Raw genomic sequence first — 170,000 nt, 5'->3', positions numbered from 1 at the left:
CAAAACTCCAGATAAAGAAGGTTGAAGCCGGCGCGCGATGCGCTCACGCGCCTGGCATCAGAATCGGAACGATCAGTCGATCAGGTTCAGGGTTTCGCCTACAGCATCGAACAGGCGGTCGAGTTCCTGCGGCGTGGTGTTGAACGTTGGGCCAAACTGCAAGGTGTCGCCGCCAAAGCGCACGTAGAAGCCAGCCTTCCACAGTTTCATCGCCGCTTCGTACGGACGGACGATGGCATCACCGTCGCGGGCGGCGATCTGGATCGCACCAGCCAGGCCGTAGTTGCGGATATCGACGATGTTCTTGGTACCCTTCACGCCGTGCAGCAGCTTCTCGAAATGAGGGGCCAACTCGGCAGCGGACTGCACCAGGTTTTCCTTCTGCAACAGGTCCAGTGCAGCGATACCGGCGGCACAGGCTACCGGGTGGGCCGAGTAGGTGTAGCCGTGCGGGAATTCCACGGCGTATTCCGGGGTCGGCTGGTTCATGAAGGTCTGGTAGATCTCGCTGCTGGCAATTACCGCGCCCATCGGGATGGCGCCGTTGGTTACCTGCTTGGCGATGCACATCAAGTCCGGGGTAACGCCAAAGGCTTCGCTGCCGGTCATCGCGCCCATACGGCCAAAGCCGGTAATCACTTCGTCGAAGATCAGCAGGATATTGTGCTGGGTGCAGATTTCACGCAGGCGCTTCAGATAACCCTTTGGCGGCGGTAGCACACCGGCCGAGCCAGCCAGCGGCTCAACGATCACCGCAGCGATGTTGGAGGCATCGTGCAACTCGATCAGCTTGAGCATTTCATCAGCCAGGGCGATACCGCCCTCTTCCGGCATGCCTTTGGAGAAGGCGTTCACCGGCAGTACGGTGTGGGGCAGATGATCGACATCCAGCAACTGGCCGAACATCTTGCGGTTACCGTTGACGCCACCCAGGCTGGTACCGGCGATGTTCACGCCGTGGTAGCCACGGGCACGCCCGATGATCTTGGTCTTGGTGGCTTGGCCTTTCAGACGCCAGTAGGCACGTACCATCTTCAGCGCGGTGTCGGCGCACTCGGAGCCAGAGTTGGTATAGAAGACGTGATTCAGGTTGCCCGGCACCAGGTCGGCGATTTTTTCAGCCAGTTGAAACGACAGCGGGTGGCCGAACTGGAACGCCGGGGAGTAGTCCAGGGTAGCCAACTGGCGGCTGACCGCGTCGGTGATTTCCTTGCGGGTATGCCCGGCACCGCAGGTCCACAGACCGGAAAGGGCATCGAAAATTTTGCGCCCCTGGTCATCAACCAAGTAGTTGCCTTCGGCCGCCACAATCAGGCGTGGGTCGCGCTGGAAGTTGCGGTTGGCAGTGTAAGGCATCCAGTGGGCATCCAGCTTGAGCTGGCTGGCGATCCCGGTGGTGGCGGTTTCCGGCATGTTCATCGGCGGTTCCTCGGAAGACGAATAGGCAACGATGGATGTTGTTGCAGCTAAATTGGCACGGCGATAAAGTCTGAAAAAGCCAACATTTCTAATCTTCAGACAGGCCTTGACTAAACTAATGAGCCGACGCCCCGATCCACTTGCCCAAGTCAGTGATTTCGACATCCGCCTGCTGAAGATCTACCGCAGCGTAGTCGAGTGCGGTGGCTTCTCGGCCGCCGAAAACGTGCTGGGCATTGGCCGCTCAGCCATCAGCCAGCAGATGAACGACCTGGAGCAGCGCCTCGGTCTGCGCCTGTGCCAACGCGGCCGGGCCGGGTTTTCGCTGACCGAGGAAGGCCGCGAGGTCTACCACTCGGCGCTACAACTACTCAGCGCCCTGGAAAGCTTCCGCACCGAGGTCAACGGCCTGCACCAACATTTGCGCGGCGAGCTGAACATTGGCCTGACCGACAACCTGGTAACCCTGCCGCACATGCGCATCACCCATGCCCTGGCCGAACTCAAGGACCGCGGCCCCGAAGTGCGTATCCAGATCCGCATGATCGCGCCCAGCCAGGTCGAGCACGGCGTACTGGACGGCAGCCTGCACGTTGGCGTGGTGCCACAAACCAGCCCGCTGTCGGGTCTTGAATACCAGCCGTTGTACAGCGAGCGCTCACTGCTGTACTGCGCCGTCGGCCACCCGTTGTTCTATGCCGACGACCAGCAAATCGATGACGAGCGCCTCAATAGCCAGGAAGCCATCACCCCCACCTTCCGCCTGCCGGCCGAGATCCAGGCGCATTACCAGGCGCTCAACTGCACTGCCAGTGCCTCGGACCGGGAAGGCATGGCCTTCCTCATCCTCACCGGGCGTTACATCGGCTACCTACCAGACCACTACGCCACGTTCTGGGTGCAACAGGGCCGCTTGCGCGCCCTCAAGCCGCGGCAGCGTTTCTATGACCTCAGCTTAAGCTGGGTAACGCGCAAAGGCCGGCGGCCAAACCTGGTGTTGGAAAGCTTCCTCGAAAGCCTGGCTGCGACACGCTGATGTCAGTCTCTGCCGCAAACGCTTGTTACTTCGGCACAGGCAGGTAATCTTGTCCGACAGCCGCAGCCACTGCCCCGTACGGAATCGTCCATGACCTTAGAAGTCCCTGCGCATCGCCTCTCCGCCTCGGGCAAGCCCGCGGGCCGCATCCGCCAGAAGAACGAACAGGCCATTATCCAGGCCGCCGAAGACGAATTCGCCCGCCATGGGTTCAAGGGCACCAGCATGAATACCATCGCCCTCAAGGCGGGGTTACCCAAGGCCAACCTGCATTACTACTTCACCAACAAACTTGGCCTGTACATTGCCGTGCTCAGCAACATCATCGAGTTGTGGGACAGCACCTTCAACGCCTTGAGCGTCGAGGACGACCCAGGCGAAGCGCTGAGCCAGTACATCCGCACCAAGATGGAATTCTCTCGGCGCAACCCGCAAGCTTCGCGGATTTTCGCCATGGAAGTGATCAGCGGCGGCACCTGCCTGAGTGAATACTTCAGTGCCGACTACCGCCAATGGTTTCGCGGCCGAGCCGCGGTGTTTCAGGCCTGGATCGACGCCGGCAAGATGGACCCGGTCGACCCGGTGCACCTAATCTTCCTGCTGTGGGGTAGCACCCAGCACTACGCCGACTTCGCCACCCAAATCTGCCAAGTCACCGGCCGCAGCCGCCTGACCAAGCAGGACATGGAAGACGCGAGCAACAATCTTATCCACATCATCCTGAAAGGCTGCGGCATCAAGCCGGCTGCCTGACCGTCATTTATGCCTTCTACCCTGCTCGACCTCTGCGAATATCGCGAGGAAATCCGCAAAAGCCGCTTCATCACCCTCGCCGGGCCGATCAGCAGTGCTGCCGAAGCGATGAGTTTCATCGAACGCCACAGCGACCTGGCCGCTACCCATAACTGCTGGGCCTGGAAGCTCGGCGCCCAGTACCGCAGTAGCGACGACGGCGAGCCTGGCGGTACCGCAGGCCGGCCAATCCTGGCGGCGATCGAAGCGCAGGACTGCGACCAAGTGGTAGTGCTGGTGATCCGCTGGTACGGCGGCATCCAATTGGGCACCGGCGGCCTGGCCCGAGCCTATGGCGGCGGCGCCAACAAATGCCTGCAGCAGGCCCCCAAACGGCTGCTGGTACAACGCAGCGAATTCGCCTGCAGCTGCAGTTTCAGCGAACTGGCCTTGGTGAAATTGCGCTTGGCGGAGGTCGACGGCCTGGTACTGGATGAGCAGTTCACCGCCAATGGCGTGGACCTGCTGATTGCACTGGGTGACACCCACCTTGCCCCCCTGCAACAACAGTTGGCCGACTTGAGCCGCGGGCGCATTCTGCTCGAAGCGCGCTGAACATTACCCACAAGACATTGCCCACAACAACTGTGGGCCGGCCTGTGGATAAGCTTTGGGCACTTGCTTGCAGGCTATTGTTTTCAAGGCCTGCAGAGCTTTGATCATATTTTGATCACTATTTGATGACAGTCGCAACTTGCTGAATGCATAGACGTTATCCCCAGTGCCAAGGCAGGTGCGCCTGCCTGTTGCGCCTCGGCTTTGCACACAATAACTGTGGACCAGCCTGTGGATAACCCGTGCGCCAACCGGCGAAGTGCCCGGCCACCCAAGGCCCTGGCGCTACTGATCATTTTTTATCCAACCACGGGCAAGGCAGCAACTGCCACTGTGCGTTATCCTCAATACCTTTATTTGCAAACCGATCACGGAGCGCCTGCACATGGCTAACGCAAAAACCGCACTTATCATCGGCGCCTCGCGGGGGCTGGGCCTGGGTCTGGTGCAGCGCTTGCACGAGGACGGCTGGAACATCACCGCTACCGTGCGCAACCCGCAGCAACCTGGGGCTTTGGCCGAGGTGCCCGGCGTGCATATCGAGCAACTGGAAATGAACGACACGGCCCAGCTCGATAGCCTGAAGCAACGCCTGCAAGGCCAAGTGTTCGACCTGGTGTTCGTCAACGCCGGCGTCATGGGGCCCCTGCCTCAAGACCTGGAGGCGGTGCAAAACAACGACATCGGCGACCTGTTCATGACCAACGCCGTGGCTCCAATCCGCGTGGCACGCCGCCTGGTTGGCCAAGTACGCGAACGCAGCGGCGTATTGGCTTTCATGAGCTCGATCCTAGGCAGCGTGACCATCCCCGACGGCGGCGAAATCTGCCTGTACAAAGCCAGCAAGGCGGCGCTCAACTCGATGATCAACAGTTTCGTCGTCGAGCAACAACGCCCCGACCTGTGCGTGCTGGCCATGCACCCAGGCTGGGTGAAAACCGACATGGGCGGCGATAACGCCGAGATCGACGTGCTCACCAGCACCCGCGGCATGCTTGACCAGATCAACGCGCAAAGTGGCAACGCCGGCCTGCGTTTCATCAACTACAAGGGCGAGCCCTTGGTCTGGTGATTCACCCCATCGCAGCCTGGCCGGGCGCATTGCCCGGTAGGGCCCTGTAGAATGGTGCCAACCGTACCTGATCGAGATGACCCACTATGTATGATTGGTTGAACGCCCTGCCCAAGGCCGAACTGCACCTGCACCTGGAAGGCTCGCTGGAGCCCGAGCTGCTGTTCGCCCTGGCCGAGCGCAACAAGATCGCCCTACCCTGGGCCGAAGTGGAGACCTTGCGTAGCGCCTATGCCTTCAACAACCTGCAAGAGTTCCTCGACCTGTATTACCAAGGCGCCGACGTGCTGCGCACCGAACAGGACTTCTACGACCTGACCTGGGCCTACCTGCAGCGTTGCAAGGCACAGAACGTGATCCACACCGAACCGTTTTTCGACCCACAGACCCACACCGACCGCGGCATCCCCTTTGAAGTGGTGCTCAACGGCATCAACCAGGCACTCAAGGATGGCCGCGAACAACTGGGTATCAGCAGCGGTTTGATCCTCAGCTTCCTGCGCCACTTGAGCGAAGACGAGGCACAGAAAACCCTCGATCAGGCCCTGCCATTCCGCGATGCCTTCATTGCCGTTGGCCTGGACAGCTCGGAAATGGGCCACCCACCCAGCAAATTCCAACGTGTGTTCGACCGCGCCCGCAGCGAGGGCCTGGTCGCTGTCGCCCATGCCGGCGAAGAAGGCCCCCCCGAGTACATTTGGGAAGCACTGGACCTGCTGAAGGTCAAGCGCATCGACCACGGTGTGCGCGCCATCGAAGACGAGCGCCTGATGCAGCGCATCATCGACGAGCAGATCCCGCTCACGGTTTGCCCGCTGTCGAACACCAAGCTCTGCGTGTTCGACCACATGAGCCAGCACAACATTCTCGACATGCTCGAGCGCGGTGTGAAAGTCACGGTCAACTCGGATGACCCAGCCTACTTCGGTGGCTACGTCACCGAGAACTTCCACGCCCTGTACACCCACCTGGGCATGACCGAAGACCAAGCTCGTCGCCTGGCCCAGAACAGCTTGGATGCCCGGTTGGTCTGACGGGCATTGCGCCGTTGCGGTCAGCCGACCTGCAACGTCGGCACCCGGGCAATGCGATTGATCTGCTGGATACCCAGCGCCGAAATATGCAATGCCCGCGTGTCTTCGGCCTCGCGCATCCAGCCAGATTGCAGGAACAGCCTGAACAAGGCCTGCCCCAGCACACCACCCAAGTGCGGCCCTTGATCGTTCCACTCGGTGCAGCGGCAGATCACACAGCCACGTTGCTGGTGCGGCGCCAGCGCATCGATGTAGACCCCGACCAAAGCCAACTGCGACCGCCCCTCATCACTCACCATCAACTGTCGGCCACTGCCTTCCAGCCAACCAGCGATCAGCAAGCGGTGATACAGCTCACTGGCCAGCTCCCCACCCAAGTGATCGCCGCAGCGGCGAGCCCTGCGTATCGACATGGGCAGTGGTGCCACCGGCGCCTTGGCTTGTGCCTCCCTGGTGCTCAGCAGCTGGACACTGGCCAGCGCCTCAACCGCCGCCCCCACCTGCGGGGTCGCCAGGCGGAAGTAGCGCTTGCGGCCTCGCGCCTCATGCCGCAGCAAACCGGCCGACGACAACAATGAAAGGTGCGCGCAGGCTGACGACGAGGTCAGACCGGTCATTACCGCGAGCTCATTGGCCAACCGCGGCGTGCCATCGATCAATGCCCACAACATGGCACTGCGCTTGGGATCGGCCATCAGGCTGGCGATCTGGCTGATACTGCTAGCTGCGTTCATGTCCCTATAACTCCCTGCAAGTTCACTGTGTGGATGCGATGGCCAACCCTGGCAGGGAAGCGCCTCTCGCTGGCACTGGCCTGGTTCGCCAGTATAAGCCGCAAAAAACGCCACTCAGGCAGCCCCACGCGGTAGCACTGCAGCACAATAAACACTGGGTATGCCTACCCATGGCAAGCCGCGATAAAAACTGTGAAACCTATCCAGACCGCACGTTAAGGCCGCCAGCTACAGGCACGTAGCGGCACAGGAACGCCCTGCGGAAAAAACACCAGACACAACTTCGGATGCGACCGACAGCTACTTTCCACAAGTAGCGCGAGCCAAAGCGAAGGTTCCGCGCACTTGCGGGCATTGCGCCAACGTTGAAAGCGGCGGTAGAAAATGCCCACGCCGACCGTCAGTCAGGACGCTGAAGCACCTCATGCCAGCCAGGGGAGGCAGCGCTACACTTGATCCGCACCACCCCTTCTGGAGGTATGCAGCGATGAAAATTGTCGTCAGTGCATCGAGCCGAAACCCCGCCTGCCCCTGGCAGGTCCAGCTCGATCAACACGTGGTCAGCTTTCGCAGCGAGGCCGAGGCGCGTGCCTTTGTCGCCACGCTGGAGACCCGGCTACAGGCACCTCACCCGCTTATGCGGGAGCCTTGGCCGGCAAGCGTCGGGTCAGCAGCGCGACACTGACCACCAGTGCCCCGCACAAGCTGATCACCAGCGCCATCGGCACTGCACTGCCATCATGCAGCAGCCCGACCAGAGCCGCCGCGCCCGCAGCCACACTGAACTGCAGGCAGCCCATCAGTGCCGACGCACTGCCGGCCCGTGCGCCCTGCCCGCTCATGGCACAGGCAGAGGCGTTGGGGATGATGCAGCCCAGGCTGGCGATGCAGATGAACAGCGGTACCAACAGAGGCCACAGCTGCGTCGGCTGCAGGGCCGCCACGCCCAGCAGCACCAGGCCCGCAGCCAGGTACAGCCACACCGCCCGGGCCAACAGAAACGCCGGCCCGCGTTTGGCCAGCAAGCGTGCATTCACCTGCGCCACCAGGATAAAGCCGGCAGCATTGGTGCCGAACAACCAACCGTAATGCTCGGCCGGTACGCCGTAGAGTTTGATGAACACGAACGGTGAACCGGCGATGTAGGCGAACATGCCGGCAATAGCGATACCACCCGTCAAGGCATGGCCGACGAACACCCGGTCAGCGAGCAGGCGCAGGTACTGGCGCAAGGCGCCAGATAGCGGTTGGCGCGGCATGTGCTCGGGCAGGCTTTCCGGCAAGCCCAGGCTGACCGCCAGCAGGCAGCCGGCACTGAACAGGCTCAGGGCGAGGAAGATCGATTGCCAGCCGGCCACGTTCACCAACACCCCGCCCAGCATCGGTGCCAAGATCGGCGCCAGGCCCATGACCAGCATCAGTTGCGAGAACACTTTGGCCGAGGCCACCGGGTCGCACTTGTCGCTGACGATGGCACGCGACAGCACCATGCCGGCGCAACCACCCAGGGCCTGGACGAAGCGCGCCAGCACCAGGGTGTCGAGGTTGGGGGCATAGGCACAGGCCAGTGACGCAAGGGTGAACAGGGTCACGCCGAACATCAGCGGTTTGCGCCGACCAAAGCGGTCAGCCACCGGCCCGTAGGCCAGTTGGCCGATGGACAGGCCGAGGAAGTAAGCGGCCAACGTGGTCTGGACGTGTTTTTCATCGGTGGCGAACGCCTGCGCCATAGCCGGGAAGGCGGGCAGGTAAAAATCGATCGCCAAGGGCCCGAACGCACTGAGTGCGCCCAGGATGAGCACCATTCGCAGGTTCATCAGAAATCCATAGCAGGCTAAGCAAGTGCCTGATTCTAACTGCTGCGAGCCCTACCGGTACGAAAACATTTGCAACAAACCTGGGGGCTGGTGCGGTCCCTGTGGGAGCGGGCGCGCCCGCGAAGCACGCGGCGCGGTGGATGGCACCGGCTGTGCCGATGTTCGCGGGCTAGCCCGCTCCTACAGGCAAGTGTTCAGGCAACTTCGGCCTGATAGCCCTCATCCCGAATGGCGACAAGGATCTGCTCCTGCGCCAACTCACTCTGCACCCGTACCTGCCTGGCCGCCAGATCGACCTCTACCTTGGCTGCGGCATCCTGCTCCTGCACCGCCCGGGTCACGGCTTTCACGCAATGGCCACAGGTCATGCCTTGTACATTGAACACTTGCATGGGGGTCACTCCTTCAGGTTTTCAACGAGTCTCAAGCTTGCCATCAGGGTAAGGTCAAGCCCTGCCAGCAACGCCTGGGGTGGAAATCCGCGCCCGGGTCGGCCAAGCTGCGCCTTTGATGATCAGGCAAGCAGGAGATTCTTCATGTTCAGGGCAGCATTGGGCGTCGTCGGGCTATTGAGCACGCTGGCTGTGGTGCCACCGGCCAGCGCCGAGGGCAACTCGGACTACAGCGTACTGATCATTTCCCGGGAGCGCCTGGAAGTGGCAACCCACTGCGAAATCGGCGTCTACCTGAACGACCAGCTCTCTGGGCGCGTGTTTCAGGAGCAATCCACCTCGTTCAATTTGCCGCCGGGCCCTGTAGACGTACGCCTGCGTTTGCTGCCCGGGCAAATGCCGGGCTGCGCCGCGGGCATTGAGGACCAGCGCAGCACACGCTTGAACCTGCAAGCGGGGCAAATCAACAAATACCGCATCGCAATGGGGCACTATGGGCTGGAGTTGCAGCGAGCCGGCCTAGGCTATTGACCTTACCTGCGTGGCAAGGTTGATGCTGGAGGCCTGTCCAAGGAGGAGAGCCATGCCCGCATCCACCACGTACGACCTGCCGATTTCCGGCATGACCTGCGCCAGCTGTGCTGGCCGGGTCGAGCGCGCCCTGCGCAAGGTCACCGGCGCTGAACAGGTCAGCGTCAACCTCGCCACCGAACAGGCCCGGGTGCAAGCCCCGGCCAACAGCCTGCCCGCCCTGGTCGACGCTGTACGCACTGCCGGCTACGGCGTACCCACCCGCACCGTCGAATTGCAAATAGGCGGCATGACCTGCGCCAGTTGCGTCGGCCGCGTAGAGCGTGCCCTTGGCAAGCTAGCGGGGGTCGAGCACGCCAGTGTCAACCTCGCCAGCGAACGTGCGCACCTTGAAGTGCTCACAGCCCTCGACGACAACCTGCTGATCGACGCCGTGCAAAAGGCTGGCTACAGCGCCAGCCTGCCGCAAACCGCCAACGATGACTCAGGTGCTACCCAGCGGCGTCTGCGCAACGAACGCCTGGCGGTCGGCACGGCCCTGTTACTGGCTTTGCCCCTGGTATTGCCAATGTTGGTGCAACCGTTCGGCTTGCACTGGATGTTGCCCGCTTGGGCGCAGTTTGCATTGGCAACACCGGTGCAGTTCGTGCTCGGCGCACGGTTCTACGTAGCCGCCTGGAAGGCCGTGCGCGCCGGCACCGGCAACATGGACCTACTGGTGGCCCTGGGCACCAGCGCCGGCTATGGCCTAAGCCTGTACCAGTGGGCACAGGCCCCCGCCGGCATGGCCCCACACCTGTACTTCGAAGCTTCGGCCGTGGTAATCGCCCTGGTGCTGTTGGGTAAATACCTGGAAAGCCGTGCCAAGCGCCAGACCGCCAGCGCCATCCGCGCCCTCGAAGCCCTGCGCCCGGAACGTGCTGTGCGCGTGGTCGATGACCGCGAAGAAGACGTGGCCATCGCCCAACTGCGCCTGGGCGACCTGGTGCTGGTCAAGCCCGGCGAGCGTTTCCCGGTCGATGGCGTGGTCGAGGACGGTAGTAGCCATGCTGATGAAGCCCTGATCAGTGGCGAGAGCCTGCCAGTGCCCAAGCAGCCCGGGGACACCGTCACCGGCGGCGCCATCAATGGCGAAGGCCGGCTGCTGGTGCGTACAAAAGCGCTGGGCACTGAGACCGTGCTGGCGCGCATCATCCGCCTGGTGGAAGACGCCCAGGCCGCCAAGGCACCGATCCAGAAGTTGGTCGACCGGGTCAGCCAGGTGTTCGTCCCAGCCGTGCTAGTGCTGGCGCTGGTCACCTTGGGCGGCTGGTGGCTGGCCGGTGCGCCGCTGGAAACCGCGCTGATCAACGCTGTCGCCGTACTGGTCATCGCCTGCCCCTGTGCCCTCGGCCTGGCGACGCCCGCGGCGATCATGGCCGGTACCGGCGTCGCCGCCCGCCACGGCATCCTGATCAAGGACGCCGAGGCCCTGGAGCGCGCCCATGCGGTCAACCGCGTGGTGTTCGACAAGACTGGTACCCTCACCTCGGGCAGCCCGCGGGTGGTCCACAGCCACGCGCAGGTGGGCAGCAGCGCCGACCTGCACCGGCTGGCCGGTGCCCTGCAACGCGGCAGCGAACACCCGTTGGCCAAGGCGGTGCTGGATGCCTGTGCTGAGCAGGGGCTGGAGGTGCCCAGCGTCGTCGCCAGCCAGTCGCTGACCGGGCGTGGTATCGCCGGGCGCGTGGACGGCCGCGAACTGGCGCTGGGCAACCGCCGCCTGCTTGATGAAAGCGCCTTGCCGCTCGGTGAACTGGCCGCCAAGGCCCAGGCCTGGGAAGCCGAGGGGCGCACCCTGTCATGGCTGATCGAACGGGGTGCGCAGCCCCGTGTGCTGGGCCTGTTCGCCTTTGGTGACAGCCTCAAGCCCGGTGCCGCGCAGGCCATCGACACGCTGCACGCGCAAAACATCAGCAGCCACCTATTGACCGGCGACAACCGGGGCAGCGCCAAGGTGGTGGCCGACGCCCTCGGCATTGACGACGTGCACGCCGAAGTGCTGCCAGCCGACAAGGCTGCGACCGTGGCCACACTCAAGCAAGATGGCGTGGTCGCCATGGTCGGCGATGGCATCAACGATGCGCCGGCGCTGGCCGCCGCCGACATTGGCATTGCCATGGGTGGTGGTACCGACGTGGCGATGCAAGCCGCCGGCATCACCCTGATGCGCGGTGACCCGCGCCTGGTGCCTGCCGCGCTGGAAATTAGCCGCAAGACCTACGCAAAAATCCGCCAGAACTTGTTTTGGGCATTCATCTACAACCTGATCGGTATCCCGCTGGCCGCGCTGGGTTATCTCAACCCGGTACTGGCCGGTGCCGCCATGGCCCTGTCCAGCGTCAGCGTGGTCAGCAACGCGCTGTGGCTCAAGGCGTGGAAACCCACCAGCAGCACCCAGGAGGCCCCATGAACATCGGCCAGGCCGCCCGCCGCAGCGGGCTCAGCACCAAGATGATCCGTTATTACGAGTCCATCGGCCTGCTCAAGCCGGCCACGCGCAGTGACAGTGGCTACCGCCTGTACCAAGCCGAAGATCTACACAGCCTGGCCTTCATCAAGCGCTCCCGCGACTTGGGGTTTTCCCTTGAGGAGGTCGGCAAGCTGCTGACCCTGTGGCAGGACCGCCAACGGGCCAGCGCCGACGTGAAGGCGCTGGCCATGCAGCACATCGAGGAGCTTAACCGGCGCATCGAGGAGCTGGTGAGCTTGCGCGACACCCTTGGCGAGCTGGTTTCGCATTGCCAGGGGGACGACCGCCCGGACTGCCCGATCCTCAAGGACCTAGCCAATGGCGCCGCAAGCAATTGCTGCCACTGAGCCGCCTGCTGCGCCTTGGTATGCCATATACGACCAAACACGACCGAATAGTCACTAACTGCGACCTGATTCAATAAATACGGGCGTTTTCCTACATAAAACCCGGATGCTGCCGATGCAAGAGATACCTGCCTCGTGTGTCTACAACAAAAATTCCGGGAGCGTCGATGAGCATCAAACAGAAACTGACCTGGGCATTCGCGGTCATCGCCGGCTTGCCCATCGTCCTTGTAGCCACCCTGGTGGTTCTCAACCTGCGTGGCGAAGCCCGCGACGGATTCCTGGATGGCAGCAGCCGGGAAATCCGCCAGGTCAGCAACGCGATGAACATCTTCTTCCAAGGCATCAACCAGAACGTCGAATACATGGCGTCACAGCCGCTGGTCGCCGCTACCGGCAGCGAGCTGAACAAGTACACGAGCGCAACCCCGTCCTACGAACTGGGTGACCAGGCCAGCAAGTTGCTGGAGTTCATGACCCGCCTGGCCACCTCGCACCCCTCCTATGCCTACCTGTCCTACGGGGTGAATGACGGTGGTTACGTGGGCTGGCCAGCCGGGCAGAAATTCGTCAATTACGACCCACGTACCCGCCCATGGTACCAATTGGCCATGGCCAACCCTGGCAAAACCCTGCGCACCGGCGCCTACTACTGGGCCGCCGACGACGCCGTGCTGATCAGCACCGTGCGCACCGTTGCCAACCAGCTGGGCAACCCCGGCGGCGTGGTCAACGTGGATGTATCGCTTAAAGGCCTCACTGAGATCGTCCAGCAAATAAAGCTGGGCGAAAGCGGCTACGTACTGCTGGTAGAAAACAACGGCAACGTGCTGGTCGACCCCCGTGACGCCAAGCACAACTTCAAGCAGCTGGCGAGTTTTGGCGACGGCTACGGCGAGTTGGCCAAGCATGGCAAAGGGCTGGTCGAAGTAGAGCTAAACGGTGTGCAGTACATGGCCAACATCTACCCGGATGAACAGCTGGGCTGGACCTTGATCGGCCTGATCGAACAAAGCGAAGTGATGCAGACCACCACCCGTCTAACCTGGCTGATTGGTATCGTCGCCTTGGTGCTGGCGGCGCTGTTCGCCGTCGTGGGTGCTACCTTCGCCAAACTGATCGTGCGGCCAATCAACAGCGTCACCAGTGGCCTGGAAGACATCGCCCAGGGCGAAGGCGACCTGACCCGCAACCTGGAAGTCCGCGGCCGCGACGAAACCGCACAGCTGGCCAGTTGGTTCAACCAGTTCCTGGGGGCCATTCGCAGCCTCATCCAGCATATCGGCGCAGCCGCCGGCAAAATCCTCAACACCTCGACCAGCTCCACCCGGGTGTCCAGCGACATGGCAGAAGCAGCGGGCCGCCAGCGTGAAGCGGTGGACATGGTATCCACCGCCTTCCATGAAATGGTCGCTACCGCCAACGAAGTGGCGCGGTCCTGCAGCCAGGCGGCGCAGTCGGCCGACAACGGCCAGCAGCAGGCGCGCGAAGGCCAGCAGCAGATCGATGCCGCGGTACACAGCGTCGACCGCCTGAGCCAGGAAATCGAGCAGTCGGCACAGTCGATCCAGCAGCTTGAGCGTGACAGCAACGCCATTCAGTCGATCCTCGGCACCATCCGCTCGATTGCCGAACAGACCAACCTGCTGGCCCTCAACGCCGCCATCGAAGCAGCCCGCGCCGGTGAACAGGGCCGTGGCTTTGCCGTGGTGGCCGACGAAGTGCGGGCGCTGGCCAAGCGGACCGCCGACTCCACTGCCGAGATCGACGGCCTGCTGGGCAACCTGGCCAGCCGCACTGCCGAAGTGGCCGAGCAGATGCATGCCAGCCTGGAGGTTTCGCAGCAGTCGGTGAGCCGTATCGGCCTGGCCCGCGACAGTTTCGGGCAAATCCGTGAATCGGTGGATGTAATCCGGGACATGAACACACAGATCGCCACGGCAGCCGAGGAACAGCACCAGGTAGCCGAGGACATCAACCGCCACATCAGCCAGATTCACGGCGATGCGCAGCTGGTGGCCGAACTGGCCCAGGCGGCGCGTCAGGACTCCGAGAGCCTGGCCGGCTTGTCCAACGAACTGGATACACTGGTACGCAGGTTCCGCACCTGATGCGGTGCCGGGTGCCGGCCTCTTCGCGGGTAAACCCGCGCCTACAGGTACAGCGCTGCCCTTAAGGCCTGCGCTATACCCGCGAAGAGGCCGGCACCGGCAACACTAAAGCTTGAGCTCCCCCGGTGTCGCCCCAAACAACTGCTTGAACGCCGCGATGTAGGCCGAAGTGGAATCATAGCCACAGCCCAACGCCGCCTCGGTCACATTCTCCCCCGCCTCCAGCAAGGCCAGCGACGACAGCAGCCGCATGCGTTGCCGCCAGTTACGAAAACTCAAGCCCGTCTCCCGCTGGAACAGCCGCATCAGGGTCTTTTCCGAGCAACCCAACTGCCGCGCCCATTGCTGCAGTGTCGGCGACTGATCCGGCGCGGCGATCAACCCATTGCACAGCGCCAGCAACCCCGGGTGGCGTGGCAACGGTAGCGAGAACCCCACCTCAGGCAGCGTGCGCAACTGGTCAAGCAGCACCGCCACCAGCCGCGCCTCGGCGCTGTCCCCCTCAGGGTAGTCTGCCGGGAACAGGCAAAACTGCTTGATCAGCTCGCGCGCCAACGGGGTCACTTCCAGTACCCGGCACTGCTCCGGCGCCCACGGGCAAGCATCCCGGCGCACGTACAGGCTGCGCATTTCGGCCTGCATCGAGGTGACCACTTCGTGTTCGGCATCGGCAGGGATCCACACCCCCCACTGGGGCGGGGCGAAGTAACTGCCTTCGCCGGTGTACACGCCGAGTACTCCGCTAATGGCGTAGGAAAACTGCACCCAGTCGTGCTGATGGCGAGTGGTCCAGGAGCCGGCGCCGAGGCTTTCGGCACGGGCATAGAGCGGCCTGGGCAGGTGGTCCAGCAGCGGGATGGCGCGGGGGTGTCCGATGATCGGCATGGCGGCTTCTTGTAGTTCTGAGCAGACAAGCCTAACAGTTGATAGGGTGTGACTGTGATATCGGCATTGCCTGCTTCGCGGGTTTGCCCGCGAAGAAGGCAATGCGGTATACCAGCAGCTTACCGCTCGAGGATCACCGTCACCCCCTGCCCACCCGCCGCACAGATCGAAATCAGCCCCCTGCCCTTCCCCGCCGTCGCCAGCAACTTGGCCAGGTTGGCCAATATCCGCCCGCCGGTCGCGGCAAACGGGTGCCCGGCCGCCAGCGAGCTGCCCTTGACGTTGAGCTTGCTGCGGTCAATCGCCCCAAGCGCTGCATCCAACCCCAACCGCTCCCGGCAATAATCGGCATCTTCCCAAGCCTTGAGCGTGCATAGCACCTGGCCCGCAAAGGCTTCGTGAATTTCGTAATAGTCAAAGTCCTGCAGCGTCAGGCCATTGCGCGCCAGCAACCGCGGCACCGCATACACCGGCGCCATCAACAGCCCCTCGCGGCCCGTGACGAAATCCACCGCAGCGGTTTCGCCATCGACCAGGTAGGCCAGCACCGGCAGCCGCTGCTGCGCCGCCCATTCCTCGCTCCCCAGCAGCACCAACGAGGCACCATCGGTGAGTGGCGTGGAGTTGCCCGCCGTCAGCGTGCCCTGGCCGCTGCGGTCGAAGGCCGGCTTGAGCTTGGCCAGTTGCGCCAAAGCCAGGTCGGGGCGCAGGTTGTTGTCACGGGTCAGCGTTAGAAACGGCGTCAGCAGGTCATCCTGCCAGCCTTCGGCATACGCGGCCGCCAGCTTTTGGTGGCTCAACAGCGCCAGCTCATCCTGTTCGGCACGGCCAATGCGCCAGGCCTGCGCCATGCGCTCGCAATGCTCGCCCATCGACAAACCGGTGCGCGGTTCGCCGTTGCGCGGCAGCTCGGGCTTCAGGTGGTGGGGGCGCAATTTGAGCAATGGTTTAAGCCGCTCGCCCAGGCTTTTGCCACGGTTGGCCTGCAGCAAGATGTGGCGCAGGCCTTCATTGACGGCAATCGGCGCATCGGAGGTGGTGTCGACGCCACCGGCAATGCCACTGTCGATTTGCCCCAGGGCAATCTTGTTGGCCACCAGCAGCGCCGCCTCCAGGCCGGTGCCACAAGCTTGCTGAAGGTCATACGCCGGCGTCTGCGGCGACAGGCGCGAACCCAGCACACATTCACGGGTCAGGTTCATGTCGCGCGAATGCTTGAGCACCGCGCCAGCCACCACCTCGCCCATGCGCAGCCCATGCAAGCGGTAGCGCTCGATCAGCCCTTCAAGGGCGACGGTGAGCATCGCCTGGTTGCTGGCCGTGGCGTAGGCGCCATTGGAGCGGGCGAACGGGATTCGGTTGCCGCCCAAAATCGCGACCCGGCGAGGTGTACGCATGCGCTTGCTCCTCCTGAAACAATTTGCTCGGTACAGCCTAGGTGTTTTTAGCGCATTCGAACGACCTTGGCACAAAGTTGGTCCACACTTTCAAGCTTGCCTTCTGGGAGACCCACTCATGAGCGATCGCTACCTCGGTTTTGCCAACTCCAACCTGGGCCGCCGTCTTGTGGATGCCCTTGGCCTACCACACCCGGCGCCGCTGGAGCGCTGGCAGGCCGGCCGCCTGCGCCCGGTGGAGGGTGCCCTGGTACTGGGTGGCGGGCCACTGGCAAGCCAGGTCGAAAGCATTGCCCCGCGCCTGACCGATACGCTTTACAGCTTCAATGCCGACACCCTAAAAGCCGAGGCCTGGGTGGCTGGCCTGGGGCCGAAAATCAAGGCCGTGGTATTCGACGCCAGTCACTTGTCCGACAGCGATGCATTGAAGCAGTTGCGTGAATTTTTCCAGCCGCTGCTGCGCAGCCTGGCGCCGTGCGCCCATGTGGTGGTGCTGGGCCGTGCGCCAGAAAGCCTCGACCATCCGTTGGCCAGCATTGCCCAGCGCGCCCTGGAAGGCTTCAGCCGTTCGCTGGCCAAGGAACTGCGCAATGGTGCCACCGCACAATTGCTGTATGTGGCCCCCGCTGCCGAGGACCAGCTGGAAGGCGCCCTGCGCTTCTTCCTCTCACCCAAAAGCGCCTTCATCTCCGGCCAGGTGCTGCGCCTGGAAGCCTGCGCCAGCCAAGTCGAGGACTGGACCCGGCCGCTGGGAGGCCGCCGCGCCCTGGTGACCGGCGCCGCCCGCGGCATCGGTGCCGCCATTGCCGAAACCCTGACGCGCGACGGCGCCGACGTGTTGCTGCTCGATGTGCCGCAGGCCAGCCAAGACCTTGACGCCTTGGCCGCCCGCCTGGGCGGCAAGGCGCTGGCGCTGGATATCTGCGCCAGCGACGCCGCCACGCAACTGCTCGCGGCCCTGCCCGACGGCATCGACATCGTGGTGCACAACGCTGGCATCACCCGCGACAAGACCCTGGCCAACATGACCCCAGAATACTGGGACGCGGTGCTGGCGGTTAACCTCAAGGCACCGCAGGTGCTGACCCAGGCGCTGTATGACAACGGCGCCCTGGGTGAAAACGCACGCATAACCTTACTGGCCTCGGTCAGCGGCATCGCCGGCAACCGCGGGCAGGCCAACTATGCCGCGAGCAAGGCTGGGCTGATCGGCCTGGCCCAGGCCTGGGCACCTAGGCTCGCCGAGCGTGGTGGCAGCATCAATGCTGTGGCACCCGGCTTCATTGAAACTCACATGACCGCCGCCATGCCCATGGGCCTGCGTGAGGCTGGGCGGCGCCTCAGCTCATTGGGCCAGGGCGGCCGCCCACAGGACGTCGCCGAGGCCATCGCCTGGCTCAGCCAGCCCGGTTCTGGGGCGGTCAATGGCCAGGTGCTGCGGGTCTGCGGCCAGGCCTTGATGGGAGCCTAAGCATGAACCGACACTGGCACGACCTGCACAGCCCGGCTTCGCGCGCCAGCTTGTACCTGCGCGCGGCCAGCAAGCGCACCATCAGCGGTGACCCACTGCCCGCCAACGGCCTGCGCTGTTTCATCCACCTCCAGCCAGGCAACCTGGCCGCTTATCGGCGGCTGTGCCACTTCACTGACGATGGCCGCCTGCCGGGTACTTATCCCCATGTCATGGCGTTCACGCTCCAGTTGCAATTGATGACCGCCCGCGACTTCCCTTTCCCGTTGCTCGGCATGGTGCACCTGCACAACCGCATCGAAGTGCTGCGCCCCCTGGGCGCTATCGAAGGGCTGCGCTTTGCGGTGCATGCGGACAATCTGCAGCCCCATGCCAAGGGCGGCACCTTCGACCTGGTTACCGAGGCGGCAGACGGCATCGGCCTGCTCTGGCGCGAGACCAGCCGCATGCTGGTGCGTGGGCTAAAGCTGGAAGGTGAGCCTGGCGAAGCTGGCGAAGGTGAACCTGAGCCATTGCCTGAAGCGACCCGTTGGTATGCCGACAGTGACATCGGCCGGCGTTATGCCAAGGTCTGCGGGGATTACAACCCTATCCACCTCAGCGCCACCAGTGCGCGGCTGTTCGGCTTCCCCACGGCCATTGCCCACGGCATGTGGAGCAAGGCCATGGCCTTGTCAGCGTTACGCGGGCACCTGCCGCACGGTGGCTATGCCTTCGAGGTGGATTTCCGCAAGCCAGTGCGGTTGCCGTCGGAGGTGGTGCTCAGTGCCAGTGAGGCCGGGCCCGAGGGGGCGCTGCGGCTGGATGGGCACGGCGGGGTACTGCATATGGTCGGGCGCTGGGCTCCCTTGTAGGCGCGGCCTTGCCTGGCTTGGCGGTATGCGCTTGCTTTGCATCGGGCCTGCGCAGAAGCTATGCAGCACTAGGAGACCCCCGATGAACCTGCAAGAACTCACCCTACGCCTGCACCAGATCCGCGACAACAACGACTGGCGTGGCTTCCACAGCCCGAAAAACTTGGCCATGGCCGCCAGCGTCGAAATGGCCGAGCTGGTGGAAATCTTCCAGTGGCTGAGCGAAGACCAATCGCGCCAGCTGCCCGCCGACAAACTGGCCCACGCCGGCCAGGAAGTCGGGGATGTGGTGCTCTACCTGTTGCTGCTGTGCAGTGAGCTGGGCCTGGACATGGACCAGGTGGTGCGGGCCAAACTGGCCGACAGCGAGAGGCGCTTCGCCCGATGAACGACCGTCATTTCGATGAGCTGGCCACCCGCTTTGCCGAGAAAATCTACGGCGGTGCCAAAGGCGCGATCCGCCTGGCCGTGCTGCAGGCCGACCTGGCCGAGGCCCTGCCCGAGCGCCCGCTGCGCATCCTCGACATTGGTGCCGGGCTGGGCCACATGGCCTTGTGGCTGGCACAACGTGGCCACCAGTTGACCCTGGCCGAACCCGCCGCGCCGATGCTCGACGGCGCGCGCGCGCGCTTTGCCGAGGCCGGCCAAACAGCCACCTTCATCCAGGCGCCCTGGCAAGACCTGCTTGGCCAGCTGACCGAACCCTACGATCTGGTGTTGTGCCACGCCGTGCTCGAATGGCTGGCCGAACCTGAAACCATCCTGCCGGTGCTGCACCAACTCACGGCCCCTTCCGGGTGGTTGTCGCTGGCCTTCTACAACCGCGATGCACTGGTCTACCGCAACCTGCTCAAGGGCCATTTCCGCAAGTTGCGCAGCAACCGACTGGAGGGTGAAAAGCAGAGCCTCACCCCACAGAAACCACTTGATCCACGCGAGCTCCGGGCGCAACTTGATCCTATGTGGCAGGTTGAAAGCGAAAGCGGCGTGCGGGTGTTCCACGACTACATGCCCAAGGAATTCCAAGGCAAGGCCGAGTTGCTCGACCTGCTGGAAATGGAACTGGCCTACCGTCGACATCCCAGTTTCGCTGGGCTCGGCCGCTACCTGCACTGGGTCTGCCGCCCCCGCTGACTCGCCCGCCGGAGGACTAAATGCCGTACCGTCTGTTGTGCCTGGCGCTGCTGCCGCTTGCCCTGGCTGGCTGCCAGGGCAGCAACCCCTATGTGGCCAGCAGCCGCCCTTTACCAGCAGCCCCTGCCCAGGCGGCCACTACCTTCGATGCCAGTGCCTACCCGGCCCCCGCCCGTGATTACGGGCACTACCGCAGCTGGAGCTGGCGTGACGGCCAGTTGCCCAGCGGCTCGGTCGATACCGACCCGGCGCAACTGGCCGATGCGGTCAGCGGCGCGCTCGACCAACATGGCCTGCGCCCCGCCCGCGGCGGCCCCGGCGACTTGCTGGTCAGCGCCGACATACGCCTGGAAAAGCGCTTGCGCCAGGTGCGTGACTACGATGCCTACGACCCCTACTACGGCCCGTACCCCTATGGCGGTGTCGGCTATGGCGGCTACCGTAATGGCTATGGGGCCTATGCCAGCGTGCCTATCGTGCGCACCTACGAGGTGGAGGTGATGGTCGTGCGCATCGACCTGTACGACGCCCGCAACGGCCAACCGGTATGGAGCGCCAGCGCCGAAAGCGGCAGCGACAAGGACTCGCCGCGTGAACGCGAAAGCGCCTTGCGCGATTCAGTGCACAAGGCGCTCAACGGCTATCCTCCCAGTTAATGCCTAACGGAGAACCATCATGTTGCGCCGTCTCTTTCTATTGTCATGCGCGTTATTGCTGGCTGCCTGCTCCAGCAATAACGTCCAGCAGGATTTCGATGCCAGCCGTGATTTTGCCGCCTACCGCAGCTGGGCGTGGCAGGAGCCGGGCCTGCAATACCGCCCGGACGACCCGCGGATCAAAAGCGACCTGACCGAACAGCGTATTCGCCAGGCGGTCGCCGACCAGCTCGACCAGCGTGGCCTGCGGCCGGTGCAAGGCGGCGCCCGGCCAGACCTGACAGTCCGTACGTACCTGATCGTCGAGCAGCGCCAACAACAGATCACTACCAACTACGGCGGTGGCTGGGGGGGCTACTGGGGCGGCTACTGGGGTGGCCCGATGTACAACGAAACCCGCAGTGTCGACTACAAGGTCGCGACTATTCAGGTCGACATGTTCGATGGCCATGACGGCAAGCTGGTGTGGCGCGGCAGTGCCGAGCAAATCATGAACAACTACCCGCCAAGCCCGGAAGAACGCAACAGCGCAATCCACAACACCGTGTCCAAAGTGCTGGCCAACTACCCACCCGGCAGCAAGAAATAGAGGGTTTTGGGCGTGGGTTTATCGGGGGTGTCGGGCCGCAGCGAACAGCGGCACAGCCGGTTTCCGCCTGCGCGTTGGATTGTTCGCGGGCAAGCCCGCTCCCACCGGTCTATCTTCACTTAAGGAAACCTGACTGACCGGGTAGATGTGTTCAACAACTGGGAAAGGCGACCTGCCAATGCAAAGCATTGTTCTCCTGATGTGGCTTGCCTTGTGCTCCGAACAGGACGTGCGTCAACGCCAGATATCCAACTTGCTGACCGTGGGCGTGGCTACCTGCGCCTTGGTCTGGCTGTTCGCCACCGGCCACACCTGGATCGGCGCCGATGCCAGCGATGCCGGCTGGGGGTTGGCCATCGTCATGTTGCTGACCCTGCCTGGCTACATGCTCGGCCGTTTCGGCGCCGATGACGTCAAGCTGATGGGCGCCCTGGCGTTGGCAACCAGCCCGCAATACGTGCTCGGCACCTTCATCGGCGCCGGTGTCAGCGTACTGGTGTGGCTGCTCACCCGCCGGCGCCTGTGGACCCTGCTCAACCCTAAAGTAAAAAAACGGTTGCAGGCCCTGACCGAAGAAATGGGCGACAAACAAGCATTTGTCCCGTATGTGCTCACCGGCTTTTTGCTAACAGCGGTATGGACCCAATGAGCAAGCCCACAGTCGGGTGGCTTGTACACGACTTGTACAAAGTTGCCACCTACGTCTATTTTTTAGTTTGCCAGAGCGTCTGGCCCGGGAGCAGTGCCGTATACAAACAGGGAGTTGACCGTGTCCAGACCCGTAAGCGGCGTAAAGATTCTGTTGGTTGATGACCAACCGGTCATTGTCGAACAATTGTGTGAGTTCCTCGAATCCAAGGGCTATGGCTGCGCGCCCGCCTATTCCACCGACGAGGCCATCGAGCGCTATGCGGCAGACCCAGCCATTGGCCTGGTTATCTGCGACCTGCATATGCCCGGGCGTGACGGCATCGAGCTGGTACGTGCATTGAAAGAAGTCGACGGCAACCAACGCAAGTTCGAGGCCATCATGGTGACTGGGCGAGCGGAAAAGCAGGACGTGATCCGAGCGTTGCGCGAGGGCTTTGCAGACTACTACCAGAAGCCCATGGACCTCGATGAATTGCTGGAAGGCGTTCGCCGCCAGGAACAGGTGGTACTAGAGCGCCAGCGCAGCCTGAGCGACTTGGGCGGGCTGAATCAGCGCTTGCATGACCTCGCCAGCTCGGTGGACGAGCTGTATCAGGACTTGGAAAGAGCCCGCGGCCAGGGCGTCCACCGGCGCGCCGGTGATGTGGAAGAGGCTGAAAGCGAGCTGCCAGCGGTGTTCGAGAAGCTGTCGCCACGCCAGTTGGAAGTGGCACGCCTGGTGAGCAAGGGCAAGACCAATTACCAGATCGCCTGTGAACTGGGCATTACCGAAAATACCGTGAAGCTGTATGTGTCGCAGGTACTGCGACTGACGCACATGCACAACCGCACGCAGCTGGCATTGGCGCTAACGCCCAGTTCTTCACCGGTGCATCAGCGGCTTACCACCCATTGACGGTTGGCTGGAAAATTCTGGGGCTGCTTGACAGCCCTCGCCCACATTGCCGCTTACATCTGAACGCCGATACTCAAGGTCAGCCGAGGGCTGCGGTCCAGGCTATCCAAAGCTACATCCGCCAAAGGCTTCGCCACCTCCAGCGCTACATTGAACAAGCGCCCATCGCCCAACCGCACCCCTAATGCCACCGAGGCCAAATGGGCATCCTCCACCGGCCCCCGGTTGTGCCAAGCCTGTGCCGCATCCACTGCCGCATAGGGCTGCACCAACGCCAACCGGTGGCCCCGCAGGCTGTAGTTCACCTCGTAAGCCGCCCCCCAGCCCTTATCCCCGTCGGCCTGGTCGCGCGGGTAGCCACGCCCGAAATTCTGCCCACCAAACCCTACCCGCTCACTGTCAGGCAGCCGGTCATCACTCCAGTACAACGCCCCGGACACCACGCCCTGCCCGTTATCGAGCAGCGCATCACTCTGCAACCCCGAAAGCCGCAACCGCAGGAAGTCCATGTCTTCGTCAGCGTCACTGCGTGCCCCCAGGTAGTCCAGGCCCTGATAGACCCCGGCGCTGACAATGCGCAAGCGGTGCGTTTCCTGTTTGCGCCAGTCGCCCGCGAATGAAAGCGCGCGTACGTAGGTGTCGTACTGCCGCTCCGCTGACAGCTCACCCGCCCGGTCCTCGGCGTGCTCGCTGACCGAATACAACTGCCCCTCCACCGTCATCCATTCCTCCGGCCTGATGATCACCGGCTGGCGCAGGCCGATTGCATAGCGCTGGCTGTCACGTTTGCGGGTGATGTCGCTGCCATCGTCCAGGCGAATACGCGTGCCAGGCTCACTGCGGTAGCGCGACGCCGACAGCAGCAGTTGGCTGCCCCCAGCGTCCAGGTACTGGCTGTAGACCAGGCGCTGGTAATAGGCCTGGTCATCCCCGGGGGGCAGCAGCAGGCTGGCCTCGATTTGCTCGGCAAAGCGGGTTTGCGCGTTGCTGGTTGCCGTCAGCAGCGCCTGGCTATCGTCACGATTGCCATCGGCCAAGGTAGCCGCGGCGCTGAACGGCTTGCGGCGCGCCTGCACGGTCAGGTGGGCGGCGCCATCGGTGGTTTGCGCCACTGCCAGTTGCGCCGCTATCGTCACCCCTGGCAGCCGCGCGGCCAGGCCCAGGTAGCGCTCCAGCGTTTCCCGGGTCAGTGGGCGTTCGGCTTCAAGGCGGGCCAGCAGCTGCTGGAGGTAGGCGCTGGCCGGGCCGATATCGCCATCCACATGGCAATCGCGGAGGTAACCTTCGACCAGTACCACATTGACCCGGCCATCAGCCACGTCCTGTGGCGGCAACAAGGCGTATGACAGCAGGTAACCCTCCTGCCGGTAGCGCTGGGTCAGGCGCTCGGTGTACTGCTGCAGCTCGCCCAAGGTGGTCTCATGCCCGATCAGCGGCTGGTAGTGCTCACGCAGGTCGCTCAAGGGGAACACCGTACCCCCCTCGAAGCGCACTTTATGCAGCACCAGCCGGGTATCTGCAGGCGCCCAGGCGGGGCTACCGGCACGCGGGTCTGTCACCTGCAGGTTGGGGCTGACGGGGCGGTAGGCCTCTAGCGGCAGGTTGCTGCTGGGCAGGCGACGTTGGTATTCATGGCTGTCGAGAAAACCTGGCAACGGTTCGCCCTGGGCCGCCAGCGCCCAAGGCAGCAACAACAGGGGCACGGCCAGAGGACGCATAGGGTGCTCCATGTTCCCTTGAGTGTGCGGGGCGCCAGCCGCTCACACCCGTCACCTGCAAGCGTAGGTGCTGGCCAGCGCGCCGTCGAACGGCTACTCGCTGACCTGGAAAGTCACCCGTGCCGTCTCGCCGCTTTCATCCAACGCGCTGAGCTCGGCCTGCCCGGCCTGCGGCAAGCGCACCACCAGGCTGTCCTGCCCTTGGCTTTCACCCAATGGCTGGCCATTGAGGAACCACCAGCGCCGCCCGCCACCGCCCAACGCCGACACCTGCAATTGCAACGGCTCGCTGCTGGTGGCCGGGCGACGCAAGTTGTCGCCTGGGCGCACGCCCACGATCGACAGCGGCGGCGCGCTGGCCGGCACCTGCGGCGGGCAGGCCGGGTCGATGGCTGGCAGGCGCGCCGCACGCCGCTCGACACGCGCTAGCCAAGGCTCCAGCGGGGCCGGCCAGAGGGCGATGTCGCGCACCTTGGCGCCCGGGCAACTGCCATCCACGCGCAGCCCCTGGGCATTGACCCACACGCGCTCACGCAAGCCCAGGCCCAGCGGCTGGTCGGCGGCCTGCAGGGTGGGCGGCGTGGTGCCGTCCAGGGTCCAGGCGAAACGCTGACGCCGGCAATTGGGGTCCTGTTTATTAATCGGCTGGCCTAGCGGCCAACAGATCGCCGCTACACCGACATTCGCCGGCACCCGCTGCACCGGCACACCGATGCCACGTTGGCTGTCGCGGTTGCTCAGCAGGTCGTGCACCTGCAGCATCAGCGGCGCCGCCGAAGCCAGGCCGAACTGCCCGGGGACCGGCGTGCCGTCAGGTCGGCCGATCCATACGCCGATCAGGTAACGCGGGCCCACGCCAATCGACCAGGCATCGCGAAAGCCATAGCTGGTGCCGGTTTTCCAGGCCAACTGCGGGCGTTGCACCAGTTCGGCATGCGGGTCGCGATCGGGGCGCGCCTGGCCGCTGAGGATGCGCCGGATAATCCATGCGGCCCCTGGCGATAGCAGGTGCCGCTCCAGCAACGGGTCCTGTGGTTGCAGGCGCACCCGCGCACTGTTGCCACCCCGCGCCAGCGCCGCGTAACCACCGACCAAGTCTTCCAACCGGCTACCAGCACCGCCCAGGATCAACGACAGGTTGGGCTCGGCCAAGGGCGGCAATATCAACGGCATGCCGGCCATGCGCAGTTGCGCGGCAAAGCGTTTAGGGCCGTAAGCCTCCAGCAACTGCACCGCCGGCAGGTTGAGCGACAACGCCAGCGCCGAGCTGGCCGACACCGGCCCGCTGAAGCCCATGGAGAAGTTGCCAGGGCGGTAATCACCATAGCGCCGCGGCACATCTTGCAGCAGCGATTCGGAATGGATCAGGCCGTCGTCCAGCGCCATGCCGTAAAGGAACGGCTTGAGGGTGGAGCCGGGTGAACGCAGCGAACGCACCATGTCCACATGCCCGAAGCGGCGCTCGTCACCCAGGTCGATCGAGCCCAAGTAGGCACGCACTGCCATGGTCTGCGCCTCGACCACCAGGATGGCGGCGGAGGTGCGCTCTGGCAGCCGCGCGCGCCAACCCAGCAGCAGGTCTTCTAGGCGCCGCTGCAGCGCGGCGTCGAGCGTGGTGCGGATCAGCGGTGGGCTGTCGGCGCTGTTCAGGCGCCGGGCCAGCAGCGGCGCCAGGGCCGGCTCCTGGCGTGGCGCCAGCAGCAGCGGCTCCTCGGCGGCCTCGCGGATTTGCTGTGCCGGCCACACCTGGTATTGCGCCAGGCGTTGCAGCACCTTGTCCCGGGCACGCTGGGCACGCTCGGGGTGGCGGTCCGGGCGCAGCCGGCTGGGCGCCTGGGGCAGCACGGCCAACAGCGCTGCTTCAGCCGGGGTCAGGTGCAGGGGCGACTTGCCCAGGTAGGCCCAGCTGGCAGCCGCAACGCCCTGCAGGGTGCCACCGAAGGGCGCGCGGTCCAGGTAGAGCTGCAGGATTTCGCGCTTGGACAAATGCCATTCCAGCTGCGCCGTACGCCACAGCTGGCGCAGTTTGCCCGCCAGGGTGCGGTCATGCGGGTCAAGCAGGCGTGCCACCTGCATCGACAGCGTACTGCCGCCCGATACCACACGCCCACCGCGCAGGTTCAGCCAGGCGGCGCGTGCCAAGGCTAGCGGGTTGACCCCAGGGTGGGTGTAGAACCAGCGGTCCTCATAGGTCAGCAACGCCTGCAGGTACAGGGGCGAAACCTGGTCGGGGCTGACTGGGTAACGCCACACGCCATCAGCATCGGCAAAGCGCCACAACGGCGTACCGTCCTCGGCCAGCACCACCCGAGCCAGGTCATCGCCCGGCATAGGCAGCGGCCAGAGCCGGTCGGCCAGCCACAGCAGGCCGAACAGCACCAGCATGGCGAGCAGTGTCGTGCGCAACAGCCTGCCCGCACGGGTACGCGGCCGCGTTAAGCTTGGCATCGGGAACCGACCCGGCCAGGTGATGGCCAAAGGCTTGGGAACGGCAAATTCGCCGATTTGTTGATCAGGAAGCAACTATGCATGTAGAAGGTTTTTTCGAGTGGCTGGGCCAGGCACTGGGGGCGGTAATTCGCTTCATCGTCGACGCCTTGAGCGGCTTGTTCAACCTGCTGGCCAACGCTGGCGGTAATTTCATCGACGGCCTGGCGCGTACCTTGGGCATGGACACCTCGCTGCTCAGCATCCTCGCCCTGGTTATCGGCCTGATGCTGCTGTATTCGGCAATCCGCGCGTTCATGCGCGCCTCGATCATCCTTGGGATCATCTGGCTGGTACTGGGGTTGTGGGTGATGAGCTGGGTGATTCATTGAGGAGCAACTGCGAGCTGCAAGCCGCAAGCCGGTAGCTTGCAGCGCGCAGCTCACAGCTCACCGGGCTTTGACGGTCATCTCCCCTTGCCCATCGCCCACCGCCTGCAGGTTCGGCCGGTACATCGACTCGACCTGCGGTGGCGGCACGCGGTAGCTGCCCGGGGTTACCGCGCGTGCCAGGTACAACAGGTGGGTGGTGCCGTAGCCGTCGAGCTTGAGCGCGGCGACGTAACGGTCATCACGGTACTCCTGGTGCACCACGCTGGCGTTCTGCATCGACTCACGCCACTCCTTCACCGCGCTGCTGGCGTTGTCCAGGCTGGCAGCGCTTTGCGCCAGGTTCTGGTTTTCCAGCTCCAGGCCTGCCGGCAACAGGTCTACCACCAACGCATCTGGCACCCGCTCTTCGGCCTTGAGCGCCAGGTGTACCAGCACCAGGTCGCCACTGCGTAGGTTGCGCAGGTCCAGCGGCTGGCCGTTCATGCCCAGGTACTCACGGCGAATCTGCATGCCATTGCCACCAGCCGCAGGCGCCTGGCGTGGGTAACCCGACAGGGTCAGCTGCTGGTACAGCGTCTCGCTGCCTTCGTTCTGCACACTCAGCGGTGAGGCCAGCAACCGGCCTTCGAGCTTCATGCCAGCCTCGGCATTGTTGAACTCACGTACCTCGCCAGCACTGTCCAGGCGCGCCTGCCACTTCCCTTCCGGCTTGCCCAACAGGCCACGGCCGGCGAGGAACAGCGCGTTGCGCTCCTGGGTCGACAACCAGCGGTTGGCCGCCAGTTCGTCCGACAAGGCGAACAGGCGCTGGTCGACCTGGCTGCTGGCCAGGTTGCTTTCCTGCAGCAGCGCCAGGATCAGCGCTTGGTCACGCAGGGCGCTGCCATAGTCGGCCATCCAGCCTTTACCGCGGTTAATGCCCAGCCCTGCCTGCAAGGCCTGCTCGGCACGCGGCTTGTCGCCCATCTTGTCCAGCGCCACGGCCAGTTGCACCAACGGCAGGCCAGAGCGGGCGTCGACACGGCGCTCGAACAGGCCACGCAGGGCACCTAGCGGCGCCTGTTGGCTGCGCGACAGCACCAGCGCCGCATACGCCTGCACGGCGAAGCGGGTGTGCTCGGCGTTCTCGCTGTAGTCGACGTCGATCAGGTTGCGCTCCTGCAGGTAGCGCAGCAGGCGCTCGCTGGCCTTCTTCAGCGCCTCGGCCGGCACGCCGTAACCCTGGTCACGGGCCCGCAGCAGGAAGTCGGTGACGTAGGCGGTCAGCCAGTATTCTTCTTCGCTGTCCGAACTCCACAGGCCGAAGCTGCCGTTGTAGCGCTGCATGCCCAGCAAGTGCTCGATGCCCATTTCGATCTTGCGCTTGCGCACGTCTGCCGGTTCGCCCTTGATGCCCAGGCGCTTGAGGCTGTCGGCATCAGCGTACAACGACGGGTACAGGCCACTGGTGGTCTGTTCCAGGCAGCCATAGGGGTAGGCTTCGAGGGCGCGAATCTGCTCGGCCAGGTTCAGCGGCGGGCGGCTCGACAAGGCCAGGCTGGCTTCCAGGCCAGCGGCTTCGAAGGCAGCCAGGTCGGCTTCAGGCAAGGTCCAAGGTTGCTCTTTCAAGGCCACGCGGTAGTGCTTGAGCATGGCCGGGTAGGCCGGGCGCACGCCCAGTGTCCACTCACGTTCGAAGGCGGTGCTAGGTTCGTTCGGCAATTGCAGGCCCGTAACGCGCACATGCACCTTGCCCTGCCCCAAGCCACCCTGGGCTTGCACCGGGATCATCAATGTCGAGCGCTGGCCTTCGGCCAAGGCCACGTCGTGCACGGCGCTGGCCGCCAGGTTCAGCTGCCCTTCGGTTGTAATTTCAACGCTCAGTTGCTGGGCACGGCCCGACAGGTTGGCCAGGTCCAGCGCCAGGCTGGTGCGGTCGCCACCGGCGAGGAAGCGCGGGGCCGACAGCTCGGCGATCAACGGCGCGGCGACCACGGTCTTGCCTTCGGCCATGCCAAAGTGCTCCTCGCTCCAGGCCTGGGCCATCAGCCGCAGTTCGCCGTTGAAGTCGGGGATATCGACCGTGGCCTGGCCCTCACCCTTGTCGTTCAGGGTTACTGGCAAGCTCTGCTGGGCGACGATGGTTACCGTGGTGTTGGGGCGCTTGCCACCCTTGGCCATCGCCGCGTCACCGCCAAACGCCAGGCTGGCCAGGCGGCCTTGCCCGGCTTCGATCAGCTGGCCGTAGATATCTAACTGGTCGGCACCGTAGGCCTTGCGCCCGAACAGGCTGGCGAACGGGTCGGGGGTTTTGAAATCGGTGATGTTGAGGATGCCCACGTCCACCGCCGACAACAACACATGCACCTGCTTGGGCACGCTGCCATCGGCATTGGCGGCCTTGACCTTCACCGTCAGCGGCTGTTTCGGGCGCATTTTCTCTGGTGCTTGCAGGCTCACGGCAAGCTTGCGCGCGGCACGGTCCAGCGGCAGGTGCAGCACACCGACCGAACGCTTGGGCGTGGCGTTGGCCTTGCGCTCACCGGGGCGTATCACCAACGCGCTGATGTACAGGTCGTGGCGTGCCCAAGCCTTGTCCAGTTGCACGTCGAAGGTCTTGCCCTCGGCGGGCACGTCGATTTCCTGCCACCACAACGGGCCATCACTGGACTCGATCATCAGGTAGCCACTGCCGGCGGCAGGCGGGGTGACGGTAACCTTGGCGGTAGCACCGTCGGCGTAGGACGGTTTGTCCAGCGCCAACTTGACTTGGTCTGGGCGCACGGCGCCACCCTCGGCGTTGTCCTGAGCGCGGTAGCCGGCCCAGAAGCGCTCACTGGACACCAGGCCGGTCTGTGGGTCTTCTACCTCGACGCGGTACGGGCCCCATTCAACTTGGAAGCTCAGTTTGCCCGTAGAGCCGGCCTTGACGCTGAGGGTTTCTTCGCTTTGGGTGAGGAATTTCTCGTTGTAGGCGTAGCTCCAGCCGTCGTTCTGCGAGTAGTTCCAGTAATAATCGCGGCGCTCGCGAATCAGCCGCACCTTGAGCTCATCGGCCGCCAGCTTGTTGCCGTCGCGGTCGGCCAGCAGAAACTCGAATTCCACCGGGCCGTCACTGTCGGTTTCCTCGCCCTCGAACAGGCCGCGCAGGCCCGGCAAGCGCTCGGCCGGCCAGATGGGCTGTTCCAGGCGCCGGGTAATCGGCCGGCCACCGGACTCCTGCAAGCTGGCCTGCACGGTGAGTTGCAGCGGCGAGCGGGCTTCGGCCCAGCGGCTTTCAATATCGACCACCGCCTTGCCAGCCTGGTCGAGGGTGACTTCGTCCAGCTCCAGGTCCTGGTTCAGCTCGGTTTCGGTGACCGAGCCGAACTGGTAACCAGGCAGCGCCGGCACCGCCTCGCGCAACGGGCGAACATAGGCCTGGCCACTCAGGCGGTTGCCGGCAGCCGGGGCGCCGTAGAGGTAACGGCCATTGACCTGAATGCGCGCGTTCTCATCAGGCGACAGCGGTTTGCTGCTGCCTTTGAGCTCTAGCGCTAGGCGCTCGGGCAGGAAGTCTTCGACCAGGAATTCATACACTTGCTTGCGCCCGCCGCCCACGTCGAGCAGCAGTTGCCAACGGCCAGTCGGGGCCTCGGTGGCCAGCTGCAGCGGGTACTGGTACAGGCCATTGCTGTCGGCTTCCCAGACAAACTTGCGGCTAACCTGCTCATCCGGGCGGCGCACCTCCACGCTCACCGGCTGGGCCTTGACCGGCTTGCCGTCCTGATCGCGCAGCAGGCCGTTGAGCAGCACCGTCTCGCCTGGGCGATACAGGTCACGCGGGCCAAAGACGAAGAACTGCAACGGGTTGGCCTGCGGCCCGGTGATGTCGAACTCGGCTAGGTCCAGCGCCGCGCTGTTCAGCCGCAGCAAGGTGGTGTGCACGCCCTGGGTGGCGATCAGGGTATCGGCTTTGGGCGTGATCGGCAGCTGGGCGTGGCCCTTGCCGTCGGTGCTGGCCTGGGCCAGCAGCTTGCCCTTGTCGTCATGGATTTCCAGGTTGACGCCGTTCATCGCCTTGCCGCCTTCCAGAGCCTGGGCGAATACATCGAGGCGGTCGCGGTAGCGGTGCGCAGACACCCCAATGTCGCTGAGGGTGAACAGGGTCGCTGGTTGCGAGTAATCGTAGGTGCCCGAAGCACGCATCACCGCCAGGTACACGCCGGGTTCTTGCAGCGGCTTGATGCCGGCGATCGGCAGTAGCACGGTCTCGCGGGTGTTGCGTGCGGGGTTGAGATCGAAGCGGCCGCTGTAGACCAACTGGGCCATGTCCAGGGTTTCTTTGGACTGGTAGTAGTACAGGCTGCTGTTGCGTCCCCAGTTGGCCAGGAAGGTCGAGAGCATCTCCGGCTTGACGCGGAAGAACTCGACATCGACCTTGTCCACGTTCAACGCGATAACCGGCAGGCCCTCGGCCAGGCGCGTGGGCAGCAGCGAACCGCGGCTGGCGAAGCCGATGGTCGGCTGCATGTCGCGGGTTTCCAGGCGGGTGATCGACTCGCTGTCCAGTTGCTTGCCGTTGACCGCCAGCAGGCCTTTGTCGACAGTCAGCACCAGCTTGCGCTGCGGCTCCAGGTGGCGCAGGCGCAGTTCCATCTGGTTGTCGGAGAGCTCCCAGGCCCCGTCGAGCTTGCCTTTGACGGTGTCGACCAGGTGCACCTTGGTGGCGAAGTCCTGCTTGGCATCCAGCGGTGCAGAAAAACTGACCGACAGGGTGGCAGCGCCATCGAGTTGCACTTCCGAGACGTCGAGCACCGTGAGTTCGCGGCCCTCGTAGCGCTTGGCGAGCGCAGCCGGGTCTGAGTGCTGGGCTGCTGGGGTGGCGGCGGGCGCGACAACCACCGGCTTTTCGGCTGGCACCGGTTTGTCCGGCGTCGAAGAGTCACAGGCACTGAGCAACGCCAGCGCGCAGGCCAGCAACAATCCTTTGTTGAACATGGAGTAGGAACTCTTGGGCAGCGGTACGTGAGGGCAGCAACTATAGCGCAATGGCAGGGGCAGCACCCGGCGTTGCGCGCAGAGGTTGCCTGGCCGGTACACTGTGCCATTCGTTAAAGGGGCCGCTGCGCGCCCCAGGGCCCAATGGAATGCACATGTCCCAACTCTCCACCGACTGGCGCCACCGCCCTACTCACTGCAAAGTCTGGGCCCTGGCCGCGCCGATGATCCTGTCCAACATTTCCGTGCCTTTGGTAGCCTTGGTCGACAGTACTGTCATCGGCCACCTCCCTCACGCTCACCAGCTGGGCGCCGTGGCAGTGGGTGCCACGCTGTTCACCTTCATGGTCGGCCTGATGGGCTTCCTGCGCATGGGCTCCACCGGTTTCGCCGCCCAGGCTGCCGGCCGTGGCGACGGCGCGGTGTTGCGCCAGGTGCTGGTGCAAGGGCTGCTGCTGGCGCTCGCCTTCGCTGTGTTGATCGGCCTGCTAGCCCTGCCGTTAAGCCAGTTGGCGTTGCACGCCATGCAACCCAGCGCAGCGCTGCAGCAAGCCACCGAAGACTTCTTCCACACCCGCCTGCTCGGCCTGCCCGCGGCACTGGCCAGCTATGCGCTGGTCGGCTGGTTCCTCGGCACTCAGAACGCCCGGGCACCGCTGGCCATCCTGTTGGCCACCAACCTGCTGAATATCGCCTTGAACCTGTGGTTCGTGCTTGGCCTGGACTGGGGTGTGCTGGGCTCGGCGCGGGCGTCGGTGATTGCTGAATGGAGCGGCGCAGTACTTGGCTTGGCCCTGACCCGCCCGGCGCTGCGGGCGTACCCGGGGCATATCGTGTGGGCGACGCTTAAGCGTTGGCAGGCGTGGCAGCCGCTGCTGGCGGTGAACCGCGACATTTTCCTGCGCAGCCTGGCGCTGCAACTGGTTTTCCTGCTGATTACCGTGCAAGGCGCACGCCTGGGCGAAGCGACCGTGGCGGCCAACGCCCTGCTGCTCAATGGTTTGCTGCTGACTGCCTATGCGCTTGACGGGCTGGCGCATGCAGTGGAGGCCCTGTGTGGCCACGCCATTGGTGCCCGTGACCGCGACACCCTGCGCCGCTCGTTAGTGGTGGCCTGTGGCTGGTCGCTGATTACCAGCCTGGGGTTTGCCGGGCTGTTCCTGCTGGGTGGGCACCTGTTCATTGATTTGCAGACCGACATCGAGAGTGTGCGCGCAGCGGCTTACCCATACTTGCCGTACCTGGCGTTGCTGCCGTTGATTGCGGTGTGGAGTTACTTGTTGGATGGGCTGTTCATCGGCGCGACCCGGGCGCGGGAGATGCGCAATGCGATGTTGCTGTCGGTAGTGGTGGCGTTGCCGGTGGCGGTAGCCATGAGCGGGTTTGGCAACCATGGGCTGTGGTTGGCGTTCTTGGGTTTCATGGCCTTGCGAGCAGTGACCTTGGGATGGGTTGGCTGGCGCTTGAAGCAGGGAGGCAAATGGATCGAAGGGTCAGGAAACACAATATGAACGATATGCTCGATTGGCTACCTCCCAGTCTCAGGTCCCCTTAGGGTGATGACCCTGAAGACCCGCAATAAAGGTATCGAATATGCCAAGTCATACGGTTACTAGGTGGCTAATAGCAGGGCTGCTACTGCTCACCTTCGGGCAAACCCTATGGATTGTCTCCGCAGATTCGACGCCTGCATTGACCAAGATTGTTTCTGTAACGCCGATTGGCAAACAAAGTGCCATTTATGAGGTGCTCAGCGATGCTGGCGGTGCAACGGTGCCGCTGACCTACCTGTACTTTGTGGCTGAAAAAAAACAGCACGATGATCAGACATTGCAGAGCCTTGGGAGGCTTACACCCTTCCTCGTTACCCGACAATCGGGCGCCGTGAAACACGTCGAGGGCCTGACAATAGCGGCTCGAACAGAAGAGCAGGTCTATAGCTATTCGAGTACCGCGGTCCTCAAAGAAGATGGCGCAGTCTTGCCCGTTACAATCGAGCTCACGGCAACGGCGCGGCAAAAGTAGAAATCAAAGGGGCCGCATAGCGGCCCCTTTGGTTGTCAGGAAGACAGATAGGAAGACCGCGTCAACCCCAAACGCAACGCATCCAGGTACTGCGTACGCTCACGCGCAGTGATCTTGGCGTTGGCCACCTTGTCCCGGTAATGGGTCATTAACTCCTCCGGCGACAGGTGCACGTAGCGCAGCATGTCCTCGATGGTGTCATGGGTCTCGATGCCGGCGTGGTACACGCTGCCATCGGCGTTCTGGTAGATGTTCACCGAGTCGGTGTCACCGAACAGGTTGTGCATGTCACCGAGGATTTCCTGGTAGGCCCCGACCAGGAACACGCCCAGCAGGTAGTCTTCGCCCTCCTTCACCGCATGCACCGGCATGCTGGTCTCGATGCTCTGCTCGTCGACGTACTGGTTGATCTTGCCGTCGGAGTCGCAGGTCAGGTCCTGCAGCACGGCGCGGCGCATTGGCTCTTCGTCCAGGCGGTGCAGCGGGATGATCGGCAGCACCTGGCCGATGGCCCAGGTGTCCGGCAGGCTCTGGAACACCGAGAAGTTGCAGATGTACTTGTCGGCCAGCTTGTCGTTCAGCTCGTCCAGCACCTGGCGGTGCGAGCGCTGGCGAGCTTTCAGCGAGTTGTGCAGGCGGCGGCACACGGCGAAGTAGCACTGTTCGGCCAGGGCCTTCTCGGCCAGGCTGATCTTGCCATCGGCGTACTGTGCGGCCACGTCACCCATGTAGTGGGTGGCGCGCCAGTAGGTCTCGGTGACCATCTCGATGTCGGTGGGGCCAAGCAGGTCGACCAGCCACTGCACGGTCTCGGGCAGGGCTTCCTTGTTTTCGATGGTCGGCACGTCGTCGTTGTGTTTCTCGACGTCGGTCACCTGAATCACCAGCATGGCGTGGTGCGCGGTCAGCGAACGGCCGCTCTCGGAGAAGATGTGCGGGTGCGGCAGGCCCTGCGCGTCGCAGAACTCCTTGAGCATGCCCACCACCACGCCGGCATAGTCGTCCATGTCGTAGTTGATCGAGCTGGCATTGCGCGAGTGGGTACCGTCGTAGTCCACGCCCAGGCCACCGCCAACGTCGATGTGGTCGACCGGCAGGCCCAGCGCACGCAGCTCACCGTAGTAACGGATGGCTTCCTTGAAGCCGTGCTGGTAGTCGGCCAGGTTGGCGATCTGCGACCCCATGTGGAAGTGCAGCAGGCGGATGCCCTGGTCCAGGCCGGCGTCGCGGAAGCGCTGCACCACCGAGATCAGCTGGGCGGCAGACAAGCCGAACTTGGACTTCTCGCCACCGGTGTCGGCCCACTTGCTCGAGGCCAGCGACGACAGGCGCACGCGCAAGCCGACCTGCGGCTTGACCTTGAGCTCAGCGGCCTCATCGATCACCAGAGCCACTTCCGACTCTTTCTCGATGACGATGAACACGTTGTGGCCGAGCTTCTGGCCCATCAGCGCCAGGCGGATGAACTCACGGTCCTTGTAACCGTTGCAAACGATGGTGCCGCCTTTCGGCGCCAGCGCCAGCACCGCCAGCAGCTCCGGCTTGGAGCCGGCTTCCAGGCCAATGGAGACGTTCTGGGTGGCGATGATGTTTTCCACCACCGCTTCCTGCTGGTTGACCTTGATCGGGTACAGCGCGGTGTATTGGCTCTGGTATTCCAGGCGTGCGATGTTGGCGTCGAAGGCGCCGGTCAGCTGGCGCACGCGGTCTTGCAGAATGTCGGGGAAGCGCACCAGCAGTGGCAGCGACAGCCCGCTCTGGCGCAGTTCGTCGACTTGTTCGAACAAGTCGATCGGCGCGCTTTTGGGGCCGTTGGGGCGCACTTCGACGCGCCCGGCTTCATTGATGGCGAAATAACCAGCGCCCCAATGGCGGATGCCATAAACACTGCGGCTGTCGGCCACGGTCCATTGGCTACCATCGTCTTTGCGTGTGCGTCGTACGGACATTCAAGTCCCCTATAGATAAGTCGAAGACACTGCCCCACAAGAGGCGGGCGCAGTGTAAAAGCCAAAAATGACGATTCATCCGTGCCCGGAGGTAGACCCCGGTCACGGCAACGAGTTTAGAAAGCCCTGGGCAAAAAATCGCGCGACCGCATCAGCCGCCGGACTTTTTCGCCTTGAAGCCCTGCTTGGTCAGTTCACCGATCAACAGCTCGACATGGTCACCCTGGATTTCGATAACCCCATCCTTCAGGGCGCCGCCAGTGCCACAGCGGCGCTTGAGGGTGGCGGCCAGTTCCTTGAGCTGTTCGGTGGGCAGCGGCACGCCGGTGACGGTAGTCACGGTCTTGCCGCCACGGCCTTTGCTTTCGCGGCGCACACGGGCTATGCCATCGCCATCGGGGACAGTTTGCTGCTTGCAGGTACAGGCATCCACCGGCTGGCCACAGTCGGGGCAGTGCCGACCGGCGTCGGTGGAGTAAACGAGACCGCCAAGGGCGGCGAAGGAAGAAGCTTTCTTGGCCACTTTTGTTCCTCTGTGCTGAGGACAAAAACTGGTCGTGCCTTGGGGGTGAGGCCGACCGCGAAGCCCCACTCTGGCAGGGGCGGCGCTACTGCTGCAAGAATTGCGGCAGCCCGAAAAGGGCGCGCAGTGTAACGATAAATCTGGCCGTTGCTAAGTACTGGATTGCGGCATTTTGCGAATGTTTTGCGACTATCCCGGGTCTGGGGCTGCTTTGCAGCCCCCTACATCATGCCAGGCTGGCTTTGTAGCGCTGCAACGCCGCCAGCGAGTCCGGGCAATACGGCATGTTCAGGCTCTCTTGCTCAGCCTGTTCCAGCCCAATAAAGCGCGCTTCGCTCACCTCTTCCGGCTGCAAGCGCAACGGCGCATCAGACACCGCCGAATACACCGCACACCACAACCGGTTGTCGGGCTGGTCAAAGTAGAACCGCTCATGAAAGCGCAACTCGACGCCGTCGATCCCCAGCTCCTCGGCCAGCTCACGCGCCGCCGAGTCGGCATACGCCTCCCCGGCCGTCACCATGCCACCCGCGGCCACATCCCAATACCCTGGGTACAGCGCCTTGCTCAAGGTGCGCCGATGCACGCACAACTCACCGGCACTGTTGAACAGCAATATGAACGTGCAACGCCCGATCAGGCCGCGCTCGCGCAATTCGGCGCGGGGCAAGGCGCCCAGCACCTGGTCGGTTTCGTCCACCCAGGTGACCAGTTCTCGGTCGGAAGCCGCCCGGTGGGCGGCCTCGGTCGGGCTGATAGCCATCATCAACCCTGGGACAGCAGCTGACGCAAGTCGATGACCGCGGCGTTGGCCCGGGAAATGTAGTTGGCCATGACCAGCGAGTGGTTGGCCCACATGCCGAAGCCACTGCCGTTGAGCACCATCGGGCTCCACAGGGCTTCTTGCGAGGCTTCCAGCTCACGGATGATCTGGCGCACGCTGACCGTGGCGTTCTTCTTCGCCAGCACGTCGGCAAAGTCCACCTCGATGGCGCGCAACAGGTGCGACAGCGCCCAGGCCTGGCCCCGCGCTTCGTAGAACACGTTGTCGATCTGCAGCCATGGGGTTTCCACCAGCTCCTCGTCCACCTGCGGCGCCTGGCCGGCGACCAGCGACTCGGTCTTCAGCGTGGTGTTGAGCTTGACCCGACCAACGCTGGCCGACAGGCGCTGCGACAGCGAGCCCAGACGGGTGGCCACGTCACCCAGCCAGTTGTTCAGGTTGTCGGCACGGGTGTAGAAGATCGCGCCCTTGTCGCCAGCAGCCAGACGGGTCTGGTAGCGGGTCAGCGACTTGATGCCCTCTTCGAACTCCGACTCGCTCGAAGGCAAAATCCAGCTCTTGTTGTCGAAGTTGAAGCGCGGCTCGGCCTTGGCCAAGTCGGCGTCTTCAGTAGACTGCGACTGCGAGCGGGCGAAGTCCTTGCGCAGGGCGCGCGACAGGTCACGCACCTGGACCAGCACGCCGTATTCCCAGCTCGGCATGTTGTCCATCCACAGCCCTGGCGGGAAGCGGTCGTTGGAAATGTAGCCTCCCGGCTTGTTCAGCAGGGTGCCGGCCACGGTTTTGAGGGTTTCAACGGTGGTGTAGCCCACCACCATCTGCTGGCCAGTGCGCTCGGCCGCTGCCTGGGCGCTCTGCTGCACCGGGAACAGGGCCGGCTCCTGGCTCCAGTACCAGCCCAAGCCGATACACACCAGCAGGTACAACCCAATCAGGGTCCCGAGGGCACGGCTCCAAAGGCCGCCAAGGTAGCTACGGGCGGCGGCACCACGGCCATCGACACGCTCACGGGGCTCGGCTTTGGCCTCGCGGTTTTTCCAGTCCAGCATGGCTTTGTCCTTAATCAGTCACGACGGTTCAGGGGCTTGGACCACAGGCCTACGCCAGGGTGCCACGGCAAGCCCGCGTGGCAGCACTATAAAGCAGACACTGCCTTACGTATAAGCGACCAATCAGTCAGTAACTGAATAATCGTTCCCAGCCGGTTTGTTGATACAGGACAATCACGCCACCAAGAAGAACTGCTAGCATAGAGCCATCATCGCCCCTGCACATCCCAACCTACAAGTAGCCAGGACATGAGCCAAGCAGTCGAGCCGAGCCCGCAGTGCCCCGCCCAGCAACTGACGCGTAGCGGCCTGCGCAAGGACGACCCGCTCGACCAGGTGCTGCTGCCGCGCCTGCGCAAGCCGGTGTACATCCTGCTGCAGGACCACGAGCGCGCCCTGCGCCTGGCCCAGCAACTGGAATTCTTTGGCCTGGTGGTGCAGGCGCTGGCCAGTGCCGCAGCGTTTCACGCCTCGATCGGCGAATACCCGCCCTCGGCCATCATCATGGATGTCGACTTCACTGGCAGCGGCCAGGGTTTGTTATTGGCTGCCCAGGTGCAGCAGGGGCTGGCCCGACACATCCCGCTGCTGTTCTTCAGCCATCACGAAACCGACACGCCAACCCGCTTGGCCGCCGTACGCGCCGGTGGCCAGGACTTTCTCACCGGCACCCTGGAAGCTTCCAGCCTGCTGGAAAAGATCGAACTGCTGACCAATGCCACCCCACACGACCCATTGCGTGTGCTGATCATCGATGACTCGCGCACCCAGGCCCTGCACACCGAGCGCGTGCTGGCCAGCGCCGGCATGCTCACCCGCAGCCTGAACGACCCGATCCGCACCATGGCCGAGCTGGCCGACTTCCAGCCCGACCTGATCATTCTTGACCTGTACATGCCCGCCTGCTCCGGCCCGGAGTTGGCCAAGGTGATCCGCCACAACGACCGTTATGTGAGCGTGCCGATCATCTACCTGTCTGCCGAGGACGACCTGGACAAACAGCTGGATGCCATGAGCGAGGGCGGTGATGACTTTTTGACCAAGCCGTTCCGCTCACGCCACCTGATCACCACCGTGCGCAACCGCGCCGCCCGTGCCCGGCACCTGAACGCACGCATGGTGCGCGACAGCCTAACCGGGCTGTACAACCACACCCACATCCTGCAACTGCTCGAAGACTGCAGCTTCCGCGCCCGCCGTGAACAGCAGCCGTTGAGCTTTGCGATGCTCGACATCGACCACTTCAAGAAGATCAACGACCACCACGGTCACCCCATGGGCGACCGTGTTATCAAGAGCCTGGCGCTGTTTCTCAAGCAGCGCTTGCGCAAGACCGACTTCATCGGCCGCTACGGCGGCGAGGAGTTCGCCATTGTCATGCCCAAAACCACGCTGGACGCGGCGCACAAGGTGCTGGACGAAATTCGCCGGCGCTTTGCCGAGATTATCTACCCGGCGCAGCCACGGGATTTGCAGTGCACCTTCAGTGCCGGGGTAGTAGAGCTGGATGAAGGGTTGGACGCGCTGACCATGGCCAGTGCGGCGGACGAGGCGCTGTACCGGGCCAAGCATGCGGGGCGTAATTGTGTGGTGCGTGTAGAGCCCTGAGATCTTCATTGCCTGTACTGGCCTCTTCGCGGGCTTGCCCGCTCCTACAGGGATTGCGCAGCATTCAGGTCTGGTAGATATCCTGTGGGAGCGGGCAAGCCCGCGAAGAGGCCAGTACAGCCAACACAGATACAGGCACTGTGCCACTTTTTTAGGGCGCCAACCCCTCGTCGTCATCACCCCGTCACAAAATCGCCATAACTTCAGCCACCGACCTCTCCCCTCCCGCAGGAAGCTCGCGGCTATGCGCCTGAAGTGGCTGACCAATTTCAACACCCTGTTGCTGGTGACCGTGTGTATCGCCCTGGGCGCCACCTTGTGGTGGTCGCAACGGGCGCTGGAGCGCCCATATCAGTTGATGGAGCGCTACTTGGGTCTGTCGCAGCAGTTCCAGAACCAGGCAGCACGCAACATCCAAGATTACCTGGGCAGTGGTGATGCCCTGCGCCATGCCGCTGCCATGGCGGCCAACCAGCAGTTGCAAGCCGCGCTGGCCGATTGGCCCAGCGACCTGGCCGACAAGCTGCGCCCCAGCCTGGGCAACCTGCAGGCCTTTACCGCAGACGAACTGCTGGCCGCTGGCAAGCTGGCCGGTGACCCGCAAGCCCTGCTATTGCAGGCCGAGCGGGAACTGGGGGCGAACTTTGAACAACTGGCCAGCTACGCCCGCGACAGCGGCAGCGCCGACGCCAACCGCTACCTGGTGCCGCTGCTCGACGCCACCGTGCACCTCGGCCGCTTGTCGCTGGCCCGCGACAAGCTGGTTAGCAGTGGCCGCCCGGAGCTGGCTGCCGAAGTGGAACGCGAGCTGCAGTTGATCCGCGCCCAGGCCCAAGTCATCGACGGCTTGCCCTTGCTGGGCGTCACCCGCGCCGCCGAATCCGGCGCCGACGATTTTGCCGCGCTGATGGGCCTGGCAACCCAGGCCAACGCCCAACAAGAAGACATTGCCGTTGGCCTCAAGCGAGACCTGCAAAACCTGCTAAGCCGCTACCCGGCCGAGCTGCAGCGCACCCGTGAACAGATCGAGCGCCGTGCCGCCCTTGCTGCCAGCACTGGCCAGCGCCTGCAGGCCGTGCAACAGGCCATTGCGGCGCTGGAGCCCGAAGTGCGAGGCCAGCATGCGAAGATTGCCGCCGAGGTACGCATCATCCAAGGCCTGATGATCGGCTTGATCCTGCTCATCGCGCTGCTGATCGACACCCTGCAGCGGCGCCTGGCGCGTACCCTGACCGGCCTGGCACCGGCCCTGTCGCGCTGGGCCGAGGGTGACTTCGCCGAGGCCATTGCTCTGGGTAAGACCAACCGTGAACTGCATGACATCCAGGCATCGCTCAACCGCCTGCGCCAGTACCTGGTGGAGCTGGTTGGCACCCTGCGCCACAACGCCGAGCAAGTGGCAGGCAGCAGCCATGCACTGGCCGGCATGAGCGCCGCCCTGCACGACGGCGCCGAGCGCCAAGCGGGCGATACCGGGCAGATTCGCGATGCCCTGGGTGAACTGGAAGCAACCATCCAGCAGGTGGCCGGCGACGCCAGCGCCGCCGCTGATGCCAGCCGCGATGCCGGGCGTGCGGTGGAACAGGGCCAGGCGGTGATTGGCCAGAGCCTGCTGGGCTTGCGTGAGCTGGTCGATGAAGTGCAAGGCAACGCCCGCATGATCGAACAACTGGCGGAAGAGTCGGCCACCATTGGCGGGGTATTGACGGTGATCCGCGCGATTGCCGAACAAACCAACCTGCTGGCGCTGAATGCCGCAATCGAAGCGGCCCGCGCGGGTGAAATGGGCCGTGGTTTTGCCGTGGTGGCGGATGAGGTGCGCTCGTTGGCGCAACGCACCACCGGGGCCACCGGCGAAATTCAGGCGCTGATCGACCGCTTGCAGCAGGCGGCAAGAAGCTCGGTGGCGGGGATGCGTGCGCAGCTTGAACATGCCGAGGCCACGGCCAGCCGGGCGCAGGCGGCGGATGGGGCGCTGGATGAGATTGTCTGTGCCATTCGCACCATCTCGGATACGGCGGTACGGATTGCCGATGTCACGGCGCAGCAGAGCGGTGCGGTGAGTGAGATTCGCGACCACAGCGAGCGGATTCATGAGTTGGGGGAGGATAACTTGCAGCGCATTGGCGAGGGACGTGAGCAAGGGGAGCAGTTGCTGAGTTTGGGTAGTGAACTGAACCGGGCGGTGCGGGCATTCAGGGTCTAGGTTGGCCTGTGCTGGCCTCTTCGCGGGTAAACCCGCTCCTACAGGCACAACGTTGCTGGCGGGGGGTGTCAGCCGGAAACAACGCACGCCCTGTAGGAGCGGGTTGACCCGCGAAGAGGCCGTTACAGGCACACACGAGCCAGCGGCCTGTGTCGCGCCCGCCACCCGTACGGCCCCAACCCGCACCAACTCCGCTATCATGCCCAGCACGTTCCACCTCGCGAGTCCGCCATGCGCCGCCTGTTTTTCCTGCTGTTCCTGCTGCTGGCCAGCCCTGCCTTCGCCACGGGCCTGCTCGACAACCGCCCTAGCGCCACCCTCGGCGCCTCCTCGTTGTCCAACAACGCCGACTTCCTGCCGGTGCACGAAGCCTTCAAGCTCAGCCTGGTCCAGGCCGATGCGCAAACCATCAAGTTGCGCTTCGTCGCCACCGATGGCTACTACCTCTACCGCCACCGCTTCCAGTTCCGCAGCGAACCGAGCGACATCGCCCTGGGCACGCCGAACATCCCCAAGGGTGAGGCCAAGCACGATGAATTCTTCGGCGATGTCGAGGTGTATCACGGCGTGCTCGACATCGAATTGCCGCGCAACGACCCGCGCGCCTTCACCCTGCTGGTGGGCTACCAGGGCTGCGCCGACAAGGGCCTGTGCTACCCACCGGAAACCGCGCGCCTAAGCATCGATGGCGAAGGCGGCGCCAGCACCCCGGCTAACGCCGAATACGCCTGGAACTGGAAGTCGCTACTGCTGTTCTTCCTCGCCGGGGTCGGCCTTACTTTCACCCCTTGCGTGCTGCCGATGCTGCCGATCCTGTCTGGCGTGGTACTGCGCGGCCAAGTCGGCGGCCTGCGCGGGCTAGCGCTGTCGCTGGCCTACGTGCTACCGATGGCGGCCAGCTTCGCGGTACTCGGCGCCCTGATGGGCCTGTTCGGTGCCGGGCTGAACCTGCAGGCGCGCCTGCAGTCAGCCTGGGTGCTGGTGCCCTTCGCGCTGTTCTTCGTAGTCTTCGCCCTGGCCATGTTCGGCCTGTTCGAACTGAAGTTGCCACAGGCCCTGAACAACCGCCTGAACAGCGTCGCCAACCATACCCGGGGCGGCTCGCTGCTGGGCGCGGCGATACTCGGCGTGCTCTCCAGCCTGCTGGTTTCGCCGTGTGTATCAGCGCCCTTGGCCGGTGCCTTGCTGTACATCAGCGCCAGCGGTGATGCCTTGGGCGGTGCACTCAAGTTGTTCGCCCTGGGCCTGGGCATGGGCGCCCCCCTGCTACTGGTAGCCACCGGTGGCGCAGCCTGGCTGCCAAAAAGCGGCCCATGGTTGAACACGGTGAAAAACGCCATCGGCGTGCTGTTGCTGGGCCTGGCCATCGGCTTGCTCAGCCGTGTACTGCCGGGTCCGCTGACCTTGCTGCTGGTCGGTTTCCTCGCCGCTGGGGTGGCACTGTTCCTCGGGGCCTTGGAGTTCGTCGTCAAGACCGCGCGCCAGCGCCTGGCCCAGCTGCTTGGCCTGGCATTGCTGGTGTATGCCTTGGCCTGCTGGTACGGCGCCCTGAGCGGCCAGGGCGACCCGCTGCGACCGCTGCCGAGTGCAGCGCTGGTGGCGGCGGGCAGCGGCCCGGCCGCGCAAGCGCAAACCTGGCAGACCATCACCACCCCCAGCGCCTTGGACGCTGCCTTGGCCGCAGCCAAGGCCGCCGGGCAACCGGTGCTGCTGGACTGGTACGCCGACTGGTGCATCAGCTGCAAGGTAATTGAGCGCGAAGTGCTAACCGCCCCCCACGTGCAAACGCAGCTGGCCGGGTTCAAGCTGCTGCGTTTCGACATTACCGAGAGCAATGCCGAGCAACGCAGCCTGCTGGATCGCTTCCAGCTGTTCGGCCCGCCGGCGCTGTTGTTCTTTGCCGCGAACGGCAGCGAAATAACCGCTGATCGGGTCATTGGCGAGATAAACGCCGGTGAATTTGCGCAAATTCTTACACGCGTGCGCGACAAAGTCGGGCTATAACTTCCCGCGGGCCGTTAAAAAACCGCGAATCAGTGACCAGAATGAATTATTTGGTCACATACTTCGCGCGAACCTCGGACATCGTGCTGGCTATTGCCGGGAACTGGACACTTGCCGTCGCTTTACGGCACACTCGCCGCGCTGTGTCGAATTGCCCTACAAATCCAAGGAATCCGCAGATGGCAACGCTACTGGTGCTCCACGGCCCCAACCTCAACCTGCTCGGCACCCGCGAGCCAGGCCACTACGGCGCCGTGACCCTGGCCCAGATCAACCAGGACCTGGAGCAACGTGCCCGCGCCGCAGGCCACCATTTGCAGTACCTGCAGAGCAATGCCGAATACGAGCTGATCGACCGCATTCACGCGGCACGCAACGAGGGTGTGGACTTCATCCTGATCAATCCGGCTGCTTTCACCCACACAAGCGTCGCATTACGTGACGCATTGCTTGCGGTGAGCATCCCATTCATCGAAGTGCACTTGTCCAACGTGCACAAACGCGAACCGTTCCGTCACCACTCCTACTTTTCCGATGTTGCCGTAGGGGTGATCTGCGGCTTGGGCGCCAGCGGTTATCGCCTGGCCCTGGAGTCTGCACTGGAACAACTGGCTGCCAACGCACAGCCCAAATGATGAAAACCCTGGCCTCAGTGGGCCAGGGTTCGAGAGAAACGTTTCAGATACGTTTTTTGTATTTCGCCCCCTGACCGAACCTTTGGGAGTTGATGATTAATGGATATCCGTAAAGTCAAGAAACTGATCGAGCTGCTGGAAGAGTCCGGCATCGACGAGCTGGAAATCAAGGAAGGCGAAGAGTCGGTCCGTATTAGCCGTCACAGCAAGACCCCAGCTGCCCAGCAGTTCTACGCCCCAGCGCCAATGGCTGCCGCCCCGGTTGCTGCGCCAGTTGCCGCTGCTGCCCCGGCTGCCGAAGCTGCCGCTGCCGCCCCGGCCCTGAAAGGCACCGTGGTTCGCTCGCCGATGGTCGGTACTTTCTACCGCAAGCCTTCGCCGACCTCGCCGAACTTCGCTGAAGTTGGCCAGAGCGTGAAGAAAGGCGACACCCTGTGCATCGTCGAAGCCATGAAAATGATGAACCACATCGAAGCCGAGATCGGCGGTGTCATCGACGCCATCCTGGTAGAAGACGGCCAGCCGGTTGAGTTCGACCAGCCGCTGTTCACCATCGTTTGAATCGCGGAGAGCCAACGATGTCTGGGAAGCTCGAAAAAGTCCTGATCGCCAACCGTGGGGAAATTGCCCTGCGGATCCTGCGTGCCTGCAAAGAACTGGGTATCAAGACCGTCGCCGTGCACTCCACTGCTGACCGTGAACTGATGCACCTGGGCCTGGCAGACGAGTCGGTCTGCATCGGCCCTGCATCGTCCAAGGATTCCTACCTGCATATCCCGGCGATCATCGCTGCTGCCGAAGTAACCGGCGCCACCGCGATCCACCCGGGCTACGGCTTCCTCGCGGAAAACGCCGACTTCGCCGAGCAGGTAGAAAAATCCGGCTTCGCCTTCATCGGCCCAAAAGCCGACACCATTCGCCTGATGGGCGACAAGGTTTCGGCCAAGGACGCGATGATCAAGTCGGGCGTGCCGACCGTACCGGGCTCCGATGGCCCGCTGCCGGAAGACGAAGAGGTCGCCCTGGCGATCGCTCGTGATGTCGGCTACCCGGTGATCATCAAGGCCGCCGGTGGCGGTGGTGGTCGCGGCATGCGCGTGGTGCACAAGGAAGAGGACCTGATTTCCTCGGCCAAGCTCACCCGTACCGAAGCCGGTGCTGCCTTCGGCAACCCGATGGTCTACCTGGAGAAGTTCCTCACCAACCCACGCCACGTGGAAGTGCAGGTACTGTCCGACGGCCAAGGCAACGCCATCCACCTGGGCGACCGTGACTGCTCGCTGCAGCGCCGTCACCAGAAGGTACTGGAAGAAGCACCAGCACCGGGCATCGATGAGAAAGCCCGTCAGGAAGTGTTCAAGCGTTGTGTCGATGCGTGCATCGAGATTGGCTACCGCGGTGCAGGTACTTTCGAGTTCCTGTACGAAAACGGCAGCTTCTACTTCATCGAGATGAACACCCGCGTACAGGTTGAACACCCGGTGTCGGAAATGGTGACCGGCATCGACATCGTCAAGGAGATGCTGAGCATCGCCGCTGGCAACAAGCTGTCGTTCCGTCAGGAAGACGTGGTCATCCGTGGCCACTCGCTGGAATGCCGTATCAACGCCGAAGACCCGAAGAAGTTCATCCCGAGCCCAGGCAAGGTGAAGCACTTCCACGCCCCAGGCGGCAACGGCGTGCGCGTCGATTCGCACCTGTACAGCGGTTACTCGGTACCGCCGAACTACGACTCGCTGATCGGCAAACTGATCACCTACGGCAAGGACCGCGACGAAGCCATGGCGCGCATGCGCAATGCCCTGGACGAGATCGTCGTCGACGGCATCAAAACCAACATCCCGCTGCACCGCGACCTGGTGCGTGATGAAGGTTTCTGCAAAGGCGGCGTCAACATTCACTACCTCGAGCACAAACTGGCTAGCCAGGACTGATCGCGTAGTGTGATGCACCGAAAACCCCGGCCTTGTGCCGGGGTTTTTTATTGCCTGTTGGATTCTGCGGCCCTACCCCTTCATCCGCGGCATGTCGATGCGGTGCTCATGCACCCGCCGATACAACGTGGCCCGCGAAATGCCCAACGCCCGCGCCGCATCAGCCGGCTTCCAGCGATGGCGGATCAGCGCATCCAGCAACAGCTGCCGCGCTGGGCAGGACACACCGCTTTCACCCGCGGCAATCACCTCACCGCGCACTTCCAGCGGCAGGTCCTGCAACTGCACCTGCCCGCCCTCGCTCACCGCACAGGCATAGCGCAATACCTGCCGCAGCTGGCGCAAGTTGCCCGGCCAGCGGTAAACCAACAGCGCCTGCAAGGCATCATCGGCTATCACCACCTCCACGCCGCAGGCCTCAGCCTCTTCGGCCAGCAATTGGTGAATCAAGCCCAAGCGGTCCTCGCGCTCGCGCAGGGGCGGCAGTTCAAACCGGGCATTGGCCAGACGAAAATACAGATCCTCCCGGAAACGCCCCTCTTCCACCATCGCCGCCAGGTCACGGTGGGTAGCGCAAATCACCTGGATATCCACGCGCTCCCGCCGCGCCGCACCCAGCGGCGCCACTTCGCCTTCAGCCAGCACGCGCAGCAAGCGCGTTTGCAGGTTCAGCGGCATGTCGCCGATTTCGTCGAGGAACAGCGTGCCGCCATCGGCCTGCTGCAACAGCCCCTGCATACCTTTGCTGGAAGCCCCGGTGAAGGCCCCGGCCACATAGCCGAACAACTCGCTTTCGATCAGGCTTTCTGGAATGGCGGCGCAGTTCAGGGTGACGAATGGGCCCGCGCGACGCAGGCTTTGCTGGTGCAGTTGGCGGGCGAATACTTCTTTGCCAGCCCCGGTCTCACCGAGCACCAACACCGCCAGGTTGCAGTCCTTGACCCGCGTGGCCAGCCGCAGGTGCTGCTCGATGCGGGCGTCCTGGGCCTGGCGCAACGGCTGCGCGCGCTGGCGTTGCTGGGGCGCGCTGACCCGGCCATACAAGCCGCCCAACCCCGGTAAGCGTTGGGCCGACGATACGTTCACCCGGCGCAACTGGCCCAGGTCGAACAGCTCGCCAATGTGCTCGGGCAAGCGCCCCAGCTGTTCCACCAGCCGCTGGCGGGCCAGGCTGTTGATCGCCTGCAGGCGGCCGTCGGCATCCCAGGCCAGCAGGTAATCGGGCTGGCTTTCTACGTAGCCCGGCGTGCCATGGGCGCGCATCACCCAATGGCCCTGCGCACTGTGCATGAAGAAGGCGTTTTCGATCTCACGGGCGGTCTGCTCGACCAGTTGGCGGATCAAGTGTTGGCTACGGCGGTCGTCCGGCGACTGCAAAGCCGACACATCCACCACGCCCAGCAACTCACCCAGCGGGTCGAACACCGGCGCCGCGGTACAGGTAAGGCCGATGAACGCAGCGCGGAAGTGGTCGCGTTTGTGCACCGTGACCGGGGCCTTGCTGGTCAAAACCGCCGCCACGCCGCAGGTGCCCTCCTCGCCCTCCGACCAGCAGGTGCCCAGGTACAGGCCGGCCTTGCGGCAGTCGTTGCGGATGGCCGACTCGACCCGGTAATCGATGGTGCGCCCCAGGGCGTCAGTGAGCAGCACGCAATAGTCGGCGCCGCGCACCCGCTCATGCAGGCGGGCCACCGCGTCGCTGGCGATGCGCAGGAACAGTTCGGCACGTTCACGGCATTCGTTGAGCAGGCTTTGCGACAGGATGCGCGGCCCCTGATGGGAGCCGGGGTCGAGACGGTACAGCTCCATGGAGCGGCGCCATGAGTCGAGAATCAGCGGTGGCACCGGCGCCTGCGGCAGGCGGTCGGCATTCTTCAGCACCCGGCTGACGCAATCGACATGGGCTCGGGAGTTCGCGGCAAGCATTCAGGCCCTCCGGTTCTCATTGCTGTTCTTATCGTTGTGCGGCCATTAAGCGCCTCCGGGCATGCCCCGACAAGCACTGTGTGATTACCGGCTGGCTTGAGACGCTGCGTCTCAGCGTCTCGGCCAGGCCACTCCCGGCCTGGCACCCAGCGTCTCGCCAGTGCCTGCACAGGTAGCGGCGACAAACCCTGAGAACCGCCCTGGTACGGCCTTTTCAGCCCAGCCGCCAAAAGCTGGCACCCACCTTGCTCTTGCACTGGCAAACAAGAATATGAGGTGCGCCATGCCGCAACCCGCCCCGACTGTCGGGATTATTGCTAACCCTGCCTCTGGCCGCGACCTGCGCCGTTTGACTGCCAGCGCCGGGCTCTACTCGAGCACCGACAAGGCGTCGGCGATCCAGCGGCTGCTTGCTGCATTCGGTACCACCGGTATCGGCCAAGTCCTACTGCCTACCGACATGACCGGCATCGCTGCTGCCGTGCTCAAGGCCAGTCAGGGCCCCGGCGCACTGAGCCAGCACTGGCCGGCCATCGAGATGCTCGATCTGCCGCTGACCCAGACCGTTGCCGACACCCGTCTGGCCGCCCGGCGCATGGTCGAACGCGGCGTGGCGATGATCGCCGTACTCGGCGGCGATGGCACCCACAAGGCAGTCGCCGCCGAGGCCGCTGACGTGCCGCTGCTAACCCTGTCCACCGGCACCAACAATGCCTTCCCCGAACTGCGCGAAGCCACCAGTGCCGGCCTGGCCGGCGGCTTGCTCGCCAGCGGCCGGGTGCCGGCCAGCATCGGCCTGCGCCGCAACAAGCGCCTGCTAGTGACGGTGCCCGAACAACAGCTTGCCGAATGGGCCCTGGTGGAAGTGGCGGTTTCGCCACAACGCTTCATCGGCGCCCGCGCACTCAGCCGCAGCGAAGACCTTAGCGAAGTCTTCGCCTGTTTCGCCGAGCCCCATGCCATCGGCCTGTCGGCCCTGTGCGGCCTGTGGTGCCCGGTTTCGCGCCAGGACCCGCACGGCGCTTGGGTACGCCTGAACCCCGCTGCCGAACAGGCGCTACTGGCCCCCTTGGCGCCCGGCCTGCTGCAAGGCTGTGGCATCACCGCCAGCGGCAGGCTGATGCCCGGCGTCGCCCACCGCCTGAGCCTGGCCAGCGGCACCCTGGCGCTGGACGGCGAGCGCGAGATCGAATTCGCCGAGCACGACACCCCCACCATCACCCTCGATCACCAAGGCCCGCTTAGCGTCGATGTCGAGGCCGTACTGGCGCATGCCGCCCACCATCACCTGCTGGCCGTGCCCCGCGGGCACCGGCTGCACCCTGCAAACCCGTGTTGAGACAACCCCGGAGAACAACAAATATGTCCAATCAACTGAGTACCGAACAACTGCTGCATGCCTATGAAGTGATGCGCACCATCCGCGCCTTTGAAGAACGCCTGCACGTCGAGTTCGCCACCGGCGAGATCCCCGGTTTCGTCCACCTGTACGCCGGCGAAGAGGCCTCCGCTGCCGGGGTCATGGCCCACCTGCGCGACAGCGACTGCATCGCCTCGACCCACCGCGGCCATGGCCACTGCATCGCCAAGGGTGTGGATGTATACGGCATGATGGCCGAGATCTACGGCAAAAAAACCGGCGTTTGCGGCGGCAAGGGCGGCTCGATGCACATCGCCGACCTGGAAAAAGGCATGCTCGGCGCCAACGGCATCGTCGGGGCCGGCGCACCGCTGGTGGCCGGGGCAGCGCTGGCGGCCAAGCTCAAGGGCCGCGATGACGTGTCGGTGGCGTTCTTTGGCGATGGCGCTTCCAACGAAGGCGCGGTGTTCGAAGCCATGAACATGGCGTCAATCATGAACCTACCGTGCATCTTCGTGGCCGAGAACAACGGCTACGCCGAGGCCACCGCCTCGAACTGGTCGGTGGCCTGCGACCACATCGCCGACCGCGCTGCCGGCTTCGGCATGCCAGGCGTGACCATCGACGGCTTCGACTTCTTTGCCGTGTACGAGGCCGCCGGCGCTGCCATCGAGCGCGCACGCGCCGGGCAAGGGCCGTCGCTGATCGAGGTCAAACTCAGCCGCTACTACGGCCACTTCGAGGGCGATGCGCAAACCTACCGCGCCCCGGATGAAGTGAAGAACCTGCGCGAGTTCCGCGACTGCCTTATGCAGTTCCGCAACAAGACCACCCGCGCTGGCCTGCTCGGCGCCGAGCAACTGGACGCCATCGATGCCCGCGTCGAAGACCTGATCGAAGACGCCGTGCGCCGCGCCAAGTCCGACCCCAAGCCACAGCCCGCCGACCTGCTCACCGACGTCTACGTCGCCTACCCCTGAGCCGCGGATTACAAGAACAATAGGAGAACCACCATGGCAAGAAAGATCAGCTACCAGCAGGCCATCAACGAAGCCCTGGCCCAGGAAATGCGCCGCGACAATACCGTGTTCATCATTGGCGAAGACGTCGCCGGCGGTGCCGGTGCCCCCGGCGAGGAGGACGCCTGGGGTGGCGTGCTGGGCGTAACCAAAGGCCTGTACCACCAGTTCCCAGGCCGCGTGCTCGACGCGCCCCTGTCGGAAATCGGCTACGTCGGCGCCGCCGTCGGTGCCGCCACCCAGGGCCTGCGCCCGGTGTGCGAGTTGATGTTCGTCGACTTCGCCGGCTGCTGCCTGGACCAGATCCTCAACCAGGCCGCCAAGTTCCGCTACATGTTCGGCGGCAAGGCGGTCACCCCACTGGTGATGCGCACCATGTACGGCGCCGGCCTGCGCGCGGCGGCCCAGCACTCGCAGATGCTCACCTCGCTGTGGACGCACATCCCCGGCCTGAAGGTGGTGTGCCCGTCCTCGCCGTACGATGCCAAGGGCCTGCTGATACAGGCGATCCGCGACAACGACCCGGTGATTTTCTGCGAGCACAAGCTGCTTTACAGCATGCAGGGCGAGGTGCCGGAAGAGGTGTACACCGTGCCGTTTGGCGAAGCCAACTTCCTGCGTGAAGGCGACGACGTAACCCTGGTCACCTATGGCCGCATGGTGCATGTGGCGCTTGAGGCCGCCAACAACTTGGCCCGCCAGGGCATCGACTGCGAAGTGTTGGACCTGCGCACCACCAGCCCGCTGGACGAAGACAGCATCCTGGAAAGCGTGGAAAAAACTGGCCGCCTGGTGGTGATCGACGAAGCCAACCCGCGCTGCTCGATGGCCACCGACATCAGCGCACTGGTCGCGCAGAAGGCCTTTGGTGCGCTCAAGGGGCCGATCGAGATGGTCACCGCGCCGCACACCCCGGTGCCGTTCTCCGATGCCCTGGAAGACCTGTACATCCCTGATGCGGCAAAGATCGAGGCCGCCGTCCGTAAGGTGATCGAAGCTGCAAGGAGTGCCGCATGAGCCAGATCCATACCCTGACCATGCCCAAGTGGGGCCTGTCGATGACCGAGGGCCGGGTGGACACCTGGCTGAAGCAGGAAGGCGACGAAATCAACAAGGGCGACGAGGTGCTAGACGTCGAGACCGACAAGATCAGCAGCAGCGTCGAAGCGCCGTTCAGTGGCGTGCTGCGCCGCCAGGTGGCCAAACCGGATGAAACCCTGCCGGTCGGCGCCCTACTGGCGGTGGTGGTGGAAGGCGAAGCCGAGGAAGCGGAAATCGATGCGGTGGTGCAACGCTTCCAGGCTGAGTTCGTTGCCGAAGGTGGCGCAGACCAGGCCCAGGGGCCGGCCCCGCAGAAAGCTGAAGTCGGTGGCCGCCTGCTGCGCTGGTTCGAGCTGGGCGAAGGCGGCACGCCGCTGGTGCTGGTGCACGGCTTTGGTGGCGACCTCAACAACTGGCTGTTCAACCACCCGGCGCTGGCTGCCGAGCGCCGGGTGATCGCCCTCGACCTGCCGGGGCATGGCGAATCGGCCAAGGCCCTGCAACGCGGCGACCTGGATGAGCTGAGCGAAACCGTGCTGGCCCTGCTCGACCACCTGGACATCGCCAAGGCCCACCTGGCGGGCCACTCCATGGGCGGTGCAGTCAGCCTGAACGTCGCACGCCTGGCGCCGCAGCGGGTGGCCAGCCTGAGCCTGGTGGCCAGCGCCGGCCTGGGCGAGGCGATCAACGGCCAGTACCTGCAAGGCTTTGTCGCTGCCGCTAACCGCAACGCGCTGAAACCACAGATGGTGCAGCTGTTTGCAGACCCAGGCCTGGTCACCCGGCAGATGCTGGAGGACATGCTCAAGTTCAAGCGTCTGGAAGGGGTGGACGAGGCGTTGCGCCTGTTGGCATCGGCTATCGCCGACGGTGAGCGGCAGCGCCACAACTTGCGCGCAGTGCTGGGGCAGCACCCGGCCCTGGTGGTGTGGGGCGGCAAGGACGCAATCATCCCGGCCAGCCATGCCCAAGGGCTGGAGGCTGAGGTGTTGGTGCTGCCTGAGGCCGGGCATATGGTGCAGATGGAGGCGGCTGAACAGGTCAACCAGCAACTGCTCGCGTTCCTGCGCAAGCACTGAACCCTTTTTTCGTGAGCCTGGAGACAACAACAATGAACGACCTGAGCCACACCCACATGCGCGCTGCCGTCTGGCATGGCCGCAATGACATTCGCGTCGAACAGGTTCCGCTGCCAGCCGACCCCGCACCTGGCTGGGTGCAGATCAAGGTGGACTGGTGCGGCATCTGTGGCTCCGACTTGCACGAATACGTTGCAGGCCCGGTGTTCATCCCGGTGGCTGCACCCCACCCGCTGACCGGCATCCAAGGCCAGTGCATCCTCGGCCACGAATTCTGCGGCCAGATCGCCAAGCTGGGTGACGGCGTGGAAGGTTTTGCGGTCGGTGACCCGGTGGCCGCGGATGCCTGCCAGCATTGCGGCACCTGCTACTACTGCACCCACGGCCTGTACAACATCTGCGAGCGCCTGGCCTTCACCGGCCTGATGAACAATGGCGCCTTCGCCGAGTTGGTGAATGTGCCCGCCAACCTGCTGTACCGGCTACCTCAGGGCTTCCCGGCGGAGGCCGGGGCGCTGATCGAACCACTGGCGGTGGGCATGCACGCGGTGAAAAAGGCCGGCAGCCTGCTGGGCCAGAGCGTGGTGGTGGTCGGCGCCGGCACCATCGGCCTGTGCACCATCATGTGTGCCAAGGCGGCGGGTGCGGCGCAGGTGATCGCCCTGGAAATGTCCTCGGCGCGCAAGGCCAAGGCCAAAGAGGTTGGCGCCAGCGTGGTATTGGACCCCAGCCAGTGCGACGCCCTGGCGGAGATCCGCGCACTTACCGGCGGGTTAGGGGCGGATGTGAGTTTTGAATGCATCGGCAACAAACACACGGCCAAGCTGGCCATCGACACCATCCGCAAGGCGGGCAAGTGCGTACTGGTTGGCATTTTCGAAGAGCCCAGCGAATTCAACTTCTTCGAGTTGGTGTCCACCGAGAAGCAGGTGTTAGGGGCGTTGGCGTACAACGGCGAGTTCGCCGATGTCATTGCCTTCATAGCGGATGGCAGGCTGGACATTCGCCCACTGGTGACCGGGCGGATCGGGCTGGAGCAAATTGTCGAACTGGGCTTCGAGGAGTTGGTGAACAACAAGGAGGAGAACGTGAAGATCATCGTTTCGCCAGGCATGCGCTGATTGCACCTCAAAGGCAACGCGGTTCCTGTGGGAGATCACCCAGCCCTTTGGGCTGCGCTGTCGCGCATAGAACGGGGTTCGCAGGCAGGCGCATGCCTTGTGGCCCCGCTAAATCAATGAGTTATGTGCAGTTCTATGAAAGCAGTCGTGGTACTGCACAACGCTCAAGGGCTCCTACAAAGGAATGCGTAGGCTTTGGCGTTCGCTGTTTCAGGATCCCATTCTGCGGCATACTCGGCAGACCTATTGCCCGGTCTTCGCCATGCGTCCACTGCTGCCCCTCACCCTGGTCCTGCTTCTCGCCGCCTGCGGCGATGGCGAATCGTTGCTGCCGCCGGACGCGCGCCTGCCTGACGGTGGCCGTTACCGAGGGCAGGTGGTCGATGGCCTGCTGCAGGGCGAGGGCCGTATCGACTACCCCAACGGCAGCTGGTACGCCGGCAGCTTCAAGGACGGCCAGTGGCATGGCCAGGGCGAGTGGCATGGCCAGAACGGCGAGCTGTACCGCGGCCAGTTCGCCGCTGGGCTATTCGAAGGGCTGGGTGAGCTGACCACCCCGGGCAGCCACTATGCCGGCACCTTCCACCACGGCCGCCGCGACGGCGAAGGCAGCCTCAAGCAAACCGACCAGACCTACCGCGGCCAGTTCAAGGACGACCTGTACGAAGGCGCAGGCGAGCTGGAACTGGCCGACGGCAGCCGCTACCAAGGCCTGTTCGCCAAGGGCAAGCCCAACGGCGCCGGGGTACGCAGCGATGCCAGCGGCAACCAGTTCAGCGGCCGCTTCATCAATGGCCAACTGCAAGGCAGTGGCACCTACGACAGCGTCGACGGCGAGCAGTATATTGGCGAATTCAAGGACAACCGCCTGGAAGGTCGCGGCCGTTACGAAAACGCCGATGGCGATGTGTGGATTGGCGAATTCAAAGACGGCTCGCTGGTCGGCGAAGGCGAACTGCTGGGCAGTGATGGCAGCCACTACAAGGGCACCTTCGTCGACTGGCGCCTGTCGGGCCATGGCACCCTGCAACTGGCTGACGGCAGCCAGTACGTCGGCGGCTTCCTTAACGATGCCTACCACGGCCATGGGCAGCTGATGCTGCCCAGCGGCAAGGTGGAAAGCGGCACCTGGGCCAACGGCGTGCGCGTACGCGACAAGAACGGCAAGCTGCTGCCCGACCCGCTGGACCTGGCCTTGCTCAACCAGGGCCGGCTGCTGGAAGAGGCGCTGGCCCGTGTACCTCGCTCGGCACCGCCAATCCAGCTGTACAGCCTGGTGGTGGCCGGCGATGGCCAACAGAGTGTGTTCCTGCGCGAAGCTGACTACGTCAGCAACCTGCTCAAGGTGCGCTTCGGCGCCCGAGGCCAGGTGACCTTGGTGAACCACCGCGACCACATGGCCTCCCGCCCCATGGCCACCCGTGAAAACCTCACCCGCGCCGCCCGCACCCTGGCCGAACGCAGCGGCCCCGAAGACCTGGTGTTCATCTACCTGACCAGCCATGGCAGCCAAGACCACCAACTGGTGCTCGACCAGCCGCGCCTGCAGCTGGCCGACCTGTCCGCCGACGAATTGGCCAGCGCCCTGGCACCGCTGAAAGACCGCGACAAGGTGATTGTCATCTCAGCCTGTTACTCAGGGGGCTATGTGGCATCGCTGAAAAATGAGCGCACCCTGATCATGACCGCCGCCCGGGCCGACCGCGTCTCCTTTGGTTGCTCGGAAGAAGCCGACTTCACCTATTTTGGCGATGCCCTGTTCGCCGAGGCGCTGAACCAGACCGACGACCTGAAACAGGCGTTTGAACTGGCGCGCGCCAGTGTTGCCGAAAGAGAACAAAGGGAAGGCTTCGAGGCCTCTGAGCCGCAGCTTTGGGCGCCGCCGACCGTGCTCGAACACTGGCAGCACCTGCGCCGGCAACAAGCCGAAGAAGCATTGCGTAATGCCGCACGGGCCAACGTGGGGGAGCAGGCAGAAACGCCCGGCAACCACTAAGCTTGTGTGTAACAAGGGAGAGACATCATGTATTTGACGCCTCAGCATGTCCTGCTTGCCGGTGCCACGGGTCTGACGGGTGAACACCTGCTGGACCGCCTGCTCAACGAGCCCACCATCACCCGCGTACTGGCGCCTACCCGCCGGCCGCTGGCCGAGCACCCGCACCTGGAAAACCCAGTGGGCGACCCGGCGATGTTCCTTCCGCAGCTGGCCGGGCGAGTCGATATTGCCTATTGCTGCCTAGGCACCACCCTGAAGCAAGCGGGCTCCGAATCGGCCTTCCGTGCGGTGGACCTGGACATGGTGGTGGCATTCAGCAAGCGTGCCCGAGAAATGGGCGCGCGGCATCTGCTGGTGGTCAGTGCGCTGGGCGCCGACCCGAAATCGTCGATTTTCTACAATCGGGTCAAGGGCGAGATGGAAGAGGCGCTCAAAGCTCAGGACTGGCCGCAACTGACCATCGTGCGGCCGTCGTTGCTGCTGGGCGAGCGAATCGAGCCACGCTTGAGTGAACAGCTGGTTTCGCCGCTTTCCCGGTTGATACCCGGGAAATACCGGGGGATCGAGGCTTGTACCTTGGCCCGGGCCCTGTGGCGGCTGGCGCTGGAGGAAGAAGACGGCGTGCGGATTGTGGAGTCGGATGAGTTGCGCAGGTTGGGCAAGAAATAGGCTTTACCTGTCAGGGCCTCTTCGCGGGTAAACCCGCTCCTACAGGATTTCGCCGCCCTCAGAACTGGTGCAGTACCCGCGCGAGGGCCTTCACAGGCCACCGGTAGCTTGGAAGCCGATACCGGCTGCTGTCAGCAACGACAACGGCAGCAACAAGGTATCGAGCAACATGCTCCCAGGCAGGTCCAGGCGCGGATACGTCGGCGCTTCAGCCCCGTAGCGGTCCCGCGGGCAGCAGCCGCCATTGATCATATACAGGTCCAACCGGGTACCGGCATACACCACCGGCGCCCCGGGTTTGTTGGCATCCAGTGTACGTACCGTGGCGCAGCCACTCAGTAGCACCAGCGCCAACAAGCCGGCCAGCGCTCGCTTCAATCATCCACCCCAAAGTGATGCTCGCCCCAGCGCGGTAGCATGTCCTGAGGAATATTCAGCACGTTGAGAATGCGCGCCACGACAAAATCGACTAGGTCGTCGATGGTCTGTGGCTGGTGATAGAAACCCGGTGCCGCCGGCAGAATCACCGCGCCCATCTGCGACAGCTTGAGCATGTTCTCCAGGTGAATGGTAGAAAACGGCGCTTCGCGTGGCACCAGGATCAGCTGGCGACGCTCCTTGAGCGTAACGTCGGCAGCGCGTTCGATCAGGTTGTTGCAGGCACCGGTGGCAATTGCCGACAGGGTGCCGGTGGAACAAGGCACCACCACCATCGCCGCTGGTGCACCGGAGCCCGAGGCTACCGGCGACATCCAGTCTTCCTTGCCGTACACACGGATCTGCCCGTCGGCGGCTCCGGTGTATTCAGTGAGAAACGCCTGCATCGCCTGCGGCTTGGCTGGCAGCAGCACGTCGGTCTCGGTGGCCATCACCAGCTGCGCGGCCTTGGAGATCAGGAAGTGCACCTCGCGGTCCTCGCGCACCAGGCAATCGAGCAGGCGCAGGCCATACTGGGCGCCCGAGGCGCCCGTCATGGCCAGGGTGATGCGTTCCGGCCCGTTCACTTCAGCGCCTCGGCCAGCTTACCGTGCAGGCCGCCGAAGCCGCCGTTGCTCATGATCACCACGTGGGTGCCTGGGCGAGCTTGGCCCTTGATCCGCTCGATGATCGCCTCGAGGCTGTCGGCCACCACGCTCGGCACTTTGCATTGCTCGGCAGTAGCGGCCAGGTCCCAACCCAGGTTGGCCGGCGCATACCAGATCACCTGGTCGGCGTCGTTGACGCTTTCCGGCAGGCCATCACGGTGGGCCCCGAGCTTCATCGAATTGGAGCGCGGCTCGATCACCGCGATCACCGGCGCCTCGCCAACGCGCTTGCGCAGGCCGTCGAGGGTGGTGGCGATGGCGGTCGGGTGGTGAGCAAAATCATCATAGATGGTCACGCCCTGCACTTCGGCGACCTTCTCCATGCGCCGCTTGACGCTTTTGAACGCACTCAGGCCGTCGATGCCCATGGCCGGTACCACGCCGACATGGCGGGCGGCTGCCAGGGTAGCCAGGGCATTGGCGACGTTGTGCTGGCCGGTCAGCGCCCAGTCCACCACGCCCTGCACTTCGCCTTCAAACAGTACTTCAAAGCGCGAGCCGTCGGGGCTGAGCAGGCGAGCTTGCCACTGGCCACCTTCGCCGGTGGTCTGCACGGGGGTCCAGCAGCCCATGCCGATTACCCGCTCCAGCGCTTGCTCAGTGGTGGGATGGATGACCAGGCCTTCGCTAGGGATAGTGCGCACCAAGTGGTGGAACTGCCGCTCGATCGAAGCCAGGTCGGGGAAGATGTCCGCATGGTCGAACTCAAGGTTGTTGAGGATTGCCGTGCGCGGGTGGTAGTGAACAAACTTTGAGCGCTTGTCGAAGAAAGCACTGTCGTATTCGTCGGCTTCCACTACGAAGAACGGCGTATTACCGAGGCGCGCCGAAACCGAGAAGTTCTGCGGTACACCGCCAATCAGGAAGCCCGGGCTCATGCCGGCATGCTCCAGTACCCAGGCCAGCATGCTGCTGGTGGTGGTCTTGCCGTGAGTACCGGCAACGGCCAATACCCAACGGCCTTGCAGCACATGGTCGGCCAACCACTGCGGGCCGGAAACATAGGGCAGGCCCTTGTTCAGCACGTACTCCACCGCAGGGTTGCCGCGCGACATGGCGTTGCCGATAACCACCAGGTCTGGCGCCGGCTCCAGCTGGGCCGGGTCATAGCCTTGGGTCAGCTCGATGCCCTGGGCTTCGAGCTGGGTGCTCATGGGGGGATAGACGTTGGCGTCTGAGCCGGTGACGCGGTGGCCAAGTTCTTTGGCCAGCACCGCCAGCGAGCCCATGAAAGTGCCGCAAATACCGAGAATGTGAATATGCATGGTCGACCTCGCAAAACATCGAGGCAGGGTAGCCCAGGGCGCGACAATTCGCACCCGCTGTTTCGCTCAGTCGACCCGGCTAATGCCGTGTTTACGCAGTTTTCGATACAAGGTATTGCGGCTGATGCCCAAGTGCTCGGCCACACGGGTCAGGTGCCAGTGTTTTGCCTCCAGGATCGCCAGCAGCGCATGGTGCTCGGCATCTTTCAACGCGGCGGGCCCTATCGCCGGCAAGCTTTGTACTACCAGCTGTGGGCCGCCAGCTTCCACAGCGATGGCAGAGGGTTTGAGGTCGGCGCGGTCGAGGTGGGCGCTGGCTTGCCGGCGATCGAGGGCGACGCCCTCGCGAACTATGGCAGGCAGATCCTGGAACACGACCCGGGCATCTTCGCAAAGCGCCACCAGCGTGCGCAGCACATTGCGCATCTGCCGCACGTTCCCCGGCCAGGCAAAGTCGAGCAGCGCCTGCCGCGCCCGGGGCTCGATGTCGATTAGTTGACCCTGCGCCTCCTGGCGCAGCAGAAAATCTAGCAGCTGGGCCTTGTCACTGCGCTCGCGCACCGCTGGCAACGCCACCTCCAGGCCGTTCAGGCGGTAATACAGGTCCTCGCGGAAACTGCCCTGCTCCACCCGCTCCAGCAGGTCGCGGTGGGTAGCGCTGACGATGCGCACATCAACCGCCTGCGGCTCGCCACCGATGGGCACCACCTGACGCTCCTCCAGCACCCGTAGCAAGCGGGTTTGCAGCGCCAGGGGCATGTCGCCGATCTCGTCCAGCAGCAAGGTGCCGCCGTCGGCCTGCAGCAGCTTGCCGCGCATGCCCTCCTTGCGCGCACCGGTGAAGCTGCCGCCGCGGTAGCCGAACAGCTCACTCTCGATCAGGCTCTCCGGGATCGACGCACAATTGATGGCGACGAACGGCTTACCGCGCCGCTCGCTGGCCTGGTGCACGGCCTGGGCAAAGGCCTCCTTGCCGCAGCCGGTTTGGCCGCGCAGCAACAACGGCACATCACGCTCGAACACCCGCACACTGCGGCGGAAGTCGTTTTGCAGGGCCGGGTCGAGCAGGCAGATAAGCGGCTCCACCTCGCGCGCAGGCCGCGGCTGGGCGGCGGGTACCGACCACACCGGGGCGCGGGCCTGGCCACGCAGGCTGGCGAACACCTGGCGCCCGTCCAGGGTATGCAGCGGCCAAGCCGTGCTGCCACTGGGCGTGGCGCGGCTGAACAGTTCGTCGTGGCTGCAGGCAAAAAAGCGCTCTAGTGGTTTGCCCAGCACACCACCGCGCACGGTACCCAGCAGGTTCAACGCGCTCTGGTTGGCGGCGCAAATGCGCCCGTCACCGTCGAAGGCCAGCAGGCCTTCGCTGAACAGGCCGACCGACTCGGCCTGCAGGTGAAAGCGCAGCAGCCATTGCTGCTCGAAATGGCGCAGGAAATAGCAGCTCTCGATCATCTTCGCCGACAGGTTGACCAGGGCCATGGTGTGGAACTGGCTTTGCCGGGAAACGTCGGGCCGTGCCGAAGACACATCCAGCACCGCCAACAGTTCGCCATGCGGGTCGAACACCGGGCTGGCCGAGCAGGTCAGGCCGGTGTGGCGGCCACGGAAGTGCTCGTTCTGGTGGATGGTCAGCGCCTGGCGCTCGACCAGGCAGGTGCCAATGCCGTTGGTGCCCTCGCGCGCCTCACTCCAGTCGGCGCCCAGCCACAGCCCGGCGCGCTCGAAGCTGCGCCGCTCGGTGGGGGCGCTGACGCAGTTGAGGATCACCCCGCGGGCATCGGTCAACAGCACCGCATGACCAGCCCCGGAAAGCTGCTGGTGCAGGCTGTTCATTTCAGGGTCGGCAATCTGCAGCACCTGGCGCAGGCGCTCGCGGCTTTCCAGCAGGCGCCCATGCTCGAGCACCACAGGCGCCTCGATCACCGTCGGGTCGAGGTGGTAGTCCTCCAGGCAGCGCAGCCAGGAGCGGGCGATGGACGGGTCACTGCCGCCCTCCCCGGCCCCGCCATGGGCAACGGAATGAACTTGCTGGGCATGGCGGCTGAAATGATTGCTCTGCATTGTTGTAGTTCTCCGCAGATAGAGAGTCCTGCCAGCATCCTCTACCCGGGAAGGCTTTGCAATGCACCCTCCTGTGACGTGTCGCAAACGGTACAAAGTGTCACCCCTGGGTGTACCGGCGCTGGTACAGCGCCCATAGGCCCAGGCCGGCAACCCAACCTAAGTCATTGATTTTCATGAAGCTGCCAACGCTGGCCCAACCTTTGCTCTACGCTTTTCAACTCCCTAACAAGCACAATAGCCAGGAGACACACCATGCGTTACGCACATCCCGGTACCGAGGGCGCGAAGGTTTCCTTCAAGAGCCGCTACGGCAACTACATCGGTGGTGAGTTCGTTCCTCCGGTAAAGGGTGAGTACTTCACCAACACTTCCCCGGTGAACGGCCAGCCGATCGCCGAATTCCCGCGTTCCACTGCCGAAGACATCGACAAAGCCCTGGATGCCGCCCACGCTGCGGCCGACGCCTGGGGCCGCACCTCGGTGCAGGACCGCTCCAACGTCCTGCTGAGAATTGCCGACCGTATCGAACAGAACCTCGAACTGCTGGCCATTACCGAAACCTGGGACAACGGCAAGCCCATCCGCGAAACCCTGAACGCCGACATCCCGCTGGCAGTTGACCACTTCCGCTACTTCGCCGGCTGCATCCGCGCCCAGGAAGGCGGCGCCGCCGAAATCAACGAAGGCACCGTGGCCTACCACATCCACGAGCCACTGGGCGTGGTCGGGCAGATCATCCCGTGGAACTTCCCGATCCTGATGGCCGCCTGGAAACTCGCCCCGGCCTTGGCCGCCGGCAACTGCGTGGTACTCAAACCAGCCGAGCAGACCCCGCTGGGCATCACCGTGCTGTTGGAAGTGATCGGTGACCTGCTGCCAAAAGGCGTGCTCAACGTGGTGCAAGGCTATGGCCGCGAGGCTGGTGAAGCGCTGGCCACCAGCAAACGCATCGCCAAAATCGCCTTCACCGGCTCTACCCCGGTTGGCTCGCACATCATGAAATGCGCCGCCGAGAACATCATTCCGTCCACCGTGGAACTGGGCGGCAAGTCGCCGAACGTGTACTTCGAAGACATCATGCAGGCCGAACCGAGCTTCATCGAAAAGGCCGCCGAAGGCATGGTACTGGCGTTCTTCAACCAGGGCGAAGTGTGCACTTGCCCGTCGCGAGCACTGGTGCAGGAGTCGATCTACCCACAGTTCATGGAAGTGGTGATGAAGAAGGTGCTGCAGATCAAGCGCGGCGACCCGCTGGACACCGACACCATGGTCGGCGCGCAAGCCTCGCAGCAGCAGTTCGAGAAGATTCTGTCGTACCTCGACATCGCCCAGAAAGAAGGTGCCGAGCTGTTGACCGGCGGCAAGGTGGAGAAACTGGAAGGTTCGCTGGCCACCGGTTACTACATCCAGCCGACCCTGCTCAAAGGCAACAACCGCATGCGCGTGTTCCAGGAAGAAATTTTCGGCCCAGTGGTCAGCGTCACCACCTTCAAGGACGAAGCCGAAGCGCTGGCGATTGCCAACGACACCGAGTTTGGCCTGGGTGCCGGCGTGTGGACCCGCGACATCAACCGTGCCTACCGCATGGGCCGTGGCATCAAGGCCGGGCGGGTGTGGACCAACTGCTACCACCTGTACCCGGCGCATGCCGCCTTCGGTGGCTACAAGAAGTCGGGGGTTGGCCGTGAGACGCACAAGATGATGCTCGATCACTATCAGCAGACCAAGAACCTGCTGGTGAGCTACGACATCAACCCGTTGGGCTTCTTCTAAACCGCGTCGCGGCCTTCGCGGGCTGGCCCGCTCCCACAGGTTTACCGTTGTTTCTGATACCGGTGCCATACCTGTAGGAGCGGGCTTGCCCGCGAAGAGGCCAGACCTGCATACACAAAACCCAGGGCGGTGCAGCAACCGCTCTGGCTCGCTTCCTGCAGTACCCATCACCATCGGCCCGGAACCCTTCCGGCCACCAAGAAAAACAACAGGTGAATCTATGCCAAGCGATCATTCCGCCGGCTCGCCGGCAGGCTCTTCCGTCGACTTCGAAAAAGTTGGCTCAGACTATTTCCAGCAACGTGAACTGAAAAAAGGCGCCGCCGGTTGGGTGCTGCTGGTGGGCCTGGGCGTGGCCTATGTCATCTCCGGCGACTACGCCGGCTGGAACTTCGGCCTGGCCCAGGGCGGCTGGGGCGGCATGTTCCTCGCCACCCTGCTGATGGCCACCATGTACCTGTGCATGTGCTTCTCGCTGGCCGAACTGTCGTCGATGATCCCCACCGCAGGCGGCGGCTATGGCTTTGCCCGCAGTGCCTTCGGCCCGTGGGGCGGCTTTCTGACCGGTACGGCAATCCTCATCGAATACGCCATCGCCCCCGCCGCCATCGCGGTGTTCATCGGCGCCTACTGCCAATCGCTGTTTGGCATCGGCGGCTGGATGATCTACCTGGCGTTTTACATCGTGTTCATCGGCATCCACATCTTTGGCGTGGGTGAAGCGTTGAAACTGATGTTTATCATTACCGCCATCGCCGCCATCGCCCTGGCGGTGTTCCTGGTGGGCATGGTGCCCCATTTTGATGCAGCCAACCTGTTCGACATCGCCAAGACTGACGCCGTGGGCGCCAGCAGCTTCCTGCCGTTCGGCTATGTCGGGGTGTGGGCAGCCATCCCCTACGCTATTTGGTTTTTCCTTGCCGTCGAGGGCGTGCCGCTGGCCGCCGAAGAAACCAAAAACCCCAAGCGTGACCTGCCACGCGGCCTGATCGGCGCCATGCTGGTGCTGCTGGCCTTCGCCCTGCTGATTTTGGTAGTGGGCCCTGGCGGCGCAGGCTCCGAAGCGCTGAAAGCCTCCGGTAACCCACTGGTCGAAGCATTGTCCAAGGCCTACGGCGGTTCTACCTGGATGGGCGGTTTCGTCAATCTGGTCGGCTTGGCCGGGCTGATCGCCAGCTTCTTCTCGATCATCTACGCCTATTCCCGGCAGATCTTCGCCCTGTCCCGCGCCGGCTACCTGCCACGCAAACTGTCGGAAACCAACAAGAGCAAAGCCCCAGTTCTGGCCCTGATCATTCCAGGCATCATCGGTTTTGCCTTGTCGCTGACCGGCCAGGGTGACCTGCTGATCCTGGTTGCGGTGTTTGGCGCTACGCTGTCCTATGTACTGATGATGGCGGCGCACATCACGCTGCGCATTCGCCGGCCGAAGATGGAGCGCCCGTACCGCACCCCTGGTGGTGTCTTCACCTCGGGCGTGGCCCTGGTACTGGCGTGCATCGCGGTGGTTGCCGGTTTCCTGGTCGACCCGCGTGTGGTAATTGGCGCTGCAGTGATCTATGCGGTATTGATTGCCTACTTTGCTTTCTACAGCCGCCACCACTTGGTTGCGGGCACACCGGAAGAGGAATTCGCCGCGATTCAGAAAGCCGAAGAGGCCCTGCACTGATCGCCGCCACCCGCCGCGGGCCAGCCCGCGGCTCTGGAGAGTCTGTATGGCAAGTTTCGTACACACGGTAGGCCACCTGGTTTACCGCTTCGACAGCCTCAAGGAAGTGATGGCCAAGGCCAGCCCCGCACGCTCGGGGGACTTTCTGGCAGGCGTCGCGGCCAGCAACGACGGCGAACGGGTCGCTGCACAAATGGCCTTGGCCAATATCCCGCTGACGCACTTCCTCAATGAAGCGCTCATCCCTTATGAAGCTGACGAAGTCACCCGCCTGATCATCGACACCCACGATGCCCAGGCTTTCGCCCCGGTCAGCCACCTGACCGTGGGCGGCTTGCGCGACTGGCTGCTGAGCGAAGAGGCCAACGAGGACAGCCTGCGCGCCCTGGCGCCCGGGCTGACGCCGGAAATGGCCGCGGCGGTGTCGAAGGTCATGCGCGTGCAGGACCTGGTACTGGTGGCGCAAAAGATTCGCGTGGTCACCCGCTTTCGCGGCACCATGGGCCTACGCGGGCGCCTGTCGACCCGGCTTCAGCCCAACCACCCGACCGACGAACCGGCCGGCATCGCCGCCAGCATTCTTGACGGCCTGCTGTACGGCAACGGCGACGCCATGATCGGCATCAACCCTGCTACCGACAGCATCGCTTCAATCTGCGCGATGCTGGAAATGCTCGACGCCATCATCCAGCGCTACGACATCCCCACCCAGGCCTGCGTGCTGACCCATGTGACCACTTCGATCGAGGCGATCAACCGGGGTGTACCGCTGGACCTGGTGTTCCAGTCCATCGCCGGCACGGAGGCGGCCAACGCTGGGTTCGGCATCAACCTGAACGTGCTGCAGGAAGGCTACGAAGCAGGCCTGTCGCTGAAACGCGGCACCCTCGGGCAAAACCTGATGTACTTCGAAACCGGCCAGGGGAGCGCGCTATCGGCCAACGCTCACCATGGCGTCGACCAGCAAACCTGCGAAACCCGCGCTTATGCCGTGGCCCGCCACTTCAAGCCGTTTCTGGTCAATACCGTGGTGGGTTTCATCGGCCCCGAGTACCTGTACAACGGCAAGCAGATCATTCGTGCCGGCCTTGAAGACCACTTCTGCGGCAAGCTGCTGGGCGTGCCGATGGGCTGCGACATCTGCTACACCAACCACGCCGAAGCCGACCAAGACGACATGGACACCCTGCTGACCCTGCTGGGTGTGGCCGGGATCAACTTCATCATGGGCATTCCCGGCTCCGACGACATCATGCTCAACTACCAGACCACCTCGTTCCACGACGCGTTGTATGCGCGCCAGACTCTGGGCCTGAAGCCCGGGCCGGAGTTCGAGGCATGGCTGGCCCGCACCGGTATATTCACCCAGGCCGATGGCCGGGTGCGCTTTGGTGACAACTTGCCGCCGGCCTTCCGCCAGGCCTTGGCACAGCTTGCATAGGGATGACCATGGACCACCGCACGCCTACCCCCGACAACCCCTGGCTGGCCCTGCGCAACCTGACCCCGGCGCGCATCGCCTTGGGCCGCGCCGGCACCAGCCTGCCCACCGCGGCGCAACTGGACTTCCAGTTCGCCCATGCCCAGGCCCGTGATGCCGTGCACCTGGCTTTCGACCATGCCGGGCTGGTTACCCAGCTGAGTGACCGCGGACGCGAAAGCCTGGTGCTGCACAGCGCTGCCAGCGACCGTAACCAATACCTGCAACGCCCGGACCTGGGTCGGCGCTTGAGCGAAGATTCGGTTGCCACGCTGCGCCAGCACGCCCAGGCCAACCCCGGCGGCGTCGACTTGGCCATTGTGGTCGCCGACGGCCTCTCGGCCCTGGCTGTACACCGCCACACGCTGCCGTTTCTGGCCCGTTTCGAGGAGCAGGCTGCCGCCGATGGCTGGACCAGCGCCCCGGTGGTGCTGGTGCAGCAGGGCCGCGTGGCGGTGGCCGACGAGGTCGGCGAACTGCTCGGTGCCCGCATGACGGTGATGCTGATCGGTGAGCGCCCGGGGCTCAGTTCGCCTGACAGCCTGGGCCTGTATTTCACCTACGCACCCAAGGTCGGCCTGACCGATGCCTACCGCAACTGCATTTCCAACATCCGCCTGGAGGGGCTCAGCTATGGCATGGCGGCGCACCGGCTGCTGTACCTGATGCGTGAAGCCTGCCGCCGCCAGCTCTCCGGGGTGAATTTGAAGGACGAAGCCGAGGTGCATAGCCTGGAGAATGAACACAGCGCCAGCCAAAAAGGTAACTTCCTGCTCGGCAAACAGTAAAAAACCTGTCACGGAAGGCGGATTGCACTTGCCCCGCGCATTGGGCAGCATGCCTTTGAAAGCTGCTGGCAATCCGCTGTTTCCCCTAATGGACTCTGAGGGCCGCACATGCGCATCATCAAGGCAACCCTGGAACACCTCGACCTGCTCACGCCGATGTTCGTCAAATACCGTGAGTTCTATGGCCAGCTACCCTACCCCGACAGCTCGCGCAACTTCCTGGAAAAGCGCCTGAAGCGGGATGAGTCGGTGATCTACCTGGCGCTGCCGGATGACGACGACACCAAGCTGCTGGGCTTCTGTCAGCTGTACCCAAGCTATTCGTCGCTGTCGCTGAAGCGGGTATGGATTCTCAATGATATCTACGTGGCCGAGGATTCGCGGCGCATGCTGGTGGCCGACCACCTGATGCGCGAGGCGAAGAAAATGGCCAAGGACACCAACGCCGTGCGCATGCGGGTATCGACCAGCATCGATAACGCTGTGGCGCACAAGACCTACGAATCCATGGGGTTTCGTGAGGATAACGAGTTCAAGAGCTACATCCTGCCGATTAGTCAGGATTGACCGCTATTCCTGTACCGGCCCCATCGCCGGCAAGCCCGCTTCCACCTCGACCGCGCTGCTCCCAAAGCCTGTGCAGTACCTGCGGGAGCTGGCTTGCCGGCGATGAGGCCGGTCAGGTTGGAATTGCACTTAGGCCCTGACCGGTAACCCCCCGCTACAAACTCCCCGGGCATGATCCTCACTTCGCCGTATAATGGCCCACCGGTCATGTGTGAAAATTTACCCACCACTGGTAACCGAGCCTACGCCCAAGAACACAGGTGCTGTACATGGATTTCAACCCGCTGGACCTTATCCTGCATCTCGATGCCTACCTCGATCTGCTGGTCACCAATTACGGTCCCTGGATCTACGCCATCCTGTTCACCGTGATCTTCTGCGAAACTGGCTTGGTGGTAATGCCGTTCCTGCCAGGCGATTCGCTGCTGTTCATCGCCGGCGCCGTGGCCGCCGGTGGCGGTATGGACCCGGTCCTGCTGGCCGGCCTGCTGATGGCCGCGGCAATCCTGGGCGACAGCACCAACTACGTGATTGGCCGAACAACCGGCGAGCGGTTGTTCAACAACCCCAACTCGAAAATCTTCCGCCGCGACTACCTGCAGCGTACCCACGACTTCTATGAACGCCACGGTGGCAAGACCGTGACCATGGCGCGCTTCCTGCCCATTCTGCGCACCTTCGCGCCATTCGTCGCCGGCATCGCCCACATGCATTACCCGCGCTTCCTCGGCTTCAGCATTGCCGGTTCGCTGCTTTGGGTCGGCGGCCTGGTCACGTTGGGCTACTTCTTCGGCAATGTACCGTTCATCAAGCAGCACCTGTCGCTGATGGTCGTAGGCATCATCATCCTGTCGCTGGTGCCGATGATCCTCGGCCTGCTGCGTGGCCGCCTGGGCCGCACGGCCAAGGCTCACTGAACACTGACAGATGTGGTCGTTCAGCGCCTGGCGGCGCAAGCGCACCCTGGCGCGCTACCCCATCGCCCCCCAACAATGGCAGGCCGTGCGCGAGCGGCTGCCGATGCTGGACGGCATCAGCGCCGAAGAGGACCACTGGCTGCGCGAGGCCTGCATCCTGTTCCTGCTGGACAAACACCTCACCTGCCTGCCCGGCGTTGAGCTGGATGACGAGCAGCGCCTGTTGCTAGCCGCCCAGGCGCAGTTACCACTGCTGCACTTGGGCGAGCTGAACTGGTACCAGGGTTTTCACGAAATCATTCTCTACCCCGACGATTTCAAAAGCCCCCAGCGCCACCGCGATGCCAGTGGCGTGGAGCACGTGTGGGAGGGCGAACACAGTGGTGAGGCCTGGCAGCAGGGCCCGATCATCCTGGCCTGGAATGGCGTATTGGCCAGTGGTGGCTGGGAGGCCTACAACCTGGTCATCCATGAGCTGGCGCATAAGCTCGACATGCTCAATGGCGATGCCAACGGCCTGCCACCGCTGCACAGCGACATGCCTGTGGATGAATGGGCCACGGCCATGCAGCAGGCCTATGACGACCTCAACCGCCAGCTGGACAACGACCCCGACACCGAAACCGCCATCGACCCGTATGCCGCGGAGAACCCAGCGGAGTTCTTCGCCGTGACCAGCGAATACTTCTTTAGTGCCCCCGACCTGCTGCAGCAGGCTTATCCGAAGGTCTACCACCAGTTGTCGCTGTTCTACCGGCAAGACCCGCTGGCCCGCCTGTGCCGGCTACAGGCCGAACACCCCGAATACCGCGAAAGCCACGCCTGACGGGGCCGCACATCAGGCCAGGCGTGGCATGCCCCGGCAGAATGTGCCTATAATCGCCGCCACTTTTTGGTCAAACACGGGGGCACTGCCCAATGAGCTACAGCAAGATTCCGGCGGGCAAAGACCTGCCGAACGACATCTACGTCGCCATCGAGATCCCGGCCAACCACGCGCCGATCAAATACGAGATCGATAAGGACAGCGATACCCTGTTCGTCGACCGTTTCATGGCTACCCCGATGTTCTACCCAGCCAACTACGGCTTCATCCCGAACACCCTGGCGGACGACGGTGATCCACTGGACGTGCTGGTGGTTACCCCTTACCCGGTAGCCCCAGGTTCGGTTATCCGCGCCCGTCCAGTTGGCGTGCTGAACATGACTGACGACGGCGGCGGCGACGCCAAGGTCATCGCTGTTCCTCACGACAAGCTGTCGCAGCTGTACGTTGACGTGAAGGAATACACCGACCTGCCGGCCCTGCTGATCCAGCAAATCGAGCACTTCTTTGCTAATTACAAAGATCTCGAAAAGGGCAAGTGGGTCAAGATCGAAGGCTGGGATGGCGCCGACGCCGCCCGTGCTGCGATCACCAAATCGGTTGCTGCCTACAAGGGCTGATACCGATTGCACAAAAAACCCCGCCTCGGCGGGGTTTTTTATGGCCGGTGGAAGGCCTATGGGAACGGGGGCGCCCGCGAACACCCGCCGCGTTGAATGCATCGCGGGCCATTAGTGATGGTAATAGATCCTACGCAGTCCTACTCCAACGCCCTACAAACTGGTGTTTTTCACACAACTGCAATCAACATCCGGTTCATATCCTTGCCGGCACCCTGCCGTTACACTCGCCGCCATGAACACTTCCGGCGACCGCCTCAAAGTCCTGCTCCACGAATGTGGCCTGACCCCTTCTGATTTTGCCGCTCAACGCAGCATCACCCCCCAGCACGTCAACAACTGGTTCAACCGCGGTGTGCCCCTGGCCCGGCTGGACGAGCTGGCCGACCTATTCTGCGTGCATCGCCGCTGGTTACGCACGGGCGAGGGGCCTAAACACCCCAGCTCGATCCTGCGGAGCTGCCTGCCAGGGCGGGCGCCCGCCAACCCGCCCACGCCGCTGTCAGCGCAAGGCGGCCGGCTACTGAAAGTGCCCTTTTACGAACTGCAGAACGGCCTGCTGTCGCCAGTGCCCATCAAACACCTAAGCCTGCCCGAAAAGGCCCTGCAAAGCTTGGGGGTACAGGCCGAAAACGCCATCTGCCTAGCCATGCCCACCGGCAACATGGCCCCGCTGATCCCCCAGCAGGCCACCCTGGCCATCGACCTGGGCATGACTAAGGTGGTCGAGGGCGAAACCTATGCCCTACTGCACAACGGCGTGCTCAGGGTGAACAACCTCAGCGTCGGCGAGCACGGTACGCTGTACCTGCACAGCCACGACCGGCGCAGCTACGCGGTCGAGCGCTACACCGCGGCCCAGCGCCAGGCGCAAGGGCTTGAGGTTATCGGCTGGGTGTTCCACTGGTCACATTTCCGCCAGCAACGGCCAGGCTGAAACAACCTGTACCATTTTTTGCTGGGCATCTTGCGCTTGCCCTTGTATGCTACGCCGCACATTCAGCCCCGACCTGCGCATGCCGCGGTCCAGAGGGCTTGGCGATATCCCACACGGGCATCTGCCATCTCTTTCAGGCCCTTGATGGCCACACAGTTAAGGCGATTGCGGCTTACCATAAATTAGTCGGAAACGTCCCCGAGAAGCCGGCCACAAGCCGGCTTTTTAATTTCTTATGAAAAAATCCTTCACAACTATCAATGCCTGCATTGCGATGCGCTTTCCTAACTAACCGACGCCATGCATAAAAGCGCCAGAAAACCACCCCAACAAAGTGGATAGTTTTCGGGGCTCTATCTTCAAATGGCTAAAAATGGTGCCCACTTGGGTGGGCACCACTCCTACATCAAGCGTTGGCTCTACGGGTTTTCATCCACTGCCCTAACACTGTATCAGCATGACCTGCAATCCGTTGCACTAGGATCTGGCGTGCAGCATGATCATGCTCTCGATGAGCTTGCTCAACCAAAAGAGCCAACTCAACATGATCAGTAGAAGCTTTGTTGAACCGTGGCAGCTCCATGTGCTTGAAGATGTTACCAACCTGGATGGAGATGTTATGGCTTTCAACATACTCCTTCACAACTTGGGAATTAAGTAAACCACAGAGGAAATGGGCTTCCTGCTTATCATCAAAGGCCACAAAATAGACTTTGTGGTCAGGCACGTAAGGGCGCTCACCCTTAAAAGGTACCTCTGCCTTGCCGGCTACAGCAGCAGAAAACTGCCCGGACATTTCCGCCCAGATCACCTTCCAAGGTTTGAAAGTGAACTCGCCTACGTTGTAGACGGCGTAGTAAGGTGCACCAGGCATCCGGCCACGGTAAGTCGAGCGCTGAGACAAAACATCCTTGAAGGCGTTGAAGTATTGCTTTGTCCGCTTCAGATCCTGTACAACAACCTCAGCCGCTTCGTAATCGCCACGATTGATACCTGTATTGGGCACAAACGTAAAAAGCTCTTGGGCCGGCTTGAAATAGCAAGCCTCAAAGTCGCTCGCACCCTTGATCAAGGGGAAAAGCAAATCCGGTTCAATCCAAACTTTCTTCGCGTTGCCAATGTCCTTTTTTCCAGCCTCTGGCCTTGTCCTGATCTGAACCAATCCATTATCAGAACAATCCTCAATTGGAACGAAGTAAACACCATTAAGATCTGCTGTAATACCTTTGCGACCCAAGATCCACTCAGATTCACCAGACAGTTTGTTCACCACATCCCAGCGGCCAGGCTTTAAAATTGCCCACGGCGATCCTTCCCCCCCTACCGGCATAGCTTCCATATCCAGGATCGACACACGACCGAGAACATCGGTAAGAGATAGCGTAGGATCGACCGCCTTTCCGCCTCGTTTCCCCGCCTGCCATACCCGATAGTCAACCGGATAGGTTGGCGATTTTTTTGCCTTCTCAAAAACCACTACAGCAGTTTTGTTTGTCGCATCTGGAAACGGCTTGAGGGCTTGCAAATCGTCAACAAAAAGCGGCGACAACCAATCACTTTCGGTAATTTTAAAGTTCCTGAACCCTGACGATGATGGCGACTGGAATACAGTCTGGGTAATCACAAAAGCAAGCTTACCGCCTTTTTTTAGCCACTTATCTCCGGTTGTGTACGTAATGATGGCGGATATATCAAGCTCATTACCACCATGGAACTTAGTATTGGAGAAAATAGAATACTGCTCACAGGTAGGTTTGACCCGCTCCCGGTAAGCTTCTGGCAGCTTTGACCAGCGCACCCATGGTGGATTTCCGCATACCAGGTCAAAGTGCCCTGCCGTAGCCGACCAGAAGAAATTCCGCACGATACGGAACCAAATACCATTCCAATCTTGACGGTGGAGCCTTAGAACCTGGTCATAAGTCCCCTTCAAAGGCTTACGCCAAGCAGCCGCGTCAGCTGTGCTCAAAAGCTTGTATTTGACCAACAGGTCTTCGGCTCGGTCGAACTCCAGATTTTTTTCGACCGCCTCTCCCATGAGTTCGAAAACATCATCCAGACGCTTACGGTCGAACGCTAGCTGAGAAGGCAAACGGATATCCAGACGAGCCACTTGACTACCAATCTGATACGAAACCACATCTTCATCGTCGTTTGGGTCTCGTGCCGGGGAGTAGATGGCATCCGCTAGCAAAATCGGAACTTCAATTTGCTCTCCTTTGCAGATCCGCAATAGGTCCGCTATCTCCATCAGGTAGTTCACACGGGCTGTCTGTACTGCCAAGGGATTTAAATCGAACCCCCATACCGACTGGCAGAGCATTTCAACGGTCTGAGCGGCAGTCATTCCAGCCAATGCCGCAGCGTGTCGCTTACGCCGAATCATTTCAATAATGAAAGATCCTGAACCACAGGTAGGATCAAGCCCCCTAGTGCTCAACCAATCATCGACTTTCGCGCTAGACAGCGTGTGCTCTACCAACCAGTCAGGCGTGTAAAACTCCCCAAGGCACTTGCGCAATGTTTCAGGAACCAGCCCCTGGTAAAAATCGCGTAGCACATCTCGCGTGCGCTCAAGACGATCTGTACGATAGAGGGCGAGCTTGCCCAAAACGCCGCGCAAAGCATCTACGATTAGCTTTCTGAAAGTAGCGTCCTGACAGACATCCAGGTACCAGCTAAAGATGGCCTCTTCGATAAATCCTTTGATACCGGCTTCGGCAAAAATTTGACCTCGCTCAATGTCACTGCCGAGTGATTTGAGCAGCGCCTCATCACTCAAAAGGAATGCCATCTCCTGTGCCGGGCCCACCTTGGACGAGAGACCATGGGCGGATACAATCTCAGCCGCTAACAACTTGATAACCAACGAGTTGTAGCTATGAATCACAAACAGCCGACCCGCCATTTTGTATTCGGCGCCACCTCTCCAGACAAAACGCAATGATGCATCAATAGCGCTTTGCTGCTCGGTGGACAGATCAGCCACTTGACCATAGAGCGTACGCCATTCTTCGAATAGCATCTTGATCTTGTTGTTGCCTTCTAAAGCGAGGCTGGCAGCCAGCGCATCGGACATAGCCTGCATCAGAGCGATGCCTTTCTCGGCCCCCTGCCCAAAGTCTTCGATCAGGTTTTCAGTAATCACAGCGCGGCGGTAATTATTCTGAATAGCCTCCAGAACCAGCCCTACCACCTCCGGTGAAAATGGCAACAAATGCTGGGTGTGAATGCTGCCATCGACCACCTGAGCGAAGCAGACATGGTCGCCATCGATAGCAATACCGATGTACTCATCCTGTTGAAGCCCCTGTGCCTTGCCAGCACGGGTGATGTACTTGAGAAGACGATCTTCTGTCGCCTCCTTGAATTTCGGGCTGTCCTTGGAGCCATTGAAAAAGCCCGGCGCCTTAAATTCGATAATGACATTGTTGTAGCTGGCGTCCCGCTTCGCGCGCTCTGCATCAAAGTGGATCCCAAGCCCGTTCTCAAGGGCAGCAATCCAGGCCACCCTTACCTCTTCCTCATTGCTCCATGGGCGATTGCGCTTGGCCTGAATTGCATCAAATACCTTTTGAAACACGTTTTCTATCCCCAGCTGAGCGGTTGAGCGGGCAAACCTACGAAAAAAGCACCCAATGCAAGGGCCTCGCCCACGGATGCCATTCAAGAAAAACTCGCATTCTAACTCCGCTGGGGTGCCATCTGGGGTAAAGAATTGTGTTGAAACGCGGGTGTGAGGGCTGCCGAGAAGACTCGATAGCTGGACGCCATGATGGCCTCCAGCCTTCACGGTGTCGTGCAGCTCGGGCATATCGGGGGACGCACTAAAACAAAATACCAACCCGTCCAAAACAATACTCACGAACAAAGAGCGACGACCACAAGCCGGCTGTTTAATGCCGCCTGAAACGCCACCCGTTTGCCGACGCTGCGAGCCAGTAACCCGTTTCCTCCAGAAGCTGACTGAAAAGTAATGTAGCGCTCAGGGTGCTGACAGCGCAGTTGGCTAGCCTGCAATCCGTTGGCGCTTAAGCGAAATTTATCGACTGACTGGACGCAACGGCATGCAGAGCAAAACCACGAGACGATCCTTCGTCAAAGGCCTGGCCGCTACCGGGCTACTCGGCGGGCTGGGCATGTGGCGCGCGCCGGTTTGGGCCGTGACCAGCCCAGGCCAATTGAATGTGCTGAGTGGCACCGACGTCGATCTATACATCGGTGAGTTGCCAGTAAACATTACCGGCGCAGCACGTACGGCAATGGCAATCAACGGTTCTTTGCCCGGGCCTATTCTCCGGTGGCGCGAAGGCGACACTGTCACGCTGCGTGTGCGCAACCGTTTGAAACAAGACACCTCCCTCCATTGGCACGGCATTATCCTGCCGGCGAACATGGATGGAGTACCAGGCCTGAGCTTCCATGGCATCGCCCCCGACGGCATGTATGAGTACACGTTCACGGTCCATCAAAACGGTACTTACTGGTACCACAGCCATTCCGGTTTCCAGGAGCAGGTCGGGGTGTACGGCGCCCTGGTCATCGATGCAAAAGAGCCCGAGCCTTTCGCCTATGACCGCGACTACGTGGTGATGCTCAGTGACTGGACGGATGAAGATCCTGCCACGGTTCTATCCAAGCTCAAGAAGCAGTCTGACTATTACAACTTGCACAAACGCACGCTGGCCGATTTCGTCAACGACGTGAGTGAAATGGGTTGGTCTGCCGCTGTAGCGGATCGGAAGATGTGGGCTGAAATGAAAATGAGCCCCACCGATCTCGCCGACGTGAGTGGTTACACGTATACCTACCTGATGAATGGTCAGGCCCCCGACGGTAACTGGACGGGCCTGTTCAAACCTGGCGAGAAGCTCCGACTGCGCTTCATCAACGGCTCCGCGATGACATATTTCGATGTGCGAATTCCCGGCCTGAAGATGACGGTTGTCGCGGCCGATGGTCAGCACGTCAAGCCTGTTTCGGTCGACGAGTTCCGAATCGCCGTTGCCGAAACCTACGATGTCATTGTCGAGCCCGATACCGAGCAGGCTTACACCATTTTTGCGCAGTCGATGGATCGCACCGGATATTCCAGGGGCACCCTAGCTGTACGCGAAGGCTTGCAAGGCCCTGTTCCAGCGGTTGATCCACGCCCCCTCATTTCCATGAACGATATGGGTATGGACCACGGCAGCATGGCCGACCACAGCAAGATGGCCGGCATGGACCACGGCAGCATGGCTGGTATGAGCGGCATGACCATGCAGAGTCATCCAGACACTGAGACAAACAACCCCTTGGTCGATATGCAGACAATGTTACCGACGCCCAAGCTGAGCGATCCGGGCATTGGGCTCCGTAATAATGGCCGCCGTGTCCTGACATACGCCGACCTGCGCAGCACCTTCATCGACCCAGATGGCCGAGAGCCTGGCCGGACAATCGAGTTACACCTCACCGGCCATATGGAAAAGTTCGCCTGGTCGTTTGACGGGGTCAGGTTTTCCGATGCCGAGCCACTGCACCTCAAATATGGCGAGCGTCTGCGAATCACCCTGGTCAACGACACCATGATGACTCATCCCATCCACCTTCATGGCATGTGGAGCGACCTGGAGGATGAGCACGGCAACTTCATGGTTCGCAAGCACACGATCGACATGCCACCCGGCTCAAAACGAAGCTATCGCGTGACTGCAGATGCGTTGGGGCGTTGGGCCTATCACTGTCACCTCATGTTCCATATGGAAATGGGCATGTTCCGAGAAGTCCGCGTGGACGAATGAACTGGAGATTGAAGGCATGGACCATGACTCGATGAAAGGTATGGATCACAACAAAATGATGGAATCGCAGGGCAGCGAGAAACTCAAGGCAGGGAAAGATGGCCAATAGCTTGGCACCTCCATCGCTGCTGGTTTTGACCGCCTCACTCGGCCTGCTGGGTGCTGCGCCCTGCTTTGCCGCCGATGAGATGGATCACTCGGCGATGGGGCACGATGCCATGACTCTGGATTCTGCCCCGTCGCATGACTCGATGCCGGGCATGGACCACAGCAAGATGGCGCATGGGCCGATGGATCACTCGATGAACCACGGCTCAGCTAATACCCCACGGGCGGGCAGCCGCACCCCGATGCCCGTACTGACGGATGCAGACCGCAAAGCGGCCTTTCCCCTGTCGGACGGGCATCAGATGCACGACAGCGCAATCAACAGTCTCTTCTTGCTGGACCAACTTGAGTACCAGGACGCAGACGAAGGCAGCGCGCTGGCCTGGGATGCTTCTGGATGGATAGGCGGCGATATCAACCGCCTGTGGATCCGCTCCGAAGGGGAGCGCACCAACGGTGTCACCGAAGACGCCGAGCTCCAGCTCCTTTATGGCCGCTCTGTCAGCCCATGGTGGGATGTAGTCGCTGGGGTTCGCCAGGATTTCAAGCCTGAATCCCCACAGACCTGGGCGGCCTTGGGCATTCAAGGTATGGCGCTTTACGACTTCGAAGCCGAAGCCACTGCATTCATCGGGGAGAATGGCCAGACCGCCGCTCGCCTGGAAGGCGACTACGACATACTGCTGACCAATCGCCTGATCCTGCAACCAACCGCTGAGGCCAATTTCTATGGCAAGAATGATCCTGAGCGTGGTGTTGGTTCCGGCTTGGCCAACACCGAAGTTGGGTTGCGCTTACGGTATGAAATTGTTCGCCAGTTTGCCCCCTACATCGGTGTCAGCTGGAGCCGCTCTTATGGCAAAACCGCCGATTTCATCCGCGACGAGGGTGGTGATGGAGATGAAGCGCGCTTTGTCGCTGGCATCCGGATGTGGTTTTGAGCGCCTGATATCTTCCCTGGCAGCCGCCCCTCAGGCACCAAGGTGGGGTTTGTAGATCACCGCCCAAGGCCAGGGTGGCCAAGGGCGGTGAAAGCGCGCGGGGAGCCATGCGCCCGGTAATCCAGCGTTATCGTTTGTGCAGTTTCCAGGCATCGGCAAACGGCGCCGTGCCTTTATCGTAGGGTTTGAACAGCGCCATGTAGAGCACCCCCACGGCGATGACCACTGCTGCAGTGAGGAGAATGCCGTAGTTGCTATACCAAGGCGCTTCCGGCGAACGTGGCCATGACATGTTGATGATCGCCAGCACGCCATAGACCAGCGCCAGGATATTCACGACCCAACCCCAACGCCCCAAGGTGAATTGCCCTGCCGGTCTCCAGCCGCGAAGGCGTGCGAACAGCGCTGCCCCGACAATCATCTGGAACGACAGGTAGATACCGATAGCGGCGAAGCTCACGACGATCGCGATAGCGTTTTCCAGGTAGAAACCGGCACACACGATGGCTGCCGGGATCACACCGCAGGTGATCAATGCTGCAGTTGGCACTCGAGTGTTGGGCGAAAGGCGCTTAAGCAGCTTGCTGCCCATGACCATTTCGTCGCGGGCGAAGGAGTACAGCAAGCGACTGGCTGCTGCCTGCAAGCTCAGTACGCAGGAGATGAACGACACCGCGATCACCGCCGTCACGATGCGCCAGCCAATCGGCCCGAACGCATTGGCCATGATCGTGGCCATAGGGTCGGAGTCTTCGCCCGACAGCACCTTGGCAATGTCCGGCACCGCCAGGATCAGCGCCAAGGCGGCAAAAATGGCTGCACCCCCCCCAATGTAGATGGTCATGCGCATGGCCTTAGGTATGCGCTTGCTCGGGTTGGGTGTTTCTTCGGCAACATCGCCACACGCTTCAAAGCCGTAATACAGGAACATACCGGCTAGCGAAGCGGTCAGGAATGCCGGCCAGTAGCTGCCGTCAATGCTGATGTCGAAGGTATTGAACAACACCGAAAACGGCTGGTGACGCTCGAAGATCAGCAGGTAGCCACCGATCACGATTGCCCCCAGCAACTCGCAGATGAAACCGAACATGGCGACCTTGGCCAGCAGTTTGGTCCCGCTCAAATTCAGCAAGGTAGCCATCACGGTCAACGCCAGGGCGACGAATGTGTTGGTCACCGGGTTAGGTTCGAAGCCAAGCATGGCTGCGATGTAGGGCCCGGCGCCCAGCGACACGGCGGCGATGGTCACACACAGCGACACGGAATAAATCCAGCCCACCATCCAGGCCCAGCGTTTACCCACCAAGCGGCGAGCCCACGGATACACCCCGCCCGAAATCGGGAACTGTGAAACCACCTCACAGAAAATCAGGCATACCAGCATTTGTCCCAACCCCACCAGCAAGTAGGACCAAAACATAGGCGGCCCGCCAGCGGCCAGGCACAAGCCGAACAGCGTGTACACGCCGACGACCGGTGACAGGTAGGTGAAGCCCAACGCAAAGTTTTCCCACAGGCTCATGCTTCTTTCGAAGTTCGAGGTATAACCAAGCGCCTGCAGCTGGGCAGCATCGCTGTCCGCTACGCTAAATTCGGAGCTGTTCATTGTTTCACCCTGAGGACGATGTCCTGTCAGCAGTTATTTTTTTGCTTTTCTGACTTACAATTTGATCCAGGTCGCTTTCAATTCGGTGTACTTGTCGAACGCATGCAGCGACTTGTCACGGCCGTTGCCCGACTGTTTGAAGCCGCCGAACGGCGCGGTCATGTCGCCGCCATCGTACTGGTTGATCCATACACTGCCGGCGCGCAGCGCTTTGGCGGTCAAGTGCGCCTTGGAGATGTCGGCGGTCCATACTGCAGCGGCCAGGCCATACGGGCTGTCATTGGCGATAGCAATGGCGTGTTCCACAGTATCGAAGGTGATCACCGACAGTACCGGGCCAAAAATTTCTTCCTGAGCGATCTTCATGGCGTTGGTTACACCGTCGAAGATGGTCGGCTCGACATAGGTGCCGCCAGTTTCCTCCAGGGTGCGCTTGCCACCGATCACTAGTGTGGCGCCATCGTTGTGGCCGGCTTCGATGTAGGACAGCACGGTATTCATTTGCTGGTGGTCGACCAGGGCGCCGACATTGGTCTCGGGGTCCAGCGGGTTACCCGCCTTCCAGCCCTTGAGGGCCTCAACCACCATCGGCAGGAACTTGTCCTTGATGGATCGCTCGACCAGCAAGCGGGAGCCGGCGGTGCACACTTCGCCCTGGTTGAAGGCAATGGCGCCAGCTGCCGCTTCGGCTGCACCTTGCAAATCGGGTGCATCGGCGAAGACGATGTTCGGGCTCTTGCCGCCTGCCTCCAGCCAGACGCGCTTCATGTTCGACTCGCCAGCGTAGATCAACAGTTGCTTGGCAACCTTGGTCGACCCGGTGAACACCAAGGTATCCACGTCCATGTGCAGGGCCAAGGCTTTGCCGACGGTATGGCCGTAGCCTGGCAGCACGTTGAGCACACCGGCCGGGATGCCTGCATCGATTGCCAGTTGCGCGATGCGGATGGCGGTCAGCGGCGATTTTTCGGACGGCTTGAGCACAACCGAGTTGCCGGTCGCCAAGGCCGGGCCGAGCTTCCAGCAGGCCATCATCAGCGGGAAGTTCCAAGGCACGATGGCCGCGACGACGCCGACGGGCTCGCGGGTTACCAGGCCGAGTTGGTCGTGCGGGGTGGCTGCGACTTCATCGTAGACCTTATCGACGGCCTCGCCGCTCCAGCTCAGCGCTTGCGCCGCTTGAGGCACGTCGACGGCCAGCGAGTCGCTGATCGGCTTGCCCATGTCCAGCGTTTCCAGCAAGGCCAGTTCTTCAGCATGCTCCTCCAACAGGTTGGCAAAGCGAACCATGGCTTGCTTTCTGTCTGCCGGCGCCAACCGAGACCAGACGCCAGACTCGAACGTAGCACGGGCCACGGCAACAGCATGGTTTGCATCGGCCCCGGTACAGCTGGCAACTTTGGCCAGCAGCCGGCCGTCGACCGGGCTCAAGCAATCGAAGGTTTGCCCCTCAATGGCGTGGGTGTAGTCACCACCGATAAAAGCCCGCCCTTCGATCTTCAGGCCCTGCGCCCGAGCGTTCCACATGCTGAGTGTTGTATTTGTCATGAGCATTCCTCTGGTTTGGCTTGGCCGTTCAGCGCCCTGCACGGGCCCGCTGTAAACATTTAGAACAATATCTAATTGAAAATAGGCTGCCAAATATCATGTCGTTTTTATTCAAAAACGACATTTTCAGGTTTGAAATGCTCATGAAAATGGATTTTGACATCCATGCACGGCTGTATATGATTATTGAAATCTTGTTATGAATTTTTTGGTCCCTGAATGAATCAGTTGAGTAAAATGAGCCGCCTGTCGCTGCTGCAGGTGAGCCAGGAAGGGAAACCCGAAGAAATCGCCCGGCGGCTGGCAGAGGTCATCAAGCTAGGGTTGATCGGCGAGGGTGAACAATTACCCAGTGAATATGAGCTAGCCACCCATTTTGGGGTGGCTACCATTACCCTGCGCGATGCACTGGCGATCCTTCGTGAGCATGGCGTCGTCGACACCAAGCGCGGGCGCAATGGCGGCAGTTTTGTACTCCCCCCGCGGGAGGTTTCCGACGAGGTGCTCAAGGCTCGGTTGAGCACCATGAGCTCACTGGAGCTGCGTGACCTTTGCGATGAGCACATCGCGATATCCGCCACTGCTGCTGGCCTTGCCGCCCGGCGCGCGTCCCACGCCCACCATCAACGCCTGGCGCATTTCGTCACCGCCTTGCAGAACGCCACCACGCGCAGTGAGTTGCGAAGAGCCGATGCGCGATTTCACATCGAGATTGCCGTGGCGGCCCAATCGGTGCGCCTGACCCACGGCGAAATGCGGCTGCAGGCCGAAATAGGCGAATTACACTGGATCTCCATGAGCGAAACGCATAAAAACACCGTTATCGCCGAGCACCGGGCGATCCTGCAGGCCGTGGTGGCTGGCGAATTCAACCTGGCCACCGCCCTTACCGAAGCTCACGTCAAGCAAGCCATCAAACGCCTGATGGATATGCGTCTGGCACAGCTTCGACTGCAAGAGGGCGCGCTGTGATGCTTAACACCAAACGGGACGAAGAGATTCGCCAGTGTGTTTGCCGCCTGGAGGCGATTTTCGGCAAGGTATTCGAGCACCTCGACGCCTTGGCCGAACAGGTCGTGACGGTGTGGGATGCACTGACCGCTGAAGGCAACAAGCCGACGATCAAGGACCTGGGCTTCTTGCAGGCGACTATAAAAGAGCGGCTCGCGGACAACGACACGTATATCCATGGCACCGGCGTGGTCGTAGAGCCGGACGAACTGGCTGATCAGGAACTGTTCCTGGAGTGGTATTACCGCACCGCGAACGGGAAGATCGCGCCGATGGTGCTGAACTTCAACCACCAGAGTGAGACCTTCTACAACTACCAGAGCATGGCTTGGTTCACTCGCCCGAAACTGACCGGGCGCGCCTCGGTCGAAGGGCCCTTCGTCGACCTTTACGGCACCGAGCTGTACATATTGGCGTTTTCTGTTCCAATTTTTGCCAATGGGCATTTCGTCGGTGTCGCAGCAGCGGATGTTGCCCTGCATGAGTTCGACCAGTTGCTGAGCCGATGCTTGTTACATGTGCAAAACGAAGCGTTCGTGATCAACGGCGAGGGCCGTATTGTCGCGGCCAACTCCAGCAGATGGTGCGTAGGCGACCTGGCAGGCCGCCCTGCGGGTGCCAACTTGTATTCACTGCGCCCGCTATCGATCGACTGGACGCTAGTGGAGCTGCCTGCCCTGCAATGAGCCACACCGAACCTGCCCCTTCGCAGGCGAGCCCGCGAAGGGGCCGGCACAGCCCGCACACCTGTCAGCCCTTCACACACACCACCTGCCGCAAGGTATGCACCACCTCCACCAGTTCGCGCTGCGCGCGCATTACCGCATCGATGTCCTTGTAGGCCATCGGGATCTCGTCGATTACTTCCTTGTCCTTGCGGCACTCCACATGCGCCGTGGCCCGCCGCTGGTCGTCTACGGTAAAGCGGCTCTTGGCCTTGGTCCGGCTCATCACCCGGCCAGCGCCGTGGCTGCAGGAACAAAACGACTCTTCATTACCCAACCCACGCACGATGAAGCTCATGGCCCCCATTGACCCGGGAATGATGCCCAACTGCCCTTTCTGAGCCGACACCGCGCCTTTGCGGGTCACCAGCACTTCGCGGCCAAAATGCTGCTCGCGCTGCACATAATTGTGGTGGCAGTTCACCGCTTCCAGGCTGGCCTCGAACGGCTTGCCCAGCACTTTGCGCGCCGCACCGACCACCGCCTGCATCATCAGCTCGCGGTTGTGCCGGGCGTAGTCCTGCGCCCATTCCACCGCTTCGACGTAGTCGGCAAAATGGCGGCTGCCTTCCTCGAAATACGCCAGGTCCTGGTCCGGCAGGTTGGCGAGGTGCTGACGCATGTCGGCCTGGGCCAGCTCGATGAACAGGTTGCCAATGGCGTTGCCCACACCCCGAGAGCCGCTGTGCAACATGAACCAGACGCGATCGGCCTCGTCCAGGCACACCTCGATGAAGTGGTTGCCTCCGCCCAGCGTGCCCAGGTGATGGCGGTTGTTGGTCTTTTCTAACCGCGGGTACTTGCCGGTAATAGCCTTGAACCGCCCGGCCAGTTGGCCCCATGCCTTGTCCGCCTTGGCCGGCACATCGGCCCAGGCGCCCTGGTCACGCTTGCCAAAGGTTTTGCCATGCGGCACCGCCTGCTCGATGGCGCTGCGCAGGCCACGCAGGTTGTCTGGCAGGTCGCGGGCGTGCAGCGACGTCCGCGCGGCGATCATGCCACAGCCGATGTCCACACCCACCGCCGCAGGGATGATCGCACCCACGGTGGGGATTACGCTGCCGATGGTCGAGCCCTTGCCCAGGTGAACGTCTGGCATCACCGCCAGGTGCTTGAAGATGAACGGCATCCTGGCCGTGTTGAGCAATTGCCGGCGGGCGTCGTCCTCAACCGGTACGCCGTCGGTCCACAACTTGACCGGCTTGCCGCCGGCGACCTGAAGAATGTCCATGGGCTGTTCCTGAAAGGCCATGCCAGCATGATACCGCCAAAGGTCGTAGGGCCGTGGGTTGCCTGGGGGGTGGCAATGTGCTGTATGCTTGGCCGGTCTTCAGGGCGGGGTGAAAGTCCCCACCGGCGGTAAATCGAAAGATGAGCCCGCGAGCGCCCCGGCCATGCCGGGGGTCAGCAGATCTGGTGCAATTCCAGAGCCGACGGTCATAGTCCGGATGAAAGAAGGCGTCAGGCAGGGGCCATCCGGGCGCCCCTGCGCGCGCATTTTGTTCGCCCCGAGACGTTCATCGATTTTTCACGAGGAGCGTTTCATGTCCACCCAGTACTATTCGCAATTCCCCAATGTTTCCGCTGCCATCGCGGCCTTTCAGGCCGGGCGCCCTGTGCTGCTGCTCGACGACGACGACCGCGAGGACGAAGCCGATATCGTTGCCGCCGCCGAGAACATTTCGCTGCAGACCATGGCCATGATGATTCGCGATTGCAGCGGCATCGTTTGCCTGTGCCTGGACGAGGCCACCGTTGACCAACTGCAACTGGCGCCCATGGTGCAGAACAACCAGGCCCGCCATGGCACCGGCTTCACCGTCACGATCGAAGCGGCAGAAGGCATCACCACCGGGGTTTCCGCCCAGGATCGTGTCACCACCATTGGCGCAGCACTGCGTTCTACCGCCCAACAGCGCCATATCGTCAGCCCCGGGCATGTGTTCCCGCTGCGCGCCCGCAATGGTGGGGTACTGACCCGTCGTGGCCATACTGAAGGTTCGGTGGACCTGGCGCGCTTGGCCGGCCTGCGCCCGGCGGCGGTGCTGTGCGAGCTGATGAACCCCGATGGCAGCATGGCCCGCGGCGAACAGGTGGCGGTGTATGCGCGGCAGTACAATTTGCCGGTGCTGACCATCGCGGAACTGGCGCGCTACCGTGAGGCCATGCTCGAGCTGCAAGCCGAGCCCGCCTGAGCCACCGCACGGGGCCGCTTTGCGGCCCATTCGCGGGTAAACCCGCCCCCTCAGGTACTGCACCGGCTCTGAGCCTGGCGCGCCCCCTGTGGGAGTGGGTTTACCCGCGAAGAGGCCGGTAAATGCAACCTCAGGCCCCCTGAAGTTTGCTCCCCCCGCCCCGCTCTGCTAGTGTCGCGCCGTTCAAAATGCCACCGAGACAGTCGCCATGGCCCGCAAAAAAGCCTCCCTCGATTTCGAGCAATCCCTCGCAGACCTGCAAGCCCTGGTCGAGCGCCTGGAGAACGGCGAGTTGTCGCTGGAAGACTCGCTGGCCGCCTTCGAGCAAGGCATCGCCCTGACCCGAGACTGCCAGGGCGCCCTGGCCCAGGCCGAACAGAAAGTGCAGATCCTGCTGGAACGCGACGGCGAACTGGCAGCCCAGCCCTTCGATGCGGAGCCGGAAGCATGATCGCCATCTACCAGGCCAATTGCCAGGCACGGGTAGACGCCGCCCTGGAGCCGCTGTTCGTCGCCCCCACCAAGGAACTCGAACGCCTTTATGCCGCCATGCGCTACAGCGTTATGAACGGCGGCAAGCGCGTACGCCCGTTGCTGGCCTATGCGGCCTGCGAAGCCTTGGGCGCCCCAGCCGAGCAAGCCAATGGCGCGGCCTGTGCGGTGGAGCTGATCCATGCCTACTCGCTGGTGCATGACGACCTGCCGGCCATGGACGACGACGACCTGCGTCGCGGCCAGCCAACTACCCACAAAGCTTTCGACGAAGCCTGCGCTATCCTCGCCGGCGACGGCTTGCAGAGCCTGGCCTTCAGCGCCCTGCTCGACCCGCGCCTGAGCCCGCAGGCCGACACCATTCGTCTGGCCATGGTCCAGGCCTTGGCCAAGGCGGCCGGCCCGGCGGGCATGGTCGGCGGCCAGGCCATCGACTTGGGCTCGGTAGGCCTGAAGCTGGACCAACAGGCACTGGAGTTCATGCACCGGCACAAGACCGGTGCACTGATCGAAGCCAGCGTGCGCCTTGGTGCCCTGGCCAGCGCCCGCGCCGAACAGGCGCAGCTGGATGCTCTGCAGACTTATGCACAGGCCATCGGCCTGGCGTTCCAGGTGCAGGACGACATTCTCGACGTGGAAAGCGACACCGCCACCCTGGGCAAACGCCAGGGCGCTGACATCGCGCGTGACAAACCGACCTACCCGGCCCTGTTGGGCCTGGAAGCGGCCAAGGCTTATGCAACAGAACTGCGCGACCAGGCGCTGGTCGCACTGAGTGGGTTCGGCGAAAAGGCCGAACCGCTGCGGGCTCTGGCGCGTTACATCGTCGAACGCCGTAATTAAGCACTAATACCACGCCCGGTGTAGGAGCGGGTTTACCCGCGAATGCGGTGGCGAATGCACCAGCGCATTCGCGGGTAAACCCGCTCCTACACCGGGGTGCCGCAAACCGTGGTCGAATGGGCACTTTTCCCACAATGGGGTAAACTGCCGCGTCTTCACACACCTATAACGACTCGCCTGATGCCCACGACGTTTCAAGAGATCCCCCGCGAACGCCCGGTCACGCCGTTGCTCGACCGCGCTGACACGCCTGCCGGCCTGCGCCGGCTGGCCGAAGCCGACCTGGAGACCCTGGCCGACGAACTGCGCCAGGAACTGCTCTACACCGTGGGTCAGACCGGTGGGCATTTTGGTGCCGGCCTGGGCGTCATTGAGCTGACCATCGCCCTGCACTACGTGTTCGACACCCCGGACGACCGGCTGGTGTGGGACGTGGGCCACCAGGCCTACCCGCACAAGATCCTCACCGGGCGCCGTAACCGTATGCTCAGCCTGCGCCAGAAGGACGGTATCGCCGCCTTCCCGCGCCGCAGCGAAAGCGAGTACGACACCTTTGGCGTCGGCCACTCCAGCACCTCGATCAGCGCTGCACTGGGCATGGCCATTGCCGCCCGCCTGCAGAACAGCGCACGCAAGTCGATCGCTGTGATCGGTGACGGCGCGCTGACTGCCGGCATGGCCTTCGAGGCGTTGAACCACGCCCAGGAAGTCAACGCCGACATGCTGGTGATCCTCAACGACAACGACATGTCGATTTCGCGCAATGTCGGCGGCTTGTCCAACTACCTGGCCAAGATCCTTTCCAGCCGCACCTACGCAAGCATGCGCGAAGGCAGCAAGAAAGTGCTGTCGCGCCTGCCAGGGGCCTGGGAAATTGCCCGCCGCACCGAGGAATACGCCAAAGGCATGCTGGTGCCGGGCACGCTGTTTGAAGAGCTGGGCTGGAACTACATTGGCCCGATCGACGGCCACGACCTGCCGACCATGGTTGCCACCCTGCGCAACATGCGTGACCTCAAGGGCCCGCAGTTTTTGCACGTGGTGACCAAGAAGGGCAAAGGCTTCGCCCCGGCCGAGATCGACCCGATTGGCTACCATGCCATCACCAAGCTGGAGCCGGCCGACAAACCCGCCGCGCCAAAGAAAGCCAGCGGCCCGAAATACTCTGCGGTGTTCGGCCAGTGGCTGTGCGACATGGCCGCTGCCGACAACCGCCTGGTAGGCATTACCCCGGCGATGAAGGAAGGCTCCGACCTGGTCGATTTCAGCGAGCGCTACCCGCAGCGTTACTTCGACGTGGCGATCGCCGAGCAGCATGCGGTAACCCTGGCGGCCGGCATGGCCTGCGAGGGCAGCAAGCCGGTGGTGGCGATCTACTCCACCTTCCTGCAGCGCGCATACGACCAGTTGATCCACGACGTGGCGGTGCAGAACCTCGACGTGCTGTTCGCCATCGACCGCGCCGGCCTGGTCGGTGAAGACGGCCCGACCCATGCAGGTAGCTACGACCTGTCGTACCTGCGCTGCATCCCGGGCATGCTGGTGATGACCCCAAGCGACGAGAACGAACTGCGCAAGATGCTCAGCACCGGCCACCTGTACAACGGCCCGGCGGCGGTGCGTTACCCACGTGGTACCGGCCCTAATGCGCCAGTCAGCGGTGACCTTGAACCGCTGGAAATCGGCAGGGGCGTGGTCCGCCGCCAGGGCGTGAAAGTCGCCATGTTGGTATTCGGCGTGCAACTTGCCGAGGCCATGAAGGTGGCTGAGCAGATCAACGCTACGGTGGTCGACATGCGCTTCGTCAAGCCGCTGGACGAGGCCCTGGTGCTGGAACTGGCTGGTAGCCATGAGCTGCTGGTCACCCTCGAAGAGAACGCCATCATGGGCGGTGCCGGGGCCGCTGTTGGTGAGTTCCTGGCCAATGAAGCGGTCGTGAAACCGCTGCTGCACTTGGGCCTGCCGGACATCTATGTCGAACATGCCAAGCCCGCGCAAATGCTGGCTGAGTGCGGGCTGGATGCAGCCGGGATCGAGGCTTCGGTGAAAGCCCGCATGGCCAAGCTCGGCCTGTAATCCCCGGGGCCGCTTTGCGGCCCATCGCCGGCAAGCCAGCTCCCACAGGTACAACACAGCCCTTGAGTACTGTGCCGTACCTGTGAGAGCTGGCTTGCCGGCGATTGCTTTGGAAGCCGTAATGAAATTCCCAACCTTTGCCACCCTGCTCTGCCTCCCGCTCCCCCTGCTGGCCGCCGAACGCGACGACGCCCTCAAGCTCCCCGACGTACTGATCAGCGCCAGCCGCCAGGTCGAGTCACGCACCGCCACCAGCGCCGCCAACACGGTATTCACCCGCGCCGATATCGACCGCCTGCAACCCACCAACGTCACCGACCTGCTCAGCCGCGTGCCCGGCGTGCAAGTAGCGCCCACCGGTGGCCGTGGCAGCCTGCCGGGCATCTTCATCCGCGGCACCAAGGCTGCACAAAGCCTGGTGCTGGTCGATGGCGTGCGCATCGCCAACACCACGTCGGGCGACAGCGGCCTGCAGTTTCTCGATGTCGACCAGATCGAGCGGGTCGAAGTGCTGCGCGGCTCGCGCTCGGCGGTGTACGGCAGCGATGCCATTGGTGGGGTTATCCAAATTTTCACCCGGCGCAGCAGCGGCCCCGGCCTACAGCCGCGCCTGCGCATGGCGGCAGGTAGCAACCAGACGTTCCAACGCAGCCTGGGGCTTTCCGGTGGCAACGGAGCCACGCGCTTTAACCTTGGTGCCAGCCTGGATGAAACCGCCGGCATCGACTCGACCGGGCCGTCGTTCGCCAGCGATGGCGACCATGACGCCTACCGCAACAAGTCACTCAACCTGAGCCTGAGCCATACCTTTGGCGAGCGCTTCGAGGCAGGGTTGAACCTGCTCGATAGCCGCGGGCGCCACGAATTCGACGAGCCACGCGGGGCCAACCCACAAGAGCCCTATTCGGACTTCGCGGTCAGCAGCATCGGCAGCTATCTGGATGCCCAGGTCAGCGAGCAGTGGAACGCACGCTTCGAGCTGGCTCATAGCGAGAACCGTGACGACAGCCGAGACAAGCTCAGCCAGTCAAGCGCCCCGTTCAATACCTACCGCGACCAGGCCTCCTGGCAGAACACCCTGACACTGGATGAGCGCAACAGTTTGCTGCTGGGTGGCGACTGGTATGAAGACCGTGTTCATGCCAGTGCCGACTTCACTGAAGACAGTCGCTGGAATCGCGCGGTGTTCGCCCAGCATCGCTTTCATGGCGAAGACTTTTCCAGCGAAATTGGCCTGCGCCATGACACGAACCAACAGTTCGGTGGGCAGACCACCTGGAGCGGCAGCCTGACAGTACCGCTCAACACGGCCAACGACCTATTGTTGTCCTACAGCGAAGGCTTCCGGGCCCCCACCTTCAACGACCTGTACTACCCGGGTTACAACAACCCAGACCTCAAGCCCGAGCACTCGAAAAGCTATGAATTGCAGTGGCGCAGCCAACTGAGCGCAAGCAGCAAACTGGAAACTTCGCTGTACCGCACTGACCTGCGTGACGCGATCGAATACAGCGAAAAGCCCGAGAACGTCGGCGCCGCCCGCATCAACGGCTTCGAGATGGCCCTGAGCCAGGAGTGGAACGGCTGGACGTCGCAACTAGGCCTGGCACTGATCGATCCACGCAACCGAGAGAACGGCCATACCCTGCCCCGCCGGGCCCGACGCACCTTGAGTCTGGACATCGACCGTCAGTTCGACCACTTCGCTTTTGGCGCTACCTGGCAAACTGTCAGCAGTAGCTTCAACGACGAAGCCAATACCGACCCAATCAGTGGCTACGGCGTGCTAGGCCTACGCGGAAGCTGGGCGGCAAGCCACGAGCTTACGCTGGACCTGAAACTGCAGAACTTGCTAGACAAGCAGTACAGCCGCACCCATTACAACCACTTGGGCAACAACTACGGCTATCGCGAAGAAGGCCGCACTTGGCTGTTTAGCGCTACCTGGACGCCGGCGCTGTAGCCTCGAGCAGCGCACACAACTGCGCCGTGGCCTCGATCATCTGCCCGCTGGGGCGCTCCAGGCCTTTGTCAGGCACCACCAGCAAACGATCATCGGCCACCGCCCGCAACTGCGGCCAAGCCTTCCAACTCGCCAGTTGCGCCTGGTCGCCGGCCAGAATGACCTGCGGATTGCGCAGCAGCACAGACTCCACATTCACTTGCGGTGCCGGCAGGGTGAGGTCGGCGAAAACATTGCGCGCCCCGCACACGGCCAAGGCGTCGCTCACCACCTGGCGGCCACCGAGCGTGTACAACGGCCGGTCCCAGACCTGGTAGAACACCTGCAAAGGCTCGTCACGCCGATACTGCTGGCGCAGTTGCTGCAACCGCTCGCGCAGAGCCTGGGCATACTGATGGCCTTGTTCGGCCCGGCCGACACGCTCGGCGATGGCTTCGATCTGCTCGATCAGCTGGTCTATGTCATGGGGTTCGCTGCTGAAAGTGGCGATGCCCAGGCGCTTGAGCTGGTCGCGCTGGGCCAGCGGCACACTGCCCGGCCACAGCAGCAACAGGTCGGGGCGCAGGCTGAGCAGGCGCTCCATGTCCAGTTGCCCCTGGCGCCCCACTGAGGGCAGGCCGCGCAGCGCCGCCGGGCGCTCGCCACCGTCGAGTACGCCGACCAACAGGTCTTCGGCCTGCAGCTCGAGCATGATCTCGCTCATCGAGGGGGCCAGGCTGACCACCCGCAGGGGTTCGCCAGCCAGTGCAGTGCAGGCGAACAGCGCCAGCAGGCCAGGCAGCCGCCGCATCAGCCGAGCTGGCGCGGAATGCGATAGAGGTACAGCACCACCACGGTGGACAACGCCAGCAAGATCTGCGGCACCGCCTCGAGGCCGACCAGCACCGACAGCGCGGCGACCCAGGCTGGGAAGCAGGCATACAGCATGGCCAGGCGCCGTACCCGCGCCAACTCGATCCAGGCGGCGGGCTCTTCGCCGCTGCCCAGCACCTTGGCGGTGGCAATGAGTGTGCGCTTGTAGGCCCCGAAGCGCGGCAGGCTGAGGAACATGGTCGCCGCGCCGGCAATGAACAGCGGCATGGCCAGCACCGGTACCCGTGCATCACCACCACCAAAGGCCCAGGCCATGACCGGCAGCGGCACCAAACCGACTGCCAGGTACTGCCACCAGGCCAGCGCCAGGCGCCGCTTGACCTCGGCGCGGGTCACGCCTGAGGCACCTCGCCCTGGTGCTCGTTACCCAGCATGTGGCCGAGTTTGCCGGCCTTGGTCGCCAGGTAGTAGCGGTTGTGCGGGTTGTGACCGGTGTGCAGCGGTACGCGCTCGGCGACGACGATGTTCATGTCGGTCAAGGCTTTGACCTTGCGCGGGTTATTGGTCATCAGGCGCAGCGACTTCACCCCCAGGTGCTCCAGCATTGGCAGGCACATGGCATAGTCGCGTTGGTCGGCCGCGAAGCCCAGGCGCTCGTTGGCCTCGACCGTATCGGCGCCGCCATCCTGCAGCTCGTAGGCGCGAATCTTGTTAAGCAGGCCAATGCCACGGCCTTCCTGGCGCAGATACAGCAGCACACCACGGCCTTCGCGGGCGATGGCCTGCAATGCGGCTTCCAGTTGCGAACCGCAGTCACAGCGCTGGCTAAACAGGGCATCGCCGGTCAGGCACTCGGAGTGCAGGCGCCCCAGCACCGGTTGGCCATCCGCGATGTCACCCAGGCTGAGCACCACATGCTCACGGCCCGTGGCTTCGTCGAGGAAGCCGTGCATGGTGAAGGTCGCGAAAGGCGTCGGGAGTTTAGAGGCGGCAACAAAGACGACGGGCACGTTGTGCTCCTGGAATAAGTTGAAAATTTCTCGTGGGCCGATTGTATCAGCAGGTTGGGGAATGTGGGCCGGCTGAATACCGCGGGGTAAGATCGAAAAGTTCGATGCTTAGGTTAACCAGGCCCGACCCTATCTCAATGCGGTTTGCTATCGGGGCTGAACGGATACGGCTGCTGCCAATGCTGAAAAATCGGCTTCAGCTCACCGCTGCGCACCAGTTCGGCCATGCGCTTGTCGAATAGGTCCAGCAGGGCCTTGGCCTGGTCGCTGCGGCCAAAAGCCAGGTACAGCGGCAGCTCAGCCAAATGGGTGCGGTGGAAGCGCTCGGGCTGGGAGGTCTGGCTTAGTACATAGTCGACCTCGGTCAGCGCGTCGATGTAGTAGTCCACGCGGTCATGCTCAAGCATCGGCAGGATGCCTTCGCGACGCTGAACTTCGCGAAACTCATGCACATTCGGCAGGTAGTTGGCGAAGTCGTAGCCACGCACCCACGCCAGGCGGTACTGGCCCAAGGTCTCCAGGGTAAGTGCAGGCTTGCTGACCAACCCCAGGGCGTAGATGTGGTCCATGTCGAAGTGCCAGCGCGGGTACAGGTTGTCGTCGTTTTCTTCCTTGTACGAACCAACCCAAGCGTCGGCCTCGCCGCGTTTGACCAGCCCGACCGCACGGCTGTAGGGCGCGCTCTGGATCACAACCTTGACCCCAGCCGGCTCGAACACCTTGCGCAGCACGTCCCAGGCCACCCCACTACCGTCGGCGTTGGTGTAGTCGAGCCACTCTTCGCTGACCAGCTGAATCTGCCTGGGCACACCTTCGGCAGCTGCTACCCATGGGGCAAGGCTCAGCAGCATTGCCAGCAGCACCGTCCTTATGGCCATCTACACGCTCCCTGTATCAGGCAACCGCCCACACCAGAACCTGCATGCTCAGCCAGGCGAATACGCCAGCCAGAATATCGTCGAGCATAATCCCCACGCCGCCGTGTACATGGCGGTCGACCCAGCGGATCGGCCACGGCTTGAGGATGTCGAAGAAGCGGAACATCAGAAACCCTGCCAGCAGCCACTGCCAGCCTTCCGGCACCAGCCAGAGGGTAATCCACATGCCGACAATCTCGTCCCAGACAATGCCTTCATGGTCGTGCACACGCAAGTCGTTGGCGACCTTGCCGCACAGCCAGAAGCCGAACAGCATGCTCACGCCGAGCAACAGCCAGTAGCCCCAGTCGGGAAGCATTTGCCACAGTGGGATGAAGGGTATGGCCACCAGCGAACCCCAGGTACCCGGGGCCTTGGGCAAGGTGCCAGAACCGAAACCGAAGGCAATGAAGTGCCACGGGTTGCGCCAGACCGAAGGCGGAACGAACTCCGCAGGCACCTGGTTCGGGTGATCGGTCACGGTGTCTCCCTAAAATGTTGATAGCCGCGTTGCCGCGGGGTGATGTCCTGGCCATGCCGGTCGCGCAAGCTGACGCCCTGCCCTTCGAGCACTTGCCCAATGACGTGGAACGCCGCCAGGCCTTGAGCCTGCAGGGATGAAAGTTGGGCGGGCGGCAAGGTGAACGCCAACACGTAGTCGTCACCACCGGTCAAGGCCGCCTGCACGGCCGCCTCAGCCCCGAGGAACCCCTGCAATGCGGCTGACATCGGCACCTGCGCCAGGTTCACTTCGAGTGCCACACGAGAGGCTTTGGCAATATGCCCACAGTCGGCCAGCAGGCCGTCGGAAATATCCAACGCCGAGGTGGCACGCCCGCGCAGCAGTTGGCCCAAGGCAAACTGCGGCGACGGCGACCAGTAGTGGTCGAGTAGCGGTTGCGCCAGCGCGGCATCGGCTTGGCGCTGGCCTAACACCAGCGGCAAGGCACCGGCCGCATTGCCCAATTCGCCGCCCACGCACAGCAGGTCGCCCGGGCGAGCGCCGTCACGGCGCAATGCCTGCCCCACGGGCACCCGGCCGAATACGGTCATGGTGATGCTCAGCGGGCCACGGGTGGTGTCGCCACCGATCAGGCTGAGCTGGCAGTGGCTGGCCATGCGGTTGAGGCCGCTGGCATAGGCTTGCAGCCAGTCGGCGCTAACCTCCGGCAAAGTCAGGCCAAGGGTAAAGCCGATGGGGGTAGCGCCCATGGCCGCCAGGTCACTGGCCGCCACGGCCAACGAACGCTGGCCGAGCAGCCACGGGTCGCACACCGCCGGGAAATGCACGCCGGCAACCAGGGTGTCGGTGGACACCGCCAGTTGCTCGCCGGCTGGCAGGTCGAGCAGGGCGCAATCGTCGCCGATACCCAGGGCCACGCCTTCACCGCCTTGCGCACAAGGCGCAGCGGCGAAGTAATGGCTGATCAGCTCGAACTCACCCATGGTTCGCAAGCGCCAGGATCAGCGCTTGTTCGCCTTGACTTCTGCTTCGCGCAGGTTCGGGGCCAGCTTGTCCAGCACGCCGTTGACGAACTTGTGGCCGTCGGTGGCACCGAAGAGCTTGGCCAGCTCGACACCTTCGTTGATCACCACGCGGTACGGTACGTCGACGCGCTTGATGAACTCCCAGGTGGACAAACGCAGCACGGCCAGCTCAACCGGGTCGAGCTCTTCCAAAGCCAGGTCCAGGCATGGCTTCAGGGCGTTGTCGATTTCGCTCTTGATTGCCGGGACACCATGCAGGATCTCGCGGAAGTACGCACCGTCAACATCGGAAAAATCGTTATCGACCCGGAACTGCGCTTCGATCTCGTTCAGCGAATGCTGTGCCATGTGCCACTGGTACAGCGCTTGGGTCGCGAGCTTACGGGCTTCGCGGCGCTTGGCGCTCTTCGAGGGCTTGCCGGCATCCGCAGGTTTTGGATCGCGCGGGTTGAAACGATCGCTTTCGTCGCTAATCACTTGGCCTCCAACTGCGCCAGCAGGCTGACCATTTCCAGAGCGGACAGGGCAGCTTCAGCACCTTTGTTGCCGGCCTTGGTGCCGGAACGCTCGATGGCCTGCTCGATGGAGTCGACGGTCAGTACGCCGAAGGCCACCGGAACACCGAACTCCATGGACACCTGGGCCAGGCCCTTGGTGCATTCGCCCGCCACGTACTCGAAGTGCGGGGTACCACCACGGATCACGGCGCCCAGGGCGATGATCGCGTCGTAGGCGCCTTGCTGGGCGACCTTCTGTGCCACCAGCGGGATTTCGAATGCACCCGGGGCACGGATGATGGTGATGTCGCTTTCGCTGACACCGTGGCGAACCAGGGCGTCAACGGCACCGCTTACCAGGCTTTCGACAACGAAGCTGTTGAAGCGGCCAACCACCAAAGCATAGCGACCTTTGGGGGCGATGAAGGTACCTTCGATGGTCTTCAGGGTCATTCCGATATTCTCATCTTCAAAAGCGAGGCCGCATACAAGCGGCCTCGACAGGGGTCTGGACTCGAGCAGAGGGCGTCATTGCCGCCTCAAGTCACTCGGAGGGCACGTATTCTACAACTTCCAGATCGAATCCGGATATCGCGTTGAACTTCATCGGTGAACTCATCAGGCGCATCTTGCGCACCCCGAGGTCACGCAGGATCTGCGAGCCGGCACCCACAGTGCTGTAGGTGGTTGGCGCCTTGGTCGGTGCATCGCCGGCACTCTCGCGGATGTGCGCCAGCAGCACGTCGCCATCCAACGGGTGGCCCAGCAGCAATACCACGCCGCTACCGGCCTCGGCCACGGCGGCCATGGCGGCGCGCAGGCTCCAGCGGCCCGGTTGCTTGACCAGCAGCAGGTCGCGCAGCGGGTCCATGTTGTGCACACGTACCAGGGTCGGTTCTTCGGCGCAGATCTTGCCCAGGGTCAGGGCCATGTGCACGTCGCCTTCCACCGCGTCGCGGTAGGTGACCAAGTTGAACTCGCCCAACTCGCTCTCTACCGGCTGCTCGGAGACGCGCTGCACGGTGCGCTCGTGGATCATGCGGTAGTGGATCAGGTCGGCGATGGTACCGATCTTCAGGCCGTGCTCGGCGGCGAACACTTCCAGCTCGGCGCGGCGCGACATGGTGCCGTCGTCGTTCATCACTTCGCAGATCACGCCACTTGGCTCAAAGCCAGCCATGCGCGCCAGGTCGCAAGCAGCTTCGGTGTGCCCGGCGCGGGCCAGGGTACCGCCCGGCTGGGCCATCAGCGGGAAGATATGGCCGGGGCTGACGATGTCTTCGGCCTTGGCGTCCTTGGCGGCGGCCGCTTGCACGGTGCGCGCGCGGTCGGCGGCAGAGATGCCGGTGGTGACGCCTTCGGCGGCTTCGATCGACACGGTGAACTTGGTGCCGAAGCCCGAGCCATTGCGCGGTGCCATCAACGGCAGCTTCAGCGTTTCGCAACGTTCGCGGGTCATCGGCATGCAAATCAGGCCACGGGCGTGCTTGGCCATGAAGTTGATGTGCTCAGGCAGGCAGCATTCGGCTGCCATGATGATGTCGCCTTCGTTCTCACGGTCTTCGTCATCCATGAGGATGACCATTTTGCCCTGGCGGATGTCTTCGACCAGTTCTTCGATGCTGTTGAGCGCCACGCGGCACCCCCTTCTCAATCAGGATTTCAAGAAGCCGTTGGCGGCCAGGAAGCTTTCGGTAATGCCACTGCCCTTGCTCGGTTCGGCCGCCTTGTCACCCAGCAGCAAACGCTCCAGGTAACGGGCCAGCAGATCGACCTCAAGGTTTACCCGACGACCTGCACGGTAGTCGGCCATGATGGTTTCGGACAGGGTGTGCGGGACAATGGTCAGTTCGAACTCGGCGCCATTGACCTCATTGACCGTCAGGCTGGTGCCGTCGACGGTGATCGAACCCTTGTGGGCGATGTACTTGGCCAGCTCCTTCGGTGCACGCACACGGAACTGGATGGCGCGGGCGTTATCGCTGCGCGAGATGATTTCGCCAACCCCGTCGACGTGGCCGCTGACCAGGTGCCCGCCCAGGCGGGTGGTGGGCGTCAGGGCCTTTTCCAGGTTGACCTTGCTGCCGCTCTTGAGGTCGATGAAGGCGGTGCGCTTGAGGGTTTCGACGCTCACGTCGGCCCAGAAACCGTCGCCCGGCAATGCGACGGCGGTCAGGCACACGCCGTTGACGGCAATGCTGTCGCCGAGCTTGACGTCGCCCAAGTCGAGCTTGCCGGTTTCGACGTAGACGCACACGTCGCCACCCTTGGGGGTCAGGCTGCGGATGGTGCCGATGGATTCGATGATGCCGGTGAACATGGGGTCTTCCTCAAAAACGGTTTGCGCAGGGCAAGCCCGGCATTATACGCCGGGCGCCGACAGGGGGATGGCCGTGACCCGCCAGTCATCGCCCACTGCGCGCATTTCGGTAATTTTCAGCCGCGGCGCTTCGCTCATCTTGTCCAGTGGCCAGTCCAACAGCGGGCGGGCGTGGGAACCGAGGAAAGTGCCGGCGACGAACAGCTGGTACTCGTCGACCAAGCCCTGCCGGGCAAAGGCACCGACCAAGCCAGCACCGGCTTCCAGCAAAATTTCGTTGACGCCACGCGTGGCCAGAGCCTGCAGCAGCGCCAGCAGGTCGACCTGGCCATTGTCGCCCGGCAGGCTGAGCAGTTCGTGGCCGGCAGCGGCATAGCGTGGGTCATCTGCGACAGCGGTTACCACCAGGGCCGGGCCGGCCTGGAAGAAAGCGGCATCCAGCGGTAGACGCAGGCGGCCATCGACCAATACGCGCAGCGGTGCACGGCTGAGTGCCAGGGCCGTGGTTTCGGCATTCAGGCCCAGCTCGGCGCCACGCACGGTCATCCGCGCGTTATCGGCCAACACGCTGGTGGCGCTGGTCAACACCACGCTGGCGCGGGCGCGCAGGCGCTGCACCGCCGCACGGGCGGCCGGGCCGGTAATCCACTGGCTTTCGCCACTGGCCATGGCAGTGCGGCCGTCCAGGCTCATGGCCAACTTGGCGCGGACGAACGGCAGGCCATGCTCCATGCGCTTGAGGAAGCCCGGATTGAGCGCACGGGCCTCTGCCTCGAGCACCCCACTGGCGACTTCGATGCCGGCCTCGGCCAGGCGCCGCAGGCCCTGCCCCGCCACTTGCGGGTTAGGGTCCTGCATCGCCGCCACCACCCGTGCCACGCCAGCCTTGACCAGCGCTTCGGCGCACGGCGGCGTACGGCCATGGTGGCTGCACGGTTCCAGGGTGACATAGGCGCAGGCGCCGCGGGCGCGCTCACCGGCCTGGCGCAGGGCGTGCACTTCGGCATGCGGCTCGCCGGCGCGCACGTGCCAGCCCTCGCCGACCACCTCGCCATCGCGCACGATCACACAGCCTACCCGCGGGTTTGGATGAGTGGTGTACACCCCCTTGCGCGCCAGCTCCAGCGCGCGGGCCATGTAGTGGGCATCAAGGATGGCAGCTTGGCTCGGCATGTTCACTCTTTAGCCGGCTCACGGGCCAGGCGGTCGATTTCTTCGCGGAACTCGTCAAGGTCTTGGAAACGCCGGTACACCGAGGCAAAGCGGATATAGGCCACTTCATCCAGCTTGCGCAGCTCGGCCATGACCAGTTCACCCACCACCAGCGATTTGACTTCGCGCTCGCCAGTGGCACGCAAGCGGCTTTTTATGTGTGCCAACGCGGCTTCCAGGCGTTCGACACTGACCGGTCGCTTTTCCAGTGCCCGCTGCATGCCGGCGCGTAGCTTTTCTTCGTCGAACGGTTGGCGCGTGCCGTCCTGCTTGATCAGCCGGGGCAACACCAGCTCGGCGGTTTCAAAGGTAGTGAAGCGCTCGCCGCAGGCCACGCATTCGCGGCGGCGACGCACCTGCTCGCCCTCGGCGACGAGGCGAGAGTCGATGACCTTGGTGTCGTTGGCACCGCAAAAGGGACAGTGCATGGTGGCAGGCAACAAAAAAAAGGGAGGGCCATGGTAGCGCATCCCACTGGCAAGACAAGCCAAAGGGGTTAACATCCAAGGGAAATCTGCCCGTTAAGGACTCCCCCATGCACTACCGAGCGCTCGTCGTGCTGTGCTGCGCCGCCCTGCTCGCTGCCTGTGGCAGCGACAGGCCCAAGCCCGATACTCCCCCGGCGCCCACGCCAGCCCGCGCGGCCAAGCCAGCCGAAGTACTGGGCCCGCTGCCAGCCTACCAGCGCGAGCTGAGCGGCACCTTGCTGGAAATCCCGGCCGGTGCCGACGTGGAGCTGGCCTTGCTGGTCATCGACGAACGCGACCGCCCACAACGGCTGCTGGCCAGCAGCAACCTGACCGGCACCGGCCAAGCCCTGCCCTACCACCTGCGCTTCAACCCCGAGGCCTTCCCGGCCGGTGCCCGGGTCGAGCTGCGTGGCCGCGCCAGCAACTCCGGCCAACTGATCATGCACCTGCCGCCCGTGCGCATTACCCAGGCGCAAACCCAGGCCACCGGCCCGCTGCGGTTCGAGAAGGCGCCGTAAGTGGCGCCGCTTGCCCTGCAACAGGTCCTCAGCGGCCTGATCGGCGAAGCGCGCCTGGTGGTCAGCGAACTGCCCGGCTGCGACCTGAAGCTGTGGCTGATCGACGACCAGAACATGGACCGCGCGTTCAGCAGCGAAGAAACCCGGCGCATTCTTGAAGAGCCGCCGTACTGGAGCTTCTGCTGGGCCAGTGGCCTGGCCATGGCTCGCTACCTGGCCGAGCGCCCACACTGGGTGGCCGGCAAGCGCGTGCTGGACTTTGGCGCCGGCTCCGGTATCGCCGGTATTGCCGCCGCCCGCGCTGGCGCACTGGAAGTGGTGGCGTGCGACCTCGACCCGCTGGCGCTTGACGCCTGCCGCGCGAATGCAGCGCTGAACGGGGTGGAGCTGGGTTACAGCAGCGATTTTTTCGCCGAGGACGACCGCTTTGACCTGATCCTGGTCGCCGATGTGTTGTACGACCGCGCCAACCTGCCGTTGCTGGATGCCTTCCTTGGCCGCGGCCGCCAGGCGTTGGTGGCCGACTCGCGGGTGCGCGACTTCAGCCACCCGCTGTACCAGCCACTGGGCGTGATGGAAGCACTGACCTTGCCGGACCTGGCCGAACCACACGAATTCCGCCGGGTCAGCCTGTACCACGCCAGCCGCGAGACCTTATAGTGGTGCTATTCACGAGTTTGCGAGAGTCGCGATGACCCAAGACACGCCTTACATTTTCGACGCCACCGATGCCAGCTTCCAGCAACTGGTGATCGAGAACTCCTTCCACAAACCGGTATTGGTGGACTTCTGGGCCGAGTGGTGCGCGCCGTGCAAGGCACTGATGCCGTTGCTGGCAAAGATCACCGAGGGTTACCAGGGCGAGCTACTGCTGGCCAAGATCAACTGCGACGTGGAGCAACAGGTGGTTGCCCAGTTCGGCATCCGCAGCCTGCCGACCGTGGTGCTGTTCAAGGACGGCCAGCCGGTGGACGGCTTTGCCGGTGCGCAGCCGGAGTCGGCGATTCGCGCCATGCTCGAGCCACATGTGCAGCTGCCCGCCGCCCCCACCGCATCGCCACTGGAACAGGCCAAGGCGCTGTTTGCTGAAAGCCGCTTTGCCGAAGCCGAGGCGCTGTTGCAGGCGCTGCTGGGTGAAGACAACAGCAATGCCGAGGCGCTGATCCTGTACGCCCGTTGCCTGGCCGAGCGCGGTGAATTGGGCGAGGCCCAGGTGGTGCTGGATGCGGTCAAGACCGATGAGCACAAAGCGGCATTGGCCGGTGCCAAGGCCCAGCTGACCTTCCTGCGCCAGGCTGCCAGCCTGCCGGAAGTGGCCGACCTGAAGAGCCGGCTGGCACAGAACCCGCAGGATGACGAAGCGGCTTACCAGTTGAGTATCCAGCAGTTGGCGCGCCAGCAGTATGAAGCGGCGCTGGAGGGGTTGTTGAAACTGTTCCAGCGTAACCGTGGCTATGAGAACGGGTTGCCACAGAAGGCGATGCTGCAGGTGTTCGAGTTGCTGGGTGGGGATCACCCGCTGGTTGGCGTATATCGTCGCAAGCTGTCGGCGGCGATGTTCTGACCTGAAGTTATCTGCGAGGGCTTCGCCCTCGTTCGCGGGCACGCCCGCTCCCACAGGATATCCACTGTATTCCAGACGGGTGGTCTACCTGTGGGGGCGGGCGTGCCGGCGAAGAGGCCAGGGCAGGCAATACAGATTTATCCCACCCAGTGATAAACCGGCGCATCCACGCCACTTTCCACCTTCACCTCACTGCTATGCCGCAAGCGCACCAGCAGCCGTTTGCCCGCCGCCGCACTCCCCGCCAGCCCTTCCAGCCGATCCAGCAACTCCGGCCCGCTCATCTGCCCCGCCAGGCGCAGCACCTCACGCGCCGCAGTCCATTGCCCATCATCCTGGCGCGGCGCCACTACTGCCGTCGCGCCAGCCTGCGCCACAACCGGCACGTCAATCTGCCGCCCCAGCTGCGCCCACTCTTCAGGTTCCAACTCGATGGTCAGGTCCACCGGCCAGTCGCCAATCTGTCCACGAATTCTCATGCCGCATTCCTTGAACCCAGGTCAATGCACCCATGCTACCGCAACATGAAACCTGCGCCACGCAGGCTGGCGAGACGCGGAAAAGCTGTTATAACATAACCCAATCTTCCCGCCCGCTCCGGAGTCGTCCATGCGTCGCCTGCTGCTCGCCCTGCCCTTCGCCTTGCTGCCCTTGGCCGTGGCTTATGCCCACGCTGATGACCATGAACATGACCACGCCCATGGCACACTCGGTGCCCACGAGCATGGTGTGGCCAAACTCAACGCCGCGCTCGATGGCAACACCCTGGAACTTGAGCTGGACAGCCCGGCCATGAACCTGGTCGGTTTCGAGCACGCCGTCAGCAGCGCCGCCGACAAGGCCAAGGTCGCCGCCGTGCGCCAGCAGCTCGAACAACCGCTGAAGCTGTTCGGCCTGCCCGCTGCAGCTGGCTGCAAGGAAGACCAACAGGCGCTGGAAAGCCCGCTGTTCGGTGACACCGCGAAAGCCGAAAGCGATGGCGACGAACATGAACACAGCCACCCGCACAGCGACATCGGCGCCCATTACCAGCTGACCTGCGCCAGCCCCGAAAAACTGGCCCAGCTGGACCTCGCACCGCTGTTCAAAGCCTTCCCGGCCACCCAAAAAATAAACGTCCAACTGATCGGCCCCAACGGCCAGAAAGGCGTGGAAACCACGCCGGCCAAGGCAGTGGTCGCGTTCTGAATGCGCCAGCCGTTGATCGCACTGCATGACCTGGTATTCGCTTGGCCGGGCCAGCCCGCGCTGTTGGACATTCCGGCGTTCTGCCTGGACGCTGGCGAAGCCCTGTTTCTCAAGGGCCCCAGCGGCAGCGGCAAAACCACATTGTTGGGGCTGCTGGGCGGGGTGAACATACCGGGCCAGGGCCGTATCCAGTTGCTCGGCCAGGACCTCGGCAGCTTGGGCCAAGGCGCCCGGGACCGCTTTCGGGTTGACCACACCGGCTACATTTTCCAGCAGTTCAACTTGCTGCCGTTCCTTTCAGTGCGCGAAAACGTCGAGCTGCCCTGCCGCTTCTCGCGCACCCGCAAGGCCCGCGCCGAGCAGCGCCATGGCAGTGTCGACCAGGCGGCTAGCACGCTGCTGGCACACTTGGGCCTGGACGACCCCACACTGCTCGCCCGCCGTGCCGACAACCTGTCGATCGGCCAGCAGCAACGGGTCGCAGCCGCCCGGGCACTGATCGGCCAGCCCGAGCTGGTGATCGCCGACGAACCGACCTCGGCGCTGGATGCCGATACTCGCGAAGCGTTCATCCGCCTGCTGTTCGATGAATGCCGCGCCGCCGGTGCCAGCCTGCTGTTCGTAAGCCACGACCAGAGCCTGGCGCCGCTGTTCGACCGCCACCTGTCGTTGGCCGAACTCAACCGCGCCGCCAAGCCCCAGGAGGCCTGATGTACCTGCTCCGCCTTGCCTTTGCCAGCCTGGCCAACCGCCGTTTCACTGCCTTCCTCACGGCCTTCGCCATTGCCCTGTCGGTGTGCCTGCTGCTGGCCGTGGAGCGGGTTCGTACAGAGGCCCGGGCCAGCTTTGCCAGCACCATCAGTGGCACCGACCTGATCATCGGCGCCCGCTCTGGCTCGGTGAACCTGCTGCTGTACTCGGTATTTCGCATCGGCAACGCCACCAACAATATCCGCTGGGACAGCTACCAACACTATGCCAACGACCCACGGGTGAAATGGGCCATCCCCATCTCGCTGGGCGACTCGCACCGCGGCTATCGGGTGATGGGCACCACCACGGATTATTTCAGCCATTACCAGTACGGCCGCCGTCAGCACCTGGCGCTGAGCCAGGGGCGCGCATTCGCCAGCGACCCGTTCGAAGTGGTGCTTGGCGCTGAAGTGGCCGAGTCGCTGCACTACAAGCTCGGTGACCAGCTGGTGCTGGCCCACGGCATAGCAGCGATCAGCCTGGTCAAGCACGACGACAAGCCGTTTACCGTGGTCGGTGTGCTTCAACGCACCGGCACACCAGTCGACCGCACCCTGCATATCAGCCTGGGTGGCATGGAGGCGATCCATATCGACTGGCACAACGGCGTACCCGCCCGTGGCGGCGGACGCATCAGCGCCGATCAGGCCCGCACCCTGGACCTGCAACCTGCCGCCATCACCGCGTTCATGCTTGGCCTGAATAACAAGATCGCCACCTTCAGCCTGCAGCGGGAGATCAACGAGTACCGCAGCGAACCATTGCTGGCGATACTGCCTGGGGTGGCGCTGCAAGAGTTGTGGAGCCTGATGGGCACCGCGGAGCAGGCGTTGTTCGTGGTGTCGCTGTTCGTGGTGCTGACCGGTTTGATCGGCATGCTCACGGCAATTCTCACCAGCCTCAACGAGCGCCGGCGGGAGATGGCGATCTTGCGTTCGGTCGGAGCCAGGCCGTGGCATATCGCGGGACTGCTGGTGCTGGAGGCGCTGTCGCTGGCTGCGGTGGGGATCGTGGCCGGGCTTGGGTTGCTTTATGCGGGTATCGCGGGGGCACAGGGGTATGTGCAGGCCAACTATGGTTTGTACCTGCCACCGGCCATGCCAAGCGCTCATGAATGGACCTTGCTGGCTATCATCCTCGGGGCTGCGTTGCTGATGGGCAGCGTGCCGGCTTGGCGGGCCTATCGGCAGTCGCTGGCCGATGGCCTTTCCATCCACCTCTGAGTGCGTGCAATGATCGAACACCTCACCGCCTTCTACGCGGGCGCGCCCGCTCCCACAGGTGCCTCACAAGGTTCGAAGCCAGTGGTGCCCGCGAAGAGGCTAGCACTGCATAGGCTGCTGATCCTGCTGCTGACAGTAGCAACGCCTGTGTGGGCCGCCGAACCCCGTGTACTGGACTGGCCTGCCCTGATCCCCGAAGGCGCCCCGATCATCCCACCGCAACTCGCGCCGCTGCACGACCTGTCACAGCTCAGCAATGCCCTGGCCGCCGAGTCCGCTCCAGCCGCGCGCCAGCAGGCCCCAGCCGCCCCAGTGGTAAAAAGCCTCGACGGCCAGCAGATCAAACTGCCCGGCTACATCGTGCCGCTGGAGGTGAGCGAAGAAGGCCGCACCACCGAATTCCTGCTGGTCCCCTACTACGGCGCCTGCATCCATGTACCACCACCGCCATCAAACCAGATCGTGCATATTTTCAGCAAAATGGGCGTACGTATCGAAGACCTCTACCAGCCTTACTGGATCGAGGGAAAGATGCAGGTTAAAGCCTCCAGCAGCGAACTGGCCGATGCGGGTTACCAAATGGAAGCGGAAAAAATATACGTTTATGAGCTGAGATGAGAACTGTTTCGAATTCATGACGACGCTTCTTTGAGCTGGGTCAAACTTTCCGTTTAGGCGCATCCGTACCATTGGACTACTCGATTACTCACGTCCTTTGGGAGCTTCCATGAACAAGTCCTTGCTCGGTGCCTCACTCGTGGCCCTGGCACTCGCCGCCCCTGTCGCCCACGCCCACCAGGCGGGCGATGTCATCGTCCGCGCCGGTGCTATCACCGTTGCCCCCAACGAAAGCAGCGGCGACCTGAAGTTCGACGGCAGCAAGGTATCGGGCACCAAAGCGACCCTGGACAGCGACACCCAGCTGGGCCTGACCTTCGCCTACATGCTCACCGACCACATCGGCCTGGAGCTGCTGGCGGCCACCCCGTTCAAGCACACCGTCGCCGTCAAAGGCCTGGGCGGCGGCCTGGACGGCAAGCTGGCTGACATCAAGCAACTGCCACCGACCCTGTCGCTGCAGTACTACCCGATGGAGCCTACCTCCAAGTTCCAGCCGTATGCTGGCGTCGGCATCAACTACACCCTGTTCTTCGACGAAGACCTCAGCGGCGCCCGCAAGCAGCAGGGCTTCAGCAACCTGGACCTGCAGGACTCGGTCGGTTTCGCCGGTCAGCTGGGCATGGACTACATGCTCACTGAAAACCTGCTGGTCAACGCCTCGGTCTGGTACATCGACATCGACACCAAGGCCAGCGTCAACGGCCCAACCGCCCTGGGCTATAGCAAAACCAAGGTCGACGTCGACGTCGACCCATGGGTCTACATGGTCGGCCTTGGCTACAAGTTCTGACCTGAACACTGCAGGGCGGCTTCGGCCGCCCTCGCCCGTTGCAGCCAAAGCCAGTACCCCAGCGCTAGCGCGCTGATACCCATCCCAAGCCCGCACACCGCTGCCCAGCCCCCATGGGCATACACCCAGCTCGCCAGCACCGCCCCCAAACCACTGCCCAGCGAATAGCAACACATGTAGGCGCCGATCAGGCGACTGGCCATTGCGCCACGCCCGGCCAGCAACAGGCTCTGACTGGTGACATGCACCGCCTGCACGGCGAAATCCAGCATCAGCACACCCAGCACGAAGGCCATCAGTGACTGCCCAACGAAGGCCGTTGGCAGCCATGACAGCGTCAGCAAGGCCAGTGCCCACCCGGTGGTGCGCTGCCCCTGCCCATGGTCGGCCAGGCGACCGGCGCGCGCTGCCGCCAATGTGCCGGCAACCCCTGCCAGGCCGAACAGGCCGATCTCGGTATGGCTCAGCGCCAAGGGTGCGGCACTCAGGGGCATGACCATGGCACTCCATAACACGCTGAACGCAGCAAAGATCAACACGCCGAACAGCCCGCGCTGACGCAGCAAGCGGTCATGCCGATACAAACTGAACTGGGCAACGATTAGCGCTCGGTAGCCAGCTTGCAACGTCGGCGGCTGGCCCGTGGGCAAACTGCGCCATAGCACCAGGGCCAGCAGCACCAGCAGCGCCGCCGCAACCAGGTATACGCTGCGCCAGCCAGCCAGGTCGGCAAGCCCACCGGATGCCAGCCGCGCCAGCAGAATGCCCAACACCACACCACTGGTGACGGTGCCCACGGCCTGCCCCTGCTGGCCGGGTGCGGCCAGGCTCGCGGCATGCGCCACCATTCCTTGCACCATGACCGCCAGCAGCCCTGTGATCGCCAAAGCCAGCAGCAACATCGACCAACCGGGCGCCATGCCGACGCCGACCAGCGCCAGGGCCGAGCACAGCAACTGCCCGAGCAACAGGCGTTTGCGGTCGATCAGGTCCCCCAACGGCACGATCAACAGCAGCCCCAGGGCATAGCCCGCCTGGGTCGCGCCGACCGCCCGACCAATCTGCTGCTGCGCCACACCCAAGTCGGCAGCTATTGACTCAAGCAAGGGCTGGGCGAAATACACGGTGGCCACCGCCATGGCGCTGGTGATGGCCAGCAGCAGGGTTATCCCGCGGGTCAGGGTGGGGTTCATCGGGCAAGCCTCGCTAAACTGGTTTCTAATTGAAACCACATGCTGGCTATTTAGCAAATGTGGTTTTAATGTGCAACCAGATAAACCACACAGGTGCCCCCCCCGATGCTCGACGAAAACAACGCGCAATGCCCGGTTGCCCGGGCATTGGAGGTGCTGGGCGACCGTTGGGCACTGATGATCCTGCGCGATGCCTTTGATGGCCTGCGCCGCTTCAGCGAATTCCAGAAGAACCTGGGCCTTGCGAAGAACATTCTCGCTGCACGGTTGAAGTTGCTGGTGGAGAGTGGGCTGTTGGCGCTACAGCCGGCATCGGATGGCAGTGCCTACAAGGAATATGTGCTGACCGCTAAAGGGCGGTCGGTGTTTCCGGTGGTGGTGGGCTTGAGGCAATGGGGGGAGCGGTTTCTGTTCGAGCCGGGTGAGGCGCGTTCAGAATTGGTGGAGGGTGCTAGCGGGCAGGCGCTTGAGACGCTGCAGGTGCGGGCCGTGGATGGGCGAGTACTGACGGCCGAGGATTGCCTGCGCAGAGTTGTGCGGCATGGGTGATTTGGGGGCTGCGTTGCAGCCCATCGCCGGCAAGCCAGCTCCCGCAGGGACCGCGTTGAAGTTGCCATAGCAGGTGCCGGCGATTGGGGCGCAGAGCGCCCCATGGGTATCAGCTTTTACCCAGAAGCCGCGCCAAACCCTCGACCATCGGCGTCGCCTGTGCAAACTCGAACCGCGCCAGCAGGCGCTGGTTATCCGCCCGCGAATGGCGAATGTCACCCGAACGCGCCGGCGCATAGCTGATCGCCGGCAAGCTACCCACCACCTTCTCCAGCGCCGCCAACAACTGGTTCAGCGACGTAGCCTGGTTGAGGCCGATGTTCACTGCGCCCTCCTCGACCTGCGGCTGCTCCAGTGCCTGCACCATCACCTGCACCAGGTCGCCGACATAGAGGAAGTCCCGGGTCTGCTCGCCATCCCCGAACACCGTGATCGGCAAGCCCTGCACCGCGCGCTCGCAGAAAATGCTGATCACCCCGGAGTAAGGCGAAGATGGGTCCTGACGCGGCCCGAAGATATTGAAGAAGCGGAACACCACCGGCTCCAGGCCATGCTGACGGCGGTAGAAGTCCAGGTATTGCTCACTGGCCAGCTTGTCCACCGCATAGGGGGTCAGCGGCGCCTTGGGCGTGTCTTCGACAATCGACTCGCCTTCGCCATTGTTGCCATATACCGCCGCACTGGAGGCGAACAACACTCGGCGCACACCCTGCACGCGCATGGCCTCGCACACGTTGAGGGTGCCGATGAAATTGCTCTGGTGGGTACGCACCGGGTCTTCGACTGAGGCCTGCACCGAGGCGACCGCCGCCAGGTGCACCACGGCACTGCAGCCGGCCGTAGCCTGCGTCACCAGCCCGGCATCGGCGACATCGCCTTCGATCAGTTCCAGCCGTGGGTGATCCACTTGCAGGTTGCCCCGCCGGCCAGTGGAAAAGTCGTCGAGAATGCGTACGGCGTAGCCTTTGTCCAACAACGCATCGCACAGGTGGGAGCCAATGAAGCCGGCACCGCCGGTGATCAGGATGGGGGCGTCAGCCATGGCGGTAGAACCGGTCCAGTAGAGGCGGCAAGCCAGCGCGCCAGGCACGCGGCTTGATGCCGAAGGTATGAAGGATTTTCTTGCAGGCCAGCACCGCGTGCTGCGGCTCTTCGCTGGCATCCGGGCGCGCGGCATGGGCCTGCGGTGTGGGTGCCTGCACGGCCAATTGGCGGTACTGGCCGGCCTCGGCAAGGATCGCCTGGCCCAACGCCAGCGGCGTGGTCGCCTCGTTGCCGGCGTAATGGTAGGTGCCCCACAGCGGCGCGCTGCAATCAAGTTGCTTGAGCACCGACAGGATCACCCGGGCGGCGTCGTCCACCGGTGTCGGGTTACCACGCCGGTCATCGGCCAGCAGCAGCTCCTGGGGTTGCTCGGCACGTGTCAGGAAGCGCCCCAGGGCCCCATCGATGCTTTCGTCGAGTAGCCAGCCAAAGCGCAGCAACACGTGCTGCGGGCAAGCCGCGCGCACACTCTGCTCAATGCGCCACAGTGCCTGGCCACGCAGGCCCAGCGGCACCGGTTCGTCCTTTTCGCTGTAGGCCGTGGCCCGCGAACCATCGAACACTCGGTAGCTAGAAGGCTGCACCAAAGTGATCTGGTGGTGCTGGCACAGTTCCGCCAGCCGCTCCACCGCCCGCTCCTGCTGGGCCAGGCGTTGCTCACTGACCGCCTCGGCCTGGAACCAATCAAAGTAGTAGGCCAGGTTGACCAGGGCGTCGGGGCGATGATCGTCGAGCAGCTGCGTGAGGCTGGCCGGGGCCCAGCCGTTCTCGGGCGGGCGCGGCGCCAGGAATGCGATGTCCTCCTCGGCCCCAAGACGAATCAGCGCTTGCCCGAGGGCATTGCCACCACCCAACAGCATTAGGCGCATACGCATAGAGTCAGCAGATCCGGAGAGGTTGATGAAGGAAAGGGGTCATTTTGCGGTTTCCGGGCGGGGAAGTCCAACCACAGGTCTATTGAGTTGCCTGTACTGTCCTCTTCGCGGGCAAGCCCGCTCCCACAGGGTTATCCACAGGCATTGGCCTGCCTCCGAAGAGGACGGTACAGGTGCTACATGTATTCAATCTCGAACAGACTGTTACGCAACGGCCCCACACTCAATCGCGCGCGCACATCGTCATCTATCCGTGGATCATCCGGCCGGTACAGTTTCACCTGCCGGTAGGCATTGATGCGATTGATCTCCTCACCCAGGTACTCCCACACCACGCGGGTGCAGGCCGGGTTGCGCCGGTCACCGCTGGATACGCCAGCCTTCAGGCCGTTCAGGCGGGTGATGCGGCTTTTGAAGCTGGGAATGAGGATGGTCTGGCTCATTTCGTTGAAAGTCAGCGATTCGTAGTCGACCAGGAACATCCGGTCCTGCAACTGGAACGCCGCGCCCAGGTAGCGGCAGCGCACCTCGGCATGCTGGTCGGTGGCGCTCGAGCGCTCCTGGCGTTCCTGACGCTCGAACAGGAAGCGACCCCGCTCTTCCCACAGGTGCACCAGCGACACCAGGATCGTGCCCGGCACCGACATGCAGTTGGAATACTCGAAGTAGTAGCCGCAATAGCGCGATAGGTTGCCGGCATGGTCGTGCAGCGGGCGGAACAGTTCGCTGATCGGGTCGCTGGGCTGCTCGGCCAGCGTCGACACGCGCGCGCCGATCAGGCGGGCGAACTGCTCGACCGGCAGATTCAGCTCGTAATCCTCGACGCCAAAGAAATCGCCAATGCGCTTGAGGTTGAACGCCGTCGGGCGGCTTTGCCCGCTGAGGTACTTGTTGAACTGTGCGCGGTTGATCGACAGCTGCCGGCAAACTTCGGAAATAGAGCGGTAGTGGCTGCAAGCCAGTTTGAGGTTGTTAGCGAAATGCTCGCTCATGTGCGGAATCCAGGTGACGCGAATGATGCCAGTGTAGCATCAAGTCGCATCAAGTGAGAGCAACCCGCGAAATTGTAACCACTCTTGTCATAGCCAACCATGCGCCCCAACGAATAGCGGTGCGCCTGCCGTCCGCTGGTCTTTCCACACGAAGAATAAGAATCGAGGTCATTTTCCAATGCTCGAAGTACTCAACGATTTCCTTTCGGGGAAACTCCTCATCGTGCTGATCGTGGGGCTGGGTAGCTACTTCACCATCCGCTCCCGGTTCGTCCAGTTCCGCCACTTCATCCACATGTTCACGGTGTTCAAGGAATCGCTGCGTGGCCAGGCAGGCCAGCTGAGCTCCTTCCAGGCCCTGATGCTGAGCCTGGCCGGCCGCGTCGGCGCTGGCAACATCGCCGGGGTTGGCATTGCCGTAACCCTGGGTGGCCCGGGTGCCGTGTTCTGGATGTGGGTCACTGCACTGGTCGGCATGTCCAGCAGCTTCTTTGAATGTACGCTGGCCCAGGTGTACAAGCGCGCCGACGGCGACGGCCTGTACCGTGGTGGCCCGGCCTACTACATCCAGCATGGCCTGAAGCTGAAAAGCATGGCCATCGTGTTCTCGGTCCTGCTGCTGGTTACCTACGGCTTCGCCTTCATCGGCCTGCAGTCGTACACCGTGACCCACTCGCTGCAAAACGCCTTTGCCTTCGACCCGCGCCACACCGGTATCGTCCTGGCCGTGCTGCTGGCCGTTACCTTCATCGGCGGCATCAAGCGTATCGCTGCGGTGTCTGACCTGCTGGTACCGATCAAGACCCTGGCGTACATCGGCGTGACCCTGTACGTGATCGGCACTCAGATCGAACACGTGCCAGCCATGCTCGAAACCATCTTCAAAAGCGCCTTCGGCCTTGACCCAGCGTTCGGCGGCCTGCTCGGCAGCGCCATCGTCATGGGCGTGAAGCGTGGCGTGTTCGCCAACGAGGCGGGCCTTGGCAGTGCGCCGAACGTCGCCGCCGTGGCCGCCGTGAAGCACCCAGGCGCCCAGGGCGTGGTGCAGGCCTTCAGCGTGTTCCTCGACACCTTCGTGATCTGCACCTGTACCGCACTGCTGATTCTGCTGTCCGGCTTCTACACCCCAGGCTTCGAAGGTGACGGCATTGTCCTGACCCAGAACTCGCTGGCCGCCGTGGTCGGTGACTGGGGCCGCGTGTTCGTCAGCGTGGCGCTGTCGCTGTTCGTGTTTACCTGCATCCTCTACAACTACTACCTGGGCGAGAACAGCCTGCAGTTCCTCAGCCGCAACCGCGCGGTGCTGATGCTGTTCCGTGGCCTGGTACTGGCATTGGTGGTGTGGGGTTCGATGCAGGACTTGTCGACCGTGTTCGCCTTTGCCGACATCACCATGACCTGCCTGGCCTTCGTCAACCTGGTGGCCTTGGCCCTGCTGTTCAAGGTAGGCCTGCGGGTGATGCGCGACTACGATGACCAGCGCAAGGCTGGTATCGACCAGCCAGTGTTCGATTCGAGCAAGTTCGCCGACCTGGACCTGGACCGCAATGCCTGGCCGGCCAATCCACAGGTGGAAACAGCCACTGACAAAGCAGTAGGCCAAGCTCAGCCGCAGCGCTGATATCCTCTCCTGCCCAAGCCGCCCCGTCCGCGGGCGGCTTTTCTTTCTCCGCTCACCGCTACGGATGCTTTCCATGCGTGCAGTAAAGAATCTTCTCGTGCTCTATACCGGTGGCACCATCGGCATGCTTGAAACCCCGGAAGGCCTGGCGCCAGCGGGTGGTTTTGAAGCGCGGATGCGTGAACACTTTGCGCAACTGGCCGATGCGCCCCAAGTGCAATGGACCTTGCAGGAGCTGAACCCGCTGCTCGACAGCGCCAACATGCAACAGCACAACTGGCTGGCGATGCGCGATGCCATCGTCGAAGCGGTAGAGGTGGCAGGCCATGATGGCGTGCTGGTGCTGCACGGCACCGACAGCATGGCCTACAGCGCTGCGGCATTGTCGTTCCTGCTGCTGGGCCTGCCGGTACCGGTGCTGCTGACCGGCTCGATGCTGCCGGCAGGCGCTGCAGACAGCGATGCCTGGGGCAACCTGTGCGGTGCGCTGCGCCAGTTCGAAAACGGCTTGGAAGATGGCGTGCAGTTGTACTTCCATGGCCGGTTGTTGCATGGCTGCCGTGCATCGAAGCTACGCAGCGAGGCGTTCGATGCCTTTGCCGCACTGCCGCGTCATCGTGACAGCGAGCACGCCGGGGCAATTCCCGCTGAGCTGGGCTACAAGCACCGGCGCCAGCCGGTCAACCTGGCAGTAGTACCGGTGTTCCCTGGCCTGCAGGCCAGCCATTTGCAGGCGCTGCTGGGCAGCGGCGTGCAAGGGCTGCTGCTGGAGTGCTACGGCAGCGGTACCGGGCCATCGGATGACCAGGCCTTGCTGGATGTGCTGAGCGCGGCGCGGCAACGCGGCGTGATGCTGGCGGCTATCAGCCAGTGCCCTGAAGGGTCGGTGGTGTTCGACACCTATGCGGCGGGTAACCGCTTGCGCGGGGCCGGGCTGGTCAGTGGTGGCGGTATGACCCGCGAGGCGGCGCTGGCCAAGATGGTTGCGCTGCTGGGGGCTGGGTTGGATGTCGACACAGCAGAGCGGTGGTTTGCGCTGGACCTGTGTGGGGAGCGGGCCTAGGCCCTGACAGGAAAAGAAAATGGCGGAAGGCAGCGGGAGTCGAACCTGCCCGGGAACGGCTGCCGTCCCCAACCGGGTTTGAAGCCCGGCCGCGCCACCGGGCGCGATTACCTTCCTTGAATTCAGTGCCTGGCTTGTTGCTGGGCCAGGGCGCTGTCGGCGCGAATGTGACGCTGATCGGCCACCCTGCGGGTCAGGCCGATGCGGTCGAAGTATTCCAGAACCTGCACCGTGCGCTTGCGGCCGATGCCCAACATATCGCGAAACGCGGCAACCTGCACTATCGGCGTTTCGCTGGCCTGCCCTAGCAGCAGCTCTGCCATGCGTTGTAGCGTCACCTCAGGGTAGAACAGGTCACGCACAACCTGGTGCACCAAGCCCAGCCGGGCCAGCTTGCGCAGCAACAGGCGCACATCGGCTTCGGCACAGTTTTCCTCATTCGCCAGCGTCCTGACCCAAGGCGGATCGTATTGCCCCGCCAGCAACTTTGGCTGCAGACGCGCCCATAGCGCACTGTCGGCTTCGCTCAACTGTACCTTGTGGTCAGGCAGGTGCAGCCACGGGCCGCTGCTGGCAATGGCGCCCTCATCGAGCAGCTCATCCAACAGGCTGACAAATGCTGGCCGCTCCAGCGGCAAGGCAGCAAAGCGGCGCAGGCGGTCACGATCCGGGCCAAGCTGGTCGGGCTCCTGTTCGTGGAACCGCGCCAACTGCTCCAGCATCTGGCGTTTGAGCGCCTGCCACTGGGCATTGGCAAACAGCAACTGGCCCTGACGGGTGGCCACTACCTGCACATCTTCCGGCAACTGCCAGGTTTCCCGCAGGCGGTTGAACTGGCGCTCGAGGCGCTGTGGGTCGACACCACCCGGGGCGCTGGCGAGCAGTGCCGGCAGGGCCTGCTCCAGGTCTTCGGCATCCCGCAGCACCTGCAACTGACGTAGGCGCCCGTCGCTGCGACGCTGACGGCTTGGCGCAAACGGATCGAGTACCTTGCCACCGCCCAAGGTGCGCTGGGCACGCTGGTCGCGCAGCACCAGGCGGTCGCCATGCACAGCTTGCAGCGGTGCATTGAGCAGCAACTGGGCGAACATGCGCTGGCCCGCCGTCAGGGTTTCACCTTCGAGCAAAGCTACCCTGGCCGTTACATCCTGGGTGCCGAGGTGCACATGCACGGCGCTGAAATGCTCGAACGTGCGGGTTTCGCCCGGCAACAGGTTCAGCTCGATATCCACCCGCACGCTGGGCGCATGCAACCACTCGGGCACCAGCCAGTCACCGCGGTGCACCTGCTCCAGCGCCAAGCGCTCGGCAGCGATGTTCAGCGCCACCCGCTGGCCCGCCTCGGCCACCAGCGCGGCCTGGTTCTGCGCATGCATGCCACGCACCCGCACCGGTTTGCCCGCCTTGCCCAGCAACAAGGTATCGCCGGCACTGACCCGCCCGGCCAGCGCCGTGCCCGTGACCACCAAACCCGCACCGGTAACGGCAAAAGCACGGTCGACGGCCAGGCGGAAACCACCACGCACACTGCGCTGGCGCACGCGCTGCTGCGCCGCCAGCAAGGCCTGGCGCAGGGCATCGACACCCTCGCCAGTCACACTCGACAACGGAAACTGCCGCGCACCGGCATACGGGCCTGGCGCCAGCAATTCGCTGAGCTGCGCCTGCACTTCGGCCAAGCGAGCGGGCGCTACCCGGTCGCATTTGCTGATTGCAACAAAGGCTTGGGGAATACCCAGCAGTTCGATGATCGCCAGGTGTTCGCGGGTTTGTGGCATCACCCCGTCGTCGGCGGCCACCACCAGCAGCACCAAGTCGATGCCGTGAGCACCGGCCAGCATGTTGTGAATAAAACGCTCATGGCCGGGCACATCGATGAAGCCGGTCAGTGGCGCGCCTTCGGCCAGCGCTGCATAGCGGTAGCCTAGGTCGATGGTCATGCCACGGGCACGTTCCTCCTGGCGCTGATCACCGGCCTGGCCAGTCAGTGCCTGGAGCAGTGCGGTCTTGCCGTGGTCGATGTGGCCGGCGGTACCAACGATCACTGCACCGGCCCCAGTTGCAGGCCAGGCAACTGCGCCAGCCACTGGGTTTCGTCATCCAGTTGGCGCAAGTCCAGCCACAGCGCGTCGTCGTCGATACGGCCCAGCACCGGTACCGGCAGGCCACGCAAGGCCCGCTCCAGCACATGCAGGCTACGCCCGCGCAACTTCTTCGACACCTGCGGGCGCAGGCACAACGCCGCGCTCGGCAGGCGCGCCACCGGCTGGCTGCCACTGCCAATCATGCCCAGTGCCGATTCCACGCTGACCGCCCATTGCTCGCCGAGCCGGGCCGCGAGCTGCGGGGCCAGGCGCTCGGCCTGGGCCTGGATCTCGGCCTGGCTGCGGGTTAACAGGCGCAGGCTGGGCAGGCGCTCGGCCAAGCGGTCGGGGTTGCGGTACAGCGCCAGCACCGCTTCGAGTGCAGCGAGGGTGATTTTGTCGACGCGCAGCGCACGCTTGAGTGGGTTCTTCTTGATCTTGGCGATCAGCGCTTTACGACCGACGATGATCCCGGCTTGTGGCCCACCCAACAGTTTGTCGCCGCTGAAGGTGACGATATCGGCGCCGTCAGCCAGAGCCTGGCGCACGGTCGGTTCAGCGGGCAGGCCCCAGCGGGTGAGGTCGAGCAGGCTGCCACTGCCAAGGTCTTCGAGCAGCGGCAATTCATTTTGGTGGGCGATGCGCGCCAGCTCGGCGGTGGGCACCTGGGTGGTGAAACCCTGGATGCTGTAGTTGCTGCAATGCACGCGCATCAGCAGGCCGGTGCGTGGGCCAATAGCAGCCTGGTAGTCGCGGGCGTGAGTGCGGTTGGTGGTGCCAACTTCGTGCAGCTTGACGCCGGCGCGGGCCATGATGTCGGGGATACGGAAGGCGCCGCCGATCTCGATCAGCTCGCCACGGGAGATGATGCCCTCCTTGCGCGCCCCCAGGCTGTTGAGCGCGAGCAGCACGGCCGCGGCGTTGTTGTTGACCACGGTCACGGCTTCGGCGCCGGTCAGCTCGCGGATCAAGCCTTCGATCAGGTCGTCGCGGTCGCCGCGTTTGCCGGTGGCCAGGTCGAATTCCAGGTTGAGCGGGTAGCGGGCGGCGGTCTGCATGGCCTCGATGGCTTCTTCGGGTAACAGGGCGCGGCCGAGGTTGGTGTGCAGTACGGTGCCGGTGAGGTTGAACACGCGCCGAACCTGGCTGCGTTGCTGGACGGCCAGGCGTTCGCCGCTGCGACCCAGCAGGATTTCGGCGGCCAGTTCGGCGGCGCTGAGCTGGCCGTTGCGGGCGGGGTCGCGCAGGTCGTCGAGCAGTTGCCGCAGGGTGGCGAGGACCGCATCGCGGCCGTGGCGGTCGATCAGCGGGAGGCAGGCCGGGTGGCGCAGGAGGGTGTCGATGGAGGGCAGGCGTGGGGTGTCGCTGGCTAGGCTGGAGGACATGCGGTACTACCTTGGACTGATCCGTTGTCTGTACTGGCCCTTTCGCGGGTAAACCCGCTCCCACACGAAGCCTGTGAAGGACCTTGTGGGAGCGGGTTTACCCGCGAAGAAGGCGACTCGGTATTACAGTGTAGACACTCCCCCACTATCCAGGTGCAAGCATCAGGTTGGGTGCCAGGCGATGGAAGCCCTCCTCGTCCAGGCGGATATCCAGCGCCAGGCTGGCCAGGTCGTCGGCCAGCGGCTCGGCCGCCGCATCGTTTTCCAGGTAGTTCTGCTTCAGGTAGCTCTCGCAGCCCGGGCAACACTCGGCGCGCAGTGGCGCCTTGCCCGGCGCATGGCGATCGTCATCGAGGCTGGTGTAGCGCAGGTCTTTGCTCGACTCGCAGTACACACACTTGACCCGCACCACATGCCACTCACAAGCACACAGCGAACACGCCAGGTAGCGCAGGCCATTGTGCTTGCCACGGTTGCGTACCACCCCAGCCATCGCCGGTGAGCCACAGGCCGGGCACTGGGCCAAGCTGCCGGCTGGCCTGAGTTCGGGCGCGGGCAGCGCCAGCAACCAGCTGGACCACGCCGCCTGCAACGCAGCCCCCAGGAACGGCACCAGCGCCGCGGGTACGGCGTTGTACTGGCCTGCGAGCAAGGCAATGCCCCAGCCCTTGCGCTGGTTGTCGTCACTAACACGCAGGGTTTGCAGCGCCTCAGCCAACGGGCCGCTGGTTTCAGCGTCGAAAAGTTCGAGCAAGGCCTGCAGCCAGACCAGCCACGGCCCTTCACGCACCAGGCTGTCAGCAGCCAGCGGCGGTAACCCATGACTTATGCACAGGCGCTGGCGCTCCTCGGCCACCGGCATGCCGCCGGGAGGGTTATCCACAAGCTGCTGCTGGATCCGGCACAACCGCGCCACCAGCTTCAGGTAATCGCCAAGGGCATTGCCCTCAGCCAACTGCTCCAGGCGCGCGGCGCGCAGTTCAAACAAGTTGGCGGGGGGCAGGTGCAGAAACGGCGGCGTCACCGCCGACGCTTCGATCTGCCCGGGTTCGAGTATCGTGCTCAAGCGCTCATCCTTCTTTTCGGCCGGGATCGCCCGGCGTCTTGTCGCCGGTCACTTCGCGGTACCACAACGCATGGTGCTTGCGTGCCCAAGCGCGGCTGACCCAGCCATGCAGCATGGCGCCAATCGAGCCCTTGATCCAGATGCCGGCGTAGATGTGCACGATGATGCTGAGGATCAGCACGAACGCCGCCAGCGCATGCAGCAGCGCCGACAGGCGAATAGCCTCGATGCCGAACCAATGGCTGAAGTACGCGCGCCAGATCACCACGCCACTGACCAGCAGCACCAGCATGCACACCAGCAGGGTCCAGAACAGTAACTTCTGCCCAGCGTTGTACTTGCCGATCGGTGGCACACCCTCTTCCTTGTTGAGCATCACCCGATCGATACGGCGTAACCATAGGCGGTCGTTAGCCGTGATGAAGTTGGCGCGCCAGAAGCGCAGGACCAAGCCGAGGAAGAACACGAACATCGCCACCCCGATGAACGGGTGCAAGATGCGTGTCCACGGCCCACCGCCGAATAAGTGAGTCAACCAGAACAGCGCCGGATGGAACAACGCCAGCCCCGACAGCCCGGCAAGGACGAACAGGATCGCAACGAGCCAGTGGTTGCTGCGCTCGTTGGCGTTGTAGCGCAGGATGGGTTTGTTGTCGTTCATGGTCGCTGCTCCCCTTGCCCACCGGGCTTGGTCGGGTCATAGACATGCACCGACGGGTCCACCTGATGCACGCTTTCGTCCACCGGTGTCGGGTGTTCGTCCTCCTCCACCCGCTGTGGCCCGACCCGCACATAGTGGAAGAACCCGGCCAGCACCGCCGCGCCCATGGCCAGCAGCGCCAGCGGCTTGGTCAAGCCCTTCCACAGCCCTACCAGTGGGCTGATTACCGGCTGGTCCGGCAGGCCGGCATACAGCTTCGGCGTGTCGGCATGGTGCAGCACGTACATCACGTGAGTGCCACCGACACCGTCCGGGTCGTACAACCCGGCCTGGTCGTAGCCCCGCGACTTCAAGTCGACGATGCGCTCGGCAGCATGCACCTTCATCTCGTCCTTGCTGCCGAACACAATCGCCCCGGTGGGGCAGGTTTTCACGCAGGCCGGCTCCAGGCCCACGCTGACCCGGTCGGAACACAGCGTGCACTTGTACGCTTTGTGGTCCTTTTGCGAGATGCGCGGGATGTTGAACGGGCAGCCGGTGATGCAGTAACCGCAGCCAATGCAGTGGTCCTGGTTGAAGTCGACGATGCCGTTGGCGTGCTTGATGATTGCCCCAGGGCTTGGGCAGGCCTTCAAGCAACCCGGGTCGGCGCAGTGCATGCAGCCGTCCTTGCGGATCAGCCACTCCAGGTTGCCGTCGTCGCGCTCATGCTCGGTGAAACGCATCAAGGTCCAGGTCTCGGCGGTGAGGTCCTGGGGGTTGTCGTAGGTGCCGTGGTTGTGGCCAACCTCGTCACGCAGTTCGTTCCACTCCGAACATGCCACCTGGCAGGCCTTGCAGCCGATGCACTTGGTGGTGTCGATCAGCTTGGCGACTTCCTGCTGTTGGCGCACCGAGGGCGGAACGGTCGTGGTGGCCGAGCGGGCGATGATATCTTGGCTGGCCATCAGAGTTTCTCCACTTTGACGAGGAACGACTTGGACTCTGGCGTCTGGGTGTTGCCGTCACCGAGGAATGGCACCAGGGTGTTGGTTAGGTAGCCATGCCGCGTCGCCCCGGTGAAGCCCCAGTGCAGCGGGATGCCGATCTGGTGGACGGTTTGGTTGTTGACCTGCAGCGGGCGAATCCGCTTGGTCACTACCGCCACCGCTTCGATATGCCCGCGCTTGCTCGACACCCGCACCCGGTCGCCGGCCTTGATGCCCTTCTCGTTGGCCAGCACCTCACCGATTTCGACGAACTGCTCGGGCTGGGCAATGGCGTTGAGCCGGCAATGCTTGCTCCAGAAGTGGAAGTGCTCGGTCAGCCGGTAGGTGGTCGCCGCATACGGGAACTCGTCGTGCGTGCCGAGGGTGTCCCACACCGAATCGAAGATCCGACCAGCTGGGTTGCTGGTGGCCTTCTTGTTCTGCGGGTGCAGCGGGTTGATGCCAATCGGCGTCTCGAACGGCTCGTAGTGCTCGGGGAACGGCCCTTCGGCCATCTTGTCGATGGCGAAGAACCGCGCCACGCCTTCGGGGTTCATGATGAACGGGTTCATCCCCGCTTCCGGCGGCGAGTCGACCTTGAAGTCGGGCACATCGGTGCCGGTCCAGGCTTTGCCATTCCACCACACCAGGCGCTTCTTCTCTGGGTCCCACGGCTTGCCTTGCGGGTCGCTGGAGGCACGGTTGTAGAGGATGCGGCGGTTGGCCGGCCAGGCCCAGGCCCAGTTTTGCACCTGGTGCATGCCGTACGGGTCACTGTTGTCGCGACGGGCCATCTGGTTGCCTTGTTCGGTCCAGCTGCCAGCGAAGATCCAGCAGCCGGACGCGGTGCTGCCGTCATCCTTGAGCTGGCCAAAGCCTGCCAGTTGCTGACCGGCCTTGATCACAGCGCCAGTCGGGTCGGTGACGTCAGCCACCGCCCAGCCATTCATTTCCTTGGCCAGTTCCTCCGGCGATGGTTCTTCAGGGACCTTGTAGGGCCAACTGATGTTCATCATCGCGTCAGGGTAGGCGCCGCCCTCGGCCTGGTAGCGTTGGCGCAGGCGCAGGAACAACTCGCTCATGATGTGTACATCGGTGCGGGTTTCGCCCGGACCGTCGGCGCCTTTCCAGTGCCATTGCAACCAGCGGCTGCTGTTGACCAGCGAGCCGTCTTCCTCGGCGAAGCAGGTGGTGGGCAGGCGGATCACTTCAGTCTGGATACTGCCCGTGTCGACGTCGTTGAACGGCCCGGCGTTGCGCCAGAACTCCGAGGTTTCGGTGGCCAGCGGGTCCATGATCACCAGCCACTTGAGCTTGCCCAGGGCTGCGGTGACGCGGTTCTTGTCCGGCAGCGCGGCGATCGGGTTGAAGCCTTGGCACATGTAGCCATTGACCTTGCCCTGGCCCATCATCTCGAACATGCGCAGCACATCGTAGGCCGGTACGTCGAGCTTGGGCAGCCAGTTGTAGCCCCAGTTGTTTTCTGCCGTGGCGTTGGCGCCATACCAGGCCTTCATCAGGCTGACGTGGAACTTGCCGTAATTCTGCCAGTACGACAGTTGCCCCGGGCGCAGCGGCTTGGAGGCGCGCTTGTCGATGTAGGCGGCGTAGTCCTGCTCGGCGTCGCCGGCCAGGGTCAGGTAACCCGGCAAAGAGTTCGACAGCAGGCCAAGGTCGGTCAGGCCCTGGATGTTGGAATGCCCGCGCAGGGCATTGACCCCGCCACCTGGCATGCCGACGTTACCCAGCAGCAGCTGGACCATGGCCGCACTGCGGATGATCTGCGCGCCAATCGAGTGCTGCGTCCAACCCAGCGCGTAAAGGATCGTCATGGTCTTGCCCGGTGCCGAGCAGGTGGCGATCTCTTCCCAGATCTTCAGCATGGCGTCCTGCGGCATGCCACAGGTCATGCTCGCCAGTTCCGGGGTATAGCGGCTGTAGTGCTGCTTCATCAGCTGGAACACGCAGCGCGGGTGTTGCAGGGTCGGGTCGACCTTGGCAAAGCCGTCCTCACCCAGCTCGTAACCCCAGCCGGACTTGTCGGCATACACGCGCTTGGCCTCGTCGTAGCCGCTGAACAGGCCGTCCTCGAAGCCATAGGTTTCTTTGACGATGAACGACACGTCGGTGTAGTTGCGCACGTATTCGTGCTGGATCTTGTCGGTGCTCAACAAGTAATTGATCAGCCCGCCCATAAAGGCGATGTCGGTACCGGTACGGATCGGTGCGTAGTAGTCCGCCACCGAAGCGGTACGGGTAAACCGCGGGTCGACCACGATCAGCCGCGCCTTGTTGTGCGCCTTGGCCTCGGTCACCCACTTGAAGCCGCACGGGTGCGCTTCTGCTGCGTTGCCACCCATCACCAGGACCAGATTCGCGTTGGCGATATCGGACCAATGGTTGGTCATGGCGCCACGGCCGTACGTCGGGGCAAGACTTGCCACCGTCGGGCCATGTCAGACACGCGCTTGGTTATCGAACCCCAGCATGCCTGTTGCGCGGACGACCTTGTGGGTCAGGTAGCCAGCCTCGCTGGAGGCGGCGGATGCAGCGAGAAAACCGGTAGTGAGCCAACGGTTGACCGTTTGCCCTTGGGCGTTCTTTTCGATGAAATTGGCGTCGCGGTCTTGCTTCATCAGGTCGGCGACGCGGTCGAGCGCCTCGTCCCAACTGACCCGCACCCACTCTTTGCTGCCCGGCTTGCGTACCTCGGGGTACTGCAGGCGGCTCGGGCTGTGGATAAAGTCCAGCAGGCCGGCGCCTTTCGGGCAGAGGGTGCCGCGGTTGACCGGGTGGTCGGCGTCACCTTCGATATGGATGATGTTCTGTTTGACGTTTTTGCCCGCATCGCCCTGGCTATACAAGATCAAGCCGCAGCCGACCGAGCAGTAGGGGCAGGTGTTACGGGCTTCTTTGGTATGCGCCAACTTGAAGTGGCGCACCTGCTCGGCGAATGCCGGTGTCGGGGCCATGCCCAACGCCGCAAGGCTCGAGCCTCCAAGGCCGACGGCGGCGACCTTGAAGAACTGCCGACGGTTCAGGTCCATCGTGCACTCCTGATCAGGTGGTGGACGCACGGAACATGGCCGGCGCCTCTTGGTAGTCACGGTGGCGGCTTTTTGATGGCCGCCAATGGGTAAGACTAGTCAAGAATCGAGAAGGTGCGATGACATGGGTCAGCAGAAGGCTCTGGCGCATGCGATCAGCAGCGCGGCAGGTTGCGCACCACGTTCAGCGCCGCGCTGCTCTGGGCCACCGGCATGATCTCGATGGTATTGATGTTCACATGCGCTGGTTGCTCGGCAATCCAGGCCACGGTGGCCGCAATGTCCTCGGGCAGTATGGCCTCGACATCCCGATACAACGCCTGCACGGCATCCAGGTCGCCGTTCAGGCGCACCACCGAGAAATCGGTCCCCGAACACAGCCCCGGCTCGATATTGCTCACCCGCACGCGGGTACCTGCCAGGTCGGCGCGCAGGTTCAGGCTGAACTGGCGGACGAAGGCCTTGCTGGCGCCATACACGTTACCGCCTGGATACGGGTAGGTGCCGGCGATGGAGCCGATGTTGATGATCATGCCACTGTCGGCCTCCACCATCTGCGGCAGGATCTTGTGGGTGACCATGGCCAACCCGGTGATGTTGGTGTCGATCATCCGCTGCCAGTTCTCGGCACTGCTGACCTGCGCACGGTCTACACCCAGTGCCAGCCCGGCGTTGTTGACCAGCAGATCGATCTGCAGCGAGGCGTCACGAATCTGCCCGACCGCCGCCTCGAGCGACTCCGGATCAGTCACATCCAGCGCCAGCGGAATGAAGTTCACACCCAGTTCGGCTGCCAGCGCTTGCAGCTTGTCCAAGCGCCGTGCGCCACCGATCACGCGGTAGCCCTTGCCGATCAGGGTACGGCAGATGGCGAGGCCAAAGCCCGAGGAGGCGCCGGTTACGAATGCGGTTTTCATCAGTTGTCTCCTATGGATGGGGTCAGACCAGGTACTTCACACCCAGGCTGGCAAACAGGCAGAGCATCGAGAACAGCAATGCCTTGCGTACCACCTCATTGCCCTTGCGCAGGGCCAGGGCGCTGCCAAGGTGGTTGCCGAGGATGTTGCATGCCACCAGCGGCAGCGCCAGCAGGTAGACGACCTTGCCAGCGATGACAAAGGCCACAAGGGCGCCGATGTTGGAGGCGAAGTTAAAGGTTTTGGAGTTGGCCGAGCTGGAGACCAGGTCCATGCGCAGCAGGTAATGAAAGGCGATGATGAACAGGCTGCCAGTACCGGGGCCGAAGAACCCGTCATAGAAGCCGATGGCCAGGCAGGTCAACGGGACCACGGTAAACAGCATGCGTGGTGGCAGTACGCGCTCCTCGACCGTGCGACCCTTGGGCGTGAGGAAGATGAGGATGCCAAAGGGGATCAGCACCAGAATGATCTTGCCCACGGTTTCCTGGGAAATCGACACGATCAGGTGCGCGCCCAGGTAGGCCCCAAGCAGCGAAAACGGCACACCGACCAGCGCCACCTGCCAGACCATCTTGCTGTTGGCCAGAAAGTTGCGGATCGCCGCCAGCGTGCCGAGGGTACTGACCAGTTTTTCCTGGCCCAGGGCCACTTGCGGGGGCATGCCCACCAGCAGGAAGCCCGGCACCAGGAACAACCCGCCGCCCCCGGCAATGCTGTCGACGAAGCCGGCAACGAAGGCTATCGCCCCGAGCATGAAAAGCGCCAGCAACCAGTGTTCCGCCCAGAAATTGCCTAAGAGCTCCATAGCGGCACATCCCTTACCCTGACCAATTAAATCGATTCAATGATTGTATTTATGGAAATAGAATCGATTCAATCAATTTCTTCACAGGTCAACAAAACGAGCACTGAAAAGCCGGTTAAGCTTTTGAATTTAATATATTTTATTAATTTTTCCTTCTGGCAACGGCTCGATGCTTAGCCCCGTACAGTTCGCCGGACAACGCACCTGCATGGCGAATGCGACCGATACAATCAAGGCAATTAGTGCGCAGCAATCACAATTACTCCCATCAGGCCTTTCGTGCTAGGCTTCCGCGTTCTCGCAAATACTGGTGCCATTTCCATGTGGGTTCCTCACTACAGCGACCTGGCGCAGCCGGTCTACCTGATGATCGCCGACGCCCTTGAGCAAGACGTTGCCAGTGGCCGGCTGGCGGCTGGCGAACGTTTGCCGACGCTCAAGGACCTGGCCGAGTCCCTGAACGTGACCCCTGGCACCATCGGGCGGGCCTATGACGAAGCCGCCAAGCGTGGTCTGGTGGTGGGCGAAGTGGGTCGCGGCACGTTCGTGCTGCCGCAACCGCACCTGCACAACCCTGCCCCAGCCGCCAAACCGCACCCCGTGGCCCCCGGACGTGAGAGCGCCCAGATCGACCTGTCGATCATCAAGCCCAACGATACCCACATGGCCGACTGGTTGCGCGGGGCGATCAACGAACTGGCTGCATCGCCCGACCTGGTGCAGGTGCTCGACTATGTGACCGAGGGCGGCCACGCGACCCACAAGCAGGCCGGTGCAGCTTGGATCCAGCGCTGGCTGCCCGAGGCGCGCTGGCAGCAGGTAGTACTGACTTCGGGGGCCCAGCACGGCCTGCTGGTGGCCATCAGCAGCCTGTCGAACAGCGACGATGTGGTGCTGTGCGAGTCGCTCTGCTACCCGGGTATCATCTCCCTGGCGCACAGCATGGGCCGCCGTCTGCGCGGCGTAGCCATGGATGAGCACGGTTTGATTCCCGAGGCATTGCGCGCGGCCTGCTTGGAGCACCGCCCTGCCCTGCTGGTGTGCGTCACTACCCACCAGAACCCGACCAATTCGGTCATGCCCCACGCGCGGCGCCAGGCCATCGCAGAGATTGCCCGCGAATTCGACCTGTTCATCGTCGATGACGATATCTACGGTTTTCTCGAGCCCGCACCGGATTACAAGCCACTGGCCGCCTATGCGCCTGAACGCTCGGTGTACCTCACCAGCCTGTCCAAGAGCGTGCTGCCGGCACTGCGCATCGGTTACCTGTACGCCCCACCGCAAACCCTCTCGCGGCTATCGTCCATGGTTCGCAGCAGCGTGTGGATGCCATCACCGTTGATGGCTCAATTAGCCAGTAACCTGATCAACAGCGGCATGGCCGACCAGCTGGTGCGTGCCCAGCAGCACGAGGCAGCCGCGCGCCAGCAAATGGCCCAGGAGATATTCGGCAAGTACAAGATCCGCAGCCAGCCCAACAGCTTCCATATCTGGTTGGAGTTACCGGAGCCCTGGACCAGCGACGAATTCGCCAATCTGGCACGCGACAATGGCGTCACGGTAGTCAGTGGCAGCCAGTTCCTGCCGGAACGCAGCCACGCCGCCTGCGGCGTGCGTATCGCCTTGATGGCCCCCAAGCGCGAGGAACTGGCCTTTGCCCTGACCAAGCTGGTCAGCCTGCTGGATTCGCCGGAGCCGCGGTTGTTCTATTGAGCAGGCCTGGTACTGGAGCTGCGGTGCCATTTTGGGGGGCACTTTGCGCCCCTTTCGCAACACAAGGCCGCTCCTACAAGTACCTGAACTGCGCTGCCGGTGAGATCACGCTGTAGCTGTAGGTGGGCTTGCCCGCGAATGCGTCGGTAAACCCACTGCAGCATTCGCGGGTGAACCCGCTCCTACAGGGCCCGCGCCATGGTTCAGATAGCCGCAGAACCTGAACGTCTTGGTATCACCCAAAGAGGTGCAGCAGAACGGCACCCGCCAACACCAGGCTCACGCCTACCACCTGAATATCGCAGTGAGGGAGCAGTCACAACACCAGCTATTTCAGAAACCTCCTACACAGGATGGCTGCCCATAAAAAAACCCAGGGCAGCTGCCCTGGGTTTTTGATCTTGCCAAACGACTGGCCGCTCTGATCAGAACGGAATATCGTCATCGAAGCTGTCGAAGTCAGCAGCCGGTTGCGGAGCAGGCTGCTGCGGCGCCGGGCGCTGAGGGGCCTGCTGTGGGCGCTGAGCCTGTTGGCGTGGCGGGGCTTGGTTGTACTGTTGCTGCTGGCCGCCACCTTGGTTGTAGTTGCCACCACCCTGGTTGTACGGATCACCGCCCTGCTGCTGGCCCTGTGGACGTCCGCCAAGCAGCTGCATGGTGCCGTTGATGTCGACGATGATCTCGGTGGTGTAGCGCTTGATACCGTCTTTTTCCCACTCGCGGGTCTGCAGCTTGCCTTCGATGTAGCACTGCGAACCCTTGCGCAGGTATTCGCCGGCAATTTCGGCAACCTTGCCGAACAGCGACACACGGTGCCACTCGGTACGCTCGACCTTCTGGCCCGACTGCTTGTCGGTCCACTGCTCGCTGGTAGCCAGGCTCAGGTTGGTCACGGCATTACCGTTGGGCAGGTAGCGGACTTCGGGATCCTGGCCACAGGTACCGACCAGAATGACTTTGTTAACCCCACGGGCCATAACGTTCTCCTAGGCTTCGCACGCCGAAGAGGCTGGGTTCACCAGGCGCTCGAGGGTCGTACGGTCCAAAATTTTCGTATCCAGTTTGATATAGATGGCGGCTTCTTCTGCCACCACGACGGCGTCGGTCACACCCGGCACGGCCATCAGGCGCTCGGTCAGGCCGGCTTCCCGAACTGCCTCTGGCGTCAGCGGCATGCGCAGGCTGGTCACATAGGGCGGCTCGTTCATGCGCAAGGCGACGACCAACCAGATGGCACACAGTACCGCACACCCGAGGAACACCATGTTCAGCCCGCCGTGTTGGAACAACCAGCCACCAAGGATGCCGCCCAGCGCGGCACCGAGGAACTGGCTGGTGGAATACACCCCCATCGCCGTCCCCTTGCCACCCGCAGGCGACACCTTGCTCACCAGCGAAGGCAGCGATGCCTCCAGCAAGTTGAATGCAGTAAAGAATACCACGGTGCCGACTACCAGTCCGCGCAAACCGTCAGCCCACTGCCAGAAGAACACCTCCACCAACAGCAACACACTGACCGCTCCAGCAAGCACGCGTTTCATCTTGCGCTTTTTTTCGCCATAGATGATGAACGGGACCATTGCAAAAAATGAGATGAACAACGCGGTCAGGTACACCCACCAATGCTGCTCCTTCGGCAGGCCGCCACGCTCGACGAAGGCCAGTGGCAGCGCGACGAAGCTGGCCATGAGGATGGCATGCAAAATGAAAATGCCCAGGTCCAGGCGCAGAAGGTCCGGATGGCGCAGGGTCGGGCCGATGGCCTGACGCGCCACACCCGACTCGCGGTGCTGCAGGATGCTGTGGGTGTTGGGCACGACAAAGGCGATCAGCAGGATGCCGATCAGGGCAAGTCCTGCCGTGGCCAGGAACAATCCTGACAAACCAAAGGCACTTGTCAGCAATGGCCCCACCACCATGGCGACAGCGAACGACAGGCCGATGCTCATGCCGATCATGGCCATGGCTTTGGTCCGGTGTTGCTCGCGGGTGAGGTCGGACAACAGCGCCATGACCGCGGCAGAAATCGCCCCGGCGCCCTGCAGGATGCGCCCGGCGATCACCCCCCAGATGGAGTCGGCCTGGGCCGCAAGCACACTGCCCAGGGCAAAGATCACCAGCCCCAGGTAAATCACCGGCCGGCGACCGATGCGGTCGGAAATCATCCCGAATGGGATCTGCAGTACCGCCTGGGTCAGGCCATAGGCACCGATGGCCAGGCCAATCAGCGCAGGCGTGGCACCAGCCAGGTCCATGCCGTAAGTGGCCAGCACCGGCAAGACCATGAACATGCCCAGCATACGAAAGGCAAAGACCAGGGCAAGGCCGCTAGCGGCGCGGGTTTCGCTGCCACTCATGCGCTCGTTGTGGGTGTCTTGCATGGATTAACCTCGTGTGAACCGGCGGCGATTCTACCAGTCCGACAGCTTGACGGCATCTACGCGACGCTTTGCCGCGTACTGGCAGCGCGCCGTATACTTCTTTGTTTATGCCCGCCGAGCGAGGCCGCAGTGGACAAGATCCTGATTCGTGGGGCACGTACCCACAACCTGAAGAACATCGACCTGACCCTGCCCCGGGACAAGCTGATCGTGATCACCGGCCTGTCCGGCTCCGGTAAGTCGTCCCTGGCGTTCGACACCCTATACGCCGAAGGCCAGCGCCGCTATGTGGAATCGCTGTCGGCCTATGCCCGGCAGTTCCTGTCGATGATGGAAAAGCCTGACGTCGACACCATCGAAGGCCTGTCGCCGGCCATTTCCATCGAGCAGAAGTCGACCTCGCACAACCCACGCTCCACGGTTGGCACCATTACCGAAATCTACGACTACCTGCGCCTGCTCTATGCGCGCGTTGGTACCCCGCGCTGCCCGGACCACGATATCCCGCTGGAAGCGCAAACGATCAGCCAGATGGTCGACTTGGTCCTAGAGCGCCCGGAAGGTAGCAAGCTGATGCTGCTGGCACCGGTAATACGCGAACGTAAGGGCGAGCACCTGGCGGTATTCGACGAGTTGCGCGCCCAAGGTTTTGTGCGGGCTCGGGTCAACGGCAAACTCTACGAACTCGACGAACTGCCCAAGCTGGACAAGCAGAAGAAGCACAGCATCGATGTGGTGGTGGACCGTTTCAAGGTCCGCGCCGACCTGCAGCAGCGCTTGGCCGAGTCATTCGAGACGGCGCTCAAGCTGGCCGACGGCATCGCTCTGGTGGCGCCGATGGACGACGAACCGGGCGAAGAAATGATCTTCTCCGCGCGCTTCGCCTGCCCGGTGTGCGGGCATGCCATCAGTGAGCTGGAGCCAAAGCTGTTCTCCTTCAACAACCCCGCTGGCGCGTGCCCAACCTGCGATGGCTTGGGGGTGAAGCAGTTCTTCGACACCAAGCGCCTGGTCAATGCCGAGCTCACCCTGGCCGAAGGCGCGATCCGCGGCTGGGACCGGCGCAACGTGTACTACTTCCAGATGCTCGGCTCGTTGGCCGCGCATTACGGCTTCAGCCTTGAGGAACCGTTCGGCGAGCTGTCGGCTGAGCACCAAAAGGTGATCCTGCAGGGCAGTGGCAAGCAGAGTGTCGACTTCAAGTACCTCAATGACCGTGGCGATATCGTCAAGCGCTCGCACCCGTTCGAAGGCATCGTGCCGAACCTGGAGCGCCGCTACCGCGAGACCGAATCGGCCACCGTGCGTGAAGAGCTGGCCAAGTTCCTCGGCACCCAGCCTTGCCCAGATTGCCGCGGCACCCGCCTGCGGCGCGAGGCGCGCCATGTGTGGGTCGGTGAGAAGACCTTACCGGCAGTGACCAACCTGCCGATCGGTGAAGCCAGCAATTACTTCGGCGAACTGACCCTGACCGGCCGCCGCGGTGAAATTGCGGCGAAGATCCTCAAGGAAATCTGCGAGCGCCTGCAATTCCTGATCAACGTCGGCCTCGACTACCTGACCCTGGACCGCAGCGCCGATACCCTTTCGGGTGGCGAAGCGCAGCGTATCCGCCTGGCCAGCCAGATCGGCGCCGGCCTGGTGGGGGTAATGTACATCCTCGATGAGCCGTCCATCGGCCTTCACCAGCGTGACAACGACCGCCTGCTGGCCACCCTCAATCACCTGCGCGATCTGGGCAATACGGTAATCGTGGTGGAACACGACGAGGACGCCATCCGCCTGGCCGACTACGTGGTGGATATCGGCCCGGGGGCCGGTGTACACGGCGGGCAGATCGTTGCCGAGGGCTCGCCTCAGGAAGTCATGGACCACCCTGACTCGCTGACCGGCATGTACCTGTCCGGGCGTAAGAAAATTGTCGTCCCGGCCAAGCGCACGCCACGCAACAAGAAGCTGCAGCTCAAGCTCAAGGGCGCGCGCGGCAACAACCTGCAGAACGTCGACCTTGAAGTCCCGATCGGCCTGCTGACCTGCGTGACCGGAGTGTCCGGCTCGGGCAAATCGACGCTGATCAACAATACCCTGTACCCGCTGGCCGCCACCGCGCTAAATGGCGCAAGCAGCCTGGAAGCGGCGCCGCATGCCAGCATGGATGGCCTGCAGCACCTGGACAAGGTGGTCGATATCGACCAGAGCCCAATCGGCCGCACTCCGCGCTCGAACCCGGCAACCTATACCGGCATCTTCACCCCGATCCGCGAACTGTTCTCCGGCGTGCCAGAGTCGCGTTCGCGCGGTTATGGCCCTGGGCGTTTCTCGTTCAACGTCAAGGGTGGCCGTTGCGAGGCCTGCCAGGGCGATGGTCTGATCAAGGTGGAAATGCACTTTTTGCCGGACATCTACGTACCGTGCGACGTGTGCAAGAGCAAGCGCTACAACCGTGAAACCCTTGAGATCAAGTACAAAGGCAAGAACATTCACGAGGTGCTGGAGATGACCATCGAGGATGCCCGCGAGTTCTTCGATGCAGTGCCGGCGTTGGCGCGCAAGCTGCAGACGTTGATGGACGTGGGGCTGTCGTACATCAAGCTGGGGCAATCGGCGACCACACTGTCCGGCGGTGAGGCGCAACGGGTGAAGCTGTCGCGCGAGCTGTCCAAACGCGATACTGGCAAAACCCTGTACATCCTCGACGAGCCAACCACCGGCCTGCACTTTGCCGATATCCAGCAACTGCTGGACGTGCTGCATCGCCTGCGCGACCACGGCAATACCGTGGTGGTGATCGAGCACAACCTGGATGTGATCAAGACCGCTGACTGGCTGGTGGACCTGGGGCCAGAGGGTGGCTCCAAGGGTGGGCAGATCATTGCCTGCGGTACACCAGAAGAGCTGAGCGAGATGAAGCAGTCATATACCGGGCATTACCTGAAACCGCTGCTAGAGCGAGATCGGGCTTGACGGCAATGGGGGCTGCTTTTGCAGCCCCCAGCATTTACATCTGCGATTGCAGGTAGTTTTGCAGGCCAATGGCCTTGATCAAGCCCTGCTGCTTCTCCAGCCAATAGGTGTGATCTTCTTCGGTATCGGCCAACTGCGCACGCAGGATGTCACGGCTGATGTAATCCTTGTGCAGCTCGCACAGCTCGATACCTTTGCACAGCGCACCACGCACCTTGTACTCAAGCTTGAGGTCAGCCGCGATCATCTCCGGCACGGTACTGCCCACTTCCAGATCATCCGCGCGCATGTCTGGGGTTCCTTCCAGCATGAGGATTCGGCGCATCAGCGCATCAGCGTGTTGCGTCTCCTCTTCCATCTCGTGGTTGATGCGCTCGTACAGCTTGGACAGCCCCCAGTCTTCGTACATGCGCGAATGAATGAAGTACTGGTCGCGTGCCGCCAGTTCGCCCTTCAGCAGCGTGACGAGGTAGTTGATTACGTCTGGGTGGCCTTGCATCGCCCTGATTCTCCATTTGAAAACGTCTATGCCAGATAGTGTGAACCAGCTTTTGCCTACGGTCACTGAAAAACGCGCAATTAGAGGCAAAAAATCGGTTAAACAGTAGTGATATTCATTGAAAAACCGCCCAAATGAGGGCGGTTCTTCTTATCACTTCGACTTAGGCGATGTTAATGCCCAGAGCCTGGGCAACCCCTTCGCCGTAGGCTGGGTCGGCCTTGAAGAAATACTGCAGCTGGCGCTGAATCACATCTTCGCTGACGCCTGCCATGGCTCCCGCAATGTTGTTGATCAACAGGGCTTGCTGCTCATCGTCCATCAGGCGGAACAGCGCGCCGGCGTGGCTGTAGTAATCGGTGTCCTCGCGGTGGTCGTAGCGATCGGCAACCCCCTTCAGGGCCAACGCTGGCTCGGCATGGCGTGGCGACTGTTTCGGTGCATCGGCGTAGCTGTTGGGCTCGTAGTTCGCCGCATTACCGTAACTGCCGGTGGCCATCGAGCCATCGCGCTGATAACTGTTGAGCGGGCAGCGCGGCGCATTCACCGGTAGCTGCTGGTGATTGGTGCCTACCCGGTAGCGATGCGCATCAGCGTAGGCGAATACCCGGCCTTGTAGCATGCGATCCGGCGACAGGCCGACACCTGGCACCATGTTGCTCGGGCCAAACGCCGCCTGCTCAACCTCGGCGAAGTAGTTGAGCGGGTTACGGTTCAGCTCCAGCACACCTACCTCAATCAGCGGGTAGTTCTTTTGCGACCAGGTCTTGGTCACGTCAAAGGGGTTTTCATCCCGGCTGGCAGCCTCGGCTTCGCTCATCACCTGAACACATACAGTCCAACGTGGGTAATCGCCACGCTCGATGGCCGCAAACAGGTCACGCTGGGCGTAGTCGGGGTCGGTACCTGCCAGGCGCGCGGCATCTGCCGGGGCGAGGTTTTTGATGCCTTGCTGGGTCTTGAAGTGCCATTTAACCCAGGTACGCTCACCCTCGGCATTGATCAGGCTGTAGGTGTGGCTGCCAAAGCCGTGCATGTGCCTGTAACCGTCCGGAATGCCGCGGTCGGAGAAGAGGATGGTGACCTGGTGCAAGGCCTCGGGCGAGTGCGACCAGAAGTCCCACATCATCTGCGCGTTCTTCAGGTTGGATTGTGGGTGGCGCTTCTGGGTGTGGATGAAGTCTGGGAACTTAAGTGGGTCGCGGATAAAGAACACCGGCGTATTGTTGCCGACGATGTCCCAGTTGCCTTCCTCGGTGTAGAACTTAACTGCGAAACCGCGCGGATCACGCTCAGTATCGGCGGAGCCGCGCTCACCACCAACGGTAGAGAAGCGCAGGAAGGTCTCGGTCTGCTTACCGATCTGTTCGAACAGCTTGGCGCTGGTGTAACCGGTGATATCGCGGGTGACCGTAAAAGTGCCGTAGGCGCCCGAACCCTTAGCGTGTACCCGGCGCTCAGGAATGTTCTCTCGGTTGAAATGGGCGAGCTTCTCGATCAGATGGAAGTCATCGAGCAGTAACGGGCCGCGCGGGCCGGCAGACCGGGAATTCTGGTTGTCAGCTACAGGTGCACCGCTAGCGGTAGTGAGAATCTTGCTCATGGGCTCTCCATATCAGTCTTCAAGCGCCGGCTAATCGGCTTGAGAAGGAGTATTGACGAGCGGTTACCACAGAACAAATTCATTACATGACTTGTATCAATAGAAATAAACAATACATAAACAAACAAAAAACCGGGCACTAGGCCCGGTTTTTTGTAGCAGACAGAACGTCTTACTCGGCAGCTTCTACAGCACCACCGACTGGACGATCAACCAGCTCGACATACGCCATAGGCGCGTTGTCGCCAGCGCGGAAACCGCACTTCAGGATGCGCAGGTAGCCGCCCTGACGGGTGGCGTAACGCTTGCCCAGGTCGTTGAACAGTTTGCCAACAGCGGACTTCGAACGGGTACGATCGAAGGCCAGACGACGGTTAGCAACGCTGTCTTCCTTGGCCAGGGTGATCAGCGGCTCGGCAACGCGGCGCAGTTCCTTGGCTTTCGGCAGGGTGGTTTTGATCAGCTCGTGCTCGATCAGCGACACTGCCATGTTCTGGAACATAGCCTTGCGGTGAGAGCTGGTGCGGCTCAGGTGACGTCCACTTTTACGATGACGCATGATTCATTCCTTACCAAACACTACGTTCGGTGATTACGACGATCAGGCGGTCGCCTTGTCGTCTTTCTTAAGACTTGCAGGCGGCCAGTTGTCGAGGCGCATGCCGAGAGACAGACCACGAGAGGCCAGCACGTCCTTGATTTCAGTCAGGGACTTCTTACCCAGGTTAGGAGTCTTCAACAGCTCTACTTCGGTACGCTGAATCAGGTCGCCGATGTAGTAGATGTTCTCCGCCTTGAGGCAGTTGGCCGAACGTACAGTCAGTTCCAGGTCGTCAACCGGACGCAGCAGGATCGGATCGATCTCGTCTTCCTGCTCGACTACGACAGGCTCGCTGTCACCCTTGAGGTCGACGAACGCGGCCAGCTGCTGTTGCAGGATGGTCGCAGCGCGGCGGATAGCCTCTTCAGGATCCAGGGTGCCGTTGGTTTCCAGATCAATGACCAGCTTGTCCAAGTTGGTACGCTGCTCAACACGGGCGTTCTCGACCACATAGGCGATACGACGCACCGGGCTGAACGAAGCGTCCAACTGCAGACGGCCAATGCTACGGCTTTCGTCTTCGTCGGTTTGACGGGAGTCGGCCGGCTCGTAACCACGACCACGAGCTACAGTGAGCTTCATGTTCAGGGCGCCGTTCGACGCCAGGTTCGCGATTACGTGATCGGGGTTGACGATCTCGACATCGTGATCCAGCTGAATATCGGCAGCGGTAACCACCCCCGAACCCTTTTTCGACAAGGTCAGCGTAACTTCGTCACGACCGTGCAGTTTGATAGCCAGGCCTTTCAGGTTCAACAGGATTTCAATTACGTCTTCCTGAACACCTTCGATCGCGGAGTACTCATGGAGTACGCCATCGATCTCGGCCTCGACTACTGCACAGCCAGGCATGGAGGACAACAGGATGCGGCGCAGCGCGTTGCCCAGGGTATGGCCGAAACCACGCTCGAGAGGCTCGAGCGTGATCTTAGCGCGGGTCGGACTGACTACCTGCACATCAATATGGCGGGGAGTCAGGAACTCATTTACCGAAATCTGCATGGATGCACCTATTTTCTAGCCCTTACTTGGAGTAGAGCTCGACAATCAGGTTTTCGTTGATGTCGGCAGACAGGTCGCTGCGAGCAGGAACGTTCTTGAAAACGCCCGACTTTTTAGCAGCATCCACGTCAACCCACTCAACGCGGCCACGCTGGGCGCACAGTTCAAGGGCTTGAACAATGCGCAGCTGAGCCAACGACTTCTCGCGGACCGCGACCACGTCACCCGGACGAACTTGGTAGGATGGAATGTTTACAGTCTTACCGTTGACGCTGATCGCTTTGTGCGAAACCAGCTGACGCGACTCGGAACGAGTCGAGCCGAAGCCCATACGGTAAACGACGTTATCCAGACGGCACTCGAGCAGTTGCAGCAGGTTCTCACCAGTTGCGCCTTTTTTCGAGGCTGCAGCTTGGTAGTAACCGCGGAACTGACGCTCCAGAACACCGTAGATACGACGGACTTTTTGTTTCTCACGCAGCTGGGTGCCGTAGTCGGACTGACGGCCACGGCGCTGGCCGTGGATACCTGGGGCTGCTTCGATGTTGCACTTCGATTCCAGAGCGCGAACGCCGCTCTTCAGGAACAGATCGGTGCCTTCACGACGAGACAGTTTGCATTTTGGACCAATGTAACGTGCCATTCTTCTGTCTCCTGATTACACGCGACGCTTCTTCGGCGGACGGCACCCGTTATGCGGGATTGGCGTCACGTCGGTGATGCTGGCGATCTTGTAGCCGCAGCTGTTCAATGCACGAACGGCGGACTCACGACCTGGACCTGGACCCTTGACGTTGACGTCGAGGTTCTTCAGACCGTATTCCAGCGCAGCTTGACCAGCACGCTCAGCAGCAATCTGAGCTGCGAACGGGGTGGATTTGCGCGAACCACGGAAACCCGAACCACCGGAGGTCGCCCAGGACAAAGCATTGCCCTGACGGTCGGTGATGGTCACGATGGTGTTGTTGAAAGACGCATGGATGTGGGCGATGCCATCAACCACTGTCTTTTTGACTTTCTTACGAGGACGAGCAGCAGGTTTTGCCATGTCTATATTCCTGGGCGGTTACTTGCGGATCGGCTTACGCGGGCCCTTACGGGTGCGTGCGTTGGTCTTGGTGCGCTGACCGCGAACCGGCAGACCTTTACGATGACGCAGGCCGCGGTAGCAACCCAGGTCCATCAAGCGCTTGATCTTCATGTTGATGTCACGACGCAGGTCACCTTCAGTGGTGAACTTCGCGACTTCGCCACGCAGGGTTTCGATTTGCTCGTCGCTCAGATCCTTGATCTTAGCGGCTGGGTTTACACCAGCGTCTGCACAGATCTTCTGTGCAGTTGTGCGACCGACACCATAGATGTAGGTCAGCGAGATAACAGTATGCTTGTTATCTGGAATGTTGACGCCTGCAATACGGGCCATTCAGTGGGACTCCAATTGACAGCTACCTACGCCCCGGAAGCCAAGAAATAGGGCGCGAGATAATATCGCTGTAGAAACGAATAATCAACCCAGCAGCACACTAGCTGCTGGGTTTGAAGCGCAGATCACACTCAGCCTTGGCGCTGTTTGTGACGCGGTTCCGCGCTGCAGATCACTCGTACGACGCCTTCGCGACGGATGATCTTGCAGTTACGGCACAGCTTTTTCACCGATGCACGAACTTTCATTACCGACTCCTCGAACCTTAGGGGCGTATCAGCGCAGCAAACCGCTGCCACCGTAGCCTTTCAGGTTGGCTTTCTTCATCAGGGATTCGTACTGGTGCGAAACGAGGTGCGATTGTACTTGGGACATGAAGTCCATCACAACCACTACCACAATCAGCAACGAGGTCCCGCCAAGGTAGAACGGCACATTTGCTGCCACCACCAGGAACTGGGGCAGAAGGCAGACGGCCATCATGTAAAGAGCACCGAACATGGTCAAACGAGTCAGAACGCCATCAATGTAGCGTGCCGACTGCTCACCAGGACGGATACCCGGAATAAAGGCACCGGACTTCTTCAGGTTTTCCGCTACGTCTTTCGGGTTGAACATCAGCGCTGTGTAGAAGAAGCAGAAGAAAATGATCCCTGCACTAAACAGCAAAATGTTCAACGGCTGACCAGGAGCGATCGACTGCGAGATGTCCTGCAGCCAGCCCATACCTTCGGACTGACCGAACCAGGCACCCAGCGAAGCCGGGAACAGCAGAATGCTGCTCGCGAAAATGGCCGGGATGACCCCCGCCATGTTCACTTTCAGCGGCAAGTGGCTAGTCTGCGCAGCGAAGACCTTGCGGCCCTGCTGACGCTTGGCGTAGTGAACGGCGATACGACGCTGACCACGCTCAATGAACACCACGAAACCGATAATCGCTACTGCCAGCAAACCGATTGCGACCAGGGCGAAAATGTTGATATCGCCTGTGCGTGCAGACTCGAAAGACTGCCCGATTGCTCTCGGAAGACCGGCAACGATACCTGCGAAGATCAACATCGAGATACCGTTGCCCACACCGCGCTCGGTGATCTGTTCGCCCAGCCACATCATGAACATCGCGCCAGCCACGAAGGTGGAGACGGCGACGACATGGAAGCCCAGGCCCACAGAAAACGCCACGCCCTGGTTGGCCAGGCCAATGGACATGCCAATGGCTTGAACCAGTGCCAGGATAACGGTGCCGTAGCGGGTGTACTGGCTGATCTTGCGACGGCCAGCTTCACCTTCCTTCTTCAACTGCTCCAGTTGCGGGCTGACCGCCGTCATCAGCTGCATGATGATCGATGCCGAAATGTACGGCATGATCCCCAGTGCAAAGATGCTCATGCGCTCAAGCGCGCCACCGGAAAACATGTTGAACAAGCTAAGAATGGTCCCCTCATTCTGCCGAAACAGATCCGCCAGACGGTCTGGATTGATGCCAGGAACCGGGATATGCGCACCTATCCGATAGACGATGATCGCCATGAACAGAAAGCGCAGACGAGCCCAGAGTTCCGACATCCCGCCCTTACCGAGCGAAGAGAGAGCACCTTGCTTAGCCATTTATTCCTCGAATTTGCCGCCAGCTGCTTCGATAGCCGCACGCGCACCCTTGGTGGCTGCGATGCCCTTGATGGTGACTGCGCGAGTAACTTCGCCAGACAGCATGATTTTCACACGCTGAATGTGCTGGTTGATCACGTTGGCATCCTTCAGGGACTGCACGGAGATCACGTCGCCTTCCACTTTGGCCAGCTCGGACAGACGCACTTCGGCGCGATCCATGGCTTTCAGGGAAACGAAGCCGAACTTCGGCAGACGACGGTGCAGCGGCTGTTGACCGCCTTCGAAGCCCGGAGCGATCGAACCACCCGAACGGGAGGTCTGACCTTTGTGACCACGGCCGCCAGTCTTACCCAGACCGCTACCGATACCACGACCCGGACGATGCTTTTCGCGACGGGAACCCGGCGCTGGACTCAGATCATTGAGTTTCATCGATTAACCCTCGACGCGCAGCATGTAGTAAGCCTTGTTGATCATCCCGCGATTCTCGGGAGTATCCTGGACTTCTACAGTGTGACCGATGCGACGCAGACCCAGGCCCTTAACACACAGTTTGTGGTTAGGCAGACGGCCCGAGACGCTCTTGATCAGCGTTACTTTTACGGTTGCCATGATCAGAAGATCTCCTCAACGCTCTTGCCGCGCTTGGCAGCAATGGATTCAGGAGATTGCATGGCTTTCAGACCCTTGAAGGTGGCGTAAACCACGTTCACTGGGTTGGTCGAACCGTAGCACTTGGCCAGGACGTTCTGAACACCAGCAACTTCCAGGACAGCACGCATGGCGCCACCGGCGATGATACCGGTACCTTCCGAGGCAGGCTGCATGTAAACCTTCGAGGCGCCGTGGGCGGCCTTGGTGGCGTACTGCAGGGTGGTGCCCTTCAGGTCAACCTGGATCATGTTGCGGCGAGCAGCTTCCATGGCTTTCTGGATCGCAGCAGGTACTTCGCGCGATTTGCCACGGCCGAAGCCGACACGACCTTTACCATCACCAACCACGGTCAACGCGGTGAAAGTGAAGATACGGCCGCCTTTTACGGTCTTGGCAACGCGGTTAACCTGAACCAGCTTCTCGATGTAGCCTTCGTCGCGCTTTTGATCGTTATTTGCCATAACTTAGAACTCCAGCCCGCCTTCACGAGCAGCATCAGCCAGCGCTTTGACGCGGCCATGGTACTTGAAGCCGGAACGGTCAAAGGCAACTTGAGATACACCGGCGGCTTTCGCACGCTCAGCTACCAGCTTGCCAACCTTAGTGGCCGCGTCGATGTTGCCAGTGGCGCCATCACGCAGGTCTTTGTCCAAGGTCGAGGCGCTTGCCAGAACCTTGCTGCCGTCGGCCGAAATGACCTGGGCGTAGATGTGCTGCGAGGAGCGGAACACGCACAGGCGCACGACTTCGAGTTCGTGCATCTTGAGACGTGCTTTGCGAGCGCGACGCAGTCGAATAACTTTTTTGTCGGTCATTTACTAGGCCCTACTTCTTCTTGGCTTCTTTACGACGGACTACTTCGTCCGCGTAACGCACACCTTTGCCTTTGTAAGGCTCTGGTGGACGGAAGTCGCGGATTTCAGCGGCCACCTGACCTACCAGTTGCTTATCGATACCCTTGATCAGGATGTCGGTCTGGCTAGGCGTTTCAGCGGTGATACCGGCTGGCAGTTCGTAGTCCACTGGGTGAGAGAAGCCCAGGGCCAGGTTCAGGACGGTGCCTTTAGCCTGTGCCTTGTAACCAACACCGACCAGCTGGAGCTTACGCTCGAAGCCTTGGCTTACGCCTTGGACCATGTTGTTGACCAGAGCACGGGTAGTACCGGCCATGGCACGAGCTTGCTGGTCACCATTGCGAGCGACGAAACGCAGCTCACCAGACTCTTCGGTAACTTCAACAGACGAGTGAACGTTCAGTTCGAGAGTGCCTTTGGCACCCTTCACCGAAAGCTGCTGGCCGGCGAATTTAACTTCGACACCGGATGGCAGCTTAACGGGGTTCTTAGCGACGCGAGACATGTCTATCCCCCCTTAGAACACTGTGCACAGAACTTCGCCGCCGACACCGGCAGCGCGCGCAGCGCGATCAGTCATCACACCTTTGTTGGTGGAGACGATAGACACGCCCAGACCGCCACGAACTTTCGGCAGATCAGTGACGGCCTTGTACTGGCGCAGGCCTGGACGGCTGGAGCGCTTCAGTTCCTCGATGACCGGACGGCCCTCGAAGTACTTCAGTTCGATCGACAGGGAAGGCTTGGCCTCACCAGTTACCTGGTAGCCAGCGATGTAACCTTCGTCCTTCAGAACTTTGGCAACCGCGACCTTCAGGGTAGACGAAGGCATGCTTACGACGGACTTTTCAGCCATCTGGGCATTACGGATGCGAGTTAGCATGTCCGCTAACGGGTCCTGCATACTCATGGGCTAGATGCTCCTGATACAAGAATTATTAGCCTTGCGGCTATGACAACCACCTAAGCGGATTGGGTAAAAAACCCGGGCTCAGGTGAGCCGGTCATTCTAGACACAAGGCAGAAACGAAACAAGCCCCATATAGGGGCTTGTTTGTTGGCGAGGTCACCGGCGGTCGGAAGATTGCTCCCCTTCCACCGGGATCACACCGGCAGCGCTTACCAGGAGGCCTTGACCAGACCTGGTACGTCACCGCGCATTGCAGCTTGACGCAGCATGTTACGGCCCAGGCCGAACTTACGGTATACACCGTGAGGACGACCGGTCAGGCGGCAACGGTTGCGCAGACGCGCAGCGCTGGCATCACGTGGCTGCTTCTGCAGGGCGACAACGGCAGCGAAACGCTCTTCTGGAGAGGCATTTACGTTGACGATGGTCGCTTTCAGCTCAGCACGCTTCTTAGCGAACTTGGCTACCGTGAGCTGACGCTTCAGCTCGCGGTTTTTCATGCTCTTCTTGGCCATTTTCCTACTCCAATCAGTTGCGGAACGGGAACTTGAAAGCACGCAGCAGAGCGCGGCCTTCGTCGTCCGAACGAGCAGTGGTGGTCAGGGTGATGTCCAAACCGCGCAGAGCATCGATCTTGTCGTAATCGATTTCCGGGAAGATGATCTGCTCTTTCACGCCCATGCTGTAGTTGCCACGGCCATCGAAGGACTTGGCATTCAGGCCGCGGAAGTCGCGAACCCGAGGCAGGGAGATCGCCAGCAGGCGGTCCAGGAATTCGTACATCTTGTCGCTACGCAGGGTCACCTTGACGCCGATCGGCCATCCTTCGCGGACTTTGAAGCCAGCGATGGATTTGCGAGCGAAAGTCACGACCGGCTTTTGACCGGTGATCTTTTCCAGGTCAGCTACAGCGTGCTCGATGACTTTTTTGTCGCCGATCGCTTCGCCCAGACCCATGTTCAGGGTGATTTTGGTAACGCGCGGAACTTCCATCACGTTCGACAGCTTAAGTTCTTCCTTAAGCTTAGGAGCGATTTCGTTCCGGTAAATCTCTTTCAGTCGTGCCATGGTCTTCTACCTAGCAGTGTTCAAGCATCAACCGCTTTTTGGGTCGACTTGAAGACACGAATTTTCTTACCGTCTTCTACTTTGAAACCAACGCGGTCAGCCTTGTTGGTTTCGCCGTTGAAGATGGCAACGTTGGAAGCGTGCAGAGGCGCTTCTTTCTCGACGATACCGCCCTGAACGCCCGCCATCGGGTTAGGCTTGGTATGACGCTTAACCAGGTTCACGCCACCGATAACCAGACGGTCATCAGCCAGAACCTTCAGCACCTTACCGCGCTTACCTTTGTCTTTGCCGGCGATCACGATGATCTCGTCGTCACGACGAATCTTTTGCATGTCGGATCTCCTTACAGCACTTCAGGGGCGAGCGAGACGATCTTCATGAACTTCTCAGTACGAAGTTCACGGGTCACTGGCCCGAAGATGCGAGTGCCGATCGGCTCTTGCTTGTTGTTCAGCAGAACAGCAGCGTTGCCGTCGAAACGAATGATGGAACCGTCAGCGCGACGTACACCGTGACGGGTACGAACGACAACAGCAGTCATCACCTGGCCTTTTTTGACCTTACCGCGCGGAATTGCTTCCTTGACGGTTACTTTGATGATGTCACCGATGCCAGCGTAACGGCGGTGCGAACCACCGAGTACCTTGATGCACATGACGCGACGAGCGCCGCTGTTATCGGCCACATCGAGCATGGATTGAGTCTGAATCATAAAATTTCTCCGACCCCTAGCCCTTAGACTTCAACAGCGCGTTCGAGGACTTCAACCAGTGCCCAGGACTTGGTCTTGGCCAGCGGACGGGTTTCACGGATGGAAACCTTGTCGCCGATCTTGCACTGGTTGGCTTCGTCGTGCGCGTGCAGCTTAGTCGAACGCTTAACGTATTTACCGTAGATCGGGTGCTTTACGCGACGCTCGATCAGAACGGTGATGGTCTTGTCCATTTTGTCGCTGACGACACGGCCAGTCAGCGTACGGACGGTTTTTTCAGCTTCAGCCATGATCACTTACCTGCCTGCTGGTTGAGCACAGTTTTCACGCGAGCGATGTCACGCTTAACTTGCGAGAGCAGGTGCGACTGCCCCAACTGGCCAGTTGCTTTCTGCATACGCAGATTGAACTGGTCGCGCAGCAAGCCGAGCAGTTGCTCGTTCAGTTGCTGTGCCGATTTTTCACGAAGTTCATTCGCTTTCATCACATCACCGTCCGCTTAACAAAGGAGGTGGCGAGAGGCAGCTTTGCAGCAGCCAGGGCGAAAGCTTCGCGCGCCAGCTCTTCAGAAACACCCTCGATCTCGTACAGGACTTTGCCTGGCTGGATCTGGGCAACCCAGTATTCCACGGAGCCCTTACCTTTACCCATACGAACCTCAAGAGGCTTCTTGGAGATCGGCTTGTCCGGGAACACACGGATCCAGATCTTACCGCCACGCTTTACGTGACGGGTCAGCGCACGACGTGCGGACTCGATCTGGCGAGCGGTGAGGCGACCGCGAGCAACAGCTTTCAGGGCGAATTCGCCGAAGCTGACTTTGCTACCGCGCAGTGCCAGACCACGGTTGTGGCCAGTCATCTGCTTGCGGAATTTTGTACGCTTTGGTTGCAACATTTGGCGTACCCCTTACTTAGCAGCTTTTTTACGAGGCGCTGGTGCTTGTGGTTTCAGTTCTTCTTGGCGACCACCAATAACTTCGCCTTTGAAGATCCAAACCTTCACACCGATCACACCGTAAGTGGTGTGAGCTTCGTAGGTGTTGTAGTCGATATCGGCACGCAGGGTGTGCAGAGGCACACGACCTTCGCGATACCACTCGGTACGAGCAATCTCAGCACCGCCGAGACGACCGCTCACCTGGATCTTGATGCCCTTGGCACCAATACGCATGGCGTTCTGTACGGCGCGCTTCATAGCACGACGGAACATTACGCGGCGCTCCAGCTGCTGAGCTACGCTCTGCGCAACCAGCATAGCGTCGAGTTCCGGCTTGCGGATCTCTTCGATGTTGATGTGCACAGGCACACCCATCTGCTTGGTCAGGTCCTGACGCAGCTTCTCGACATCCTCACCTTTCTTCCCGATAACGATACCTGGACGAGCGGTGTGGATGGTGATGCGTGCAGTTTGAGCCGGACGATGAATATCGATACGGCTTACGGACGCGCTTTTTAGTTTGTCTTGGAGGTACTCACGCGTTTTCAGATCCTTCAACAGGTAATCTGCGTAAGTAGCACCGTCTGCGTACCAGACGGAGGTGTGCTCCTTGACGATTCCCAGGCGAATGCCAGTGGGATGTACTTTCTGACCCATCTGATCGACTCCGTTACTTGTCCGCAACCTTGACAGTGATATGGCAAGACCGCTTGACGATGCGATCAGCACGGCCTTTGGCACGTGGCATGATGCGCTTCAGCGAACGCCCTTCGTTGACGAAAACGGTGGAGACCTTCAGGTCATCAACGTCTGCGCCTTCGTTGTGTTCGGCGTTGGCTACGGCCGACTCGAGGACTTTCTTCATGATTTCAGCGGCTTTTTTGCTGCTGAAGGCCAACAGGTTGAGCGCTTCGCCCACCTTCTTCCCGCGGATCTGGTCGGCGACCAAGCGGGCTTTCTGGGCGGAGATGCGAGCGCCCGACAACTTAGCGGCTACTTCCATTTCCTTACCCCTTAACGCTTGGCTTTCTTGTCAGCCACGTGCCCGCGATAGGTGCGGGTACCGGCGAACTCGCCCAGTTTGTGGCCGACCATGTCTTCGTTCACGAGAACTGGAACATGCTGGCGACCGTTGTGAACCGCGATGGTCAGACCGACCATTTGTGGCAGGATCATCGAGCGACGCGACCAGGTTTTAACTGGCTTGCGATCGTTCTTCTCCACCGCCACTTCGACCTTCTTCAGCAGGTGAAGATCGATAAAAGGACCTTTTTTCAGAGAACGTGGCACTGTCGTATCCCTCTAGTTACTTGCGACGACGGACGATCATGTTGTCGGTACGCTTATTACCACGGGTTTTAGCACCCTTGGTTGGGAAGCCCCATGGCGATACCGGATGACGACCACCGGAGGTACGACCTTCACCACCACCATGTGGGTGGTCAACCGGGTTCATGGCAACACCACGAACGGTTGGGCGAACGCCGCGCCAGCGTTTGGCACCAGCTTTACCCAGCGAACGCAGGCTGTGCTCGGAGTTCGAGACTTCGCCCAGGGTCGCACGGCACTCAGCCAGGACTTTACGCATTTCACCAGAGCGCAGACGCAGGGTCACGTAGACACCTTCGCGGGCGATCAGCTGAGCCGAAGCACCAGCGGAACGAGCGATCTGAGCACCTTTACCCGGCTTCAGTTCGATGCCGTGAATGGTGCTACCTACTGGAATGTTGCGCAGCTGCAGGGAGTTACCGGCCTTGATTGGGGCCAGGGCACCTGCGATCAGCTGGTCGCCAGCACTCACGCCTTTAGGGGCGATGATGTAGCGGCGCTCACCGTCTGCGTAGCACAGCAGGGCGATGTGAGCAGTACGGTTTGGATCGTATTCGATACGCTCGACAGTGGCTGGAATGCCATCTTTGTCGTTGCGACGGAAGTCGACCAGACGGTAATGCTGCTTATGACCACCACCAACGTGACGAGTGGTAATGCGGCCATTGTTGTTACGACCACCAGACTTCGATTTTTTCTCGATCAGCGGTGCGTGAGGAGCGCCTTTGTGCAGCTCCTTGTTGACCACCTTGACCACGAAACGGCGGCCAGGGGAAGTCGGTTTGCATTTAACGATTGCCATGATGCACCCCTTCCTTACTCAGCACTGCTGCTGAAATCGAGATCTTGGCCTGGCTGAAGGGAGACGATCGCCTTCTTCCAGTCATTACGCTTGCCCAGACCACGTGCGGTACGCTTGGATTTACCCAGAACGTTAACAGTCGACACGTTTTCAACTTTTACGTTGAACAGGCCTTCGACAGCTTTCTTGATTTCCAGCTTGGTTGCATCGGTAGCAACCTTGAATACGAACTGGCCTTTCTTCTCAGCCAGAACGGTAGCCTTCTCGGAAACGTGCGGGCCAAGGAGGACTTTAAATACGCGTTCCTGGTTCATCCCAGCAGCTCCTCGAATTTCTTCACGGCCGAGACAGTGATCAACACTTTCTCGTATGCGATCAGACTGACCGGGTCGGAACCTTGTACATCACGTACGTCGACGTGCGGCAGGTTACGAGCAGCCAGGTACAGGTTCTGATCAACAGCGTCGGAAACGATCAATACATCGCTCAGACCCATGCCGTTCAGCTTGTTCAGCAGATCTTTGGTTTTCGGTGCTTCAACAGCGAAGTCCTGAACCACGACCAGACGGTCGCTACGCACGAGCTCAGCGAGGATGGAGCGCAGTGCTGCGCGGTACATCTTCTTGTTGAGCTTTTGCGAGTGATCTTGAGGGCGAGCTGCGAAGGTTACACCACCGCCACGCCAGATCGGACCACGAGTGGTACCAGCACGAGCACGGCCAGTACCCTTCTGACGCCATGGGCGCTTACCGCCACCAGCCACGTCGGAACGGGTCTTTTGCTGCTTGGTGCCCTGACGGCCGCCGGCCATGTAGGCCACGACTGCTTGGTGAACCAGCGTCTCGTTGAATTCGCCACCGAAAGTCAGTTCGGAAACTTCGATCGCCTGAGCGTCATTTACATTAAGTTGCATGTCAGTTTCCCCTTAACCGCGAGCCTTGACAGCTGGACGTACAACCACGTCGCCGCCAGTAGCGCCAGGAACGGCACCCTTGATCAGCAGCAGGTTGCGTTCAGCGTCTACGCGAACTACTTCCAGGGACTGAACAGTCACGCGCTCGGCGCCCATGTGACCGGACATTTTCTTGCCCTTGAACACACGACCAGGAGTCTGGCACTGGCCGATGGAACCAGGAACACGGTGCGACACGGAGTTACCGTGGGTGTTGTCCTGACCACGGAAGTTCCAGCGCTTGATGGTACCGGCGAAGCCTTTACCTTTGGACTGACCAGTAACGTCAACCAGCTGGCCTGCAGCGAAGAGTTCAGCTTTGATCAGATCGCCAGCCTGGAAATCGCCTTCTTCAAGACGGAACTCCCAAACACCGCGACCAGCGGCAACGTTGGCCTTAGCGAAGTGGCCTGCCTGAGCGGCAGTCACACGCGAAGCACGACGCTCGCCGACAGTGACTTGCACTGCACGGTAGCCATCGGTTTCTTCAGTTTTGAACTGGGTGACGCGATTCGGCTCGATCTCAATGACCGTGACCGGAATGGAGACACCTTCTTCGGTGAAAATGCGGGTCATACCGCACTTGCGACCGATTACACCAATAGTCATGTTGTAAACCTCATGAGTGTACGGGGCTTTCACCCGCTATGGCCGCCCATTTCAGAGCGTTACACGACTAGACCGAAGTCTTAGCCGAGGCTGATCTGTACTTCCACACCTGCCGCCAGATCAAGCTTCATCAGCGCGTCAACGGTTTTATCCGTTGGCTGGACGATGTCCAGAACACGCTTGTGAGTACGAATCTCGTACTGGTCACGCGCGTCTTTGTTGACGTGCGGGGAAACCAGAACGGTGAAACGCTCTTTGCGGGTAGGCAGTGGAATTGGACCACGCACTTGTGCACCAGTACGTTTCGCGGTTTCCACGATTTCCTGGGTGGATTGGTCGATCAGGCGATGGTCGAAAGCCTTCAACCTGATACGGATTTGCTGATTTTGCATTGGATTTCAGACTCCAGGCTGTTCCCAACGGACGCACTACGCCCGCTAAAAGGAGGCGTGATTCTATAGACGCCCCCATTTAGTGTCAACCCAATAAAAAAAACCCCCGCTGAGCGGGGGTCTTTTTCAATCGGTCGAGTGATTACTCGATGATTTTGGCGACAACGCCGGCGCCGACGGTACGACCGCCTTCACGGATAGCGAAGCGCAGACCGTCTTCCATTGCGATGGTCTTGATCAGGGTAACAGTCATCTGAATGTTGTCACCTGGCATTACCATTTCAACGCCTTCCGGCAGTTCGCAGTTACCGGTCACGTCAGTGGTACGGAAGTAGAACTGAGGACGGTAGCCTTTGAAGAACGGAGTGTGACGGCCGCCTTCTTCCTTCGACAGGACGTAGACTTCTGCGGTGAACTTGGTGTGCGGCTTGACCGAACCTGGCTTGACCAGAACCTGACCACGCTCAACGTCGTCACGCTTGGTACCACGCAGCAGGACGCCGCAGTTCTCGCCAGCACGACCTTCGTCCAGCAGCTTGCGGAACATCTCAACGCCGGTGCAGGTGGTGGTGGTGGTGTCACGCAGACCAACGATTTCCAGCGGATCTTGAACGCGGACGATACCACGCTCGATACGACCGGTAACAACGGTACCACGACCCGAGATCGAGAATACGTCTTCGATCGGCATCAGGAACGGCTGGTCGATGGCACGAACTGGCTCAGGAATGTAGCTGTCCAGAGTCTCTACCAGCTTCTTAACAGCGGTAGTGCCCATTTCGTTGTCGTCTTTGCCTTCCAGGGCCATACGCGCCGAACCGATGATGATCGGGGTGTCGTCGCCTGGGAAGTCATAGGTGGACAGCAGGTCGCGAACTTCCATCTCGACCAGTTCCAGCAGCTCAGCGTCGTCTACCAGGTCAGCCTTGTTCAGGAAGACCACGATGTACGGAACGCCAACCTGACGGGACAGCAGGATGTGCTCACGGGTTTGTGGCATCGGACCATCGGCGGCCGAGCAAACCAGGATCGCGCCGTCCATCTGGGCAGCACCGGTGATCATGTTCTTCACGTAGTCAGCGTGACCTGGGCAGTCAACGTGAGCGTAGTGACGAATGGTCGAGTTGTACTCAACGTGAGCGGTGTTGATGGTGATACCGCGCGCTTTTTCTTCCGGAGCCGAGTCGATCTTGTCGAACTCAACGATTGCCGAACCGAAAACTTCGGAGCAAACGCGAGTCAGAGCTGCGGTCAGAGTGGTCTTACCGTGGTCAACGTGGCCGATGGTGCCGACGTTAACGTGGGGAAGGGAACGATCAAATTTTTCTTTAGCCACGACAGTGAACCTCTTGCCTAAAGGGGATTAGCCTTGTTTTTTAACGAGTGCTTCGACGATGTTCGACGGAGCTTCGGCGTATTTGGAGAATTCCATGGAGTAGCTTGCGCGACCCTGAGACATGGAACGAACGTCGGTTGCGTAACCGAACATTTCTCCGAGCGGAACTTCAGCGCGGACGACACGGCCAGAGACCGATTCATCCATACCCTGGACCAGACCACGACGACGGTTCAGGTCACCCATCACGTCACCCAGGTAGTCTTCCGGGGTTACAACTTCAACCTTCATGATCGGCTCGAGAACCACGCCACCGCCCTTCTGGGCCAGTTGCTTGGTCGCCATCGAAGCGGCGATTTTGAACGCCATTTCGTTGGAGTCGACGTCGTGGTACGAACCGTCGAATACCGATGCCTTCAGGCCGATCAGAGGATAGCCGGCAACTACGCCGTTCTTCATCTGCTCTTCGATACCCTTCTGGATCGCAGGGATGTATTCCTTAGGAATCACACCACCAACGACTTCGTTGGAGAACACCAGACCTTCGGTGATGTTGCCCTTCTCGTCCTGATCTGGCTCCGAGAAACGGATCCAGCAGTGACCGAACTGACCACGACCGCCCGACTGACGAACGAACTTGCCTTCGATCTCGACGTTGGACTTGGTGATCTTCTCGCGGTACGAAACCTGCGGCTTGCCGATGTTGGCCTCGACGTTGAACTCGCGCTTCATGCGGTCAACGAGGATGTCCAGGTGCAGCTCACCCATACCGGAGATGATGGTCTGACCGGTTTCTTCATCGGTCTTGACGCGGAACGACGGGTCTTCCTGAGCCAGCTTGCCCAGTGCGATACCCATCTTTTCCTGGTCCTGCTTGGTTTTCGGCTCTACGGAGAGCGAAATCACAGGCTCAGGGAAGTCCATACGCTCAAGGATGATCGGCTTGTCGGCGTTGCACAGGGTGTCACCGGTGGTGACGTCCTTCATGCCGATCAGAGCAGCGATGTCGCCTGCACGTACTTCCTTGATTTCTTCACGCTGGTTGGCGTGCATCTGCACCATACGACCAACGCGCTCTTTCTTGCCCTTGACCGAGTTGATGACGGAGTCACCGGAGGTCAGGAAGCCCGAATAAACGCGAACGAAGGTCAGAGTACCTACGAACGGGTCGGTGGCAATCTTGAACGCCAGAGCCGAGAACGGCTCGTCGTCGCTTGCGTGACGCTCGTCGAACTGCTCAGGCTTGACTTCGTCCTTCGGCACGTCGATCAGGTCAGGGTGAATACCCTTGATCGCCGGGATCTCGGTCGGAGCAGGCAGGAAGTCGATGACGGCGTCCAGAACCAGGGGAACACCCTTGTTCTTGAACGACGAACCGCAGACAGCCGGAACGATCTCGCTGGCCAGGGTGCGCGCGCGCAGACCGGCTTTGATTTCTTCGACGGTCAGCTCTTCGCCTTCCAGGTACTTGTTCATCAGCTCTTCGCTGGACTCGGCAGCAGCTTCCACCATGTTCGAGCGCCATTCGTTGGCCAGCTCGATCATATCCGCAGGAATTTCTTCCTCACGATAGGTGGTGCCTTTGTCGTCGTCGTTCCAGTAGATAGCCTTCATCTTGATCAGGTCGACCTGACCCTGGAAGTTATCTTCGGAACCGATAGCCAGCTGAACCGGGACCGGGGTGTGACCCAGACGGTTCTTGATCTGACCAACAACGCGCAGGAAGTTGGCACCAGCACGGTCCATCTTGTTCACGTAGACAACACGTGGAACGCCGTACTTGTTGGCCTGACGCCATACGGTTTCGGACTGCGGCTCAACGCCGGAGGTACCGCAGAATACGACGACCGCGCCGTCGAGTACACGCAGCGAACGCTCAACTTCAATGGTGAAGTCAACGTGGCCGGGGGTATCGATGACGTTTACGCGGTAGTTGTCGTACTGACCACGGGAACCCTGCCAGAAGGTGGTAACGGCAGCGGAGGTAATGGTAATACCCCGCTCCTGCTCCTGCACCATCCAGTCGGTGGTCGCGGCGCCGTCATGCACCTCGCCCATTTTGTGGCTCAGACCTGTGTAGAACAGGATCCGCTCGGTAGTGGTGGTCTTGCCCGCGTCAACGTGAGCACAGATACCAATGTTACGGTAGCGGTTAATTGCTGTAGTACGAGCCATAAAGCCCTCGCAAAATGATTGATGCTTGAATTAGAAGCGGTAGTGCGAGAACGCTTTGTTGGCTTCAGCCATACGGTGAACGTCTTCACGCTTCTTGACTGCAGCACCTTTGCCTTCAGCAGCATCCAGCAGTTCACCGGCTAGACGCAGAGCCATCGACTTCTCGCCGCGCTTGCGGGCGTAGTCTACGAGCCAGCGCATTGCCAGAGCGTTACGACGGGATGGACGAACTTCAACCGGAACCTGGTAAGTGGCACCGCCGACACGACGGGACTTTACTTCGACCAGCGGAGCGATGGCGTCGAGAGCTTTCTCGAAGATTTCCAGGGGGTCGCTGTTCTTGCGTGCTTTGACGGTATCCAGGGCACCGTAAACGATGCGCTCGGCTACAGCCTTCTTGCCGCTTTCCATCACGTGGTTCATGAACTTGGCGAGGATTTGGGATCCGTATTTAGGATCGTCCAGAATCTCACGTTTTGCTGCTACACGACGTCTTGGCATGATAAGCCCTCAAACGGTCTTCAGGTTAGCCCGGGACTTGGGTCTTCGACCCCCGCCCGACCTTACTCTTATCGACTCAAAAAAATGATTGTCTGCAAACGGCCGATTACTTCGGACGCTTGGTACCGTACTTCGAACGACCCTGGTTACGGCCTTTAACGCCCGAGGTATCCAGAGAGCCGCGAACGGTGTGGTAACGAACACCTGGCAAGTCTTTTACACGGCCGCCACGGATCAGGACGACGCTGTGCTCTTGCAGGTTGTGGCCTTCACCGCCGATGTACGAGGAAACCTCGAAACCGTTGGTCAGACGCACACGGCAAACTTTACGCAGTGCCGAGTTAGGTTTTTTCGGCGTGGTGGTGTACACACGGGTGCACACGCCACGACGTTGCGGGCAGTTCTGCAGCGCAGGAACGTCGGACTTCTCGACCGAACGCTTACGCGGCTGACGTACCAGCTGGTTGATAGTTGCCATCTACTAGCTCCACTGATTGTCTTGCGACTCTATTGTCTTGCAAGAAAGCCAAAAATTGACGAGACAGAGCCTCACCAAATTTAAGGGTACAAAAGTCTACGGAGGATCTTGCACCCAGTCAAGACGAGGCCCCGGCCCTCCCCGCCCGATCATCGGCAACATTTCATGTCGCCGATGGCCGTTCGGGGCTTGCCGGGGCCCTGCCCTGTACTTAGTTACCGCTGGAATTCAGCGCTTCGGTCAGTGCGGCTTCCACCTCACTGGCGCTTACACGCAGCGGTTTGTCGGCATCACGGCGACGCTTGCGCTCGCTGTGATACGCCAGACCAGTACCCGCCGGGATCAGACGACCCACGACCACGTTCTCTTTGAGACCGCGCAGGTAATCGCGCTTGCCGGTTACCGCCGCCTCGGTCAATACGCGGGTGGTTTCCTGGAAGGAAGCCGCGGAAATGAACGATTCGGTCGACAACGAGGCCTTGGTGATCCCCAGCAGCACACGAGTGAACTTGGAGATGAACTTGTCCTCGCTGGCGAGACGCTCGTTCTCGACCAATACGTGGGTCAGTTCCATCTGGTCGCCCTTGATGAAGCTGGAGTCACCCGACTCGGCGATCTCAACCTTGCGCAGCATCTGACGCAGGATGGTCTCGATGTGCTTGTCGTTGATCTTCACGCCTTGCAGACGGTAAACGTCCTGGATCTCGTTGACGATGTACTTCGCCAGCGCGCTCACACCCAGCAGACGCAGGATGTCGTGCGGATCGCTCGGGCCGTCGGAGATAACTTCGCCGCGGTTTACCTGTTCGCCTTCGAAGACGTTCAGGTGGCGCCACTTCGGAATCAGCTCTTCGTACGGTTCGCTACCGTCGGTCGGAGTAATGACCAGACGACGCTTGCCCTTGGTTTCTTTACCGAACGCGATGGTGCCGCTGACTTCAGCCAAAATCGAGGCTTCTTTCGGACGGCGCGCTTCGAACAAGTCGGCAACGCGCGGCAGACCACCGGTGATGTCACGGGTCTTCGACGTTTCTTGCGGGATACGCGCGATAACGTCACCAACACCGATCTGAGCACCGTCAGCTACACCAACCAAGGCGTTAGCCGGCAGGAAGTACTGGGCAGGTACGTCGGTACCTGGCAGGTACAGGTCCTTGCCAGCAGCATCGACCATCTTGATGGCTGGACGGATTTCCTTGCCTGCAGCAGGGCGATCCTTGACGTCCAGCACTTCAATGTTGGTCAAGCCGGTCAGTTCGTCGGTCTGACGCTTGATGGTGATGTTTTCTTCCATGCCCACGAAGGTCACGGTACCTTTCAGCTCGGTAACGATCGGGTGGGTGTGCGGGTCCCACTTGGCGACGATAGCGCCAGCTTCGACCTTCTCACCTTCCTTGACCGAAATCACCGCACCGTATGGCAGCTTGTAACGCTCACGCTCACGACCGAATTCGTCGGCAATAGCCAGCTCACCGGAACGCGATACGGCAACCAGGTTGCCATCTGCACGCTCAACCTGCTTCAGGTTATGCAGACGAACCATACCGCCGTTCTTCACCTGAACGCTGTCGGCAGCCGAAGTACGGCTAGCAGCACCACCGATGTGGAACGTACGCATGGTCAGCTGGGTACCCGGCTCACCGATCGACTGGGCAGCGATAACGCCGACAGCTTCACCGATGTTCACCTGGTGACCGCGAGCCAGGTCGCGACCGTAGCACTTGGCGCAGATGCCGTAGCGGGTTTCGCAGTTGATCGGCGAACGCACGATCACTTCATCGATGCTGTTCAGCTCGATGAACTCTACCCACTGCTCGTCGACCAGGGTACCGGCCGGAACGATAACGTCCTCGGTGCCTGGCTTGAACACGTCACGGGCAATGACACGACCCAGTACACGCTCACCCAGCGGCTCTACAACGTCACCGCCTTCAATGTGCGGCGTCATCAGCAGGCCGTGGTCGGTGCCGCAGTCGATCTCGGTCACTACCAGATCCTGGGCAACGTCTACCAGACGACGGGTCAGGTAACCGGAGTTCGCAGTCTTCAGTGCGGTATCCGCCAGACCCTTACGAGCACCGTGTGTAGAGATGAAGTACTGAAGTACGCTCAAACCTTCACGGAAGTTCGCGGTGATCGGCGTCTCGATGATCGAGCCGTCCGGCTTGGCCATCAGACCACGCATACCAGCCAGCTGACGAATCTGTGCTGCGGAACCCCGCGCACCGGAGTCAGCCATCATGTACATCGAGTTGAAGGACTCTTGCTCGACTTCCTTGCCTTCGCGGTCAATGACCTTCTCTTTCGAGAGGTTGGCCATCATCGCCTTGGACACTTCGTCGTTCGCCTTCGACCACAAGTCGATGACCTTGTTGTACTTCTCGCCCTGGGTTACCAGGCCGGAAGCGTACTGGCTTTCGATTTCCTTCACTTCATCGGTAGCGCTGTTGATGATGCGCGCTTTCTCATCAGGGATGACAAAGTCGTTCACACCAATGGACACGCCAGAGATGGTGGAGTACGCGAAACCGGTGTACATCAGCTGGTCAGCGAAGATAACAGTCTCTTTCAGACCAACCACACGATAGCACTGGTTGATCAGCTTGGAGATTGCCTTCTTCTTCATCGGCTGGTTGACCACGTCGTACGGCAGGCCTGCCGGTACAACCTGGAACAGCAGCGCACGGCCGACAGTGGTGTCGACGATACGGGTGTTCTTGGTAACGCTGCCATCGCGATCTTTCACGGTTTCGTTGATACGAACCTTGATTTTCGCGTGCAGGGCAGCTTCGCCGGCGCGGAATACGCGGTCGACTTCCTGCAGGTCAGCGAATACGCGACCTTCGCCCTTGGCGTTGATGGCTTCGCGGGTCATGTAGTACAGACCCAATACCACGTCCTGCGACGGAACGATGATTGGCTCACCGTTGGCTGGCGACAGGATGTTGTTGGTCGACATCATCAGCGCGCGCGCTTCGAGCTGGGCTTCCAGCGTCAGCGGCACGTGAACGGCCATCTGGTCACCGTCGAAGTCGGCGTTGTACGCAGCGCAGACCAGCGGGTGCAGCTGGATAGCCTTACCTTCGATCAGAACCGGTTCAAAGGCCTGGATACCCAGACGGTGCAGGGTCGGTGCACGGTTGAGCAGTACGGGGTGTTCGCGAATCACTTCGGCGAGAACGTCCCATACCTCTGGCAGTTCGCGCTCGACCATCTTCTTGGCAGCCTTGATGGTGGTCGCCAGACCACGCATTTCCAGCTTGCCGAAAATAAACGGCTTGAACAGCTCGAGGGCCATCTTCTTCGGCAGACCGCACTGGTGCAGACGCAGGGTCGGGCCAACGGTAATTACCGAACGACCAGAGTAGTCCACACGCTTACCGAGCAAGTTCTGACGGAAGCGACCTTGCTTACCTTTGATCATGTCAGCCAGGGACTTCAGCGGACGCTTGTTCGAGCCAGTGATGGCGCGACCGCGACGGCCGTTGTCCAGCAGGGCGTCGACCGCTTCCTGCAACATGCGCTTTTCGTTGCGCACGATAATGTCTGGCGCCGACAGATCCAGCAGGCGCTTCAAGCGGTTGTTACGGTTGATCACCCGACGATACAGGTCGTTCAGGTCGGAGGTCGCGAAGCGGCCACCATCCAGCGGAACCAGCGGGCGCAGGTCCGGCGGCAGCACTGGCAGGACGGTCAGCACCATCCACTCAGGCAGGTTGCCCGAGCCTTGGAATGCTTCCATCAGCTTCAGGCGCTTGGACAGCTTCTTGATCTTGGTTTCCGAGTTGGTCTGCGGAATTTCTTCGCGCAGGCGGGCAATCTCGTGCTCCAGGTCGATAGCGTGCAACAGTTCGCGGACGGCTTCGGCACCCATGCGGGCGTCAAAGTCATCACCGTACTCTTCCAGCGCTTCGAAGTACTGCTCGTCGTTCAGCAGCTGACCCTTTTCCAGGGCGGTCATGCCTGGATCGATCACGACGTAGCTCTCGAAGTAGAGCACGCGCTCGATGTCACGCAGGGTCATGTCCATCAGCAGGCCGATACGGGACGGCAGCGACTTCAGGAACCAAATGTGGGCAACCGGCGAGGCCAGTTCGATGTGCGCCATGCGCTCACGACGAACTTTTGCCAGGGCAACTTCAACGCCGCACTTCTCGCAGATCACGCCGCGGTGCTTGAGGCGCTTGTACTTGCCGCACAGGCACTCGTAGTCCTTGACTGGGCCAAAGATCTTGGCGCAGAACAGGCCGTCACGCTCAGGCTTGAACGTACGGTAGTTGATGGTTTCCGGCTTCTTAACTTCACCGAACGACCACGAACGGATCATTTCAGGCGACGCCAGACCGATGCGGATGGCGTCGAACTCTTCGACTTGACCCTGGTTTTTCAGCAAATTCAGTAGGTCTTTCAAGGCCTTTCCTCCTGGCGGAGCAGGGAGCGGGCATTACCTGCCCCGCCCCCCTTCGCGTCACGTGTTATTCGGTTTCCAGATCGATATCGATACCGAGCGAACGAATCTCTTTGATCAACACGTTGAAGGACTCGGGCATGCCCGGCTCCATACGGTGATCGCCATCCACGATGTTCTTGTACATCTTGGTACGGCCGTTCACGTCGTCCGACTTCACTGTGAGCATTTCTTGCAGGGTGTATGCCGCGCCGTATGCTTCCAGCGCCCACACTTCCATCTCCCCGAAACGCTGACCACCGAACTGCGCCTTACCACCCAGCGGTTGCTGGGTAACCAGGCTGTAGGAACCAGTGGAACGCGCGTGCATCTTGTCGTCCACCAAGTGGTTCAGCTTGAGCATGTACATGTAACCAACGGTCACAGGACGCTCGAACTTGTTGCCAGTACGGCCGTCGAACAGCACCATCTGGCCGCTTTCTGGCAGATCGGCCAGCTTCAGCATGGCCTTGATCTCGCGCTCCTTGGCACCATCGAAGACCGGCGTAGCCATTGGCACGCCCTTCTTCAGGTTGTGGGCCAGGGCCAGGATCTCTTCGTCGGTGAACTCGTCGAGGTTTTCCTGACGACCGCCGATCTCGTTGTAGACCTCGGTCAGGAAGACGCGCAGTTCAGCGGCCTTACGCTGCTCTTCGATCATGCGGTCGATCTTCTCGCCCAGCCCCTTGGCAGCGAGACCCAGGTGGGTTTCGAGGATCTGACCGACGTTCATACGCGAAGGTACGCCCAACGGGTTCAGGACGACGTCGACCGGGGTACCGTTGGCGTCGTGTGGCATGTCTTCAACCGGCATGATTACCGAGACAACACCCTTGTTACCATGACGACCGGCCATCTTGTCACCCGGCTGGATGCGACGGCGGATTGCCAGGTAAACCTTGACGATCTTCAGTACGCCTGGAGCCAGGTCATCGCCCTGCTGCAGCTTGCGCTTCTTGTCTTCGAACTTGTCGTCCAGCAGACGGCGACGGTCGACGATGTACTGCTGAGCCTTTTCCAGCTGCTCGTTCAGTGCATCTTCAGCCATGCGCAGTTTGAACCACTGGCCGTGCTCCAGACCGTCCAGCACTTCGTCAGTGACCACGGTACCTTTCTTCAGGCCCGCACCACCGTCGACCACCTGGCCGTTCAGAGCAGAACGCAGACGCTCGAAGGTTGCACCTTCGACGATGCGGAACTCTTCGTTGAGGTCCTTGCGGATCTCGTCCAGCTGCATCTTCTCGATGGCCAAGGCGCGGCTATCGCGCTCAACGCCATCACGGGTGAAGACCTGTACGTCGATGACGGTACCCTTGGTGCCGGTTGGCACACGCAGGGAGGTGTCCTTAACGTCGCTGGCCTTCTCACCGAAGATTGCGCGCAGCAGTTTTTCTTCAGGAGTCAGCTGGGTTTCGCCTTTTGGCGTGACCTTGCCGACGAGAATGTCGCCAGCGCCGACTTCGGCACCTACGTAAACAATACCGGCTTCGTCCAGCTTGTTCAGTGCAGCTTCACCCACGTTCGGGATGTCCGCAGTGATTTCCTCTGGGCCAAGCTTGGTGTCACGCGCCACACAGGTCAGTTCCTGAATGTGGATGGTGGTGAAGCGGTCTTCCTGAACCACACGCTCGGACAGGCAGATGGAGTCTTCGAAGTTGAAGCCGTTCCACGCCATGAACGCGATACGCATGTTCTGACCCAGTGCCAGTTCACCCATATCGGTGGACGGACCGTCGGCCATGATGTCGCTGCGCTGAACCTTGTCACCTTTGCTCACCAGCGGACGCTGGTTGATGCAGGTGTTCTGGTTCGAACGGGTGTACTTGGTGAGGTTGTAGATATCCACACCTGCTTCACCAGTCTCGACTTCGTCGTCATTGACGCGAACGACGATACGGCTGGCGTCGACCGAATCGATCACACCACCGCGACGAGCAACCACGCAAACACCGGAGTCACGAGCAACGTTGCGCTCCATGCCAGTACCTACCAGCGGCTTGTCGGCACGCAGGGTTGGTACAGCCTGACGCTGCATGTTCGAACCCATCAACGCACGGTTGGCGTCGTCGTGCTCGAGGAACGGAATCAACGACGCAGCAACCGAAACAACCTGCTTCGGCGAAACGTCCATCAAGGTGACGTCTTCTGGCGCCTTGACGGTGAATTCGTTGAGGTGACGAACAGCTACCAACTCATCGATCAGCTGCTTCTTCTCGTTCATCGTGGCCGAAGCCTGAGCGATGACGTGATCCGCTTCTTCAATGGCCGACAGGAACACGATGTCATCGCTGACAACGCCTTCCTTCACCACGCGGTACGGGCTTTCCAGGAAGCCGTACTGGTTGGTGCGGGCATAGGCTGCCAGGGAGTTGATCAGACCGATGTTCGGACCTTCAGGGGTCTCGATCGGGCACACACGGCCGTAGTGGGTCGGGTGTACGTCACGGACTTCGAAGCCGGCACGCTCACGGGTCAGACCGCCAGGGCCAAGTGCGGAGACGCGGCGCTTGTGGGTGATCTCGGAGAGCGGGTTGTTCTGGTCCATGAACTGGGACAGCTGGCTGGAACCGAAGAACTCTTTCACCGCCGCCGCAACCGGCTTGGCGTTGATCAGGTCTTGCGGCATCAGGCCTTCGCTTTCCGCCATCGACAGGCGTTCCTTGACCGCGCGCTCGACACGCACCAGGCCAACGCGGAACTGGTTCTCGGCCATCTCGCCGACGCAACGTACGCGACGGTTACCCAAGTGGTCGATGTCGTCGACGATGCCTTTGCCGTTACGGATATCGACCAGGGTCTTCAGAACCTCGACGATGTCTTCTTTGCTCAGCACGCCCGAACCTTCGATCTCGGTACGACCGATACGACGGTTGAACTTCATGCGACCAACGGCGGACAGGTCGTAACGCTCGGCGCTGAAGAACAGGTTGTTGAACAGGGTCTCGGCAGCATCCTTGGTCGGCGGCTCGCCTGGACGCATCATGCGGTAGATCTCGACCAGGGCTTCCAGCTGGTTGCTGGTGGTGTCGATCTTCAGGGTATCGGAGATGAACGGACCGCAATCGATGTCGTTGGTGTACAGGGTCTCGATACGGACAACCTGCGCCTTGGCGACCTTGATCAACAGATCGGTGGTCATCTCGGTGTTGCATTCAGCCAGGATCTCGCCGGTAGCCGGATGCACGATGGCCTTGGCGGTAGTGCGGCCCAGGACGTATTCCATAGGAACGTCCAGCTGCTTGACGCCGGCCTTCTCGAGCTGGTTGATGTGGCGCGCGGTAATACGGCGGCCTTGCTCAACGATGACTTTGCCGTTTTCGTCATGGATGTCCATGACTGCAACTTCACCACGCAGACGCTGAGGCACCAGTTCCAGGCTGAGTTTTTCGCCGGAAACGTGGAAGACGTTGGTGGTATAGAAGGTGTTCAGCACTTCTTCAGTGCTGTAGCCCAACGCGCGCAGCAGCACCGAGGCCGGCAGCTTGCGGCGACGGTCGATACGCACGAACACGCAGTCCTTCGGGTCGAACTCGAAGTCCAACCAGGAGCCGCGGTAAGGGATGATGCGAGCGGAGTACAGCAGCTTGCCGGAGCTGTGGGTCTTGCCACGGTCGTGGTCGAAGAACACACCAGGCGAACGGTGCAGCTGGGAAACGATCACACGCTCGGTACCGTTGATAACGAAGGTACCGTTCTCAGTCATCAGGGGGATTTCACCCATGTAGACTTCTTGCTCTTTGATGTCCTTGATCGCTTTGTTCGACGATTCCTTGTCGAAGATGATCAGGCGCACCTTGACCCGCAGTGGGACCGCGAAGGTCACGCCACGCAGGACACATTCCTTCACATCGAAGGCGGGCTCGCCCAGGCGATAGCCTACGTACTCCAGGGCAGCATTGCCGGAGTAGCTGATGATCGGGAATACCGATTTGAAGGCCGCGTGCAGGCCGACGTCGCGGAAGTGATCCTTGGATGCTCCCGCTTGCAGGAATTCGCGATACGAATCCAGCTGGATGGCCAGGAGGTAAGGCACATCCATGACGTCCGGCAACTTGCTAAAGTCCTTGCGGATACGTTTTTTCTCAGTGTATGAGTAAGCCATCAGCGTTCCCCAGCTTGGTCACCTGCTTGTTTGGCTTCTCCCGGCGGGAGCAGCCAGAAAATCGTGCAAACCCCTTGGTTTGCGCCACCCACATGGGTGTCTTGCAGCTCGCTATCGGGGCCGATCTGATCGACCACCAATAACGGAAAAAGGCCGGTGGCATAAGCCACCAGCCATCAGCCTTTCGCTCAACGCTTAGGCTGGCATCGCAAAGTCGAAATTACTTCAGCTCGACTTTAGCGCCTGCTTCTTCCAGCTTCTTCTTAGCGTCTTCAGCGGCTTCTTTCGAAACGCCTTCAGCTACAACCTGAGGAGCGCCATCGACTTTCTCTTTGGCTTCTTTCAGGCCCAGACCGGTCAGCTCGCGAACGGCTTTAATCACGTTCACTTTCTTCTCGCCGGCTTCAACCAGAACAACGTTGAACTCGGTCTGCTCTTCAACAACGGCAGCAGCAGCAGCTGGGCCAGCAGCGGCAACAGCAGCGGTAACGCCGAAGGTTTCTTCCATTGCTTTGATCAGCTCAACAACTTCCAGAACGGTTTTCTGGCCGATTGCTTCGATGATTTGTTCGTTAGTCAGAGACATGACTTAAATCCTGTATTGGGGTGACAGCCTACGCAGCCATCAAATTAAACGTATGATTTTGAAAGAGTTCGCGCGCCTTAGGCAGCGGTAGCTTCTTTCTGGTCGCGAATGGCTGCCAGAGTACGAGCCAGCTTGCTGGTGGCGCCTTGAATCACGCTCATCAGTCGTGCAATAGCTTCGTCGCGGGTCGGCAGGGTAGCCAACACGTCGATCTGGTTCGCTGCAATGAAATTGCCGTCAAACGCAGCTGCCTTGATCTCGAACTTGTCCTGACCCTTGGCGAACTCTTTGAACAGACGAGCAGCAGCGCCCGGGTGTTCGTTGGAGAAAGCAATCAGGGTCGGGCCTTTGAACGCGTCGTTGAGGATCGAAAATTCGGTGCCTTCAACAGCGCGCTTGAGCAGGGTGTTACGTACGACACGTACGTATACGCCAGCTTCGCGGGCCTCTTTACGGAGTCCGGTCATTGCGCTTACAGTCACACCACGGGCATCGGCCACGACAGCGGACAGAGCGACTTTGGCAGCCTCGTTGACTTCAGCGACGATGGCCTTCTTGTCTTCGAGTTTAATTGCCACGGGTTTACTCCTGGTTTTTACCGTTGCATCTGGCCGAAGCCGGATGTCGTTTTGGTGTCTGATTCGGTAACGAATCGGGAGCACCATCTGCGTGGGCTGGTGTTTTAAGGCTTGCGCCGCCTACGGTCTTGGATAGCCCCCGCCAGGCAGGGACCCCAATTTTTGCTGGTGGCGCGACAGGTCGCGCCACCATGTTCTTACACGTTCAGCGAGCTCTGATCGATGACCAGACCTGGGCCCATAGTGGTGCTCAGGGTAACGCGCTTGACGTAGATACCTTTCGAGGAAGCCGGCTTGATACGCTTCAGATCAGCGATCAGGGCTTCAACGTTTTCCTTCAGCTTGCCGGCTTCGAAGCCGATTTTGCCAACGGAGGTATGGATAATACCGTTTTTGTCGGTACGGTAGCGAACCTGACCAGCCTTGGCGTTTTTCACGGCAGTGGCTACGTCTGGGGTCACGGTACCAACTTTAGGGTTAGGCATCAGGCCGCGAGGACCCAGAACCTGACCCAGCTGACCTACTACGCGCATGGCATCAGGCGATGCGATGACGACGTCATAGTTCAGGTCGCCGCCTTTCATTTCGGCAGCCAGATCGTCCATACCTACACGGTCAGCGCCGGCAGCCAGAGCGGCCTCAGCAGCTGGACCCTGGGTGAAGACAGCAACGCGAACAGTCTTGCCAGTGCCGTGCGGCAGCACAGTAGCGCTACGTACGACCTGGTCGGATTTACGCGGGTCAACACCGAGGTTAACGGCGATGTCGTAGGACTCTACGAACTTGGCAGCCGGCAGCGAAGCCAGCAGAGTTGCCGCGTCTTCGAAGTTGTAGGCCTTGCCTGCTTCGATTTTCTCGGCGATTGCCTTTTGGCGCTTAGTCAGCTTAGCCATTACACACCCTCCACGTTCAGGCCCATGCTGCGGGCAGAGCCAGCGATGGTGCGTACAGCAGCGTCCAGGTCAGCGGCAGTCAGATCAGCCTGTTTAGCTTTGGCGATGTCTTCCAGCTGAGCACGGGTAACGGTACCGACTTTAACGGTGTTCGGGCGAGCCGAACCACTGGTCAGGCCAGCAGCTTTCTTCAGCAGAACCGAGGCAGGGGTGCTCTTGGTCTCGAAGGTGAAGCTACGGTCGCTGTAAACAGTGATGATCACAGGAGTCGGCAGGCCGGCTTCTTGACCCTGAGTACGGGCGTTGAAGGCCTTGCAGAATTCCATGATGTTCACACCGTGTTGGCCCAGTGCTGGACCAACGGGTGGGCTTGGGTTGGCCTGGCCGGCCTTAACTTGCAGCTTGATGTAAGCCTGAATCTTCTTAGCCATGAGCTACTCCAAAATCGGGTACGAACGCCTGATGGCTCCCCGGATGACTTGCGTGTTATCCCAAAGACGACAAAACCCCGCAGCAAACAAGGCTGCGGGGTATGGGATGCTTCGTCCGCCTAGACCTTTTCGACCTGGCTGAACTCGAGCTCCACCGGAGTAGAGCGACCGAAAATGAGCACTGCAACCTGCAGGCGGCTCTTTTCGTAGTTAACTTCTTCGACACTACCATTGAAGTCAGCGAACGGACCATCAATGACTCGAACCACTTCACCCGGCTCGAACAGCGTCTTCGGCTTCGGCTTGTCGCTACCGTCGGCAACGCGACGCAGGATAGCCTCGGCTTCTTTATCAGTGATCGGTGCAGGCTTGTCTGCAGTACCACCAATAAAGCCCATCACACGAGGGGTATCCTTGACCAAGTGCCAAGTCCCTTCGTTCATCTCCATCTGGACCAATACATAGCCAGGGAAGAATTTACGCTCACTCTTGCGCTTCTGGCCGTTACGCATTTCGACGACTTCTTCGGTCGGGACCAAGATCTCGCCGAAACCGTCTTCCATGCCAGCCAGCTTGACGCGCTCAATCAGGGAGCGCATTACATGCTTCTCGTAACCCGAGTAAGCATGCACAACATACCAACGCTTAGCCACGGGACACCTTTAGCCAACGATCAGGGAGACCGCCCAGCCGAGCAGGGAATCAAGACCCCACAGCAGCAGTGCCATAACCAGCACAACAGCCACGACAATCAGCGTGGTCTGGGTGGTTTCCTGGCGGGTCGGCCACACGACTTTACGAATTTCGGTACGAGCTTCCTTCGCCAGCGCAAAGAACGACTTGCCCTTCGCAGTCTGCAGAGCTACAAAGCCCGCGACAGCAGCCAGGACGAGAAGTGCGAGGACGCGATACAGGATTGGGGATGCCGAGTAATACTGATTACCCACAACACCAACAACCACCAAAGCCACTACAGCCAGCCACTTGAACAGATCAAAACGCGATTCTTGGGCTTCAGTTTTGGGAGTCATTGAGGAAGATCCTGTAAGAAGAAAGCCATCACACCGAAGTGAAATGGCAGGTCAGGAGGGAATCGAACCCCCAACCTACGGTTTTGGAGACCGTCGCTCTGCCAATTGAGCTACTGACCTGTAACGCTGTATCAGGCCGGCCATTATACCGGCCTGATCAAGTAAATCAACTACTTATTCAATAATTTTTGCTACAACGCCGGCGCCGACGGTACGACCGCCTTCACGGATAGCGAAGCGCAGACCGTCTTCCATTGCGATGGTCTTGATCAGGGTAACAGTCATCTGAATGTTGTCACCTGGCATTACCATTTCAACGCCTTCCGGCAGTTCGCAGTTACCGGTCACGTCAGTGGTACGGAAGTAGAACTGAGGACGGTAGCCTTTGAAGAACGGAGTGTGACGGCCGCCTTCTTCCTTCGACAGGACGTAGACTTCTGCGGTGAACTTGGTGTGCGGCTTGACCGAACCTGGCTTGACCAGAACCTGACCACGCTCAACGTCGTCACGCTTGGTACCACGCAGCAGGACGCCGCAGTTCTCGCCAGCACGACCTTCGTCCAGCAGCTTGCGGAACATCTCAACGCCGGTGCAGGTGGTGGTGGTGGTGTCACGCAGACCAACGATTTCCAGCGGATCTTGAACGCGGACGATACCACGCTCGATACGACCGGTAACAACGGTACCACGACCCGAGATCGAGAATACGTCTTCGATCGGCATCAGGAACGGCTGGTCGATGGCACGAACTGGCTCAGGAATGTAGCTGTCCAGAGTCTCTACCAGCTTCTTAACAGCGGTAGTGCCCATTTCGTTGTCGTCTTTGCCTTCCAGGGCCATACGCGCCGAACCGATGATGATCGGGGTGTCGTCGCCTGGGAAGTCATAGGTGGACAGCAGGTCGCGAACTTCCATCTCGACCAGTTCCAGCAGCTCAGCGTCGTCTACCAGGTCAGCCTTGTTCAGGAAGACCACGATGTACGGAACGCCAACCTGACGGGACAGCAGGATGTGCTCACGGGTTTGTGGCATCGGACCATCGGCGGCCGAGCAAACCAGGATCGCGCCGTCCATCTGGGCAGCACCGGTGATCATGTTCTTCACGTAGTCAGCGTGACCTGGGCAGTCAACGTGAGCGTAGTGACGAATGGTCGAGTTGTACTCAACGTGAGCGGTGTTGATGGTGATACCGCGCGCTTTTTCTTCCGGAGCCGAGTCGATCTTGTCGAACTCTACGATTGCCGAACCGAAAACTTCGGAGCAAACGCGAGTCAGAGCTGCGGTCAGAGTGGTCTTACCGTGGTCAACGTGGCCGATAGTGCCGACGTTAACGTGGGGAAGGGAACGATCAAACTTTTCCTTAGCCATCGATACAATCCTCCGCAGAAGAAATAGTCTTGCGCTGATAAAACAAAGGCAGATATTCTCATATCTGCCTTGTTTATATGGAGCTCTTGAGCGGATTTGAACCGCTGACCTCACCCTTACCAAGGGTGTGCTCTACCAACTGAGCTACAAGAGCGAAACACTTTGTGCAAAATCCTGCAAACTTGGAGCGGGTAGCGGGAATCGAACCCGCATCATCAGCTTGGAAGGCTGAGGTTCTACCACTAAACTATACCCGCGGAGCTTGCGGCTCTCGCTAAAACTGGTGGAGGGAGAAGGATTCGAACCTTCGAAGCTCTCGCAACGGATTTACAGTCCGTCCCCTTTGACCGCTCGGGAATCCCTCCAGATGTGGCCGGCATTCTATTTGTCTGCCGTCCTAGTGTCAAGCGTTTTTTCAAATTTTTTCAATCAAATCTGAAACTTAGCTGCTTTGACACCGCTTCCAGTTCTACCCCCTAAGTGGTGTTCCCTGTGAAGCGGGCGCCATTCTATCAAGCTATTCGCCAGTTGCAATACCCTGGCAGAAAATAATTTTATGTTTTAAGTCTTTGAAATCACTGGAAAGAGTCGAAAGGACCGCCGAGTCCAGCAAACGCTCGCTTTCCGGGGCAACTTTGAGCCAACGACCGTCTGCACCCGGCAGCTGCCCCGCCACCGGCAGCGTGGCAATATCCAGGCTTAACAAGCGCTGACGCAGCAAATCGAGCTGCCCCTGCCCCATAACACCGCCGACTACCAGGCACTCATCTCGGCGCTTCGGGGTTGTCGATACACCCGCCTCTCGCAACAGACGGATTTCTTGCTGACTCCCCTTGTACAGCGACAGCGGGGCGACTTCCTTGACCTTCAGCGGGGCTTCCTGCTGGTGCCACACGTAATAGAAGACGTTGAGCACCAGTAACAGCAGAAACAACCAACGCATAGGCACCTCAATCCAATGGGCAGGCCATGGCCAGGCCAACGAAAACCAGGTCAGGCACTACCCGCGCCTGTGGCACGGCTTCCCTGACCAGTGGCGCATCGCCCCCCGTGAGAAACACCGTGAAATTCTCCCCCCATAGCGCCTGCGCCTGTTCGAGCTGGGTGCGTGCAAACCCCTGAAGCATCAGCACACACCCGCGCTCGACCGCCTCGACGGTCGAGCGGCCCGGAGCCAGACTGACCAATGCGCGCTCAGCGGAAGCGTCGTCATAACGGATACGCCGTGTGTGTGTGCGCAGCTGGCTACGCATCAACGGCATACCCGGGCAAATGTAGCCACCCAAGTGCTCGCCGTCCGCAGCAACGAAGTCCGCTTTGGCAGCAGTCCCCAGGTCAATGACCAGGCAAGCGCCTTTGGCCAGGTGAAACGCCCCCAGCGCTGCCAACCAGCGGTCCATGCCCAGGCGCTGATAGTCGTCATAACCATTGCGCACACCGGCCATTTCCTGAGCCGGATGGGCCACACGCGCATGCACGGCAAACGCTTGGGCAATTAACGCGCAAAGCGCATCGGTTTCTTCTTCACTACGCACACTGACGATGCGGCAGCCCGTAAGAGACACAGCAGCCAGTGCAGCCACTTCCGCCACCAGAGCCTGATCGGAGTCGACGATGCCGCCGCCTTCAATCGCCGCATCAGCGACATGGATTACCCGCCACTTGATAAAGCTGTTACCGCAATCGAGCTCAAGAATCATCACGCAACCTCAAACTGAGCTCACCACCACTGAAGCTCTTTTCCACTCCGTCCACCTCAAGGCGTAAGCCGCCCTGCCCGTCGACGCCAAGAACCACGCCATTAATACGTGTACTACCGGCAACCAGGGAAACGTTGCGCCCCTGCCAAAGATGCGCTTGCTCCCATTCCTCCTGGAATGCGGCAAAACCATAGCGACGATGCCGTGCCAATTCGTGTTGTAGCTGCTGACTTAGCGACGCTACCAACCGGTTACGGTCTATTACCGCACCCACTTCACGCCGCATTGAGGTCCACTCCTGGTCGACCTGATCGTTGACCTGCATGTTCACATTGATGCCGACACCCAGCACGACATGACAGACATCCGCCGGATCCCCCACCAACTCCAGCAGGATACCGGTGATCTTCTGCCCCCGAACGAGGACATCGTTGGGCCATTTGAGCCCAACATCCTTTACACCAAACGCCTGCAGTGTACGCATTACGGCTAACCCTACCACCAGGCTCAGGCCCTCGAGTTGGCGCATACCGCCATCCACACGCAGCACCAGGCTGTAATAGAGGTTTTCGGCAAACGGGCTGACCCACTGCCGACCGCGACGACCACGGCCGGCGCTCTGGCGCTCGGCCAGAACCACAAATGGTGCGAGCTGTGCTTCACCGGCAAGTCGCAGGCCTTCGGCGTTGGTCGAATCGATAGTTTCGTGAATGAAAACGGGCCACTGCTCGCCTTCGGCAAAACCGGCGATCGCGTTCGCATCAAGCAAGGCCATTGGCGCAGCCAGCTGATAACCGCGCCCGCGAACCTTGTGGATGGTGAGGTTCAATTCGCTCTCCAGGTGCTGCAGCTGCTTCCAAACGGCGCTGCGACTCACCCCGAGTGCCGCCCCCAGAGCTTCTCCGGAATGGAACCGGCCATCCTTGAGGAGATTCAACAACTTCAGCATGCCAGTCTCGACTTGGAATAAGGCAGGCATGATAGCTACGGGCTGTTAGCTTGCATAGGAAAAGGGCCCCAACGGGGGACATGCAAGACCGCGCACTTGGGTGAGCCTGGGGATTTTTGCGCCACAAAGACAAAACCCCTACCTGCATGCGCAGATAGGGGTTTTGCGAAATGAATCTTGACGATGACCTACTCTCACATGGGGAAACCCCACACTACCATCGGCGATGCATCGTTTCACTACTGAGTTCGGGATGGGATCAGGTGGTTCCAATGCTCTATGGTCGTCAAGAAATTCTGTAGCCAGAATGTCCAGATGGACAGCCCAGCGAATTCGGATATGTGATATTTGTGGTTCGTTGCGAACTTTCGGTTCGTATCATCTTCACCACCACAATTTGGCTTCGTGCGCAAATTGCTTGGGTGTTATATGGTCAAGCCTCACGGGCAATTAGTATTGGTTAGCTCAACGCCTCACAGCGCTTACACACCCAACCTATCAACGTCGTAGTCTTCGACGGCCCTTTAGGGGATTCAAGATCCCAGTGAGATCTCATCTTGAGGCAAGTTTCCCGCTTAGATGCTTTCAGCGGTTATCTCTTCCGAACATAGCTACCCGGCAATGCCACTGGCGTGACAACCGGAACACCAGAGGTTCGTCCACTCCGGTCCTCTCGTACTAGGAGCAGCCCCTCTCAAATCTCAAACGTCCACGGCAGATAGGGACCGAACTGTCTCACGACGTTCTAAACCCAGCTCGCGTACCACTTTAAATGGCGAACAGCCATACCCTTGGGACCGGCTTCAGCCCCAGGATGTGATGAGCCGACATCGAGGTGCCAAACACCGCCGTCGATATGAACTCTTGGGCGGTATCAGCCTGTTATCCCCGGAGTACCTTTTATCCGTTGAGCGATGGCCCTTCCATACAGAACCACCGGATCACTAAGACCTACTTTCGTACCTGCTCGACGTGTTTGTCTCGCAGTCAAGCGCGCTTTTGCCTTTATACTCTACGACCGATTTCCGACCGGTCTGAGCGCACCTTCGTACTCCTCCGTTACTCTTTGGGAGGAGACCGCCCCAGTCAAACTACCCACCATACACTGTCCTCGATCCGGATAACGGACCTGAGTTAGAACCTCAAAGTTGCCAGGGTGGTATTTCAAGGATGGCTCCATGAGAACTGGCGTCCCCACTTCAAAGCCTCCCACCTATCCTACACAAGCAAATTCAAAGTCCAGTGCAAAGCTATAGTAAAGGTTCACGGGGTCTTTCCGTCTAGCCGCGGATACACTGCATCTTCACAGCGATTTCAATTTCACTGAGTCTCGGGTGGAGACAGCGCCGCCATCGTTACGCCATTCGTGCAGGTCGGAACTTACCCGACAAGGAATTTCGCTACCTTAGGACCGTTATAGTTACGGCCGCCGTTTACCGGGGCTTCGATCAAGAGCTTCGCTTGCGCTAACCCCATCAATTAACCTTCCGGCACCGGGCAGGCGTCACACCCTATACGTCCACTTTCGTGTTTGCAGAGTGCTGTGTTTTTAATAAACAGTCGCAGCGGCCTGGTATCTTCGACCGGCATGGGCTTACGGAGCAAGTCCTTGACCCTCGCCGGCGCACCTTCTCCCGAAGTTACGGTGCCATTTTGCCTAGTTCCTTCACCCGAGTTCTCTCAAGCGCCTTGGTATTCTCTACCTAACCACCTGTGTCGGTTTGGGGTACGGTTCCCAGTTATCTGAAGCTTAGGAGCTTTTCTTGGAAGCATGGTATCAACCACTTCGTCGCCTAAAGGCAACTCGTCATCAGCTCTCGGCCTTAGAATCCCGGATTTGCCTAAGATTCCAGCCTACCACCTTAAACCTGGACAACCAACGCCAGGCTGGCCTAACCTTCTCCGTCCCTCCATCGCAATAACTGGAAGTACAGGAATATTAACCTGTTTTCCATCGACTACGCTTTTCAGCCTCGCCTTAGGGACCGACTAACCCTGCGTCGATTAACGTTGCGCAGGAAACCTTGGTCTTTCGGCGTGCGAGTTTTTCACTCGCATTGTCGTTACTCATGTCAGCATTCGCACTTCTGATACCTCCAGCAAGCTTCTCAACTCACCTTCACAGGCTTACAGAACGCTCCTCTA

The 170,000-nt window shown here is 61.6% G+C and carries 161 protein-coding genes, 5 tRNA genes, 2 rRNA genes, 1 pseudogene and 1 riboswitch (1 of these 170 cut by a window edge); of the genes and pseudogenes, 66 read left to right on the top strand and 103 right to left on the bottom strand.

Features of this window, described 5'->3' with window-relative positions; translation table 11 throughout:
* Positions 1 to 72 precede the first annotated feature (72 nt).
* A complete protein-coding gene (locus DV532_RS03130; protein WP_056807202.1) occupies positions 73 to 1,419 on the bottom strand; it encodes an aspartate aminotransferase family protein in 1,347 nt (448 codons plus the stop codon).
* Between the two features lie 118 nt (positions 1,420 to 1,537).
* Between DV532_RS03130 and DV532_RS03125 the strand changes: the two genes are divergently transcribed.
* From DV532_RS03125 to DV532_RS03105, 5 genes are all read left to right on the top strand, one after another.
* Complete coding sequence (locus DV532_RS03125) at positions 1,538 to 2,455, top strand: LysR family transcriptional regulator (RefSeq protein WP_056807199.1); 918 nt, start codon at positions 1,538 to 1,540, stop codon at positions 2,453 to 2,455.
* Positions 2,456 to 2,545: 90 nt separating this feature from the next.
* Positions 2,546 to 3,208 carry a TetR/AcrR family transcriptional regulator gene (locus DV532_RS03120; protein WP_056807195.1) on the top strand — a complete coding sequence of 221 codons (663 nt, stop codon included), beginning with the start codon at positions 2,546 to 2,548 and terminating at the stop codon, positions 3,206 to 3,208.
* Between the two features lie 9 nt (positions 3,209 to 3,217).
* Complete coding sequence (locus DV532_RS03115; protein ID WP_056807190.1) at positions 3,218 to 3,802, top strand: YigZ family protein; 585 nt, start codon at positions 3,218 to 3,220, stop codon at positions 3,800 to 3,802.
* Between the two features lie 385 nt (positions 3,803 to 4,187).
* Positions 4,188 to 4,874 (top strand): SDR family oxidoreductase, encoded by a 687-nt coding sequence (locus DV532_RS03110; protein ID WP_056807188.1) that lies wholly within the window; start codon positions 4,188 to 4,190, stop codon positions 4,872 to 4,874.
* Between the two features lie 86 nt (positions 4,875 to 4,960).
* Positions 4,961 to 5,908 carry an adenosine deaminase gene (locus DV532_RS03105; RefSeq protein ID WP_056807186.1) on the top strand — a complete coding sequence of 316 codons (948 nt, stop codon included), beginning with the start codon at positions 4,961 to 4,963 and terminating at the stop codon, positions 5,906 to 5,908.
* 20 nt (positions 5,909 to 5,928) lie between these two features.
* Here DV532_RS03105 and DV532_RS03100 read toward each other — a convergent pair whose 3' ends face one another.
* Entirely contained in the window at positions 5,929 to 6,642 is a 714-nt protein-coding gene (locus DV532_RS03100; RefSeq protein WP_056807183.1) for a helix-turn-helix transcriptional regulator, read from the bottom strand.
* Between the two features lie 487 nt (positions 6,643 to 7,129).
* Here DV532_RS03100 and DV532_RS30800 point away from each other — a divergent pair, with 487 nt between their 5' ends.
* Entirely contained in the window at positions 7,130 to 7,327 is a 198-nt protein-coding gene (locus DV532_RS30800; RefSeq protein WP_075044510.1) for a hypothetical protein, read from the top strand.
* Here DV532_RS30800 and DV532_RS03090 read toward each other — a convergent pair.
* Together DV532_RS03090 and DV532_RS03085 are read right to left on the bottom strand one after the other, a co-directional pair.
* Positions 7,278 to 8,459 carry a multidrug effflux MFS transporter gene (locus DV532_RS03090; RefSeq protein ID WP_056807180.1) on the bottom strand — a complete coding sequence of 394 codons (1,182 nt, stop codon included), beginning with the start codon at positions 8,457 to 8,459 and terminating at the stop codon, positions 7,278 to 7,280. The genes DV532_RS30800 and DV532_RS03090 overlap by 50 nt on opposite strands.
* 194 nt (positions 8,460 to 8,653) lie before the next feature.
* Complete coding sequence (locus DV532_RS03085; protein ID WP_056807178.1) at positions 8,654 to 8,851, bottom strand: heavy-metal-associated domain-containing protein; 198 nt, start codon at positions 8,849 to 8,851, stop codon at positions 8,654 to 8,656.
* A gap of 144 nt (positions 8,852 to 8,995) precedes the next feature.
* Between DV532_RS03085 and DV532_RS03080 the strand changes: the two genes are divergently transcribed.
* The 5 genes and pseudogenes from DV532_RS03080 (at position 8,996) to DV532_RS31125 (ending at position 14,352) form a co-directional block, all read left to right on the top strand.
* Positions 8,996 to 9,382, top strand: a complete 387-nt coding sequence (locus DV532_RS03080) for a hypothetical protein (RefSeq protein WP_056807176.1) — start codon at positions 8,996 to 8,998, stop codon at positions 9,380 to 9,382.
* A 52-nt stretch (positions 9,383 to 9,434) separates the two neighbouring features.
* Positions 9,435 to 11,834 (top strand): heavy metal translocating P-type ATPase, encoded by a 2,400-nt coding sequence (locus DV532_RS03075; RefSeq protein WP_056807173.1) that lies wholly within the window; start codon positions 9,435 to 9,437, stop codon positions 11,832 to 11,834.
* Complete coding sequence (gene cueR / locus DV532_RS03070; RefSeq protein ID WP_056807170.1) at positions 11,831 to 12,241, top strand: Cu(I)-responsive transcriptional regulator; 411 nt, start codon at positions 11,831 to 11,833, stop codon at positions 12,239 to 12,241. Before DV532_RS03075 ends, cueR begins: the two co-directional genes overlap by 4 nt.
* Positions 12,242 to 12,408: 167 nt before the next feature.
* Positions 12,409 to 13,494, top strand: a pseudogene (locus tag DV532_RS31130) (cache domain-containing protein); the annotation flags it as partial.
* Between the two features lie 90 nt (positions 13,495 to 13,584).
* The gene (locus DV532_RS31125) at positions 13,585 to 14,352 is read left to right on the top strand and encodes a methyl-accepting chemotaxis protein (RefSeq protein WP_372339992.1); all 768 of its coding nucleotides are present in this window, start codon (positions 13,585 to 13,587) and stop codon (positions 14,350 to 14,352) included.
* A 105-nt stretch (positions 14,353 to 14,457) separates the two neighbouring features.
* On the opposite strand, the gene DV532_RS03060 is transcribed toward DV532_RS31125, so the two are convergent.
* Both DV532_RS03060 and DV532_RS03055 read right to left on the bottom strand, forming a co-directional pair.
* The gene (locus DV532_RS03060) at positions 14,458 to 15,237 is read right to left on the bottom strand and encodes a helix-turn-helix transcriptional regulator (protein WP_056807165.1); all 780 of its coding nucleotides are present in this window, start codon (positions 15,235 to 15,237) and stop codon (positions 14,458 to 14,460) included.
* 119 nt (positions 15,238 to 15,356) lie between these two features.
* The gene (locus DV532_RS03055; protein WP_056807162.1) at positions 15,357 to 16,634 is read right to left on the bottom strand and encodes an acetyl-CoA C-acetyltransferase; all 1,278 of its coding nucleotides are present in this window, start codon (positions 16,632 to 16,634) and stop codon (positions 15,357 to 15,359) included.
* A 118-nt stretch (positions 16,635 to 16,752) separates the two neighbouring features.
* Here DV532_RS03055 and DV532_RS03050 point away from each other — a divergent pair, with 118 nt between their 5' ends.
* The 8 genes from DV532_RS03050 to DV532_RS03010 all read left to right on the top strand — a co-directional run bounded on the left by DV532_RS03050 (position 16,753) and on the right by DV532_RS03010 (position 22,884).
* Positions 16,753 to 18,105 carry a 3-oxoacyl-ACP reductase gene (locus DV532_RS03050; protein WP_056807159.1) on the top strand — a complete coding sequence of 451 codons (1,353 nt, stop codon included), beginning with the start codon at positions 16,753 to 16,755 and terminating at the stop codon, positions 18,103 to 18,105.
* Positions 18,106 to 18,107: 2 nt separating this feature from the next.
* Complete coding sequence (locus DV532_RS03045; RefSeq protein ID WP_056807156.1) at positions 18,108 to 18,959, top strand: MaoC/PaaZ C-terminal domain-containing protein; 852 nt, start codon at positions 18,108 to 18,110, stop codon at positions 18,957 to 18,959.
* An 82-nt stretch (positions 18,960 to 19,041) separates the two neighbouring features.
* Positions 19,042 to 19,347, top strand: a complete 306-nt coding sequence (locus tag DV532_RS03040) for a MazG-like family protein (protein WP_056807152.1) — start codon at positions 19,042 to 19,044, stop codon at positions 19,345 to 19,347.
* Entirely contained in the window at positions 19,344 to 20,093 is a 750-nt protein-coding gene (locus DV532_RS03035; RefSeq protein ID WP_056807150.1) for a methyltransferase domain-containing protein, read from the top strand. Before DV532_RS03040 ends, DV532_RS03035 begins: the two co-directional genes overlap by 4 nt.
* A 20-nt stretch (positions 20,094 to 20,113) precedes the next feature.
* A complete protein-coding gene (locus tag DV532_RS03030; protein WP_056807147.1) occupies positions 20,114 to 20,749 on the top strand; it encodes a DUF4136 domain-containing protein in 636 nt (211 codons plus the stop codon).
* Between the two features lie 19 nt (positions 20,750 to 20,768).
* Positions 20,769 to 21,338 carry a DUF4136 domain-containing protein gene (locus tag DV532_RS03025; RefSeq protein ID WP_056807143.1) on the top strand — a complete coding sequence of 190 codons (570 nt, stop codon included), beginning with the start codon at positions 20,769 to 20,771 and terminating at the stop codon, positions 21,336 to 21,338.
* Positions 21,339 to 21,516: 178 nt separating this feature from the next.
* Positions 21,517 to 21,987 carry a prepilin peptidase gene (locus DV532_RS03015; RefSeq protein ID WP_056807141.1) on the top strand — a complete coding sequence of 157 codons (471 nt, stop codon included), beginning with the start codon at positions 21,517 to 21,519 and terminating at the stop codon, positions 21,985 to 21,987.
* 120 nt (positions 21,988 to 22,107) lie between these two features.
* On the top strand, positions 22,108 to 22,884 hold the full coding sequence (locus tag DV532_RS03010) for a response regulator transcription factor (protein WP_056807138.1): 777 nt from the start codon (positions 22,108 to 22,110) through the stop codon (positions 22,882 to 22,884).
* 53 nt (positions 22,885 to 22,937) lie between these two features.
* On the opposite strand, the gene DV532_RS03005 is transcribed toward DV532_RS03010, so the two are convergent.
* Positions 22,938 to 24,602, bottom strand: a complete 1,665-nt coding sequence (locus tag DV532_RS03005) for a ShlB/FhaC/HecB family hemolysin secretion/activation protein (RefSeq protein ID WP_056807135.1) — start codon at positions 24,600 to 24,602, stop codon at positions 22,938 to 22,940.
* A 93-nt stretch (positions 24,603 to 24,695) separates the two neighbouring features.
* Positions 24,696 to 27,050, bottom strand: a complete 2,355-nt coding sequence (gene pbpC / locus DV532_RS03000; protein ID WP_056807218.1) for a peptidoglycan glycosyltransferase PbpC — start codon at positions 27,048 to 27,050, stop codon at positions 24,696 to 24,698.
* Positions 27,051 to 27,127: 77 nt separating this feature from the next.
* Here pbpC and DV532_RS02995 point away from each other — a divergent pair, with 77 nt between their 5' ends.
* Entirely contained in the window at positions 27,128 to 27,421 is a 294-nt protein-coding gene (locus DV532_RS02995) for a hypothetical protein (RefSeq protein WP_056807130.1), read from the top strand.
* Positions 27,422 to 27,478: 57 nt separating this feature from the next.
* Here the strand turns inward: DV532_RS02995 and DV532_RS02990 are convergent, their stop codons facing one another.
* Complete coding sequence (locus DV532_RS02990) at positions 27,479 to 32,380, bottom strand: alpha-2-macroglobulin (RefSeq protein ID WP_056807128.1); 4,902 nt, start codon at positions 32,378 to 32,380, stop codon at positions 27,479 to 27,481.
* Positions 32,381 to 32,535: 155 nt separating this feature from the next.
* Between DV532_RS02990 and DV532_RS02985 the strand changes: the two genes are divergently transcribed.
* Positions 32,536 to 33,891, top strand: a complete 1,356-nt coding sequence (locus tag DV532_RS02985) for an MATE family efflux transporter (protein WP_056807125.1) — start codon at positions 32,536 to 32,538, stop codon at positions 33,889 to 33,891.
* Between the two features lie 82 nt (positions 33,892 to 33,973).
* Positions 33,974 to 34,405, top strand: a complete 432-nt coding sequence (locus DV532_RS02980) for a hypothetical protein (protein WP_056807122.1) — start codon at positions 33,974 to 33,976, stop codon at positions 34,403 to 34,405.
* A 35-nt stretch (positions 34,406 to 34,440) separates the two neighbouring features.
* Here the strand turns inward: DV532_RS02980 and speA are convergent, their stop codons facing one another.
* The 4 genes from speA to DV532_RS02960 all read right to left on the bottom strand — a co-directional run bounded on the left by speA (position 34,441) and on the right by DV532_RS02960 (position 38,710).
* Complete coding sequence (gene speA / locus DV532_RS02975) at positions 34,441 to 36,354, bottom strand: arginine decarboxylase (protein WP_056807119.1); 1,914 nt, start codon at positions 36,352 to 36,354, stop codon at positions 34,441 to 34,443.
* 151 nt (positions 36,355 to 36,505) lie between these two features.
* Positions 36,506 to 36,877, bottom strand: coding sequence for a translation initiation factor Sui1 (locus tag DV532_RS02970; RefSeq protein WP_056807117.1), 372 nt, complete (start codon positions 36,875 to 36,877; stop codon positions 36,506 to 36,508).
* Positions 36,878 to 37,103: 226 nt separating this feature from the next.
* Positions 37,104 to 37,640: an NUDIX hydrolase gene (locus tag DV532_RS02965; protein ID WP_056807114.1), complete on the bottom strand. Its 537-nt coding sequence runs from the start codon at positions 37,638 to 37,640 to the stop codon at positions 37,104 to 37,106.
* Between the two features lie 2 nt (positions 37,641 to 37,642).
* Positions 37,643 to 38,710, bottom strand: coding sequence for a DUF2333 family protein (locus DV532_RS02960; RefSeq protein WP_056807111.1), 1,068 nt, complete (start codon positions 38,708 to 38,710; stop codon positions 37,643 to 37,645).
* 249 nt (positions 38,711 to 38,959) lie between these two features.
* On the opposite strand from DV532_RS02960, the gene DV532_RS02955 reads away from it, so the two are divergent.
* The 6 genes from DV532_RS02955 (at position 38,960) to accC (ending at position 47,097) form a co-directional block, all read left to right on the top strand.
* Positions 38,960 to 40,318, top strand: a complete 1,359-nt coding sequence (locus tag DV532_RS02955; RefSeq protein ID WP_056807108.1) for a diguanylate cyclase — start codon at positions 38,960 to 38,962, stop codon at positions 40,316 to 40,318.
* A gap of 244 nt (positions 40,319 to 40,562) precedes the next feature.
* Positions 40,563 to 42,524 (top strand): methyl-accepting chemotaxis protein, encoded by a 1,962-nt coding sequence (locus DV532_RS02950; protein ID WP_056807107.1) that lies wholly within the window; start codon positions 40,563 to 40,565, stop codon positions 42,522 to 42,524.
* Positions 42,525 to 42,755: 231 nt separating this feature from the next.
* On the top strand, positions 42,756 to 44,528 hold the full coding sequence (locus tag DV532_RS02945) for a protein-disulfide reductase DsbD (RefSeq protein ID WP_056807102.1): 1,773 nt from the start codon (positions 42,756 to 42,758) through the stop codon (positions 44,526 to 44,528).
* A gap of 179 nt (positions 44,529 to 44,707) precedes the next feature.
* Positions 44,708 to 45,163: a type II 3-dehydroquinate dehydratase gene (aroQ, locus tag DV532_RS02940; protein WP_003255330.1), complete on the top strand. Its 456-nt coding sequence runs from the start codon at positions 44,708 to 44,710 to the stop codon at positions 45,161 to 45,163.
* Between the two features lie 99 nt (positions 45,164 to 45,262).
* The gene (gene accB / locus DV532_RS02935; protein ID WP_056807100.1) at positions 45,263 to 45,724 is read left to right on the top strand and encodes an acetyl-CoA carboxylase biotin carboxyl carrier protein; all 462 of its coding nucleotides are present in this window, start codon (positions 45,263 to 45,265) and stop codon (positions 45,722 to 45,724) included.
* 17 nt (positions 45,725 to 45,741) lie between these two features.
* The gene (accC, locus tag DV532_RS02930; RefSeq protein WP_056807097.1) at positions 45,742 to 47,097 is read left to right on the top strand and encodes an acetyl-CoA carboxylase biotin carboxylase subunit; all 1,356 of its coding nucleotides are present in this window, start codon (positions 45,742 to 45,744) and stop codon (positions 47,095 to 47,097) included.
* A gap of 72 nt (positions 47,098 to 47,169) precedes the next feature.
* Here accC and DV532_RS02925 read toward each other — a convergent pair whose 3' ends face one another.
* Complete coding sequence (locus tag DV532_RS02925; protein WP_056807095.1) at positions 47,170 to 49,023, bottom strand: sigma-54-dependent Fis family transcriptional regulator; 1,854 nt, start codon at positions 49,021 to 49,023, stop codon at positions 47,170 to 47,172.
* Positions 49,024 to 49,306: 283 nt separating this feature from the next.
* Between DV532_RS02925 and DV532_RS02920 the strand changes: the two genes are divergently transcribed.
* The 7 genes from DV532_RS02920 (at position 49,307) to DV532_RS02890 (ending at position 57,311) form a co-directional block, all read left to right on the top strand.
* A complete protein-coding gene (locus tag DV532_RS02920; RefSeq protein ID WP_056807092.1) occupies positions 49,307 to 50,362 on the top strand; it encodes an ATP-NAD kinase family protein in 1,056 nt (351 codons plus the stop codon).
* 23 nt (positions 50,363 to 50,385) lie between these two features.
* The gene (locus tag DV532_RS02915; RefSeq protein ID WP_056807090.1) at positions 50,386 to 51,363 is read left to right on the top strand and encodes a thiamine pyrophosphate-dependent dehydrogenase E1 component subunit alpha; all 978 of its coding nucleotides are present in this window, start codon (positions 50,386 to 50,388) and stop codon (positions 51,361 to 51,363) included.
* A gap of 33 nt (positions 51,364 to 51,396) precedes the next feature.
* Positions 51,397 to 52,419 carry an alpha-ketoacid dehydrogenase subunit beta gene (locus DV532_RS02910; protein ID WP_056807087.1) on the top strand — a complete coding sequence of 341 codons (1,023 nt, stop codon included), beginning with the start codon at positions 51,397 to 51,399 and terminating at the stop codon, positions 52,417 to 52,419.
* Positions 52,416 to 53,522, top strand: a complete 1,107-nt coding sequence (locus DV532_RS02905; protein ID WP_056807085.1) for an acetoin dehydrogenase dihydrolipoyllysine-residue acetyltransferase subunit — start codon at positions 52,416 to 52,418, stop codon at positions 53,520 to 53,522. The genes DV532_RS02910 and DV532_RS02905 overlap by 4 nt, the downstream gene beginning before the upstream one ends.
* A 56-nt stretch (positions 53,523 to 53,578) precedes the next feature.
* On the top strand, positions 53,579 to 54,643 hold the full coding sequence (locus tag DV532_RS02900) for a 2,3-butanediol dehydrogenase (RefSeq protein ID WP_236707564.1): 1,065 nt from the start codon (positions 53,579 to 53,581) through the stop codon (positions 54,641 to 54,643).
* A 262-nt stretch (positions 54,644 to 54,905) separates the two neighbouring features.
* Positions 54,906 to 56,639, top strand: a complete 1,734-nt coding sequence (locus DV532_RS02895; RefSeq protein ID WP_056807079.1) for a C13 family peptidase — start codon at positions 54,906 to 54,908, stop codon at positions 56,637 to 56,639.
* A 27-nt stretch (positions 56,640 to 56,666) separates the two neighbouring features.
* Positions 56,667 to 57,311: an oxidoreductase gene (locus DV532_RS02890; RefSeq protein ID WP_056807077.1), complete on the top strand. Its 645-nt coding sequence runs from the start codon at positions 56,667 to 56,669 to the stop codon at positions 57,309 to 57,311.
* Positions 57,312 to 57,401: 90 nt separating this feature from the next.
* Here the strand turns inward: DV532_RS02890 and DV532_RS02885 are convergent, their stop codons facing one another.
* From DV532_RS02885 to DV532_RS02870, 4 genes are all read right to left on the bottom strand, one after another.
* Positions 57,402 to 57,689, bottom strand: coding sequence for a YceK/YidQ family lipoprotein (locus DV532_RS02885; RefSeq protein WP_056807075.1), 288 nt, complete (start codon positions 57,687 to 57,689; stop codon positions 57,402 to 57,404).
* Positions 57,686 to 58,315: a flavin prenyltransferase UbiX gene (gene ubiX, locus DV532_RS02880; RefSeq protein WP_056807072.1), complete on the bottom strand. Its 630-nt coding sequence runs from the start codon at positions 58,313 to 58,315 to the stop codon at positions 57,686 to 57,688. Before ubiX ends, DV532_RS02885 begins: the two co-directional genes overlap by 4 nt.
* Positions 58,312 to 59,661: a UDP-N-acetylmuramate:L-alanyl-gamma-D-glutamyl-meso-diaminopimelate ligase gene (gene mpl / locus DV532_RS02875; protein WP_056807069.1), complete on the bottom strand. Its 1,350-nt coding sequence runs from the start codon at positions 59,659 to 59,661 to the stop codon at positions 58,312 to 58,314. The genes ubiX and mpl overlap by 4 nt, the downstream gene beginning before the upstream one ends.
* Positions 59,662 to 59,727: 66 nt before the next feature.
* Positions 59,728 to 61,725 carry a sigma-54-dependent Fis family transcriptional regulator gene (locus DV532_RS02870; RefSeq protein WP_056807066.1) on the bottom strand — a complete coding sequence of 666 codons (1,998 nt, stop codon included), beginning with the start codon at positions 61,723 to 61,725 and terminating at the stop codon, positions 59,728 to 59,730.
* 255 nt (positions 61,726 to 61,980) lie between these two features.
* On the opposite strand from DV532_RS02870, the gene DV532_RS02865 reads away from it, so the two are divergent.
* From DV532_RS02865 to DV532_RS02825, 9 genes are all read left to right on the top strand, one after another.
* Positions 61,981 to 63,501, top strand: a complete 1,521-nt coding sequence (locus tag DV532_RS02865) for an aldehyde dehydrogenase family protein (protein WP_056807064.1) — start codon at positions 61,981 to 61,983, stop codon at positions 63,499 to 63,501.
* A gap of 220 nt (positions 63,502 to 63,721) precedes the next feature.
* Complete coding sequence (gene eat, locus DV532_RS02860) at positions 63,722 to 65,170, top strand: ethanolamine permease (RefSeq protein WP_056807061.1); 1,449 nt, start codon at positions 63,722 to 63,724, stop codon at positions 65,168 to 65,170.
* A gap of 46 nt (positions 65,171 to 65,216) precedes the next feature.
* Positions 65,217 to 66,611 carry an ethanolamine ammonia-lyase subunit EutB gene (locus tag DV532_RS02855; RefSeq protein ID WP_056807056.1) on the top strand — a complete coding sequence of 465 codons (1,395 nt, stop codon included), beginning with the start codon at positions 65,217 to 65,219 and terminating at the stop codon, positions 66,609 to 66,611.
* A gap of 8 nt (positions 66,612 to 66,619) precedes the next feature.
* The gene (eutC, locus tag DV532_RS02850) at positions 66,620 to 67,438 is read left to right on the top strand and encodes an ethanolamine ammonia-lyase subunit EutC (protein ID WP_056807215.1); all 819 of its coding nucleotides are present in this window, start codon (positions 66,620 to 66,622) and stop codon (positions 67,436 to 67,438) included.
* Between the two features lie 108 nt (positions 67,439 to 67,546).
* Complete coding sequence (locus DV532_RS02845) at positions 67,547 to 68,005, top strand: N-acetyltransferase (protein WP_056807054.1); 459 nt, start codon at positions 67,547 to 67,549, stop codon at positions 68,003 to 68,005.
* A 269-nt stretch (positions 68,006 to 68,274) separates the two neighbouring features.
* Positions 68,275 to 68,922 carry a DedA family protein gene (locus tag DV532_RS02840; protein WP_056807052.1) on the top strand — a complete coding sequence of 216 codons (648 nt, stop codon included), beginning with the start codon at positions 68,275 to 68,277 and terminating at the stop codon, positions 68,920 to 68,922.
* Positions 68,923 to 68,932: 10 nt separating this feature from the next.
* Positions 68,933 to 69,748: a zinc-dependent peptidase gene (locus DV532_RS02835; RefSeq protein ID WP_056807049.1), complete on the top strand. Its 816-nt coding sequence runs from the start codon at positions 68,933 to 68,935 to the stop codon at positions 69,746 to 69,748.
* A gap of 92 nt (positions 69,749 to 69,840) precedes the next feature.
* Complete coding sequence (gene ppa, locus DV532_RS02830) at positions 69,841 to 70,368, top strand: inorganic diphosphatase (protein ID WP_016484715.1); 528 nt, start codon at positions 69,841 to 69,843, stop codon at positions 70,366 to 70,368.
* Positions 70,369 to 70,603: 235 nt separating this feature from the next.
* Positions 70,604 to 71,305, top strand: coding sequence for an XRE family transcriptional regulator (locus DV532_RS02825; RefSeq protein ID WP_056807047.1), 702 nt, complete (start codon positions 70,604 to 70,606; stop codon positions 71,303 to 71,305).
* A gap of 406 nt (positions 71,306 to 71,711) precedes the next feature.
* Here the strand turns inward: DV532_RS02825 and DV532_RS02820 are convergent, their stop codons facing one another.
* Positions 71,712 to 74,888 carry an Eco57I restriction-modification methylase domain-containing protein gene (locus DV532_RS02820; RefSeq protein ID WP_056807212.1) on the bottom strand — a complete coding sequence of 1,059 codons (3,177 nt, stop codon included), beginning with the start codon at positions 74,886 to 74,888 and terminating at the stop codon, positions 71,712 to 71,714.
* A gap of 484 nt (positions 74,889 to 75,372) precedes the next feature.
* Between DV532_RS02820 and DV532_RS02815 the strand changes: the two genes are divergently transcribed.
* Complete coding sequence (locus tag DV532_RS02815; RefSeq protein WP_056807044.1) at positions 75,373 to 77,091, top strand: copper resistance system multicopper oxidase; 1,719 nt, start codon at positions 75,373 to 75,375, stop codon at positions 77,089 to 77,091.
* A 98-nt stretch (positions 77,092 to 77,189) separates the two neighbouring features.
* The gene (locus DV532_RS02805; RefSeq protein ID WP_056807042.1) at positions 77,190 to 78,140 is read left to right on the top strand and encodes a copper resistance protein B; all 951 of its coding nucleotides are present in this window, start codon (positions 77,190 to 77,192) and stop codon (positions 78,138 to 78,140) included.
* A 127-nt stretch (positions 78,141 to 78,267) separates the two neighbouring features.
* On the opposite strand, the gene DV532_RS02800 is transcribed toward DV532_RS02805, so the two are convergent.
* Together DV532_RS02800 and DV532_RS02795 are read right to left on the bottom strand one after the other, a co-directional pair.
* Positions 78,268 to 79,746, bottom strand: coding sequence for an APC family permease (locus tag DV532_RS02800; RefSeq protein ID WP_056807038.1), 1,479 nt, complete (start codon positions 79,744 to 79,746; stop codon positions 78,268 to 78,270).
* Positions 79,747 to 79,800: 54 nt separating this feature from the next.
* A complete protein-coding gene (locus DV532_RS02795) occupies positions 79,801 to 81,294 on the bottom strand; it encodes an aldehyde dehydrogenase (RefSeq protein WP_056807035.1) in 1,494 nt (497 codons plus the stop codon).
* A gap of 219 nt (positions 81,295 to 81,513) precedes the next feature.
* Between DV532_RS02795 and DV532_RS02790 the strand changes: the two genes are divergently transcribed.
* Together DV532_RS02790 and DV532_RS02785 are read left to right on the top strand one after the other, a co-directional pair.
* On the top strand, positions 81,514 to 82,266 hold the full coding sequence (locus tag DV532_RS02790) for a FadR/GntR family transcriptional regulator (RefSeq protein WP_056807032.1): 753 nt from the start codon (positions 81,514 to 81,516) through the stop codon (positions 82,264 to 82,266).
* Positions 82,266 to 82,991 carry a cache domain-containing protein gene (locus tag DV532_RS02785; RefSeq protein ID WP_056807028.1) on the top strand — a complete coding sequence of 242 codons (726 nt, stop codon included), beginning with the start codon at positions 82,266 to 82,268 and terminating at the stop codon, positions 82,989 to 82,991. Before DV532_RS02790 ends, DV532_RS02785 begins: the two co-directional genes overlap by 1 nt.
* Positions 82,992 to 83,055: 64 nt before the next feature.
* Here DV532_RS02785 and DV532_RS02780 read toward each other — a convergent pair whose 3' ends face one another.
* Positions 83,056 to 84,261 (bottom strand): RtcB family protein, encoded by a 1,206-nt coding sequence (locus DV532_RS02780; RefSeq protein ID WP_056807024.1) that lies wholly within the window; start codon positions 84,259 to 84,261, stop codon positions 83,056 to 83,058.
* Positions 84,262 to 84,352: 91 nt separating this feature from the next.
* Positions 84,353 to 84,494, top strand: a riboswitch (FMN riboswitch).
* A gap of 80 nt (positions 84,495 to 84,574) precedes the next feature.
* Between DV532_RS02780 and ribB the strand changes: the two genes are divergently transcribed.
* The 5 genes from ribB (at position 84,575) to DV532_RS02755 (ending at position 90,599) form a co-directional block, all read left to right on the top strand.
* Positions 84,575 to 85,225: a 3,4-dihydroxy-2-butanone-4-phosphate synthase gene (gene ribB / locus DV532_RS02775; RefSeq protein ID WP_056807021.1), complete on the top strand. Its 651-nt coding sequence runs from the start codon at positions 84,575 to 84,577 to the stop codon at positions 85,223 to 85,225.
* Between the two features lie 208 nt (positions 85,226 to 85,433).
* Complete coding sequence (locus tag DV532_RS02770) at positions 85,434 to 85,676, top strand: exodeoxyribonuclease VII small subunit (RefSeq protein WP_027594918.1); 243 nt, start codon at positions 85,434 to 85,436, stop codon at positions 85,674 to 85,676.
* Entirely contained in the window at positions 85,673 to 86,560 is an 888-nt protein-coding gene (gene ispA, locus DV532_RS02765; protein ID WP_056807018.1) for a (2E,6E)-farnesyl diphosphate synthase, read from the top strand. The genes DV532_RS02770 and ispA overlap by 4 nt, the downstream gene beginning before the upstream one ends.
* 180 nt (positions 86,561 to 86,740) lie before the next feature.
* Positions 86,741 to 88,636, top strand: coding sequence for a 1-deoxy-D-xylulose-5-phosphate synthase (gene dxs, locus DV532_RS02760; protein WP_056807015.1), 1,896 nt, complete (start codon positions 86,741 to 86,743; stop codon positions 88,634 to 88,636).
* A 121-nt stretch (positions 88,637 to 88,757) separates the two neighbouring features.
* Positions 88,758 to 90,599 (top strand): TonB-dependent receptor domain-containing protein, encoded by a 1,842-nt coding sequence (locus DV532_RS02755; RefSeq protein WP_056807012.1) that lies wholly within the window; start codon positions 88,758 to 88,760, stop codon positions 90,597 to 90,599.
* Here the strand turns inward: DV532_RS02755 and DV532_RS02750 are convergent.
* The 12 genes from DV532_RS02750 to nrdR all read right to left on the bottom strand — a co-directional run bounded on the left by DV532_RS02750 (position 90,577) and on the right by nrdR (position 99,284).
* Complete coding sequence (locus DV532_RS02750) at positions 90,577 to 91,389, bottom strand: cobalamin-binding protein (RefSeq protein ID WP_056807010.1); 813 nt, start codon at positions 91,387 to 91,389, stop codon at positions 90,577 to 90,579. The two genes, DV532_RS02755 and DV532_RS02750, sit on opposite strands and share 23 nt — an antisense overlap.
* Positions 91,389 to 91,808 carry a hypothetical protein gene (locus DV532_RS02745; RefSeq protein ID WP_056807008.1) on the bottom strand — a complete coding sequence of 140 codons (420 nt, stop codon included), beginning with the start codon at positions 91,806 to 91,808 and terminating at the stop codon, positions 91,389 to 91,391. Before DV532_RS02745 ends, DV532_RS02750 begins: the two co-directional genes overlap by 1 nt.
* Positions 91,805 to 92,422 carry a GTP cyclohydrolase II gene (gene ribA, locus DV532_RS02740; RefSeq protein ID WP_003260612.1) on the bottom strand — a complete coding sequence of 206 codons (618 nt, stop codon included), beginning with the start codon at positions 92,420 to 92,422 and terminating at the stop codon, positions 91,805 to 91,807. The genes DV532_RS02745 and ribA overlap by 4 nt, the downstream gene beginning before the upstream one ends.
* Before the next feature lie 134 nt (positions 92,423 to 92,556).
* A complete protein-coding gene (locus tag DV532_RS02735; protein WP_056807003.1) occupies positions 92,557 to 93,300 on the bottom strand; it encodes an ABC transporter substrate-binding protein in 744 nt (247 codons plus the stop codon).
* A 16-nt stretch (positions 93,301 to 93,316) separates the two neighbouring features.
* Entirely contained in the window at positions 93,317 to 93,820 is a 504-nt protein-coding gene (locus DV532_RS02730) for a phosphatidylglycerophosphatase A (RefSeq protein WP_056807000.1), read from the bottom strand.
* Entirely contained in the window at positions 93,817 to 94,785 is a 969-nt protein-coding gene (gene thiL / locus DV532_RS02725; RefSeq protein WP_056806997.1) for a thiamine-phosphate kinase, read from the bottom strand. Before thiL ends, DV532_RS02730 begins: the two co-directional genes overlap by 4 nt.
* An 18-nt stretch (positions 94,786 to 94,803) precedes the next feature.
* Positions 94,804 to 95,304 (bottom strand): transcription antitermination factor NusB, encoded by a 501-nt coding sequence (gene nusB / locus DV532_RS02720; protein ID WP_056806994.1) that lies wholly within the window; start codon positions 95,302 to 95,304, stop codon positions 94,804 to 94,806.
* Positions 95,301 to 95,777 carry a 6,7-dimethyl-8-ribityllumazine synthase gene (gene ribE / locus DV532_RS02715; protein ID WP_003255395.1) on the bottom strand — a complete coding sequence of 159 codons (477 nt, stop codon included), beginning with the start codon at positions 95,775 to 95,777 and terminating at the stop codon, positions 95,301 to 95,303. The genes nusB and ribE overlap by 4 nt, the downstream gene beginning before the upstream one ends.
* Positions 95,778 to 95,868: 91 nt before the next feature.
* On the bottom strand, positions 95,869 to 96,960 hold the full coding sequence (ribBA, locus tag DV532_RS02710; protein ID WP_012270288.1) for a bifunctional 3,4-dihydroxy-2-butanone-4-phosphate synthase/GTP cyclohydrolase II: 1,092 nt from the start codon (positions 96,958 to 96,960) through the stop codon (positions 95,869 to 95,871).
* An 18-nt stretch (positions 96,961 to 96,978) separates the two neighbouring features.
* Positions 96,979 to 97,644 carry a riboflavin synthase gene (locus DV532_RS02705; RefSeq protein WP_056806991.1) on the bottom strand — a complete coding sequence of 222 codons (666 nt, stop codon included), beginning with the start codon at positions 97,642 to 97,644 and terminating at the stop codon, positions 96,979 to 96,981.
* Between the two features lie 42 nt (positions 97,645 to 97,686).
* A complete protein-coding gene (ribD, locus tag DV532_RS02700) occupies positions 97,687 to 98,817 on the bottom strand; it encodes a bifunctional diaminohydroxyphosphoribosylaminopyrimidine deaminase/5-amino-6-(5-phosphoribosylamino)uracil reductase RibD (RefSeq protein WP_056806988.1) in 1,131 nt (376 codons plus the stop codon).
* Between the two features lie 2 nt (positions 98,818 to 98,819).
* Positions 98,820 to 99,284 carry a transcriptional regulator NrdR gene (nrdR, locus tag DV532_RS02695; RefSeq protein WP_008092351.1) on the bottom strand — a complete coding sequence of 155 codons (465 nt, stop codon included), beginning with the start codon at positions 99,282 to 99,284 and terminating at the stop codon, positions 98,820 to 98,822.
* A 107-nt stretch (positions 99,285 to 99,391) separates the two neighbouring features.
* On the opposite strand from nrdR, the gene DV532_RS02690 reads away from it, so the two are divergent.
* Genes DV532_RS02690 through trxA form a run of 3 tightly spaced genes read left to right on the top strand, consistent with a single transcriptional unit; the run spans position 99,392 to position 101,408 of the window.
* A complete protein-coding gene (locus DV532_RS02690) occupies positions 99,392 to 99,844 on the top strand; it encodes a YbaY family lipoprotein (RefSeq protein ID WP_056806985.1) in 453 nt (150 codons plus the stop codon).
* Entirely contained in the window at positions 99,845 to 100,504 is a 660-nt protein-coding gene (locus DV532_RS02685) for a methyltransferase (RefSeq protein ID WP_056806983.1), read from the top strand.
* A gap of 31 nt (positions 100,505 to 100,535) precedes the next feature.
* Positions 100,536 to 101,408, top strand: a complete 873-nt coding sequence (gene trxA / locus DV532_RS02680; protein WP_056806980.1) for a thioredoxin — start codon at positions 100,536 to 100,538, stop codon at positions 101,406 to 101,408.
* Positions 101,409 to 101,545: 137 nt separating this feature from the next.
* Here the strand turns inward: trxA and DV532_RS02675 are convergent, their stop codons facing one another.
* Positions 101,546 to 101,887: a hypothetical protein gene (locus tag DV532_RS02675; RefSeq protein ID WP_056806977.1), complete on the bottom strand. Its 342-nt coding sequence runs from the start codon at positions 101,885 to 101,887 to the stop codon at positions 101,546 to 101,548.
* A gap of 130 nt (positions 101,888 to 102,017) precedes the next feature.
* On the opposite strand from DV532_RS02675, the gene DV532_RS02670 reads away from it, so the two are divergent.
* From DV532_RS02670 to DV532_RS02650, 5 genes are all read left to right on the top strand, one after another.
* On the top strand, positions 102,018 to 102,596 hold the full coding sequence (locus tag DV532_RS02670; protein ID WP_056806975.1) for a DUF2796 domain-containing protein: 579 nt from the start codon (positions 102,018 to 102,020) through the stop codon (positions 102,594 to 102,596).
* Positions 102,597 to 103,307 (top strand): ABC transporter ATP-binding protein, encoded by a 711-nt coding sequence (locus DV532_RS02665; RefSeq protein WP_056806973.1) that lies wholly within the window; start codon positions 102,597 to 102,599, stop codon positions 103,305 to 103,307.
* Complete coding sequence (locus tag DV532_RS02660) at positions 103,307 to 104,572, top strand: ABC transporter permease (RefSeq protein WP_056806972.1); 1,266 nt, start codon at positions 103,307 to 103,309, stop codon at positions 104,570 to 104,572. The genes DV532_RS02665 and DV532_RS02660 overlap by 1 nt, the downstream gene beginning before the upstream one ends.
* A gap of 105 nt (positions 104,573 to 104,677) precedes the next feature.
* Positions 104,678 to 105,190 (top strand): DUF3299 domain-containing protein, encoded by a 513-nt coding sequence (locus DV532_RS02655; protein ID WP_056807210.1) that lies wholly within the window; start codon positions 104,678 to 104,680, stop codon positions 105,188 to 105,190.
* 109 nt (positions 105,191 to 105,299) lie between these two features.
* Positions 105,300 to 105,983 (top strand): OmpW family protein, encoded by a 684-nt coding sequence (locus tag DV532_RS02650; protein WP_056806969.1) that lies wholly within the window; start codon positions 105,300 to 105,302, stop codon positions 105,981 to 105,983.
* Here DV532_RS02650 and DV532_RS02645 read toward each other — a convergent pair.
* Positions 105,971 to 107,176, bottom strand: coding sequence for an MFS transporter (locus DV532_RS02645; RefSeq protein WP_056806966.1), 1,206 nt, complete (start codon positions 107,174 to 107,176; stop codon positions 105,971 to 105,973). The genes DV532_RS02650 and DV532_RS02645 overlap by 13 nt on opposite strands.
* Before the next feature lie 105 nt (positions 107,177 to 107,281).
* On the opposite strand from DV532_RS02645, the gene DV532_RS02640 reads away from it, so the two are divergent.
* Positions 107,282 to 107,725: a helix-turn-helix domain-containing protein gene (locus DV532_RS02640; RefSeq protein WP_056806963.1), complete on the top strand. Its 444-nt coding sequence runs from the start codon at positions 107,282 to 107,284 to the stop codon at positions 107,723 to 107,725.
* A 109-nt stretch (positions 107,726 to 107,834) separates the two neighbouring features.
* Here the strand turns inward: DV532_RS02640 and DV532_RS02635 are convergent, their stop codons facing one another.
* From DV532_RS02635 to DV532_RS02625, 3 genes are all read right to left on the bottom strand, one after another.
* Positions 107,835 to 108,767: an NAD-dependent epimerase/dehydratase family protein gene (locus DV532_RS02635; RefSeq protein WP_056806960.1), complete on the bottom strand. Its 933-nt coding sequence runs from the start codon at positions 108,765 to 108,767 to the stop codon at positions 107,835 to 107,837.
* Positions 108,760 to 109,644, bottom strand: coding sequence for a sugar nucleotide-binding protein (locus tag DV532_RS02630; protein WP_056806957.1), 885 nt, complete (start codon positions 109,642 to 109,644; stop codon positions 108,760 to 108,762). Before DV532_RS02630 ends, DV532_RS02635 begins: the two co-directional genes overlap by 8 nt.
* Positions 109,645 to 109,820: 176 nt before the next feature.
* Positions 109,821 to 110,636, bottom strand: a complete 816-nt coding sequence (locus tag DV532_RS02625) for a helix-turn-helix transcriptional regulator (RefSeq protein WP_056806952.1) — start codon at positions 110,634 to 110,636, stop codon at positions 109,821 to 109,823.
* Positions 110,637 to 110,814: 178 nt separating this feature from the next.
* On the opposite strand from DV532_RS02625, the gene DV532_RS02620 reads away from it, so the two are divergent.
* Together DV532_RS02620 and DV532_RS02615 are read left to right on the top strand one after the other, a co-directional pair.
* Entirely contained in the window at positions 110,815 to 112,257 is a 1,443-nt protein-coding gene (locus DV532_RS02620) for a sodium:alanine symporter family protein (RefSeq protein ID WP_056806948.1), read from the top strand.
* A 73-nt stretch (positions 112,258 to 112,330) separates the two neighbouring features.
* The gene (locus tag DV532_RS02615; RefSeq protein WP_056806944.1) at positions 112,331 to 113,320 is read left to right on the top strand and encodes an asparaginase; all 990 of its coding nucleotides are present in this window, start codon (positions 112,331 to 112,333) and stop codon (positions 113,318 to 113,320) included.
* Between the two features lie 20 nt (positions 113,321 to 113,340).
* Here DV532_RS02615 and DV532_RS02610 read toward each other — a convergent pair.
* From DV532_RS02610 to DV532_RS02565, 9 genes are all read right to left on the bottom strand, one after another.
* A tRNA-Sec gene (locus tag DV532_RS02610) sits at positions 113,341 to 113,436 on the bottom strand.
* A 6-nt stretch (positions 113,437 to 113,442) separates the two neighbouring features.
* Positions 113,443 to 115,365, bottom strand: a complete 1,923-nt coding sequence (gene selB, locus DV532_RS02605; RefSeq protein ID WP_056807208.1) for a selenocysteine-specific translation elongation factor — start codon at positions 115,363 to 115,365, stop codon at positions 113,443 to 113,445.
* Positions 115,362 to 116,789: an L-seryl-tRNA(Sec) selenium transferase gene (selA, locus tag DV532_RS02600; protein WP_056806939.1), complete on the bottom strand. Its 1,428-nt coding sequence runs from the start codon at positions 116,787 to 116,789 to the stop codon at positions 115,362 to 115,364. Before selA ends, selB begins: the two co-directional genes overlap by 4 nt.
* A gap of 145 nt (positions 116,790 to 116,934) precedes the next feature.
* Positions 116,935 to 117,855, bottom strand: a complete 921-nt coding sequence (fdhE, locus tag DV532_RS02595; RefSeq protein WP_056806936.1) for a formate dehydrogenase accessory protein FdhE — start codon at positions 117,853 to 117,855, stop codon at positions 116,935 to 116,937.
* A gap of 4 nt (positions 117,856 to 117,859) precedes the next feature.
* Positions 117,860 to 118,516: a formate dehydrogenase subunit gamma gene (locus DV532_RS02590; protein ID WP_056806934.1), complete on the bottom strand. Its 657-nt coding sequence runs from the start codon at positions 118,514 to 118,516 to the stop codon at positions 117,860 to 117,862.
* Positions 118,513 to 119,463, bottom strand: coding sequence for a formate dehydrogenase subunit beta (gene fdxH, locus DV532_RS02585; protein WP_056806932.1), 951 nt, complete (start codon positions 119,461 to 119,463; stop codon positions 118,513 to 118,515). Before fdxH ends, DV532_RS02590 begins: the two co-directional genes overlap by 4 nt.
* The gene (fdnG, locus tag DV532_RS02580; protein WP_156676019.1) at positions 119,463 to 122,531 is read right to left on the bottom strand and encodes a formate dehydrogenase-N subunit alpha; all 3,069 of its coding nucleotides are present in this window, start codon (positions 122,529 to 122,531) and stop codon (positions 119,463 to 119,465) included. The genes fdxH and fdnG overlap by 1 nt, the downstream gene beginning before the upstream one ends.
* Positions 122,532 to 122,686: 155 nt before the next feature.
* A complete protein-coding gene (locus DV532_RS02570; RefSeq protein WP_056806926.1) occupies positions 122,687 to 123,448 on the bottom strand; it encodes an SDR family NAD(P)-dependent oxidoreductase in 762 nt (253 codons plus the stop codon).
* A 22-nt stretch (positions 123,449 to 123,470) separates the two neighbouring features.
* Positions 123,471 to 124,256, bottom strand: coding sequence for a TSUP family transporter (locus tag DV532_RS02565; protein WP_056806923.1), 786 nt, complete (start codon positions 124,254 to 124,256; stop codon positions 123,471 to 123,473).
* Between the two features lie 321 nt (positions 124,257 to 124,577).
* Between DV532_RS02565 and DV532_RS02560 the strand changes: the two genes are divergently transcribed.
* Positions 124,578 to 125,972, top strand: a complete 1,395-nt coding sequence (locus DV532_RS02560; protein ID WP_056806921.1) for a PLP-dependent aminotransferase family protein — start codon at positions 124,578 to 124,580, stop codon at positions 125,970 to 125,972.
* Positions 125,973 to 126,397: 425 nt separating this feature from the next.
* Here the strand turns inward: DV532_RS02560 and DV532_RS02555 are convergent, their stop codons facing one another.
* Both DV532_RS02555 and DV532_RS02550 read right to left on the bottom strand, forming a co-directional pair.
* On the bottom strand, positions 126,398 to 126,949 hold the full coding sequence (locus DV532_RS02555) for a single-stranded DNA-binding protein (RefSeq protein WP_016497749.1): 552 nt from the start codon (positions 126,947 to 126,949) through the stop codon (positions 126,398 to 126,400).
* A gap of 9 nt (positions 126,950 to 126,958) precedes the next feature.
* Entirely contained in the window at positions 126,959 to 128,353 is a 1,395-nt protein-coding gene (locus tag DV532_RS02550) for an MFS transporter (RefSeq protein ID WP_056806918.1), read from the bottom strand.
* Positions 128,354 to 128,482: 129 nt separating this feature from the next.
* Here DV532_RS02550 and uvrA point away from each other — a divergent pair, with 129 nt between their 5' ends.
* Positions 128,483 to 131,317: an excinuclease ABC subunit UvrA gene (gene uvrA / locus DV532_RS02545; protein WP_056806915.1), complete on the top strand. Its 2,835-nt coding sequence runs from the start codon at positions 128,483 to 128,485 to the stop codon at positions 131,315 to 131,317.
* Between the two features lie 34 nt (positions 131,318 to 131,351).
* Here uvrA and bfr read toward each other — a convergent pair whose 3' ends face one another.
* From bfr to DV532_RS02285, 53 genes are all read right to left on the bottom strand, one after another.
* Positions 131,352 to 131,816, bottom strand: coding sequence for a bacterioferritin (gene bfr, locus DV532_RS02540; protein WP_056806909.1), 465 nt, complete (start codon positions 131,814 to 131,816; stop codon positions 131,352 to 131,354).
* A 163-nt stretch (positions 131,817 to 131,979) separates the two neighbouring features.
* Positions 131,980 to 133,419: a catalase gene (locus tag DV532_RS02535; protein WP_056806906.1), complete on the bottom strand. Its 1,440-nt coding sequence runs from the start codon at positions 133,417 to 133,419 to the stop codon at positions 131,980 to 131,982.
* Between the two features lie 172 nt (positions 133,420 to 133,591).
* Positions 133,592 to 133,978 (bottom strand): 50S ribosomal protein L17, encoded by a 387-nt coding sequence (gene rplQ / locus DV532_RS02530; protein ID WP_003255451.1) that lies wholly within the window; start codon positions 133,976 to 133,978, stop codon positions 133,592 to 133,594.
* 42 nt (positions 133,979 to 134,020) lie between these two features.
* Complete coding sequence (gene rpoA, locus DV532_RS02525) at positions 134,021 to 135,022, bottom strand: DNA-directed RNA polymerase subunit alpha (RefSeq protein ID WP_003255452.1); 1,002 nt, start codon at positions 135,020 to 135,022, stop codon at positions 134,021 to 134,023.
* A gap of 22 nt (positions 135,023 to 135,044) precedes the next feature.
* Positions 135,045 to 135,665 carry a 30S ribosomal protein S4 gene (gene rpsD, locus DV532_RS02520; protein WP_012270238.1) on the bottom strand — a complete coding sequence of 207 codons (621 nt, stop codon included), beginning with the start codon at positions 135,663 to 135,665 and terminating at the stop codon, positions 135,045 to 135,047.
* 15 nt (positions 135,666 to 135,680) lie between these two features.
* Positions 135,681 to 136,070 carry a 30S ribosomal protein S11 gene (gene rpsK / locus DV532_RS02515; protein ID WP_003255454.1) on the bottom strand — a complete coding sequence of 130 codons (390 nt, stop codon included), beginning with the start codon at positions 136,068 to 136,070 and terminating at the stop codon, positions 135,681 to 135,683.
* 18 nt (positions 136,071 to 136,088) lie between these two features.
* A complete protein-coding gene (gene rpsM / locus DV532_RS02510) occupies positions 136,089 to 136,445 on the bottom strand; it encodes a 30S ribosomal protein S13 (protein WP_003255457.1) in 357 nt (118 codons plus the stop codon).
* 131 nt (positions 136,446 to 136,576) lie between these two features.
* Positions 136,577 to 136,693, bottom strand: a complete 117-nt coding sequence (gene rpmJ / locus DV532_RS02505) for a 50S ribosomal protein L36 (protein ID WP_002555468.1) — start codon at positions 136,691 to 136,693, stop codon at positions 136,577 to 136,579.
* 28 nt (positions 136,694 to 136,721) lie between these two features.
* Positions 136,722 to 138,053, bottom strand: coding sequence for a preprotein translocase subunit SecY (secY, locus tag DV532_RS02500; RefSeq protein ID WP_003257108.1), 1,332 nt, complete (start codon positions 138,051 to 138,053; stop codon positions 136,722 to 136,724).
* Positions 138,054 to 138,488 carry a 50S ribosomal protein L15 gene (gene rplO / locus DV532_RS02495; protein WP_003255461.1) on the bottom strand — a complete coding sequence of 145 codons (435 nt, stop codon included), beginning with the start codon at positions 138,486 to 138,488 and terminating at the stop codon, positions 138,054 to 138,056.
* 3 nt (positions 138,489 to 138,491) lie between these two features.
* Complete coding sequence (gene rpmD, locus DV532_RS02490) at positions 138,492 to 138,668, bottom strand: 50S ribosomal protein L30 (RefSeq protein ID WP_016393393.1); 177 nt, start codon at positions 138,666 to 138,668, stop codon at positions 138,492 to 138,494.
* A gap of 2 nt (positions 138,669 to 138,670) precedes the next feature.
* Positions 138,671 to 139,171, bottom strand: coding sequence for a 30S ribosomal protein S5 (rpsE, locus tag DV532_RS02485; protein ID WP_003255465.1), 501 nt, complete (start codon positions 139,169 to 139,171; stop codon positions 138,671 to 138,673).
* 3 nt (positions 139,172 to 139,174) lie between these two features.
* On the bottom strand, positions 139,175 to 139,525 hold the full coding sequence (gene rplR, locus DV532_RS02480) for a 50S ribosomal protein L18 (protein ID WP_003255467.1): 351 nt from the start codon (positions 139,523 to 139,525) through the stop codon (positions 139,175 to 139,177).
* A gap of 10 nt (positions 139,526 to 139,535) precedes the next feature.
* Positions 139,536 to 140,069, bottom strand: coding sequence for a 50S ribosomal protein L6 (rplF, locus tag DV532_RS02475; protein WP_003255469.1), 534 nt, complete (start codon positions 140,067 to 140,069; stop codon positions 139,536 to 139,538).
* 12 nt (positions 140,070 to 140,081) lie between these two features.
* A complete protein-coding gene (rpsH, locus tag DV532_RS02470; RefSeq protein WP_003255471.1) occupies positions 140,082 to 140,474 on the bottom strand; it encodes a 30S ribosomal protein S8 in 393 nt (130 codons plus the stop codon).
* Between the two features lie 209 nt (positions 140,475 to 140,683).
* Positions 140,684 to 140,989 carry a 30S ribosomal protein S14 gene (gene rpsN / locus DV532_RS02465; protein ID WP_008089807.1) on the bottom strand — a complete coding sequence of 102 codons (306 nt, stop codon included), beginning with the start codon at positions 140,987 to 140,989 and terminating at the stop codon, positions 140,684 to 140,686.
* Positions 140,990 to 141,002: 13 nt separating this feature from the next.
* Positions 141,003 to 141,542 carry a 50S ribosomal protein L5 gene (gene rplE / locus DV532_RS02460; RefSeq protein ID WP_003255474.1) on the bottom strand — a complete coding sequence of 180 codons (540 nt, stop codon included), beginning with the start codon at positions 141,540 to 141,542 and terminating at the stop codon, positions 141,003 to 141,005.
* A 20-nt stretch (positions 141,543 to 141,562) separates the two neighbouring features.
* Positions 141,563 to 141,877, bottom strand: a complete 315-nt coding sequence (rplX, locus tag DV532_RS02455; protein WP_003255476.1) for a 50S ribosomal protein L24 — start codon at positions 141,875 to 141,877, stop codon at positions 141,563 to 141,565.
* An 11-nt stretch (positions 141,878 to 141,888) separates the two neighbouring features.
* On the bottom strand, positions 141,889 to 142,257 hold the full coding sequence (gene rplN, locus DV532_RS02450) for a 50S ribosomal protein L14 (RefSeq protein ID WP_002555479.1): 369 nt from the start codon (positions 142,255 to 142,257) through the stop codon (positions 141,889 to 141,891).
* Positions 142,258 to 142,280: 23 nt separating this feature from the next.
* Positions 142,281 to 142,547 carry a 30S ribosomal protein S17 gene (rpsQ, locus tag DV532_RS02445; protein WP_003255478.1) on the bottom strand — a complete coding sequence of 89 codons (267 nt, stop codon included), beginning with the start codon at positions 142,545 to 142,547 and terminating at the stop codon, positions 142,281 to 142,283.
* A gap of 2 nt (positions 142,548 to 142,549) precedes the next feature.
* On the bottom strand, positions 142,550 to 142,741 hold the full coding sequence (rpmC, locus tag DV532_RS02440; RefSeq protein WP_002555481.1) for a 50S ribosomal protein L29: 192 nt from the start codon (positions 142,739 to 142,741) through the stop codon (positions 142,550 to 142,552).
* On the bottom strand, positions 142,741 to 143,154 hold the full coding sequence (rplP, locus tag DV532_RS02435) for a 50S ribosomal protein L16 (RefSeq protein WP_003255479.1): 414 nt from the start codon (positions 143,152 to 143,154) through the stop codon (positions 142,741 to 142,743). The genes rpmC and rplP overlap by 1 nt, the downstream gene beginning before the upstream one ends.
* Before the next feature lie 12 nt (positions 143,155 to 143,166).
* On the bottom strand, positions 143,167 to 143,853 hold the full coding sequence (gene rpsC, locus DV532_RS02430) for a 30S ribosomal protein S3 (protein ID WP_003255481.1): 687 nt from the start codon (positions 143,851 to 143,853) through the stop codon (positions 143,167 to 143,169).
* 13 nt (positions 143,854 to 143,866) lie between these two features.
* On the bottom strand, positions 143,867 to 144,199 hold the full coding sequence (gene rplV, locus DV532_RS02425) for a 50S ribosomal protein L22 (RefSeq protein ID WP_003103908.1): 333 nt from the start codon (positions 144,197 to 144,199) through the stop codon (positions 143,867 to 143,869).
* An 11-nt stretch (positions 144,200 to 144,210) separates the two neighbouring features.
* Positions 144,211 to 144,486: a 30S ribosomal protein S19 gene (rpsS, locus tag DV532_RS02420; protein ID WP_003255482.1), complete on the bottom strand. Its 276-nt coding sequence runs from the start codon at positions 144,484 to 144,486 to the stop codon at positions 144,211 to 144,213.
* 16 nt (positions 144,487 to 144,502) lie between these two features.
* Entirely contained in the window at positions 144,503 to 145,327 is an 825-nt protein-coding gene (gene rplB / locus DV532_RS02415; protein ID WP_003255483.1) for a 50S ribosomal protein L2, read from the bottom strand.
* Positions 145,328 to 145,341: 14 nt separating this feature from the next.
* Entirely contained in the window at positions 145,342 to 145,641 is a 300-nt protein-coding gene (gene rplW / locus DV532_RS02410; RefSeq protein WP_056806904.1) for a 50S ribosomal protein L23, read from the bottom strand.
* Positions 145,638 to 146,240 carry a 50S ribosomal protein L4 gene (gene rplD / locus DV532_RS02405; RefSeq protein ID WP_003255485.1) on the bottom strand — a complete coding sequence of 201 codons (603 nt, stop codon included), beginning with the start codon at positions 146,238 to 146,240 and terminating at the stop codon, positions 145,638 to 145,640. The genes rplW and rplD overlap by 4 nt, the downstream gene beginning before the upstream one ends.
* A gap of 12 nt (positions 146,241 to 146,252) precedes the next feature.
* Entirely contained in the window at positions 146,253 to 146,888 is a 636-nt protein-coding gene (gene rplC / locus DV532_RS02400) for a 50S ribosomal protein L3 (protein WP_056806901.1), read from the bottom strand.
* An 80-nt stretch (positions 146,889 to 146,968) separates the two neighbouring features.
* Positions 146,969 to 147,280: a 30S ribosomal protein S10 gene (gene rpsJ / locus DV532_RS02395; protein ID WP_003186070.1), complete on the bottom strand. Its 312-nt coding sequence runs from the start codon at positions 147,278 to 147,280 to the stop codon at positions 146,969 to 146,971.
* Positions 147,281 to 147,422: 142 nt separating this feature from the next.
* Complete coding sequence (gene tuf, locus DV532_RS02390; RefSeq protein ID WP_003255489.1) at positions 147,423 to 148,616, bottom strand: elongation factor Tu; 1,194 nt, start codon at positions 148,614 to 148,616, stop codon at positions 147,423 to 147,425.
* A 27-nt stretch (positions 148,617 to 148,643) separates the two neighbouring features.
* Positions 148,644 to 150,791 carry an elongation factor G gene (fusA, locus tag DV532_RS02385; RefSeq protein ID WP_056797520.1) on the bottom strand — a complete coding sequence of 716 codons (2,148 nt, stop codon included), beginning with the start codon at positions 150,789 to 150,791 and terminating at the stop codon, positions 148,644 to 148,646.
* A 30-nt stretch (positions 150,792 to 150,821) separates the two neighbouring features.
* Positions 150,822 to 151,292 carry a 30S ribosomal protein S7 gene (rpsG, locus tag DV532_RS02380; protein WP_003246741.1) on the bottom strand — a complete coding sequence of 157 codons (471 nt, stop codon included), beginning with the start codon at positions 151,290 to 151,292 and terminating at the stop codon, positions 150,822 to 150,824.
* Between the two features lie 106 nt (positions 151,293 to 151,398).
* Positions 151,399 to 151,770 carry a 30S ribosomal protein S12 gene (rpsL, locus tag DV532_RS02375; RefSeq protein ID WP_003255492.1) on the bottom strand — a complete coding sequence of 124 codons (372 nt, stop codon included), beginning with the start codon at positions 151,768 to 151,770 and terminating at the stop codon, positions 151,399 to 151,401.
* Between the two features lie 211 nt (positions 151,771 to 151,981).
* A complete protein-coding gene (gene rpoC, locus DV532_RS02370) occupies positions 151,982 to 156,181 on the bottom strand; it encodes a DNA-directed RNA polymerase subunit beta' (protein ID WP_056797523.1) in 4,200 nt (1,399 codons plus the stop codon).
* 64 nt (positions 156,182 to 156,245) lie between these two features.
* Positions 156,246 to 160,319, bottom strand: a complete 4,074-nt coding sequence (gene rpoB, locus DV532_RS02365) for a DNA-directed RNA polymerase subunit beta (RefSeq protein WP_056797526.1) — start codon at positions 160,317 to 160,319, stop codon at positions 156,246 to 156,248.
* The gene (locus tag DV532_RS30165; RefSeq protein WP_156675860.1) at positions 160,319 to 160,489 is read right to left on the bottom strand and encodes a hypothetical protein; all 171 of its coding nucleotides are present in this window, start codon (positions 160,487 to 160,489) and stop codon (positions 160,319 to 160,321) included. Before DV532_RS30165 ends, rpoB begins: the two co-directional genes overlap by 1 nt.
* A 50-nt stretch (positions 160,490 to 160,539) precedes the next feature.
* On the bottom strand, positions 160,540 to 160,905 hold the full coding sequence (gene rplL / locus DV532_RS02360) for a 50S ribosomal protein L7/L12 (RefSeq protein WP_007957596.1): 366 nt from the start codon (positions 160,903 to 160,905) through the stop codon (positions 160,540 to 160,542).
* 77 nt (positions 160,906 to 160,982) lie between these two features.
* The gene (gene rplJ, locus DV532_RS02355; protein WP_003255497.1) at positions 160,983 to 161,483 is read right to left on the bottom strand and encodes a 50S ribosomal protein L10; all 501 of its coding nucleotides are present in this window, start codon (positions 161,481 to 161,483) and stop codon (positions 160,983 to 160,985) included.
* Positions 161,484 to 161,680: 197 nt separating this feature from the next.
* A complete protein-coding gene (gene rplA, locus DV532_RS02350) occupies positions 161,681 to 162,376 on the bottom strand; it encodes a 50S ribosomal protein L1 (protein WP_056797529.1) in 696 nt (231 codons plus the stop codon).
* Entirely contained in the window at positions 162,376 to 162,807 is a 432-nt protein-coding gene (gene rplK, locus DV532_RS02345; RefSeq protein ID WP_003255500.1) for a 50S ribosomal protein L11, read from the bottom strand. Before rplK ends, rplA begins: the two co-directional genes overlap by 1 nt.
* Positions 162,808 to 162,926: 119 nt before the next feature.
* Positions 162,927 to 163,460, bottom strand: coding sequence for a transcription termination/antitermination protein NusG (gene nusG, locus DV532_RS02340; protein ID WP_003255501.1), 534 nt, complete (start codon positions 163,458 to 163,460; stop codon positions 162,927 to 162,929).
* Between the two features lie 9 nt (positions 163,461 to 163,469).
* Positions 163,470 to 163,838, bottom strand: a complete 369-nt coding sequence (secE, locus tag DV532_RS02335; protein ID WP_003257081.1) for a preprotein translocase subunit SecE — start codon at positions 163,836 to 163,838, stop codon at positions 163,470 to 163,472.
* Between the two features lie 44 nt (positions 163,839 to 163,882).
* Positions 163,883 to 163,958: transfer RNA gene (locus DV532_RS02330), tRNA-Trp, on the bottom strand.
* 54 nt (positions 163,959 to 164,012) lie between these two features.
* Entirely contained in the window at positions 164,013 to 165,206 is a 1,194-nt protein-coding gene (gene tuf / locus DV532_RS02325) for an elongation factor Tu (RefSeq protein WP_003255489.1), read from the bottom strand.
* A 78-nt stretch (positions 165,207 to 165,284) separates the two neighbouring features.
* A tRNA-Thr gene (locus DV532_RS02320) sits at positions 165,285 to 165,360 on the bottom strand.
* Positions 165,361 to 165,389: 29 nt separating this feature from the next.
* Positions 165,390 to 165,463 (bottom strand) — tRNA-Gly (locus DV532_RS02315).
* Positions 165,464 to 165,487: 24 nt separating this feature from the next.
* A tRNA-Tyr gene (locus DV532_RS02310) sits at positions 165,488 to 165,571 on the bottom strand.
* A gap of 152 nt (positions 165,572 to 165,723) precedes the next feature.
* Entirely contained in the window at positions 165,724 to 166,149 is a 426-nt protein-coding gene (locus DV532_RS02305) for a hypothetical protein (RefSeq protein ID WP_056806893.1), read from the bottom strand.
* Between the two features lie 7 nt (positions 166,150 to 166,156).
* Positions 166,157 to 166,906, bottom strand: a complete 750-nt coding sequence (locus DV532_RS02300; RefSeq protein WP_056806888.1) for a pantothenate kinase — start codon at positions 166,904 to 166,906, stop codon at positions 166,157 to 166,159.
* Positions 166,896 to 167,855: a bifunctional biotin--[acetyl-CoA-carboxylase] ligase/biotin operon repressor BirA gene (birA, locus tag DV532_RS02295; protein WP_056806885.1), complete on the bottom strand. Its 960-nt coding sequence runs from the start codon at positions 167,853 to 167,855 to the stop codon at positions 166,896 to 166,898. Before birA ends, DV532_RS02300 begins: the two co-directional genes overlap by 11 nt.
* 175 nt (positions 167,856 to 168,030) lie before the next feature.
* Positions 168,031 to 168,146: ribosomal RNA gene (gene rrf, locus DV532_RS02290) — 5S ribosomal RNA — on the bottom strand.
* Positions 168,147 to 168,284: 138 nt separating this feature from the next.
* Positions 168,285 to 170,000: ribosomal RNA gene (locus tag DV532_RS02285) — 23S ribosomal RNA — on the bottom strand; it runs 1,177 nt beyond the window's last position.

It is taken from the genome of Pseudomonas sp. Leaf58 (genome assembly GCF_003627215.1).
Classification (GTDB): domain Bacteria; phylum Pseudomonadota; class Gammaproteobacteria; order Pseudomonadales; family Pseudomonadaceae; genus Aquipseudomonas.
Note: the sequence above shows the minus strand (reverse complement) of the source record. Positions and strands in the feature narration are given on the sequence as shown.

Coding starts and splice junctions, on each gene's coding strand:
- DV532_RS02825 (WP_056807047.1), top strand. CDS start 70,604: ATGAACACTTCCGGCGACCGCCTCAAAGTCCTGCTCCACGAATGTGGC.
- DV532_RS02625 (WP_056806952.1), bottom strand. CDS start 110,636: ATGAGCGAGCATTTCGCTAACAACCTCAAACTGGCTTGCAGCCACTAC.
- DV532_RS02675 (WP_056806977.1), bottom strand. CDS start 101,887: ATGAGAATTCGTGGACAGATTGGCGACTGGCCGGTGGACCTGACCATC.
- DV532_RS02995 (WP_056807130.1), top strand. CDS start 27,128: ATGCATGTAGAAGGTTTTTTCGAGTGGCTGGGCCAGGCACTGGGGGCG.
- rplA (WP_056797529.1), bottom strand. CDS start 162,376: ATGGCTAAGCTGACTAAGCGCCAAAAGGCAATCGCCGAGAAAATCGAA.
- DV532_RS02950 (WP_056807107.1), top strand. CDS start 40,563: ATGCGCCTGAAGTGGCTGACCAATTTCAACACCCTGTTGCTGGTGACC.
- rpsN (WP_008089807.1), bottom strand. CDS start 140,989: ATGGCCAAGAAGAGCATGAAAAACCGCGAGCTGAAGCGTCAGCTCACG.
- DV532_RS02560 (WP_056806921.1), top strand. CDS start 124,578: ATGTGGGTTCCTCACTACAGCGACCTGGCGCAGCCGGTCTACCTGATG.
- cueR (WP_056807170.1), top strand. CDS start 11,831: ATGAACATCGGCCAGGCCGCCCGCCGCAGCGGGCTCAGCACCAAGATG.
- DV532_RS02620 (WP_056806948.1), top strand. CDS start 110,815: ATGCTCGAAGTACTCAACGATTTCCTTTCGGGGAAACTCCTCATCGTG.
- rplQ (WP_003255451.1), bottom strand. CDS start 133,978: ATGCGTCATCGTAAAAGTGGACGTCACCTGAGCCGCACCAGCTCTCAC.
- secY (WP_003257108.1), bottom strand. CDS start 138,053: ATGGCTAAGCAAGGTGCTCTCTCTTCGCTCGGTAAGGGCGGGATGTCG.
- DV532_RS02990 (WP_056807128.1), bottom strand. CDS start 32,380: ATGTTCAACAAAGGATTGTTGCTGGCCTGCGCGCTGGCGTTGCTCAGT.
- DV532_RS02660 (WP_056806972.1), top strand. CDS start 103,307: ATGTACCTGCTCCGCCTTGCCTTTGCCAGCCTGGCCAACCGCCGTTTC.
- speA (WP_056807119.1), bottom strand. CDS start 36,354: ATGTCCGTACGACGCACACGCAAAGACGATGGTAGCCAATGGACCGTG.
- fusA (WP_056797520.1), bottom strand. CDS start 150,791: ATGGCTCGTACTACAGCAATTAACCGCTACCGTAACATTGGTATCTGT.
- DV532_RS02925 (WP_056807095.1), bottom strand. CDS start 49,023: ATGCTTGCCGCGAACTCCCGAGCCCATGTCGATTGCGTCAGCCGGGTG.
- DV532_RS03100 (WP_056807183.1), bottom strand. CDS start 6,642: ATGAACGCAGCTAGCAGTATCAGCCAGATCGCCAGCCTGATGGCCGAT.
- DV532_RS02780 (WP_056807024.1), bottom strand. CDS start 84,261: ATGGACATTCTTCAGGTCGCCGGCGGCAAGCCGGTCAAGTTGTGGACC.
- rpoB (WP_056797526.1), bottom strand. CDS start 160,319: ATGGCTTACTCATACACTGAGAAAAAACGTATCCGCAAGGACTTTAGC.
- DV532_RS02550 (WP_056806918.1), bottom strand. CDS start 128,353: ATGCAAGACACCCACAACGAGCGCATGAGTGGCAGCGAAACCCGCGCC.
- rpsJ (WP_003186070.1), bottom strand. CDS start 147,280: ATGCAAAATCAGCAAATCCGTATCAGGTTGAAGGCTTTCGACCATCGC.
- DV532_RS03050 (WP_056807159.1), top strand. CDS start 16,753: ATGAGCGATCGCTACCTCGGTTTTGCCAACTCCAACCTGGGCCGCCGT.
- rplD (WP_003255485.1), bottom strand. CDS start 146,240: ATGCAACTTAATGTAAATGACGCTCAGGCGATCGAAGTTTCCGAACTG.
- DV532_RS03130 (WP_056807202.1), bottom strand. CDS start 1,419: ATGAACATGCCGGAAACCGCCACCACCGGGATCGCCAGCCAGCTCAAG.
- rpsC (WP_003255481.1), bottom strand. CDS start 143,853: ATGGGTCAGAAAGTACATCCCACTGGCATTCGCCTGGGAATCGTCAAG.
- DV532_RS03120 (WP_056807195.1), top strand. CDS start 2,546: ATGACCTTAGAAGTCCCTGCGCATCGCCTCTCCGCCTCGGGCAAGCCC.
- DV532_RS03090 (WP_056807180.1), bottom strand. CDS start 8,459: ATGAACCTGCGAATGGTGCTCATCCTGGGCGCACTCAGTGCGTTCGGG.
- rplR (WP_003255467.1), bottom strand. CDS start 139,525: ATGACCGACAAAAAAGTTATTCGACTGCGTCGCGCTCGCAAAGCACGT.
- DV532_RS02965 (WP_056807114.1), bottom strand. CDS start 37,640: ATGGCTATCAGCCCGACCGAGGCCGCCCACCGGGCGGCTTCCGACCGA.
- rplE (WP_003255474.1), bottom strand. CDS start 141,542: ATGGCACGACTGAAAGAGATTTACCGGAACGAAATCGCTCCTAAGCTT.
- rpsM (WP_003255457.1), bottom strand. CDS start 136,445: ATGGCCCGTATTGCAGGCGTCAACATTCCAGATAACAAGCATACTGTT.
- DV532_RS02305 (WP_056806893.1), bottom strand. CDS start 166,149: ATGCGTTGGTTGTTTCTGCTGTTACTGGTGCTCAACGTCTTCTATTAC.
- DV532_RS02300 (WP_056806888.1), bottom strand. CDS start 166,906: ATGATTCTTGAGCTCGATTGCGGTAACAGCTTTATCAAGTGGCGGGTA.
- rpsH (WP_003255471.1), bottom strand. CDS start 140,474: ATGAGTATGCAGGACCCGTTAGCGGACATGCTAACTCGCATCCGTAAT.
- DV532_RS02770 (WP_027594918.1), top strand. CDS start 85,434: ATGGCCCGCAAAAAAGCCTCCCTCGATTTCGAGCAATCCCTCGCAGAC.
- pbpC (WP_056807218.1), bottom strand. CDS start 27,050: ATGCCAAGCTTAACGCGGCCGCGTACCCGTGCGGGCAGGCTGTTGCGC.
- DV532_RS02915 (WP_056807090.1), top strand. CDS start 50,386: ATGTCCAATCAACTGAGTACCGAACAACTGCTGCATGCCTATGAAGTG.
- DV532_RS02985 (WP_056807125.1), top strand. CDS start 32,536: ATGTCCCAACTCTCCACCGACTGGCGCCACCGCCCTACTCACTGCAAA.
- DV532_RS02665 (WP_056806973.1), top strand. CDS start 102,597: ATGCGCCAGCCGTTGATCGCACTGCATGACCTGGTATTCGCTTGGCCG.
- DV532_RS02955 (WP_056807108.1), top strand. CDS start 38,960: ATGAGCCAAGCAGTCGAGCCGAGCCCGCAGTGCCCCGCCCAGCAACTG.
- tuf (WP_003255489.1), bottom strand. CDS start 165,206: ATGGCTAAGGAAAAGTTTGATCGTTCCCTTCCCCACGTTAACGTCGGC.
- rplN (WP_002555479.1), bottom strand. CDS start 142,257: ATGATTCAGACTCAATCCATGCTCGATGTGGCCGATAACAGCGGCGCT.
- DV532_RS02795 (WP_056807035.1), bottom strand. CDS start 81,294: ATGACAAATACAACACTCAGCATGTGGAACGCTCGGGCGCAGGGCCTG.
- rplX (WP_003255476.1), bottom strand. CDS start 141,877: ATGCAAAAGATTCGTCGTGACGACGAGATCATCGTGATCGCCGGCAAA.
- DV532_RS02630 (WP_056806957.1), bottom strand. CDS start 109,644: ATGCGTATGCGCCTAATGCTGTTGGGTGGTGGCAATGCCCTCGGGCAA.
- DV532_RS03085 (WP_056807178.1), bottom strand. CDS start 8,851: ATGCAAGTGTTCAATGTACAAGGCATGACCTGTGGCCATTGCGTGAAA.
- rplV (WP_003103908.1), bottom strand. CDS start 144,199: ATGGAAGTAGCCGCTAAGTTGTCGGGCGCTCGCATCTCCGCCCAGAAA.
- dxs (WP_056807015.1), top strand. CDS start 86,741: ATGCCCACGACGTTTCAAGAGATCCCCCGCGAACGCCCGGTCACGCCG.
- rpmC (WP_002555481.1), bottom strand. CDS start 142,741: ATGAAAGCGAATGAACTTCGTGAAAAATCGGCACAGCAACTGAACGAG.
- DV532_RS02650 (WP_056806969.1), top strand. CDS start 105,300: ATGAACAAGTCCTTGCTCGGTGCCTCACTCGTGGCCCTGGCACTCGCC.
- accB (WP_056807100.1), top strand. CDS start 45,263: ATGGATATCCGTAAAGTCAAGAAACTGATCGAGCTGCTGGAAGAGTCC.
- DV532_RS02670 (WP_056806975.1), top strand. CDS start 102,018: ATGCGTCGCCTGCTGCTCGCCCTGCCCTTCGCCTTGCTGCCCTTGGCC.
- DV532_RS03025 (WP_056807143.1), top strand. CDS start 20,769: ATGTTGCGCCGTCTCTTTCTATTGTCATGCGCGTTATTGCTGGCTGCC.
- ribB (WP_056807021.1), top strand. CDS start 84,575: ATGTCCACCCAGTACTATTCGCAATTCCCCAATGTTTCCGCTGCCATC.
- rpsD (WP_012270238.1), bottom strand. CDS start 135,665: ATGGCACGTTACATTGGTCCAAAATGCAAACTGTCTCGTCGTGAAGGC.
- rpoA (WP_003255452.1), bottom strand. CDS start 135,022: ATGCAGATTTCGGTAAATGAGTTCCTGACTCCCCGCCATATTGATGTG.
- DV532_RS02890 (WP_056807077.1), top strand. CDS start 56,667: ATGTATTTGACGCCTCAGCATGTCCTGCTTGCCGGTGCCACGGGTCTG.
- DV532_RS02640 (WP_056806963.1), top strand. CDS start 107,282: ATGCTCGACGAAAACAACGCGCAATGCCCGGTTGCCCGGGCATTGGAG.
- trxA (WP_056806980.1), top strand. CDS start 100,536: ATGACCCAAGACACGCCTTACATTTTCGACGCCACCGATGCCAGCTTC.
- eutC (WP_056807215.1), top strand. CDS start 66,620: ATGGACCACCGCACGCCTACCCCCGACAACCCCTGGCTGGCCCTGCGC.
- DV532_RS02855 (WP_056807056.1), top strand. CDS start 65,217: ATGGCAAGTTTCGTACACACGGTAGGCCACCTGGTTTACCGCTTCGAC.
- rplP (WP_003255479.1), bottom strand. CDS start 143,154: ATGTTGCAACCAAAGCGTACAAAATTCCGCAAGCAGATGACTGGCCAC.
- DV532_RS02645 (WP_056806966.1), bottom strand. CDS start 107,176: ATGAACCCCACCCTGACCCGCGGGATAACCCTGCTGCTGGCCATCACC.
- DV532_RS02920 (WP_056807092.1), top strand. CDS start 49,307: ATGCCGCAACCCGCCCCGACTGTCGGGATTATTGCTAACCCTGCCTCT.
- DV532_RS03080 (WP_056807176.1), top strand. CDS start 8,996: ATGTTCAGGGCAGCATTGGGCGTCGTCGGGCTATTGAGCACGCTGGCT.
- ispA (WP_056807018.1), top strand. CDS start 85,673: ATGATCGCCATCTACCAGGCCAATTGCCAGGCACGGGTAGACGCCGCC.
- rplB (WP_003255483.1), bottom strand. CDS start 145,327: ATGGCAATCGTTAAATGCAAACCGACTTCCCCTGGCCGCCGTTTCGTG.
- mpl (WP_056807069.1), bottom strand. CDS start 59,661: ATGCATATTCACATTCTCGGTATTTGCGGCACTTTCATGGGCTCGCTG.
- nrdR (WP_008092351.1), bottom strand. CDS start 99,284: ATGCACTGTCCCTTTTGCGGTGCCAACGACACCAAGGTCATCGACTCT.
- DV532_RS02590 (WP_056806934.1), bottom strand. CDS start 118,516: ATGAACGACAACAAACCCATCCTGCGCTACAACGCCAACGAGCGCAGC.
- secE (WP_003257081.1), bottom strand. CDS start 163,838: ATGACTCCCAAAACTGAAGCCCAAGAATCGCGTTTTGATCTGTTCAAG.
- ribD (WP_056806988.1), bottom strand. CDS start 98,817: ATGCCGAGCCAAGCTGCCATCCTTGATGCCCACTACATGGCCCGCGCG.
- DV532_RS02835 (WP_056807049.1), top strand. CDS start 68,933: ATGTGGTCGTTCAGCGCCTGGCGGCGCAAGCGCACCCTGGCGCGCTAC.
- rplW (WP_056806904.1), bottom strand. CDS start 145,641: ATGAACCAGGAACGCGTATTTAAAGTCCTCCTTGGCCCGCACGTTTCC.
- rpsQ (WP_003255478.1), bottom strand. CDS start 142,547: ATGGCTGAAGCTGAAAAAACCGTCCGTACGCTGACTGGCCGTGTCGTC.
- DV532_RS03115 (WP_056807190.1), top strand. CDS start 3,218: ATGCCTTCTACCCTGCTCGACCTCTGCGAATATCGCGAGGAAATCCGC.
- DV532_RS02910 (WP_056807087.1), top strand. CDS start 51,397: ATGGCAAGAAAGATCAGCTACCAGCAGGCCATCAACGAAGCCCTGGCC.
- DV532_RS02750 (WP_056807010.1), bottom strand. CDS start 91,389: ATGCGGCGGCTGCCTGGCCTGCTGGCGCTGTTCGCCTGCACTGCACTG.
- DV532_RS03105 (WP_056807186.1), top strand. CDS start 4,961: ATGTATGATTGGTTGAACGCCCTGCCCAAGGCCGAACTGCACCTGCAC.
- rpsG (WP_003246741.1), bottom strand. CDS start 151,292: ATGCCAAGACGTCGTGTAGCAGCAAAACGTGAGATTCTGGACGATCCT.
- DV532_RS02755 (WP_056807012.1), top strand. CDS start 88,758: ATGAAATTCCCAACCTTTGCCACCCTGCTCTGCCTCCCGCTCCCCCTG.
- DV532_RS02785 (WP_056807028.1), top strand. CDS start 82,266: ATGCTTAACACCAAACGGGACGAAGAGATTCGCCAGTGTGTTTGCCGC.
- DV532_RS02865 (WP_056807064.1), top strand. CDS start 61,981: ATGCGTTACGCACATCCCGGTACCGAGGGCGCGAAGGTTTCCTTCAAG.
- DV532_RS02845 (WP_056807054.1), top strand. CDS start 67,547: ATGCGCATCATCAAGGCAACCCTGGAACACCTCGACCTGCTCACGCCG.
- DV532_RS02900 (WP_236707564.1), top strand. CDS start 53,579: ATGCGCGCTGCCGTCTGGCATGGCCGCAATGACATTCGCGTCGAACAG.
- DV532_RS02790 (WP_056807032.1), top strand. CDS start 81,514: ATGAATCAGTTGAGTAAAATGAGCCGCCTGTCGCTGCTGCAGGTGAGC.
- fdxH (WP_056806932.1), bottom strand. CDS start 119,463: ATGGCCAGCCAAGATATCATCGCCCGCTCGGCCACCACGACCGTTCCG.
- DV532_RS02690 (WP_056806985.1), top strand. CDS start 99,392: ATGCACTACCGAGCGCTCGTCGTGCTGTGCTGCGCCGCCCTGCTCGCT.
- DV532_RS03030 (WP_056807147.1), top strand. CDS start 20,114: ATGCCGTACCGTCTGTTGTGCCTGGCGCTGCTGCCGCTTGCCCTGGCT.
- thiL (WP_056806997.1), bottom strand. CDS start 94,785: ATGGGTGAGTTCGAGCTGATCAGCCATTACTTCGCCGCTGCGCCTTGT.
- rplO (WP_003255461.1), bottom strand. CDS start 138,488: ATGAAACTCAATGATCTGAGTCCAGCGCCGGGTTCCCGTCGCGAAAAG.
- DV532_RS02635 (WP_056806960.1), bottom strand. CDS start 108,767: ATGGCTGACGCCCCCATCCTGATCACCGGCGGTGCCGGCTTCATTGGC.
- accC (WP_056807097.1), top strand. CDS start 45,742: ATGTCTGGGAAGCTCGAAAAAGTCCTGATCGCCAACCGTGGGGAAATT.
- DV532_RS02570 (WP_056806926.1), bottom strand. CDS start 123,448: ATGAAAACCGCATTCGTAACCGGCGCCTCCTCGGGCTTTGGCCTCGCC.
- DV532_RS02800 (WP_056807038.1), bottom strand. CDS start 79,746: ATGAACAGCTCCGAATTTAGCGTAGCGGACAGCGATGCTGCCCAGCTG.
- DV532_RS02840 (WP_056807052.1), top strand. CDS start 68,275: ATGGATTTCAACCCGCTGGACCTTATCCTGCATCTCGATGCCTACCTC.
- selA (WP_056806939.1), bottom strand. CDS start 116,789: ATGTCCTCCAGCCTAGCCAGCGACACCCCACGCCTGCCCTCCATCGAC.
- ppa (WP_016484715.1), top strand. CDS start 69,841: ATGAGCTACAGCAAGATTCCGGCGGGCAAAGACCTGCCGAACGACATC.
- birA (WP_056806885.1), bottom strand. CDS start 167,855: ATGCTGAAGTTGTTGAATCTCCTCAAGGATGGCCGGTTCCATTCCGGA.
- DV532_RS03040 (WP_056807152.1), top strand. CDS start 19,042: ATGAACCTGCAAGAACTCACCCTACGCCTGCACCAGATCCGCGACAAC.
- DV532_RS02705 (WP_056806991.1), bottom strand. CDS start 97,644: ATGTTCACCGGCATCATCGAATCCATCGGCACCATCCGCAGCCTGACC.
- rpsE (WP_003255465.1), bottom strand. CDS start 139,171: ATGGCAAATAACGATCAAAAGCGCGACGAAGGCTACATCGAGAAGCTG.
- DV532_RS02555 (WP_016497749.1), bottom strand. CDS start 126,949: ATGGCCCGTGGGGTTAACAAAGTCATTCTGGTCGGTACCTGTGGCCAG.
- rpsK (WP_003255454.1), bottom strand. CDS start 136,070: ATGGCAAAACCTGCTGCTCGTCCTCGTAAGAAAGTCAAAAAGACAGTG.
- rpmJ (WP_002555468.1), bottom strand. CDS start 136,693: ATGAAAGTTCGTGCATCGGTGAAAAAGCTGTGCCGTAACTGCAAGATC.
- DV532_RS03125 (WP_056807199.1), top strand. CDS start 1,538: ATGAGCCGACGCCCCGATCCACTTGCCCAAGTCAGTGATTTCGACATC.
- rplC (WP_056806901.1), bottom strand. CDS start 146,888: ATGACTATTGGTGTAATCGGTCGCAAGTGCGGTATGACCCGCATTTTC.
- DV532_RS02565 (WP_056806923.1), bottom strand. CDS start 124,256: ATGGAGCTCTTAGGCAATTTCTGGGCGGAACACTGGTTGCTGGCGCTT.
- rpmD (WP_016393393.1), bottom strand. CDS start 138,668: ATGGCAACCGTAAAAGTAACGCTGATCAAGAGCGTCTCGGGCCGTCTG.
- DV532_RS03005 (WP_056807135.1), bottom strand. CDS start 24,602: ATGCGTCCTCTGGCCGTGCCCCTGTTGTTGCTGCCTTGGGCGCTGGCG.
- DV532_RS02615 (WP_056806944.1), top strand. CDS start 112,331: ATGCGTGCAGTAAAGAATCTTCTCGTGCTCTATACCGGTGGCACCATC.
- DV532_RS03060 (WP_056807165.1), bottom strand. CDS start 15,237: ATGCCGATCATCGGACACCCCCGCGCCATCCCGCTGCTGGACCACCTG.
- rplK (WP_003255500.1), bottom strand. CDS start 162,807: ATGGCTAAGAAGATTCAGGCTTACATCAAGCTGCAAGTTAAGGCCGGC.
- DV532_RS02905 (WP_056807085.1), top strand. CDS start 52,416: ATGAGCCAGATCCATACCCTGACCATGCCCAAGTGGGGCCTGTCGATG.
- rplF (WP_003255469.1), bottom strand. CDS start 140,069: ATGTCTCGCGTCGCTAAGAACCCCGTTAAGCTGCCATCCGGTGTCGAA.
- DV532_RS02870 (WP_056807066.1), bottom strand. CDS start 61,725: ATGCAGAGCAATCATTTCAGCCGCCATGCCCAGCAAGTTCATTCCGTT.
- bfr (WP_056806909.1), bottom strand. CDS start 131,816: ATGCAAGGCCACCCAGACGTAATCAACTACCTCGTCACGCTGCTGAAG.
- DV532_RS02945 (WP_056807102.1), top strand. CDS start 42,756: ATGCGCCGCCTGTTTTTCCTGCTGTTCCTGCTGCTGGCCAGCCCTGCC.
- DV532_RS02805 (WP_056807042.1), top strand. CDS start 77,190: ATGGCCAATAGCTTGGCACCTCCATCGCTGCTGGTTTTGACCGCCTCA.
- DV532_RS03055 (WP_056807162.1), bottom strand. CDS start 16,634: ATGCGTACACCTCGCCGGGTCGCGATTTTGGGCGGCAACCGAATCCCG.
- DV532_RS02980 (WP_056807122.1), top strand. CDS start 33,974: ATGCCAAGTCATACGGTTACTAGGTGGCTAATAGCAGGGCTGCTACTG.
- DV532_RS02735 (WP_056807003.1), bottom strand. CDS start 93,300: ATGGCCATAAGGACGGTGCTGCTGGCAATGCTGCTGAGCCTTGCCCCA.
- rpsL (WP_003255492.1), bottom strand. CDS start 151,770: ATGGCAACTATCAACCAGCTGGTACGTCAGCCGCGTAAGCGTTCGGTC.
- DV532_RS03015 (WP_056807141.1), top strand. CDS start 21,517: ATGCAAAGCATTGTTCTCCTGATGTGGCTTGCCTTGTGCTCCGAACAG.
- DV532_RS03035 (WP_056807150.1), top strand. CDS start 19,344: ATGAACGACCGTCATTTCGATGAGCTGGCCACCCGCTTTGCCGAGAAA.
- DV532_RS03075 (WP_056807173.1), top strand. CDS start 9,435: ATGCCCGCATCCACCACGTACGACCTGCCGATTTCCGGCATGACCTGC.
- DV532_RS03045 (WP_056807156.1), top strand. CDS start 18,108: ATGAACCGACACTGGCACGACCTGCACAGCCCGGCTTCGCGCGCCAGC.
- DV532_RS02895 (WP_056807079.1), top strand. CDS start 54,906: ATGCGTCCACTGCTGCCCCTCACCCTGGTCCTGCTTCTCGCCGCCTGC.
- eat (WP_056807061.1), top strand. CDS start 63,722: ATGCCAAGCGATCATTCCGCCGGCTCGCCGGCAGGCTCTTCCGTCGAC.
- aroQ (WP_003255330.1), top strand. CDS start 44,708: ATGGCAACGCTACTGGTGCTCCACGGCCCCAACCTCAACCTGCTCGGC.
- DV532_RS02815 (WP_056807044.1), top strand. CDS start 75,373: ATGCAGAGCAAAACCACGAGACGATCCTTCGTCAAAGGCCTGGCCGCT.
- DV532_RS02535 (WP_056806906.1), bottom strand. CDS start 133,419: ATGAGCAAGATTCTCACTACCGCTAGCGGTGCACCTGTAGCTGACAAC.
- DV532_RS31125 (WP_372339992.1), top strand. CDS start 13,585: ATGGCAGAAGCAGCGGGCCGCCAGCGTGAAGCGGTGGACATGGTATCC.
- DV532_RS03110 (WP_056807188.1), top strand. CDS start 4,188: ATGGCTAACGCAAAAACCGCACTTATCATCGGCGCCTCGCGGGGGCTG.
- DV532_RS30800 (WP_075044510.1), top strand. CDS start 7,130: ATGAAAATTGTCGTCAGTGCATCGAGCCGAAACCCCGCCTGCCCCTGG.
- DV532_RS02960 (WP_056807111.1), bottom strand. CDS start 38,710: ATGCTGGACTGGAAAAACCGCGAGGCCAAAGCCGAGCCCCGTGAGCGT.
- ribE (WP_003255395.1), bottom strand. CDS start 95,777: ATGACCCTGAAGACCATCGAAGGTACCTTCATCGCCCCCAAAGGTCGC.
- rplL (WP_007957596.1), bottom strand. CDS start 160,905: ATGTCTCTGACTAACGAACAAATCATCGAAGCAATCGGCCAGAAAACC.